Below are 230,686 nucleotides of genomic sequence, written 5' to 3'. Positions count from 1 at the left end.
CTAACTACGGTCAACAAGTGAGCGTATTTGGAAAAGATGTCAAAACCCTTGCTTCTTTAATCGATACCTTGGTAAATCTCGTTTGTCGAGTTAATTTAAATAGCTCATGTCAGCGTGGCCCGGATGCCTATCCTTTTACCGGCAGAAAAGATTCGGCCGTAGCAACTTTGAGTGTTCATGATGCGATTCGTTCTTTTTCAATTAGAACATTTGTTGCTTCAAAGGATAACGCCTATAACAATGCTATATTAAATGAAATACTTGATAGTAAGGCATCAAATTTTATTAGTACCGATTATATTTTATAGTCAATATTTGGCAATTGGATTTAAGAATTATTTGAATATTCTTAACGGAGCAATTTATAAATGAAGCATTTATATTTTGTAAGCGTAAGATTGCGAATTTGATAAGAGTTTTTAAAAAGACAATATTTTAAGGACAATATTAAAAATAAAAGTATAGTTTTGTGTCAATGAATTCTTTACAAAATAAAATACGTACTTCTATTCCGAGTTGGTTCTTGCGCCAACCCCGTCGCTAATATTTTTATTTTTCGACCTATTAAAACGATACGTTAATTTTATTTTTTCACATTGATTACAACTTACAACATAGATTGCCTACAAAAATTAGTTATAAACATTTATAACTTTGATAGGCTACGCTCATATTTTCTTCGTCGCCCTTTGGGTGAGCTTCTATTTTAGAACTTAGGTGAGTCCGGTTCTCTTTCCGAAAAAATATTAATGTTTATAATTAAAAATCAGAGCAATGGAAATTGTTATTGCCAATAAATCACATGGTGTGTACGCTACTATTATATCTGAAACCATAGATGAATCGGCCAAAGTAAGAGGCACCGGAATAGCGAAGCGAACTCCCGAATATATTATTACTAAAATGGAGAATGGTAATGCTGTTATCGCATTAGAGGGAGATGTTTTTGCGGGCTTTTGCTATATCGAAGTGTGGAGTCACGGTAAGTTCGTCGCGAATTCGGGCTTAATTGTTCATCCCGATTTTAGAGAACAAGGCCTGGCGAAAAAGATAAAACTAAAGATTTTCGAACATTCACGAACCAAGTTTCCAGACGCAAAAGTATTTAGTATAACTACAGGTTTAGCCGTTATGAAAATGAACAATGACCTTGGCTACAAACCTGTTACTTTTTCTGAATTAACAGACGATCAAAGTTTCTGGAATGGCTGTCAAACATGTAAAAACTATGACGTCTTGCAACGTACTGAACAAAAAATGTGTTTGTGTACCGGAATGTTATACGATCCTTCCAAAAAAGAATTGAAAGGAAAGAAACAGATTAAAGAAAAAGTATTTAATAGGCTTAAGCATATCAAAGAAAGCATGTTTTTAAAAAAGGAGAAAAAATGAAAAAGTTAGTTTTAGCTTATAGCGGAGGTTTAGACACTTCATATTGTGCCGTGCACTTATCGAAAGAGAAGGGTTTTGAAGTCCATGCAGTATCAGTGAATACCGGTGGATTTACACCTTCAGAAATTAGTGAAATTGAAGCAAATGCCTATAAAATGGGCGTTACAACTTATAAAAATATCGATGCGGTATCCACATTTTACCATAAAGTGGTGAAGTTTCTAATCTTCGGAAATGTTCTTAAAAACAATACCTATCCATTATCGGTCAGTGCAGAGCGTATTATTCAAGCTATTGAAATTATTGAATATGCAAAAATTATAAATGCACAATATATTGCACATGGCAGTACTGGTGCGGGAAACGATCAGGTTCGATTCGACATGATTTTTCAGATTTTAGCACCTGAAATTCAGATTATCACACCAATAAGAGATGGAAAATTATCTAGGCAACAGGAAATAGAATATCTAAAAGCCAATAAAATTGAAATGTCATGGGACAAAGCGAAGTATTCGGTGAATAAAGGTCTGTGGGGAACAAGTGTTGGAGGTGCAGAAACACTTACTTCAGAGAGTCCATTACCCGAGCAAGCTTACCCATCTCAATTGCAGAAAGAGGGAGAGGAAAAGCTAAAGCTTACCTTTAGTGATGGCGAGTTAACAGCTCTAAATAGTATTGAAAATAGCCCTGAAAAAAACATTGAGTTATTGAATTCTTTGGCTTCCAGTTATGCAATTGGAAGAGATATCCATGTGGGAGATACGATCGTTGGTATTAAAGGACGGGTAGGTTTTGAGGCAGCCGCAGCTTTAATTATAATAAAGGCACATCATTTACTAGAAAAGCACACCCTTACAAAATGGCAATTACAGCATAAGGAGTATTTGGCGAGTTTCTACGGAATGCATTTACACGAAGGGCAATATTTAGATCCTGTGATGAGAAATATCGAGGCTTTCCTGGAAAGTAGTCAGGAGAAAGTAACTGGAGATGTTATTGTGAGTTTAAAACCATATCACTTCACGCTCGACGGAATTGATTCACCTCATGATCTTATGAATGCCAAGTTCGGAAGCTATGGTGAGGAAAACATTGGATGGTCTGCAGAAGAAGCAAAAGGATTTATTAAGATTTTAAGTAATCAGAATAAAATATATCATCAGGTAAACACGAAATCATGAAGATCCAAGTTGGAATTGTAGGTGGTGCCGGATACACAGCCGGTGAATTGATTAGGATATTGATTAATCATTCAAAAGTGGTTATAAATTTCGTTTATAGTACTTCTAATGAGGGAAATAAGATTAGTTCTGTTCATCAAGATTTAGTTGGAGAAACAGAATTGGTGTTTACAAAGAGAATTAATTCTAAGGTAGATGTGTTGTTTTTATGTTTAGGTCATGGAAATTCTAAAGCTTTTTTGGAAGTCAATGAGTTTTCAGAAAAGACAAGAATTATAGATTTAAGTAATGACTTCAGACTAAATAAAGACAGCATCTTTAAAGAGAATAACTATATCTATGGTTTGCCTGAATTGCAGAAAGAAAGGATTAAAACAGCAAATTATATTGCGAATCCCGGGTGTTTTGCTACTGCGATTCAATTGGGATTGTTGCCATTGGCCAAGAATAATTTGCTAAAAGATGATATTCATGTGAATGCTGTAACTGGCTCTACCGGAGCGGGAACTAGTTTGTCTGAAACAATTCATTTTAGTTGGCGAACCAATAATTTAAGTCATTATAAAGCTTTTTCACATCAGCATCTAGATGAGATAAATGAGTCTATTGTGAATTTACAATCAACGTTTTCTTCGGAAATAATTTTCATTCCAAATCGAGGGAACTTCTCAAGAGGGATTTTCGCTACTCTTTATACGAAGTACGAGGGAAGTATAGAAGATGCCAAGAAGCTTTACAATACTTTTTACACTGATGCTGAATTTGTATTTGTATTTGACGAGGATATTCATCTGAAGCAGGTTGTCAATACAAACAAATGCATAATTCATTTACACAAACACAATAATATTTTACTAATCACAAGCATTTTAGATAATCTTTTGAAGGGTGCATCCGGACAAGCAGTTCAGAATATGAATTTAATGTTAGGGTTTCAAGAATCTGAAGGATTAAGACTTAAAGCTAACTTTTTTTAAAAATAAATACTATGAAAATCGCCATTATAGGAACGGGTAATTTAGGGTATTCAATCGCAAAAGGATTAATTACCACAAATGCGATAACCTCTCTTTATCTGACCAAGAGAAATTTAGATGATATAAAGGAATTCGAAGGATATAAAAATGTGATGCTTACTACCGATAATACTTTGGCGGTTCGGGAATCGGACATCCTTATTTTCGCAGTTCAACCTGCACATTTGCAAGCTGTCTTGAATGAGATTGTGCCATTTTTAACTGAAAAGCACGTGCTCATTTCAACTGTTACAGGATTTGTAATTCCTAAAATTGAAGCGATCGTAGGTTCAGATACTTTTGTAATTCGTGCCATGCCTAATACAGCAATTGCCGTTGGAAAATCAATGACCTGTCTATGTAGCAACGAAGCTGGACAAAAACGCATAAAAATTGCCAAGGCAATATTTGATCGCCTTGGTCATACTCTTAGTATCCCGGAATCACAAATGCAAGCGGCAACGGTTGTTTGCGCCAGTGGAATTGCTTTTTGGATGCGACTCATTAGAGCTACCACGCAGGCAGCAATTCAACTAGGATTCGATGCTAAGGAGGCGCAAGAATTGGCCATGTACACCAGTGAAGGTGCGGCGAATTTGCTCATTACAAACGGCGATCATCCTGAACAAGAGATTGATCGTGTAACTACCCCAAAGGGATGTACCATTCTAGGTTTAAATGAAATGGAACACAAAGGACTAAGCTCTTCGCTCATTCAGGGAATGGTGGCTTCTTTCAATAAAATCAGCAATATAAAAGAGGCAGAATTATGAGTTTATTTGAGGTATATCCACTTTTTGATATTACGCCTGTAAAGGCAAAAGACGTTTTTGTATACGATGAAAAAGGTACTAAATTCCTCGATTTGTACGGAGGTCATGCGGTTATTTCTATTGGGCATTCGCATCCACATTATGTAAAGAGTCTAACGAGTCAATTGCAGCAAATTGGATTTTACAGCAATTCAATTCAGAATCCTTTGCAAGTTAAATTAGCAAATAAATTAGCAGGCTTGTCAAAATGTGAAGACTATCAACTTTTTCTATGTAATTCTGGCGCTGAAGCTAATGAAAATGCACTAAAGCTTGCCTCTTTTCAAACAGGGAGAAAGAAAGTTATTGCTTTTAAAAATTCTTTCCATGGAAGAACTTCAGCGGCGGTTGCGGTGACCGATAATCCGAAAATAGTAGCTCCAATTAACGCCCAGCAAGAAGTAGAATATATAGAATTGGGTGATTTAATTTCAGTAGAGAAAGCACTTCAGAAGAATGATGTTTGCGCTGTAATTGTTGAATGTATTCAAGGTGTAGGAGGATTGGATGAAAGTACGACTGGCTTCTATCAAGGGCTAGAGATATTAACTAAAAAGTATGGCGCCTTACTCATCATTGATGAGGTACAATCGGGTTTTGGGCGTACCGGCGATTTTTTTGCATTTCAAAAGCATGGAATTGAGCCGGATATTATTTCAATGGCCAAGGGAATGGGTAATGGATTTCCAATCGGCGGGATATTAATTCATCCATCTATAAAGGCGTCGTATGGTCTGTTAGGGACTACCTTTGGAGGAAATCACTTGGCTTGCGCGGCATCTTTGTCAGTATTAGAAGTTATAGAGAACGAGAGTCTTATGTCGAATGCTGCAAAGATGGCAACTTATTTTATTGAGAAAGCGAAATCAATTCCGAAGTTAAAAACTATTAAAGGTCGCGGATTAATGCTGGGATTGGAATTTGATTTCCCTGTTTCAGAACTTCGGAAGACCCTTATATACAAACATCATATTTTCACCGGAAGTGCAAGTAATTCGAATTTGTTGCGAATCCTGCCACCACTTACTATTCAGAAACAACATTTAGATATCTTTTTTGAAGCCCTTTATTCAGAATTATGAAAAATTACGACGACATATCTGCGATTGAAAATCTTTCTGAAATAATTGATCAAGCGATTCTATTAAAGAAGAATCCGTATCAGTTTTCTACACTCGGTAAGCATAAAACATTGGTCATGCTATTTTTTAACTCGAGCTTACGTACGCGATTGAGTACGGAGAAGGCAGCGAAAAATCTTGGGATGGAAGTCACTATTTTAAATGTAAACGACTCCTGGAATTTGGAGTTTGAAGATGGAACCATCATGAACGCGGCAACTGCAGAGCATATTAAAGAGGCGTGTCGGGTGATTTCTCAATATGCAGATATCATTGCAGTACGTGCGTTCGCTTCGCTTCAGGATAAAGAAAAAGATGCATCAGAATTAGTACTTAAAAGTTTTCTAAAGTATGCCACAGTACCCATTGTTAATATGGAAAGTGCGATTGCACATCCGTTGCAAGCATTGGCTGATGCAATTACTATTGAAGAATTAAAAACGAAGAAGAGGCCCAAAGTAGTGCTGTCCTGGGCGCCACACCCTAAAGCATTACCGCATGCTGTGGCAAATAGTTTTGTAACAATGATGCAGAAAATAGATGTCGAGCTGTTAATTACACATCCAAAGGGCTATGACTTAGATCCGGCAATTATCAAAGATTCGCTGATTGAATATGATCAGGAAACCGCTTTGAAAGGTGCCGATTTTATCTATGTTAAAAATTGGAGTAGTTATAATAACTATGGTAAAGTAATGAGCCATGACCCGAACTGGATGATGACTAAAAGTAAGTTGGGAGCGGCAAAATTTATGCATTGTTTACCGGTACGGCGTAATGTTGTTGTTGAAGATAAAGTGCTTGACGGGGACAATTCGTTGGTGATTCATCAAGCTAATAATAGAACTTTTGCAGCCCAAATAGTCCTAAAAAAAATACTCGAAAATCTATAACGATGGATGTTTTAAAAATAGTAAAAATTGGGGGGAATATCATTGATGATGATGCGGCATTGGACAATTTTCTAGCTAAATTCTCAAAATTAACTTGCCATAAAATACTCGTGCATGGAGGTGGAAAAATAGCCACTAAAGTAGCGGATAAAATGGGCGTTGAAGTGAAAATGAATGAAGGCAGGCGCATTACAGATCAGGCGAATTTAGATATTATTACGATGGTATATGCAGGTAAAATTAACAAGACAATCGTTGCTAAACTGCAGGCTCATAAATGCAACGCCATTGGTTTAACAGGAGCAGATGGAAACAGTATTGTTTCAGAAAAAAGAAAGGTGACGTCCGTAGATTATGGTTTTGCTGGAGATGTTTCAGAAGTAAATACAGAAACGCTTGAATTGCTTTTAAAATTGAATATTGCACCTGTTTTCTGTGCAATTACTCATGATGGTTTAGGTCAACTTTTGAATACAAATGCAGATACAGTTGCATCGGAATTAGCAATAGGTTTTGCTGAGTCTTATGAAACAGAACTCTATTATTGTTTCGAGAAAAATGGAGTTTTAAAAGATATTGAGGACGATACTTCGATTATTGAAATTATAAATACCGTGAACTATAAATCGCTAATCGAAGAAGGTTTAGTTTCAGAAGGGATGTTGCCAAAACTGAATAATTGCTTTCAAGCAATTACTCATAAAGTGCATAAAGTATGCATAGGGAAACCTGAAATGATATTTAATTCGGAAGAAATTTTCACAACAATACAAGTATGATGAAACAAGAAAAATTGAAAGATAAAGCCATGGTATTGTTGAAATCGTTGATTGAAACTCCTTCGTTTTCTTCCGAAGAGGAACATACAGCAACTATTATTGAGAATTGGTTTACTGAAAGTGAAATTCCGTTTACAAGAACCAACAATAATGTCTGGGCGACGAATAAATATTTTGTTGAGGGAAAACCTTGCTTATTGTTGAATTCTCATCACGATACGGTAAAACCAAATAGCGGATACACCAAAGATCCTTTTGAAGCAATTGAAGAAGATGGTAAATTGTATGGTTTAGGCAGCAATGATGCGGGTGGGGCATTGGTTTCATTAATCGCGGCATTCACCTATTTGTATGATAAAAAGAAACTTAAATTTAACCTAATAATCGTCGCTTCTGCTGAAGAAGAGAGCAGCGGACAAAATGGTTTAAATAGTATGTTGGATGTTATTCCTAAAATTGACGTTGCGATTATTGGAGAGCCAACTTTAATGAACCTTGCCATTGCGGAAAAGGGCTTAGTCGTTTTTGATGCCAAGGTAAAAGGAACTCCAGGACATGCTGCGCATCCTAATAGTGATAATGCGATTTATAATTCAATCCCCGTATTGAAATGGTTTCAGGAGTATAAATTTGAACGGAAATCATCGGTTTTAGGAGATGTAAAAATGACCGTAACTCAAATAAGTGCAGGAAAACAACACAACGCAGTACCTGCCGAGGTTGACTTAGTAATAGATGTTCGGGTAAATGACAATTATACGAATAAAGAAATAGCAGATATTTTAGAACAAAAGTCACCCTGTTCGAGTATAAAAGCTCGGAGCTTGCGGTTGAATTCCTCGTCAATTCCGCAAAGCCATCCTTTAGTGGAAGCTGGAATTGCCATGGGCAGGAAAACTTATGGTTCACCAACACTATCCGATCAAGCAGTATTAACCTGTCCGTCGCTAAAATTAGGTCCGGGTGATAGTACACGCTCGCATACAGCAGATGAATTTATTTATTTTGATGAAATTAAGGAAGGCATTTCATTGTACATCGATTTGCTTGAGAGGGTGTTGTTATAAATAGTAAGATGAAAGAATTAAGTAGTAAGCAGAAAGAATAAAGAGAAAAGAGGGATTATGAGGTTTGGAAATAACTTTCTCAAATAATTAATCTGAATATTTAAGAATTAAAATTAGACCTATGAAACTTTGGGATAAAGGAATATCAATAGATGATAAAATTGAAGCATTCACTGTGGGAAATGACCGTGAATTGGATTTGAAAATCGCTAAATACGATCTAATTGCATCGTGGGCGCACGCCAGAATGTTGGAAAAAGTGGGTTTGCTTACAACAGACGAATTGCAACAAATAGAAATTGGCCTAAACCAATTAGAAGTTCAGATAGTGGAAGGAACCTTTAACATTGGTGCTTCCTATGAGGATGTGCATTCAAAAATTGAAGGATATCTTATCGAGACCTTGGGTGAAACAGGTAAAAAAATTCATACCGCTCGTTCCAGAAATGATCAGGTTTTGGTGGCACTTCAGTTGTATTACAAAGATAATTTAGGACTCATAAAATCGCAGGTTAAAACTTTATTTGAAACCTTGATCGATTTAGCTCAGCAGCATCAAGGAAAAGTATTGCCGGGTTATACGCACTTACAAGTAGCGATGCCATCTTCATTCGGCCTATGGTTTTCTGCTTATGCAGAATCCTTAATTGATGATATTTATCTAATAAACGCCGCCATCAAAATTGTTGATCAGAATCCGTTGGGTTCTGCTGCGGGTTATGGAAGTTCTTTTCCTATAGACAGAGAATTTACGACTCGGGAGATGGGGTTTTCAACCTTAAAATATAATGTCGTAGCCGCGCAAATGAGTCGGGGAAAGAATGAACGGATTTTGGCATCCGCTTTGGGCAGTTTGTGTGGTACCTTATCTAAATTTGCGATGGATATATGTCTGTATATGAGTCAGAATTTCGACTTTATATCATTCCCAGATGCTTTGACTACGGGCAGCAGTATCATGCCTCATAAAAAGAATCCTGACGTCTTTGAGTTAATTCGGGGGAAGTGTAATAAAATTCAAGCATTGCAGACAGAAATGTTGCTAATTACAACCAATTTGCCCAGTGGATATCATCGGGATTTTCAATTGTTGAAGGAAAATATGATACAGGCTATTGAAGATGTTAAAGAGGTTTTGGAGATTTTTAATTATTCAATTCAGCAGATACGAATTAAAGATGTCGATTTAAATGATGAGAAATATCAGTATTTATTTACAGTCGATAGTATCAACAACTTGGTGGTAGAGGGTGTGCCCTTTAGAGAGGCTTATCAAGTTATAGCTAAGCAAATACAGGATGGACAATATAAAAGCGATATGTCCAAAAAGCATTCACATATTGGAAGTATTCACAATCTTGGTTTAAAGGAAATTAAAGCCAAGTTTACAAAAGCTATAAATTAAATTCGATTGTTTAATTTATCAAAAATAAAAGGGCCGAATATAATATAGGCCCTTTTACAATATATGAATAGTGAGTTACTAGATTATTGTGGATTGACCCAAATGAATATTAGTGAAATTTAAATCACTGTCTTTTGGGTGTAATATATAGTCTTCAATAAAGTCACCTACATTTGTCGTCGTAACCTGAATATTTGACGTATTTAAGTCGGGTGTTGTTATCGCTAATTCCATAGACTTTTCAACAGCCTTCTGTATTATTTTAGCCTCTTTTACTAAACCGAAATGTTCTAAAAGCATTGCAGCAGATAAAATAGACGCAATCGGATTAGCAATATCCTTATTTTTTGCCTGCGGAAATGATCCGTGGATTGGTTCGAATAGGGCATACTTTTTACCAATGGATGCCGAAGCCAATAAACCAATGGAGCCTCCAATTACACTCGCTTCATCTGAAATAATATCTCCAAACATATTTTCTGTTAAGATCACATCGAATTGTTTCGGATTTAAGATAAGTTGCATTGCGGCATTATCAACAAACAGAAATTCCAGGTTGACATCTGGATATGTTTCTCCTATTTCTGTCACAACTTTACGCCATAATCTGGAGCTCTCAAGCACGTTAGCTTTATCGACGAGGGTAACCTTCTTTTTTCTAGATTGCGCAGCCTTAAATGCTAAATGAGCAATACGTGAAATCTCCATTCTGGAATATTCACATAAGTCGGAAGCTGTGTTACCATCTTCACTCAATTTCTTTTCACCGAAATAAATTCCACCGGTAAGCTCACGATAAATGCTAATATCGGTTCCTTCGATGTTCTCTCGTTTTAGAGGTGACTTATCTATTAGGTTGTCATAAGCTTTTACAGGGCGAATATTTGCGAATAGTCCCAGAGATTTTCTCAACTCCAGTAGTCCCTGTTCCGGGCGTATTTTTGCAGATGGGTCATTGTCGTATTTAGGATCTCCAATTGCTCCAAAGAGAATGGCGTCACTGGATTTGCAAAGTGCCAGCGTTTCCTTAGGTAAGGGGCTTCCTGTAGCATCTATAGCTTCGGCACCCATTAAGGCATACTTAAATCGAAAATTATGACCAAATTCTGAGGCTATAGCCTTTAAAGATTTTACGGCTTGCGCTGTTACTTCTGGTCCAATACCGTCACCTGGTAAAACAGTAATATTTAATTTCATTGTGTTTGCTGAGCTTCAAAAGCTTCTATTTTATTTTTATTAGCTACCAAAAAATCAATGTCGTCATAACCATTGATTAGGCATGTTTTTTTATAGGAATCTATTTCAAATTCTTCGGAAAGATCCGCGGCTTCAATTGAAATAATTTGTGTTTCCAAGTTCACGATTATTTTAGTCTTGGAGTTTTCTTTTATTTTCTGAAACAATACCTTCAGAAATTCTTCGGAAACCTTAACAGGGAGAAGTCCGTTATTTAATGCATTTCCTTTAAATATATCTGCGAAATAACTGGATACAATTACTTTGAAGCCATAATCGGACAACGCCCAGGCTGCATGTTCTCTACTAGAACCACATCCAAAATTATTTCCGGCAACAAGAATGTTACCGTTATATAATGAATTATTTAACACAAAATCTTTATTTGGCGCACCGTTTTTCAGATACCTCCAGTCCCGAAATAAGTTTACTCCGAAGCCATCGCGATTGGTGGCTTTTAAGAATCGAGCAGGAATTATTTGATCGGTATCAATATTTTCATTAACCAACAAAACTGCCGTTGAAACTAAAGTTGTAAATTTTTGCATCTAATTTAGCTGTTTAGTTATGTCAATAATTTTTCCTTCAATCGCTGTGGCTGCAGCAACTAATGGACTCGCTAGAATTGTCCTCGATCCCTGACCTTGACGGCCTTCAAAATTTCGGTTCGATGTCGATACGCAGTATTCCCCCTGCGGAATTTTATCATCGTTCATTGCCAAACAGGCGGAACAACCTGGTTGTCGTAATTCGAATCCAGCCGCATCAAAAATATCTTTTAAACCTTCCGCTATAATTTGAGATTCCACTTGCTTACTTCCAGGGACCAACCAAGCAGTTACATTATCTGCTTTTTGTTTGCCACGTATGTAATTTGCCGCCACTCTAAAATCTTCAATTCTGGAGTTTGTGCAGCTTCCTATGAATACAAAATTTACAGGTTTGTTCAATAATGTTTCTCCCTGCTGAAAGCCCATATATTCTAGCGATTTAAGGCTCGACTCATTTTTGTCAATCGGGATGTTTTCAGTAATTTTTATTCCCATACCGGGATTGGTGCCATAAGTAATCATAGGTGCGATATCGGCAGCATCAAATTCATATTCTTTATCAAATTCAGCGCCCTCATCGGTTGGTAAGGTTTTCCAGTATTCTATCTTGCGCTTTAATTTATTCCCCGAAGGTGCAAATTCCCGGCCTGTTATATATTCAAATGTTGTTTCATCAGGCGCAATCATACCCCCTCGTGCCCCCATTTCAATGCTCATATTACAAACCGTCATTCTGCCTTCCATTGACATGTTTTTGAAGACATCGCCGGAATATTCACAGAAATATCCGGTACCGGCATTGGTGCCTAGTTTGGCGATAATGTATAATATTACATCTTTGGGAAGGACACCATTTTTAAGTGTACCATTTACCGTAACGCGTAAACTTTTTGGTTTGGTTAATAGCAAACATTGACTGGCAAAAACTTGTGCAACCTGACTTGTACCTATTCCAAAAGCAACAGTTCCGAAGGCACCATGTGTTGATGTATGGCTGTCCCCGCAAACTATAGTCATTCCGGGTTGAGTGATGCCCAATTCGGGAGCCATAACATGTACAATTCCGTTGTTCTTATGGCCTAATTGATAAAGCTTTATACCGTTTTTTTTGCAATTTATAGAAAGTTGGTTTAACTGGTTTCGCGATAAGACATCTTTAATTGGCAAATGTTGGTTTATTGTGGGAGTATTATGATCTGCTGTAGCCACAATTTGTTTAGGTCTCATAACTGGAATACCACGATCTTCCAGTTCCTTAAACGCTTGCGGGCTCGTTACCTCATGAATGAGATGCCTATCTATATATAAAACCTGTGGTCCATTCTCGATAGTATCAACCACATGTAAATCCCAAACTTTGTCGAATAGTGTTTTCTTCATTTATGCAGAAATAATTTCACGATACATCTTGCTAGTTTCAATGATCTGGTGGATGTCATTGTCTTCAATTTGTTTCTTGAGGTCGGCAAAGTTTAAAAAATTAGCATAGACCTCATCTAGCTGGAGTTTCGTTAATTCATATCCAATATTTTTTGCTCTATATGCCAAAGCAGCTCTTCCACTTCTAGCAGTAAGTACAATACTCGATTCTGTTACACCTACGTCTTTTGGATTGATGATTTCGTAGGTTTCCCTTTGTTTAATAACCCCATCCTGATGTATACCAGAACTGTGTGAAAAGGCATTTGCTCCTACTATGGCTTTGTTAGGCTGCGTGTAGATCCCCATATGTTCTGAAACTAGCTGACTAATTCCGTATAAATTCTTTGTTTTAATGTTAGTGTCGAGGTTGAGGTATGGATGCTGTTTTAAAATCATTACGACTTCTTCAAGAGCTGTATTCCCGGCTCTTTCTCCAATACCGTTAATGGTGCATTCTATTTGCCGCGCGCCGTTTATAACTCCTTCAATAGAATTGGCTGTGGCAAGGCCCAAATCATTATGACAATGACAGGATAAAATTGCTTTTTCGATACCATTTACATTTTCCTTAAGGTATTTAATTTTGGCACCGTATTCACTTGGTAAGCAATAGCCTGTTGTATCTGGAATGTTTATAACAGTTGCTCCTGCCTTAATTGCTGCTTCACATACCCTTGCCAAATACGAATTTTCGGTTCTTCCTGCGTCCTCGGCATAAAATTCTACATCTTCGACAAAAGATTTTGCAAAGCGCACGGCTGAATATGCACGTTCGATAATTTCATCCCGAGTAAGATTGAATTTGTATTTAATATGTGAATCTGATGTCCCTATTCCTGTATGGATCCTTGGATTTTTAGCATATTTTAATGCCGCTGCGGCAACTTTGATATCATTTTCTACAGCCCGCGTGAGCCCACAAACGGTCGCATATTTTATTTTTTTCGATATTTCTTCTACCGACTTAAAATCTCCAGGGCTGGAAACTGGAAATCCGGCTTCGATTACATCAACACCTAGTTCCTCAAGTTGTTCGGCTATAATTAGTTTTTGCTCAGTATTTAACTTGCAACCGGGAACTTGTTCTCCGTCCCGAAGGGTTGTGTCAAAGATTTGTACTTCAGAATTTAACATTTATCAAAATAAATTTTCTAATTGTATTACGAATGTATAATTTGGATATGGATTTACTTTTGCACACAAATAGAATTATACGATGTTTATTTGATAATAAAGGCACTTAAATATCAGAAAGACAATAACTTAGATGAAGTTATATAATTATGACTAAGAATCAAAAAGATAACTTATTTATGCTGGTGAAGTCACTCACCAAATCTGAAAAGCGTCAATTTAAACTGTACGTCGGGAGATTGGATGTAAATTCGGATTCCAAATTTCTGAATCTGTTCACGATTTTGGATAAATTAAAATCTTATGACGAACAGCTTATTCTAGAAAGTGGAGTTGTTAAAAAAAAGCAGCTTGCTAATGTTAAGGCTCACTTGTATAAGCAAATTCTTGTAAGCTTAAAACTTAATCCTTCACATCAAAACATTCGTTCACAAATTAGAGAACAACTTGATTTTGCTTCTATTTTGTACCATAAAGGTCTATATAAGCAAAGTTTAAAACTACTTGATAAGTCAAAAGAAATTGCCATTCAGAATGAGGAAAAAAATATGGCTTTTGAAATTGTTGAACTCGAAAAAATTATTGAATCTCAGTACATCACTCGAAGCATTAGTGGACGAGCCGATGAGTTGACGATTCAGGCAAAAGAGTTAAGCGCTGCGAATGTGATCGCAAGTAAATTATCCAATCTAGCCCTTCAACTCTATGGAATATTTCTAAAAACCGGTTATGCAAGAAGTGCTGAGGAAAGTGAGTGGATTTCTACTTATTTTGAAAAACGCTTGCCCAAATACAACATAAATGAGCTTGGTTTTAGAGAAAAAATGTGGTTGTACAAGGCGAATTTGTGGCATAGCTTTTTATTACAGGATTTTCTAAGCTGCTATAAGTATTCGTTAAAATGGGTGAATTTGTTTTATGAAAATGAGACGATGATTGGCTTAAATCCCGTTTTCTTTCTTAAAGGGAATAATTATCTTCTCGAGTCTTTGTTTTTAATTCGGAACAGAGAAAGGTTTCAATTTCACTTGTCAAAGTTCGAATCAATGTTAGAAAGTGAAACTTTTCCGAAGGATGAAAATGTAGACGCACTGTCATTTTTATACCTGAGCACCAATAAAATTAATTTGTGTTTTATGGATGGTAGTTTCGACAAAGGTTTGATGCTCATACCAAAGATTGAGGGGAAGTTTAAAAAATATAGTAATCGCATCGATGAGCATCATATCATGTCGCTTTATTACAAATTTGCATGTCTACATTTTGGCTCGGGTGCTAATAAATTATGTATCCTGTATCTGCAAAAAATTATATCAAATAAATCACTTTCGATGAGAGAAGATTTATTGTGTTTTTCAAGAGTTCTCAATCTTGTAGCGCATTATGAAGCAGGGCAAGATTACCATCTTCAGTCTTTGTTGAAGAGTACATATAAGTTTTTATTGAAGATGAATGATTTGCATGTAGTTCAGAAGGAAATGATAAAATTTATAAAAAGTTTACAGGATATATATCCTCAGGATTTGATAAAAGCTTTCAAGAAATTGCATGCCAAGCTCAAGGAATTTGAAAATCATCCGTTTGAGGGTCGCGCATTTTTGTATTTAGATATTATTTCTTGGTTAGAAAGTAAAATAGAAAACAAGCCTGTAGGTCAAGTAGTTAGAGAGAAATATTTACTACATAGCCGTAGTTAATTATATTTATTTTATAAAATATTTGCAAAATAATTTGGATACTAACTTTTTCTAACCGAATATTTGCGCTCACAAAGTTCAAAACTTTATTGAAGTGTTATCAAGAAAGGTGGAGGGATTAGACCCTTTGAAACCTTAGCAACCCTTGTCATTTTGCAGCTATGCAGAACCAAGAAGGTGCTACATTCTACAACGGTAATTTACCGACGATAGATAACGAAACAACAATTTTCACAAATTGTATATTCATTCTTTTTAGCATTTTTCATAAGTCCCGAGACGTCGGGGTTGACTTTTTGTTTTAATCAAGTTTAATTCAAAATTTAGAAAAATGAGTACACAAAAATTCGCAACTAACGCGTTGCACGCAGGACACGATGTAAAATCTAACGGAGGTACACGTGCGGTGCCGATTTATCAATCCACAAGCTATGTTTTTAACAATAGTGATCACGCCGCAAATTTGTTTAACCTGTCTGAGCCGGGCTTTATATATACTCGGATCAATAATCCAACAAATGACATTCTCGAGAAGAGGCTCGCTGCCTTAGAAGGTGGCATTGCGGCGGTTGTAACCGCTTCAGGAACATCTGCAATTGCTACCACCTTGCTAACCTTATTACGAGCCGGAGATCACATTGTGGCATCAAAGAGCTTGTATGGAGGAACTTTCAACTTGTTAAACGTTACCTTACCTAGATTGGGTATTACAACCACTTTTGTGGATCCAAATGAAGACGACAGCATTTCAAATGCCGTACAACAAAACACACGTGCTGTTTTCATTGAATCTTTAGGAAATCCGAAGTTGGATGTACTGGATATCGAAAGTATTGCCAATCAAGCGAAGGCAAATAAAATCCCACTTATTGTTGATAATACCGTTGCAACGCCTTATTTATTGAATCCAATCACATTTGGAGCGAATATCGTAATTCACTCTTTGACCAAGTATATTAATGGAAATGGTACCGCTCTTGGAGGCGCTATCATCGATGCAGGAAATTTTGACTGGACCAATGGAAAATACCCTGAATTCACAGAGCCATCGGCCGGTTATCATGGATTAGTTTATTCTGAAGCCCTTGAAAACGCTGCCTTCATCGCCAAAGTTCGTATTGAGGGACTTCGGGATTTTGGAGCAGCATTAAGTCCATTTAATGCTTTTCAAATTATACAAGGCTTGGAAACGCTCGAAATTCGAATCAAAAAGCATAGTGAGAATGCCTTGAAAATTGCTGAATGGCTTCAGAATCAAGAAGAAGTAAGTTGGGTAAATTATCCGGGTTTGCAATCAAGTGATTATTTTGAATTGGCTCGGAAATACTTGCCTGAAGGACAAAGCGGACTTGTAACCTTTGGTTTAAAAGGTGGCTTTGATGCCGCAAAAGTTATAGCCGACAATACCCAGCTATTTTCGCTATTGGCAAACATAGGAGATACAAAATCACTTATTATACATCCGGCGAGTACCACACATCAGCAATTGAGTGATGAAAATCAGGAAACCACTGGAGTAACCAAAGACTTGATTCGTTTATCTGTCGGGCTTGAAGATTTCGAAGATTTAACAGCAGATTTAAAACAGGCATTTGCTTTTGTTCCGAAGAGAAATCTGGTATAAAAATTTAAGTATAAATAGTAAAACGGTGGTTCGGCATCTTGCCAGCCATCGTTTTACAACATTAAATAGTCTATGTTGAATTTCTTAAAAATAGAGCAGTTTAAAACACATAATTCGAGTGTCTATGATTCTATTCCACTGAGTTACGAAACTTTTGGATGCCCAATGGGTACAGCGCCAATTGTTTTAGTAAACCATGCTTTAACCGGAAATAGTTCGGTAGTAGGGGAACAGGGTTGGTGGAAAGATTTAATCGGGGAAGGTAAATGTATTGACACCAATGAATATTCAATTTTGGCTTTTAATATCCCCGGAAACGGATACGATGGATTCTTGATAGACAACTATGAAAATTTTTCAGTTTTTGATATTGCCCGTCTATTTTTGAAGGGTCTCGAATTACTCGATATTGATTCAATCTTTGCAGTAATTGGCGGATCTCTAGGTGGAAATGTTACATGGCAAATGGCGGTTTTACGTCCTGAACTGATGAATCATATTATACCTATTGCTTCTGATTGGAAAGCCACAGATTGGATACTGGCACAGTGCAGAATTCAAAAGCAACTTCTGGAAAATTCTTCAAATCCCTTGCAAGACGCCAGAATGCATGCAATGACTTTTTATCGAACGCCTCAATCACTAACCGCGAAGTTCGATAGAAGTAAGCGAGAGGGTTCATCGAATTATGATGTGGAGAATTGGCTAAAGAGTCATGGTGAGAAGCTTGAAAAAAGATTTCATTTAAAGGCGTACAAGCTCATGAATCACTTATTAATGACAGCAGATGTAACAGATGGTACTAGGAATTTTATCGACAGCGCGAAGCGAATCAAGGGGGCTATTCATTTAATTGGCATTGACAGCGACCATTTTTACTTAAACGAGGAAATCATTAATAGTTATCTCGCATTAAGTGAATTTAAAAATAATATTTCTTTTTCTGAAATCAATTCAATTCATGGTCATGATGGATTCTTAATTGAATTTGAACAATTATCGAAAATACTGAAACACATTTTTCAACTGGAACATACAACCTAAATATGATGACACAAACTATAGTAAAAGCCTCTCAACGAATTGATTTGGAAAAGATTCAAAAGAAGAAAATAAACCTTGTTGTTTTTGGACATGGAAATGTAGGCGCTTTATTGATTGATCAAATCATCGCTTCCAGAGGTGAAATTATTAGACGTAAGAATATTGAGCTCAATATTTTCGCAATTGCGAATTCTCAAAAGCTACTACTTACAAGAGACAATTTTAGTGAAGACTGGAGGACCGTTAAATGTGAGAATGAAAATTCCTATTCTATTGAAGATATCACCAATTTTGCTAAACGTTTCAATCTTGATAATTTAATCGCGATTGATAATACAGCCAATTCTGAATTTGTAAAGATTTATCCATATTTGATCGAAAATGGATTCAATGTAGTTTCATCAAATAAAATAGCAAATACTACCGAGTTGTCATTTTACAAAGACCTTCGGAAAAAACTAAAGGATCATGGGAAAGAGTATTTGTATGAAACCAATGTTGGTGCCGGATTACCGTTAGTTGACACCATTAAGTTACTACACCTTTCGGGCGAGAATATCACCCGTATTAAAGGAGTATTTTCGGGTTCGTTAAGTTATTTGTTTAATGAATTTTCGGCAAAAGATGAACTCTTTAGTACAGTGTTAAAAAAGGCAATAGACAAAGGTTTTACCGAGCCCGATCCTCGGGAAGATCTCTGTGGTAATGATGTAGGTCGTAAATTGCTCATCCTGGCCAGAGAACTTGATCTTCACAACGAGATTGATGATGTAAAGATTGAAAACCTTATTCCTCTATCGCTTCGACTCGTCCCCAAAACAGAATTCTTTAACAGCTTAAATGATTTTGATGTTCCTTTTCATATTAAAAGGAAAAATCAGAAAAAAGATCATGTTTTACGCTATGTTGGAGAGTTAAGAGGTGATTTATCCAAAAATGATGGCGCTATTCTGGATGTTCGGTTGCTTTCTGTGCCTAAAAATAGTATGTTGGGTCAGTTAAAGGGCAGTGATTCAATCTTTGAAATCTATACCGAAAGTTATGGAAAAAACCCCATTGTAATTCAGGGTGCCGGTGCCGGTGCAGCTGTAACGGCAAGAGGAGTTTTTGGAGATATTTTACGCCTTAGCGATAAACTAAATTAAAATTTATGAAAGTTATTTTAAACAGAATTGACGATAATTATCTTTTTGATGCCAAAGGACCAAATGATGTTTCCGTTTTAGTTGATAACAAACAAAACAATGTTGTTAACGGAGCGAGTCCAATGGAACTCATATTAATGGCAGTGGGAGGTTGTAATGCTATTGATATTATTTCTATTCTGAAAAAACAACGTCAGGAAGTGAAATCCTATAAAATTGAAGTGGTAGGAAAGCGAAAAGATACGGGCGATGCCAAACCTTTCGAAGCGATTCATCTAAGCATATTTCTTGAGGGAGATATAGCTGAAGCAAAAGCAAAACGAGCGGCGGAGCTAAGCTTTGAAAAGTATTGCTCGGTATCCATAACATTAAGTGGATGTGTGGCTATCACCTATGATATCATTTTAAACGGGATAAAAATATGAGTGAAATACAAAAAGCATTAATGAAACGTATTCTTGTATTAGATGGGGCCATGGGAACCATGTTGCAACGTTATAATTTTAATGAAGAAGATTTTCGAGGAGAGCGTTTTAAGAATTTTCATAAATCTGTAAAAGGAAACAACGATCTTTTATCGCTGACTCAGCCGCAAGCCATTGCACAAGTGCATGCGAAATATTTTGAAGCTGGTTGCGATATCGTGGAGACTAATACTTTTTCGGGAACGACCATAGCTATGGCAGATTACGGCATGGAAGATCTTGTGAATGAACTCAACTTTGAGTCGGCAAGAATCGCAAAAGAAGTAGCGGATGAATTCACCAACAAAGAACCACATAAACCGCGATTTGTCGCAGGAGCTATTGGACCCACTAATAAAACAGCGAGTATGTCGCCAGATGTAAATGACCCGGGTTTCAGAGCTATTTCGTTCGACGAACTTCGTGTTGCCTATAAACAGCAAGCTGAAGCCTTAATCGATGGTGGTGTAGATATTTTATTGGTGGAAACTGTCTTTGACACCTTAAATGCAAAAGCTGCTTTATTTGCGATCGATGAAATTAAAGAAGAAAGAAACATTGAAATTCCAATAATGGTAAGTGGTACTATTACCGATGCTTCAGGCAGAACTTTATCAGGGCAAACAGCAGAAGCCTTTTTAATCTCCGTTTCACATATTCCTTTACTGAGTATAGGATTCAACTGTGCATTGGGGGCGAAACAGCTTACACCTCATTTGGAAGCAATAGCCAGACGTACAACATTGGCAGTCTCGGCATACCCCAATGCCGGATTGCCAAATGCGTTTGGTGAATATGATGAAAGTCCGGATCAAATGGCCGAACAAATTCGTGAATATTTGGATAAAAAACTGATTAATATAATTGGAGGCTGTTGTGGGACTACTCCGGAGCATATTCGTGCAATCGCTAAGATTGCTTCAGACTTTTCTCCTAGATCAATAAACTTTAATTCTCAAGTTACAGTCTAAAATTATGGCAGAAATTGATTTGGAAATAAAAGTACCACGATATCTAAAACTCTCGGGCCTCGAACCACTCGTTATAACCCCGGAAAGTAATTTCATTAATGTGGGAGAGCGAACCAATGTAGCAGGTTCCAAGAAATTTCTACGACTTATAAAAGAAGGAAATTTTGAAGAAGCGCTTTCTGTGGCTCGTCATCAGGTTGAAGGTGGAGCGCAGATCATCGATATAAATATGGACGATGGCTTGATCGATGGAAAGGAAGCCATGGTGAGGTTTTTAAACCTAGTGATGGCCGAGCCCGATATTTCCAAGGTGCCGGTGATGATCGACAGTTCCAAGTGGGAAATCATTGAGGCTGGTTTGCAGGTAGTGCAAGGGAAATGTGTAGTAAATTCTATCAGTTTAAAAGAAGGAGAAGCAGATTTTATTCATCATGCAAAACTTATAAAACGATATGGTGCGGCGGTGATTATAATGGCTTTTGATGAAACAGGGCAGGCAGATAATTACGAAAGAAGGATAGAGATTGCAAAACGCAGTTATGATATTTTAGTGAATATGGTAAAATTTAAACCGGAAGATATTATTTTCGATCTTAATATTTTTCCCGTGGCCACCGGTATGGACGAACACCGGAAAAATGCCATCGATTTTATCGAAGCCACGCGATGGGTAAAGCAAAATCTGCCTCATTGCAGTGTAAGTGGCGGTGTGAGTAATGTGTCGTTTAGCTTCCGAGGAAATGATACGGTGCGAGAAGCAATGCATTCGGTATTTTTGTATCATGCGATTCAGGCTGGTATGAATATCGGTATTGTGAATCCCGCCATGTTGGAAGTGTACGATAATATTCCTAAAGATTTATTAGATCGTGTTGAAGATGTGATGTTTGATAAAAGAGACGATGCAACCGAACGATTATTAGACTTCGCCGAAACAGTAAAACAGACTTCCAAAGAACGTACTGTTGATCTCTCATGGCGGGAAGAACCTCTACAGAATAGAATTACCACAGCCTTGGTTAAAGGAATCGATCAATATATCGTTGAGGATGTAGAAGAGGCTAGAAATAGTGTTAGTCAACCAATAGAAGTGATCGAAGGTCATCTTATGATAGGTATGAATGTAGTAGGTGATCTCTTCGGAAGTGGAAAAATGTTCTTACCACAGGTGGTGAAATCGGCACGAGTCATGAAAAGGGCAGTGGCTTATTTGTTGCCATATATTGAAGCTGAAAAAAATGGAGTCGTTAGTTCGAATGGACGTATTTTAATGGCAACGGTTAAAGGAGACGTTCATGATATAGGAAAGAATATCGTGGGGGTAGTCTTGGCATGTAACAATTATGAGATCATTGATCTTGGTGTAATGGTAGCACCGGAGAAAATTATTTCAGAAGCAAAAAAACACAATGTCGATGTTATCGGACTTAGCGGTTTAATAACTCCGTCTCTTGATGAGATGGTATTCTTATCTAAAGAGATGCAGCGACAAGAATTTAAAGTCCCATTGCTTATTGGAGGCGCCACGACCAGTAAAGCTCACACCGCGGTGAAAATAGATCCCAATTATGAAAGTGCCGTTGTACATGTAAACGATGCTTCAAGAGCCGTTACTATCGTGGGAGAATTGCTTAAAAAGAAAACTTCTGTAGCTTATAAAAAGGATCTGAAAAGTGATTATGCCGAGTTCAGAACTAATTTTTTAAAACGGCAAACAGTGAAATCGTATACTTCTATTGAAGCGGCACGACGAAATAAATTTAAGATTGATTGGCATGCTTCAGAAATTGTAAAACCTAATAGACTGGGTATTCAAACTTTGCAGGATTTTGATCTTAATAAGTTGGTCGATTTTATAGATTGGACGCCTTTTTTCCGAAGTTGGGAATTGCATGGACGTTATCCGGATATTCTTACCGACGAAGTGGTTGGTGAACAAGCGACCGAATTATTTGAAGATGCACAGCAAATGCTTCAGAAGATAATTTCTGAAAAATTATTGACCGCCAAAGCAGTTTTTGGTCTTTTTGAAGCTAATACTATAAATGATGATGATATTTCTGTAAAGTCTTCCGAAGAAGAATTTATTTTTAGAACACTTAGACAACAAAGTAAAAAAGCAGAAGGCCGACCAAATATAGCTTTAGCCGATTTTATCGCACCTATAGCAACAGAAATTAAGGATTATATGGGATGTTTTTGTGTAACCGCTGGCTTCGGAACGAAAGAACTTGCCGCTAAATATGAGTCTGAATTGGACGATTATAATGCAATTTTGGTAAAAGCACTTGCCGATAGACTGGCTGAAGCATTTGCGGAATATTTGCATAAAAACGTAAGACAAGTACATTGGGGCTACGCAGCAGATGAGAATTTATCTAATGCTGATTTGATCAAGGAAAGTTATAAGGGCATACGTCCGGCACCGGGCTATCCAGCCTGTCCGGATCATTTAGAGAAAAAAACAATTTGGGAGATTCTAAAAGTAAATGAACAGATTGGTGTAGCGCTTACTGAAAGTCTTGCCATGTGGCCGGCCGCTTCGGTGTCGGGTTATTATTTTGGAAATCCCGAAGCCCGTTATTTTGGTCTTGGAAAGATAAAGGAAGATCAGTTGCGGGACTTTGCCAAGCGAAAAGAAATTGAATATGAAACGGCCAGAAGATGGTTACAGCCAAACATAGCAGAGTAGATGAAAGTATTAGAACATATAGAAAAAGCAAACGGAAAGACGCAGTTTTCCTTCGAAATTCTACCGCCATTAAAAGGTCAGAATATACAATCGATCTTTGATAGTATCGATCCGTTGATGGAATTTAACCCGCCATTCATTGATGTGACTTATCATAGAGAGGAGTATATTTATGAAGAACAGCAAAACGGACTTTTAAAAAAGAAGATTGTTCGCAAGCGACCTGGAACTGTAGGGATTTGCGCTGCAATTCAGAATAAGTATAATGTCGATGCAATTCCTCATATACTTTGTGGAGGTTTTAATAAAGAGGATACTGAGAATTTTTTAATAGATCTTGGCTTTTTAGGGATAGACAATGTGATGGCACTTCGAGGTGATGCTGTAAAAAATGAAACCTATTTTACCCCTGAGAAGGAAGGACATCTTTATGCCAATGGTCTGGTTCAACAAATTGCGGCTATGAACAACGGTACTTATCTCGAAGAAGGTTTGTTAAATACGACTCCCACTAGTTTTTGTATAGGAGTCGCAGGTTATCCGGAAAAGCATTTCGAAGCTCCCAATATGGACAGTGATATCCATTTTTTAAAAAAGAAGATTGAAGATGGGGCAACTTATATTGTAACCCAACTGTTCTTCGACAATAAGAAATATTTCAATTTTGTTGATAAATGTAGGGCCGCAGGAATCACTGTTCCTATTATTCCCGGATTAAAACCGCTTTCTACAAAAAAGCAGTTAAATCTCATTCCTCAGCGATTTAATGCCGAACTTCCGGAAGAATTGATAAAGGAAGTACTGAAATGCACCGATAATAGAGGGATTAGGCAGGTAGGAGTCGAATGGTGTGTCATGCAAAGTAAGGAGTTAAAGAAGGCTAATATTCCTTTTTTACATTACTATTCTATGGGAAAAAGTGACAATATTAAAGAGATCGCTAAGAATTTATTCTAACACTCTATTATTTATATAGAATTGCTTATTTTTAACAATTAATATAACAGATGCTCTCCAGAAAAACAAAATACGGCTTAAAAGCACTTTCGTATCTCGCTAGAAACCAAGACGACGCACCTGTGCAAATTTCCGTAATCTCGAATGCGGAGAATATTTCATTAAAATTTTTAGAAAGTATCTTGCTTACCTTAAAAAAAGCAGGGTTTTTAGGTTCCAAGAAAGGAAAGGGTGGAGGCTATTATTTGTTAAGGGAAGCCGAAAAAATTTCGATAGCCTCAGTTTATAGAGTTCTTGAAGGTCCTATTGCTTTGGTTCCATGTGTAAGTCTTAACTTTTATGAAAAATGTGACGACTGTCCGGACGAAGATTTGTGCAGTGTTCATAATTTAATGATAGATGTTAGAGACAGTAATCTTAAGATATTGGAAAACACTACGCTCTCCGATCTAATTAAGGATCACGAGGAGGTATAATCGTTTTTTGAGTTTTTTTTCTTCGGAAGCATCTTTTAATACATTCTACTTATTCTGAAGTAATATCCAAACTTTACAAATGGCCATTCCAGATAAAACAGCGTTCGAAAATGCTTATAAATGTGTTAGTCCATTTGTACATAATACACCAGTCTTAACTTCTCATCTTTTAGATGACCTATCTGGAACTTCCATATACTTTAAATGTGAAAATTTTCAGAAAATGGGCGCCTTCAAAATGAGAGGTGCAGTGAACGCGATCTCGCATCTTTCCGAAGCACAAAAAAAATCAGGTGTGGTAACTCATTCGTCGGGTAATTTCGCTCAGGCCCTTTCGTTGGCAGCAAAAAATCTAGGCGTCAAAGCGTACATCGTAATGCCTTCCAATGCTCCTAAAGTAAAAAGAGAGGCCGTCGAAGCATATGGAGGAATAATCACCACCTCAATGCCAACTTTGGAATCCCGGGAGGAGGAAGCCACTAAAATTGTAAAAAAAACTAAGGCTACTTTTATTCATCCTTCAAACGATATCAATGTGATTTTAGGACAAGGAACGGCCGCTTACGAACTCCTTCAGAAATATCCCGACCTCGATTGTATTTTTACACCTGTTGGCGGCGGCGGACTCATAGCCGGGACCGCTTTGGCAGTACATTATTTTTCTAATAAATGTAAGACCATAGGTGGCGAACCTGCAAACGCCGATGATGCATATCGCTCATTGAAAAGCGGAAAGATTGAGTTTAATGAAACTGCTATTACCATTGCCGATGGTTTAAGAACGCATCTTGGGGACAAGAATTTTCCAATTATTAAAGAGTTAGTTTCGGAAATTATAACGATTTCCGAAGTAGAGATTGTTGCTGCCATGCGATTGTTATGGGAACGATTAAAGATTGTCGTCGAACCTTCTAGTGCAGTGCCTTTTGCGGCCTTATTAAAAGAAAGACAACGGTTTAAAAACCAAAAAATAGGAATCGTGATCTCCGGTGGAAATGTGGATTTGTCGAACTTACCTTTTTAATGCGCTAAAGTTTGCTTTATTTTGCGCCAATGATCAAAACCTACTTAATCCCCTTCCTGTTTTGCTGTGCCTCATTGTTTTCTCAGGAAGTTAAAGAGACTTCTTTTTTTGTTGATGCCAATTATTTCTATGGAAGTATAGTGCGGCATAATAAGGATATTTCGCATTTGGTAAAGGGTCATCCGGAAGGAGTTATCATTAGTTACAATCGGGAAACTTTTGGGCAGGAACGCTGGGAGCAGGTTTATAACTACCCGGATTATGGCTTTTCATTTGTTTATCAAGATACCGAAAGTGAAATTTTAGGCGATAATTTTGGACTTTACGGCCATTATAATTTCTATTTTCTGAAGAGAAACCTTTTCCTGCGAATCGGACAAGGAATCGCATACAATACTAATCCTTTCGACAAAGAGAAAAACCCAAAGAACAATGCCTATGGAAGTTCGTTTTTGAGTTCTACCTATGTGATGCTTAATTATAACAAGCAGCATATTTTTGAAGGCTTCGGAATACAGGCAGGTTTATCGATCGTACATTATTCAAACGCAAATGTAAAAGCACCCAATTCCAGTACCAACGCCATTACTTTCAATTTAGGTTTGCAATATGAAATCGACTCAGAGGAGCCTTCAGAATACATAGAAAAAAAGAAATACGAGTCGTATACAGAACCTATCGCACTGAATATTGTACTTAGAGGAGGATTTAATGAAAGTGATTATATCGGGTTAGGACAACAGCCTTTTGGAGTTATTTCTGCATATGCAGATAAACGAATTGGATTTAAGAGTAGCATTCAATTGGGAGCCGATGCTTTTTTTGCAAAATTTCTGAAGAAGGAAGTCGAATTCTTAGCCACGGCTTATCCAACACGGGGGCTTACAGGAGACGAGGATTATAAGCGTGTTGGGGTATTTGCGGGACATGAATTGCACATTAATAAAATATCGTTGGTGTCACAGTTCGGGTATTATGTGTATTATCCGTACGAATTTGAGGGACGGACTTATATTCGAGCCGGCTTAAATTATAATTTTACAGAACAACTTTTTGGCGCTGTGACTTTAAAGTCGCATGGTGCCAAAGCAGAAGGAATTGAATTTGGAATAGGTATACGAATATGATAATGATTCAAAAAAGTATTTACATAATAGGATTGATTATTTGTTGCATTGCTTGCAATAGTGATTCGGCAAATGATTGTTTTCAAACTGAGGGTAGTATAATAGAAACGAGCTTCGATGTTGGGGAGTTTACTGAAATTAGAATCGAAGGTGAGGTCTCTCTTGTTGTTAAACAAGGCGAAGCGCATGAAGTGTTAGTGGAAACAGGAGAGAACCTGTTAAATGATGTCACGGTCTCTGTCGATGGGGAAACCTTGATTATAAAGGATGACAATAAATGTAATTTATTTCGTGATTACGGCATTACAAAAGCAATTGTAACGGCTCCTAATTTGACGCTAATTCGAAACAGCTCTTCGTACGATGTTAGAAGTGATGGTGTTTTGCTATATTCAGATTTAAGCTTGGTAAGTAATACATCAGGAGGAATTGAGAATGTAAGAAAAGGTGGAGATTTCTACCTTGAGATCAATTGTGAGAGGCTTAAAATTTCGGCTAACGGACAAAGTATTTTTTATATCAGTGGTCGGGCAAATTCTGCGAATATTAGTTTCACAGACGAAAACCCAAGATTTGAGGGTGAAAACTTAGAGGTTGATGAACTAAAAATCTTTCAGGTGAGTGCTAACGATATGATTGTGAACCCTCAGCAAAAAATCTCCGGAATTATTAGAGGAACAGGAGATGTGATTTCTGTGAACCGACCTTCAGTAAATGAAGTGCAAGAATTTTATACAGGGCGTTTAATTTTTCAGGATTAGTGTATATTTATGCCTCTTTAAAAAATATGAAGCACTTTTTTCCCGTCGTAATTGCCTTTCTAACTAGTCTGTCGCTCTTTTCGCAACAGGAAGAATTAAAACCTTTTTCACTCGAATTAGATTATTTCTACGGAAGCATATTGGAACATAACCCCGATATCGAGCATTTAATCACCAACCATCCCGTTGGTTTAGTAATGACCTATAATCGTAAAACCTATGGATTTAACGAATGGGAACGCAGATACCGATATCCGGATTGGGGTGTAACCTTTGCCTATCATAATTCAATGAATGATATTTTGGGAGATCAATACGCACTGTATGGTCACTTTAACTGGTATTTTTACAATCGGAATCTCGTAATTCGAATGGGGCAGGGAGTTTCGTATGCCACCAACCCTTACGATTTAGAAACCAATGTGTATAATAATGCTTACGGGACACGTCTGGTTAGTACTACCTTTTTAAAAGCGAATTATATTCGTGAGAACGTCTATAAAGGCTTCGGATTTCACCTCGGATTCAATATTCTTCATTTTTCGAATGCTAATTTCAGGGCGCCTAATAACAGTACAAACACTTTTGGTTTTAATGCCGGTGTGAGTTACTTGTTTGATCATGAAAATTTTCCGGAGTTGATTTCTGCTGAAAACGACCCGCCAAGTTCTAGTCATGCCGAGCCTATTGCCTATAATTTTGTTTTTCGATTCGGATTAAATGAAAGCGATGTAGTGCGACAGGGGCAGTTTCCTTTTTATGTGGTTTCTGCATTTGCCGACAAACGTATTAACTATAAAAGTACCTTACAAGCTGGAGTTGATGTCTTCTTTTCAAAATTTCTGGAAGAACTTATTTATTTTCGGTCTGTAGCCTACCCGGAAGATGGTGTATCTGGCGATGAAGATTATAAAAGAGTCGGACTTTTTATTGGACATGAATTGCGATTTAATAAAGTGGCCTTTGTGTCACAATTAGGCTATTACGTATATTGGCCATATGCATTTGAAAATAGAATTTACAATCGTTTGGGATTAAAACGCTATTTTCTGGATAACAAACTTTTTGCATCAATTACGGTGAAAGCACACTGGGCAAAGGCCGAAGGTGTTGAATTTGGATTAGGAATACGCTTATAAATTATGAAAAGAATACTCATACTATTATTACTAATTGTTTGTTTCAGCTGTGATTCAGACAAGGGCTTGAATTGTTTTCAAGCTTCCGGAGATATCATCCAAGAAGAATTTACCATGCCTCAGTTTTCAAGAATATTGGTTTGGGAACGCGCCCAACTTATCATTCAACAAGGCCCTGTTCAAAAAGTGGTAGTTGAAACCGGAGAAAATTTACTAAATGACGTAGAACTTGAAGTGATTGATGGTCAGCTCAATATTTATAATCACAACGGTTGTAATGTGGTCCGTGATTATGGACTTACCAAAGTATATGTTACCTCTCCAAATATTACAGAAATAAGAAGCAGCACTGGCTTACCTACATTAAGTAATGGAGTCTTGAGTTTTCCAGTTTTAAATTTATTTTCAGAAGATTTTAATGAAGAAGACTTTTATCATATTGATGGCGATTTCAGATTGGAATTAGACGTCGAAACTTTAACGCTTGCAGCGAATGGCTTATCACGTTTTTATCTTAACGGTAAGGCAGACAGATTGAATATTGGTCTCTATTCAGGAGATGGAAGTGTGGAAGCAGGAGGGTTAATAACTCAGCATGTTAGCATATCATTACATCGCTCTACTAATAGAATCGTTGTAAATCCGCAACAGTCTATCTATGCAAAAATTGTGAGTATTGGAGATGTAATCGCCAAAAATCATCCTCCGGAAGTAGAAAAAATAGAACTTTATACTGGCCGCCTTATTTTTGAATAAGGCACGCTAATATCCAAAAAGGATTATGAAAAAGATAAAGAATTGTTTATACATTATAACAGTTCTTGTTTCATGCAATTCCTTATTTTCCCAGCAAGAAATACAAACTCCTTTTTCGATTGAAGCAGATTATTTCTACGGAAATATTTTCGAACATAATAAAGAAATTTCTCATCTCATTGTTGGCCATCCCTCAGGAATTAGCATCACCTACAATAGAAAAACCTATGGGTTACGGCGTGCTGAAAGGATTTATAATTATCCCGATTGGGGGTTTACATTTGCGTACCAACAATTTCAAAATCCTTCTTTGGGCAAAAATTATGCGCTGTATGGTCATTATGGCTGGTATTTTTTAAAAAGGAAACTTCGTTTTTCATTGGCTACCGGAATCGCTTTTAATACCAATCCTTATGATCGAGAGAAAAATCCAGAAAACAACGCCTACGGAACCTCTCTTTTAAGTACCTCTATCTTTAAACTCTCTTATATAAAAGAAAATATATGGAACGGTTTCGGGCTACAAGCGGGACTTTCTTTAATTCATTACTCTAATGCTAATTTAAAAGCGCCAAATACCAGTACCAATACTTTTGCTTTTAATCTCGGTGTAAATTACTTGTTCGATCATGGATCTTTTCCAGAATACATTCCGTTAGAAACAATGAACAGTCGTTCCTTTGCCGAAGCAATTCACTACAATTTTGTTTTTAGATTGGGAATGAACGAAAGCGATGTGATTGGTCAGGGCCAATCTCCCTTTTTTGTTTTTTCTGTCTTCGCAGATAAGCGAATTAATTATAAAAGTAGTTTTCAGGCTGGCATAGATGTTTTCTTTTCTCATTTTCTGAAAGAACTTATTTATTATCGCTCTATTGCTTATCCTGAAGATGGGCTCACAGGCGATGAAGATTATAAACGAGTTGGGGTTTTTGTAGGCCATGAATTACGGCTTTACGATACAGCGCTCATTACACAATTAGGATATTACGCCTATTGGCCTTATCAATTTGAGCAAAGAGTATATAATCGCTTAGGCTTGAAAAGGTACTTCGGAAAGACAATATATGCCAGTGTCTCGGTAAAATCGCAATGGGCAAAAGCGGAAGGAATAGAATTTGGTTTAGGAGTTAGGTTTAAATGAAACGGTGTGGTTATTTTGAAGTTAATTCAATAAACAACTTTTCGAGCGTGGTGTTTTTCTGATGTAGCTGAAGAATCTTTAAGCCATTATCATGTGCAAAATCGAATACCTTACTTCTCATATCATTTTCAGTATCGAAATAGATATGATACAGAAACCCTGAAATATTTTCAATTTTATCGACCTTTTCAATCTTCTGAAGCGCGACTTCTTCTACCCGAAAATCGAATTCCACTTCCACGATCTGCCGCTTGTTTTTCTGTAGATCCGCCAATTTTTTGTCAAGTACAATCTCACCTTTATTAATAATGATCACTCGATCACAAATCGCTTCCACCTCTTGCATAATGTGGGTCGATAGCAAAACTGTTTTTTCGGAACCAACGTTTTTTATCAATTCCCGAATCTCGATAAGTTGGTTGGGGTCAAGACCAGTAGTGGGTTCATCAAGTATAAGTACATCCGGGTCGTGGAGTAATGCGGTTGCAAGTCCGACCCTTTGTCTGTATCCTTTTGAAAGTTGTTCAATTTTTTTGTTTGCTTCCGAAGTAAGGCCGGTTTGTTCTATTACCTTTTCAACTTCAGAAGCAGCTACATGATAAATGCTTGCGTTAAACTGAAGGTATTCGCGAACATACATATCTAAGTATAACGGATTGTGTTCAGGGAGGTAACCTACGCTGGTCTGCACTTGTAGCGCTTCATTTGAAACAGCATAGTTGTTCACCTTCGCTTCTCCTTCCGAAGCCTTTAAAAAAGTGGTGAGTATCTTCATCATAGTTGATTTCCCGGCACCGTTAGGCCCCAGAAAGCCAACGATTTCCCCTTTTTTAATACTAAAAGAGACATTGTTGAGCGCTTTCTGCGTTCCGTATACTTTGCTGATATTTGATACTTCTATAGACATATGTTGAGAAAAACAAAACTACATAAAATAGCGACTAAAACTTTTATAAAACCCGTCTTAAAAACCATGAATTCATGCTTACATTTTTAGAACTGAATTATTTATAAAATTAAAAAAACTGAAAATAAATTTTGTCGTTCTAAAGTTTTGGTTACTTTAGCTATTCATAACGAAACATGAAACATTTAAGTACATATTTCAATTTTTGGTATTTCTATTTTATGGAAAAGCCCGGGATTGTTATGTAATTAATAAAAAATATTAATTTGTAAAGTCCCGGTTTTTAACCGGGACTTTTTTTTTGTTGAATTTTAAAAAAGAGAAGTATGAAGATTGCGATCCAGGGAATAGAAAGTTCATTTCACGACATGGCAACACGTTTGTTGTTTCCCGACACCGATGTAGAATTAGTTATGTGTGATACCTTCGAGCAGGTAACCGAAAGCATTGAAAATTATAGCGCGGATTTTGGTGTGCTGGCTATTGAGAATACCATAGCAGGTTCCATTTTGCCTAATTATAATCTTATAGATGCCAGCGGTCTTGTTATTTATGATGAGGTGTTTTTAAATATTCAGATGTACATAATGGCATTGGAAGGACAATCTATTTATGATATAGAAGAAGTACATTCTCATCCTGTAGCATTACTACAATGCAAGGATTATCTTCGGAAACTACCGCCTCAACTAAAGATAATTGAAGGGAAGGATACTGCTTCCGAAGCTAAAGCAATAAAAGAGCAAAATTTGAAAGGAGTAGCAGCTATTGCCGGAAAACAAGTAGCAGAAAAATTCGGATTGAAGATTCTCGATAGTAATATTCAGAACATGAGTGACAATCAGACGCGCTTTGTGTTGATTGGAAAAGAGGTTAGAGTACCGGATGAAAATGTGAATAAGGCAACTTTAAAATTTGAACTGGAACATTCGGCAGGAAGCTTGTCAAATATTCTGCAATGTTTTGCAGCATTTTCCATTAATTTAACGAAAATTCAGTCGCTTCCTATCGTGGGGAAACCTTGGCAATATGCGTTTTTTGTAGACGTATTATTCGAAGATTATTCACGTTTTGCAGAAGTAGTTGATTTACTTAAAAAAACAGTAACAGAGCTTAAAATACTTGGTGTTTACAAGCATAATGTTGAAAACGAACCTAGCACAATTATAAAAGAAACAGTAGATGGAAAACAATAAAAATCTTAGATCCTGGCTAGACGCTTTTGGATTGGATCATCCTTTGGTAATTGCAGGTCCGTGTAGTGCCGAAACCGAAGAGCAAGTTTTAAAAATAGCGCATCAGTTAAAGGAAACCGACACTACGGTGTTGAGAGCCGGAATATGGAAGCCAAGAACCCGTCCGGGAAATTTTGAGGGAGTGGGTGCCTTAGGATTAAAGTGGCTTCAGAAAGCAAAAGAAGAAACAGGCTTATTAACTACCACTGAAGTTGCGAATGCCAATCATGTAGATCTTGCATTAAAACACGATGTGGATATTTTGTGGATTGGTGCACGTACTACGGTTTCCCCATTTATTGTTCAGGAAATTGCAGAAGCGCTTAAAGGAACAGATAAAACTGTATTGATTAAGAATCCTGTAAACCCAGATCTTTCTTTATGGTTAGGAGCTGTAGAACGTTTTTACACAGCTAATGTGAAAAATCTAGGAGTTATTCATCGTGGTTTTTCGACCTATGAAAAGACCAAATACCGTAATAATCCCGAATGGCAGATCCCTATCGATCTTCAAAGTCGCTTTCCAGACCTTCCTCTTATTTTGGACCCTTCGCATATTGCTGGGAGAAGAGATATTATTTTTGATCTTTGTCAAACAGCTTTAGATCTTAATTATGATGGCTTAATGGTCGAAACTCATTTCGATCCCGATAATGCATGGAGTGATGCCAATCAGCAAATTACACCAAAGACTCTTGACCAGATTACCGTTGATCTTCGAATTAGAAAAGCAGAAGACGATACCGCCGTTTATAAAAATGAACTGAATACGTTGAGAACTCAGATAGATGTGATCGACAATAAATTGGTTGAAATGATGGGTAAACGAATGAAGATAGCCGATTCTATTGGTAGTTTAAAGAAGAGAAACAACGTTGCCATACTTCAAAATAAGCGATGGAATGAAATTCTTGGTAAAATGATTTTGGAAGGAGAAGAGAATCAATTAAGTGAAGAATTTATGCTTCGAATTTATAAAGCCATTCACCAGGAATCGATCAATCATCAGAAAAGGGTTATCAGTTCTTGAGTTTGCCTTTGAGGATATTTCAGCGAATCTGTTTCAGGATAGTGCTTGTTATAGATAATTTTCAGAATTTTGCGCTATGAAAAAAGGCGTAGTTTATAAATCTACTGGAAGCTGGTACACGGTCAAAGCCGAAAACGGTACTTTTTTTGAATGCCGTATAAAGGGGAAGTTCAGAATGAAGGGGATAAAAAGCACCAATCCAGTTGCGGTAGGGGATAAAGTGCATTTTGAAGTGGAAAAAAAGGGCGACGAGACCATCGGGATTATAAGTGAGATTGAGGAAAGACATAATTATATTATCCGGAAGTCTGTTAATCTATCAAAGCAAACGCACATCATTGCTGCGAACGTCGATATCGCTTTTTTACTGGTTACTTTAAACAATCCGCCTACGTTTACTCCTTTTATAGATAGATTTTTGGTTACGGCCGAAGCTTATGAAATAAAGGCGGTACTGTTATTCAACAAAATTGACACTTATAACGAAGAAGAGTTACTGGAAATAAAGTTTTTGGCAGCCTTATATCGTGAAATAGGTTATGAATGTATTGGAATTTCAGCCATTACCGGAAAGAATATCGAGAAAGTGAAGGAAATGATGAAAGACAAGGTAAGTATGTTTTCCGGTCACAGTGGTGTTGGAAAATCGACCTTGGTAAATACCATTGAGTCTGATCTTAATATAAAAACTACCGAAATATCAGATCAGCACATGCAAGGGCAGCATACCACTACCTTTGCCGAAATGTATGACCTTTCTTTCGGAGCACAAATCATCGATACCCCGGGAATTAAGGGCTTCGGAATTGTAGAAATTGATAAAGAAGAGTTAGGAGGTTATTTTCCTGAATTCTTCGAGCTGAAAGAACATTGCAAATTTAATAATTGTCTGCATTTGGAAGAACCGAATTGCGCTATAAAGGAAGCGTTGGAACATGAGGAAATTGCCTGGTCCCGGTATAAGAGTTACCTTCAGATGATTGAAGGTGAAGAAGATCATTATCGCAAGGATATTTACAATAATGAATAAGCACTATTGTGACCACCTTCGTCCACTTCCGAAGTAAAAAATAAAACCATGAGAGTTGTACTGCAAAGAGTTAAGGAAGCCTCGGTTACTATTGATGGCAAAATTGTGTCTTCGATAGGTAAGGGATTTCTTATTCTTTTGGGGATTGAGCCTTCAGACAGTCAATTGGATGTCGAATGGCTTGCCGCGAAAATATCAAAACTGCGGGTCTTTGGAGATGAAAATGATGCCATGAACAATTCGATATTAGATTGCGATGGTGATGCTATAGTTGTAAGCCAATTTACTTTGCATGCGAGTACAAAAAAGGGTAATCGGCCTTCATTTATTAAAGCGGCAAGACCGGAAATTGCGATTCCGCTGTACCAATCTTTTGTGCAACAATTAGAAAAGGAAATGTGTAAAAAGGTGCAAACAGGTGAGTTTGGTGCCATGATGGATGTGGCGTTAATTAATGACGGACCTGTGACCATTTCAATCGATTCTCAAAGCCGGGAATAATATTTTTTGTAGATTAATTTATCTTATTATATTGTGGCACGAAATTCTCCCGCTCCAAAATATACTTATGCAAAGAATTACAATGCTGGTGCTGTTATTTACAAGCGCTATAACCTACTCACAATCAGATTTTTCGGTTGCATCTATACCAGTGAATTTATCGAAACAAGCAAATAGTGTCTTGTTGTACGAACTCATTGATGTGGATGTTTCTAAAGACGGAAAAATGGTTGTCACTTCGCATAGGGAGGTTTCGGTATTGAATAAAAGAGGTGATTTTCATACAGATACGGTTTTATACTATGATAATTTCACCAAAATAAGCGCTGCCAATGTTTATGTTTATGATGCCTTCGGAAAAGAAATCGAACATTTCAGAAAAAAAGATTTCCACGATGTAAGTGCCGTTGATGGATCTACATTATACAGTGAGTCACGTGCTTTATATCTGGATTATACGCCTTCATCTTATCCTTATACGTTGGTGTTCAACTCGAAAATTGAAACTTCAAATACTGCTTTCATTGAATGGTGGAAACCAGCAGCTAATTATGCTACCAGCACAAAAAAAAGTGTGTTTAAACTAAGCTTTGATCCTGCAAATAAGCCAAGATATATGGCTAAAAACTTTGAAGGATATAATATATCGATAACTGAAAGTCCGAATCAATTTGTGTTTGAAGCGGAAAATATTCCCGCCATCCAGTATGAAGACCACAGCAAGTCTTTCAGTAATATTGCTCCAATTGCAAAATTTTCTCTCAACAAATTCTACTTAAAAGGGGTGTTAGGATACGCAAAAGATTGGAAGGAATTTGGGAATTGGATGCAACAGAGTCTTTTGTCTGATGTTAATGAGTTACCTCCAGGAACTGTTGCTAAAATCAAGAATCTGGTGGAGGGGGAAACCACCAATATTGGAAAGGCAAGGAAGGTGTATCAGTATTTACAAGAAAAGGTGCGTTATATCAGTGTTCAAATTGGCATTGGGGGCTGGAAACCTATGCTTGCTTCGGAAGTGGATCAATTGAGCTACGGAGATTGTAAAGCGCTTTCAAATTACACAAGAGCATTACTCGAAGTAGTAGGTGTCCCTTCTTACTATACGATTTTGTATACTGGAGAACAAGAAATGGATATAACTAAGGATTTTTCTTCTATTCAGGGAGATCATGCCATCCTAGGTATTCCTGAAGGAGACGATATCATTTGGTTAGAATGTACAAGTCAGGATACGCCATTTGGTTTTGGAGGTAATCATATCGACGATAGAGATGTGTTAATAATTACTCCGGAAGGCGGTAAGATAGTTCATACCAAAAAATATGAAGCTGCCGAGAGCTTACAGGAAAATTCAGGAAATATTAGTTTGAATACCGATGGAAGTATCAATGCGACAATAAAGGTAGTATCTAAGGGGCTTCAGTATGAAGATAAATATTCCCTGGAAAAAGAAACTGTCGATGAACTTGACGTTTCATACAAGAGAAGATGGAGTTATGTAAATGGGCTAAATATTGAAAACACTACTATTGTTAACGATCGTACAAACATTGTTTTCACAGAAGAAGTGAAAGTTAAAGCTACCAACTACGCAACTTCGATGGGTGACGATTTGCTATTTTGCCCAAATGTTTTTAATCAGAATCAATATATACCTCCGCGGATTTCAAATAGAAAGCAAGAGTTGTTTATTTCTGAAAGCTATATGGATGTGGATATTTTTGAGATTAAATTTCCTCAAAATTATGCGGTGGATTCCCTTCCGGAAGCTATCGTGCTGGAAAACGAATTTGGTAGCTATCGTATCTCTTTTGAAATAGTCTCAGAAAATCTAATTAAGTATAGCAGAACAGTAATCATCAATAAAGGTACTTTTCCTCCTGAAGCTTATAACACCTATAGATCCTTCCGAAGAAAAATAGCTAAAGCCGATAAAACTAAAGTATTATTAACCCCAAAGAACAGCTAATCAAATAGAATATGAAAAATAAAATATTTACACTTTTACTAGTTTTTTGTGCCGTTCAATTTTCGACATCACAAAATTTTAAATTCGGAAAAGTTTCCAAAGAAGAATTAGAAGAAAAAGTACATCCTACTGAGCCCGACGCGAATGCTGCTATACTTTACAGAGAGTACGATTCACGTTTTGAACAATCACAACAATGGGGGTTTTTTATTGTCGAAGAAGTTTTTGAACGTATAAAAATTTACAATAAAGAAGGCTTCGATTGGGCGACCAAAAAAGTAAACCTATTTCAAGGTGGTGGAGGAGATGAAGAGGAGATTCAGAACCTAAAAGCCTATACTTATTATTTAGATTCGTCTGGAAAGGTCGAAAAAGTGAAACTTAAAGGAGACGGTATCTTCGATGAGGAACGCAATGAATACTGGGAAGTAAAGAAATTTACTATGCCGGATTTAAAAGAGGGTTGTGTAATTGAATTTCGCTACACCAAGAAAACACCTTTTATAAATTCGTTGGATGAATACAGATTTCAGGAAACGATTCCTGTAAATGAGTTAAATTTCAAATTTGCTGCTCCAGAATACTATAATTATAAAATGCATCAAAAGGGGTGGATGCCATTTAAGATCCAAAACGATGGTAGAGAGCGATCCATGTCATATTCTCATAAACTGGGAACTAGATCAGGAAGTGTGAAGGATTTGGCGGAAGCACATAAAGTTGTGAATTCTAATATTACGTTTCGTGAGAATATCTATAAGGTAGTTATGCAAAATGTTCCGGCTATGAAAGAGGAGCCATATTCTGGCAATTTGGATAATTACAGTGCTTCTATTAAAATGGAATTGTCGTACGTGCAGTTTCCGAATGCCGGTTTAGAAACTTACGCAACTACCTGGGAGGCAGTTTCGACTTCAATTTACAAGTCCGATTCTTTTGGTGGGCAGTTAAATAAAACTCAGTATTTTAAAGATGATATAGATCAATTATTGACTGGAGCAGCAGACAACAGCGAGAAAATGCTTCGTATTTTTGAATATGTGAAGAATAAGTTGAATTGGAATAAATTTAATAGTGTTTTTGCCAATGACGGTCTTCGAACTGCTTATAACGAAGGAAAAGGAAATGCTGCAGAAATTAATCTTATGCTCACAGCTATGTTTCGCTACGCAGGTTTAAATGCCAACCCTATTCTAGTTAGTACAAAGGAGAATGGTATACCTATTTTTCCAACAAGAAGCGGATTTAATTTTGTGATTGCAGGAGTTGAAATAGAAAATGAAGTTATTCTTTTTGATGCTACAAACAAAAAGAACGAAATAAATATTCTGGAGACCAAGCTTTTGAACTGGCAAGGAAGAATTATTAGAGAAGATGGAAGTTCAACCTGGGTTTCTCTTTTGCCTACAAATCCTGCTGTGAGAAGTACATTGGTGAATGCAGTAATTTCTGAAGATTTGTCGGCAGCAGGCTCATCGAAAAATCGATTTACCGGCCACTTGTCACAAAAATATCGCTCGAACTTTGAACTTGCAAATGCAGAAGAGAGACGTAAATCACTTGAAGAAGACGCTGGAGAAACAGAAATGTCGAATATAGATTTTGAAAACTTAACTACATTATATCAACCTGTTAATCTAACATACGATTTTAAAACCTTTGATGCAGTAGAAAAAATTGGAGATAAATTGTACTTTTCACCTATACTATTTATGGGTAATGAGGAGAATCCGTTTAAGCTAGATGAACGAAAGTATCCTGTTGATTTTAAATATCCTAAAAAGGATAGATATATGATTAACATTACTATCCCGGAAGGTTACAAGGTCGAAACCCTTCCTGAAAGTGCCAGTTTCGGTTTGGAACGAAATGCTTTAAATTATAGATACGCGGTAAGTAATAATGGAGATAAATTGCAGCTGTCTGTTGAATATTCCGTGAATGAAGCATTTATCGGCGCCGATGAATATGCGAGTTTAAAGAAATTTTTTGAACTGCTTATTGAAAAGGAAAAGGAAAAAGTAGTACTTTCAAAAATTTAAATTATGAACTTAAAAGATGCACAATTAGCAGTAGATCATTGGATAAGTGAACATGGTGTTCGCTATTTCAATGAACTCACTAATATGGCGCAGCTCACCGAGGAAGTAGGAGAAGTTGCACGTATTATTGCCAGGCGATATGGGGAGCAAAGTGAGAAAGAGAGTGATAAGAACAAGGATTTAGGCGAAGAGCTTGCAGATGTAGTCTTTGTAGTGCTGTGTCTTGCTAATCAGACAGGAATCGATCTACAGAAGGCTTTCGACGCAAAACTTGAGGCCAAATCAAAGCGCGACCATGATCGTCATCATCAGAATAAAAAATTAAAATAATGTTTCAGAAAGTTATTTCATATAAAGGTTTTTGGAAATCGGTGCTCTCATTAGCACTGGCATTTGCAGTTGTATTTACTATTATAAAATGGGCTATAAGTGGATTTTCAGGTACTTTTTTTTCTGAAGGGAATCCCATTCGGTTTATTGCAGGTGTCCTAATAGCAGGATTTGCATATGGGTTTTTTGTGACCTTCGGAAAATTCAGAGCAAAACTGAAAGATAAAGAATCAAGAGAATGAAAGCTTTATTAAGAAGCACAAACATATCCGAAGCAACTAAAAAAATAAGTGTAACCGGTTCCAAAAGTGAGTCGAACAGACTGCTGCTATTACAGGCTCTATTTCCTGATATTAAAATTCAGAACTTATCTGAAAGTGACGATACAGTTGTATTAAAGCAAGGGCTTTCTATCGATGAAGGAATGGTGGATGTGCATCACGCGGGAACGGCGATGCGATTTTTAACGGCCTATTTCGCAGCCAAAAAAGGAGCGGAAATTGTATTGACCGGAAGTGAGCGAATGCAACAACGCCCCGTTAAAATACTGGTAGACGCACTTCGTGAACTAGGAGCGAATATCGAGTATATGAATGAAGAAGGTTTTCCGCCTTTGCGAATTAAGGGAAAGAACCTTAAGGGCTCAAGTGTCTCTATAAAGGCAAATGTAAGTAGTCAATATATTTCGGCCTTATCCCTTATTGCACCTTCTTTGAAAAATGGATTAACTATAGATTTAAAGGGAGAAGTAACTTCAACCCCCTATATCAACATGACCATTTCCCTGCTTAAGCAATTAGGCGTGGAAGCAAATTTTTCAGAAAATAAAATTGTCATTAAGCCGGGAAGAAAGAAAACTAACACTGTTTTTGTGGTGGAATCCGATTGGAGTTCGGCTTCTTATTTCTATAGCTTTATTGCATTATCAAAAAAAGCTTCGGTGACCTTGACAAGTTATTCTGAAAAGAGTTTACAGGGCGATGCCGCATTGGTCGATATTTATGAAATGTTAGGTGTAGAGACTGTTTTTAAGAGCAGTACTTCTTCCGAAGGAATAGAAGAAAAATCAATCACATTGCGAAGCTTCGAAACCCAATTACCAGACTATCTGTCTTTAGATCTGTCGGCTACACCGGATATAGCGCAGACCATTGCAGTAAGTTGTTTTGGATTGGGGATTGGTTGTAAGCTAACCGGACTTCATACCTTGAAAATTAAAGAAACAGATCGCTTGGAAGCCTTGGAGACGGAATTGCGAAAGTTTGGTGCGGAAGTTTCGATCGATGAAGAATCTATTGAACTGCATCCCGGCGATAAAAGTATAACTTCAAAAAATAAAGATAAAAACATACACATAAATACCTATCAGGATCATCGCATGGCTATGGCTTTCGCGCCATTAGCGTTGCTTTTTCCCATTGCAATCAAGGACCCAATGGTGGTCACTAAGTCGTTTCCTAGCTTCTATCAGGATCTGGAGAAAATGGGTTTGACCGTAGAATTTGTTTAAATACGGCGTCAGAATTAGCAGCGAGTGTATTGATTTTACAAGGAATTAGAGCTTATTTTAATAATACTTAGGGTATTTTCAATAATAAATGGTCATTTACTTGACAACCCCTATGTTGAGATTGTATATTTGCCACCTTTTACAAATATAACACACGAACTATGGGAATGAAACTTTCTAATTTTCAATTTAACTTGCCGGAAGAGCTTTTGGCAGAATATCCCGCAGATAACAGGGACGAGTCTAGATTGATGGTGCTTAACCGCAAAGAAAAAACAATTGAGCACAAAATGTTTAAGGACCTAATCGATTATTTCGAGGAGGACGATGTGTTGGTACTTAATAATACGAAGGTATTCCCTGCAAGATTGTTTGGAAATAAGGAGAAAACTGGAGCGAGAATCGAGGTGTTTTTATTGCGTGAATTAAATTCTGAAACCAGACTTTGGGATGTGTTGGTAGACCCTGCACGAAAAATTAGAATAGGAAATAAACTTTATTTTGGTGAAGACGAAACCTTAGTAGCTGAGGTGATCGATAATACAACGTCAAGAGGAAGAACACTTAGATTTTTATTTGACGGTTCTTACGAAGAGTTTAGAAGTAAATTAACTGAACTTGGAGAAACGCCACTTCCTAAGTATATTAAGAGAGATGTAGAGCCGGAAGATGCAGAACGTTACCAAACCATTTTTGCTAAAAATGAAGGTGCTGTTGCTGCTCCTACTGCCGGATTACACTTTTCTAAGCATTTGTTGAAACGCCTTGAAATTAAAGGAGTTGATTTTGCTGAAGTAACATTACACGTTGGTTTAGGAACATTTAGCGCTGTTGAGGTTGAAGATCTTTCAAAGCATAAAATGGATTCGGAAGAAATGATTATTGATGAGCCAACTGCAAAAATTATCAATAGAGGTATTGAAAGAAAGAAACGTGTTTGTGCTGTAGGTACTACAGCTATGAGGGCGTTGGAAAGTTCGGTTTCCTCAGGACATACTTTAAATGCATACTCAGGTTGGACGAATAAGTTTATTTTTCCACCTTACGATTTTAGCATCGCAAATGCTATGGTCACTAATTTTCATACGCCAAAATCTACATTGCTAATGATGGTGGCTGCCTTTGCCGGGCATGAATTTATCAAAGAGGCATATGCAGAAGCGATCAAAGAAAAATACAGGTTCTATACCTATGGTGACGCCATGTTAATCATATAAAATTGAAACTAAACATACTATATAAGTCCCGATGTACAATCGGGACTTTTTGTTTTGCGCCAAATAGTTTCTTCATGTCAATTTAAAGCCTTATTTTAGTATGATTGTTTAGATTCTATAGTGCAGTATAAATGAAAATAAAATTACTTTTTTCAATATTGTTTTTTGCCGGTCTCGTCTGTATCGCACAGAATAGAGAGGAATCTCCTATGAGCTGGAATACACAACTAAATAGGAATGTTGCCCCTATAGAATTACCTCCTTTAGAGCTAGAAGCTATTATACGCGAAGATAGTATCAATGATTTGGACAAAAGTCTTCCATGGAGATATGGAATTGAACGCCCAATTGTGTTCAATCTTAATACTTCAGGCGAATGGTCTGAGATCCCGAATATAGGTCGTATTTGGAGAGTCGCAGTGAAATCACCCGAGGCTATTAACATAAGTATCAACTTTGAGGATTTCAACTTACCGGAAGGCGCCAGGCTGCAAATGTACAATGCCGATAGAAGTGATGTGTCCAGAATTTTCTCACACGCTCAAAATAGTGTTTCCAGTAACATTGGATCCTGGTATATTAACGGTGATTTAATCTATATCGAGTATTTTGAACCCGAGTATGTTACAGCGAGCGCCAGTTTGCAAATTGGAAGCATTATTCATGGTTATCGATTGGGTAGAGTACAGGATTTGGTGGGTGGACAAAAAGGAATGAACGATGCGGGGGCTTGCAATTATGATGTAAATTGTCCTATTGGAGATGACTTCGACTCTAAGAAAGATATCGTCAAAAAAACAGTTGCGCTGCTCACACTAGGTAATGGCTATTTATGTTCGGCTGCACTTGTTAATAATACAAATCAGGATAAAACACCTTTTCTTTTAACTGCAAATCACTGTCTTGATAATAGTGATCCGTCATTGTGGACGGTTCGTTTTAATTGGATGAGCCCAAGTCCGGAATGCGCTACTGGGGAACCAAGTGCGGATCTACAGAGCAATTTCACTATGAGTGGTTCAACGCTACTTGCGAATAATGAATTAAGTGATTTTGCGCTGGTTGTTATGAATAATGATATACCATCTTCGTGGGATATTTCTTTTGGCGGATGGGATCATACGGATACAAATCCAGAATTCGAAGTTGGGATACATCATCCAAATGGAGATATAATGAAGATTTGCAGAGATGATTCAGGAGCTGTAAAGGATAATGCGAATGGTACAGAAGTATGGCTTATTGGTGGAGTATCTGTTGGAAGTGGTGATGGTTGGGAAATAGGAACGACCGAAAGTGGATCTTCAGGTTCACCCTTGTTCGATCAAAATGGAAGAATTATTGGTCAGTTATATGCTGGGCAGTCGTTTTGTGACGGACTTGAAAATAATAATGATTATGATATCTACGGAAGGTTTGGCGTATCATGGAATGCGGGAGTAACACCCGAAACAAGATTGCGGGATTGGTTAGATCCAATAAATTCTGGGCAAACCACTTTAGGAACATTGCAGAATATACTTAACACGCAAGAGTTTGATGAAATCGGAAAACTGGAAATATATCCTAATCCGGCTTCTACAGAGATCACAGTGATTAACAGTAGGTATCCTCATCTTTCATATAGTTTATTTAATCTTGTAGGTCAAAAATTGATGGATGGTTCAGTGTCCAACACTATGAATACTATTTCAGTCGAAAGTTTCGCAGAAGGAGTATACTTCTTATATCTGGTCGACGACGAATCCAAATCGAGTATTACTAAAAAGATTGTGGTAGAGCGTTAAAAATCTTATTTAAAGCTTCCTTTTCGATTCAACACACTTCTATATTTATTCTGTATTTTTGCAGCATAATGACTTCAGAAAAAAAAGATATTAGATCCCTTTCAAAAGAAGAGCTTCGTGCTTTTTTCGAAAGTATTGGTGACAAGCCCTTTCGAGGCAATCAGGTGTATGAATGGCTTTGGAATAAAGGTATTCATAAATTTGAAGATATGACCAATATTTCAAAAGAGACCAGAGCCCATCTTGAGGCTCATTATGTGATTAATCATATTAAAGTAGATAGCCTTCAGAGGAGTAGCGACGGTACTGTTAAGAATGCCGTGAAATTACACGACGGACTTATTGTGGAATCGGTGCTAATTCCGACGAAAAAAAGAACGACAGCCTGTGTTTCATCGCAAGTAGGGTGTAGCTTGGATTGCAAATTTTGTGCAACGTCCCGATTGAAACGCATGAGAAACCTTAATCCAGATGAGATTTACGATCAGGTGGTCGCAATCGATCAGGAAAGCAGATTGTATCATGACAAGCCCCTTTCCAATATTGTTTTTATGGGGATGGGAGAACCCTTGATGAACTATAAAAATGTACTTGAATCCATTGAGAAGATAACTTCGGAAGAAGGGCTGGGCATGTCGCCAAAGCGGATTACTGTTTCGACTTCAGGAGTGCCTAAAATGATCAAAAAACTGGCCGATGATGGAGTGAAATTTCATCTGGCTGTATCCTTGCATTCTGCAATACAAGCAACGAGAGAGCAGATCATGCCTTTTGCTAAAAGTTTTACATTAACCGATCTCAAAGAGTCATTAGAATATTGGTACGAAAAAACAAATCGTAAGGTCACTTACGAATATATAGTGTGGGATGGAATTAACGATACTACCGAAGCGATTGAAGCCTTGGTGACTTTCTGCAAATACATTCCTTGTAAGGTAAATATAATTGAATACAACCCTATTGACGACGGAGAATTTCAGCAGGCTCCAAATACCGCAATAGATGCTTATATCAATACTTTGGAGCGCTATAAAATTCCGGTGACAGTGCGTAGAAGTCGTGGAAAAGACATAGATGCGGCCTGTGGTCAATTGGCAAACAAATCTTAACAAGTAAGTGATTTATTTAGTCTTCAATTTCCTGAAGATACTCCAATAACATAGTTACAGCTTCTTCATGCACTATAGTTCTACCCAACTGGGGCATACGATAAGTGGGAGTATTACTTTGAATTCTTGTTTCAATTTCTCCACGATTTGCATAGATTCCTGAATCTTCGAAAATCGTTTCCAATCGAAAGTCCAAACCGAAATTAACTACCGGACCACCAGGTTGATGACAGTGAGCACAGTTAATATCGATATAAGCTCTTCCGCGTTGTAAAATGTCTAAACTCGCATCGGTCCAATCCGGAAGCACAGAAATACTTGCTGGATCTGCTCCTTCAAGTAAACCATTTGTCGTGAAAAATGCCAGTTGATTCTGACTCACATAACTAGGTGTAAAGTTCATATTTCTTAGTTTCATGCCTATTGGAAATGTAACGTCGTTATTGTTATGGCACGTAAAACAATCCTGTTTTGAAGGGATCATATAATTTACATTCTGCGTCGTTCCGTCGATATCTATGTAGCTAATGGGAGTAGTAATTCCGTTTTCACTGTAAACAGCATCGGTTTGTGAAGTGTTCCAAATGTAATTTCCAACTTGCCATTCTCCCTGAATTTTCAATAAAATCCGAGTTTCGATGATCTGTTTGCCCTGCGCGGGTTCCTGATCATTAATATTGTAGAAGAATGTCTTTGCAATTAAAGTATTGTCCGGAAACTTCGGAAGCAAATCAGAATTGTCAAAACTCATTTTCTCTCCGTTCGGAAGTCGGATTAAACGTTGCTTGGTAGCATAATCTGTGAATAACGTACTACTGATTTCATAAAGCTGTACACCGGATGCTGGATCAAGATCAGACATATTTCCTGCATACACACTCATAGCAGACAAGTTGCTTTCAAAAATTAATGGCGCCGCAAGCGTTGAAAAGGTCGCTGTGTTACTTGCGTTAGATTCGTTGCCCACCGCATCTAAAGCAGTAACATGATATTGGTAAGCGGTTTCTGTTGAAAGATTGTTCAAGGTGATATTTAATGCATTGATGGATGCTTCGGAAATAACTCCATCTTTATAAACACGGTATGCTGTAACACCTACATTGTCGGTAGCAGCAGCCCATACTAATTTTGCGGAAGTTTCAGAAATTTCAGAAACAGATAAATTCAATGGAGCAGAAGGACTATCAGTATCGGCCAAAGGAGGATCAGGGGTGTCGTCGGTTCCACAACCAACCAGAAACATTACGGCCAATAAAAGTAGGTAGACGTTTTTCATTCTCGGTGTTTTGCTCAAAAATAGAAAATTGATTTTGAATTAAAATTATGTAGGACGTTAAATTCCAAACTCTTTGCAAGGATCATTTCACTCATTCAAACTGACACTTTACTCAAGGATGGTTTTAATCCCCCATCGTTTGTACTAGTTTCGATTCAAACTTTAAATATAAGGCTATGAAAACGAAATTGATGTTATTGGGATTACCACTACTAATTATCGGTGCGCTACTTACCGTATTTACTTCAGAAGGCACATTGAAAAATCGATCTTACGATAGTGCGATGGTACAACGAAACTTGCAACCAGATGATGGTTGTGTATTTATGACGGTGATGGGTGAACAATCCTCATCCGATTTTAATGTCTATAAAACAGACGAAAATTTACAACTCTCGGTTCGTGACGGACTCGCATGGCTCAGAGACGCTCAATTGGTCAATGGTGGTTATGGTGCCGGTTCTCATAGCGCCCAACATATAAAAGACCCTCACAGCGTAAAAGCAGACCCTGCAACTACAGCTATGGTAGCAACGGCTTTCCTTAGAAGTGGGAACACCTTACAAAAAGGTCTTTATTCAAAAAATTTAAAAGATGCCGTTTCTTATCTGCTCGAGACTGTGGAAGGCGCTGCTAAAGACAGTCCTTATATCACAGAAGTTCGAGGTACGCAAATACAATCTAAACTGGGACAGAATATAGATGCTGTATTAACAGCTCAATTTCTCTCGAATTTATTAGATCGTAAACTTAAAGGGATTGATAAAAAACGAGTTGAACGTTGTTTAGATATTTGTGTTGCCAAGATTCAGTCTGGTACCGATGCGGAAGGAAAACAAGGTGGTGCCGGATGGGCGGGTGTACTGCAGAGTGGTCTTGCAAATAGCGCCTTAGAATCTGCACAAGCCGTGGGCGCTGAGGTAAACGATGAGGTTTTAAAACGTGCACGTAACTATCAAAAAAGCAATTATGATGACAAAACAGGGGACGTAAGTACCGAAGATGGCGCGGGAGTAATGTTGTACGCCGTGAGCGGAAGCGTTCGTGCAAGCGCGAAGGAGGCAAGAAAGGCAGAGGAAGCTGTAAATAAGGCGAAAAGTGAAGGAAAATTGCAAAAAGATGCACCAGTAACGGTTGCTAATCTGGAAAAAGCAGGTTATTCTGAAGAAGAAGCGATTGCCTATGGTGCTTCTTATAATGTATATCAATCGGCAAAGCAAACGGCACAGCGAACCGATGTATTAAATGGCTTTGGTAATAATGGAGGAGAAGAGTTTTTAAGTTTCTTACAAACAGGAGAATCATTGGTGGTCAATAAAGATAAAGATTGGAAAAAATGGTACGACGATATGAGCGGACGTATTTTGAAGATTCAGAATGGCGATGGTAGCTGGAATGGACATCACTGTATTACAAGTCCTGTGTTTTGTACAGCCACAAGTTTATTGCTGCTTACAGTTGAAAATGATATTGAGTTCTTGCGAAAAGTCGGAGCTTAGAACTCGAAATAATTTATTGTTAGGTTGGTGGAAACACCGCTCTTTACTGCAATCACAGTATTGCACCCTAAATGCCAGTCCCGAATGGTTCGGGAGGGGAAAGTTAAGAGTGGTGTTTTTTAATTTGCCAATTTCAATGTAGTTTCATAAAGATTTGTCTGTTCCATTTTACTCTTCAGCCAGGCATAAAAACTCATTACGAAGATGTCTTCCCTTTCTTTCCCAATCCATTCGAACGAGCCCTCTACTTTGTTTTTAAAGGCTTCCGAAGTGACTTCCATAGGATTTTCATAATAGAGACTCACCAGTTGTATAAATTTGAGGACACGGGTTTCGCCCGCTTTTTTTAATCGTTTCGTAAATTTTTTCTTGAAGCTTTGAAGTCTTGAGAGCACCAGATCCAGTCTGTCCAGTTCAATTAACAGTAAGATTTCAATAATGGCTTTCTCCAGGACCCAAATCCAACCTTGTTTTTTCTCATACCAAATATCGCTATGCTGCATTTTTTTTAGAAGGGAGTATGCTTCGTCGAATTGAAGCTGTTGAAAGTAACACATAAGTAGCGTCAATTCAATTTCTGGGGAATGACGTTCGTAGGAATTTAGAACTTGAATCGCTTCGGAAGGTCGGCCAGTGTAATTATAGCCAAATGCTTTAGTAAGAATGAGTTTCACATGAAAACGCTTATAATAGATGCCGTTTTTCTTTAGCATTTCTTCTTCCATTTTTTCTGAAAAAACCTGGCTTGCTTTGAAATTTTTATTTCTGAAATGCGTCATTGCCATCATATGAAGAATCTCAATTTGATAATATAGGTGTTTATCGGTTTTTATCTTCGATTGTTTTGCTGAAATGATTTCATACATCTGAAGCATAAAGCCTGAAATAGTGTAATAATTACTCTGAAGACTCGCGGCAGCGGCAGTAATATTCATGAGCTGGAAGAGCGATTTATAGGTGAGGGATTGAGAAACAACAATATCAAATTCTGAAAATGCACCTTCAATGATCTCACTTACCGATAGTGCTGTAGCATCTTTTAAAGCCGATTTTATTGTTGCATAAGCCATGTTTAATTGTTGTTCCGACTGAAAATGCAGTGTATTCTCACGAGATTTTTGAAAGACAGACGTTAGTGAAAGCTCAGGATGTACGTGTGCATACTGAATCATAGTGTGATATATTTCATTCAATATGGCATAAACGTCAAGTGATAAGGCAATTTGTTCTGCTTTGAAGAGAATCTTGAAGGCGAGTTTGTATTGTTTATGTTCAAAGAGGATACGTGAAGCCAATAGTAATTTTAGAATTTCCATTTCTTCTCCGCTTTCTTCGGAAAAGCTCTTGGTCGCAATGAATTCTGTAAGACTATCCTGAAGTCTTTTACAGAGCGCATGAAAGGCATTTTTAGAGGACTTACTGTAGAGTGCTTGCTCCAGATCCGTGGTTTTCTCGCTATCGATAAGTTTGAAGAGCTTTACATTTTTTGTATCACCTCTTCGGTTCTTGTTTTGAAGATATAATAGGAATTCTCTCTTGTCTTCTTCAGAAAAAGTAGAAATAATAGCTTTAATTCCTTTCATTATATCGTAAGTAATTATATTCAAAAATACTATTAATAAAGCAATATTTTAATATTTATTAAATTTTTAAACGTAAGTAATTTAAAAAAATAGCATTTCGTAAGCTTCCGAAGTGAAGCATCTTTGTTTCAACATAAATTAAGAATCATCAAAACTTAAGAAAAATGGAAAATCAATTTTTAAAAGAGAAGAAACCGGTAAACTCACCTTTAACGGAAGAAGTAAAAAAGAAAGAAAAAGTATTTAATTGCAGACCTACACCTGCCTTTATTTCGGCATCATGGGCTGCCCTTTTTATTGGGATGGTTTCGTATTGCATTGGGCTATGGAATGTGGGGATGGAATTAAATGAGAAGGGGTACTATTTTACCATATTGCTATTCGGACTTTTTTCGGTAGTTTCGGTACAGAAGAGTGTTCGTGATCGACAGGAAGGGATTCCTGTAACCGATGTGTATTACGGGATTTGTTGGTTTACAACCATTGCATCGCTAATATTGCTCATTATTGGGCTATGGAATGCCGACATCGAACTTAGTGAAAAAGGGTTTTATGGAATGTCCTTTGCACTTGCACTTTTCGGAGTAATCGCCGTCCAGAAGAATATTAGAGATATTAAATGGTTGGACGATAAAGAAAAATAAAATGAAAACCGGCTGTGTTATAATATATGAATTTTAGCACGGCCGGATTTTATTCCACACACTAGTTAATCGCATTTAAATTTAAGAGGTATGAACTCAAAACTGGAAAAAGACCTTGACGAATTGGTGGAAGCCAATGTAATTTCAAGCGAGGTCTCATCGAATATATCGCAATATTATACCCATAAAAAAAGTGATAGCCCGAACCGACTGTTTACAATTTTTGGCGTATTAGGCTCTTTGTTGGTTGGCCTCGGGATAATCTTGATCCTGGCTCATAACTGGGATGATTTTTCACGATCAGTAAAAACTATTTGGGCTTTTATTCCCTTAGTAGTAGCACAGGCATTATCAGCATTTGTTCTCATAAAAAAGAAGAGCAGTGCATGGAAAGAAACCGCTGCGACATTATTGTTTTTTGCAATTGGAGCCAGTATTTCACTAGTTAGTCAGATTTATAACATTCCGGGGTCCATGCCCGACTTCCTGTTAAGCTGGATCATTTTAGCAGCGCCTCTTATCTATTTACTAAGATCGAATGCAGCGGCTATGTTGTTTATGCTATTCATCACAGTGTATGCTTGCAATGTGGGATATTTCAACGAGGATAAACCGTGGTGGTATCTCGCTATGTTACTCTGGATGCTACCGCATTATTTTGGATTATTGAAAGCAGAGCCTAAAGCTAATATTACAGGTGTTTTTAACTGGCTAATGCCAATGAGTATTTTAATTTCATTAGGTGCCTTTGTTGGAGATATTGAAAGTATGGGATTACTATTATATATAATGCTCTTCGGACTTTTTTATAATCTTGGTAAGCTGCCATTCTTTGAATCAACCAAACTCCGTACCAATGGTTATTTGTTGTTGGGGTCCTTAGGAACCATAATAGTTCTGCTAATTGCCAGTTTCAGAGGAGTATGGGAAGAATTTGATTTCTCGAGATATGAAAATCAGGACATTCTCATTTCCTCACTATTTTTTGTGGCCATCTTGGGAGTCTTAGGGTTTCTATTCAGAAAAAAGAAAATTAAGGAATTTAACCTGTTTCAATATGCTTTTTTTGGCTTCGGAATTATTTTTCTAATCAATTTCATTGCGCCTGAAATACCCGCTATTTTGGTTAATATTCTAGTGTTTGCACTTGGTATATTTGCCGTGCGTATTGGTTCAATTAAAGGGATGTACAGTATTCTAAACTATGGCTTGTTAATTATTACCGTGCTTATAAGCTGTAGATTTTTTGATACCGATATCTCCTTTGTGATTAGGGGTTTGCTTTTTGTTGCAATAGGAGCCGGGTTTTTTGCGACAAACTATTTCATGTATAGAAAACAATTACAAAAAATTAAAAAAGATGAGTAAGATTTATATAGTTATAGGCTTTGTACTCATGGTTGGAGCCCAGTGGTTTGTTCCCGGTATAATGATCTTTGAACAAGAAGAGGCATTAAGAAAAGGCACGTCTTATAATTTTAAAACGCGCCCTATTGATCCGTCCGATCCGTTTAGAGGAAAGTATATTACCCTTAGTTACGAAATGAACTCGGCAGAAAGTACAGATTCTATTTGGGGGGATTCACAGAAAGTGTACGTTTATTTAAAAACAGACGATAATGGATTTGCAGAAATATCACAGGTAAGTCCGAAGATTTTGAATGACAAAGGCGATTACGTTGTAGCTGATAATGCGGGTTGGTACAATGGGGAAGTTCACTTTTTTCTACCTTTTAACCGTTACTATATGGAAGAAACCAAAGCGTATAATGCTGAAGTATCTGTTCGAAACGCAATAAGAAATAGAGATTCAATTGGGCCGGAATGCTATGCAAAGGTCTATATTTTGGATAATGTTGCTGTTTTAGACAATGTCTACATTGGAGAAATTTCTGTAAAGGATTTGCCCGCTGAAGAAGAATAAAAAGGAGGAAGTCATAACTTCCTTCTTTTTTGTTTTGATGATGGAAACGTTCCCTTAGTTGGGAACGTTTTTTTGTATAAAAAAAGGGAATTACAAATTTGTAATTCCCTTTTGATAAAATATTATAATGGATTTTTATCTTTTGATGAACTTAAGAACATCGCTGTAACCGTCTACCTTAATGATATAGGTTCCAGATGCAAGATTTCCAACTTCTAAGTTGTTAGTGTTCACATCGATTGTTTGATCGATCACTTTTTGACCTAGTAAGTTATACACTGCAATGCTGTATTCTTTTGTAACATTTAAGAATGATAAAGTCTGATCTGCAGGGTTAGGGAACACAGAAATCGACAATACATTGTTTATGTCATTTACACCTAAAGTACTACATGAAATTGGAGCAGTACCAGCGTTTGTTTCAACAAATGCACAAGTCGCGTCATCAGAGAAAGTCGCTGTTAGATTTATTGCAGTTCCATCTGCAGTCATTGTAACTCCTGTAAATACATGAGGAGATGTTAATCCTGTAACAGAAACTGATGCTGTCCCGTCACCTGTTAGGTCTAAAGTACCATTTGCAGGCGCATTTAAGAACGTAACAGAGATGTCTCCCGTAAACGTATCATCTGAAGGATCACTTGGTGTACCACCGTCATCACAAGGAGAAAGGTTTGCCGATCCAATAGCAGAAATTGAACAATCTGTACATGTATAAGCAGGTAAAACATATCCTCTGGCCGTAAATCTATCGGTCATAGTGTCAATTTCAAGACAGGTATATCCCATATCGATTGCTGCCTGACGTACTGCAATTGCAGCGTTCTGTTGGTTAGTTCCCGAGTTAGTCATACCAAGACCTTCCAGAACTGCTGCGTCCATACGATCTCTTCCAACAACTTCCCAAATTTCAAGTAGAACTGTTGCCCAGATCTGCCCGTCAGTGTGGATACTTCCTGTTAGACCACCTGGATAAAGTGCTCCGTAATTAGTAACACGTCCCGGCCAGAATGGATTGTGTCCATCCCATCCAAATACATAGTAATAAGAAGCGTCTCCAGTAGTCCATTGTCCTAAACTTCTTTTATACGAATTGGCGAAATAATCACCAGATCCTTCACTAAGTCCATTTACTTGCGATAAGTTACCATTGGTAACCCAGTCGTGCAATCCATGACCTAATTCGTGAATAATTACATCCATGTCTTCTGCATCATCTACACCACCTTCTCCAAAGTTAAGATTTCCACCTCCGTAAGAAGAGTTATCAGCACCGTTAAATGCATGTGGATCGAAACGAACAACACCACTGTTGAAAATAGAAACTAGAGGTATACCCAAATCCACATTAATCCAACGAATCATCTTGTCTAAATGGTGATATACATTTGCGGCTTCAAATCCTTGTGCGTCTCTTGTGAAACTAAAATCTGAAGAAGATTGAATAAAAAGCCCTGTAGAAGGTGCTTGAAGTTCAGCGATTTCTGCGTAAGGCCCTCTCAATCTGAAGTTAGAACCTGTTTGTTCTATTTCCAACAAGGTTACTGCTGTACGGGCAGCATCCAAATCTGCATTGGTATTGTCGTTATTATCGACATAATTTCCACCGTAAACGTTTAGTGTTTTTGTCAATGGATCTGGGTCAAAAACCATAGCGGTTCCATCTACAACAGCTGCGAATTCAATTTTTTCATTTTCTACTGAAGCAGTGTTTCCTGGAGAGATTTGAACGTCAGCCTTTGTTCTTTTGGCGCTGTCCGTGATTGGTCTTTCGTAGATCGCAATATCTTCTACGCTAAGTACAGCTCCGGTTTTTGCATCGACTATTGTTTCCCAATAACCGTTTAAGAATTCAGACAAAGTCTTCACACTGTACACTAATTTTGGAGTTCCGGTTTTATTGTAAACATATAATTTAATATCCTGTTGCGAGATACGACCTTCAATTTGTAAGGCAGCAATCGCAGCGTTTAGAGCAGCATTTTCAGAGATTTCCGGATTTGTATCGACTGTAGCCACAGATTCATCGTAAGTGCTGGCGTGATACGTTACCTGGTTTTTAGGAGATACGTGAACCGCGATCGATGAGTCGTAAACTTCAACACCATTAATTGTATGATGATACCTAAACGTCTCACCCGATGGTCCAGACCTGCTATTTAGCATGTCAAAATTGTGACCGGTTTTAAGATTAGTCACATTTTCATTAAGCCATGTGCGCGCAATATTTTCCTTGCCTTCCTGTGCAAAACACATTTGTGTTGCGGAAAAAACAAGTGCAAAAAGTAATAGTTTTGTTTTCATGAATTTTATATTTTCGGTTAATTTTCAATTAGGTAGTCATAAAAGTAAGACATTTATAGCTTTTAGAGCATTAATTCCTCGTTTTTATGCTGTTTTTTTAAGCATATAAAAGTAATTAGTTCATTGATACTACGCTTTGTATGGAAGTGGATTAGTAGGGTAATAGTCGCTCAAAGACTATTAAAAAAAAGTCGTTAATAAACGGCTTATGGTATAAATATAAGTTGCTTCAGTTGGAGATGACTCTTTCTGAAGCAATCATGTTTATTTCAACTATAAATAGATACTTAAATATGAAGAATTTGAAATGCCTTCCGAAGAAAAAAAAACCAAAACGATTGATCTAAAAATCCAGATTGCGCTTTTTGGGGTCTAAACCGTATTGATTATCACCTCGATCTCCATCCGAGCAGTAAAATACCAGTAGTACGATTCCTCCAACATAACTAACAATAGGAATTACGCCCAATAGATAATACCAGCCGGATTTCCCGGTATCGTGCAATCGCCGAACTGCAACCGCAATACTTGGAATAAGTATGACCATGAAGCCTAATACCAGCGGGATCATCGAGAAAAGGAAAACGTCTTCATCATTAACAACACTTGACAGGACGGCCATGATAATTGCAAATGAGAATATAATTATAAAATTGAACAAGCTGAAATACCAATATTCCGATCTTCTGGCACGACCATCAAAGTTGGCGTAGTTTTCAACCATTACTTTTCGCCACCAGTCGTAAATGGTGTAATCTTTTTCTTGCTTTTCAATGATCATAAATTTGGGCTAAATAATTCGAAATTTATACTGCAGAGACTAATAAACCTTCCTCGGTCTTCTCGACTTTTACTATTTTATTCTTGGTGAGTCCTTTTATGGTTTTATCCCACTTTTTATTGCTTAATCCCGACTGAGATTTTAAAGCGTCCAATTCCATAGGGGAGTTGTTTTTAAGAATGGTGAACACTTCTTTTTCGTCTTCAGTCATTTCGACCTTTTTCTTTTCAGGTCGCATTTGAGGGAAGAATAACACTTCCTGTATGGAGGCATTATTGGTTAGGAACATAATTAATCGATCCATCCCAATTCCCATTCCGCTGGTTGGAGGCATGCCGTATTCAAGCGCTCGTAGAAAGTCGAAATCTATAAAAGCGGTTGCCTCATCATCGCCGCGATCTGCTAATTTTAACTGTGCTTCAAAGCGTTCACGTTGATCAATTGGATCGTTTAATTCACTATATGCATTTGCGATTTCTTTTCCGCAGACCATCAATTCAAAACGTTCGGTAAGTTCCGGATTGGTGCGATGTTCCTTACAGAGCGGGCTCATTTCTTTAGGATAATCGGTAATAAATGTTGGTTGGATGTAATTTCCTTCACATTTCTCGCCAAATATCTCATCGATCAGTTTTCCTTTGCCCATAGTGTCGTCTACATCAACGCCCATTTCTTTGGCAGCAGATCTAATCTCTTCTTCCGATTTACCGCTGATGTCAAACCCTGTAAAATCTACAATCGATTGCGCCATGGTCACTCGCGCATAGGGTGCTTTGAAGTCTATTTCGTGTTCGCCAAATGTCGCTTTTGTAGTTCCGTTTACTTCCGAAGCACAAAATTCTAATAACTGCTCACAGAAATCCATCATCCAGTTGTAGTCCTTATAAGCCACATAAATTTCCATGGCTGTAAATTCTGGGTTGTGAGTACGATCCATTCCTTCATTTCTGAAGTTCTTAGAAAACTCGTACACTCCATCAAAACCACCAACGATAAGGCGTTTTAGGTATAATTCATTTGCAATTCGCATATAAAGCGGAATGTCTAAGGAATTATGGTGTGTCACAAACGGACGAGCCGCTGCACCTCCAGGAATAGGTTGTAATATTGGTGTTTCAACTTCGAAGTACTCTCTATCATTAAAGAAAGTACGCATGGCATTGAATAACTTGGTTCGTTTTATAAATACTTCTTTTACATGCGGGTTCACAACCAGATCAACATAACGTTGACGATAGCGTTGTTCGGCATCGGTAAAGGCGTCGTGAACTTTGCCTTCGGCATCTACTTTTGGCTGCGGAAGGGGTTTTAAAGCTTTTGAAAGTAGGCTGAATTTTTTAACCATGACGGTTTTTTCACCTACTTGAGTCGTAAACAATTTACCTTCAATCCCTATAAAATCACCAATATCAAGCAGTTTTTTATAGACTTCATTATATTGCGTTTTATCCTCACCGGTACAAATTTCATCACGGTTAAAATACACCTGAATACGACCTTCCGAATCCTGTAACTGAGCAAAAGAAGCTTTTCCCTGAATGTTTTTACGCATTAGGCGTCCGGCAATTGTTACTTTTTTACCTTCTTCAAAGTGCTGTTTTATCTCCTTCGAATTTGAATCCAACGGAAATAGGTCTGCGGGATAAGGATTTATACCCAAATTACGTAATTGGGTAAGTTTTTCTCTTCGGATGAGTTCGAGTTCAGTAAGTTGCATATTGCTTGTCTAAAAATAAGCAGCAAAGATATGTACAAACAACGGGTTATTCAATTTCGTCGCCTCCTTTTTAATGCAAGAAACTGATTAAGCTCTGGATTTTATCAAATCGATCCTGTCTTTTATTTTTTCCTTCGTCGGATCCAAGTTTAATGCGGTTTCGTAGTGCTTTAGAGCTTCATCCAAACGATTGATACCATAGAGTTTATGTCCGAGGTTTTCATAAGTCGTGGCTTCTTTTGGGAATAGTATGGTGTTTAGCCTTGCTACAGCAATAGCTTCCTCCTTCTTATCTGAAAAATACAGAACGCTAGAGTAGGTGTTCAATTCGTACATGTTTTTGGCTACTTTTTTTAACTTCGGAAGCAGTTTTTTGGATTTTTTCTGAAACTTTTTCAATCCCATGTCTTCAATAGCAGTGTTAACAATGGTCACTGCATGATAATTTGGTGTGTATGATTGCTGCTGAAGGATATGAAGTATATCCGTTTCCAGAGAATTTACAGGATGTTCGACAATTCGGTTGACTTCTTTGCCGTCTTTATAGAAGATGAATGTAGGCACTCTATGAATATTGAGTCCTTCTTCCTCACCTCCAGGGCTTTGTTTGTAAAAATCACGTTCAGAAGCTACGGCAACAACCGTTAGACGATCTAAGGAAAAATCAGCTTCTTCTAAGATTTTATAAAAGCGAGGCAGTTCCTCTTTACTGTCTCCACACCAAGTGCCAAAGAATGCAGTAATAGTATAATCGGAAAGCAAGGTCTCAATCTGAGCTATTTTTTCCTGGTTCGGATTGTAATTTTCGGCATTGGTAAGGAACCAGTCTTTATAGTTTTGTTCTGAAAGGATATCTTTATTCACTTTGCCGAGTAGTAAAGATGGTTTTCCTTCAAGTTGTATTTCGTGATTGAATGTTTGTCCGTAAGATAAAATAGTTGCACTTAAGGTAAAAATTAGTAGTATTAGATTTTTCATGGTCGTTGGTTTTAGTTTTCACCACGAAGATTCTAATAATTATGAAAAAGCCTGTGAATTGAAGGATTGAATAGAGTGCTAGTACCCGGTTGAAATCTTGGCGTAATTGGAATGAATGATTTTAAAAAGTAGATTGCTGTCTGTTCGAGCGCAGTCGAGAACTATTGGATACTACCTTTCAATTAGGTTTAATTTTAAAACCATTATCTTGGAAACATAGCCTTCACTTCATCTCTGGAAGAGACATTCAATTTTTTGTAAAGGTTATTTACATGTGTCTTTATAGTGCTCACGCTTACAAACAACATGGATGCGATCTCTTTATTACTTTTATCTTCAAGGATGAGATCCAATACTTTTTTTTCCTGATTTGACAAAGATGCAACGGGAGAAGGCGTCTCTAGTTTTAATTTTTTTAGTTTTCCGAAGAAATAAAAATTACCAACCAATGAGAGCAAAGTAATCCCTAACAATAACCATAACCACCATGGAAATGTATCTGATTTATGTGATGAGATAATATATTTATCGGATGTAATTTCAGCTTTATATTGCTCTATATAAGGGCTATTGGGGTATTTTTCTGAAAGTCGCTGCAACAGATTGTCGTAATACGGATTTGTTTTAAGATCTTGCAGATAATAGGTGTGGAGTTGTTGCGTTCTATCTGAAAGAAACGCATAGCTATATAATTCTGCCAATGGCTCGTGTAACTGCTCACCGTAATCTTGCAGAATAGTGAACCATTTTTTAGAATTCACCTTTCTGTTGGCTTCACTTCTATAGGTGCCAAATGCAAAACGCATATCGTGTTTTAAAGAATCGATCTTCAAAAATGAGTTGGCCTTTTCATTTTTTGATTCGACACGACAAAACATTTCATCGTCGAAGGAGAACGGAAGATTTATGGTATCACTGTTGTTAGCGACGAATACTACTTCTTTACTGTTGGGACAATGTCCGGTAAAATGTGAAGTGTTTTGATCGGCTTCAGAACAGGTATCTACATGAATTCTGTAAATACGGTTTTCTAAAGACAGATTATTATCGGAGAAAGAAAAGTAGCCACTAGAATCTGCTGCCGTTGTACTTAGTATTTGTTCGGGATATACGCCCGAGATTTTTCGGTAATCCTCTACCATGGAAAGGTAAATGGTGCCTTCGGAAAGATTAGGGTCCACATAGCCGGTAAATTTGTATTGGGCAATTCCGGTGACCGAAATCGATCCAATCAAGAAGCATAGAAAAAATTGAATTCTATTCATTTACCTTTTTTATATTTATTTACTGAACGAGTAGCTTGTTTTAATTGAAGTAACTTTCACATTGAAAGTCGTAAATATATAAAATCACAAGCTTTATTACTTGAAAACTGTTTTTGAGTTTAAAATACATCTGGATTTATAAATACTAACAGTTTCAAAAGGCGATGTAACAATTGTGAAATCTTAAGACATATACAGTGTATTTAATTTTTAATTCCCACTTATGAGTATTTGGAGAGTCTTACTTTCAATCCTTTTTCCACCACTTGCCGTTATAGATAAAGGTTGTGGATCTATTTTAATCGTTTTAATTCTTACCGTATGCGGTTGGATTCCTGGTGTTATCGCAGCTTTGATTATCATTAATAATCCTAAATAAAAGTGCCGTTATGTCGCTTTTGAGATAATTGCACTATCTTTCAAATTGATTTGGAACAGAGTTTGTTTTACTTAGATAACTTAGAACTAAATTAGTTAAGGAAATAACCATTAAAATTAAATAGATGAAGACGTATATTTTTCTAATTGCAATATTAGCAGCAAATGCTTGTAACTCAACCAAAGGTACTAAAGAAGTATCAGAGGTAAATTCCGAAGAAAAGATGGAAATGATAAAAGATAATTGCCCTGAAGCTGGTGATTGTACTTTGAAAGTGATGAAAAATAAAAACATGATTTTGAAAGAAGATACTACGGGGATGCTTTATCCTGTCTTTGAGGATGGAGAAAATATGGTCGTTGAGTTTACGTATTCTGAAAAAGGGCCAGAAGGTACCGCCGACGGGAATTACTCAGAAACCATTCACTTTGAGGTGCCAAATTCTGCAGAATCATTGAAATTGGCAAATTCATCTCTTCAAACGGTGAGTCTTCTTTATGGAAAGCAATGTTTTTGCAGGGGAGAAGCTGGATTTTATAAAGTAAAAAAAGGCAGTTTCAGTCTTAGTAAAACAGGAAAGCAATTAAATTTTGAAGTCAATTTTAAAATTGATGAAACTTCTCAAAAAGTAACTTCAATTAAAAGAACAGTTAGTTTATAGATTCCGATTTAAACAAAAAAAAAGCGGGACTCGAAAGAGCCCCGCTTTTTTAATTTAACAACTTTGTTACTTATTCAATGATAAGCTTTACAGTCTGACTTTGACCGTTATTGCTTATTTTAACAAAATACATTCCTGTGTTAAGTCCGTTATAAGACATAGACTCACTAAAGGTGCTTCCGTTATTCTCAAAAACTTGTGTATCAATTTCTCTTCCTCTTACATCGTATAATGCAATGTTTACATCTGAAGCAGATTGAGGCTTAAAGTTAATACTAAAGTTTCCGTTTGTTGGGTTAGGGTAGATTGAAAGATCTTCAAAAACAACCTCAGATACCGCTAATACACTACTAATAGTAAAGTTTGTAGTGTTTACTTGATAGAAAACATTAGGGTTACCTTTTACCATAACTCTCGCTTGGTTTGTATCAATAGCTAGTGGTACCGAGATAACTGCTGATCCATTATTTGGAACTGCTGTTGCAAGTACGGTTGGGAAAGTAAGACCACCATCGATAGATAAGAATATATCTACGTTAGGAGTGTCTACAGGAGCTGCATCAGTTCCGGCAACATCCCAGGTAATTGTTTCAGACCCGTTAGCATTCCAAGTTTCGTTAGTCGTTTGTGAAGTCACAAGAAAAGGTCCTGAGTTTCCGTCTACGATTACTGCAGCAAGATCACTTGATGAAGAACCACCAGCAGCAGCGTTGTCTCTAACGGTAAGTCGGAAACGAATAAAACGTGTTACTGAAGGTATAACTTCCCATGTTGTGCTAGTTGCACCCGATATTACAGTTGGTAGTGCTGGGAAATATCTTGATGGAGAAACATTTGAAACTAAAGATAAGAACAATGGTCCTTCTGTCGAAGTTGGAGAAGGAGGCATTGGAGCTACTATATTATCTTTTTGTTCCCAGTTATATGTAAGAACATCTCCAGGATTTACATCTGTAGCAGTACCTGTCATTACGAAAGGTGTTGAGCTAGGAATATCGTATGAATCTCCAGCTTCTGCGATTGGCGGGTCATTGTTTGTAGCAGTTTGAGCGGCACATTGACCGGCACCAGCCGAAATGTTTTGCCACATTTCAAGGATGTTTACACCATTGAAGAAATCATCACTATGTGCTTGAACGTTTGGAGGGCAAATTCCTGCATACGCCATTATAGTTGATCCACTTCCTGGTTCAACAGCGGTTCCACCGTTACGGTTATTTCCACAAGAATTATTGAAAGTGTGATTACCACCATATTGGTGACCCATTTCGTGAGCAACATAATCCACGTCAAAGAAGTCTCCAATTGGCTGTGGAAGACCAGTTACCCCTCTAGCCTTGTTAGAAGTACAAGGAGAGTTAAGTTGAGCGACTCCACCACCACCGGTACTAAAAACGTGACCGATATCGTAATTGGCAGTTCCAATAATAGCATCACACTTCGCTTGGTTTTCACCTAACATAGCTCCACCATTATTGTTTGTATAGCCGTCTGTAGCAGGATCTAAAAAGATAATGTCTATATTATTAGGAACTATTACCATAGTTACTGCAAGATCTTTCTCATAAATACCATTTACTCTAGTCATTGAGGTATTCATTGCCATAAGAACTGCAGCTTTTTTAACAGCCTCAGTAGCTCCACCTGGAATACCTTGGTTGTTTAGGTGGAAAATAGAATATTCTCCAGTACATGCAAGTGCTAGTCTAAATGTTCTTAACATACCATCATCGGCATTTTTCATTGCAGCTACAGCATCAAAATCAATTGGAGGTGCAAAACCATCATCTGTATGACAGATAAAATTATCTGTACGAGAAGGAAGGTCTGCTCTCGAATATTGCATATAATACTCCTTGTTTTTAGTATATGGTGTTACATATACCGTTTTGTAGTTTGCTGAAGTAATCATAGCAGAAGTACCGATAGCCGATACACTAAATCTCGCTATTGCCGAAGGATCTTCGATTCCTTGTCCAACATAAGATCTAATTTCAGGATATTGAGCTTGCAATTCCGGGCTAAAAACAGAAGCTTCAGCTACACGGAAACTTTGTAATTCTCCATTGTTTGTAGGAAACTGAACAATAACTTGTGAATTGCTCACCTCATTTCTCTGAGGAACATTTTGTAAGGCTGCCTTAAATTGTGCAGCATCAAATTGGAAGAGCTTATACTCAGACGGAGTTTCAGCTCTAAATTCTTTCTCTAAATTCTGAGTCCTTTGTGCAGTGGTCGCCGCCCAGGTATCAGATAAAGACTGTGAATTTGCTTGTGTTGCCGAAAATATAATAACAGCAACCAACGCAAATTTTAATAGGTAGTTTTTCATGACATTGATATTAATATTAATTTATTTGATCTTTTCAGTAACAAATATATGATTTTAAGCATATTCTTGAAGTGTTTTGACCTAAAATATAATTACACTATTATATATTATTTGCTTTCATAATGTATAATTTTGTAGAACAATTAAAACCAAAGTTAGCTTTTGAATAAATTTGTTACCATAGAAGATCTCGGACTTAGAGATTATAAAGAAATTTGGGAATATCAAGAAGTGCTTTTCAAAGGGATTATCGATCTTAAAATTCGTAATCGAAGAGAAGATGCACAACTTAAAACGCCTAATTATTTTTTATTGGTTGAACATCCTCATGTCTATACTTTGGGAAAAAGTGGAGATATTTCCAATCTTCTTATTTCTGAAGAGAAACTAGCACAGATAAAGGCTACCTATTATAAAATTAACCGAGGTGGTGATATTACCTATCATGGGCCCGGGCAAATTGTGGGTTATCCGATTCTCGATTTGGAGAATTTTTTTACAGATATTCATAAATATCTTCGTTTTTTAGAGGAAATGGTTATCAGAACTTTGGACGAGTATGGTTTAAAAGCTGCGAGATCTAAGGGTGAAACCGGTGTTTGGCTGGATGTTGGAACTCCATTTGCCAGAAAAATATGTGCTTTGGGTGTACGTGCAAGTAGGTGGGTGACCATGCATGGATTTGCGCTGAATGTGAATTCGAACCTAGGATATTTTGATCATATGATTCCCTGCGGAATAAGAGGCAAGGCAGTAACATCTTTAAATGTAGAATTGGGCAGAACCGAAGTATCTATGGAAGAGGTGAAAGGAAAACTTCTGAAGCATTTTGCAGAACTTTTTGAAGCAGAATTAAAAAAAGAAACCATCCCTAACAATAGTTAAGAATGGTTTTAGAGGTTGCATAAATTATCGAATTACTTTACCAAATTATAAGTCGCAGTTCCACCGCCCGAATCTGTAGAAAGCACTAACTGTGTTTCCGAAATAAATTCGATTTCAAATAGTACCGAAGTTGCGCCGTTCTGAATATTAATTAAAGGATTAGCCAAAGAGTAATCGTAAGTATTTAATGTATTTGACTCACAAACACCACCGTTTAGCCCGAATGACTCAACTATAAGTGTATTTGAATCAATAAAATGGAAATATGTTTGTTGTTCGCAACTGTCTAAGCTTGTTCCGCTAATTCCGTTTACAAACCATTTTCCGCTAACAAGAAGGTCGGCTGTGGTAAGTTCAACAGGATCTTCTTGTACTGGAGTGTTGTCGGTGTCGTCATTCTTACTACAAGAAACAGACATAAGTGTCAAAAATGCTAAGGTTAAAATTTTCAAAGTTTTCATAATTTTTAGTTTTATTGTTTTACACCCTTATATACATATGAGGTTATTTTTGTTACCCTTTATTGTGATTTATTCTGAAACTATTTCAGAAAAAAACCGCCAACAAATGTTGTTGGCGGTCACAAAATAGATCTAGGGAATTAGAATTATATCTTGTCTACTCTCATATGTCCTTGCCATACACCTGTTCCGGCAATTCCATAGCTGCCCGCAGCATAAGGCGATATAGACTCACTATAAATTACCTGAGCATCATATTTGTAAGCAACACCGCTACCACTTAATTGAAATGTCACCGAAATGTACTCTCCACTAATAGAGATCCAACTACCAATTCCAACAGTACCGCTAATTTCACAAGTCATGGTACCATCTGCATTGAAGGTCAATTTCGCACCCCCCGTTGTAATGACAGTAGAATTTGGATCGTTGTTGTACCCACCGATAAAATGTCCTTGAAAACGGTTGTTCAAAATAATATGTGTATTTCCCCAACCTTTGCTGTTAAGGGCTTTTACTGTGACATAGTTTTCTCCTAATGGTAGGTTTTTGTTCCAACTTAGCACTCCACTTTGGGAATTAATTGTAAGTCCATCGATGGTGCTGTCTAGTGAGAAAGTTCCTTGTTCACCATTCCAATTTACTGAAGGAATAGACGTAGAACCGGTTGTGTAAAAAGCAACATCAATCTGCGCTTGTGAATAATTTAAATCGCTTGGGACTCCAGCTTCTTGTTGTTGATCTTCAACGACTGTGTCGTCATTCTTGCTGCAAGAAAAGATCATAAGGCTCATTACTAATACGGTTAATAATTTCATTGTTTTCATAATTTTAATTTTTAAAGTTTATTGTTTTACACCCTTAAATACACTTGCTTCATAATTGTTACCTAGTACTTTTTGATTTTGGCAAAACTTTAAGAAATAGAAAATCCGTCTCTATAAAACAAGACGGATATTCAGGCTAATCAAAAAAATAATCAAAAGAAGGATGTGGCGTATTATTTTCTTAAAATGTAAGTTTCAGCACCACCTCCACTTCCAATTATTAATAGGAGTTGTGATTCGCTAATGTGATCAATGGTAAGTACAATTCCCGAGCCGCCATTTTCCAAAATGATAAGCATATCACTAAGGGTATAATTAAAAGCTTGCGAGCCATCAAGTTCGCAAACTCCGGCATTTGTAAAATATCTTTCCAAGATCATAAAGCCGTCATCGCCAAAATTGAAGTTCGTTTGTTTATCACATTCATCTAAGGTACTGCCAGATATTCCTTCTACATACCAGGGGCCGGACGTCAGTAATTGTGCGGTTGTCAATTCTACAACTTCTTCAACAACAACGGTATCATCGTTTTTACTACAAGAGCTAATCGCTATTGTCAATATTACAAGAGTTAAAATTCTTAAAGTTTTCATAGAGTATGTTTTTAAATTATTGTTTAATGAAGTTGATGGTGTAAACAACTCCGCCACTCTCATCTACTACGATGTTAAGTTCGGTCTCTGTTATAGAAATAATTGTGAGCGTAACAGGATCTCCAGGTGTGTTTATGTTGATCACATTGCCAATTTTATTGTATTGGTGTATGTCCAATCCAGTTGATTCACAAATACCACCACTTGTATCGAAGAATTCGTTAAGCATAGTGTCTTCGTCAACAAATTTGATGTATGACTGGGTAAGACACTGAGTAGTTATTTCTCCCGATTTTGAAGCTATATGCCATACACCCGATTGCAGAAGCTCTTGTGTGGTAGGCGGTATTACAGTTTCTGATTCTACTGTATCGTCACTTTTGCTACATGATGTAATCATAAGTGTAAAAATTGCTAAGGTTAAAATTTTTAAAGTTTTCATAATTTCTAGTTTTATTGTTTTACACCCTTATATACATCCAGTTTCTATTTGTTACCCATTAGTTGAAAGTTTCTTAAATAAAATCACCGCTTCTAACTTATATTAGAGGCGGTGATGGATAATCAACTATTTGATGACTCAGAATTAAGACAGCTTTATTTCCCGTAGACACTTATTTCAATAGATCCATTAACTTCTCTTTCTAATATAAGCTGAGTGTTAGAAATAGTTTCTATGGTATAAGTTAAATGAAATTGTCCTAAACTAATGTCTATCAAGGGATCACTAAATGTATAATTGTAATTCTGTGACCCACTGGAAAGACAGAACTCACCGCTGTCATCGAACTCTTCTATTATCAAATTTGAAGTGTCGACAAAATGCATATAGGTACGTTGCTGACATTCGGTAAATAATGAATTTGAAGCGCTTTTCAAATACCACTTTCCTGAAGTAAGCAATTCGAGATTTGTGGGTTGTATAACGGCTTCAGAAGTATCGTCATTCTTACTACAAGAAGTAGCTAATATTGTAATGAATGCTAGTAGGAATATTTTTAAATTTTTCATGATTACTAAGATTTTTCAGTTTATAATCTTTAATACATTTCCCTTAAAAATTGTTACCCTTTGTATCGCTTCGGAAGACATTTCAGAAAAAAACCGCCTTAGAATTAACTAAGACGGTTGAAAGGTTGATTGGTTAGTTGTAAAATGGATAAGTAAGTTGAAAAGAGTTGATTGCTATTGAGAGGCTTAGCGATTGAAGGTTGTTAAAAGACTTGAACTGGTTGTTTTTCCATTGTTATTGTAATCCTCCTGCTTTACCATTCCCACTCCTTCCGAAACCCATTGTTTCGAAGTGGAAGTTCGGTTCATTCCCATAGAATCAAGATCAATTACGTAGCTTATTACATAACAATTGAAGGTTCCAGCGGGCGTTGTGACCGATTCTTGAGCGATAACCTTCCGGTCTCTTATATAGGTTGCTATTCTCATGTTAATGCCCGATAAGCTTATGCTAATGTCTAATTTTGCATCGGGTAGCTGCTGCCCAACCGATAGATCATTTGGTAATATCAGGTTTTCACCACTGATATCTGTTTCCATGTTTTTAAATTGGTCCAGCATTTGTGAATTCATTAAAGACTTGAAATCGATAGAAGTTACATCCCCATTGCAGTTCATTTCAAAGCTCGTTTCTGTGATTATTTTGTCTTTTTTATCACGTATCACCGTATTAATTGTAGCTATTTCGGTTCCATTGGATCTATTCACGTCGGTAACACTATAGGCCGTTTTAGCTGCGACTTTACCATTTGACTCGTAATTGGTTATCTCAAAATTAGTGCCTTCAGAGAGAGGGTAAAACTTACTGCAGTCTTGAGAAAAACTCAATGAACAACAGATTAATATGGTAAAATAGGTAATGTAGTTTGTCATCTTTTGTAATTATTAATTTAGATTTATACGTTTAATATTTTTATCAATCTATTGATTGTCAGATAAATTCAGTGAGTCTTTTTCGCGTCTCGCTCGGATTTCCTTTGCTTCATTTGAAGAATTATCAGTTTGATATTCCCCGTCTTCTGGGGGACCGCCAATTATGTTATTGCCTTTTTTCTTTTTTGACTTTTCTTTTCTTTTTTGTTTTTTCGATTTTTTGGGAGCATCAATTACACTATCCAAAGCGCGATCTGTACTTTTTACTGTTTCCCGTTCTACTCTTCGTTCTACAGTTCGTTCCACAGCCCTTTCTGCTTTTTCGCCCAGCTTATCTAAAAATTGGGAATATCCAGTTGACGTTGCAATTAACGCAAACAGGATGCATATCATTTTAATTGTTCTCATTGATTTAGTATTTTATAAATGTTATTTCCTTTACTGTTTTTTTATTCTGAACGATCTTAAGTATATAGGTGCCTTTTTTTAAATTATTGATACTGAGTAAAATTTGCTTGTTTGGTACCCAATCAATACTACCCATATATATTTTTTGTTTTTTACTCATGTCTTGGGGAGAATCTTGACCACAAAAATAAACCGTCTTGAGAAAGCGGTTTATGAACTATGTAACCAATATTACGACAAATGTAACATTCGTTTAAAATAAGCCAATAGTAGGTGAATTTATTTGCTTGAACCGAATTCGGAAGGTGGATAACCAAATTCCTGTTTGAAGCATTTTGTGAAGTATGAAGGATCATTAAAACCAACAGTATAGCCTACTTCAGAAATAGAAATCTTACCTTCTTTTATTAAACCTATGGCAAGTCTTAATCGTTGTGTTCTTAAAAATTCACTGGTCGATTGTCCAGATAGGGCCTTTAATTTTCGATGTAGTTGCATTCGGCTTACACTCATTTCCTTACTAAATTCCTCTACGGTAAATTCAGGATCGGTTATTCTAGCATCAATTACTTTTTGGAGCCTGTTAAGAAACTGTTCATCAGCTGACGTTACAGCAATTTCTTTCGGAATTAAAATCACTTCCTGAGAAAACCGCTGCTGTAATTTTCGCCGGTTCTCAATTAAGTTTTCTGCGGTTGCTTTTACAAGTTGAGAGCTAAATGGCTTAGTCATATAACTGTCTGCACCAATCTCCATGCCTTCCAATTTGTCGGTAACATCACTTTTAGCGGTTAGTAATATTACAGGAATATGAGATGTGAGTTCATGACGCTTTAAGTTTCTTGTAAGTGTAAATCCGTCATCTTCAGGCATCATCACATCACTAATAATAACATCGGGAATAAGTGTCAAAGCTTTCTCAAACCCTTCTTTTCCGTTAACTGCTGTATGTACATTATAAGTTGTTTCAAAAATAGAGGAGACATAGTTTCGGATATCGAGCGCGTCATCTACGATTAACATGATTGGAGCATCATCCGTGGGTATTTGAGTATTTTCTATTTTCTCTTCGGAAGGAACGTCAACTTCTTCTGCAGCCTTTAATACTTCTTCTGAAAATACTTCCGAAGCATCGAAAGAAGTCTTTGAAACTGGAATTTCTGTAGTAAAAACTAAGTAACCTTCGGCATCGTTGGTAATTGTGATGTTTCCATGATGGAGCTCAGCCAATTCTTTCGAAAGCGCTAAGCCAATTCCCGTTCCAGTACTCTTATCATCCGATTTATAAAAACGTTCAAATAACTTTTTCTGTTGGTCAGCCTTTAAGGTACTTCCCGTATTTTTGACTTTAAAAATAAAACTGCTTTTCAATCTTTCACCACTAATTATAATGCTGCCTTTTTCCGGTGTGAATTTCACGGCATTAGCAAGAAGGTTGAAAAGTATTTTCTCGATTACGTCATGATCGAACCAATCGGTAGCCTTGTCTTTTTCGATATGAATGGTAAAATTGATGCTTTTTTCATGACAGCTATAACTAAATGCTTCAGCCTGTACAGCGGTAAAGGCAGGTAAATTTCCAGGTTCTACCCGAAGTTGAAAGTGACCGCTTTCCAATTTTGAAAGCGCTAATAACTGTTCTACCAGATTTTCGAGACGGATGACATTTCGTTCGGCACTTAATAAGTTTTTACGAGCTCTTATATCTAGATCTTCAAGCGCCAATTGATCTCCTAATGGACCTTTTATAAGTGTTAGTGGCGTACGAAATTCGTGAGAAATATTTGCAAAGAAAGTAGATTTAGCCATATCTAATTCTCTGAGTTTAGCATTTATTTTCTTCCGATTCCTAAATTGGTAGTAGAAAAATAATCCCGAGATACTTGCTAAAATAAGAGCAGATAGTAATAGGTTTCGTTGATTGTTACTCTTTTGTTCTTCTAATTTTTTTTGAAGAAGTAGCAATTCTACTTGTGGATGGTTTTTTTCATTTTGAAGAGTCCCTTCTAACGATTGCAAGTTTTGCCCAAAAACAGTTGAAGCAGTAAAAAAAAAGAAAAGCGCAATCTTTTTCATGAGGGTTAGGTTGTTAATCTTAATTAAAAGATACGCAATAATAGTCAAATAGGAACATTAGCTATGGTACTATTGTACCAATAGCTGTTACGTATTAACTAATTTTTACTAAAACCATAGACCAGAATTTCATCATCTCCTCCTTTAAACGCTAAAAGGACAGTTTTGCCTGTGGAAGGGGCATCCAAGTCTGCTTGAGAGGTTCCATATATTGGGAAACCGGAAATAAGCTCGCCACCTTTGTTGTAGAGATAGATTTTGTTTTCCTGCGTTTCTGAAACTGAAACATAGGTAGTTCTGTTCACTGAAAATACTTGCGGCTGATTATAAACTCCAAAAGGGAGCTCGGTTAATTTACCATTTATCCGAAGTAAATTATCATCCAATGTTACCTTCGTACTTCCATTTATCACAAAATAATAAGAACCGGATACTTCAGGTTTTTGGGTACTCACTTTACCACTTTGAGAGATGGATTCTTTTATATTATCCTTCGTAATAACCACAAAATTACTACCTTCTTTAGCAATCGGATTATCAGAGAATTCGAATTTAGATTTTACTGTAATCCTTGATTTACCTACACGACTTAATAAATTCAGTTTGCCATTCTCTTCTGCTATTGCGATATAATCTTTATTCCCTAATCGAATGTGTTGAGGTGAAAGCACAATTGGAGAATCTGCCTTTTTAAAAGTGAACCCCTTGACAATCTTGCCGTTAACATCGTACATAAAAACTTCCTTTCCCTGAGTAATAAGAAAACGATATTTTCGGTTATTGTCATAATCAAAAATAGAAAGCGGTTGCGTTATTGGATCTTTAAACTTTATTGGGAATGGTGAAACCGGTTTTCCAGTACGATCTAATACGTAAAACGTGCTACTGGTAGCAAAGACCAGTTGCTTTTTGCCATTTCGCAAAGCATCAATTTCCTGTATTTTTCCTAAAATTGGACCATCCAGTTTTTTCTTCCAAAGTGTTTTACCGCTGGAAGAAATAAAATGTAGCGTATTGCCAATATCCCGGACTACTACATCCTTATTACCATTTCTGTGATTACTGAAAAATTGAGGAGTTCCAAGAAGTTTTTCATTTAATTTTACACTAAATACTTCGGAAACAACACCCTGCGCTTGTGCTTTTTTCGTAGTCTCCAAACTCACAAAATTTACATGGGCAAAATCTCTGTCGTAACTATACTGAAGGGCAGAAATTGGATGTGATTTTAATTGGAATCCAGAAGCATTGGTGAAAAAGTCGGATATGGTTGTTGGTACATCGCCTTGTAATTTAATGAGCAATAGGGAAGAGGCGTCACTTAATTCTGCAATGTTTTTTTCATAATAAGCTGTTTTACTAATGACGTCACCATTTTTATATGCAGTGATAAGTTGTTGTGCGACTTCTTCAGTTTCAGTAAAAACGAAGAAATTGTCTAGGCTAAATGAGAGTTTTGGGTTTATATTCTGAATGAAAGGCGAAAAGGCAGTCGAGAACACTTCCGAAGCTGCAAACGAACTAATTCGAACTTCTCTATAATCGTTTTTTTCTGAAATAAAACGTGCAAGAGCTTCCTCAGTCAAAGTAGGATCAATGCTTGAAAGTACTATCGCTTTGCCAGATTCCAAACTAATCTCTCCAACTTCGTTTATTGCGCCGAAGAGTCCGGAAAAAGGCTCATTGTTTGTTACTCCCCTAAATTGTTGCATCGACTTCTGAAATTTCTCAGCATCCGAAAACGTAAAACTCAAAAGCTTTTTTGCATCTGTTGGGCTTATGTTTGCAATCGTATTTTTTTGTGGAATCTGCCCTTGAAAAACAGAAAGCAATTGCGGAATCGTGTCTCTTGCCATCGCAACTCCTGTGGCAGCAATCCCTCCCGATAACACGCTAATATCCACTCCCGTCCAGGAGGCAAAATTAACTGCTGTCGAATCGTTAAGAATCACTTTCTTGCCCTTAGAGATCACCGAAAAATCACCACGACTTTCAATTTGATAGAGCTTTGAAAACTCCGGATCTTTTTGAGTTTTACCATCCAAAATATCCTGTAACTGTTGCTGTGAATTGGAGGCTATAAAAACACTGTCCTTGCTACTCGTAAAGGCCGTCTGATTGTCGATTGTGATTCGCTGGATTGTTTTTTTATTGTATTCAAGGGTTTCAATAGTTTTATCTTTTATGGAGTCCGCCACGAATAAAAGAGGCGTCTGCTTAGTAATAAATGTATAAACCGGTGAAGCGTCAGTTTTCGTAGAGATACAAATCAAACTATTGGTGGTTGGATTTAGATACTTAAGAATTGGTGTTTTTTCTGAAAGCCCTGCAAAAGTTGATTCTTTAGAAAGTGCCGCAAGGAAATCATTATTTTTCACATCCAATCTGAATGTGATAAACCCACCTTCAGAATTGGGAAGCTCCGATATTTTTATCACCGTGGTCACATCTTCCGGTACAAAATCAATGATTGCGCCATTTCTAGTAGCGTTGTCATCGCAATTCCATAGAATCACAGCAAGAAACAGTAATACCGACTTTTTCAGAAAATCCATCATTGCACAAAAATAGTAAGTAATTGATGCTGATACTAAATTTATGGAAGAGTTTATTGACTTGTTTTCAACAGTTTTTAATATTCGAGCCAGGTTTTAAATGCAGAAGTTTTTGAACGACTAACTATCTGTTTTTCATTATTGTTTAAAACGATTTCAATTCGGCTTTTTGATAATAGATTCATCTTCTTAATACTTTCAATATGGAGAATGACCTTTCTATTGATTCTAAAAAAATGTTTCGGATTTAAGAAACTCACTAAATTTTCAAGACTGTAATCGATCACAAAAGTTCGATAAGATTTTGTAATAATGACAGTATTGTGATCTTCAAAACTAAAATACAGGATATCAGTCACCGGAATGGAAAAAATGGAATGATTTATTTTTGAAAGAAATCTTGATTTATATAATGATTGTAAATTGTCACTAATTTCTTCATTAGAATAGCTGTCATGAATTGATTGTAATGTAAAGGCCATAGCATCCGTTTTTAATCATAAATATTACTGCTGATTAAAAATACCGGTTTTATGTTTACTTACAGAATCCTATTGCTTAACAATTATTATAGTTTAATTAATTTTAAAACGGTACTAGTACCATTCGATTCCACAATATGAACAATACAAGAATGGTTTATAGTTAAAGGAATTTGTGTAATACCTTCATTTACATCAATTTGAATGGTTTCTGAAAGTTTTTTTCCATCATAAGAGAACAAGTTAATTTCAAAATGACCACTTCTATTTGATTGTAATGTGATACCTTCATTCTGATAAGGGTTTTTATATAAAAACTCCACTCCGGTAGCTAATATACTTTCAGAAACACTTAAAAACGATTCACTTCCTTGTCCGCCATTGGCTCCCATATCATTTAGAAGCAAACCCTGTGCAGGGAATAATGCATTTCCCGGTGATGCGGGATTTTCTATATCGTAGTATTGGCTGTCTGGATTTCCTGCGTCGATACAAGGCGAGGATGCGTCCAGTAAGAAATTCGAGACATTATCGAAAATGGGATCGACGTCAATGAGCCCTTCTTCATTTCCCATCCCATCGAAACCACCTTCAATATTTGAATAGGTAACCTCTGCATTCCCATTCGTAAAACGTTTGTAAATCTGAGGAGATCCATTAGTCGCTGTGTTTCCGTAGAAAATACAATTAACCACAACAGTCGACGTTCCTGTTGAAATCATCCCGCCTCCTCTGTCTCCGGAATGATTATTTACTATCGTATTATTTTCTAAAGTAATCGACTCCCAATCTACATAAACTCCGCCACCACCATTAAAAGAACCAGTTGCTGTATTTCGTGCAATTAAATTATTTTTAAGAGTACTGCCACCACAATAGGCGATCATAATACCGCCTGCATATCCTCCCGTATTGTCTTTTATAATATTATTTTTAATCAGAGGTTGTCCAAATCCCATGCGAATTCCGCCACCTCCGGCACCAAACACGCCTGTTTCGGCTGTACAGACATTGTCTCTAATAATGTTGTTTGTAATCGTGGGGGATGAATTGTTGATTAAAATACCGCCTCCGGTTCTAAAAAAGAGATCCTCTGCAGGATTATAGGTTTTTGTTCCCGAACCCTCAGTCAGGGTAAATCCCTTTAGAATAGTATTTTGATTTTCTCCATTTGTAAAAGTGACGCAACTCCCAAAATCGGAATCTACCGGCTGACTTCCATTAATAATGGTATTGATTATATCATTCACATCTCCGGTAAAATGAAAATTGCTCGTCAGTATAATTTCTTTACCTAAAAGATTGATGTTTTCATAATATATGCCATTTTCAACAATCACAGTATCTCCATTATTAGCAGCATCAATTGCTTCTTGGATAGTAGTATAATCTGCAGGAACATGAATATCAGCAGCGTAAATAGGAAAGGAAAAAATACTGAATACAAATAAATAGTAGAGTAATTTCATAACAAGATATTTTAGAGGTTCTCATTAAAATTACTTCAGACTAGGTGTTTGTAACAATCTAATTGCTTGAATAGCAATATTTGTAGGCTGAACGGAGATATAGTGTATTGAATGGTATTTTAGATAATTAGTATGTTGGACTTTTAGAATATTAGACAATTTAAAGTTTCAAACCGGCCTGCCTGAAGAGTATTCAAGTTTTTTGATCTAAAAATCCAGCCGCAGTTATTCAGGAAGCAACCTGAAACTTTTACGATGAAAGGGGGTAATGCCGTATTCTCTTATAGCAGCTCTATGCTCCAAAGTTGGATAGCCTTTATTTTTTAGCCATTTATAAGCCGGAAAATCACGATGAAGATTAGTCATATATTCATCTCTGTAGGTTTTTGCTAAAATGGAAGCCGCTGCAATATGCAGATATTTACCGTCTCCTTTAACCACACATTCATAAGGTGTTTTTTTATAAGGCTTAAATCGATTGCCGTCTATCGCTATAAATTCCGGTTGCTGTGTTAACTTTTCAATAGATCGATGCATGGCAAGTATCGAAGCATTTAAAATATTGATCTTATCAATTTCCTCCATCATTACATGTGTAACTGCATAACAAATAGCTTCCTTTTCTATAATTTCTTTAAGTATTAAACGTTTTTTTTCTGAAAGCAGTTTCGAATCGGTTAAAAATGGGTGGTGAAAATCATTAGGTAGAATTACCGCAGCAGCGGTAACAGGGCCGGCAAGACAACCACGCCCTGCTTCATCGGTGCCGCATTCTAATAGATGAGAGTGAATTTTAAGCTTTAACATAATTAGGCAAATTACAAAATTCAATTTCCTTTAGAAAGTGTCGGGATCAAATAAATAAAAGCACAAATGAAACCATATCTTTGAACTTTGGGACGTGAAAGTTGATGCTTATTTTGTTATTTTGCGTCGTAAGTAAAAAATTGATGAAGAATACCTTTTTACTATTGTTTTTACTCAGTGTTTCGGCGACTGTCTTTTCACAAGAATCCCGTACTCCGAACCCTTCAGAAAAGCAAAAAAAACCTCCAATTGAGTTGTATCGAATAATATCGGCTCAACGAGATACCACCTATATTGATACCACGTTAAGCATTCAGAAAGAATACAAATTCAACTACCTGAGAAAAGACGACTTCGAATTGTTAGCTTTCAGTAATGTTGGGCAGACCTATAATTCGCTTGCTTATAATTTTGATCGACTTAATTTGAAACCCCTATTTGCAGCGCAATCGCATCATTTTAATTATTACGAAATCGGGGATATCAATTATTATCATGTCCCAACACCCTTAACTGAAATCTATTTTAAAACGGCCTTCAGACAAGGACAGCAATTAGACGCGTTTTTTACAGTAAATACTTCCGAGCAATTTAATTTTTCGGTTGCGTATAAGGGAATTCGTTCACTTGGGAATTATCAGCATATTTTAACTAGTACGGGAAATTTTACCTTTACTTCCAATTATCACACAAAAAACAAACGGTATAATATCAGAGCTCATATTGCAGCTCAGGATGTGTTAAATCGTGAGAATGGAGGCTTAACCGATAACTCGCTACAATTGTTTATCGATGACGATCCCGAATTTACCGATCGCGGAAGACTGGATGTTAATTTTGAAGACGGCGAGAATAAATTGGAAGGACTTCGGTTCTATGGCGACCATAGTTACGAGTTAATTAGTAAAAAAGATAGCACCAATTATTCGGTACTTACTATTGGAAACACTATTAGTTACGAAGATAAATTCTATGAATACAGACAGGTAAGTCCGTATGCAGGCTTCGGTCCGTCTTACGAGCTCGCCAATCTCAAGGAAACCGTAAAATTAGAAGACTTTAATGCCAAGGTGTATGCGCATTTTAATAATTCTATAATAGGTAAACTCACTGCCTTCGCAGGTTATACCGATTTTAATTATGGATATAACTCTGTTTTAATTCTGAATAATGGTCGAATTACCAACAGACTTAAAGAGAATATTATCGAAGCCGGGGCAGCCTATGAAAAGGATTATAAAGGCTTTCAACTTTCGGGAAAAGCGGCATTGAATGTCTCTGGCGATTATGACGGAAACTATTTAAGGGGTGCAGCCTCATTTGCTTTGGATAAGGATAATAAGGCTGAAGCATCCTTAACAATTCATTCGGTGGCGCCTAATTTCAACTTTCAACTTTACCAAAGTGATTATGTTAATTATAATTGGCAAAATGACCTGAATAATGTGAAAACCCAGGAGTTGCGTTTTGATCTGATTTCAAAGAAATTACTAAATGCTTCGGTTAGTTACACAGGAATCGATGATTATACCTACTTCGGTATCAAAGAAAATGATTCGACACCAACGCCGATGCAATTTAACGAACGGGTAGATTATTTAAAAGTAAAGGCTGAGAAAGAGATAAAATATAAGAAATTCGGTTTGGCAAATACTGTGTTGTTTCAGCAGGTGTTAAGTGGTGATGCGGTGTTTAATGTGCCACAGATTGTTACACGACAGTCTTTATACTATGAAGATCACTTATTTAAAAAGGCTCTTTTTCTGCAAACGGGAGTGAATTTTAAATACTTTTCAAAGTACAATATGAATGCCTACGACCCAGTATTGGCTGAGTTTTATGTGCAGAATGATCAAGAGTTAGGCGGTTTTCCTATGTTGGATTTCTTCTTTAATGCGAAAGTGAAACAAACCCGTATTTTCTTTAAATGGGAACATTTTAATACCCTTTTTAAAAGCACAAACGATCATTTTTCGGCTCCCGGATATCCCTATAGGGGAGCTGTGATACGCTTCGGTCTGGTTTGGGATTTCTTTTTGTAAAGTGGAAAGTGATTTAATATTTTAATATTTTCTGAATACTATAATTACCATTGGCATCCTTCAGTTTCACAAAATAGAGGCCTACATTTAAATCATCAATTTGTATTTTATCAATTCCTTCTGAATTATTTTCTTCCAATACAAGCTGCCCCAACTGATTGTAAATATGAACATTTATAATATTAGTTTTGGACTTGATATTAAAGATATTGTTTGTTGGATTTGGGAAGATTGAAAGCTGTAATTGAGTATTTTCATCTACATTTAAAAGTCCGGTGTTTTCATGCCAAGCAATTGTATCACCTCCGAACCAGCAAGAAAGGACGTCTATGTCTCCATCATTGTCTAAATCATCGGCAAACACAGATACGGCTCCTACAAATTCTTGACTAATAATTTGTTGTGTTCCAAAACTTCCTGTTCCATCTATGTTTTCGTACCAGGCAATTTTATTGTCACTTAGAGAGGCCGAAAACACATCCATATCGCCATCACCATCTAGATCCTCTGAATACACCTCATAAGGTCTATCTGCATTCGAGGTAATAATTTGTTTAGTTCCGAAATTTCCATTTCCATCCATGTTCTCAAACCATACAATTTCATCTTCTACAAATGAAGTTGAAAGTAAATCAAAATCACCGTCATTATCTAAGTCCGAAGCAAAAATGGAAAGGGAGGCAGAAACATCAGCGGTAATAACTTGTCGCGATCCAAAATTTCCGAGACCATCGGTATTTTCGTACCATACTATTTTATTTTCATAGTCTAAAGCAGCGACTAAATCTATATCATTATCTCCATCAAAGTCGATCGCAAGTATCGACTCTGTAGCTGTGTTATTCTCTGAAATATCAATTGGTCCGCTAAATTGACCTAGCCCATTTTGATTCTCAAACCAGACAATTTCTGAATTTCCATTTGAACCTGCAATCACGTCCAAATCTCCATCTCCATCTACATCTTGTGCTAAAATAACTAAGGCACTGTCTAATAAAGATGTAATTATTTGTTCCGTAGAGAAAGTACCTTGCCCATCTAGGTTCTCATACCATGCAATTTTGTCATCATTAAATGAAGCGGAGAGTACATCTAAATCACCATCACCATCTATATCCGCTGCATAAACGGATGTTGCATAATCAGCATTTTCTGATATGATTAGTTGAGGACCAAATGTTCCTAGCCCGTCCAAGTTTCTATACCAAGCAATTTTTCCGTCTTCTGTTGAAGCAGAAAGTACGTCTTTATATCCGTCGCTATCAATGTCTGCCGAGATTACTGAGTAAGGACGATTGACCTCATTAGTCCCGCTGGCTATTATGTGGGTCTCAAATCCGATTTGAGCATAGGTGTTTGTATAAAAAGTTAGAGCAATTGAAAAAAGTAATAGTTGTTTCATAAATAGATGAAAATTCAAAAGTTTAATGAAGAATTGCAATAGTACTATAAAATTAGGAATGACAATACTAATATTTTAGTTCAAGCTATCATTCACTTTTTCCAGAATATCTTCGGAAATAGGAACGATATTAAGACTGTCTAAAACCTGGGAAGGTTGGACGTCAATTTCAAGTTTGTTGGGATATAGATCTTGATCGCTAAGTCCTTCCGAAGCCTTCCAGGTTTCACCCAATTGGTCTAAAATAGTAGTTTCCCAGTTCGAAGGATGCTTGGCATCTACCCAAATCACATCTCGGTATTCCAAATCGATAAGCGCTAAATCGGGAGTAGCCGCGCCATCGAATTTTTTACTATCTTCTCTTTTAGCCGCAATGGTGCTTAATACAAACAACCGTTTTCTACCCGCGATCTTCTTCACGAACGGACGAAACTCTACAGGCTTGTTAACAGACCAGTCGTATTCTTTTTTAGACTCGATGACCTTTAATGGCATGGCCGAAACTCCTGCAAGCCCTTCTTTTTTGGCTGCGTGATTGTAATAATACAACGCGTCCGTTCCATCGGCTGGAACAAGCACGCTAAAGGCAAGGCTTGTGCGCTCTTCTCCTATAGGTTCTAATCCAAACCAGTGATACAAACCGCTAAATGCATTAACGTCCATACCTTCAAAATTGAAGTCAGTAACAAAAGGTTGCTGGTTCTCATCATCCTTTAAATCTGGTATTTTTACCGCTGTTTCCATATTCCATGGCAATGGATCTGTAAAACCGCCTAGGAACTGTAAAGATTGTGCCTGAAGCCTGGAAACTCGTTCATTTAATGTGTTTTGTCGCGTTAGAAACGGATGCTTCTGAGTGTCTTCTGGTGAAATATAGGTTCCCATTCCAATAGCAATTCGTTCCAGATAATCGCCAAAATCATGTTCTCCAGCTTCGATTACCATCACCCCACCATAAGAAGGATAAGGAAAAAAGAATCCTTTCCATTTGATTAAACTCACGACTTGCACCCATTTTCCGCTATCATCTTTCATATAGAAGACCTCGCTAGGTTCCATGGTAAATAGCTGAAAGAAATTGAATCGTTGGACTACGGCATTGTAAGTATTACGACTAAAGGCCAAAGATTCACCAATTGCAAAAGTAACAGGCACCCGACTCTTATCCGAAAATCGCGGAAAAGGGGAGGTGCTGGCAACGGTAAAGAGCTCTTCGGTATTATCGTTCATGCGTTGCCACATATATTCCTTCGCCGGTTGCACAGCCATGGTCCACTGATTGGTACTGTCTACGCGAACTAATTGAGGCGGTGATACTTCCTGTGTCTCACCTATGGATTCGTAGGCCATAGTCACGATGTTGTTGTACGGCTGAATTCTCTCGTTTTGTGTTAACGGGAGTTCGTTGATTTCTACTAAATTCAGATTATTAAAGACATTATAGGTCTGCATAAACTGATACAATTCCATTTTCCAACCGAAAAACCATCCAGCGGCGAAAAAGGCAACAATTCCCAAAAGAATGAGAATGCGTCTTCCCGCATTTAATGCAGAACGGAATTTTGTCAATGTAAATGCTAGAAAAATACCCGCCAAAAGGACAAGGAAAATATACTTCCGTACAAATAACAATGCCGGCTGATAATCATCTCTTAGGAAAAACAATAGGATGAGCAGAATAATTGCACTAATCACAACGATTCGCTTCTGCTTTCCACCTTTTTGCCAATATCTCTTTATCATATTAGTATGTTACAATTTATTGTTTTTATTTTTGCTCCCAGCTCCCAGCTCCCAGCTCCCAGCTCCCAGCTACTTTATCATCCCCTTATCTTTCAAACGATCTCGAGCAGATTTTTTTGGCTCCGCTTCAGGCTCCGGAATTGTGTTTTCTACTTCTTTATTCTCTGCTTCAAAATTTTCTCTGATATCTTCGGAAACATCTTCTACAAAGTCTTTTCCTTTTTTAAATGCCTTTTCAAGATTTTCCTTTTTAGTACTATCACGTGCAAATAGAAATACTGAAGCGATATACGATCCAATTAATGTTCCGGCAATGGCGGTGACGAAATACTGCACATAAAAGGCATTGATAGGTGTTGCTACACTCACAATTACTCCGGCTAGTACAAACAAGAGTGTTACCCATACTAATCTCAATAAAAATGGTTGCTTATGAATAAAACCCTTTTTATTCTCCGGTTTCATCTGAAGCTCTTTCGAATGTGTTAGTTTATTAAAAAACCGATAGAGCCTGTTACTTTTGGCTTCACTCCAGTAAAATATAATTCCAAAAAGGATTGCGAGTATAAATACGGTGATTTCCAGTGTCATAGGTCGTGCTTTTTGTTCTCTTCCAAGATACGATCAATTACCCAATCTTTATAGGTTTCCTCCCAGCTTTTAAAGTTCTTATAGAATGTTGCTTTGTCATACCAATAAGAGTGAACAGGGTCGATAGGTGATATCTTGGTGAGCAGTTTATAAATCAATTCCTTTTGTTCCTCATCTAGTGAAGAATGAGGTTCATAGAAGGCCTTACTGTAAGCTTTGTCAATATAGTCTTCTTGTTTTATGTTCTTGTCAATGATTCGTTTTTGAAAGTACAATTCCACCCCGTTTATTTTCTTCTGAATGGCTACATCAAGCTCGTTCAGATACTTTACGAATAGAAAGTGACTATCAAGTATTTCTTTGAACGAATGCGCAGGGTTTTTTACATATTCTGAAAAAATGTGCTTCTTTATACGTTCATATCTAGGTGTTTTCAGCGATTTTTTTAGGTCCTTTTCCAGGATAAGGTGACTTACCAAGGTTTCGATCAATTCATCGTGGTCCTTATGAAATAACAAACCTTCAAAAGAAATGTTTTTAATGGCTTTGTCAAATTCTTCTTTCGATTCGAAGATCATGATGTCTTTTATAAAGTCCTTCAGAATAAAAACACCTCCAAATGCTCTGGTATAAAAGGATTTTACTCGTACAGGAAGCGGTTCCAATCTTAGCTTTCTTGTTCTAAGATCGCCATAGGTTTTTGCGGAAGTCAATATTTTAGCATGTACCTCACGATCCATAAAAGCATTTCCTTCATCAAATTTTTTAATCAGATCCAGTTGTTCATCTTGTCGCTTTTCCAGATCATTTAAAAGTCTGAAGGTGACTGTCACGGTATCATATTGCAAAAGGTCGAAACATTCATAAAATGCATCTATGTTTTGATCCAAATTCAGACAGATAGCCGAATCTTTTGTAATATCCCGAATGGGTTTTTCATAAGCTACAAATACAGCATTCATCAAATCACGGTCAAAACTGTGTGATGGCATATGCGCCGGTTTCCCCATCTGATTTGGAGAAATAATAATAGCATTGCTGTTTGCTTCTCCAATATTTAAATAGTAATTATCTCCCTTTTCCTCCGCGATTTCAGGACTCCAACCCATAGCATCGATCGAAAAACTAATAAGCGAAGTAGGTGAAACACCAAACATAGCAAGACAGTCGTTGTAGCGTCTAGCCAACGATCCTGTGAGTTTTACCAACTCACCTCCAAATAATCCTGCTGCTTTAAGTTTGTCCATCTTTACTTCCTGCGAAAGCAGGAATCTCATTTATTACATTTAATTTCCAGGCTCATCGAACATGCGTCGTGCTTCCATTTGTACGTTCATATCATGTACTCTGGCATCTACTTTTCGTTTAAAATCGGTGTCCGCAATAGTCGCAACATTATCCAAATACCGAATCACTTCTTGTCTTCGGATATCTGAAAAGTTTAAACCTTTCATATTTTGTTTCATCAATTCCTGAAGCATACCAAATTTAGTTTCGTAATCCTTTTTAAAATACAGATTAGCATCCTGGAACCAATCTTCAGGTAGATTAAAATCTGTCAATCGAAGGGAAACGGCAGATTGGATATTACGTATGTCTCTTGAGGAGAAAAACGGAAATGATTTCTGTATATTTTTATACAATTCGGCATAGAACAAATGCTCGGTGCTGTTATGTTTTGCTTCCGTTTCTTCATATATACTCAGTATTTTCTCTTCGGAAGGCTTATCAGTCATGTTCAGTATCTCACCTAAATTCTTGGCTAAACCCTGCTCACTTAGAAATTTATAATCATTTGGGTTTTTCATATTCACAAAATCGGGCATGGTTTTGTCCAATTTTCTCCACCATAAATAATCCTGATCAATAAAATCGGGAATAGTGCGGGCTCCATCTATTTTAAAGCGCCCTTGGACCCGCGAAATCACGGCTTTATCAAGCATTTCGGGTAGATTGGTAAATAGACCTATTGAGCTGTTTCCATAATTAATTGCATAGGCACCTTCGGTATATCTTAGAAATACTCCAATAACTTCTTTTACACCAGCAGAAACTCCTTGAGCGGTTCGTTCCTGAAGATTATTCTCGGCATCGTCAATAGGTGCGAAGATTAGTTTATTAGGATCCTGTAGTGGTTTCATCCATTGCACCATCTTTTCGGCCGATCCTCCCTGAAAGGTTGAAATCAAGGTGTCCGGCATAGGATGAAATAGAAAAGGAATTTCAAGTTCCTCACAATGTTTTTTGAGTCGGGTTGCAATAGCAGCAATCAACATACTTTTTCCTGTTCCTGGAATTCCGTAGCCCATAAACACCGGCATGAAACCCCCAAGTTCCTGAAACGGATTCTTCTTGGCTTCAAAATCGTAACTCATCATACGTTCGGTAAGTCGTCTTGCAAAGTGTTTAGCATCCCGGTTTCCCACGATTTCTTCAAATTCTACTTTATTGAACTCAACACTTTTAGCGGTTCCTTCAAACACATTCTCCCATCCTGAAACCGCAAATTCACTTTTTTCAAGTTTATAAGTACGGTCTGTAATGGTTGATGTGTACTCCAACGAGCCAATCCGCTGCTGAATTTCGCTAATCATGGCTTCAAAAAAGACTACAGTGAAGTTTACCACGTCTATATCGGAAGTGATTATTTCCGGATGACTTAAATATTTATCGTAATAGAAAAGCGTGCATGAAATTCCTTTAAGTGGTGACATCAAAGAAACTTCAGGAATACCTGCGAATTTTTGTTTCATCACACTAAGATCGTCCGATGCATCATCCTTTAGATCGTAAAGAATACGGTAGGCAATTCCGAAGAGCATAAAAGCAGTCGACGTCTGCATTTTTGAATCAAATTCACGTCGTTGTGCAACATCCAATGTTGATTTGCGCTCGTTGAGACTGGAAAGCCCGGAAGCATCGTAATAGCTATCCTTCAGCCAAATTCCAAGGGTCAATCCTTCCTGAAGCGAATAAAGTGCTTTGTTTAAATGTAAAGGGATTGCTACCGAGTCGGGTAATAATCGTTTTTTCAACGACAATATGGTTTTTGAAACTGAAGTCAGATTGCTGGAGGCAGTTCCGTTAGCTTTTGAAAGATAGAGTAGGATGGAGCTGTCTTTTTGGTCTTTATCACGGCTCCGTGCCTTGTTTCCCTGTTCCCATTGTACACCTTTTAAATAAGAAGTGGCTTCCTCACGCAATGCATGGAGTTCAGATAATTTTATAGGAAAGGTACTGTTGTGTTCCATTTTTTATAGTTTTAAATCGGCAATTTCAATGGGTTGCTGTGTAAGAGCATTCACTGTTTCCGGAATCTGGTCATACAAGGTTTGCATTACTCGATGTGTAGTGAACAAGTATTTTTCAGGCTTGGCAGCCTCCCAGATCTGTAGCTGTTGTTTATTGAAAATGTTCCCTTCCGAAAAATCTCCTTTTGATGAAATACTATCAATTTTCAAGGATAATGCAAATGCTGATAGGTCGAGATTCTTATCGATAATAGCTTTTAGAATTACGTGTGTAATCTCCAATTCATCCTTGGCAAATACATTGTGAAAGGGTCCAAAGTCTATTTTTTTGAATCGCTTCGGAAGGACTTTCGGCAACTTTTTATCTACGGCATACGCCATCATATCCAGATCCATGTCTCTATCGGCTACCGATTCCAGTAGATTGTAGATCTCGTGGGTATATTCTGAAAGCGTTGTTTTGTGGAGATCGAAATACATAAAACAGATAAATGGTCGGTTGTAAGTAACATCATAAAAAGACCAACTCACAAGAAATTCGGCTTCTGAAGAAGTTGGATTAGCGATGATCTTTCCTTGAACAAAACGCTTAAAAATAAACCTCTGTTCTACCGAATTGTAATACACAATGGAAGCCGCCTGATGTAATTTCCGCTCGGAGATGGGTTCTTTATCCTTTATTAAAGTTTCAAGAAACTCTATTTTTAGTTCTTTTACCTTCGGAAGTTTACTAATATGTTCATTTTTAAGCTCAAGGTCATTGAGAAGGTAACGGAATTCCAAATAATTTGGATACCCGGATTCGGTAAGATCTACCTTCATTTTTTCTTCGTCATCAAACAAATACTTAACTCTGAAAGCCTCTAGTGAATATATAAATAACTCACAATATTGCTCTAGAAATGTAGCTTCCATCTCAGTACAGATATCATGTTGAGAGATCTTGGCAACCAACTCACTGAATGCGTGATTAACGATCTTGAAATACACCTTATACTGTTCCTTGGTTTCCAGAACAGCACTGTCTAGAGGTGTAACGATGTGATTAATAGACATTTTTAGATTTAAAGATTATTTTCTTATCCGGTCGGGCGCAGTCGAGACCTACATTTTACCCTAAAAGATCATCCTCCGCAGCTGGTTTTGGCGATTTAGGAGCTTCTCCTTCTTCCTTTTTAGGAGCGCCGCCGTCAGTGGCATAATATTCTTCAAAGATCTCTTTCATGTCAATACCATATCGGTCTGCAAAGTTTTTCTGAATTTCCTTATCCTTTTCACGGATTTCCTGCAAAGATTCAGCATAACTTCCATAAACTCCTTGCATCACTTTTTCGTGTACCGGAATATTATCCATCATTTCCTGTCTCGCCTTTGCGCTAGCAGTATGCATAGCCGCTAACGTCTGTCCAATATGTTCGTCGGTTTTAATACCTAAATGTTCAAGTATAGCTGCAAATTCCTGATCGGTTCTTGCTTTTAATGCTACCACATAACCATCATAGTATTTTAAGCGCTCGTCGGTATCACTCTTAAGTTTGGCCCTATGTGTTTGTAGGTTGCTTCTTAAAGAAGTAAGTACTTTGATTGTAAGGTTGTGCTTATGAACAAAACTATCCTTACTGGCAGCAAGTGTGGTATAGGCGTTCTTTAAACCTTCTAACTCCTCAACTTTCTGTTCGATAGTAGTGATTTTTCCAATCGCTTCGGAATAATCCGTTGATTGCTTGTCGGATATTTCTTCCAGTTCTTGTCTTGCTTGTTTTAGTAAAGCGTATTGTTGCTCTAAACTGTCTTCAGTTTCTTTTTTCTTTTCAAGCGCCTTTGTGTGATTTTTACTCGCCTCAACAATGGCCACCTGTAATTTATCTTCAACTTCTTTAATTTCAACCTCACGATTCTTCAAGCGCGTTACTGCCGCCTGACTCTTAAATGAAAGTTCATTTAGTAGCGTTTGTACATCTGCACTCTCGATTCGTTCCTGAAACATCGCCTTCGCCTTCATATCGGCACCGTCTCTTACTTTCTGTGCTTCGGCAAGTTCGGCGATATTTTTACGGATTCGTGCTTTACGTCCCCAAAGGTTGTTCCACCAGCTATCTTTAACCGCTTCGGCCTCTTCCAGTTCCCGCTTCTCTTTTTCAAGTTCTTTTTGAGCTGAATCGATTATTTTTTGCTCTGCAGCATTCAGCGTTGAGAATTTTTCGAATATGATTCCAACTTCATCCTGGTAATCAGTAAGGTCTTTTATAGCGTCCAATAAGGAAGATCTATCTTTTTCGGCCATACCTACAACATCATCGAGAGTTGCATTCAATATTTTTTGACGCACTTCCGGATCGTCTTCCTGCGCCAGCTTTGACTTCATCTGGTCTACAGCTTTACCCCAGTTAACATCTACTTTTTCTTGTTTGGAGGAGGAATCGGTTTCTAATAAGTCGAAATCATCAGACATAGCTTGTTCTGTTTATAGGTTGAATGAATATTTTTTTTGGAGTTTCAATTTCGGCAAAAAAAATGAGTTTGGAAACCCAAATTTCAAAAGCTTTGATTTATTAGTCTCATGTGATCGTTTTTTGTTACGATTAAGTTGAATAATGAAAATTTGCGAAAGCGATAGTAGCGGTTACCCCGAACCCGTCCGAAGGCGGGGCGGCGTAAAAGTGGATAGCGCGGTCATGAAGTGCCTTAAAGTAGAGCAAAACTCAATACATGACTACTTCATGGGTCGCCCAAATAAAAAAATCCGACCAAATGGCCGGATTTATAAATAATTTATGTTTTTGAGACTAAATGAAATTTAGTTAATTATTCGATCAAACATCCCTTCCCAGCCTTCCCTCCAAAGGGAAAGAGTAATAATTGTTCCCCCTTCTAAGGGGGTTAGGGGGATGTTTTGTTCAATTAGGAACGAATACAACCCATGGGGATAGTTTTTCAAGTCATTCTTTATGACAAATATTGAACAGAATTAATCCCTCAATAATCCTCTTGAGATTACAATCTTTTGGATTTCTGAAGTCCCTTCGTAGATCTGAGTGATTTTCGCGTCACGCATCATACGTTCTACATGGTATTCTTTAACGAAACCGTTTCCACCGTGGATCTGTACAGCTTCAACTGAAGTATCCATCGCCACTTGTGAAGCATATAATTTTGCCATAGCACCACTCATGGTGTAGTCGTTCCCTTGGTCCTTGTCCCAAGCCGCTTTCATCACTAGATGTCTCGCTGCTTCAATCTCTACGTGCATATCGGCCAATTTAAAAGCAATCGCCTGATGGTTGCAGATTTCGGTACCAAAAGTCTTACGTACTTTACTGTATTCACGTGCAAGATCGTAAGCTCCCGCTGCAATTCCAAGGGCTTGAGCAGCGATGCCAATTCGACCGCCGGCAAGGGTTTTCATTGCGAATTTGAATCCGAAGCCATCTTCGCCAATTCTATTCTCCTTAGGAACTTTGACATCGTTGAAATTCAAGGTGTGTGTATCACTACCGCGAATTCCTAATTTGTCTTCTTTAGGTCCAATTTCGAAGCCTTCCCATCCTTTTTCAACGATAAAGGCGTTGATTCCTTTATGTTTTTTCTCTTTATGTGTTTGAGCTATCACCAAATAAAAGTCTGCCGTTCCCCCGTTTGTAATCCAGTTTTTGGTTCCGTTTAGAATGTAGTGATCTCCTTTATCGATTGCTGTTGTGCGTTGTGAAGTGGCGTCACTGCCGGCTTCCGGCTCACTAAGACAGAACGCCCCAATTGATTGTCCGGTAGCTAATTTGGTTAGGTATTTTTGTTTTTGCGCTTCGTTTCCATAAGCTTCAAGTCCGTAGCATACTAATGAGTTGTTCACCGATACAACTACAGAGCAGGAGGCATCAACCTTGCTCAATTCTTCCATCACAATCACATAAGATATGGTGTCCATTCCGCCACCGCCGTATTTTGGGTCAACCATCATACCAAGAAATCCAAGTTCCCCCATTTTTTTAACCTGTTCGGTTGGGAATTTCTGTAGATTATCGCGTTCGATAACGCCGGGTAGCAATTCGTTTTTTGCGAAATCACGTGCCGCATCGCGTATCATTAGGTGTTCTTCGGAAAGACTGAAATCCATAGTTTTAATCTAATTAAAATGTTGTTTAAAAAGTGGTGCAAAGGTACTTCTAAATTAATAAATCTCAAAAAGCAAATTCCGAATTTCAATCTAGACAAGATGGTTTTAATAATTCGCATTTTTATTTTTATCTGTTATTCGGAAATTGTCTGCATTTGGAAGAAGTTTTTTGCCATCGGAATTGTATCTTTCAAGCTTAAAATGAAGAACGGTTAATTTGAAGCAAGAATATCACGTAATCGGCGTAATGAGTGGGACATCCCTAGATGGGATTGACCTATGTGAAGTGATTTTCACACTTTCTGAAGGTTGGAGTTTTAAAATTTTGGCTTCGGAAACAGTTGCGTATCCCACCAATTGGAAACGAAGATTGCAAGAGGCGGTTACTTTTTCTGAAGTAGCACTACAGCAATTAAATATTGACTATACTTCTTATCTTTCCGAAGTTATTACAAGTTTCATCGATCAATATGCAATTAAAGAGCTGGATGCAGTGTGTAGTCATGGGCATACGATTTTACATCAACCGGAAAACGGCCGTACCCTTCAAATTGGAAATTTGCCACAACTGGCAACTCTTGTTGGGCAAAAAGTAGTTTGTGATTTTAGGGTTCAGGATGTGTCTATGGGAGGACAAGGTGCGCCATTGGTGCCGATTGGTGATAAATTATTGTTTTCTCGTTATGACTATTGCTTGAACCTCGGCGGATTTGCGAATTGTTCGTTCGAAAAAGAGGCAAAAAGGATCGCCTACGATATTTGTCCGGTGAACATTGTTTTAAATTTCTATGCTGAAAAACTAGGAAAGCCTTATGATGAAGGCGGAGAAATAGCGGCATCCGGAACTTTGGAGAAGGTGCTTTTAGAAAAATTGAACTCGATTGAATTCTATGATTATGCTCCTCCTAAATCCTTGGGATTAGAATGGGTGCAGCAACATATTTTTCCGAAATTGGAAGCTTCCGGGCTTGTTTCAGAAGACATCCTGACTACTTTTACCGAGCATGTCGCAATGCAGTTGGCGAGTCAGTTTTCGAAGAGCGCTTCGGTATTTGTAACCGGAGGTGGTACTTATAATGACTATTTGCTTTCACGGGTGAAGTTTTACCAAGAATTAGTATTAGTAATGCCTTCCGAGGAAATTATAGAATTTAAAGAAGCCCTTATATTTGGATTGCTAGGGGTTTTAAAACTCCGTAATGAAGTGAATTGTTTGGCGAGTGTTACAGGCGCAACAAAGGACCATTCGAGTGGAGAAATTTTTAAGTAATAAGGTATGATTATAGTTACTCATCAATTATTTTAAAGCAAAAACATTTTTTTTATCTCTAACTTTAAAATTTACATAAAATAAATCGTAACCCATATTCAATTTTTTATATTTGCCTATTCACTTCTAAACTTTAGTAAGGAAGCGCTCTAACTTACCCAATTAATGAAAGAACTTCTATCCAAGTACGAGAATAAAGAACCCGAAATAGTTTTTCACTGGAATGACCCAGAAACCGAAGCCGAAGGCTGGACGGTAATAAATTCGTTACGAGGCGGTGCCGCAGGAGGTGGGACTCGTATGAGAATTGGCTTAGATATGAATGAAGTTTTGTCATTAGCCAAAACAATGGAAGTGAAATTTACCGTCTCAGGACCTGCCATTGGTGGGGCTAAATCGGGAATAAATTTCGATCCCAATGATCCTAGAAAAAAAGGTGTTTTAGAGCGATGGTATAAGGCTGTTTCTCCTTTGCTTAAAGCGTATTACGGTACTGGTGGAGATTTAAATGTAGATGAGATTCACGAAGTAATCCCAATTACTGAGCAGAGTGGGGTTTGGCATCCTCAAGAAGGGGTGTTTAATGGTCATTTTTCTCCAAATGAGGCAGATAAGATTAACCGAATTGGGCAATTGCGTCATGGTGTTATTAAAGTGTTGGAAAATACAAACTATTCGCCCGATGTTTCGCGAAAGTATACAGTTGCCGATATGATTACCGGCTATGGGGTAGCAGAGGCAGTACACCATTATTACGATATTTACGGAGGTGATATAAAAGGAAAACGTGCTATTGTACAAGGCTTCGGAAATGTTGGAGCTGCCGCAGCATATTACCTCGCACAGATGGGTGCTAAAATCGTAGGGATTATAGACCGGGTAGGAGGCGTTATAAATAAAGACGGCTTTTCATTTGAAGAAATTAAAACGATGTTCCTCACTAAAGATGGGAATACCTTGAAAGCAGACAATATGATCTCTTTTGAAGAAATAAACGAAAAAGTCTGGAACTTAGAATGTGAGATTTTCGCTCCCTGTGCGGCTTCCAGATTAATAACCAAGAAGCAGATTTCAACCATGATTGATACGGGCTTGGAGGTAATTAGCTGTGGTGCCAATGTACCATTTGCGGATAAGGAAATATTCTTTGGACCTATCATGGAATTCACAGATAGCCGTGTTAGTTTAATACCCGACTTTATTAGTAATTGTGGTATGGCACGAGTGTTTGCATATTTTATGGAGCGCAAAGTGCAGATGACAGATGAGGCTATATTTAATGATACATCAATTACTATTAAAAACGCTATTCAGAATACATTCGATAATAATAGTACTAAAACAAACATAAGCAATACTGCTTTTGAAATTGCATTAAAACAACTCATTTAATATAAGACCACTAACCAGGTCGCTGAATTTATAATCTCACATTTATGGAATCAATTATTATTTTAATTTTTGTTATAGGATATCTTTCTATAACGCTCGAGCATCCTTTAAAATTAGATAAAACAGTACCTGCGTTGATTATGGCTGCCTTAATATGGGCCGTGCTTGCCGTCGGATTTCACGCCGGATGGTTCGATGTGATCGATACACACGAAAGGGCCTTTAACTTCCTCACGGGTGGTGAAGCTGCCGAAGAAGGTTTCGAAAATGCGCTATTGCACCACCTTGGTAAGACAGCAGAGATTCTCATCTTCCTAATCGGAGCGATGACCATAGTCGAGATTATCGACCTGCATCGTGGGTTTGAAATATTAAAAGGCGCCGTTAGAACTAAAAGTAAAAGAAGATTGCTTTGGATAATTGGTATTCTTGCCTTTTTTCTTTCAGCAATTATAGACAATCTTACTGCGACTATTGTATTAGTAACTTTATTGCGTAAACTTATTGTTAATAGAGAAGAGCGACTTTGGTATGCAGCTATGGTTGTGATTGCTGCCAATGCCGGAGGTGCATGGTCACCGATTGGTGATGTTACTACCACCATGCTATGGATTGCCGACAATGTTACGGCCATGGGACTTATTGAATTTGTGGTAATTCCTTCTATTGTATGTTTCGTGGTGCCTTTTGTAATCGCTAGTTATTTGCCTGCCTTTAAAGGTGAAATTGAAGTTGATACGACCGAAGATGAGGTTGCAGAACGACTCCTAAGTAGTAAAACAATGTTATTCCTTGGATTAGGGATGATTGTTTCCGTACCTGTTTTTAAAACCATTACACACCTGCCCCCTTACATAGGAATGATGTTCGCTTTAGGTGTTGTTTGGTTAGTTTCTGAATATATACACCCTGAAGAAGATTTCAGCAAAGAAAGAAGACATCTTTATTCTGCACATAAAGCATTGTCAAGAATTGAAATCTCAAGTATACTATTTTTCCTTGGAATTTTAATGGCAGTTGCCGGATTGGAAAGCTTGGTATATGGCGTTGTTAACGGCGAAGAAGTAGGAACTCTTCGTTACTTGGCAGAGTTGTTACAGGGCGCTATACCTAATCAGGATGTTGTGGTAATACTTTTAGGAGTGTTGTCTGCCATTATTGATAATGTACCATTGGTTGCTGCCTCGATGGGTATGTATGATTCGCCTACCGATTCTGTACTTTGGCATTTTATCGCCTATTCTGCAGGAACCGGAGGAAGTATGCTTATCATTGGTTCGGCTGCAGGTGTTGCAGCAATGGGAATGGAGCGTATCGACTTTATCTGGTATCTTAAGAAAGTAACTTGGCTGGCATTTATAGGCTTTATTGCTGGAGCTGGAGTCTTTCTATTGATTGAAAGAGTCATATTTAATCACACATAACAATTTAAAGTAACGATTATCGTTATCCACTAAAACCAAAGTAACCTATGCTAAACTTTTTAATACAGGGTGGTGTTACAGATGCGGTTCAAGATCTTGAACCTGTATCTGAAGTAAAAACACTATCTATCATGGATCTCTTAATGAATGGAGGTCTTGGCGGACAGATCATTATCGGAGTGCTCTTCGTCTTACTCTTCGTTGCCGTTTATATCTATTTCGAAAGGTTATTTGCAATTAGAGCAGCCTCCAAAATGGATAGCAATTTTATGAATCAGATTCGTGATAATGTGGCTTCAGGAAACGTACAAGCGGCGAAAGTGCTGTGTGCAACCCAAAATAGTCCGGTATCAAGACTTACTGAAAAAGGAATTTCTAGAATTGGAAGCCCACTAGAAGACATCAATACTGCTATTGAAAACGCAGGAAGATTAGAAGTCTATAAACTAGAGAAAAATGTAAGTATCTTGGCGACAATCGCAGGCGCCGCACCAATGATTGGTTTCTTAGGTACCGTAATTGGTATGGTTTTAGCATTTCACCAATTGGCAACTAGTAGTGGTCAAGCCGAAATGGGATCGCTGGCAGAAGGTATATATACAGCGATGACAACCACTGTAGCCGGTCTAATTGTAGGGATTATAGCGTATATGGGTTACAATCATTTAGTTGTAAAAACAGATAAAGTGGTGCACCAAATGGAAGCCACAGCAGTCGATTTCCTTGATATTTTAAACGAACCTGTCTAGTGAATTTAAGAGGTAGAAATAAAGTAAGTGCAGAGTTTAGCATGAGCTCAATGACAGATATCGTATTTCTGTTGTTGGTGTTCTTTTTGTTAACCTCTCCTGCGATAACGCCAGATGCGTTAGATCTCATCTTACCAAAGGCGAAAGGAAAGAGTACGAACGTTCAAAAGGCATCAGTGAGTATTACTAAAGATGGTGCCTACTATGTAAATAAGGAAAGAGTTACAGAATACACTCTCGAAAAGGAGTTGATAAGTTCTCTGGCCGGACAAGAGGAACCAACGCTTATATTAAGAGCAGAAGAAGGAGTTCCTATTGAAGATGCAGTATTTGTATTGGATATAGCCAATAGAAATCATTTTAAAGTTGTTTTAGCGGTTCGACCGAATTAATTTTAGGGCGACCTAAAGTAGAGCGCAGCTCACTTTAGGGTCGGGCTATCCACTTTATCTTTTTCTGCTGCCTCAACTAAATTGTAGAATTATGTTGGGCTGACAGACTAAAAACCGGCGACAGAAAAAGGATGCCGTTACTATCCCTAACGCAGAAAGTTTTAGTGAGAATTGAGAATTGAACATTGATAATTTATAATGAGTCTTTTAGATACAAAACATAAAAAGAAGAGCATGACGATCACGGTAGTCTTACACGTGATTATACTACTTTTGTTGTTTTATTTCGGACTTACATACTTAGATCCTCCATTGGAGCAGGGAATTGCGGTTAATTTTGGAACCACCGAAACCGGAACAGGAAACATTCAACCTACCGAAGCGATAAAATCGGCGCCCAAGCAAAGCGAGCCGGAACCGGTATCTCAGCCCAAAGCTGAAATTAAAGAAGAAGTAGTTACTCAAGACAACGAAGATGCTCCGGTTATAAAGAAAGAAAAGGAAACCAAAAAGCAAGTGGAAACTCCGAAAAAGGTGGAGCCAAAGAAAGATCCACCTAAAAAGCCGGATCCCCAACCAGATAAAACTACCAGTGACGCATTATCAAGCTTAATCAACGGTCCAAAAAGTGACGGAACTGCCAAGGGCGGAGAAGGAAATGACGATAAGCCAGGTGATAAGGGAAATCCAGACGGTGATCCCAATGCCAAGAGCTACTACGGAACTGGAAAAGGACTGGACGGCGATGGTAATTACTTATTAGGTGGTCGTAAAGCCCTGAACAAAGAAAAGTTTGTTCAAGACTGTAATGAGGCTGGTACCGTGGTGGTAAGTATAGAGGTTGATCGCAATGGTAAAGTAACAAGCGCCACAGCTGGAGTTCGTGGAACCACGAACAACACCAAATGCCTGTTAGAACCTGCCAAAAGAGCGGCCTTAGCAACTCGCTTCAATAGCGATGACAAAGCACCTGCTAAACAGATTGGAAAAATTATCTATAAGTTCAGTCTTTCAGATTAAAATCTATCAAAATTCCATCCTAATTTTTAAGTATCTTTATTGACCTAATCCAGATACTATGCTTCGATTATTACTGCTTTCCGTTTTCTTACTATCAATAATCTCATGTAATCCTTCTTCCGAAGAGAAAATCACAACCGATAAAATTGGAAAAACACCTCATGATATTATGTTTATGCAGCGGGCATATCCAACAGGAGAACTCAATACAGCCGCTTATGCAGAGGCAATTCAATGGAAAAAACAACTGGCACAACGAGGCGGGACAGCTGTTTTATGGGAGTTTGCCGGACCTACTAATGTTGGGGGACGTATCACCGATATTGAAATACCTATTGACCAAGCAGAAACATATTATGTAGGCGCTGCTTCCGGAGGAATTTTTAAAACAACAGATGCAGGTGCTACCTGGAATCCTATTTTTGATGAACAATCGATGCTTTCGATTGGAGATATGGAAATTTCTAAAAACGATACAGCTATCATTTGGGTAGGAACGGGTGAGGTAAACGCAGGCGGAGGTTCTTTAGCCTATGATGGAAACGGGATGTTTAAAAGTGACGATGGTGGAATTAGTTGGGCTGCTAAAGGCCTTGAAAATGTTGGTAGTATTGGGAAAGTGCTCATAGATCCAAATGATGAAAATACCCTTATAGTAGGTGCCATGGGACCACTCTTCAGAAATGATGTCAATCGAGGTGTCTATAAAACAACCGATGGTGGTACAAGCTGGGAACAGAAATTATTTGTGAGCGATTCTACAGGGATTATTGATATGGCTATGCATCCATCAAATGGAGATATTGTGTACGCAGCAAGTTGGGAGCGAATTAGGCGTCCTAATAACAGACAATACGGAGGAGTGACATCCGGACTTTACCGCTCAACAGATGGAGGAGAAACATGGGCCGAATTGAACAATGGTTTACCACCAACAACAGCAGCTAAAGGCCGAATTAGTATCGATATTTCACAATCGAATCCTAATGTTTTATATACACGCTATTTGGATGCCAACGGAAGCATTTCGGGTGTTTATAGAACTGCAGATGGTGGGGATTCCTGGATACAGATGAATTCGAGTCAGTTGAACAACGTTGGCTTTCACTGGTGGTTTAGAGGAATCTATGTAGATCCCACTGATGAAGATGTTATTTATAATGTAGATTTTGTAGTTCAAAAATCCATTGATGGAGGCGCAAACTGGTCGACAGCATTTCCTGGTGTACACGTAGACCAACATGCGTTGGCGTTTAATACACAGGCGCAAAATGAAGTCTTATTAGGTAATGATGGAGGTTTGTATAAAAGTACAAACAACGGATCTGCCTCCGTAAAAATTGATAATTTACCAATTACACAGTTTTATCGCATTCACATAGATGCTCAAAATGATCAAAAACGTTATGGTGGGTCTCAAGATAATAGTACCATAAGAACTACCACGGGCGGTATGGCAGATTGGAATACGATTTATGGCGGTGATGGTTTTCAACCTTTGGTAGACCACGCAAATACTAACGTGATTTACGCACTCTCTCAAAATGGTAATTTAGGAAAATCGGTTAATAATGGAAATGGATTTTCAGGGGCTACAAATGGAATACCTTCAGGAGACCGAAATAATTGGGACACAGCAATCGCAATGGATCCCGCTAATTCACAAATTTTGTATTATGGTACCCAACGCTTATTTCAAACCACGAATGCCGCAGGAGTTTGGAACGCGATAAGTCCGGATTTATCAGACGGGCCACATACCGGAAATCTTAGCTACGGTACAATCACTAGCATTGATGTTTCGACCCTTGATAGCAATATGATTTATGTAGGTACGGACGATGGAAACGTTTGGGTTACTTTGGATGGGGGTAATAATTGGAACAACATTTCTTCAACACTTCCAAATCGCTGGGTGACAAAGGTGTTTGCATCGAGAGATGAACTAAATACTGTTTATGTTACCTATTCGGGTTATAGATATGGAGAGGATACCGGCCATGTTTATAAAAGTAGCGACAATGGTTCCAATTGGATCGATATTTCGACCGGACTTCCCGATATACCTGTGAATGATATTTTGGAAGATAGCTTCGGAAATCTATTTATAGGAACCGATATTGGTGTTTTAGGAACGACAGATGAAGGGAATAACTGGCAAGTGATAGGTGAAAATTTACCATCGGTGGTCGTGAATGATATGCATATACATGAGGCTTCGGAATATCTCTATATTGGCACCTATGGACGTTCAATCTATAAATTAGATATCTCTGAAGATGTATTGTCGGTAGCGAATTCAGATTTGGCTGAAACAATTTCAATGTATCCTAATCCTGCTTCAGAATTAGTGAATTTAGCCATAGGGGATCTTACAGGAGACTTGCAAGTTTCATTTTATGATCAATTAGGGCGAAAAATAAGCAGCGAACTTTTTTCCGAAGATAAAAACAATCTTCAGTTTTCACTTCAATCTATGCAATCGGGAGTATATTTTGTACATATTTCTAATGGAAACTCCAGGACAGTTAAAAAATTGATCGTTAAAAAATAATCGATATCAAATATTCAGAAACCATAGCATGGCTTTTTTCTCAGTTGCCCATGTATCAACGCATGGGACAGGCTGCTTATAAGGCAAATCTCGACAATACTATAAAGTTGCTAGGTTATCTTGACGACCCGCAGCATGCATTTAAGTCGGTCCATGTGGCAGGAACCAACGGGAAGGGGTCTTCGAGTCATATGTTGGCGTCTGTGTTTCAAGAGGCCGGCTATAAGGTAGGTTTGTATACTTCCCCACATTTAAAGGATTTCAGGGAACGAATCATGATAAATGGCAAGATGATTCCAAAACGAAAAGTAAGTAGTTTTGTAAAGCACAATATGCCTTTCTTCGAATTAAATCAATTATCGTTTTTTGAGATGACCGTTGGTTTGGCGTTTGATTATTTTAAAAGTGAAAAAATAGATATTGCAATTATTGAAGTTGGATTAGGAGGCAGATTGGATAGTACCAACGTTATCATGCCGGAGGTTTCTGTGATTACCAATATTGGTTTAGATCATACACGTTTTTTAGGCGACAGTTTATCGCAGATTGCTTCAGAAAAAGGAGGGATAATAAAACCGGGAGTGCCGGTAGTGATAGGTGAAACGCAGCCGGAAACGGCACCAGTTTTTTCGGCCATAGCTAAGCGAAATAAGTCTCAAATTATCTACGCTCAGGACAAGAAAACTGAAGATTATAATTCCGATTTAAAAGGAGCATACCAGAAAATGAACAAAAAAACAGTGCTGGTTACATTGGAAGTTATGAGGACGAAAGGATGGAACCTGCCAGAGAAAGCTGTGGTTACAGGACTAAAGAATGTAATTAAAAATACAGGCTTACAAGGACGATGGCAGGAATTAAATCAAGAACCTAAAGTAATTTGTGATACAGCTCATAACAGAGAAGGTTTGCAGTTAGTGATGGAGCAATTGAAAAGCGAAAAATTTAAAAATCTTCATATCGTATTAGGTGCAGTGGATGATAAGGATCTTAGTTCGGTCTTATCTTTATTTCCAAAGGAAGCAACCTATTATTTCTGTCGGCCAGATGTTCCAAGAGGAATGGACGTTCAGTGGCTCTGTAAAGTATCATCCGAATTTGGTTTGGAAGGGGAAGTATATTTGTCGGTAATGACTGCTTATAAAAATGCGCTAAGGCAGGCAGATAAAAACGACCTGATATTTGTAGGCGGCAGTACTTTTGTAGTGGCTGAAGTTTTGTAAAATATGGGCATAAAAAAATCCCGAAGGTTATTCGGGATTTATGTGGTGGGCGATGAGGGGTTCGAACCCCCGACCCCTTGGGTGTAAACCAAGTGCTCTGAACCAGCTGAGCTAATCGCCCTTATTGTTAGCGGTGGCAAATATAAGGTAGTTTTTATTTTCCGCAAACTATTATCATGAAAATAATCACTTTTTTTTATAATTCTTTTCATGGTCGTTCTTTACTTTTAATCCACCATAATTAGTACTTTGGTTGTAGCTTTTAATAGCTCAGATAATGAGTGAATTAAAGCTGTAATTTAGTGTATTGCGAAGAAAAGGGTCATTAACTCAGTTGGTTTAGAGTGTTACCTCGACAAGGTAGAAGTCACTGGTTCGAATCCAGTATGACCCACATTGAAGAAGAATAAAGCCTTTGTCAGCTTTATTTCTATGAAAAATCCGGAGCCTCGAGCATCCGGATTTTTATTTAGTATAATTTATTCATGCTCTTGAGAGCCTGAATTGTTTTGAAGCGAAAGCTTATTATCAAATTGCAATGTTCTAATAGGGAATGGTATATTGATATCCGCTTCGTTGAATGCTTTTCTTATCGCCTTCATACCAACGCTCTTTAAATGTAATTTTTCCTTTCCTCTTGTGGCCTCCACCCAATATCTGCAAATGAAATTCACTGAACTACCGCCAAATTCTGTGTAGAAGAATTCTACTTCATCGGGGCTATTAACTGTATCAAAAGTTTTCGCGATTGTTTCTTTTGTAATCTTTTCTACTTTTTCAAGATCCATTTCATATCCTACACCACATTCGATGATGATTCGCATCTTAGGCGTAAGACTGTAATTTTTCAAAGGATTTTCGAGAATTGTTTTATTAGGGATAAGCACTAATTTGTTATCCGGTTCTTTTAAAACAAAATTACTCAGGTTAATATCCATTATTTCACCAGTAAACCCGTTTGTTTCCACCCAATCACCTATTCGGATGTTTTTTCTGAAAGACAGCACTATTCCTGAAAACGTATTCGACAATGTGCCTTGCATGGCTAAGCCTATTACAAGTCCTGAAATTCCTGCACCTGCTAGAATTGCACTGAGAGCTTTTCCTAAATTAAGTACTCCTAAAGCTAAGAAGAGTCCGCCTAAAACTACCACTACCGCTACAGCTCTGGCAATAAGTTTGGTGATTGACTCCTGGCTGACATATTTTCCTGCTATCTTCTTTACAGTTTTACTTATAAATTTTGAAAGGAAATATGCGATTACAAGCACAAGAATAGCAATCCCAATGTTGGGCAGATTTTCTATCAAACCGGAAAGCCAACCCCATAATTTATCGGTAATGTCTTGAAATGAATTGGTAATTTTATCGTTCATATAATTGGTTGTTTAAGAGCGGTTATTTGTTCTTAAGGCACTTCGTCTTAAAAGATAAACCATCTCGAGCCTAAAATAAGTGATTTTTAAATTTTTTGAAGTGCTTTAACAGCCTTTAACTTGAATGTAGGGCGTATTAACAGTTTTTAATAGCCTGAATATCTAAAAATGATAATCCTACAAGTAACTGCTAATATGTCCAACAAACGAATTACAATAAGGGTAATATACGCTCGAGTGCCATTCCTCTCGAGGCCTTTATTAATAAGTAGCTGTTCATTATAGAACTAGTTTTTAATGCTTCGGAAACTGCTTCGAAGCTTTCAAATCTTACAATAGATACATTTTTACCACTTGTCTTTGAGAAGGTTTTCCCAATTAGAAATACCTTCTCAAAAATTGAGGTCTCAATAAAATCAACGATGGCTTGATGTTCTTTCAGGGCATCTGCACCCACTTCGAACATATCCCCTAAGAAGAGGATTTTAGGAGTACCTTCAGATTGAGCAAAGTTTTCTAGAGCTGCCATCATACTTGTTGGATTGGCATTATAGGCATCCAGAATAATCTTATTTGTTCCTTGTTCTATAAGTTGCGAACGGTTATTATCTGGCACTAATGCTTCGATTGCATGTTTAATTTTTTCCGAAGAGACCTTAAAAAAAGCACCTATTGCAATTGCTGCAGCGATATTGTGGAAATTATAAAGTCCTATTAAATTACTTTGCATATCAATACCTTCAAAATGAACAAGCAGTTTGCTCGAAGCCTCTTTCAACTGTATAAGATAATCACCATCATTTTTTCCGAAGACTATTTTCTGAATATCCTTGGAATTTAATATTTGTAATTGATCATTGTTGTTAATGAAAACACTTTTGTTGTTCGCTTTTAGGTGTTTGTAGAGTTCCGTTTTACCTTGAATAACACCTTCCATACTTCCGAAGCCTTCCAAATGCGCCTTCCCAAAATTTGTGATATAGCCATAATCAGGATTTGCAATTTTACACAATTGTGCAATTTCTCCTATATGATTAGCGCCCATTTCAACAATACCTAATTCTGTGGATGTATCCATAGAAAGCAGTGTAAGAGGAACGCCTATATGGTTGTTGAGGTTTCCTTTAGTGGCAACGGTATTAAAACTCTCACTCAGGATTGCGTTAATAAGTTCTTTGGTAGTGGTTTTACCATTACTGCCCGTCAATGCGATAATTGGGATATTTAAGTAACTTCGATGATAACCTGCAAGTTTTTGTAACAGAGTTAAACTATCCGCACACAGTATGGTTTCTCCAGTGTTTTTATGATAGCCTATTTCATCAATAATTACCTTATAAGCTCCTTTTTTTAATGCTTCGTGTGTAAATTTATTGCCATTAAAATTGTCTCCTTTTAAAGCAATGAATATACATCCTTTTGTGATTTTTCTGGTGTCGGTACAAATACCGGTGCTTTCCAGAAAATGCTGATGCAAGGTTTCTATCTTCATAAAATAAATATACTAAAAAACCCTCCGCTGCGATTTGCAAAGGAGGGTTTTAAATTTATTCAATATTGTTTTTAGTTTCTTGGGCGTTTACCGTTTTTGGTTTTTGAACCTACACGAGACATCGCACATCTAAATCCGATATAGTCTGTAGCCATATCTTGTGGGAAATATCTTCTTTGCGCCGGGTCTAACCAGTAATCACGATCTCTCCAAGAACCACCTTTGTATACTCTAACTTCGTTATCGATTAAGGTTGTTCTGTTTGATGACTTATCGAAAGTACGATCTAAATGTCCAGTACTATCTGCAGATACTTTGTGTGTTGGAGAATTGTACATTCTTTTTCCTTCGTCTATTTCATTTCCATCATCTTCACCAAAAGATTGGTAGTAACGTGTAGAACGCTTATCTCCATCTCTGTAGTCACGGTTGTCACTATCGGAGAAGTTTGTTCTTAAATAAGTTTCATTTTCATCTACAGGAACCTGTAAAATTTCACCAGGCAAGTTTCTAGCAACAATTTTACCATTACTCAAGGTGTCGAAAACTATAGAATCTGAAGTAACAACTTTTACCTTTCCATCTTTATCAATGGCGTTTTTGGTATAAACATTACCTCTATAGTAGTTGAAATCGTTGAATTCGTCGTCTACTATTGGTCGGTATACATCGGCAACCCACTCGGCAACATTTCCAGCCATATCATATAATCCGTAGTCATTTGGCTCGTACGATTTTACTTGAGCGGTAATATCGGCACCATCATCACTCCATCCGGCAATTCCACCGTAATCACCATCACCTTGTTTAAAGTTAGCTAATTGGTCACCACGAGTTCTTCTTTTATTAGAACGAGTATATTGCCCATCCCAAGGATATTTTTTTCTACCTCTGTAAACATTGTAGTTTCTAAGTCCAACAAGTCCTAAAGCGGCATATTCCCATTCTGCTTCGGTAGGAAGACGATAAGAAGGCATTAATAATCCATCTTTTCTTTGGATATAAAGTCCCGTACTGTCCTTACTTTTCTTAGCAATACCTTGAGAGCGTTTTCCACCTCTGGTAATAGAGTCATTTCCTCCGTAAGCCAAAGTAGGGGCATTTAAATAAGTTTCAGTGCTGAAAGTTTCACCCGGTTTCACTTCATAACGAGCATTTCTAGTAGTGATTCCTTCGTCTTCAAGAATAAGTTCATTTACTCTATCTGTTCTCCAGTTACTAAATTCTACCGCTTGAACCCAGCTAACTCCTACTACAGGATATTCTGCATAGGCGGGGTGGCGAAGATAGTTGTTGGTCATCACTTCATTGTATCCTAAACGATTTCTCCATACCAAAGTATCGAGTAAAGCGCCTTCGTAAATTCTTCTGTAATTTTCATCCGATGGAGGGAAAACATTCTTTAACCAATCTAAATACTCGAGGTACATTAGGTTAGTTACTTCTGTTTCATCCATGTAAAAAGACTGAACGTGTTGTTGGTTAGGGCTGTTGTTCCAGTCATGCATAGGATCATCCTGTACTCTACCCATTGTAAAAGTTCCGCCTTCAATGAACATAAGTCCCGGGCCGGTTTCTTGTTCTTTCGCTTTCGGATTGTATTGGAAACCTCCCTCTTTAGAGTTCATCTTCCATCCGGTAGCTCTGGAGCTGTCTTTGTAATCTCTGGATTTGTTACAACTACCTAAAAAGATAGTTGCCGCCAATGCAAGGCATAGCTGTAGAATTAGGGTTTTGTTCAAGTTCATAGTATAAATTATGAAAAAAATTGGGTTCGCAATATAGTGATTAACGGTAAAAAAGCAATAATATTTTAATAATAATGCAATGTTAGGTTTAAGTTCTTTTTACCACTAACACAAGTGCAAACGTATTACTTTTAATATTATTATTTAGTTTATTAATAAAATTAACTTTGAATCCTCTTATAATACTAAGTGTATATTTGCAACGTTATTGATACTAATGAAAAAAAAGATACTACTTATAAGTCTGTTAATATTGCCTTTTCTTCTGAAGGCGCAGACCAAAAATATTTCGATTACTTGGTTGGATGATACTTCCCAAACTACAGGCTATCAGGGAGCTAAAGTGTCTTCCGAAGCTATTGGAAAAGCAGTTAAAGTACACCAAGGCTACCTTAGCCAAGATTTTTCAATTTTTACCGATACTTGGGAAGATACCGGCCTGGCTAATCCCACTTCTTTGAGACTTAGTAATATACAATATGGTACTATTTCTTCAGAAGAATTAAAAAAAATTAAAACTTCACAAGTACCAAACTCACTTCAATTTTCCATTCAAAGTCATAAAGGAAGGGATAAAATCTACACCAGTGTTAGTGTTTCTCCCGTAATAAATCAGAATGGTCTATATAAAAAAGTACTTTCTTTCAGCGTAAATTACAATAAATCGAATGCCAATATCGGGCAGCGACCTTTGCAATTAAGTAATTCTGTATTAGCGACTGGCTCATGGTATAAGTTTAAGATCGACCAAACAGGTATTTACAGATTAGACAAGAATTTTTTAAACGATCTTGGAATGAACACCGACGGTATCGACCCAAGAACTATTAAAGTTTACGGACATGGAGGATTGCCGTTACCGTATCGAAATAGATATAATACAGAATTCGATATACCCCAAAATGCTATTCAAGTTTTAGGAGAGGAAGATGGCTCGTTTGATGGCAGTGATGCTGTGCTCTTTTATGGGATAGGGGTAAGAGGATACGATGATACAGAAGACACATTCACAAGTATTGCGACTCCAATTAACGACACCAATGTGAATCCGTACAGTGATGACAGCTACTATTACGTGACAGCCGATGGAGCACCCGGATTAAGAGTGCAGGCCATGGTTGAACCGACTTCGGCTCCAAATATCACTATTACAGATTTTCATGATTATCAATTTCATGAACTGGATGAAAATAGTCCGGGTCTTGTAGGTAGAAGATGGATGGGTAACAGGTTTGATATAGAAAGCGAGCAAAGTTTCGAATTTAACTTTCCAAATATTGTGACTAATGTAGAGCCTATGCATATTGTGATAAAGGCAGGGGCAGTTTCGGAAGTAATGACCTCAATGGCCGTATCCATTAACGGCGCCAGTGTCGATCCCTTAAGCTTTGGACCGGTTGGGAATTTTCAATTGGTTTTAACAACTGATGATTATAGAGAAGATTTTCCACCTCCCGGGGATGGGAATTTAAAAATTGACCTTGCTTACAATAATAGTGGAAATCCTTCTGGAATAGGATATCTGGACTATATAGGAATACAGGGTTTACGACAACTTAAAGGAGTAGAAGGGCAGTTAAAATTTCAAAATAATAATGTGAGTACATTATCAGGTACTGGTGAGTATCAGATATCAAATGCCACTCAGTTTTCTCAGGTTTGGGACATAACAAACAAAGGTTTTATTAATGCGAAGTCCAATGAAACCGGAGATGTCTTTTCATTTAAAGCGACCATGGGTGAATTGCGAAAGTACGTCGCTGTGAATCCGAATAATTATTTTGAACCTATTCAAATATCTCCTTCTCAGATACCTAATCAGAACTTAAAAGGAACAATATTCAACGATGAGGCAGGAAACTTTAAGGACATTGATTATCTGATTGTGACGGCTCCTTTTTTAATTCAACCCGCATTACGATTGGCTAATCATCATAAAAATGTATACGGTTTAAATGTAAAAGTGGTTACTACCGATAAAATTTATGAAGAGTTTAGCTCCGGAAAACAAGATTTAAGCGCCATTCGAAATTTTGTACGCTATATTTATGAAAATGCTTCTTCCGCGGATAAAAGAATTAAGTATTTGAACCTATTCGGTGACACCTCTGTCGATTATAAAAACAGACTCAAAAATAACAACAATATTGTTCCAACCTATCATACGCTTTATAGCGGAAGCACGCATGATTCTTATATGTCTGATGATTTCTTCGGAATGATGGGTGCTACAGAACTAGATGATGAAGGGCTAATGTATGGTCCTGAAAAACTGGATATTGCTGTGGGTAGAATGGTAGTGGATGAAGTGGGGCTCGCTAATGCAATGGTAGATAAGGTTATAGCGTACTCATCGAAAGAGTCATACGGGAATTGGCGAAATAATTTTCTGTTAATCTCAGATGATCTAGATCAAGATAATGAATGGACCTTAGAAGTTAATCTGGATGCTTTAGGAGATAGGATCTCGGATGAAAAACCGTTTGTAAATGTAAAAAAGATACATAGTGATGCCTATCAGCAAGAAACATCGGCAGGTGGTCAAAGGTATCCACAGGTAAATGAGGCTATCATAAATAATATTGAGCTCGGTGCGGTGATTGTAGATTACTTTGGTCATGGAGGCGAGGATGGTCTGGCAGCAGAGTTTATTTATACCAAAGAAATTGCAAAGAACTTAAAAAATACGAATCGATACCCGTGTATCGTTACAGTGACTTGCGAATTTTCAAAATTCGATAACCCTTTACGAATTACGGCAGGTGAACTTACCTATCAGAATAGAGAAGGTGGGGCTATCTCATTGCTTACTACTACTAGGTCAATTAGTATTGGTTTGGGTATTGTGTTTAATGACTCCTTGGCCGATCAACTTTTTGGTTTTGGCACCAACACTCCAAATACCCCTGCAGAAGGATTGCGATTAAGTAAGAATACATTAATAACCCCGGAACGTAGAGTGGTGTTTTTTATTGGAGATCCTGCGCTACACCTGGCATTTCCGAAGCGAGAAATACGATTAACTGAAGTTAACGGTGTGCCTGTTTCCCAATTTACTGGAAATCTTAGGGCTTTAGATCGAGTATCGATGAAAGGAGTGGTTGTAGATGAACAAGGAAATTTATTAACGAATTATAATGGCGTTCTTCAAGCAAAAATATTTGATAAGGATATTCAGAGACAGACATTATCGAATGATGGAAATTTCAATAATTTTATTATGCAATTTAAAACGCTGGGAGAATCTCTTTTTAATGGAAAAGCAACAATATCGAGTGGTACATTCGAATTTGAATATGTCATGCCTAGGGATACCCAAATCCCAATCGGAAAAGGAAGAGTTAGTTTGTATTCCAGTAGAAATGGTATTCTTGAAGATCAATCGGGAGTGAACCTCGATATTTCAATGGGAGGGCTCAATGAAGATGCTCCAGAGGATAATCAGGGGCCTCGCATTCAACTTTTTATGAACGATGAAAGTTTTGTTTCCGGAGGAATAACCAACGAATCTCCAATCTTATTGGCGAAATTGGCAGATGAAAATGGTCTTAATACTTCCAGCGGAATTGGACATGATATGATTGCCATACTTGATGGTGATGAGTCTAATCCATTTGTTTTAAATGAGTACTATCAGGCAGATGTTGACGATTATTCGAAAGGGGCCTTAAATTATAAATTACGAGATCTGGAAGATGGACTCCATACACTTACCCTAAAAGCATGGGATGTATACAACAACTCTAGTACTGCAGAAATCCAGTTTATTGTTGCCGGTGGAGATGCTATCGAAATAACCAAAGTGCTCAATTATCCTAACCCCTTTGTAGATTATACCGAATTTTGGTTTAACCACAATCGTCCTTATGAACCTTTAGATGTGCAGGTGCAAGTATTTACTGTGACAGGGAAGGTAGTTTGGTCAAAAAGTGAAACATTAGCTGCCGAAGGTTCCTATTTATCCAGAAGAATTACCTGGAACGGAAGAGATGATTTTGGCGATAGAATAGGGAAAGGAGTATACATTTATAAGATAACTGTTAAATCCACGTTAACAAATAAGCGAGTTGAAAAATTTGAAAAACTTGTCATCCTTTAAAAATTAAAATTATATTTGTCCAAAATTTGAACCTCATGAAGAAAGTTTTTATTCCAATTTTATTAGCACTTATAACATTTAAAGCCTCAGCTCAGACTGATCCGGCGCCAGAAACTGGATCGCTTCAAGGGGTAATTACCACCGGAGTTCCATTTCTTTTAATTGCAGGAGATGCTCGTGCAGCAGGAATGGGAGATATTGGAGTTGTTACTTCTTCAGATGCCTTTTCACAGCAGTGGAACCCTGCTAAGTATGCTTTTGCATTAAATAAACAAGGGATTGGGGTAACTTATACGCCTTACCTAAGTAAACTGGTAAATGATATTTTCCTCGGAAACATAACCTATTACAACCGTCTTTCCGAAGGAAGTGCAGTAGGAGTGAGTTTCCGCTATTTTAGCGCAGGTGAAATCGAATTGAGAGACACTCCAGATCAGGAAGCTTTAATTGTGAAGCCAAACGAATTGATGTTTGATGTTTCTTACTCACTTCGATTGAGCGAACGTTTCTCTATGGCAGTTGCCGGACGATTTATCAATTCAGATTTAAAACTAGGTCAGTCAGCGACTAGCGAAGGAAGAGCCGCAAGTTCATTTGCAGTAGATGTTGCTGGTTACTATCAGAGTGAAGAGATTGCTTATAACGATTTCGACGGTCGATGGAGACTTGGATTTAATGTTTCTAATATTGGACCAAAGATTAAATATGATGACTCAGGTTCTGAAAGTAGCCTTCCAACCAATCTTGCTCTTGGTGGTGGATTCGACTTTATTTTAGACGAGTACAACAAAGTTGGAGTTTCTGTAGAAATAGATAAACTATTGGTGCCAACACCAAGTGATTCTAATAACGATGGATCAATCGACAGAAATGATGATTATTATAACGAAAGTTTCTTTAGCGGGATGTTCTCATCATTTGGTGATGGAGATAACGAGTTAAAAGAGTATGTATGGGCATTAGGTGCAGAATACTGGTATCAGGATTCATTTGCTTTTAGACTGGGTTATTTTAACGAGGCAGAAGAAGCTGGATCTAGAAAATTCCTTTCACTAGGAGCAGGTTTCAGATATACAACGATTAATTTTGATGTATCCTACTTGTTCTCAACTTCCAAAGTGGTAAGTCCGTTAGAAGGAAGCTTACGATTTGGTTTAACGTTTAACTTCGGAGACGAATACGACGAATACTAGACATTTGAAAAAACACACTATTGAAACACATTTAGAAGTTTTTGATTTAGTATCGGAACTTTCTGAAGACATTCAAAAATTAATGATTAAGGCGCATGAAGCACGTGAAAATGCTTATGCGCCTTATTCGCATTTTAAGGTTGGTGCAGCCCTTCAATTGGAATCTGGAAAAATAATTCAAGGGAATAATCAGGAAAACGCTGCATTTCCTTCCGGACTTTGTGCTGAAAGAGTGGCGGTTTATCAGGCAGGAGCATTGTTTCCGGGAGAAACGATAGTAAATTTGGCTATCTCTGCCAGATCCTTAAAACAAGTGCTTACAACTCCTATAGCACCTTGTGGTGGCTGTCGTCAGGCACTAGCCGAATATGAAGTCAACCAGAAAACACCAATCGCCATCTATTTTATGGGCGAAAGTGGGAAAGTAATGAAATCAAATTCAGTGAATGATCTCTTGCCGCTTATGTTCGATGGTTCATCACTTTAACCAAGAAATGGATCTTATATCCTATTTCAGTCTCAATCTTTATATAATTTTCTAGTTAAGTAATTTTAGAAATGGAATTTAAACTTCTACTTCTTTTGTAGAACTGTTTAATATGCTATTTTTGTTATTCGTTCAATGTGTTTCCCTTCGGAAACTATTACAATTGATACATGAAGAAAATAACCAAACAGACATACCTTGATTGGTATGAAAACATGCTATTCTGGCGCAAATTTGAAGATAAACTTGCGCAGGTATATATTAATCAAAAAGTAAGAGGTTTTCTGCATTTATACAATGGGCAGGAAGCGGTTTTAGCAGGATCACTTCATGCTATGGATCTTACTAAGGATAAAATGATCACGGCCTATCGAAATCACGTACAACCAATTGGTATGGGCGTGGATCCAAAACGAGTGATGGCAGAATTGTATGGTAAGGCTACAGGTACTTCTCAAGGTCTTGGTGGGTCTATGCATATTTTTTCAAAAGAACATCGTTTTTATGGCGGTCATGGGATCGTTGGTGGACAAATTCCGTTGGGTGCCGGTCTGGCATTTGGCGATAAGTATCAGGGAAGTGATGCAGTAACCCTAACCTTTATGGGTGATGGTGCTGTACGTCAAGGATCTTTACATGAAACTTTTAATCTTGCTATGCTTTGGAAGCTTCCAGTGGTATTTTGCTGTGAAAATAACGGCTATGCTATGGGTACATCGGTTGCAAGAACTGCAAATCATACAGATATATACAAACTCGGACTTGGCTACGAAATGCCTTGTAAGCCAGTGGATGGTATGAAACCAGAGGTAGTGGCGAAAGAAATGGACGAAGCCATACAACGCGCTAGACGCGGTGATGGTCCAACTTTTCTTGAAATCCGGACCTATCGTTACCGAGGTCATTCAATGAGTGATGCGCAACATTATAGAACTAAAGAGGAAGTTGCAAAGAAGCAGGAAGAAGATCCTATTTCGTATGTGCTACATGAGATTTATAAAAAGAAATGGGCTACAGAAGCTGAAATTAAAAAGGTCGATAAGAAAGTAAAAGACATGGTGGCAGCATGCGAAAAATTTGCAGACGAGTCTCCTTATCCGGAGAAGAATGTTATGTACGATGTTGTATACGATCAGAAAGACTATCCATTTTTACCTCATAAATTATAATTGATATGGCAGAAGTAATTAACATGCCGCGTTTGAGCGATACAATGGAAGAAGGAACTGTCGCCACCTGGTTGAAAAAGGTGGGAGACAAGATTAATGAAGGTGATATTCTTGCAGAAATCGAAACTGACAAAGCAACCATGGAATTTGAATCCTTCCACGATGGAATATTGCTTCATATTGGGATTCAGGAAGGAAATACGGCTCCTGTGGACACCTTACTAGCCATAATCGGTGAGAAAGGGGAAGATATTTCAGCTCTTGTTAGTGGTGGTGGTAAGTCTTCGGAAAGTTCTTCGGAAGCGAAAAAAGAGGCTGCTGCTCCTACAAAAGATGCTGTTGATACTAAAAGTGCAAAAGAAGTTGCGAATACTTCCGAAGCAAAAGAAAAAAATACAAACGACCTGCCAAAAGGGGTAGAAGTGATCACAATGCCAAGGCTAAGTGATACGATGACCGAAGGTACTGTGGCGACATGGTTAAAAAAGGAAGGCGATTTGATCGAAGAAGGCGATATTCTCGCAGAAATCGAAACTGATAAGGCTACGATGGAATTCGAGTCGTTCTATAATGGAACCCTGCTTAAAATTGGAATAAAAGAAGGAGAATCGGCAGCGGTAGATTCGTTACTAGCGATTGTTGGCCCGAAAGGAACCGACGTTAGTGGAATTACCGGATCCCTTAAAAAGGATACAGCTTCAACCAAGTCTGAAGAAAAAGAATCTTCTGCTACATCAAAAGCAGCAAATACTTCCGAAGAAAAAAATACAACTACTAAAGAAGATAAATCAACTCCCCAGCTTGCTAAAACAGCCGATGGTGGACGCATATTTGTTTCCCCTCTTGCTAAAAAAATGGCAGAAGATAAAGGAATCAACCTTACTCATGTAACGGGTAGTGGTGAAAATGGACGTATTGTAAAAAGCGATATCGAAAATTATCAACCACAGGCGCAAGCTTCCGGACAAGCTGCTACGGCTGCTTATGTTGCAACAGGAGAAGAAAGCTTTGAGGAAATTAAAAACTCTCAAATGCGTAAGACTATTGCCAAACGTCTTGGAGAATCTAAATTTACCGCGCCACATTATTATTTAACGGTAGAGTTGGATATGGATCACGCAATGGCTGTTCGTAAATCGATTAATGAAGATCCGGATGTTAAGATCTCATTTAATGATATGGTGGTGAAAGCTTGTGCTATGGCATTGCGAAAGCATCCTAAAGTGAATAGTCAATGGACAACAGATAGCACTCGAATCGCTAAACATATTCATGTTGGTGTTGCGGTGGCAGTTGATGAAGGTTTGCTTGTTCCGGTATTGAAATTTGCTGATCAGATGACTTTCTCTCAAATTGGAGCCAATGTAAAAGAATTGGCCGGCAAGGCAAGAAACAAGAAGATCACTCCAGCCGAAATGGAAGGAAGTACTTTTACTGTTTCTAATCTTGGAATGTTTGGAATTAAAGAATTTACATCTATTATAAATGCGCCTAATTCTGCAATTTTATCGGTAGGAACTATTGTTGAAAAGCCTGTTGTAAAAGATGGAGCAATCGTGGTAGGAAATACAATGACCGTTACGCTTGCTTGTGATCATAGAACGGTTGACGGCGCTACAGGTGCCCAATTCCTGCAAACACTTAAAAAATATATAGAGAATCCTGTTTCAATGTTTGTATAAACAGTTGTCTCATCAGTAAAAAACATCCCGTTAGGTTCAGTTTTTCTGAAAATAACGGGATTTGTTATAAACTTTAGCCATAAGAAATGATTTTTGAGACTGAAAGATTAATTATCAGAGAATTAACAGCAGACGACAAGGAGCTCTTTTTTGATCTTCAAGGGAATGCGAAAGTTATGAATCCCATTCCGTTGGAGGCTATGTCCAGAGCCGAAAGTGACGAGAAACTTGAAGATCTTATTAAACTCTATAAAGAACATACAGATCGTATATATTGGGCTATTGATCTCAAAGAAAATGTGGAATTTATAGGAATAGCAATGTTGCTAACTAATGAAGATGGTGATAAAGAACTAGGATATAGGTTAAGGGAAAAGCATTGGAAACAGGGATATGGAACCGAGACCGCAGAAGGGGTTATTCAGTATAGTTTTGACCAACTTAAATTGGAGAAAATTACAGCTGATGCTAATGTTTCAAATTTAGGCTCTTTGAAAATCCTCAGCAAGCTAATGCAGCCGGTGAAGGAATATTACTGTAAAGAACTCGATTGTATGAATCAAAGGTTTGAATTAGTGCGAAAATAAGGCATGTGTTAATATGCTGGAATTAAAATTATGGGATTTACTTATCTTTAAGCGATGAAGAATATAATTATTACAGGAACTAGTCGAGGTATTGGGTTCGAGCTCGCGAAGAAATTTTCGAAAGCTGGTCATAATGTGTTGGCTCTTTCTAGGAATGTTGGCCCGGTTACTAATCTAAAGCTAGCTAATTGTCATTCTTTTTCTTTCGATATTACGAAGGTTTCAGATATTACGAAAGTTTCAGAATTTATAGAAAAGAACTGGAAGAAGGTTGATGTTTTAATCCATAATTCAGGTTTATTAGTGAACGCTCCTTTTTCAGAAATACAAATAACAGACTTTAAGCGTGTTTATGAAGTAAATGTCTTTGGTGTAGCAGCACTTACACAGGCGGTCCTGCCTTTTATGGCTTCGGAAGGACATGTACTCACGATTAGCAGTATGGGTGGTATACAGGGTAGCATGAAGTTTCCTGGTTTAAGTGCTTATAGTAGTAGTAAAGGGGCGGTATTGACATTAACCGAGTTACTGGCGGAAGAGTATAAAGAAACTGGGCCATCCTTTAATGCATTGGCCTTAGGCGCGGTACAGACAGAAATGCTTGCTGAAGCGTTTCCTGGTTATGAAGCACCTTTAACAGCAATAGAAATGGCGGATTATATTTACGATTTTTCGCTTAACGGAAATAAATATTACAACGGGAAAATCTTACAGGTTTCCAGTTCAACACCATGATCACTTATGACAGAAGTTCTCGAAAAATATATCCCGGAGGCCGCTGTTGTTCCAACATTTGAGTTGATAAAACGTAATCATGTTCACTTAAAAATCGTCAATGAAAGGGTAAGTCGACATGGAGATTATAGAAAACTTCCAGACGGGGACCATCAAATAACGGTGAATGCCAATTTGAATAGATACAGGTTTTTTATCACATTGATTCATGAAATAGCGCATCTTGTTGCTTTTCAGAAATACGGAAGACTGATAAAACCACATGGGCTGGAATGGAAACGTACTTTCCAGCAATTGATGCTGCCATTTATTCGCCCTGAAATATTTCCAACTCACCTTTTACCTTTACTTGCAATACATTTTAAGAATCCGAAGGCTACGAGTGACACCGATACACGTTTGGCATTGGCATTAAAACAATATGATCCTGAAAACGATAAAAATTATATATTTGAAATACCTTTGGGAGGTCATTTTAGATTGTACAACGGCAAGATTTTTAAAAGAGGTAATCAGCGTGTAAAACGGTATGAATGTTTGGAAGTAGCAACGGGAAGAATGTATCTTTTCAATCCGAATGCTGAGGTGGAATTTTTAAAGTAGACCTTGTTCTAATTCTAAATTTAATGATCTTTTTACATTATAAAAATAGAAGTTGGTTAACACATTGATTATATTGGAGTACAGTCTGTAATTGAAGGAAATATATGAATAAGGACAACTATGCAGTTATTATGGCGGGAGGAATCGGATCACGATTCTGGCCTGTGAGTCGGGCTGATTTTCCGAAGCAGTTTCACGATATGTTGGGATCGGGGCAAACCCTTATTCAGAAAACATTTTCGAGGCTCAATAAAATGGTACCCTCCAAGAATATCTACATACTTACTAATAATCGTTATTTGGATATTACGCTTGAGCAGCTACCTGAAATCACAAAGGCGCAAGTCATACTTGAACCTGCTATGCGAAATACAGCACCTTGTATTTTACTTTCGGCATTGAAAATAAAGAAACAGAATCCGAACGCTGTGATGTTGGTGGCTCCTAGTGATCATTGGATTGAAGACGAGCTTGCCTTTGCTAAGGATGTTGAAGAATGTTTTAGTGAAGCTAAGCAAAAGGAAATGTTGATTACTTTGGGAATTTCTCCTACATTTCCGAATACTGGCTATGGTTATATCGAAAGTGATAAAACCGATAGGTCTGCTATAAAGCGGGTGCTTCAGTTTCGGGAAAAGCCGGATTATGAAACAGCTAAAAAGTTTATAGCAGAAGGGAATTTTGTGTGGAATGCCGGTATTTTTATTTGGAGTGTTGAGAGTATTGTGAAATCGTTCGAGCGTTATTTACCTTTGATGTCACAACTTTTTTCTGAAGGGAATTCGGTTTATAATACTTCGGAAGAAACGGAGTTTATAAATCATAATTACGGGAGTTCAGAGGACATTTCGATTGATTACGGGATTATGGAAAAAGCAAAAAATGTCTATGTTAAAAGGGCTTCTTTCGACTGGAATGATTTGGGAACCTGGGGTGCATTATATGATAAGTTGCCGAAAGAAAATAATGAAAACGCAGTGGTTAGAGCAAAAACGCATCTTATTAACGCCGAAGGAAATATGATTTCTACAGCTTCGGAAAAGTTAGTAGTGATAGATGGAATTGATAATTATATTGTAGTGGACACTGAGAATGTTCTGCTATTATTTCCGAAGAAAAAAGAACAAGAAATTAAAAAATTGTTAGGAGAAATATCGGAAGCATTTGGTGAAAATTATACTTAGAATCTATGGGGACTTCAGAAAATAATAACATAAATATTACACCAAATGAAGAGCAATTGGAAGTGTCTAGACTCACCGCGGTTGCGAGCATCAAGAAGTTTTTAAAAGAACTATTCGATATCCGTTCCGATTCAGACCGTGATGCTACTATTGAAGCTGTAAAGAAAGATATCCCCTTTAAAGGGCATACTGCATGGATTCTAATCTTTTCAATCTTTGTGGCTTCCATCGGACTTAATGTTAGTAGTACCGCTGTTGTAATTGGTGCCATGTTAATTTCACCACTTATGGGGCCGATTGTGGGAATAGGGTTGTCGGTTGCAATTAATGATATAGAGACACTTAGAAGATCCTTACTGAATTTAGGCGTAATGGTGTTTTTGAGTGTATTAACGGCCTTTTTATACTTCAAATTGTCACCATTAACGGAAGAAACACCAGAACTTCTGGCGAGAACGTATCCTACTATTTTGGACGTTTTAGTTGCTATTTTCGGTGGTTTGGGACTTATTGTTGCAAAAACCAAGAGTGGAACTATTGCCAGTGTAATCTTTGGAGTTGCAATTGCTACAGCACTTATGCCGCCTTTATGTACTGTTGGATACGGATTGGCAATAGGCAATATGTCTTATGCGGGAGGGGCGATTTATCTTTTCTCAATTAATGCGGTTTTTATAGCATTAGCCACTTTTATTGTTTCCAAATTATTGAGATTTCCAATGGTTCGATATGCGAATTCTCAACGTAGAAGGCGTATTGCTCAACTAGCTTCCTTGATCGCTTTGGTGGTAATGGTTCCTAGTGTTATTTTGTTTCTCAATCTTTTGAAAGTACAGGTTTTTGAAAATAGAGCGAAGGAATTTGTAAATACGATCGTTAAATATGATGGAGCGGAAGTGGTGAAATTCACTCAGGATTTTGAAACCCAAAATATTGATGTTTACTTTATTGGTTTGCCGGTACCTCAAAGAATTATTAGTGAATGGAATACAAAGTTGAAAAAGACCGATAAACTTGAGGAAGTAAATTTAAGAGTGTATCAGGGAGCAGATCAAAGTGGAGCATTGGCAGAAAGATTATCGGGAGAAGTAAAGGCCGGTATACTTGAAGATCTCTATGTTAAAAATGAACAAGCAATTAGGGATAAAGATGACAGGATTCAGTTTTTGGAAAATGAAATTACTAATTTGAAGGTAAGAGAATTTCCTTTCAAAGAACTAAGTGATGAGGTAAAGATTAATTATGATGAATTGGAAACCTTCAGTTATTCGAATAAGATTACTACTAACTTCACAAAAACAGATACACTCCCTGTTATAAATGTTAGGTGGAAAAAAGATGTTTCTTCAAAAGTAAGACAAGAAAAAATGCAAAAACTGGATCAATGGCTTAGGTTTAAACTTAAACTGGATACCTTGAGTATTGTTGAGTATAATTAATAAAAAAAGGCGCCGATAAGCGCCTTTTTTTATATGTATAAATGTTTTTACTGTTTTAAAAATTTATAGCTAACGACTTGCTTTTCAATTTCTAGTTGAACAAAGTAAACACCGCTATCTAGAGAAGAAACGTTTATGTCGTTTTCTGAAGAGATAGATGTATTTTTGATTACTTTCCCATTTAAATCAATAATTGTAACTGGTTTATTCTCTAAGCCTTTAAGTGAAAAGTTCAGCACATCTGAAGCAGGGTTAGGAAACAATCGTAAGCCCTCTATTTCAAATTGGGTTACTGCCAAAGGATTACTCCCTTCTACAATAACATGTTGTTCGTTAATATTTGGGTTATCGATAACATCCACATTTCCAGACGGCCAGCGAACAATCACTTGATCAATTGTTGAACTTGTTCCAATTCCAAAATGTGCAGCTAATGAATTCATATGACTAAAGCCTTGTCCAGAACGCACTTCTCTAATTTGCATTCCCCAGCTTCCCATTATTTCTATTCGTGCGCCAATTCCGTTAAGGTTACTATCGGTGCCTTCCAAAATAAATTTCACATAATTGTTTGAATTTCCATCGTTCAAGTATAGATGACCGTCGTTTACAACATCTAGAAATCCATCATTGTTAAAGTCTCCAACAGCTCCTTCGTCGAATTGGAGGTCTTGTGGAGTAAATGTTAGATCTCCATTATTAATATAAAGTTCTTTAGATAGTTCAGAAAAAATATCCACAAATCCATCATTGTTAAAATCCCCTGCCTGATTTTCCCAAGCTCCTAAATCGTTAGGGTCAATATTGGTAGAATCGATGATATCGGAATAATTTCCGGTACCGTCATTTAACATGAATTTATTTTTGAAATCGTGATTTACGATGAAAGCATCGAAATCTCCATCATTGTCAAAATCTTCAAACACCGTTGCCCATGATTGCGAATTATCTCTCATCCCAATATCCAATGCATTTTCAGTAAAAACTCCTGTGCCATCATTGGTATACATTGCATTATCTCTATATGGATCTCCTGGAGGTGCACCACTGCGACATTTTGTTAAATACATGTCTTGATCTCCATCGTTGTCGTAATCTACCCATATTGCGGCATAATTACCAGGTGCACTAATTGTTTGTATAAGTGTTTGATCTAAGGTCATATTCCCTGATCCATCATTGCGATAGGGGTGGCTTAAGGCGACATCATGGCATACAAAAGTATCCAGATCTCCGTCATTGTCAATATCGGCCATGGTAGACCGTTGAGAAAAGATATATTCTGGATGGATAGCAAGTGTATAAGCTGTTCCATCGTTATTCGCCATTAAGAAAGATACTTTTTGCACATTTCCCAGGACTAGATCGTTGTATCCGTTCCCATCTAGATCACCGGCTGCGGCGCTCCAGTCTGGTTTAAAGTCGATTGTCATTGGAATCCAAACCGAATTAAATGTTTCGCCTGCCATTTGATAATCAATACTTATTCCATTTTCTGAAACCCTAGTATAGTCATCTAAATAATCACCGTTCATATCGACTCCTATTTCTGAATTATCGGGATGGTTGCTTAATAAGTCACTTCGATCTGTAAAAGTTACCTGAGCCATAAGTGAAGCAGATCCTATGAAGGCCAAGAGAATAAGTATATTTTTTTTCATATCGAGCAAGTTTATATTCTTGATAAAAATAAAGGAAAATAATTGATTCGCATATAGTTAGCGAAAAAATCTACTGCTCAGAGATCTGAATATCTCTAATTTTCTTAAAAAGATCGGAAGAATATACAAATTTGGTCACATCCTCATTGTCGGTTTTAAAAATATCTTCTTTAGTTCCCTGCCATACAAGAAGGCCATTTTTTAAAAGCACAATATTTTCTCCAATCTCCATTACTGAATTCATATCGTGGGTAACCACAATAGTTGTTATGTTATATTCGTGTGTAATTTCCTGAATAAGATTGTCGATTACAGTTGCGGTTCTTGGATCGAGTCCTGAATTTGGTTCATCACAAAACAAATATTTCGGATTATTTACAATAGCCCTTGCAATGGAAACTCTTTTTTGCATTCCTCCGGAAATTTCTGCGGGGAATTTTTTATTCACATTTTCGAGATTCACGCGTTTTAAGACTTCGTTCACTCGGGTAAGCATTTCACTCTTTTTTTGACTACTGAACATCCGTAACGGGAACATTACATTATCCTCAATATTCATTGAATCAAAAAGTGCCCCTCCTTGAAATAACATCCCAATTTCTTCTCTTAAGGTTCGCTGTTCATCATCATTCATATCCTGAATGGCTTTGTCTTCGTAATAAATTCGACCTTCTTCAGGTTGGAATAAACCTATTAAACATTTCAACATTACTGTTTTTCCACTTCCACTCTGGCCGATAATAAGATTTGTCTTCCCTTTTTCAAAGGTGGTTGTAATACCTTTTAGAATTTCTTCATCACCAAAACTCTTTTTTATGTTTTCTATCTTGATCATGAGCTTAAAAGGAGTTGGGTTACAATATAATTTGAAAGAATAATAAGTACACTGGTCCACACAAATGAATTTGTACTGGCTTTACCTACTTCCAATGCGCCACCTTTCATATAATACCCCTGCCAAGATGGTACCGTTGCAAGAATAAAGGCGAAAATCATAGTTTTAAGAAAGGCATAGACTATATGAAATGGTATAAACTCTTCTTGAAGACCTTGAACAAAGGAAGCCGAAGAGGTAAATCCACCATATACGCCAGCGACCCAGCCACCCAATATTCCTAAAAACATTGAAATTGCAATCACAAATGGATAAAAGAGTAATGCAACAATCTTAGGAAATACAAGGTAATTCAACGAGTTGATTCCCATAACCTCCAAGGCATCAATTTGCTCCGTAACTCGCATTGAACCTATGCTCGATGTAATAAATGACCCTACTTTTCCTGCCATAATGATTGACATAAAGGTAGGTGCGAACTCCAAAATTACCGACTGCCGGGTAGCAAATCCTACCAGGTAATCGGGAATTAATGGATTATCCATATTCAATGCGGTTTGTATAGCAATTACTCCACCAACAAAGAAAGAGATGAAAGCAACAATTCCTAGTGAGCCGATAATTAAGTCATTAATTTCCTTAAAAATCAGTTCCTTTAAAACAGAAGTTTTAGTAGGACTGCTAAATACTTTGCCAAGCATCATAAAATAAGAACCAATATCTTCTATATATTTCATAGTATTTATAGTATCGCTAATGTAGCAATTTTATAGATGAACACGTACAAATCCATCGATGCATTATTTTGATAACAATGTCATCATTTTGTGGTATATCTCGGTATTCTCATAGACTCCTCCAAACAAAGCTGCCCCCGGCCCTATAGCAAATACAGGAACCATCGTTGCTGAATGCCCTCCGGTCGAGAAAGTTGGAACTATTTTATTGTAATCCATTCCGTCTGCAGCTAAGGTAAATCCGCCAGTTTCATGATCTGCAGTTACTATAACCAAAGTCTCTCCATCATTCTTGGCAAAATCCAAAGCCACGCCAATCGCTTTATCAAAATCTATAAGTTCAGCGATTAAATATTCGGCATCGTTATCATGACCACCCCAGTCTATTTGAGATCCTTCGATCATAATAAAAAAACCATTGGGGTTTTTTGACAATTTTTTTAAGCCTAAGGCTGTTGCGTTAGGTAAAAAATCACCTCGCCCTTCAGTCATTTTTGGCATGCTATTTTCAGCTAAGATAATTGCCTGTTTCTTTTCAGAAATTTCTGAAGGTAATTCAGTTGTGTTGACTTCAAAGCCATTATTTTCGAATTCTTGAAGAAGATTTTTTCCATCAGGTCTCATATTGAAAAACTTGAGGCCTCCTCCTGCAATAAAATCTACTTTCGAATTCGGTAAAGCCAGTGCAATATCATTATACAAACTTCTTCTTTTTACATGCGCATAAAAACTTGCCGGAGTTGCGTGAACAATCGAGGAAGTTGCGATTAAACCCGTTGCTAAACCTCGTTCAGCAACATTTTCAAGAATTGTTTCTACCGCAATAGTATCCTTGGAAACACCTATCGCCCCATTATAGGTTTTTACCCCTGCCGAAAGTGCTGTTGCACCCGAAGCCGAATCGGTAACCAACTCGTTAGACGAAGAAGTTTTACTCAACCCAATCGTTGTGAATCTCTCAAAATTACTTTTATTTTCATTGTAGAACAAGCTAGCTGAAACTTCACTTAAACCCATTCCATCACCTATTAATAAAATAATATTTTTTGGCTTTGTGAGAGGGAGCTTCGTTTGTGAAGTCACGGTGGATACTACATTCTCAGTTCTTTGTGCTGTAACACAAGAAACAGAAGTGAAGAATAAAAAAAGGATTGGGAATACTACAGTGAACTTAAATTTCATCTAGTTTTTTATTTGTAGGTCAAAAGTACATATAATCCCCTTTTTTTGGTAACAGAACCTACTAAGCTTAGGTTAATTTATTTTTAATTCCCTTCCAGCGATGTTTTCTAATGAATTTTCCTTCTTCTTCGGAAACTATAAATGCCTTATTGCTGCTTTTTGCCTGGAAGTATCCTTGAAGTGCAAATAGAAATTCTTTAAATTTCTTTTTTCTGAAGGCTTGTTTTAAGGAAGCAATTGAAGTTAATAAGAGGCCATATCGCATTTTGTAAAAAGCTTCCCCTTGTAGAAATTTTGAAGCTTTTGTATAAGAAGCTCCTGTAGGTTTTAGATGTTTTACATGTAATGAAGGATCTGTTTTTATTTTCCAGCCGTGAAATTGAGCAAGTAATTCATCTACCGTATCCCATCCAATGCTGTTCTTTAATCCTCCAATATCCTTGAAACACTCTTTTCTATATGCTTTTAAGGCACCTCTAAGATGATCTGTATTTGTTAGGTTCTCAAGAATCCAAGTATCATCATTTGCAATATAGCAAAAACCTCCAGCCATCCCACATTCGGGGTCAGTTGAGAAAGTAGAAATGATATTCTCTAGATAGTGCTTCGGAAAAATAAGATCTGCATCAAACTTACAGATCAAATCGTAGTCGTCATCCAATAATTTATAACCTTCAGAAAATGCATTTATAACTTTACTTCCCGGTACATTTTTAGCTTCCGAAGAAATTGAAATTGAGGTAATAAAGGGATATTCCGAAGAAAAGGTATCAATAATACTCTGGGTTTTGTCTGTAGAATTATCGTTTACAACCACCACTTTTGTTGGTAAAACACTCTGAGTCACCAGAGAATCAAGCATAGACGAAATATATGCTTCCTCGTTATGGGCGGGTATTACAATATAAATCCTCATACCGTCCTTTCAGCATACACTAAATAATATCTAGGAGTAAATCTTCTTAAAATAGGACGAAATCCTATTTTCTTTACGGGATTTGTAAATTTTTCGCGTTTTTTTATTCGCCAACCTGCTTTTTCTAAAAGCCAATCAAACTGCCAATCTTCAAATTCATGATAGTGGCGGTCACGTTCATCGGTTTTACTTCTATAAGCGGATGCAAACCATAATTTTAAAGGTACAGATGCTACGAGTTTATTCGCTTTTATATCCTTCAAAACATTAAATGGTGAAACAAGGTGTTCAAATATTTCAAATGCCGTAACGACATCATATTCACCTTGCTTTACTATATCAACATCGAGATCGAGATCTTCTCCCAATGTATTTGTTACTTGATATCCTTTATCTGTCATCAGTTCAGAGAAAGGGTTAGAAACTCCTAAATCGAGAATTTTCTCATCTCGTTTTATTACTTGCTCTAAAAATTGAATAGTATGTCGATATCTTTTTTTTGGTAATTTGCCTTCGTACATGCTCAGACTCTATAGGTAATTGCATTTATATTCATCCCGGCACCAACACTTGCGAACATTACAATATCTCCTTTATTGATTTGATGTCCTTCCAATTTTCCATGCAGTACCAAATCGTATAACGTAGGGATTGTAGCAACACTAGAGTTGCCAAGTTTATTGATAGTCATTGGCATTATATCTTTAGGCGGAAGTTGATCGTATAATCCGTAAAAACGTTTTATAATCGCTTCGTCCATCTTTTCATTTGCCTGGTGTATAAATATTTTCTTTAAATCTCCAATTGGAATATTAGCCTTGTCAAGACAAGACTTCATTGCCGCCGGAACATGGTTTAAAGCAAATTCATATATTTTCCGCCCATACATTTTTATATAACGCCTGGTATCGGTGAGCTCCTGATTATTTGACTCCCCAAAATAAATAAAATGAGCTTCATCGTATGTATATGTAGAGCTTTCATGTGATAGTATTTCACTTTCAGAATCTGTAACTTCTAAGATAACAGCACCTGCACCATCACTATAAATCATTGAATCTCTATCGTGCTGATCTACAACTCTAGATAAAGCTTCAGCGCCAATTACAAGGCATTTTTTGGCAATTCCAGATTTTATAAAAGAATTAGCATGAATTACACTCTGTACCCAACCCGGACAACCAAAAAGAAGGTCATAACCGACACAAGAGGGGTTTTTTATTTTTAAATTATGTTTAACTCTTGTAGCAATACTAGGCACAGTATCACTCTGTACAGATCCGTGTTTTACGTCTCCATAATTATGAGCAACGATGATATAATCAAGTGTTTCAGGGTCAATTCCTGCGCTATCTATAGCCTTTTGAGCCGCATAAGAGGCAATGTCTGAAGTGTTCATGTCGCTTTTAATGTATCGCCTTTCAGCAATACCGGTAATAGCTTTAAACTTTTCAATAATCACATCATTTTTATGACCGAAACGCGAACCATCCTCATTAAAGAAATCGTGATTCTCAAATTGCTCATTAGGAGCAACTTCTTCCGGAATATAACTTCCAACACCTGTAATGGTAACACCCATTGTAAAAATTTTATTTAAATGTAAGTAAAACTGCTTAGCCGACAATCCATGTAATAAAGAAACTTTAACAAATTACTAAATTCTTAAAAATAACCAGCTTTAATTCAGAATTTGTTAAAATTCGACCAATAAAAATCAAATTACAATAAATTTAAAGTTACTCTAGCAAATCAATTTTTATAAATGCACAACAAATAATTATGCTTCCATATACGATTCAATTGGCTCACAACTGCAAACCAAATTCCGATCTCCATACGCGTCATCCACTCTTCGAACACTAGGCCAGAATTTGTTTTCTGAAACATATGAAAGTGGAAAAGCGGCCTCTTGTCTGCTATATGGAAACTCCCAATTATCAACGGTCAACATTGCTAGGGTATGCGGCGCATTTTTCAATATATTGTTTTCTGTATTTTTATCTGAAGCATCGATCTCCTTTCGAATGGCTATCATAGCATCACAAAAACGATCCAATTCTGCCTTGCTTTCGCTTTCAGTAGGTTCTATCATTAAAGTACCCGCCACAGGGAAAGAAACTGTTGGAGCATGAAACCCATAATCCATTAAGCGTTTTGCAATATCAGTTACTTCAATTCCATTTTCTTTAAACGGACGACAGTCTACAATCATTTCGTGCGCTGCCCGACCTCGTTCTCCTGTATATAAAACGTCGAAGTGACCATGCAAACGTTCCTTGATATAGTTAGCGTTCAATATTGCGTATTGCGTAGACTTTTTCAATCCTTCCATTCCAAGCATCGTAATATAAGCATACGATATTAAGCAAGCTAATGAGCTTCCCCATGGAGCAGCAGAAATTGCTGAAATAGCGTTCTCGCCACCAGATTTTATTAATGGGTTTCCGGGCAAAAATGGTACAAGTTGCTTTGCAACACAAATAGGGCCAACTCCCGGACCACCACCACCATGTGGAATTGCAAATGTTTTATGTAAATTTAAATGGCAAACATCTGCGCCAATAGCTCCCGGATGAGTAAGTGCCACCTGTGCGTTCATGTTTGCTCCATCCATATATACCTGTCCGCCATTTTCATGAATCAAACTTGTAATTTCTTTAATCGCCGATTCGTAAACGCCATGAGTAGAAGGATAGGTAACCATTAAACAAGAGAGATTGTCCCTGTGCTCGATCGCTTTTTCTCTAAGATCTTCTACATCTATGTTTCCATTTTCTGAAGCTTTTGTCACTATTACCTTCATCCCAGCCATAGTTGCACTGGCCGGATTTGTACCGTGAGCAGAAGATGGAATTAAACAAATGTTACGATGTCCTTGTCCTTTAGATTCATGATAAGCCCGTATTACCATAAGTCCTGCATATTCACCTTGAGCTCCCGAATTAGGCTGAAGCGATGTACCTGCAAAACCGGTAATTTCGGTAAGTTGATCTTCCAGTTTGTGCAGCATTTGCTGATAACCTTCCGCTTGCTCTATAGGAACAAAAGGGTGCATATTTCCCCATTGAGGATCACTTAATGGTAACATTTCGGCCGCTGCATTCAATTTCATGGTGCAGGATCCTAAAGATATCATGGAGTGATTTAACGACAGATCTTTGCGCTCCAATTTCTTGATATAACGCATTAATTCTGTTTCACTGTGGTATGAATTGAAAACCTCATTGGTTAAAAATTCTGTCTTTCTGTTTACCTCCTTCGGAATTTTATTTCCTGTAATTAATTCAGTTATTTCTGAAGCCGTTTTCCCTGCTACTTCAGAAAAGATGGCAACAATCCTGTTTAAATCCTTAATTGTAGTAGTTTCATTTACTGAAATAGAAACTGTGTTAGAATTTGAATAATAAAAATTAACCTCTTTCTTCTCTGCAATTTGTCTAACTTGAGAATGATCTGCTTTAATAGCTATAGTGTCAAAATAAGTTTCATTAAGCTGTTCAAAACCTAGTTTTTCCAATGAATCAGCCAATGTTGCAGCAGAATTGTGCACATTAGTTGCAATGTTCATAAGCCCTCTTGGGCCGTGATACACTGCATACATTCCGGCCATTACCGCAAGTAAAACCTGAGCAGTACAGATGTTTGATGTTGCCTTGTCTCTTTTTATATGTTGCTCTCTAGTTTGAAGAGCCATACGCAATGCACGGTTGCCATCGGTGTCTTTTGTAACACCAATGATTCTTCCCGGAATGCTTCGTTTGTATTCTTCTTTGGTCGCAAAATAAGCTGCGTGTGGACCACCGTATCCTAACGGAATTCCGAAACGTTGCGTAGTTCCAACAACAACGTCGGCTCCAAAAGTTCCGGGTGATTCAAGTTTTACCAAGCTTAAAATATCAGCTGCTACTGCAACTTTAATTTGAGCATCTTTGGCCTTGGCAATTACTTCTTTATAATTATAGACACGACCGGTTCGTCCCGGGTATTGAAGTATCATTCCGAAGAAACCTGAAGAAAAATCGAAAGCTTCATGATTACCTACTACCAATTCTATTCCTAGCGGTTCAGATCTTGTTTCTAATAATGACAAGGTTTGAGGAAGGATTTCTTCAGAAACAAAAAACTTCACTACATCGTCCTTTTTCTGATCGCGTTCACGTACTGCGAATAACAAAGCCATAGCTTCAGCTGCCGCAGTAGCTTCATCTAATAATGAAGCATTTGCTAGTTCCATTCCTGTAAGATCTACCACCATGGTTTGGAAATTTAAAAGAGCTTCCAACCTTCCCTGGGCAATTTCTGCCTGATAAGGAGTATAAGCGGTATACCAACCCGGATTTTCTAAGATATTACGTTGAATCACAGGCGGTGTAAATGACTGATTATAGCCCAAGCCGATATAGGTTTTAAAAACACGGTTTTTCGAAGCGAGTTCTGTAATATGCTCGAGGTACTCATTTTCACTAAGTGCCTTGTCTAATACGATGTCTCCTTTTAGGCGAATATCATCTGGTATTGTTTCAAAAATAAGTTGTTCCATGGAGTCAACTCCGACGGTTTTCAACATTTCAGGAAGGTCGCTTCTACGAGGACCAATATGGCGTAAGGCAAAAGAATCTGTATTCATAAAGATGTGTACTTCAAGTCCGCAGAGGGTCTATATCGACCCAGTCGGGATACGTTTAATTAATTGACTTTTTTTTGATCAATTCCATCACACATATAACGGACTTAATCAGGTTGCAAAATTACAATTTAAAATGCTAAAAATTATACTTTTGAAACTATCAACTGCACTATTTTTTAACTAAATGTCGAGGTTATGAACAGTTTGGTTATTTTTATATAATGAAGTACCTAAATTGGCTATTTTCTTTTTATATAAACGCGAGTATCCATGTAACATTTGCAGTACTTTCATTGGTTGGAATTACTCTTTTAGAGTACGATTTGAAAATTTCTTTTTCACTTTGGGCCCTTTTATTATTTGGCACCATTTCAGCCTATAATTTTGTAAAATATGCGAGTGTTGCGGGGCTTCATCATCGGTCGCTTACAAATTCACTTAAAGTTATTCAAGTGTTTTCTTTTATTTGCTTCGGATTGTTACTGTTTTTTATGTTTCATGTAGCCCTAGATACGCTCTTAGTATTAGGAGCATTCGGACTACTTACTTTTTTGTATGCTGTACCACTTCTGAAGCGGAAAAATTTAAGAACTTTCGGCGGATTAAAAATTTTCGTGGTAGCATTGGTATGGGCGGGAGTAACAGTGTTTGTTCCTATGGCTGAAGCCAAGATGCAAATTACTACCGATTGTTGGCTAAGTTTTTTTCAGAGATTTTTAATGGTGATAGTGTTAACGCTACCCTTCGAAATTCGGGATCTTTTATATGATGCGGTTTACCTTAAAACCCTTCCGCAGCAATTAGGAGAACGTAAAGCGAAATTACTTGGCATATTTTTTCTAACCGTAACCATTATTTTGGAAGGATTTAAAGATGAAATATCAATCGCGCATCTAGTGAGTTTAATTGCGATATGTATATTGATGGGAGGATTTTTAGTGCTTTCAGAAAAAAAACAAACCAGATATTTCGCGTCTTTCTGGGTGGAGGGTATTCCTATAATTTGGTTCGGGATTCTTAGTTTACTTCTGCATTTCCTTTTGTAACCGCTCCTTTAGCGCTTCCTTATCACTAATAGGCATAGTCTTGAGATCGGAATCTCTCATCACTTTAGTAAGTTTTGCATTACTCCGAGTATATTTTCGGCAAAATGAACACCAGATAAGGTGTATATTCAGTTTGATTTTTTCCCACAATGTCGCTTCTTTATATTGTGTTTTATCACAAATAGTATTAGCTTCTTCGCATTTCATAAATAAACTCATAATTAATTTAACCAATTTTCTTCCAGGCACTCGGCCATTGATTTTCTGGCGCGATGTATTATAACCCAAAGATTAGACGCTGTGATATTGAATTCATTACAGATTGCCTCTGTGTCGAAATTGTCAATAGTTTTCAGCTTAAATATTGTAGCTTGCTTGTCATTTAATTTGTCCAGACAATTTAAGATTGCCAGACCAAGTTCTTCATTTTCTAAACGATCTTCCGCTGTTTTATCGAAAGGGTCACTTACGCGTTCTTCCAACCAATCGCCTTCGGCCTCATCGCTGTTGTAAGACATTCGCACTTCGGCTTTTCCTTTTCTGGAATTGATCTTCCGATAATGATCAATAATCTTTCTTTTTAAAATTGAAATAAGCCACGTACGCTCGGAAGCCTCTCCTTTAAAATTATCCTTCGACTTTAAACCCGCCAGGAAAGTTTCGGAAATTAAATCCTGTGTCACTTCATGATCATTTACACGAACAATAGTATAGTTATAGAGATAGTCCGAATATCGGTCTACCCATGTATTCGGGAATAATTTTTCTGAAGACATAGCCTTTCTTCTCGTCATTTATTCAAAAATAGTAAAGTTTTACAAAGCAAATCATAAATAGTATACTTTCTGAAAGATAAATAACTAATGATTTTTTCAACTAAACATATTATTCTACTTAAATTTGAATCGATTAAAAAAAATATCATGAAAAGAATGAAACAATTATTGCTCATTGTCACTGTTTTAGTAGCATTTTTGAGCACTGCTCAGGAAACGAAAAACTTCTATGCAACTATGTCACTTCAGGATGCGAAAGAACTGAAACAAGACATGCCTGCCGGAATTGAAATCCTGGCTGAAAGAAGAAATGAAGCTGCTGTGTATTTAACACCGGAAGCAGGACATTATGTGCATGAAAAGGTGTTGGTTCATGGACCTGGATATATCTACAAAGCTTCGGCAGAAGATGCGATCGCGGCAATTCACAAAGACAAGCCAGTAATAAGTAATAAGATGGGTGCTTTTACTATTTCCGAAGATGCCATCGTAAATGCAGCATTAGATCTTGTAAATACACAGAATATTGAAGATCAAATTTTGGAACTTCAGAATTATGGCACACGTTATCACAACCGAGCTTCTGCAACACAGGCTGCGGAGGATTTAAAGACGAAATGGGAAACTATGGCGGCAGATGCTGGAAGAACAGATGTGAGTGTTCGTTTGTATAATCATAGTGGTACAAACATGCCATCTGTGATAATGACCATTGAAGGAAGTGAAGAGCCATTGGAGTTTGTTATTGTTGGAGGTCATTTAGATTCTACTTCTAATCAAGGAAATAACGATGCGCCTGGAGCGGATGATGATGCCTCCGGAATTTCCACTATAACTGAAGCTGCTCGTACATTGTTTGAGGTTGGTTTTGTACCGGCAAGAACGATAGAATTTATGGCTTATGCAGCTGAAGAAATTGGATTGGTAGGCTCTGGTGAGATTGCCCAAGAATATAGTAATAATGGAGTAGATGTTATTTCTGCCGTACAGTTCGACATGACAAACTATAACGGATCGGCGAATGATATTTCATTTATCACCGATCATACGAGTGGTACACTGAATTCATTTTTAATGCAACTTGCAGATCATTATAATGCATCTGGTCCTCACCAGATTTCATACAGTACCTCTTTGTGTAATTACGGTTGTTCAGACCATGCAAGTTGGACCAATGAAGGGTATATGGCTTCATTTCCTTTTGAAGCAAATTTTGGGCAACACAACCCTAACATTCACACTCCTGACGATACTTTTAGTGTATCCGGAACTGCAGATCACGCAGCGAAATTCACAAAACTTTGCATAGAATATCTTATAGAAACCGCAAAAAGTGGCAATCTTAGTGTCGATGAGCACCTTGCAGATACGATAACACTTATTGTAGATAATGGTAATTTAGAATATAACTTAGAGGCTACTGGTAGAAGTTTTACAAGCCTTAGATTATATGATATGTTAGGAAAAACTAGCATGGAAACAAGTGTTAGTTCGAACATAGGAACAGTCTCTCTTCAAAATGTGAGCGCGGGAATATATGTAGCTTCCTTCGTGACGGAAAACAATACTTTAGTGTCAAAAAAGATTGTGGTAAAATAGATAATTAATTACCGTAAGAAAAAAGCCTCCTGTATAATTCAGGAGGCTTTTTTAGTATATTATTTTAATAATCCTGCTCGTTTTAAAAGCGCATCCGGATTGGGTTTCTGACCTCTAAATTTCACATATAAATCCATCGGATCTTGTGTGCCTCCCTGAGAGAGTACGTAGTTTTTGAACTTATCAGCAACCTGTTTGTTGAATATTCCTTCTTGTTTAAAATAAGCGAAAGCGTCCGCGTCCAAAACTTCAGCCCATTTATAACTATAGTACCCTGCCGAATAACCTCCCTGGAAAATATGAAGAAAGGAAGTACTCATACAATTTTCATCCACATCAGGATATAGCTTAGTATTTGCAAATGCGTTCTCTTCAAATGCTTTTACATCTTTTATTTTTGAAGGATCGGCACCGTGCCAGCTCATATCCAACATTCCAAAACTCAATTGGCGCAGCGTTTGCATTCCTTCTTGAAAAGTTGCCGATTTCTTAATCTTTGTGATTAATTCCATAGGAATTACTTTGCCCGTTTTGTAATGTTTGGCGAATAACTCTAAGGTTTCTTTTTCGTAACACCAGTTCTCTAAAATCTGACTTGGAAGTTCTACGAAATCCCAATAAACACTGGTACCACTAAGACCTTTATAAGTAGTATTTGCGAGCATGCCATGTAGCGCATGTCCAAACTCATGAAATAAAGTGGTTACCTCATTAAACGTTAATAAAGAAGGTTTACTGGCAGTAGGTTTGGTGAAATTACATACAATAGATACATGTGGGCGATCGTTCACCTCATCTATAATCTGTTGAGGTTTAAATGAAGTCATCCAGGCACCACCTCTCTTTCCGGGTCTTGGGTGGAAATCTGCATAAAATATAGCCACTAAAGTTCCCTCAGTATCTGTAACACGATACGTTTTTACATCGGGATGATATTTATCGATATCATGTACTTCCTCAAGTCTGATTCCAAATAACTTTTCTGCCACTTCAAAAACACCATCGATCACATTTTTCAGTTCGAAATATGGTTTTAGTTGTTCATCATCAAGATCGAAAAGCTTTTGTTTTAGTTTTTCTGAATAATAACCGCCATCCCATTTTTGCAAATGATCAATCCCGTCGAGATCCATTGCGAACGCTTCCAATGTTTCGAATTCTTTTTCTGCGGCAGGTTTTGCTTTTTCCAGCAATTCGTTCAGAAAAGTTTGTACTTTTTGCGGTGTTTCGGCCATGCGTTCTTCCAAAACAAAGTGTGCGTGACTTTTATAACCTAATAATTGAGCCCTCTGATGTCTTAAATTGGCAATACTCAATACGTTTGCTTGGTTGTCTAATTTATCTCCTTGAAATCCCCTCGCACCAAATGCAAGCGACATACGTTTCCGAAGTTCGCGATTATCTGCATAGGTCATGAATGGAACATAGCTAGGATAGTCTAAAGTAAATAACCAACCTTTTTTTTCTTTTTCAGTGGCAGCCTGAGAAGCAGCTTCAATTGTACCTTCAGGAAGTCCGGAAAGATCATTTTTATCGGTAATAAGCATTTCGAATTTATTGGTTTCGGCCAATATGTTTTCTCCGAAAGTGAGTTTTATCTTGGAAAGATCTGCATCAATTTTGCGAAGTTTTTTTTTCTGCGCTTCGGAAAGATTTGCACCATTTCTTGAAAAACTTTTGTACTGCTTATCAAGAAGCGTTTCTTGTTCGGTGTTTAACTGAAGCGAATCTTTTTTATCATATACTTCTTTCACTCGTTTGAATAGCGCTTCATTCAATAAAATATCATTACCAAAATCTGAAAGCATAGGCGAAACTTCCTGTGCAATCTTTTGGATGTTATCATTGGTTTCGGCACTGTTTAGATTAAAGAAAATGCTAGTAGCTCTATCCAATTGGGCTCCGGTATTTTCAAGTGCTTCCACTGTATTTTCGAAAGTAGGAGTCTCAGGGTTTGCCGTAATCGAGTCAATTTCGGACTTGGTTGTAGTGATGAGTTCTTTGATTGCCGGTAAAAAATGTTCGTCTTTTATTTTTGAAAACGGTGCAGTATCAAAGGCTTGTAAAAGGGGGTTTTTCATGATAATGATGTATGTAAAATGATAAATTTAAAAATTCGGGATATGAGCGTGTGTGTTACTCAAAAGCCCTCACCTCGGTCCTCTCCCAGAGGGAGAGGAAGCTTACTCGATATTCAGACCTACGGTCTTCTCCCCGAAGGAGAGGAGGGTAGAGTTTATTTCTTAATTTTCTTGGCTCCTTCTTCCACTTTAATTTTTAAACCTTCTTTGTAAGCAAGGATCTTGTCCAAAACGCATTTGTCTGAGGTGCCTATAATCTGAGCCGCAAGGATCCCCGCATTTTTAGCTCCGTTTAATGCAACTGTGGCTACAGGAACGCCTCCTGGCATTTGTAAAATTGATAATATCGAGTCCCAACCGTCTATTGAATTACTGGATTTCACTGGCACCCCAATAACTGGTAATGGAGATAAAGAAGCAATCATTCCGGGTAGATGAGCAGCACCTCCGGCACCGGCTATTATTACGGTTATTCCTCTTGTATGGGCATTTTTTCCATAATCGAAGAGCTTGTCGGGAGTTCTGTGAGCCGAAACAATATCGACTTCCACTTCAATGTCGAAACCTTTTAAAATCTCGATTGCGTCCTGCATCACCGGCATATCGCTGGTACTTCCCATTATAATTCCTACTTTGCTCATAATACATTCCCGCAGAAGCGGCGTTTTAATTATTGATCGTTCTTACTTATAACGTGTATGGTTTTTTTGACTTCAGCCGCTATTTTTCTCGCTTTTGAAATATCCTCATTTACGATAGTAACATGCCCCATTTTCCGGAAGGGTCTTGTTTCCTTCTTGCCATAAATATGAGGTGTCACGCCCTCCATCGCCATGATTTTCTCTATGTTTTTATATACAACTTCTCCCGTATGACCTTCGGCTCCAACAAGATTGACCATGATTCCTCCAACTTTACTTTCTGTTTTTCCTAAAGGAAGGTCTAAAATGGCACGTATATGCTGCTCGAATTGATTGGTATAACTCGATTCTATGGTGTGATGCCCGCTGTTGTGAGGTCTGGGAGCGACTTCATTTACGATAATCTCATCTTCATTTGTTTGAAACATTTCCACAGCCAAAAGCCCCACATGTTTGAAGGCTTCGGAAACATTTTTGGCAACTTCACGTGCTTTTTTAGCGACTGCTTCATCGATTCTTGCCGGACAGATTACATATTCCACCTGATTGGCTTCCGGATGGAATTCCATCTCGACCACAGGATAGGTTTTTACTTCTCCCGATGGGCTTCTCGCTACAATTACCGCTAATTCATTTTTAAATGGAATAAGCTTTTCAGCTAGACATTCTACGTCGGGAAGTGGAATAATATCTTCAGCGTCCCGTACAATACTCACACCTTTGCCATCGTAACCTCCGGTGCAACTCTTCCAGACAAAAGGAAAATGTAGCTCTTTTCTAACGATTGCTTCGTTTAATAAATTTTTATTCTGAAAAACACGGAAAGCCGCTGTCGGGATTCTGTGATCCTTATAAAACTGCTTTTGGATTCCCTTATTTTGTATTTTCTGAAGTGTTTCAGAAGAAGGATAGACCTTTTTTCCTTCAGATTCGAGTTTTTTTAATGCTTCCACATTTACATTTTCAATTTCGAAGGTGAGTAGGTCGACCTTCTTTCCGAAGCCATAAACCGTGTCAAAATCCATGAGATCACCTTGCTCAAAAGAGTCGCAAGCTATACGGCAAGGGGCTTCAGCACTTGGGTCTAGAACCGCAGTTTTGATGTCGTATTTGCGTGTTTCATAGAGCATCATCTTGCCCAATTGACCACCGCCAAGGATTCCTAGAGTGAAATTTGAAGAAAAATAATTAGCCATCGCACAAAGGTACAATCTTCTTTGCAATTGTTATCTTTGCGCACTTATTGAATATTAATTATTTTATTATTTATTGGAACAATTGTTGAAATGTGGGAACGTATTAAGAAATTCTTCAGAATAAATAATAATAAATCAAAAACTGGACACCTAATGAGTAGGGTGAAACACATGAAAAATATCGTATTATTCGGACCTCCGGGCGCAGGAAAAGGAACACAGGCAGAAGTGTTAAAGGAAAAATATAAATTGGTGCATATCTCAACAGGTGATGTGTTTCGTTACAATATCAAGAATTCCACAGAACTTGGAACATTAGCGAAATCGTATATGGATAAAGGGCATTTGGTGCCGGATGAGGTGACGATTAATATGTTGAAGGCTGAGGTAGAAAAAAATGCAGAAGCTAATGGTTTTATTTTCGATGGTTTTCCAAGAACGGCTGCTCAGGCAGAAGCACTTTCAAATTTGATGCTTCAAATGAAATCGCAGATCAACGCCATGGTTGCCCTTGAAGTAGATGATGAAATTTTAGTGGGACGCCTTTTAGAAAGAGGCTTATCAAGTGGCCGCCCAGACGATGCAAATGAAACTGTTATCCGTGAGAGAATCGCTGAATATTATAGAAAAACGGATATACTTAAAGAATACTATCAAAAACAAGATAAGTATTTTGGTGTAGATGGTGTAGGAAGTATTGAAGAGATCACCGAGCGATTGAGTGCCGTGATTGATAAATTATAGGACGTTCCGTAAAGTTGAACCGATGGTTCACTTCACGACCGGGCTTTCGGCTATATCTTTTTTGTCCCTTTGAGCACAGTCGAAAAGTTGTGATAAAAAAGGATGTCGCCTCTATCCCTAACGCAACATAATAATTAGATTTAAGTATTATTATAATAAGATCCCTGCCCCTGCCCAGTCCAGCAGGCGGGTACGCAAGGAATAAATAAGATCCCCGCCGGCGCGGGGAATAAATATGACTGAAGGAAATTTTGTAGACTACGTTAAGATCCATGTTGCTTCTGGTAAGGGAGGACAAGGAAGTGCACACCTTAGAAGGGAAAAGTATATTCCAAAAGGAGGTCCCGATGGTGGTGATGGAGGACGTGGCGGTCATATTATAATGAGAGCCGATAAAAACCTTTGGACTTTATTTCATTTAAAATTCAAACGCCACTTTAGAGCAGATCACGGTTCACACGGAAGTAAGTCGACCAGTACCGGAGCCGATGGCGCCGATGTATATGTGGATGTGCCATTGGGAACAGTTGTTCGTGATACCGAAACTCAGGAAATCCTGTTTGAACTCACCGAGGACGGAGAAGAGAGAATCATTGCTGAAGGTGGAAAAGGCGGACGAGGGAATGCACATTTTAAATCTCCGACCAATCAGACTCCTCGATACGCACAACCAGGTTTAGATGGCTTGGAGCATGATTTTACAATTGAACTTAAAATCTTAGCCGATGTTGGTTTAGTTGGATTTCCAAATGCTGGAAAATCTACTTTATTATCGGTGATTACAGCTGCAAAACCTAAGATTGCGGATTACGAGTTTACTACCTTAAAACCGAATCTTGGAATAGTTAAATACAGGGATCACCAAACCTTTGTAATGGCCGATATTCCTGGAATTATTGAAGGTGCCGCTGAAGGAAAAGGAATTGGTCACCGTTTTTTACGTCATATTGAACGAAATTCAACGCTATTATTTTTAATCCCAGCTGATGTAGATGATATCCGCGAGCAGTATGATATCTTATTGGATGAATTAAAGCGCTACAATCCGGAACTTTTAGATAAAGAGCGATTGGTGGCTATTTCTAAAAGCGATATGCTGGATGAGGAGTTGAAAGCCGAAATGAAAGTCGAACTCGACAAAGATTTTGAAGGCATTCCTTACTTGTTTTTCTCTTCTGTGGCCCAACAAGGCTTAGTGGAATTGAAAGATAAACTATGGGCGATGTTGAATACTGATGATAAATTATAAGTATTCAGTAGATCACATCAAACTGGCTTCAAGGGTTTTTCCTGTTTTTTTAATAATGATTAACTGAAATTTCTAAAGTAAGAATTTTCTTGTATTTTGCACGAAAAATTTTACTGAATGAAGAAAATATTACTTGCCTCATTTTTACTTATTTCTTTTTTATGTTTTGGACAGTGTCCAACAGATAATATTTATCTATTAACACAGCTTGAAGTCGATGAGTTTTCAATTATCTATCCAAATTGTACACATCTTCAAGGATCATTAACTGTTAGAGAGTACGATGTCACAAATCTAAATGGTTTGTCTCAAATTCAGGATGTAGAACAAGGGCTAACTATCCGACATACTAGTATTCAGGATTTATCGGGATTGGAGAATATTCAAAATTTAAGTAGTAGTCTAATTATTACCGATAATTCTTCATTGACCAGTTTTAATGGATTACAGAATCTTGAAACGATTTATGGACAATTTGCGATAGCATGGAATAATCAAATTACTGATCTAAATGGCTTTGATTCCTTAACCACTGTGGGAGAAGGAACAAATTATGGTTTACTTATTAGTGCTAACGATAACCTAATTTCATTTGCCGGTTTAGAAAGCCTTACCAGCTTGTATGGAGTTTTTGAAATTCACCATAATGACTCTTTACTAGATTTCACTGGATTTGATAATCTTAATTCTATTTATGGATTCATTACTGTTTTTGATAATGATAGTTTAGAGACCTTTCACGGATTAGAAAACCTTAGCTATTGTGAAGATTATCTTTCTATAACTGATAATGCTTCACTAGTTAGCATTGCCGCCTTGAATGGATTTGGAGGAACCGAGTTTGTTGGGGTATATATTGAAGATAACCCACAGCTTCCATATTGTTCAATAGTTTCGGTATGCGACGCCATTGACGATCCAATTGCGGACGTTGCCATTTTCAACAATGCGGCAGGTTGCAATTCTGTTCCTGAAGTAGAAGCGCAATGCGACTTAACTATAGCTGACGTTGATTTATCAAAACAACTTTCTGTTTTTCCAAACCCAGCTTCAGAAATGCTTTTTATAAGTGCTTCGGAAGGGATTACAGTAAAGAAAGCTACGATTTATTCACTTTTAGGAGCCGAGCTAATGGTTACTTCCGAAGATAGTGTTGATGTTTCCAATCTTTCCGAGGGGATCTACATTATAAAGATTAATACCAATCAAGGTACTATTACAAAAAAGGTGTTAATAGAGTAAATTCTTGAATATCCACCTAGAGATACTGAGTTAAAAAGCGAAGGTTGTTGTTGTAGAATAATTTTTATATCTCCCTTTAGTTCGTATTTTGTAAACTGAAATTTAAAATAGAGTTATGAAAAGTGCGTATTGTCTGTTGATTTTTTTAGTGTTTTCATTGAGTAGTCAGGCACAGTGCCCTGTAGGATTCTATCAAATTTATTATCAAGAACAATTAGATTTGTTTTCTACAAGCTATCCCAATTGCTACGATGCTGATGCATTTTCTATTGAAATTGGAAATGTTACCGATTTAAGCGGTTTGTCTCAGTTGAATTCTCTCAATTATTTAAAAATACAAAATACATACGCGTTAACTTCTTTGGTCTCTTTGGGCGGAGTTCTTATTAAGAATGCATTTGTTTTGGAGGATAACGTAGGTCTTACAAATATAGAAGGAGTTGAGTTTGATACGAGCCTGCGCTACATTTTGATAAATGACAATCCTATTCTCGAAGATTTAAGCCCACTGAGCGTTATCACAGACATAAGCAACTCAGGAGGTACGGGATCGATAGAGCTTAATGGACCACTTAACATTAGTTCATTAGATGCAATATCGGGTATAGAATCTGCTAATAAAATCACGCTATTTAACTTAGATATTTCTACATTAGATGAACTTTCAAACCTAACAAACGTGGGTGATTTGAGTATGGCTGGAAACGACAATTTAGTTTCGATCGATGGTCTTTCCAATGTACAGAGTTTTGAAAGACTCGATATTCATGATAATATCAATTTGTCTAATTGTGCCATCCAAACGGTGTGCGACCACATTGGCGGAACCCAAGGACCTGTATTTATCCTCAACAATGCCGCGGGTTGCGTTACTATTCAAGAGGTAGCAGATACATGTGGAGTAGTGCTGGAAATTCCAAGTTTTGAACTCGAAAATTCAATTGTAATATATCCAAACCCAGCTTCAGAAATACTTTTTATAAGTGCTTCGGAAGGGATTGTGGTAGAAAAAGTAACTATTTATTCCTTGTTAGGAACCGAAGTACTATCTACTTCCGAAGAGAGATTCAATATTTCAAACCTTTCCGAAGGAATCTACTTCGCAACAATTGAAACTAACCAAGGCATTCTTTCCAAGAAATTTGTTAAAGAATAGTAAAGTCAGAACCTCTGGCGTACTTTTTGCGTAAATTCCCTTATAAAAGGAAATCTTAAAAAAATTTAAGCACAAAGTCGCTATGAAACTACTATTAATTCTACTCTTTTCTATCTTGCTAGTTTCCTGTGGCGCATCCGTGGCCGTAGATTACGATAAAGAAGCTGATTTCACTCACTTTAAATCGTATAATTTTTATAACGATATCGATTCGGGACTCAACGATCTGGATGATAAACGAATCATGAAGGCGATCGATAGCACCTTACAAACTCAAGGGTTTTCAAAAAGTGAAATTCCCGATTTTCTAATTAATTTTTATGCTTCGGAAACGCTTTCCAATTCACGCAACACAATCGGAATAGGACTTGGCAGTGGTGGCGGAAATGTTGGAGTAGGAGTGAGCGGCGGAATTCCAATTGGCGGAAAAGTCATTAATCAATTGCTTACAATCGATTTGATCGATACATCTAAAGGTGAAGAATTGGCATGGCAGGCCATGATCGATGGAGAGATGAAGGAAAAAGCTACACCACAGCAGCAACAAACATATTATTACAAAGTAATAGCACAGGCATTGAAGAAGTTTCCGCCTTCAGCGAAGTAAGTATCAACTTAAATCCTTCAAATAACTATATTTGCGACCCCTAATACCATTAATGAAACCCATATTCTCCATTTTTTACTTCTTTATTCTTTCCTCAGCCACTTTGTTTGCTCAAGGTGATTATCAGCAGGCAAAGGTCTATTTTGAAAACGAAGATTTTTCAAAGGCAAAACCCATTTTTCAGAAATATGCAAAAGAACACCCCAATCATCTAAAAACGATTGAGTATTTGGGTGATATCGCTGGTTACACCAAAGATTGGGATACGGCAATTTCCTATTACGAAACCCTCTTAAAAGCAGATGATCGAAGTGCCAATTATCATTTTAAATATGGCGGTGCACTTGGAATGAAAGCGCTGTCGATTAGCCGTATTCGTGCAATCACCTATATAGGGGATATCCGTGAGGCGTTCGAAACTGCTGCAGAATTAGATCCAAAGCATATCGAAACCCGATGGGCTCTGGTAGAATATTATATTCAGTTACCCGGCATCATTGGTGGAAGTGAAAAAAAGGCTGAAAAATATGCCAACGAATTAGGGAAGATCTCTGCTGTAGACGGATATTTGGCCAACGGTTATATTGCCGAATATAGTGAACGTCCCAAGGATGCCGAGGCGTTTTATAAAAAGGCAATTGCGGTAGGTGGTTCTCCCCATACTTACGAAAAATTAGCAAATCTTTACGAAAATAACAATCGGCCAAAAGAAGCCATCGAAACTTCCGAAAAGTCATTAAGGCTTCATAAGCGCAATCAGCTAAATTATCAAATTGGGAAGATCGCGGCTCAATACAAACTCGATGCAGAATTGGGGATTAAATGCCTTCAGGAATACATAGAAAACTACACATTGAAGGATGGCGTGCCTAAAGACTGGGCGTATTATCGCATGGCTCAGATTTATAAAAATGAAGGCAAGAAACATACGGCATTGCTTTGGGTAGAAAAAGCCTTGCAAGATCGCCCCGATTTTAAAGAAGCTCTTCAGGAAAAAGCTGCTATTCTTAATTTATAGAATTTGGGCAAATCCCTCTCTCGATATCTCGAAAGAGGGTCGGGCTTTCAACAGTAGTTTTGCGCTGCAAAAGCTACTTGCCTCTATCCCTTTTGCGATTAAAAGTTTTAAAACATAAGGTAAATTCACCCTCCCCTTCGAAGGGGAAGTTAAGTGATGCTGTATCTAAAGTTGAGTTCGATACATTAAATTTAAGTTATGACATAACACTCCTCCCCTTTGAAGGGGAGGCTGGGAGGGGATGTTGCTAAACATGAATTCAGCAAACGATTTTCAAGATATCACATTATACTCCTCCCCTTCTAAGGGGAAGTTAAGTGATGCTGTATCTAAAGTTGAGTTCGATACATTAAATTTAAGTTGTGACATAACACTCCTCCCCTTTGAAGGGGAGGCTGGGAGGGGATGTTGCTAAACGTGAATTCGACAAATCACATTCAACTTGTCACAGTATCCTTTTCTCCTTTGAAGGGGAGGTCGGGAGGGGATGTTTTTCAACTTATTTGCATTTCGAACGAAGCAAAGCAATCGTATATGCGTATCTTTGTTACTTACAAAATTTAACTCATGCGCATACATTTTATAGCCATTGGTGGAAGTGCCATGCACAATCTGGCCTTGGCTCTACACAATAAAGGAGAAGCAGTTAGCGGAAGCGATAACGAGATATTTGAACCTTCAAAAGGAAGGTTAAAAGCCAAAGGACTGTTGCCGGAAACATTCGGTTGGTTTCCTGAAAACATTACAAAAGATATAGATGCGGTAATTCTTGGAATGAAGGCCAAAGAAGATAATCCGGAACTTTTAAAAGCAAAAGAACTCGGATTAAAAATTTACTCATATCCCGAATACTTATACGAGCAAGCCAAAAATAAGACAAGAGTAGTGATTGGAGGTTCACACGGTAAAACCACAATTACTTCCATGATACTTCACGTAATGCATTATCATGAAAAGGAAGTGGATTATATGGTTGGCGCTCAGTTAGAAGGTTTCGATGTGATGGTTAAGCTAACCGATCACAACGATTTTATGGTTTTAGAAGGCGATGAGTATCTTTCTTCGCCCATCGATAGAAGACCTAAGTTTCATCTTTATAAACCCAATATCGCATTACTAAGCGGTATTGCCTGGGACCATATTAATGTGTTTCCTACCTATGAGAATTATGTCGAACAATTCGAGATCTTTCTAACTGAAATTACAAATGGAGGTGCCATTATTTACAATGAAGAAGATGCTGAAGTAAAAAGAGTAGTGGAGAGTTCCACAAGTATGATTAAAAAATACCCTTACCAAACGCCTTCTTACACTGTAGAAGATGGACAAACCCTCCTTGATACTCCCGAAGGGCCAATGCCTATTGAAGTTTTCGGAAAACACAACTTGAACAATCTGGAAGGCGCCCGATGGATTTGTCAGCTAATGGGTGTCGATGCAGACGATTTTTACGAGGCGATCGCTACATTTAAAGGTGCTAGCAAACGCCTGGAAAAAATAGCAGAAACTCCTACAGCCGTTGCTTATAAGGATTTTGCTCACTCCCCAAGCAAGGTAAAAGCTACTACTGAAGCCGTTAAAGCACAGTATCCAAAGCGTAAATTAATTGCTTGTTTGGAATTACATACTTATAGCAGTCTTAATCCCGAATTTTTAAGTGAATACAAAGGAGCCTTAGATGCCGCCGATAGCGCCGTGGTATTCTATTCTCCACATGCGGTGATGATAAAAAATCTGGAAGCGATAAAATCGGAACAAATTGATGAAGCTTTTAATAGAGATGATTTAATTGTGTTTACAAATCCGGCCGATTTCAAAACCTATCTCTACACTCAAGATTTTGATAATACTTCTCTTTTACTAATGAGTAGCGGTAATTATGGCGGACTAGACTTTGATGAGGTGAAAAAGTATATGGAATAAAATTATTTGATATACATACTATCAATAAATCCGGTGATATCTTCTCCGGATTTTTTTATGAGTTCTTGTTTAGCATTCTCGTGATCTTGAGGGTTTTTGTCCTGAGATAATTTAAACTTACCTTCCCAATTGGTGATATTAATCTCAAAAGCCTGAATGTAATTAACAAACCTTTCCATACTCGGATTGTCCTTGTGTAAGACAAACTTCTGCTCATTCCCTTCAAGAAACTTGGTCATATCAATCATAGTTTCTTTAGCCTCATCCGCATCATTTATCAACTTAATCGTCCCACTAATGTGGACAATCATATAATTCCAAGTTGGGAGTTGTTTGGTAGTGTATGCACTTGGCGATATATAGCAGTCCGGCCCTCTAAATACTACAGTGACAGATGCGCCATCTGTTAAAGAGGTCACCTGCGGATTATATTTGTCAATATGGGCGACTAGCTTTCCACTATCCTGGTTATAGATAATTGGAATATGTGTAATAAATGGTGTATTGTTCAAAGTAGATACCAACATCGCCAACGGATATTGCTGTATAACGGCAATCATTTTTTGCCTGTCCTGAATTTGGTGATGAGGTGGTGGATACATTTGTAATTATGAATTTTAAGAATAAAGAACGTATGAATTTTACTCTAAAGTGATACTCTTTTAAATGAATTAATAAGTTATATGACCCGTGTAAAAATGAGATATAAAAATTTAGTTTATAGAATGCTCACTTCCTTTGAAGGAAGAGCCGGGGATGGATGTTATTCGTAATTTCAGAAAAATGTCAATCGCATTTTCTCAAATCTCAAATCTCAAATCTCAAATCTCAATTCTTTCCATCAAACTCCAAATTGTCTTAGGTGATGATCCAAATGTTTACAACGGACTTCAAACGCTAATTTTAAGAAATTTGTACCGAAAATTACAAATTTCAGAAAATCACCACCCCATTTTCTCAGATCTCACGTCTCACATCTCAAGTCTTTACATCAAACTCCAAATTGTCTTAAGTGATGATCTAAATGTTTACAACGGACTTCAAGCGCCAATTTTAAGAAATTTGTACCGAAAATTACAAATTTCAGAAAATCACCACCCCCTCAATGAGCAAATCTCAAATCTCACGTCTCAAATCTCAAGTCTTTAAATCAAACTCCAAATTGTCTTAGGTGATGATCCAAATGTTTGTATTGCATTTTCCCCCATTGCTCGTTGGTGAAATATCCAAAGCCGGGATGAGGCTTCCACTCTTCCCGATCTCTGTTGTTATGAAATTCATCTAACAATTCATTTATAGTATTTACCTCAGTACTAAAGTCCCTTGGTTCAATTTCCTTTAAAAACTTAGCCGTTGGCATGTTTTTTCTAAATGAGGTATCATTATACAACATTTTTTTAAACAGCAACTTTGCAAACCAATTAGGTTTCATTCCATAGTGATCCTTTTCTAACATAATATTCAATGGGCCTTGGCAATGGTGCAGCATTTGCCCAACGGACATCTTTCCCCATAATTTTTCAGAGTTTTCGTCGAGTTGGTTAAGCCTATTACGGGTCGTGAGGTAGGTGTCAGGTTCAAATAGTGATTTCATATTTCATCTGTTTAATCGATACTGAAAGGTACAAACAAAAATTAAGTTTCTTATCTTTATGAAACACTTCACTTTCCGAAGTAAAAAACACAACTCCCCTTATTAACTTGTGAAACTTATGTCGGATCAAAACCAATACTTTTCCATTAAAAACTGGAACGAAAATGATCGTCCTCGTGAAAAACTAATGCTCAAAGGGCGTATCGCACTTACCGATGCCGAATTAATAGCAATATTAATTGGTTCCGGAAATCGCAATGAAAGCGCTGTGCAATTAAGTCAGAAAATCCTGGCTTCGGTCGAAAACAATCTTAATCAGCTTGGCAAATTATCGATTGATGATCTCCAAGTATTTAAGGGTATAGGTGAAGCGAAAGCAATTTCAATTATCGCCGCCTTAGAATTGGGGAGAAGACGTAGAACCGAAGAGGCATTGAAAAAGCAAAAAGTGACATCCAGTAGATCGGTGTTCGAATTGATGCAACCAATTTTAGGCGAGTTACCCCATGAAGAATTCTGGGTGGTGTATCTCAATAATGCAAACAAAGTATTACTAAGCATGCAATTGAGCAAGGGTGGAATAACAGGTACACTGGTGGATGTACGTCTTGCCTTAAAAAAAGCATTACAGCTTGGTGCCGTCGCTCTCATTTTGGCGCACAACCATCCTTCCGGCTCACTCAAGCCAAGTGAAGCCGATAAAAGCTTGACTAAAAAACTAAAAATAGCCGCCGAAAGTTTAGATATAAAAGTGCTGGATCACCTTATAATAACTGAAAAATCGTACTTTAGCTTTGCTGATGAAAATCTTTTGTAAGCCTATATGCTATTAATTTATACTCAAAAAATAACTCCACGAATTGATTATGTGTTTAAGCATATTTGCGCGAGAATTCTAGGATTGGATATCACTATAACTGCTGTTATCGAAGAGCTTATCGCTCACACCGGACCGAAACTATCGTATGGGAAACAACCCATGGGAAATGAATTGTTTTTTCAAAGTGAAGGCTTATTACTCCAACAAGGATTCGAATCACAGGATATTACAGTAAAGATTTGGGATGATACTGTAGGGTTTTTTGGTACTAGTCCTAAAAGTGCGTTAGCATTTGATATATTTTCTGCTAGTTTTTACCTCTTGACTAGATACGAAGAGTACCTACCTCATGTAAAAGATGAAATTGGGAGATTCCCAGCTTCAGAAAGTCTCGCTTTTAAAGAAAATTTTCTGAACAGGCCAGTAGTAGATATATGGGCGTACAAATTTAAAACCGTGTTACTCGAGGCTTATCCGGATCTTAATTTTCCGAAGAAATCATTAAAAATACATTCTGTGGTCGAAGCCGGACAGCCATATGCCTATATGCAACGTGGGTTTTTACGGTCTTTGTCGGGCTATGCAATGGATTTATGGAAGCTTAAAATGAGGAATATCGGCAAGCGAACACAAGTGCTTGTTAGACTTCGGAAAGATCCTTACAATACTTTTACCTGGTTGGTGAATACGGCCAAAAGAAGTCGTTCAAAACTAACCGTTTTCTTTCTTTTAGGGGATGCGGTAAATTTTTCTGAAAGTCTCAATACTCAAAGAAGAACATTCAATATGTTGGTGAAATTCGTTTCCGACTATAAGGAAGTGGGATTAATTTTCTCTTTTGAAGCATTAGCAAGTTACGATAAACTCAAGAAAGAGAAGGAAAGAATGGAGATAACAACCAATCGTACGCTTACAAGCACTATGAACGATCAGTTTCTAGTAAATCTACCTGAAATCTATCGCAATTTGGTAGAACTTGAAGTCGAAAAAGACTTTACCATGTTGTATGAGAATGTGCCTGGATTTAGAGCTAGTACTTGTACTCCTTTCCTGTTTTATGATTTGGACAGTGAAATTAAGACACCATTAATAATTCATCCGGTAGCTATGACCACTAAAGCCTTCGATAAGAAATACGAATCAGATATAATAAAGACATTTAACGGTGCATATAAAAGTGTTGTAGAAGTGAATGGGACTTTTTCAATGTTGTTTTCAAATCGGGACTTTTCTGCCACCGAAAGAAATAAAATATGGCGTTCTTTGTTTTCAGAAAATCTTCAAATTCATGACTAAAATTAAGATTACAGATGTGTTCTTCGACCTTGATCATACCCTTTGGGATTTTGATCGCAACTCTCATCTGGCATTCGAAAGAGTATTTGTTAAACATAAAATAGCACTTAATGTTGTCGATTTTGTAGGAGTTTATGAACCTGTTAATTTTGAATACTGGAAGAAGTATAGAGAAGAACGAGTTACAAAACAAGAGCTTCGTAGAGGCCGATTGATCGATAGCTTCTCTTCTCTTAACATGCAATTTTCTTTAGAAGATATCGACGCAATGGCAGTCACTTATATTGATGAGTTGCCAGTTGATAATCACCTATTCGATGGGACGATCGAGATATTGGAATATTTGAGTAGGAAGTAAAAATTACATATTATCACTAACGGTTTTCAGGAAGTACAAAGTTTAAAGCTCAAGAACAGTGGGATACATAGATTCTTCGATACTGTAACTTCTTCGGAAGAGGTAGGGGTTAAGAAACCCAATCCATTAGTGTTTCAAATGGCTTTGAAAAAAGCTAATGTAAGTTCGAATCAGAGCATCATGATAGGTGATACTTTTGAAGCTGATATACTTGGTGCCGAAGCTGTAGGGATGCAAACTCTTTATTATAATTATCGAAAAGAGGAGATTCCACAAAAGTACAAATTGGTAAACCATCTATTGGAAATTAAAAGTCATCTTTAAGGATAATAATTAAGGTGTTATAAGCGTTAGGTACTAAATCCCCACTCATGAACACGAACCTAGCGATCCCTCTTTTGGGCTTTCTCACTTTTTTACTCTTTACGTCCTGTATAAAAGATACCGATTTCGATCAGGCTTATGATATTGCGCTTACCCCGGAAGTCGAGTTAGATCTCATTTACTTTAATCTAAGAGCCAGAGATTTTTACGATACCATTACTTCTAGTTCAATCTTAACCGTTCGTGATACCACAGACCTTCGTTTTCTGGATGATGGTGAAATTCAGGACAACTTGAGAAGAGCCGAATTCTTTTTCGAATTCACCAATACCATTCCGCGAAACTTCAATGTAGATTTTCAATTTTTAAGTGAAGCAAACGATACCACCTATACCACTCAAACTCAAATTAATTCTGGAGCTGTCGGAAGTCCGGTGGTTACCGAATTTATTGAAAACATTGAAGGCGATGCAATTGCAGACCTAACAAGATCATTTAAAGTGGTTGTATCTGTTACCATCCCATCTTCCTCTGCGACTCTTGAAGGAGAGCTCGATCTCAAATCAAAAACAACCTATTACCTGGAATTTTAGTACCATGCGAAATTTAATTATTCTTTTTATTGCCTTCTGGGCAGATGCTGCCATTGGGCAAAACAAGCAGGTACTTTTTGGACTCGAGGAGGTGCCCCAAAACATTATGTTGAATCCTGGTAGTAAAGTGCCACAGAAATCACATTACGGTATTCCATTTTTTTCTCAAATTCATATTAATGGTGGTGCTTCAGGAGTTTCTACTTTCGATATCTTCGGAAAGTCTGCCGTTGACATCAACACCAGAATTGAAAACAAACTTTACGAACTCACCGACAAAGATTTCTTTACGGCGACGCAACAATTAGATCTCATTAATTTTGGATGGACCGGCAAAAGTAAATTGTTCTATTCAGGAGGTATTTACCAGGAATTGGATTTTATCTTTTACTTTCCAAAAGATCTCGCAGTTTTAGCCTGGGAAGGTAACCGAGAATTTATAGGCTATGATTTCGATTTAGGAGAAATTAGTACCACTGGCGATTTTATGACTGTCTTTCATTTTGGCGTAAACAAGCAGATCAACAGCAAACTTACTGCCGGAGTTCGTGCTAAAATTTATTCTAGTATGTTTAGTTTCAAAAGCACACATAATAGCGGAACTTTTACAACAGAACTAGGCGATGAAAATAGTCCAAATGTTTACGAACACAAACTTCAAAATGTAGATATTTCGGTCGAAACTTCAGGATATGCCTCGCTTAGAGAACTCGATGGAGCAGGGGAGGTGACTAGTGAAATATTAGGACGTGCCTTTTTTGGAGGTAATCTTGGCGTTGGGATCGATCTCGGTGCGACCTACGATATTTCTAATAGATTTACAGCAACTGCCAGCATATTGGATTTTGGAGCAATTTTTCATACAAAAGATGTCGAGAATTACAGAGCAAGAAGTTCCTATACCCTCGACGGAATAGAACTTATTTTTCCACCTATCGTAGATGGTCAGGGAACACTTCCTTATTATGAAGATCTGGAAGATGAGGTTGAAAGAGAAGTACCTATAGATACCTTGCACAATTCCTACACACAAATGCGACCGGTAAAATTTAACGCCGGGCTTCGATATAGTTTCGGGAAGCCGACCGATGGTGGTACCGATTGTAACTGCTATAATATGTCTGGAGGCGTTTCCAGGAATCAGGCGGTTGGATTACAGTATTACAGTATATTTAGACCAAAAGGCCCACAACATGCCGCAACAATATTCTATTATAGACGATTGTTCAATTTCCTATCGGCAAAGGCTACATATACCATGGATTCATATTCATCCTCAAATGTCGGATTCGGTATTGTGACCGATCTCGGAAAGTTTAATTTTTATGTAGCCGCAGATAATCTACAGAGTTACGGAAATTTGGCAAAGGCAAAAAGTGTATCTTTACAGTTAGGCTTTAACTTAAAAATTGATAGGGAATGATTAAAAATTTACTTGCTGCCATACTCACTTTGTTATGTGTTCAAACAGGAATTGCGCAAGCTGTTATGAGCAATTATAATTATATTATTGTGCCGGACCAGTTTGAGTTTCAAAGCGAAAGAGACCAGTATCAATTAAACTCCATGGCAACGTTCATTTTAAATAAACATGGTTTTAATGCGTTTCTTAATAGTGAAGCTCCGAATTCTAATCGATGCCAGGGACTTTTTGCAGATGTTGTAAAAGAGTCTGCAATCTTAAAGAAAAGGCTAGTGCTCGTTGTAAAAGATTGTAATGGTTTAGAAGTATATCGGTCTGAAGGATCAAGTAAATATAAAGAGTATAAAAAGGCCTATCATGAGTCACTTCGGGAGGCTTTTAAAGGCGTTAGAACTTTGGGAGTTCATCAAAAAGACGTTGTTCTATTATCTGAATTGTCAAGCCAGACTGTAGTAAAAGCACCTAAAGAGCAAACCATTGTAGTCCAGGAACCTACTATTGATATTAAGGAATCCGACAACGAACAGAATAATATATTGCCTACAATTAGTGATGAAAATACAGGGGTTGAGGTATCTTCTGTAAGTTCAACATCGCCTAAAGCGAAGTATACCAATTATACCAGAAATGGTGTTTCATTTTTACTTCGGAAGACTTCTGAAGGATATGCATTGTACGAAGAAACAACAGCTTCCGAAGATGGTCTTCAATTGATAGGTAAAATTGAAGCTGAAAAGGAGGGTGCTTTTTATTTTGTGGATGCTTCAGAGAAAATTTATAAAGCATTTTTTGATGCTTCTGAAAATCTTGTTATTCAGAAGGGAACTATTTCCGAAGTCTATAAAAAATAGATTAAAAATCGTACTTATTCTTCCAGAGACTTTTAAGGTAATTTTTTAAATTATTTTCCTTTGGATTGTTGCCGGGCTTATAAAATGTAGTGCCTACAATATCTTCTGGTAAAAACTCATGCGGAGCAAAATTACCTTCATAATTATGGGCGTATTCATAGTTTTTGCCGTAACCCAACTCTTTCATAAGCTTGGTGGGTGCATTCCGAATCGATAAAGGCACCGAAAGATCCCCTGTTTGTTTCACCAGTCGCTGAGCTTCGTTTATCGCAGCATAGGAAGCATTACTTTTGTGGGATGTTGCTAAATAAATGGTGCACTGACTTAGAATAATGCGAGCTTCAGGAAAACCAATAGTTGAAACTGCTTGAAACGTACTATTTGCCAATACCAGAGCTGTCGGATTGGCATTTCCAATATCTTCCGAAGCTAAAATAACCAATCTCCTTGCTATAAATTTGATGTCTTCTCCGCCTTCGATCATTCTTGCGAGCCAATAAACGGCGGCATTTGGATCACTACCGCGAATCGATTTTATAAATGCCGAGATAATATCGTAATGTTGCTCCCCGGTTTTATCGTACAACACGGTGTTCTTTTGCACTTTTTGAAGCACCATTTCATTGGTAATAATCACAGTATCACTCTTTTCTGAAAGCACAATAAGTTCAAGAATATTTAGAAGTTTACGAGCATCGCCTCCGGAAAGACGGATTAGTGCCTCGGTCTCGGTAAGCTTAATCTGCTTTTTGGATAGTATTTTATCTTCCTTGATGGCACGAGCCAAGAGATCTTCGAGATCTTTTTTACTAAAGGCATTTAACACGTATACCTGACATCGTGATAAAAGTGCCGGAATGACTTCAAAACTTGGATTCTCGGTGGTCGCACCTATGAGGGTTATTAAACCTTTTTCAACGGCGCCCAAAAGGGAATCCTGTTGTGATTTACTAAATCTGTGAATCTCATCGATAAATAAGATGGGGTTTTTAGTAGAAAATAAGGTGTCCGTTTTCTTCGCTTTTTCAATCACTTCACGAACAGCCGCCACACCACTATCCACAGCACTGAGCATAAAAAATGGACGATCCGATCGATTCGCGATGATATTGGCCAAGGTAGTTTTGCCTGTACCTGGTGGTCCCCATAAAATTAATGATGGCAGTATGCCGGATTCTAACTGAGTTGTTAACGCACCTTTAGGACCAACCAAATGTTGCTGGCTAAGATAATCTTCTAAGGTTGTTGGGCGAATTCGTTCGGCTAAGGGTGCACTCATAAGGGCGTAAAATTACAATTTTATTACAAGGCTTATACTGACATTTTATCATAAATTTGAATTTAGGACCATTTTTTGAAAGTCAGATAGTATGTCAAAAACAAAGGGTTTATATTTTTCAAATGATGTGATATTATATCCGTTGCTATTTGTAATGCTGATGTGGATGGTTTTCTGGGCAGAAATACGATTTAATCTGGATTTTAATTACCTCGGAATTTACCCACGAAAGATTACCGGCCTTATAGGAATAATAACCGGACCCTTTATACACGGGAATCTGAAGCATTTGTTTAATAACTCTATGCCCTTATTGGTGCTTACAACTGCCCTGTTCTACTTTTATCGTAACATTCGGTGGAAAGTACTATTTACTGGTCTGATAGTCTGTGGTGTGTTTACATGGGTTATAGGAAGACCATCCTTGCATATAGGCGCGAGTGGAGTTGTTTATATGTTGGCTGCTTTTTTATTTTTTAAAGGAATTTTTTCGAAACAATATCAATTAACGGCTTTGTCACTGGTAGTTGTATTCTTATATGGGGGCCTACTTTGGTATGTGATGCCCATAGATCCTAAAATTTCATGGGAAGGACATTTGTCGGGCTTTGTTGTGGGGCTGATTCTAGCGTTGGTATTTAAAGGGAATCCAGTGGAAAATAAAAAGTACGCATGGGAACGCGACGACTATAATCCGGAAGAGGACGAATTTCTACAGCAGTTTGATGACGACGGTAATTTTATAGAGCGGATCCCGGAAGAGCCTACAGAGGTTCAACAAAATTTGGACCCTCAAAATATTAAAGTTGTCTATACATTAAAAGTGGGTCCGAAAAAAGATAATGATTCCTTATAAACTGCGTTGGCGTACTATTTCATACAAAAAAGCACCACATGCAACTGAGACATTTAGCGAATTAATTTGCCCTAGTAGTGGTAAAGACGCTTTATGATCCAATAAGCTTAATACAGATTTTGAAATCCCCTTGTCTTCTGCTCCCATAACGACTGCTAATGGCATATTTAATTTAAGGTCGTAGATGGTTTCTGTGGTTTTTTCTGTAGCACCTACTACCGTTACGCCCGATCCTTGCAAGTAATAAATAGCATCTTTTATATGATCAACCTTACAGATAGGCAATTTAAAAATGGCTCCTGCCGAAGTTTTTACTGTATCGCCCGATATGGGTGCTCCTCCTTTTTTCTGAATAATAACCGCATCTACACCAGTGCATTCTGCCGTTCTAAGAATAGCACCAAAATTACGAACATCACTAAGTTGATCGAGGATAAGAAACAAAGGGTTTTCCTTTGTTCCAATAACGTTTTCAACAATTTCTTCAAGGTCTCTGAAGGCGATAGGTGAAGTCATTGCTACGATCCCCTGATGATTTCCTTGAGTTAGTTTTATTAGCTTTTCAAATGGAACGTACGAAATTGTGGCATGTTTTTTTTCAAGTTCCTTTACAATCGCATCTATTTTCGGATTGGATATTCCTTTTTGGACAAATAACTTGTCAATAATAACATTAGATGAAACCGCCTCTTGTACGGGATGAATTCCAAAAATAGTTGCTTCTTTTCTCATGCGGTAAAAGTAAAAAACATCTCAATACGAGAGGATGTATTTTGAGATATTCTTAAATAATAAAAGGCTGCCTTTTAAAGCAGCCCCTTACCAAATTGAAATTAACTCTAAATTTAATTACTATTACTGATTAACAGCTGTCGCAACAAATATCCCCGGTATTGGAGAAGGTGCGTTAGTGTTGGTGTCTAATTCATTTTGTGGATATAGAAAACGCTGTGGTAATTGTGTACCTGTTTTCGGTGTAACCCCTAAAGCATTGTTAGTACGATTTAAATCGTGCCAAGTTTGCGGTGATGGGTAAATAGAGATATATTTTTCTTCTAAAATATGTAATAATAAGTCATTTCCTGAAGCTGTTGAAGCAGGGAAATCTCCTGAATATTGTGCAGCCAATGCAGCTCTCACAGCATTTAATGAGTTTCGAGCCAATCCATCTTGATTTTCTCTTTGGGCAGCCTCTGCTAAGATTAACATAGTTTCATGCCATCCAATAATTGGTAAGGATGCATCGATAGCAAATATTCCACCTTCACGATTGTTAAAACTTCCATTACCTCTATAGTAGAAATCGTATCGTTGTGCTTCACCTGGAGTTGCCAGCCTACGGTTTACTGATCCTGCTGGATCTACTAATTCTTGTAAGTAACTTCCTTGAGCAGCAATGTTACCCGGTCTTGCAGTTGCAGTAAAATTATACCATAGATTTTGAGCACCATTTGCAGTTGAATGTGTGCCATAAAGATCACCACCTTCAGCGTTAATTCCTGCCTGTGCATGGATTAATGCATTTCCATAATCCTTCATAATCAAGAAGTATCTGGCTTTCATACTATGCGCCAATCTACCTAAAGTTGATGTAGATTTAGTGCCACCAGCTGTGTCGTTAATATAAAGTGTCGATCCATTTCCTCTACTAATTGCAACGTCCAATAATTCCTGTACATGATTTAAAACAGCAATTTGTCCATCATAAACTGGGCTTACAATACCCGGTACAATTGCTTCAGAATCTGGAACATTTCCAAATGATGCGGCAAGTTCTCCTAAAAAGAATGCTTCAAAAAAGCTGGCAGTAGCTATTGCATCGTCATCTAATTCTGCTTCAGCTTGAATTTTTACAGTTCTGGCTTGCGTCATTCCTTCGACATAAATATTAAACCATAAGGTGTTAAAATCTGAAGGAGTGAAAACATATTGCTCGTATCCTTCCCATTGCGCTTGAGCACCAACTATATAGTTTGAATTAATTCCTGCATATCTGGAAGCATCACTTTCAGTTAGGTACATGGCAACTAATTCAGTTTGTGCGATTAGGTTCACTGTTGGAACAAGTCCTACAGTGTTTGGGTCGTCTTGAAAGTTCTCTTGTTGGACAAGTCCATCGCATGCTACTAGTAGCGCACATGTAGAGAACAAATAAAATATTTTATATATATTTTTCATTTTAATGATTTTTTTTTGTGATTAAATACCTATACGTACCGTAAAGAAGTAACTAGCTGTAGATGGGTTAGTAAAATATTCTAAACCTCTACCTTTAGAAGCTCCTGTTAGGTTGTTGTCAGGATCAAATCCTTCAACATCTGTCCAAGTCACTAAGTTACGACCTGAAACCGATAAATTCAAGGATTCCAGTCCGATTGGTTCAATAAAGCTTTGTGGAAATGAGTATCCAAGAGAAACTTCTCTTAACTTAACATACGAAGCATCTTCAATATTTAATTCCGGAGAACCATTAAATCCACTTCCGGGTCCACCTGAATACCAAGTCTGATCTAATAATACAGTTCCTGCGCCAAAATCATCAAGATTTCCTCTAACCGTATAAGTACCATCGGTATTTAAGGTTGCATTTGGCATATCAATAATTGCCGTACCAACATAGTTTAAGATAGTTGCCGCTTCTGCTGCAGATACTGTAACTTCATTGGCAGTTAAGGTTGTTACACCATGGTGATTCAATACCCCGCTAGTTCCATTCCAAACATCCATACCTTGTACAAAATCGAATAAAGCAGATACTTCAAACCCTTTGTAATTAAGAGTAGTTGAAATACCACCTCTCCAATCCGGGTTAGGATCTCCTAAGACTTCTTCCCCCTGATCTGAAACAGTTGGAAAGCCAAAATCGTTTAATACAATTTCTCCGTTTTCATCACGTGTCAATGGATTACCAAGTAAAACGGCAAAGGGTTGTCCATCAACTACATTAGAAGAAGTTCCAACAAAGCCATTCAACCCTGTAATAAGTTCTCCATTTGCGTCCGGACTAGTTACTAAGTTGTCATTATGGCTATAATTCATATTTACAGTCCATTTGAAGTTTTCCGTTCTCACAATTGTTGCCTGAAGATCCATTTCAAGACCTTCATTAGTTATTTCCGCAGCGTTACTTGTTAAGGCGCTAAAACCGGAAGCGGCAGATACGTTTCTATCTAATAACACATCTTCTGTCACTCTATCGTAGTAAGTGATTCCAAAAGACAATCTGCTATTAAAAAATCTTAAATCTGCACCGACCTCAAATTCTTTAACTCGTTCGGGAACTAAATTTGGATTTCCTTGTATATCTTCTAAAGAAGAACTTCCATATTGACTTCCGTCTAGACCATCTCCCCATGAAGAGCTAACACCTACTGTACCTCCAGATTCATAACCGCTACTTAAAGAGTATGGCTGAGGCGCAACTGCTACTTCTCCATAACTAAATCTTAATTTACCAAAAGAAAGAAAATCATTGTTGCCAATTATTTCCGAAAACTTCCAACCTAAGGATGCCGCCGGGTAAAAGAATGTTTGGTCTGGTAAAGTTGAAGATCTATCGGCTCTTCCCGTTAAAGAGAAAAGAATTTGATTAAAGATTTCACCTTCAACTAATAAATAAGCACCCACTTGTTTAGAGTACTCATAGAAATCATAAGCAGATAAGTTCGCAGGTGACAGTGTGTTCTCAAGGTCAATTAAATCACTAAGTCTTACGTTAGGGTTAAGAAAACCAATAGAAGTACCTCCAACTTGTTCAATGCTATTATTTTCGTAAGTAGCTCCTAAAATCCAATTAAGATTAAGATTATCAGATATATCGTGATTACTGTTTAGGAAGGCAGTGAAATACTGTGAGCTAATAAAACGGTCATCGACATCTAAATATCCAGAATTTCCACCAAAATCATCACTTGCAGCCGAATTGGTAGGAATAAAGGTTTGTCTCTGATCCCTATAGCTATCAATACTATATCGGGTGGTGATAGACAAGTTGTCTGTAAAATTATACGATAACTCGGGAGCAATTAAAAAACGATCTACTTCAACTGTGTTTGATTGTTCGTTAATGGTCCATAATGGATTGTTATAAGCTGCCGACGGTCCTAATGGTCCACGATAAGCTCTCATTGCATTTACCGTTGGTTCTCCTGAAGCAGTGAAGGCAGTACCAATATAGTCTCTGTTGTCAAAATCTGGAGATGTTCTCAATAATCCAAGATATAATCCATTAAGGTTAGATCCAGTTTGAACAGCATCGGCATTTGTCTTTACATAAGTTGCAGTAATTCTACCCTTTAACTTTTCCGAATAATTAGTGTTATTTGTAAAGCGAAGTGATTTTCTTTCATATCCAGAACCATTTTTTACAATTCCTTCCTGATTCCAGTCATTTACGCTAAGAAAAGTGTTACCATTTTCACCTGAGTATTTCAAACTGATATCATGTTCTAAGGTAAGTCCATCACCTACTACCGCGTCGAAGTTTGAATCAAGAAATGTTTCTCTCGAATTCTTTGCGGTAATCGGATAGTAAATAGTTCCATCGGCTGCTTCAAAACGTGTTTCGCCAACGGCGACTTCGTTCGCGCCACCGGCACGAGTTGAAATTTTATCACCCCAAGTTAATGGTTGTGGTCCGCCTAGATAAACAGCTCCTCCAGTTCCCTGACCGAACTTGTTCTGTAAGTCCCAACGTTCGTTTACCTTGTCAAAATATACACCGGCCTTGTAATTAACACTCCAGCTACCGGCTTTACCTTTACCTGTTTTTGTTTTAATAACAATAACTCCATTTGCTGCACCTGTACCATAAACAGCAACAGCCGAAGCTCCTTTAAGTACAGTAACACTTTCAATGTCTTCCGAAGAGAAGTCATTTAAACGAGACTGCTCACTTACACCAGCGACACCTGCACCAAAGTTTGTGTTATTAATAAGTACACCGTCGATAACATATAGGGGTTCATCTGCACCGGAGATACTGTTTGCTCCACGAATTTGAATAAATGCTCCGGCTCCAGGATCTCCACTACTTCTTATTACATTTACTCCCGAAGTTTTCCCTGCTAATGCAGTAGCAACCCCAGCTTCACCCGATTTTACAATCGTTTCTGCCTGAATGGTTGTTGCCGAGGATAAATCGTCATCTTTTTTCTTCTCCAGACCAATTGCTGTAATTACAACTTCTTCCAAAACAGCGGCGTCTTCTTCCAAGGAAACATTAACCCTGTTCGTGCCTGCAGTAACAGTAGTTTCCTGCGCTTTAAATCCAACATAGGTAAACACTAAATTTTGTCCAACTGCTGCCTTAATAGCATAGTTTCCGTCAAAATCAGATTGAGTACCATTGGAGGTGCCTTTAACAACAATATTTACTCCGGGTAGAGGCATTCCAACGTTGTCGGTTACCATTCCGGTTATTGTTTTTTCTTGTGCAAATGTAAGTTGCACTACCAACGCCAAGATAAGCGTTAGTATACCACTAAACTTTGTTCTCATTTTATAATTTATTTGAATTAGCCAGCTCCAAAAATCATAATAAAAAGTTAAATAAACAACTTTTATGTTAACAAAATAATAAATATGTTATTTGAACGTTTGGCCAAACTGTTTTAAAAACGAGAAGTTAACATGATGTGAATTTTTGTGTTTGAGAACTTGAAATCCTGATTTTCACGGTTTCCGTTGGCAATATTTAAGCGTAGAATTCCTGCTTTTGTTAGTAGTCCTATCCCTAATCCGTAGCTGTAGAGTTTTTCTTTTAAATTCATAGAATCGTTTTCAAAATATCCTAGATCGATGATGCTATGCAAATAAAGACCTTCATTGAACTGATATCTGTATTCTGTATTTAAAATTGTGAAGAAGGACGCGTCTATACTGTTTTCATTGAAACCTCTTATAGTTCCTATGCCTCCAAATCGGAATAGCTCGTTAACAAAATAGGTGTCACTTATTAAAATACTTGAGTTGTTTTTTAAGAACAGGGAGTTCTTGAAATTAAGATTAAAAATATGGCTTACTTCACTTAGAAAGCGCAACTGACTATCGCTAGAGTTTTTAAGCTTTCTCGAGCCTATTTCCGTGTCGAGACTTATCTGAGATTTTATTGGAAACAGCGTGCTTTTCTGTGAACGAAAATAATCGATTCCTGCGATTAAAAATTTCGAATCGTAATCTTCAATTGGGGAGCCAACCACCACATTATCCAGTAAATTACTGGATTCATATCCTTTGTATCCGAGATAAGCTGAAGAAGCCGGGTTGATTTGGTAATATACCTTTGCCTGTTGGTCTGTTGTTGTAAATGTGCTGTCTTGTTTAAATATTTTTAATTCAAGACCGACACCAAATGGAGATTTTAAAATATAAGGAAGTTTAAGTCTCACTTTAAAATCGCGCTGATCTTCGCCATCTGCTTTGTAATTAATAGCAAGTTGTTCTCCGTAATTAAGATTGTTGTTAAGCTCCAGATTTAGATAACCATTAAACTGTAATTTATTTGTTTCTTCATCTGTTGCGAAACCCAGGACTCCATCAAATATATTTGCATTGCGTTTTTCCAAATAAAAGTAAACAACAGTTGAGTCTTTTCTGAACAACGCCTGTGGAGCTTTTATCGTGCTGGCGAATGGTAATGAATTGAGAATTTCATTCTGAGCCACAATTTTTTTCTGATTAAATGTTTTGCCTTTTTTTACTCCGGCAACGTATGTAATAAATGATCTGGGAAATTTTTCGTATCCCTTTATCGCAATTGAATCGATGATGCGTTTGCGACCACTTATAAGAGTAATACTTGCCGATAAATTTCCATCTTCTTCTTTTGAAATGTTAGTTAGGCGTAATCTGGCAAAGGCATTCCCGTTTTCTGTTTTTAAACTGTTTAGTTTCTGAAGGGATTGTTCAAGAGTTTCAAATGGAAGTATAAAATAGGCGTCGGTAATTTCTGAAGCTACCTTAGAAAGTTCCTTTTTACTGAAGTTTTCTTCTGAATAGTATATTTTAATGGATTCGTATTTCTTTCCGAAGAAAAAAACGGAAGTATAAACAGTGTCACTTAATGCTTCAAATTTTTCAAGTCTTGAATCAACATATCCCATCTTCTGAAGCTGTAAAGGAAGGGTATCTACTTGCTGCTTAAGTGATAAGTAATCTTTGAAATTTGTTTGAAGTTGTAGCGAATCTTTAAGGGATTCAGAAATTGGTTTTTCTGCTTCAATTGTTAACAACAGAGATTGCGCATTTATTTCAGAAAAAAAAGCGGTATATATATTAAGGTATAAAAGTACGTAGATGAAGTGTTTCAACTGGTAGGAAATTTCATGTGTAAATCTAACGTTCTAAGTTTGTTTTTCATATCTAAATTATAAAATATTAAAAATGAAGATAAAATTAATTTAGTATGGTTTGATTGTTCCATTTTTATTTCTATTTTTGCAAGCCCTTAAAAACGGGGATTTTATATTTAAATAAGTGTAATACATATTTTATATGCCAACAATTTCACAATTAGTACGAAAAGGAAGAGCCAAAATAACCAAGAAGAGCAAATCGGCTGCCCTAGATTCGTGCCCTCAAAGACGAGGTGTGTGTACGCGTGTATATACGACTACGCCTAAGAAACCTAACTCTGCAATGCGTAAAGTAGCAAGGGTTAGATTGACAAACGGTAAAGAAGTAAACGCATACATCCCTGGTGAAGGACACAATCTTCAAGAGCACTCGATAGTATTGGTTAGAGGTGGAAGGGTAAAAGATTTGCCAGGAGTTAGATATCACATTGTTCGTGGAGCTTTAGACACCGCTGGTGTTGAAGGAAGAACGCAACGTAGATCTAAGTATGGTGCAAAACGCCCTAAGAAGTAATTTAAAACTTTTAAAGAGAAGACATGAGAAAAAGAGCAGCAAAAAAGAGACCGCTTTTACCAGATCCAAGGTTTAACGACCAGTTGGTGACACGTTTTGTAAATAACTTAATGTGGGATGGAAAAAAGTCGGTTGCTTTTAAAGTTTTTTACGATGCAATTGATATCGTAGAAGAGAAAAAAACAGACGAAGAAAAAACAGGTTTAGAGCTTTGGAAAGATGCACTTTCTAATGTTATGCCTCACGTTGAAGTACGAAGCCGAAGAGTTGGAGGGGCAACCTTTCAAATTCCAATGCAAATTCGTGCAGATCGTAAAATATCTACCGCGATGAAGTGGTTAATACTTTATGCTAGAAAAAGAAATGAGAAATCTATGGCACAAAAACTTGCAGCCGAAGTTTTAGCAGCAGCTAAAGAAGAAGGTGCAGCAGTTAAGAAGCGTATGGATACTCATAAAATGGCTGAAGCAAACAAAGCATTCTCACATTTCAGATTCTAAAAAATGGCACAAAGAGATTTAAAATATACTAGAAACATAGGAATTGCCGCGCATATCGATGCAGGGAAAACTACAACTACAGAGCGTATCCTTTTTTATACAGGGGTAAGTCATAAAATTGGTGAAGTACATGATGGTGCTGCAACAATGGACTGGATGGAGCAAGAGCAGGAAAGAGGTATTACAATTACTTCAGCTGCTACTACTTGTACTTGGAAGTTTCCTTTGGAAAATGCAGAACCGGTTGATGATACTAAAGATTACCACTTTAATATTATTGATACTCCTGGTCACGTAGATTTTACTGTAGAGGTAAATCGTTCATTACGTGTATTGGATGGTTTGGTATTCTTGTTTAGTGCGGTTGATGGTGTTGAGCCACAGTCTGAAACAAACTGGAGACTAGCTGATAACTATAAGGTACCTCGTATTGGATTCGTTAATAAAATGGATCGTCAAGGTGCTAACTTTATGGAGGTTTGTCAACAAGTTAAAGACATGTTGAAGTCAAACGCAGTGCCAATTGTATTAAATATTGGTGATGAAGATAACTTTAAAGGTATTGTTGATCTTGTAAAGAACCGTGCTGTGATTTGGCATGATGATTCTTTCGGAGCAACTTTCGACGTTGTTGCTATTCCTGAAGAACTTAAAGCAGAAGCAAAGATGTTACGTGGGAAGCTAATTGAAGAAGTAGCTGCTTACGATGAAAACTTGCTTGAAAAGTATATGGAAGATGAGGATTCAATTACTGAGGATGAAGTGCATGCTGCGCTTCGTGCTGCTGTAATGGATATGAGTATCATTCCAATGGTATGTGGATCATCTTTCAAAAACAAAGGAGTTCAGTTTTTATTGGACGCAGTTTGTAGATACTTACCTTCTCCAGTGGATAAGGAAGGTATTATAGGTGTTAATCCAGATACTGATAAAGAAGAAATCCGTAAGCCTGATGTGTCTGCACCATTTGCAGCATTGGCCTTTAAGATTGCTACCGATCCTTTTGTAGGACGTTTAGCATTTTTCCGTGTGTATTCAGGACGTTTGGACGCAGGTTCTTATATCTTGAACAATCGTTCGGGTAAAAAAGAACGTATTTCTCGTATCTACCAAATGCACTCTAATAAGCAAAATGCTATCGATTTTATCGAAGCAGGAGATATTGGAGCAGCTGTAGGTTTTAAGGATATTAAGACTGGTGACACCATGTCTGACGAGAAACACCCTATCGTACTTGAATCTATGGACTTCCCTGATCCCGTAATTGGTATCGCGGTAGAGCCTAAAACAAAGGTTGACGTTGATAAATTGGGTATGGCTTTGTCTAAATTGGCAGAAGAAGATCCAACATTTACAGTACGTACAGATGAGGCTTCAGGACAGACAATTATTTCTGGAATGGGTGAGCTTCACTTGGATATTATTGTAGATCGTCTTAGACGTGAGTTTAAGGTTGAAGTAAATCAAGGACAACCACAGGTAGAATATAAAGAAGCTGTAACTAAAACTGCAGATCACAGAGAGGTTTATAAAAAGCAATCTGGTGGTCGTGGTAAGTTTGCCGACATCGTATTTACATTGGAACCTGCAGATGAAGGGAAAGATGGTCTTGAATTTGTAAATGCAGTAAAGGGTGGTAACGTTCCTAAGGAATTTATCCCGTCTGTAGAAAAAGGATTTAAGCAAGCAATGGTAAATGGACCATTAGCAGGATTTGAAGTTGATAGTATGAAAGTAACACTTAAGGATGGATCTTTCCACCCTGTGGATTCTGATGCATTATCTTTCGAACTTGCTGCAAAAATGGGATTCAAAGCTGTTGCAAAACAAGCTGGAGCCGTAATCCTTGAACCTATTATGAAGCTGGAGGTTTTAACTCCTGAAGAAAACATGGGAGATATCGTAGGGGATTTAAATCGTCGACGTGGTCAAATGAGTAGTATGGGAGACCGTGCTAGTTCAAAAGTGATTAAAGCTGAAGTGCCGCTTTCTGAAATGTTTGGTTATGTAACCACATTAAGAACGCTTTCATCAGGTCGTGCAACATCAACAATGGAATTTTCTCACTATGCTGAAACACCTTCAAATATTTCTGAAGTAGTGATCGCAGCAGCAAGAGGAACCGCTAACGTATAATTTTTCAGCAATGAGTCAAAAAATAAGAATTAAGTTAAAATCTTACGATCACAATTTAGTGGACAAATCTGCTGAGAAAATCGTAAAGACTGTAAAGAGTACTGGAGCTGTAGTAACAGGTCCAATTCCTTTACCAACACATAAAAAAATCTTTACAGTATTACGTTCACCACACGTAAACAAGAAGAGTAGAGAACAATTCCAATTAAGCTCTTACAAGAGATTATTGGATATCTATAGCTCTTCTTCAAAAACGATTGACGCTCTAATGAAGTTAGAGTTGCCAAGTGGTGTAGAAGTAGAGATTAAGGTATAATTCCCGCGAAGGCGGGCATCTCATGAAATTGATTTCAAATCATGAGATGCCTGCCTACGCAGGCAAGAAATGTCCTAAGCTGCGAGCGAGGGAAAAACGGTAAACAAAGTAACATTCAGGGTTGAATTTATTTTGACCCTGTTTTTTTCTGAAAGCATTTCGAAGAAAAGGATGTTTCCGAAGAGAAAATAATAAATAGTAATAATCAATAAATAATTAAATATGTCTGGGTTAATTGGAAAAAAGATAGGGATGACCAGCATCTTTGACGAGAGAGGTAAAAATATGCCTTGTACCGTTATTGAAGTTGGACCTTGTGTTGTCACCCAAGTCAGAACCAAAGAGGTTGACGGGTACGAAGCTCTTCAACTTGGTTTCGATGACAAAAAGACTGCTATTAAAGCTGCTGAAGGGCATGCTAAAAAAGCAGGAACCGTTGCAAAACGTAAAGTCGCCGAATTCCAAGGATTTGAAGAGAGTTATAAATTAGGTGATACAATCACTGTAGAGCATTTCGCCGAGGGTGAATTCGTGGATATCGCGGGTACATCTAAAGGTAAAGGTTTTCAAGGGGTTGTAAAACGTCACGGTTTTGGTGGTGTAGGTCAAGCGACTCACGGTCAGCATAACCGTTTAAGAGCTCCAGGTTCTATTGGTGCTGCTTCTTATCCTGCGAGAGTATTCAAGGGAATGAGAATGGCCGGACAGATGGGGAATGTAAAAGTGAAAGTACAAAACTTGAGAGTGTTGAAAGTAGTTGCTGAAAAGAATCTACTTGTGGTTAAGGGATGTGTTCCTGGTCATAAAAACGCTTACCTAACGATTCAGAAATAATGAAGGTAGCTGTATTAGATATAAACGGAAAAGACACAGGTAGAAAGGTTGAACTTTCTAAGGATGTGTTTGGGATTGAGCCTAATAATCACGCTGTATACCTTGATGTGAAACAATATCTTGCTAATCAAAGGCAAGGTACTCACAAAGCGAAGGAACGTGCAGAGATTTCTGGTTCAACCAGAAAGATTAAGAAGCAAAAGGGAACTGGTACTGCTCGTGCGGGTAGTATTAAGTCTGGTATATTTAAAGGTGGTGGTAGAATGTTTGGTCCAAGACCAAGAAACTACTCTTTTAAATTGAATAAGAACTTGAAGCGTTTGGCTAGAAAATCGGCATTGACGATGAAGGCAAATGACAAGGCAATTGTAGTGATCGAAGACCTTAATTTTGACGCTCCTAAAACAAAAGATTTTACTGCAGTTTTAAAGACTTTAGGTCTTGAAAACAAAAAATCTTTATTTGTGTTGGGTGAGTCAAATAATAATGTATATTTGTCATCGCGCAATTTGAAAGGTACAGAAGTCATAAGTAACTCAGCTTTAAGTACTTACAAAATATTGAATGCAAACAGTGTAGTGCTGTTTGAAGGTTCTTTGGAAGGAATTGAAACAAACTTAAGTAAATAGAAACGAGATGAATATCTTAATAAAACCTATAATTACGGAAAAAGCTACAAAAGATGCTGAGGACAATAATATCTTCGGATTTGTAGTAAACCCAAAGGCGAATAAGGTAGAAATCAAGAAAGCGGTGGAAGCCACTTACGGAGTTTCTGTTGAAAAAGTTCGCACAATGAATGTCCGCCCGAATAGAAGAACTCGTCATACAAAGACGGGTACTCAAACTGGTAAAACTAATGCTTATAAAAAAGCAATAGTACAGGTGGCGGAAGGTGATACAATAGATTTTTACAGTAACATCTAAGGTAACTTAGATTTAATTAGACAAAAATGTCAGTAAGAAAATTAAAACCTATCACCCCAGGTCAGCGTTTTAGAGTTGTAAATGGTTTTGACGCCATAACAACTGATAAGCCGGAGAAAAGTTTATTAGCTCCGAACAAAAGATCTGGTGGTAGAAACAGTCAAGGAAAAATGACCATGCGCTATATTGGTGGAGGTCATAAGAAGAAATATCGAATTATCGATTTTAAGCGTGACAAGGCAGGAATTCCTGCAACTGTTGCTAGCATAGAATACGATCCAAACCGTACAGCATTTATCGCTTTATTGAACTATCAAGATGGTGAAAAGCGTTATGTAATTGCTCAAAACGGTCTACAAGTAGGGCAAAACATCGTCTCAGGTGACAGCGTTGCTCCGGAAATTGGAAATACTATGCTTCTTGCAAGTATTCCTTTAGGTACAATCATTTCATGTTTAGAATTACGTCCAGGACAAGGTGCTGTATTAGCGCGTAGTGCTGGTGCATTTGCTCAGTTGATGGCAAGAGACGGTAGATATGCTACGGTTAAATTACCTTCAGGAGAGACTAGAATGATATTAGTTACTTGTATCGCTACAATTGGTGCTGTTTCAAACAGTGATCACCAATTGTTAGTATCTGGTAAAGCAGGTAGATCTAGATGGTTAGGTAGAAGACCACGTACAAGACCAGTTGTGATGAACCCGGTAGATCACCCAATGGGTGGTGGTGAAGGTAAGTCTTCAGGAGGTCATCCACGCTCTAGAAACGGTATTCCAGCAAAAGGATATAGAACCCGTTCTGCAACCAAACAGAGTAATAAATATATTATAGAACGTAGAAAGAAATAAGCTATGGCAAGATCGTTAAAAAAAGGACCTTACGTTCACTTTAAGTTAGATAAGAAAGTACAACAGAATGTTGAGTCTAATAAAAAGACTGTGATCAAAACTTGGTCACGTGCTTCAATGATTACTCCGGATTTTGTTGGACAAACCATTGCAGTACACAACGGACGTCAGTTTGTTCCGGTATATGTAACTGAGAACATGGTAGGACATAAATTAGGAGAATTTTCACCAACAAGATCATTCCGTGGTCACGCAGGTGCTAAAAATAAAGGAAAAAAATAATAGGCCATGGGAGTTCGTAAAAGAGAAAGAGCAGAGCAGATCAAGGAGGCAAAGAAGACAATGTACTTTGCTAAATTGAACAATTGCCCTACGTCACCAAGAAAAATGCGTCTTATGGCGGATTTAGTAAGAGGTGAGAAAGTGGATAAAGCGCTTAATATTTTGAAGTTCAGTTCGAAAGAATCATCACGTCGTTTAGAAACATTATTATTGTCTGCTATTGCAAACTGGCAAGCAAAAAATGAGGATGCTTCTCTAGAAGATGCAGATCTATTCGTGAAGGAGATTCGTGTTGATGGTGGAACGATGTTGAAAAGACTTCGTCCGGCACCTCAGGGTCGCGCACATAGAATTAGAAAACGTTCCAATCACGTAACACTCGTGCTTGGTGCTAACGATAACACACAAAGCAATTAATAAATGGGACAGAAGACAAATCCAATCGGGAATCGCCTAGGTATTATTAGAGGATGGGAATCCAACTGGTACGGAGGTAACGACTACGGTGATAAATTAGCCGAAGACGACAAGATTAGAAAATACGTTCATGCTCGTTTAAGTAAAGCTAGTGTGTCCAGAGTAATTATTGAGCGTACGCTTAAACTTGTAACCGTTACTATCACTACTGCCCGTCCAGGTATTATTATTGGAAAAGGTGGTCAAGAGGTAGATAAGTTAAAAGAAGAGCTTAAGAAAATTACTGATAAAGAAGTACAGATTAACATTCATGAGATCAAGAGACCTGAATTGGATGCATTCTTGGTAGCGTCGAGCATCGCTAGACAGATCGAAAATAGAATTTCGTATCGTCGTGCAATTAAGATGGCAATTGCCGCTGCAATGAGAATGAATTCTGAAGGGATTAAAGTTTTGATTTCTGGAAGATTGAATGGTGCTGAAATGGCACGTTCAGAATCTTACAAAGAAGGTCGTATTCCTTTATCTACATTTAGAGCCGATATTGATTATGCTTTAGTTGAGGCGCACACTACTTACGGTAGGTTGGGTGTTAAAGTATGGATCATGAAAGGTGAAGTATATGGAAAAAGAGAACTATCTCCTTTAGTTGGTTTAGCTAAAAAAGGAGGAAAGTCTCAAGGCGGAGGCCGAGGTGGAAACAATAAGCCACGTCGCAGAAAGTAATTTTTTAAAGAAAAGAAAATGTTACAACCTAAAAGAACAAAGTACCGTAAACAAATGAAAGGCCGAATGAAAGGCAACGCAGCTCGTGGAAACCAGCTGTCTTACGGAACTTTTGGTATAAAGTCTTTAGATTCGAATTTCTTGACGGCTCGTCAAATAGAAGCTGCACGTATCGCTGCAACCCGTTTTATGAAAAGAGAAGGATCCATTTGGATCATGATCTTTCCAGACAAACCAATTACCAAAAAACCTCTTGAGGTACGTATGGGTAAAGGTAAGGGTGCTGTAGAATACTGGGCAGCAGTTGTTAAACCTGGAAGAGTTTTGTTCGAAGTATCTGGGGTGTCTTTAGAGACAGCAAAAGAGGCATTACGTCTCGCTGCTCAAAAGCTTCCGGTTAAAACGAAATTCATCATGTCCAGAGATTATCAAGCTTAATTTTTGAAATTATCACTATGAAACAAGCAGAGATAAAAGAATCATCAACAGCAGAGCTACAAGATAAACTTGCTGAAGCTAAAAAGGCTTATTCAGATTTTAAAATGGCTCATACCATTTCACCGTTAGAAAATCCAATTCAGTTAAGATCACATAGAAGATCTATCGCTAGAATTATGACAGAACTAACTAAAAGAGAAGTACAGTAATCGTACCCAGCTGAAAGATGGAAGAAAAAAGAAACTTAAGAAAAGAACGTATAGGTGTAGTTACCAGTAGCAAAATGGAAAAATCCATAGTTGTTGCCGAAGTAAAAAAAGTAAAGCACCCGATGTACGGAAAGTTCGTTTTGAAAACGAAAAAATACGTTGCACACGACGAGAAAAATGACTGTAACGAAGGTGATACAGTAAAGATCATGGAAACACGACCTTTAAGTAAAACCAAAAGTTGGAGGTTAGTAGAAATAATTGAAAGAGCGAAGTAATCATGATACAACAAGAATCAAGACTAAAAGTTGCAGATAACACCGGAGCGAAAGAAGTACTTACTATTCGTGTATTGGGTGGAACCAAGAGAAGATATGCTTCTATTGGCGACAAAATTGTAGTTTCTGTAAAGGATGCTACTCCTAATGGAACGGTAAAGAAGGGTACAGTTTCTACTGCTGTTGTAGTGCGTACGAGAAAGGAAGTAAGAAGACCAGATGGTTCTTACATCCGTTTCGACGATAACGCTTGTGTACTTTTAACTGCCCAAGGGGAGATGAGAGGAACGCGTGTATTTGGACCGGTAGCCAGAGAGCTTCGTGACAAACAATTTATGAAAATAGTATCATTGGCGCCTGAGGTGCTTTAATATGAAAACTAAAATGGCAAAGCTTAAAATAAAATCAGGAGATACAGTAGTAGTTACTGCCGGAGAACACAAAGGTTCTGAAGGTAAAGTGATGAAGGTGATCCTTGAAAAAAACAAAGCAATTGTAGAAGGAGTGAACATGGTTTCAAAACATGAGAAGCCAAGTGCAAGCAATCCGCAAGGAGGAATTGCAAAAAAAGAAGCTCCAATACATATTTCAAACCTATCGCTTATCGATCCAAAATCTGGTAAGGCTACACGAGTAGGGTATAAAATGGAAGATGGAAAAAAAGTAAGAGTTTCCAAACAATCGAATCAAGTAATATAGTTATGGGATATTCACCAAGACTTAAAGAGGAATATAAGAGTAGAGTAATTAATGCTCTTACAGATGAATTTGGTTACAAAAATGTAATGCAGGTTCCGAAGTTAGAACGTATAGTGATCTCTCGTGGAGTTGGAGCTGCAGTAGCAGATAAGAAATTAATCGACTATTCTGTAGACGAATTGACAAATCTTACTGGGCAAAAAGCAATTGCAACAATCTCGAAAAAGGATGTTGCTACCTTCAAGCTACGTAAAGGAATGCCAATTGGAACGAAAGTTACACTTAGAGGAGAGCGTATGTACGAGTTTTTAGACAGACTTGTTACATCTGCCTTACCAAGGGTACGTGATTTTAATGGGATAAAAGCGACAGGTTTTGACGGAAGAGGAAATTACTCTTTAGGTGTTACTGAGCAGATAATTTTCCCTGAGATCGATATCGACAAGGTAAAGAAAATCGAAGGTATGAATATTACTTTTGTGACGTCCGCTGCAACCGATAAAGAAGCGAAATCATTATTAACTGAACTAGGATTACCTTTTAAAAAGAACTAAGATGGCTAAAGAATCAATGAAAGCCCGTGAGGTTAAGAGACAAAAAACGGTAGCTAAGTATGCTGAAAGACGTAAAGCTTTGAAAGAGGCAGGCGATTATGAAGCACTACAAAAACTACCAAAAAATGCTTCACCGGTTCGTTTACACAATAGATGTAAATTAACAGGAAGACCTAAAGGATATATGAGAACTTTTGGAATTTCACGTGTTACTTTCCGTGAGATGGCAAATCAAGGTTTGATCCCAGGTGTTAGAAAAGCTTCTTGGTAAGTTGTTAAAACACTCTAGGTAACAAAGAATTATAAATTGGTTGAAGGTTTGGCCCGATAGGTATCGGGACGAAAACCACATCCGCAAATTAATATATATGAATACAGATCCAATTTCGGATTATCTAACGAGAGTTAGAAATGCAGTGAAGGCTGGACATCGCGTTGTCGAGATCCCGGCTTCAAACCTAAAAAAGGAGATTACAAAGATCCTTTTTGATCAGGGTTATGTTTTGAGTTACAAATTTGAAGACGATAAGGGCCATCAAGGAACTATCAAGATCGCTTTAAAGTATGATAAGCTAACAAAAGATCCTGTAATCAAGAAAATTCAAAGAATTAGTAAACCAGGTTTACGTAAATACGCAAGTTCAACTGAACTTCCTCGCATCTTGAACGGTTTGGGAATTGCTATTGTTTCTACTTCTCACGGAGTAATGACAGGTAAGCAAGCCAGAGAGCAAAAAGTAGGTGGTGAAGTATTGTGTTACGTATACTAAAAATAGACAAAGATGTCAAGAATAGGTAAAAACCCGGTAGCAGTTCCAGCAGGAGTTACAGTTGATGTAAAAGACAGCGTAATTACAGTTAAGGGAAAATTAGGTGAATTAACACAAGAATTTTCTGACGTTACGGTAAAAGTTGAGGATAATCAAGTAGTAGTTGAGCGCTCTTCAGATTTTAAAGATCACAGAGCAAAACACGGATTGTACAGATCACTGGTTCATAATATGATTGAAGGTGTATCTAATGGATGGTCTAAACAACTTGAATTGGTAGGTGTTGGTTATCGTGCCAGCAATCAAGGTCAAAAATTGGACCTTGCTTTAGGATTCTCTCATAACATTGTATTGGATATTGCTCCTGAAGTAAAAGTGGAAACAGTTTCAGAAAAAGGAAAGAATCCAATTATAAAATTATCATCACACGACAAGCAACTTGTAGGTCAGGTGGCTGCGAAAATCCGAGGATTCCGTAGACCAGAACCATACAAAGGAAAAGGTGTGAAGTTTGTAGGTGAACAAATTAGAAGAAAAGCAGGTAAATCTGCATAAGATATAAAGTTATGGCATTATCAAAAACTGATAGAAGAGAGCGCTTGCGTTTTAGAATACGTAAGACAATTTCGGGAACTGAACAACGTCCGCGTTTGGCAGTCTTCCGAAGCAATAAAGAGATTTATGCACAACTTATTGATGATGTAAGTGGAAAAACAATTACCGCTGCATCTTCAAGAGACAAGGACATTGACGCTTCAAAACTTAATAAAGTTGATGCGGCAAAATTAGTAGGGAAATCAATCGCTGAAAAAGCAGTAAAGGCAGGTGTTGAAGCTGTGTCTTTCGACAGAGGAGGTTACCTATATCACGGAAGAGTAAAATCATTAGCTGAAGGTGCACGTGAAGGTGGCCTTAAATTCTAAGTAGTATGTATCAAGATTATAAGAACATAGAATTAGTAAAACCTGGAGGTCTAGAACTTAAAGATCGTTTAGTAGGTGTACAACGTGTTACAAAAGTAACAAAAGGGGGTAGAGCCTTCGGATTTTCAGCTATTGTAGTTGTAGGAGACGAAAACGGTGTAGTAGGTCATGGACTAGGAAAGTCTAAAGATGTTGCAAGCGCAATAGCGAAAGCGATTGAAGATGCAAAGAAAAACCTGGTACGTATTCCACTTATTAAAGCGTCCTTACCACATGAGCAAAAAGGTAAATATGGAGGTGCAAGAGTAAATCTTTTGCCTGCAGCACCTGGAACTGGAGTTATAGCCGGTGGAGCAGTTCGTGCAGTATTGGAGGCAGTTGGTGTACATGATGTATTATCTAAGTCGCAAGGATCTTCAAATCCACATAATGTGGTAAAAGCAACTTTCGATGCTTTGTTACAATTAAGAAGTGCACAAACTGTTGCGAAACAGAGAGGTATTTCTTTAGAGAAACTTTTTAAAGGATAAGAAGATGGCAAAAATTAGAGTAACTAAAGTTAAGAGTGCTATAAACCGCACTAAAACTCAGAAGAGAACACTTGAAGCTTTGGGTCTTCGTAAGATCGGTCAGGTGGTAGAGCATGAGGACACAGGAAGTATCCTTGGCATGGTAAATAAAGTTAAACATTTGGTTTCTACGGAAACCGTTTAAGATAAGCGCAATGGATTTAAGTAACTTAAAACCTGCAAAAGGTTCGGTTAAAAACCAAGGAAAACGAATTGGTCGTGGCCAAGGTTCAGGAAAAGGTGGTACTGCCACTCGTGGACACAAAGGAGCGAAATCACGTTCGGGATATTCTAAGAAGCTAGGTTTCGAAGGAGGGCAAATGCCGTTACAACGTCGTGTACCTAAGTTTGGTTTTACTAATATCAATCGTAAGGAATATCAAGGGATCAATCTTGATACACTTCAACAATTGGTTGACGAAAAGAAAATAAAAGATGCAATTGACTTTGAAACTATACTTAGTTTAGGTCTTGCTCGTAAGCATGAGATGGTGAAGATTTTAGGAAGAGGAGAGCTTAAAGCAAAATTAAAAGTATCTGCACACAAGTTTACTGCCACGGCACAAAAAGCTATTGAAGCTGCCGGTGGTGAAGTAGTAACATTGTAATTTAATATTGAGGATGAAATTTATTGATACCATAAAAAATGTTTGGAAAATAGAGGAACTGAGAAATCGGATCATCCTTACCTTGGGACTATTACTAGTGTACCGTTTTGGTGCTCAAGTAACTTTACCTAGTATAGATGCTTCATTACTTGGAGGATTCTCTGGTAATTTTGCAGGTGGTGGAATTGGTGGTTTACTTGATGCCTTTACTGGTGGTGCTTTTTCGAAAGCTTCAGTATTTGCTTTAGGTATTATGCCATATATTTCTGCTTCGATTGTTGTACAGTTGATGCAAATTGCAGTTCCATATCTTCAGAAATTACAAAAAGAAGGAGAAAGCGGAAGAAAAAAGATCAATCAAATTACACGTTGGCTAACAATAGGTATTTGTTTGGTACAAGCACCAAGTTACCTTGCAGGTTTATCTGCATTAGGAGTGCCAGCCGAAGCGTTTATCATGGGGCAAGGACCTATGTTCTATGTTTCATCTGTTATCATTTTGGTAACTGGTTGTGTGTTCGCAATGTGGTTAGGTGAAAAGATTACAGATAAGGGTATTGGAAATGGTATCTCTATCTTAATAATGGTGGGTATTATTGCTAATCTTCCACAATCATTTGCTCAGGAATTTGCTTCTAGAGTATTTGAATCTAATGGAGGTTTAATTATGATTCTTATTGAATTGGTCATCTGGTTTGTTATCATCTTGCTATCGATTATGTTAGTAATGGCGATGCGAAAGATACCTGTACAATATGCAAGAAGAACAGCTAGTGGTGAGTACGAGAAAAACATATTTGGTGCGAGACAATTCATTCCTTTAAAGCTTAATGCTTCAGGGGTAATGCCAATTATCTTTGCACAGGCAATTATGTTCGTTCCATCTGCAGTAGCAAGTCTTTCAAGCAGTGATATGGCGCAAGCCATGCAAGCTACCTTTAGCGATATTTTCGGACTTTGGTATAATGTAGTATTTGCACTATTAATTATTGTCTTTACATACTTCTATACTGCGATTACAGTACCAACCAATAAAATGGCTGATGACCTGAAACGTAGTGGTGGGTTTATTCCGGGTATTAAGCCTGGAACAGATACCGCAGAGTATTTAGATAGAATTATGTCTCAGATAACATTGCCTGGTTCAGTGTTCCTTGCTTTAATAGCTATTTTCCCTGCTTTTGTAGTGAAATTAATGGGGATACAACAAGGTTGGGCATTGTTCTACGGTGGAACTTCACTATTAATTATGGTGGGTGTTGCTATCGATACAATGCAACAAGTGAATTCATATTTATTGAACCGCCATTATGATGGTCTTATGAAGTCCGGTAAAAACAGAAAAGCAGTAGCATAATTATGGCAAAACAATCAGCAATTGAACAAGATGGAAGCATAGTAGAAGCATTATCTAATGCTATGTTTCGTGTAGAATTGGAGAATGGTCATATTGTAACCGCTCATATTTCGGGTAAAATGCGGATGCACTACATTAAATTATTGCCCGGAGATAAAGTAAAATTAGAAATGAGTCCTTACGATTTATCTAAGGCTCGCATAACTTATAGATACTAAAACGATGAAAGTTAGAGCATCAGTAAAGAAAAGAAGTGCCGACTGCAAGATTGTTCGCAGGAAAGGCAGATTATATGTTATTAACAAAAAGAACCCAAAGTTCAAACAAAGACAAGGATAAATTATGGCAAGAATCGCAGGTGTAGATATTCCTAAACAAAAAAGGGGTGTAATCGCGTTAACATATATCTTTGGAATCGGTAAAAGCCGTGCACAGGATATTTTAGCTAAAGCCGGAGTTAACGAAGACAAAAAAGTAAGCGAATGGAACGATGATGAAATCGGGGCTATTCGTGATGCTGTAGGATCTTTCAAAATTGAAGGAGAATTACGTAGCGAAATCCAATTAAGCATAAAACGTTTAATGGATATTGGATGTTACAGAGGTATTCGTCATAGAGTTGGTCTTCCTTTAAGAGGACAACGTACTAAGAATAACTCAAGAACAAGAAAAGGAAAGCGTAAAACAGTTGCTAACAAGAAGAAAGCAACTAAATAATCCAGAGATATGGCAAAGGCTACAGTAAAAGGTGCTAAAGGCGCTAAGACTACAAAGAAACGTAAAGTTAATGTTGAATCAACAGGGGCTGCTCATGTAACCGCTTCTTTCAACAATATCATTATCTCATTGACCAATAAAGCCGGAGATGTTATCTCTTGGTCTTCAGCAGGAAAAATGGGATTCAGAGGATCTAAAAAGAACACTCCTTACGCGGCTCAATTGGCTGCCGAGGATTGTGCAAAAGTTGCTCATGAGGCCGGTTTGCGTAAAGTAAAAGTTTACGTAAAAGGACCAGGTAACGGTAGAGAGTCTGCGATTCGTTCAATCCATAATTCGGGTATCGAAGTTACCGAGATTATCGACGTAACTCCAATGGCACACAACGGGTGTCGTCCTCCGAAAAGAAGAAGAGTTTAACACACTTAATGTGGGGACGTTCTTGTGAACATCCCCACTTATATATTTAATGAATATCAATCTGAAGGAATAGAGAATTAGAGGATTAACGTAAGACCTTAATTTAATTTTCCCTTCATAATCAATTAGAAATGGCAAGATATACTGGTCCAAAAACTAAAATAGCTCGTAAGTTTGGCGAAGCTATCTTCGGAGAAGATAAGTCCTTCGAAAAAAGAAATTACCCTCCGGGACAACACGGTAACAACCGTCGTCGTGGAAAAAAATCTGAATATGCTATCCAATTAGCGGAAAAGCAAAAGGCGAAATATACCTATGGTATTTTAGAGCGTCAATTTAGAAATATGTTTAAGAAAGCAACAGCAGCTCCTGGAATTACAGGTCAGGTGTTATTGCAATTATGTGAGTCACGTCTTGACAACGTAGTATACCGTATGGGTATCTCTCCAAGTAGATCTGGAGCAAGACAATTGGTTTCACACCGTCACATCACCGTAAATGGTGAAAAAGTGAACGTACCATCTTACCAACTTCAAGCTGGTGATGTAGTAGCAGTTAGAGAGAAGTCAAAATCTCTTGAAGCTGTACAAAGTTCGTTGAGTAATGCAAGTTCTGTGTACGAATGGATTACCTGGAATGGCGAAAAAATGGAAGGAACTTATGTTTCTATTCCACAACGTCTTCAGATTCCTGAAAACATTAACGAGCAGTTCATCGTCGAATTATATTCTAAATAATAAAAACACACGAGTCACACTATGGCAGTATTTAGTTTTCAGAAGCCTGACAAAGTTATCATGATTAATTCAACCGATTTCGAAGGGAAATTTGAATTTCGCCCTTTGGAACCTGGTTACGGATTAACAGTTGGTAACGCATTAAGACGAGTATTACTTTCTTCTCTAGAAGGATTTGCAATTACTTCGGTACGCATCGAAGGTGTTGACCATGAGTTTTCAACAATTGCAGGTGTAGTAGAAGATGTAACCGAAATCATTTTAAATCTTAAACAAGTTCGTTTTAAGAGGCAAATCGATGAGATCGATAACGAAACAGTTACAATTTCACTTAACGGTGGAGATCAATTAACCGCTGGAGATTTCCAAAAGTTTATCTCAGGTTTTCAGGTGCTAAACCCGGAACTTGTGATTTGCAATATGGATGCTAAAGTGAACCTGAACTTCGAAATTACTATCGAAAAAGGTAGAGGTTATGTTCCCGCTGAAGAGAATAAAAAAGCTAACGCACCTTTAGGAACCATTTTCACGGATTCTATTTACACACCAATAAAAAATGTTAAGTATAGCATTGAAAATTTCCGTGTAGAGCAGAAAACAGATTATGAAAAATTGGTTTTTGAGATCATCACTGATGGTTCTATCAATCCAAAAGATGCTTTAACTGAAGCTGCAAAAACTTTAATTCACCACTTTATGTTATTTAGTGATGAGCGTATCACCCTTGAGGCTGATGAAATTGCTCAAACTGAAACATACGACGAGGAATCATTGCATATGCGACAGTTGCTTAAAACAAAATTAGTAGACATGGATCTTTCAGTTCGTGCACTAAACTGTTTGAAAGCTGCAGAAGTTGATACATTAGGAGATCTTGTTTCTTTCAATAAGAATGATTTGATGAAGTTCAGAAACTTCGGAAAAAAATCACTTACTGAATTGGAAGAACTAGTGAATGTGAAAGGTCTTAACTTCGGAATGGATCTGTCAAAATACAAATTAGATAAAGACTAAAAAAGATACGAGATTTAAGATTTGAGACTTTAGATATTCTGTCTAACATCTCAAATCTTATTTCTTAAGTCTAATTATAAATGATTCATATTTTGCTCTCAGCCTTTGCTGATATGGAAGCAAGATGATGATTAAAAACAAATGTCATGAGACACGGAAAAAAAGTAAATCACTTAGGAAGAAAAACAGCCCATAGAAAGTCAATGTTGGCAAATATGGCTTGTTCCCTAATTGAGCATAAAAGAATTAATACTACAGTTGCAAAAGCAAAAGCGTTAAAGCAGTTTGTGGAGCCAATGATTACTAAATCTAAAACAGATACAACACACAACCGTCGTATTGTATATGCTAGATTGCGTCAGAAAGAGGCTGTTGCAGAATTGTTCAGAGATGTAGCTACTAAGGTGGGTGACCGTCCAGGTGGTTATACTCGTATCATCAAATTAGGAAATCGTCTTGGAGATAATGCAGATATGGCGATGATCGAATTAGTTGATTTTAACGAAATTTACAACGCTGGTAAAGGCACTAAGAAGAAAACGACACGTAGAAGTCGTCGTGGAAGTACTGCTAAACCGGCTGCTGCTCCTGCTGCTGAAACTAAAGCAACTAAGGAAGAAGAATAAATGTTACATCATTTATAAAATAACAAGGGATAAACAATTACTGTTTATCCCTTTTTTTATACACTTTCTTATTATCACACCATAAAGTGTATAAAATTTATATTGTTAAGAATTAATAATTTGTAAATTTTAAAAAGAGCATCTTTTAAAGTATTTTTGCACAACATCTTCAAGAAATGAAATATCAAACTAGAAAGAAAGCACTAATATTATTGGCTGATGGGACTATTTTCCATGGAAAAGCCGTAGGAGGGAAAGAAGGTTCGTCCTTCGGAGAAGTATGTTTTAACACTGGTATGACCGGTTATCAGGAAATATTCACAGATCCATCCTATTTCGGTCAACTAATGGTAGCTACTAATGCCCATATTGGAAATTACGGGACCTCTTCCGAAGAGATCGAATCCAATAGCATTAAAATCGCAGGGCTTATTTGTCGCAACTTTAGTTATCATCAATCAAGACCGGCTGCAGACGATACACTGGAAAACTTTTTAGCTAAGAATAATCTTTTGGCCATTAGTGAAGTTGATACCAGAGCTTTGGTGAACTACATTAGAGATAACGGTGCTATGAATGCCGTTATTACGACAGAGATTGATAATCTTGACGCACTTAAAAAGAAACTTGCTGACGTGCCTGATATGAAAGGCCTCGAACTGGCGAGTAAAGTATCTACTAAAGAGCCTTATTTCTTCGGAAATGAAAATGCTACCTATAAGATTTCTGCTTTGGATATTGGTATCAAGAAAAACATACTTCGAAATCTATCTGAAAGAGACTGCTATATTAAAGTGTTTCCATACGATGCTACATTTGCTGAAATGGAAGCCTTTAACCCTGATGGATACTTTTTATCAAACGGACCTGGTGATCCGGAACCATTAGAAGCTGCTATTGCAACTGCAAAACAGATTATTGATAATGGAACACCATTGTTTGGAATCTGCCTGGGGCATCAAGTTATTGCCTTGGCCAATGGTATTTCAACTTATAAAATGCATCACGGGCATAGAGGAATAAATCATCCTATCAAAAATTTACTTACCGGAAAAGGCGAGATCACATCTCAAAATCACGGATTTGCGATAAATAGAGAAGAAACGGAAGCTAATAAGGATATAGAGATCACACATGTTCATTTAAATGATCATACCGTGGCTGGTATTCGTATGAAAAATAAACCAGTGTTCTCGGTGCAATACCATCCAGAAGCGAGCCCAGGACCGCACGATGCTTCTTATTTATTTGATGATTTCCTGACAAATATAAAAAAACATAAAATGCAGACTGTTTAAAAAGATGTCAAGCTGAGCGCAGTCAATGTCTCGGTAGTGAAAAAGCAATTAACGGATCGATTATGCTTATTATAATGAAATTTTTTTCGATCAGTTTCAGTATCCAGTATCCAGTATCCATTAACCAATAACTAATAACCAAATCTCATGAGCATTATTATCGACATCCACGCAAGACAAATTTTTGATTCAAGAGGTAATCCAACAATCGAGGTTGACGTCGTCACTGAAAATGGTTATTTAGGAAGAGCCGCAGTCCCATCTGGTGCATCTACCGGTGAGCACGAAGCAGTCGAATTACGCGATGGCGGAAGTGATTATATGGGCAAAGGTGTACTAAAAGCAGTAGAAAATGTTAACGGCAAAATAGCGGGAACGCTTCTTGGAGTTTCAGTTTTTGAGCAAGCATCTATAGATAAGATCATGATCGAATTGGATGGTACTCCAAATAAGGCAAAATTAGGTGCTAATGCGATTTTAGGAGTTTCATTAGCTGTTGCCAAGGCGGCGGCAAATGAATTGGGAATGCCATTATACAGATATGTTGGTGGTGTGAGTGCTAAAACACTTCCTGTACCAATGATGAATATTATAAATGGAGGTTCGCATAGTGATGCACCGATTGCTTTTCAGGAATTTATGGTTATGCCGGTAAAAGCAAAGAATTTCTCTCATGCCATGCAAATGGGAAGTGAAATTTTTCATCATCTTAAAAAAGTGCTGCACGATCGTAACTTAAGTACAGCAGTTGGAGATGAAGGTGGATTTGCACCAACACTAGATGGAACAGAAGATGCTTTAGATACCATTGCAATTGCTGTTTCGAATGCAGGATATAAATTAGGTGATGAAGTCATGATCGCTTTAGATTGTGCTGCAGCCGAATTCTATGTTAATGGAAAATATGATTATACTAAATTTGAAGGTGATTCGGGTAAAATAAGAACGTCAAAAGAACAAGCTGACTATTTAGCGGAACTTTCAGAAAATTATCCAATAATCTCTATAGAAGATGGTATGGATGAGAATGATTGGGAAGGATGGAAGTATCTTACGGAAAGAATTGGAGATAAAGTGCAACTGGTAGGAGATGATTTGTTTGTTACCAATGTTGAGCGACTTTCAAGGGGAATAAATGAAAACATAGCCAATTCAATTCTTATTAAAGTGAATCAGATTGGAACACTATCGGAAACGATCTCAGCTGTAAACATGGCGCATAATGCGGGTTATACCTCAGTTATGTCGCATAGAAGTGGAGAAACTGAAGATAATACCATTGCCGATCTCGCTGTTGCATTAAATTGCGGACAGATAAAGACAGGCTCTGCATCTAGAAGTGATCGTATGGCGAAATACAATCAGTTGCTTCGTATTGAAGAACAGTTGGCAGATGTAGCTTATTACCCGAAAACAAAAGCTTTTAAGGTAAAGTTGTAAGCCAATTTATTTACTGGGTCTACATTTCTATTATCGATTTAGTATAATGTTCGTTTTTGATTGAAAATAATTTAAAATTTATCCTTTATTTAACCTAACGGATGCTTAGATTATTAAGAGAATAGATCAATAATTCGTACCTTAGCGTTTCTGAAAATTTTTAAAATTAATTCCTTTTTATGTCAAAAACAGCATCCCTCGAAGTCAATGGTAAAAAATACGAGCTTCCTTTAATTGAAGGTACCGAAAATGAATTAGCTATAGATATCAAATCTTTGCGATCGGTTACAAATGGTGTCATCACAATCGATCCTGGTTACAAAAATACTGGATCTTGTGAAAGTGCTATTACTTTCCTGGATGGAGAAAAAGGAGTGCTTAGATATAGAGGATACTCTATTGAAGAATTAGCAGAGAAAGCAGATTTTCTTGAAGTAGCTTATTTACTAATATTCGGGGAATTGCCAACAGCAGAAGAACTTGCAAAGTTTCATGCCGATATTAAGGCGCAATCTCATGTAGATGAGGATGTGAAAAAAATCATAGATGGTTTTCCGAAATCGGCTCACCCTATGGGCGTTTTATCCTCGCTTACTTCAGCACTTGTGGCATTTAATCCATCTTCGGTTAATGTAGACAGTGAGGAAGAGATGTACAATGCAATTGTTCGCATTATGGCTAAGTTTCCTGTGTTAACAGCTTGGGCGTATAGAAAACGTGTTGGTTTGCCATTGGATTATGGTGATGATTCTCTAGGATATGTGGAGAATTTCCTTAAAATGATGTTTAAAAAGCCAAGTCGCGAATACGAATCCAATCAGAAAGTAGTCGATGCACTTGATAAATTATTGATTCTTCACGCGGATCATGAACAAAACTGTTCTACCTCTACGGTACGAATCGTTGGTTCTTCGCATGCTGGATTATTTGTCTCTATCTCTGCAGGAATTGCGGCGTTATGGGGCCCATTGCACGGAGGTGCGAATCAGGCAGTAATAGAAATGCTGGAAGCTATTAAGGAAGACGGAGGAGATACTAAGAAGTACATGGCAAAAGCCAAAGATAAAAATGATCCATTCCGCTTAATGGGCTTTGGACACAGAGTATATAAAAACTTCGATCCTCGTGCAAAAATCATAAAAAAAGCCGCAGATAATATACTAGAAGAACTTGGAATTGATGATCCGGTGTTGGACATTGCTAAAGGACTCGAAAAAGAAGCCTTGGAAGATCCGTATTTTGTGGATCGAAAGCTATATCCAAATGTAGATTTCTACTCTGGTATTATTTACAGATCTATGGGGATTCCTGTGGAAATGTTTACAGCTATGTTCGCATTAGGTCGATTACCAGGATGGATCGCTCAATGGAAAGAAATGCGTTTAAACAAAGAGCCAATAGGCCGACCAAGACAGATTTATACTGGTGAGACTTTACGCTCTTTTAAAGATATAAAGAACAGATAACATATTAAGTTATTGTCTTAAAACCATCCACATTTGTAGGATGGTTTTTTTTATATTTACAACTATGATAGAATTAAATATCACAGACGAAGTTTCAAGATTAAGAGCTGTTGTTCTTGGCAGAGCCGATAGTAATGGCCCTGTACCAGCACTTGAAAACGCTTATGACCCTAAATCGGCAGAGCATATTAAGGCAGGAACGTATCCGAATGACATTGATATGACCCGTGAAATGGACGCTGTGGCAGCTGTGTTTGAAAAATACAATGTGACCGTTTATCGTCCAGATGTTATTGAAGATTACAACCAGATCTTCGCTAGAGACATCGCTTTTGTGATAGACGACAAGTTTATAAAGGCGAACATTCTCGAAGACCGTTCTAAAGAAATTGATGCCTTGCATAACGTGATGGAACAGATCGATCCTTCAAAAATTATCGAATTCCCTGAAGAAGCGCATATTGAAGGAGGAGATGTAATGCCCTGGGGTGATTATATTTTCGTTGGCACCTATTACGGTAATGACTATCCTTCATTTATAACTGCCAGAACCAACATGAATGCAGTGAAACACCTTCAGAAATTATTTCCAAATAAGAAGGTTAAATCGTTTAGTCTTCGGAAGTCGAATACAATTGCACAAGATAATGCGCTTCATTTAGATTGCTGTTTTCAACCATTGGGAAAAGGAAAAGCGATTATTCATAAGGATGGTTTTTTAATTGATGAAGAGTATGAATGGTTGGTTAATTTCTTCGGAAAAGAAAACTGCTTTCATATCACTAAAGAGGAAATGTATCACATGAATTCGAATATTTTCTCGATTTCTCCTGAAGTGGTTATTTCAGAAAAAAACTTTACCCGATTAAACACCTGGCTTCGTTCTGAAGGTTTTACGGTTGAAGAGGTACCTTATGCAGAGATATCAAAACAAGAAGGTTTGCTGCGTTGCACAACGATGCCATTAATTCGAGAATGATGTAATTTATAGAGTTGGTTTTCGTCTTATTGTAAAATCAACCATCATGAAACATCTATTTTTGGCAATGTGTGCCTTCTTTTCTTTTTCTGAAACCTTCTCACAAGGAAAAATCGATGGTTTTTATCGTGGCAAAGGAAATACAACAGCAGTTTTCGGATTAGGGTTTGAAGACAACAAGAACTACTTCATTGGTGAAGAAAAGTCCGATATAAGCCGAAGCCTTTATTATGTAAATCTCTACGGTGCCCATGGTATCACTGAAGATTTTGATGTCTCACTTTCAATTCCGTTTCTCTCAAGCAATAAGAATTCAGGGCTACAGGACATGCTATTATTCTTAAAATACCGTGTTTTTCAGAAGGAAATAGGAAAAGGGAATCTGCAACTTAGTTTGGCGGGTGGTTTTTCAACGCCTTTGAGCGACTACGAGTTAGGAGGGCTTAACGACATTGGGCAACAAGCGACTGTTATTGAAAGTAGGGCAATGGTTCACTACCAATGGCATAGCGGATGGTTTACAACTTTACAAAGTGGTTATTCATACAAATTTGAAGAAACACCTAGCAGCCTTCCCATAACATTTAAAGCCGGGAAAGCAGCCGGAAAATGGTATTACGATATGTATTACGATTATCAACATTCCTTTGGTGGAATCGATTACCGCGGAACTCCATCACCTCAAAACTTCAAAGAATTTGGATCCGATTTTCATAAAATTGGGAGCACTGTTTATAGATCACTCGGCAAAAACTTCGGAGGTTTTATAAGCCTTTCGTATGTGTTGAGTGGACGAAATGTGTTTCAAGGTCCGGGTTATGGACTTGGATTAGTTTACGACTTCAGAAAAAAATAGAAAACTTATTTCACCCTTCTCCCAATAGTAGTGAAAGAGAGACCTTGCTGACTTAAAGTCGAGTTCATCACTGCTTCAAACAAAGGTTCGGGGCAATTATCTGGAATTTTCCAGTCGAATATAAAGTTAGCACCTGTTCCGCCTTCCAGATCGAATTCGTCAATGATTATTTCCACAGTTTCCAAAGGTGAAAGGTAAATGGGCTTGTCGAAGTAATTACGTAACAATTTACCCTTGGTGTCGTAATATTTTGCCTTAGTGATATAAATAGTGTCTGAATCACTTGTATTTCTTAAGCTTACCATTGCTGTTAAGTTATGCGTGCGATGTTCCGAGTGGCTGTAAATTTGAGAATAAATTGATAGATAAGTTTCACCAATCTCAAGTGAATCTTTAATTATATCTTTTACAATATGGTTTGCGGTTCGTTTCTCCCAATTTAAGGGATTTATAGAACTAATCTCTTCACGTTCATTGCATGCAGAAAGTGTTATAATGATTAGTAGAAAGCAGATAATTTTATCCATATATCAGGTGTTTTACAGATGAGAATTAAAAAAAGTACAGGGGTAACGAAGTTAGTAGTTTCCTGCGTGATTTTCAAGCAGAAAAACACGTAAATTTGTAGTCTAAAAATTTCAACTTTGGCAGAACAAATTACCAATACAATTTTAATGATTCGCCCGGTAGCATTCAGGATGAATGAGGAAACGGCAGTTAACAATTATTTTCAGGAAGACCTTGCGATTAAGAATTCTGAAATAAACACTAAAGCTCAGGCAGAATTTGATGCCTTTGTGAAGAAATTGAGAGCCGTTGGTGTTAACGTAATTGTGGAACATGATGACCTAAAGATGGATACACCGGACTCAATTTTCCCGAATAATTGGGTGAGTTTTCATGCTAATGGTACAGTTGGACTATATCCTATGTTTGCCGAAAATAGACGTAGAGAGCGCAGAGAAGAGGTTATTGATCGTCTGGAAAGTGAAGGCTTTTATATTGAAGGTTATATGGATTATTCTTCTGCCGAGGATGAAGGGTATTTTTTGGAAGGTACTGGTAGTTTATTGTTAGATAGAGTAAATAATATAGCCTATTGTGCATTATCTGCTCGCGCCGATGAAGATCTTGTAATCGAATTCTGTGAGGATTTCGATTGTATGCCTGTGATTTTTACTGCTAATCAAACAGTAGAAGGAAAACGTCTTCCAATTTATCATACCAATGTGATGATGGCCTTAGCGGAAAATTTTGCCGTAATCTGTCTCGATACCATAGATGATAAACAAGAAAAGAAGAATGTTATTAGTCATTTAAAAAATTCAGGAAAAGAAATAATAAAGATTTCCGAAGCACAGATGCATCAATTTGCTGGAAATATGCTTCAAGTAAAAGGGAGTGAAAACAAATACATGGTAATGAGTCTAGCAGCTCATAAAAGTTTAAATAATGATCAAATTAAAGCGATAGAGAAGCATTGTGAAATCTTAAGTAGTGATCTGGAAACCATAGAAACCTGTGGCGGAGGAAGTGCACGTTGTATGATGGCGGAAGTCTTTCTACCTAAAAGTTAAATTCATTTATTTGCAATTCTATTTATCATTCCGGAAAAAATAAAATAATGGAATGGTAGCATTGTATACCAGTATAAGCGGCCGTATAATCCACGAGGTCTAAAGGTTGCCGTTTGATGCAACACATTTTTATCGTCAATTTTAAATTCTAACCACGCCTCTCCTGGAACTTTCATTTCAGCAAAAAGCAATAATCTTCGCTCTTTTTTATCGGCTAAGATTACTCTCCAAAAATCCAAAGAATCTCCTTCATATAATTTAGTAGGATGTGTTCTTCCTCTTCGCAATCCTACCCCTCCAAATAATTTATCAAGATAACCTCTCAGCCTCCATAAACTATTAGCGTAATACCAACCATTTTGTCCGCCAATACCCCAGATATTCTCCAAAGCTTTTTCCGGGTTTTTAAGTAAGATGCTTTGTTCATCTTTTAAGCAGCCTTGATCCGGTACTTCCACATATTTCCGAAGATCTTTACTAAAGCGGCCACTAATCATTGAATCTTTCCAACTCGAAACTACCTGATTCTGTTTGATCTTTTTAAAAGCAAGATCTATTGCTTCAACATACGAAATAGGCTCAATATTAAGGGATTGTTGCAATCTTTTGTCTTTTGTAATTACCTCTATTCGCATGCTATCTACAAGGTTTAAAGCCAATTTATAGGAAGTAGAAGTAACAAAATACAACCAGTAAGAAGATAGTTTCGGTGATAAAAAAGGCACATCCAAAATGTAAAGACTTAGACCTCGGTATTTTGAATATTCCTGCATCATTTGCTTGTAAGAAAGGATGTCTGGGCCTCCAATATCAAAAGAATCATTATAGCAATCCTCATTTCCTAACACTCCTGTTAGATAATTAAGAACATCCCGAACAGCGATGGGTTGACATCTTGTTTTTACCCAACTTGGGGTAACCATTACAGGCAATTTTTCACAAAGATCACGGATGATTTCGAACGATGCACTTCCAGAACCTACTATAATTGCAGCACGTAAAACCGTAAGGTCTGCCTTGCCTTCATATAATATGTTTTCAACATTTTGCCGTGATTTTAGATGTTTTGAGAGATCATCATCATTAACTATGCCGCTCAAATAGATCACTTGTTTGCAGTCTGTATTTTTGAGATATTCATTAAAATTTTTGGCCGATAGAGCTTCCTTTTCATCAAAATCGGAGGTAGAAGTACTCATCGAATGAATTAGATAATAAGCAGCATCCAAATCTTTTGGTAATATTTCAGGAGTAGGAGTCTCCAGAAAATCGATTTCAACTACTTCAATTTTTTTCCGAAGCTCTGTGTCTACCGATAATCGATTGGCATTCCGAACAGCACAAATTACCTCATGACCTTGATCAAGCAACAAGGGAAGTAATCTCATCCCAATATAACCATTTGCACCTGTAAGTAGAATTTTCACTTTTTTGTTTAAAGATAGTTATATATTGTTGAACGATTGTTCAAGAGTCTTTTTAAATATTAAATTGAACTTCAATATTATTTCCTACCTTTAAATTAATCAAAAAACATCATTTTTATGAAAATTCTAAGAACCGTTTTACTTATCGTAGGGGTAGTTTTAATCATTTTCGGATTGTATAACGCCTTTGTTCCCCAAGAAGTATTGGATATCGGTCCACTCGAGGTTTCGGCTAAAGAAGGCCTTAGTAATCAAACCTTGGGCATGATAGGAATAGGAGTATTAGCTTTGATAGCTGGAGTCTTTATAAAGAATAAGTAGTTTCTTATGGCTTCTGAAAAGCTTACAATTCGGGAGGTAACTTTCTCAGAACTTGATCTGCTTCGAAAGTTATCAATCGACACTTTTTTGGACACCTATGGGTCCGAAAATACTGAGGAAAATATGGGGCTTTATCTTTCTACCTATTTCAGTGAAAAAAGTCTCGCCCAACAATTTAAGAATAAAACAACCTTCTTCTATTTTGCGGAAAGAGGGAAGTCTGTCATAGGTTATTTAAAATTAAATTTTGGTGACACTCAGACCGAAAACAAAGTCCAAAACGCACTCGAGATAGAAAGAATATACGTATTAAAAGATTTTCAAGGACAGAAAATTGGTATACACTTATTGCAGCATTCGTTTAACTTGGCTAAACAATTAACATTAAAAAGTATCTGGTTGGGTGTCTGGTCAAAAAACACCAAAGCAATTCTGTTTTATGAAAAGAATGGATTTATTGCTTTTGATTCCCATCCCTTTATGCTGGGAAATGATCTTCAGGAAGACGTAATGATGAAACTTGACTTGTAATTATTTAGAGATCTTCAATGCGAGTTTCGGCACTTGCAGCCTTTGCAGAAAGCATTTTAGTAATAAATCGGTGAACAACTGTATTGCTTGCTTTAGCCTCAATCTTTATAAAATAATTATCTCGGTGAAACGAATATTCTTCCGCTTTTCCTTTATAGATAACGAGTTTATAATATGGAATTACTAGAGCATATGATTCTAACAACGATCTAAAACCAATAATAATTCCCTTTGGACGTAATTCAATATTACATTGGTTTCTATTGTTATCCAATATAAGCAAATTGTGAATTTGAATACTGGTTTCTGTAATAATGAGTTTTGTAGAGCCAATTCCGCGCATTTTAAAACGCTCGGCTAAAGTAAATGGTTTTCCAACTTCGTGATCAATTTTAGCGGTTATTTCCCTGTTATTGTAAGAAACATTTAACAACATTTTTTTATTTAAAGATACCATTTAGCTAAAGAACGAAACCTTAAAATTCTTGTATCTTTGTCGTCGCTTTCAAAATATGCAAAAGCTATCTTTGATAAACACATCGTTATGAATTTACAGCTCATTTTAGAATCAGAAATTAAAAAAGCAATACAAAATTTGTATGGTGCTACCTTAAATGAAGTAGAATTTCAGGCAACACGCAAGGACTTTGAAGGAGATATTACCGTTGTGATTTTTCCAATGCTACGCGTGGTTAAGGGAAACCCGGTTTCTATTGGTGAGGCGATTGGGGCTTATTTAGTCGAGAATGTTGCGGAAGTTTTAAAATTCAATGTGGTAAAGGGTTTTCTAAATCTAGTATTGAGTGATCGTTATTATTTGGATTTCTTCGGAAGTGTTTCCGATTTTTCCAACTTCGGAAAGATGCCACAAGGGGAAGATGCTATGATGGTCGAATATTCATCTCCCAATACTAACAAACCCTTACATTTAGGGCACATCCGAAATATATTACTGGGATATAGTGTAGCCGAAATCGTAAAAGCTTCCGGAAAAAAAGTCTACAAAACTCAGATTATTAACGATCGCGGAATTCATATTTGTAAGAGTATGGTTGCCTGGAGCACTTTCGGAAATGGTGAAACACCCGAGACTACTGGACTAAAAGGAGATAAACTCGTCGGGAATTATTATGTGAAATTCGACAAAGTATATAAAAAACAAATTGCCGAATTAAAAGAAGCTGGCAAATCGGAAGAAGAAGCGAAAGCGGAAGCTCCAATTTTACAGGAAGCTCAGCAAATGCTCCTAAAATGGGAGGCAGGCGATGCAGAAATCGTGGCGTTATGGAAAAAAATGAATGGATGGGTTTACACTGGTTTCGAAAAAACCTATGAGGCACTTGGTGTAGACTTTGACACCCTTTATTATGAAAGTGACACCTATCTCTTAGGAAAAGAATTTGTTGCCGAAGGATTGCAAACCGGAGTGTTTTTTAAGAAAGAAGATGGCTCTGTATGGTGCGATCTAACCAACGAAGGACTAGACGAAAAAATCGTGCTTCGATCTGACGGGACAGCGGTATACATGACCCAGGATATTGGAACTGCTATTCAACGTGTCAAAGATCATCCGGATGTAAGTGGAATGATTTATACCGTAGGTAATGAGCAGGATTATCATTTTAAGGTATTGTTTTTAATTCTGAAAAAACTTGGTTTTAACTGGGCGAAAAATCTATTTCACCTGAGTTACGGAATGGTAGATTTGCCTTCAGGAAAAATGAAAAGTCGGGAAGGTACTGTGGTTGATGCCGATGATCTTATTGAAGATATGACTGCCACGGCCAAAAAAATAAGTGAGGAGTTAGGTAAAATTGATGCCTTTTCCGAAGAGGAAAAAGATGAGTTATATCACACCATTGGTTCCGGAGCTTTAAAATATTATATTCTTAAAGTTGATCCTAAAAAACGAATTCTTTTTAATCCGGAAGAGAGTGTGGATTTTCAAGGAAATACAGGACCTTTCATACAATATACCTACGCCCGGATTCAGTCGATCTTACGAAAGGCAAATGAAAATGCTGAATTAGGGAACATAGATATAGACACTCTAAAAAATGTGTCTTTACATCTTAAAGAAAAAGAAGTACTTAAAATACTTCAGCAGTACCCGGAAGTTATTCAATTGGCGGCTACAAATTACAGTCCGGCCCTGATCGCAAATTACACCTATGATCTGGTAAAAGAGTTCAATTCCTTTTATCAAAATGTGCCGATTCTTGCCGCCGATACTATTTCAGAAAAACAATTTAGAATTCAATTGGCAAAAGCAGTCTCCGATGTCATAAAATCAGCATTTTCACTAATGGGAATTACGGTTCCAGAGAGAATGTAGAAAGTGGTTTTAAAAAAGAAATTGCACTGAAAAATTAGGGGTAAAGCCAAGCGATACTTCATCGATCTGATTGACACGAGCTTCGCCGTTTTCGTCAGTATCTATGGCATAGCGAGTGTTTAGAGTGTTTTTAGTTCCGAAAACATTTACAAGTGCAAAATTGAATTTGGCATCCAGACGTTGCGATAGCTCCCAAAGATATTCGGCCGATAGATTGGTTCTAAAATAATTGGGAAGCCTCTCTTCATTTGGCCGATCGTAATTAATACTAAAAAAACCATTTTGCTCGTTGATTTCATTACCTCTTAAGGGTGATGTATAGGGTTTTCCGGTATGCCAGTTGACTCCCATTGCAAATTTTAAGTTGTTAAGTGTATAAACACTGGCGATAGTCGCCGAATGATGAATATCCAAATTACTCGGAAAGTTGGAAGGAGTCAGTCCTTCGAAGTGATAATCATTATTAATGAACATATAACTTATCCAAGTACTAAAGTGTTTGGATTTCTTGTTAAGCACAAATTCAAAACCTTTTGCGTCATAGTTTCCGCTGCTCCTCGCAAACTGAAATTGATTTTGAAAACCTTGATTGGAAGTCGTAATTCCTTCCACTTGCTTATAGAAGCCTTCCAGATTGATAAACCAATTGTTTTTATTGAAGGTGATGCCGATGGAGGCTTGTTTACTTTGTATAATTGGCACATCAACTTCATCTGCAAGCACCCAACGTCGTTTTTCAACCCCTAAAAAATCGCTTTCGAAATCGATGCGTTGGGTTGTTATCTGACTTTTAAATTCACCAAGTAATTGTAATGAAAAGCCACCTCCTAATTTTTGATGAATGCTAAGTCTAGGTTCGACAAGAGTTTTGTTGAATTTATCAAAATAATTTGCACGTAGGCCACCATAGAAATGAGTGTTATTTTGATTGGGCGAATAATCGGCAAAAGCATACACAATATGCGTTCGAAGCACATTTTTTTCATAGCTTCGGAATCTGGGCAGGTTGATATCCTGAGTATTGGCTATTCCAACTTCGGAAAAATGATAGCCACCTTCAATCCGTAGTTTTTCTGAAGCTTCATATGAAACATCTAACTTCAAACCTAAATCCAGCACTTCGTTTTCCTGCTCAAGTTCTTGTGTAGTAAAGATCTCCTCGTTAATGGAATTGAGTAAATAATAACTGCCATACCCAAGGAAATTGGTTTTTATCTTTTCATTCCATTGTTGCTCCCAGTATATGCCACCAACTATACTGCGCTGCTGTAAATCACTGGTTTCTGAATTTTGTGAACCATCAACTGTTTCAGTGAACTCCAAGGCATTGTCGACCGTGAGAAAATTCAAGCGTAATTTTGTGTTCTCGTTTACATCCCAAAGAAATTTGGTGCTAAAATCGTAGAAAGTAAAGGTATTATCTGATGATACAATTTGTCCGGTTTCGTCACTCTCAATTCGTGTGATTTCCGTATCCTGAAATACTTTGTCTTCATAAATGCCGTAGATAGGGGATTCCAGAAAATCGTTTATAGATCGCCTTCCTGAAACCTGAACACCAAATTTATCTGTCACTGGAATTTCGGCAAAGGCATGCGTGTTTATTAGGTTAAATCCCGCGCCTCCACTAAGTTTATCGGCTATATCATTATGAGACCGCATATCGATTACACCCGATACTCCTTCTCCAAATCGCGGGTGAGTACCATTCTTAATAACAGTAACTTTCTTAGTAAGATCGGGGTTAAAGGCAGAAATAAGTCCGAAAAAATGTCCGCTTTGATACATCTTAATATCATCCCATAAAATATTATTTTCGTCGTGTGTTCCACCGCGAATATTGATGTTCGAAATGGTTTCATCCACACTTTCTACACCGGGGAGTCCTTGTGCAATTTGAAGTACATCGCCTTCAACCTGTCCGGGCAGCAACCCAAAGTTATCGGTATCGATAATAAATGAACCGTTTAAATGTTTGCTTATTCCTTTTGTAAAATAGGTGCGCAGTAGTACTTGTTCTAGCTGCGAAATCGTAGGATACATTTTAAAAACCGGGCAATCAGAATTTAGCTCGGAAGTTGCAATTCGAAGTGTTTCATAACCAACATAGCTTATTATCGCATTTTGAATGGTCTTGTCTGCCTTTAGTTGGAAGGATCCTTCAGCTGTAGTGACAGTCGAAAAACCGTCATCGTTGGTGCGTACTGTTGCTTCCTGAAGTGGCGCCAATGTGACGGCGTCGATAATCTTTCCGCAGAGAAAAACAGCATCATTTTTAAAAATAACACTGATATATCTATCATTAATTCTATTGAATTGAAGTGGGGTGTTATTACTTAAAAAAAGAAGTGCATCGTCAAGGGTATTGGTAGGTGGATTACTAACTTCCATTTGCGACATAGCTTCGGAAGCATATGAAAATCGGACGTCGAATTTTTCTTCGAGTAATGTAAATAATGTGACAAGAGAGGTTTTTTCAGAAGTTTGAGCACTTAATATGCAACAACTAAAAACGAGGAAAATAAATAAGAGCTTTACATTACATCTACGGACTCCGTTTTGCATAAATGGTTACACTTTCTTCATCAATAGTATATGCAAGGTGTAATGGATCACAAATGGTTTGCAAGGCGAGATTAAGGTCCTCGTGCGTGAAACTACCTGTAAAACGAAGGTTTGCATTACTAAATTTTGCGGTTAATTTAATAGGATACTGTCGTTCTAATTCGTTCAAGACTGTCGTGATATCTGCGTCGTTAAAGCTGCTTTCATTCGTTGTCCAAGACGGAATTCCAAGCGGTGTCGTAGTCTTGGTTATTAATTTTCCATCTTCAATTTTCAATGAATTTCCGGCAGACAATTTTATAAGTGTGTCACTATAAGCTACGCTCACTAAGCCTTCAAAACAACTTACCTTAAAAATGTCGTCTCTGCTGTAGACATTGAATTGGGTTCCTAAAACACTTACAACTCCTTTTGAAGTGTTTACCTTAAACTTTTTACCTTTCTTAACAATAAAATATGCTTCACCATCCAACTCTAATGCTCGGTCTCTGGCCCATTTTCCTTTGTTATATGAAAGATTGGAATTTGAATTAAGTATCACTTCCGATTTGTCCGGCAATAGAAAACTTTGTTTTTCTGCTATTGGAGTTGAAATAGTGGTGTCTAAAGATAAAAGATACATATAACCACCAACTATAAATACAAAAATTGCGGCTATTTTTAAAAGTAGCGAATATGGGTTTAGCTTTTTTACTTTCCCACTCTCTAGTATTTTCGAAGTGATTATTTTATAATTTGAGGTACTGTCGGGAACCGGAGTCTCCAATTGTGAAACTGACTCGGCAATTTTAACATAGGAGTTGTGCGCCGTAGATGCCTTAAGTAGCTCGACTTCTTCGGGAGTGGCCGTTCCATTTAGCCATTTGTGCATAATTAAATCCAAATTCATATTCTTTTCATTCATACTAATAACAGCTGTAAGATAGTTTACCCTACTCTATACCTTAAAATTGTCAATTTCATTTCTCAACGAAGCTAATGCCTGGCTCATCCTTTTTTCTACTGCTTTCACGGAAATTGATAACATTTCGGCAATTTCTGCATACTTTTTACCTTCTATTCTATTTAATAAAAAGGCGGTACGTTGCCCTTCGGTAAGATTGGCAATGGCATTTTCCACTTTGATTTTAAACTCTTTTTCTTCTAATACAAATTGCGGTGATTCACTATTTACGCTAATGGTTTGTCCTTTCACGTGTTTTAGTACCACTTTTTTGTGAGCTATTTCGTTTAAAAAAGCGTTGTTAGTAATTGTATATAGATAAGATTTTACCTTAGCTGGCGTTGTTTTAGAACAGTTTTGCCATAATTTTATAAAGGCTTCCTGCACCAAATCATTCGCTTGCTCTTGATTTCCGCATTTATAATAAATAAATCGCCATACCTCTTTATTAAGGTTGTTGTATACTTTTTTAAAAACCGATTCTTTACAAATGTCTTCGTTAATCTCCATAAATTGATATGCTACTCAAATATATCTAAAAAGTATTTTATATTTTGGGTAGGGTAATATTTGTTTTGACTGTTTCAATTATATAAATGCCCCATAAAGTTCGAGTTATGAAAATGAAAAATTTTTCAGGAATAATAATCCTATTATTTATTACGCTTTTCTTAGCCTCTTGTCAAAAGGAAGCTTCAGAATTGATCGATGAAACTCCCGAAGAAACTATTGGAGCAAATTCTGAACTTCTTGGCAAACTGTTAAGCGCTTCTCAGAATAAAGGTGCCAGAGACAATATTATTGATGGTAGTAGCTGTATTTCGGTGAAATTACCGGTTAATGTCTACGCAAATACACAACTACTGTCTATCAACTCAATAAGTGATTATCAACTCATTCAGGCTATATTCGATATTTCTCCTATAGATATTGATACTATTGAAATTGTTTTTCCTATTACTGTTGTCTACGAGGATTATAACGAGGCCGAAATTGGGAGTCAGAATGAACTGAATACAGCAATCGCAGCATGTAATAATTTTATTGATGATACGTACCGATGTTTGGATTTTGTGTATCCAATTTCCTGCTTTATTTATAATATCCAAAATGAACAAACTGGTAGCGTTACTTTACAGAATGATCTAGAGTGGTTTTATTATCTCGAATACCTAACTGAAGACTTGCTTATAGCGATCGATTACCAAATGGAAGTGATGATAAACGGAAGCATCTTACAGATTAATAGTAATCAGGAATTGTTGGCTGCTTTTGCTAGCGCTAATTGTGAAATTGATCCGGGTGGTGGAATTGATCCAGATGTTGAAGCATTACGTACCGTGATGATGGATGGTACCTGGAGAATTGCCCAATTTCTGGATGATGGTAATGATGAAACAGCCGACTATAATGGGTTTAATTTCACATTCATGAACGGAATTACCGTCTATGCTACAAATGGTAGCGATCACGTATACGGAATATGGGTGGTAAGTCTGTTGCTAGATGAGCTCAACTTCGAATTCGACATGGATAGTCCGATTAATGGAGCTGATGATGATGCTTATAAAATAACTGATTTTAATGAAAACTGGGTGACTATGATAACACGAGATAGCTCAGGAAACGTGGAAGATACCCTTATATTTAATAAAAATTAACTTACAAAAAATGAAAACTATGAAAAAGAAAATTGCAAGTATTATGGTAGTGGTGACCTGTTTTATGGTGTTTGCCGCTTGTTCGAAAGACAATAACAGCGATTCAAATTCTGATACTGCGGTACAATTAACGAGTATCGCACGAACCGGAAATTGGCAGATCACTTACTTCTATGATACAGACCATGAAGAAACCGGTAACTTTAGTGGCTATAGTTTCACCTTTAAAGAGGATGGAAGTGTGGTTGCGGTTAATGGAAACACTACAGTTACCGGGACATGGTCTATTTCAACCGGAAGTGGTTCTTCCAGTGATGATGATGGTTCATCGAGTAATGATATCGATTTTAACTTGTTCTTTAGTTCCCCTGCCGATTTCGATGAATTAAGCGACGATTGGGATATCGTGAGTTATAGCGATTCTAAAATCGAACTTATTGATGTGAGTGGCGGAAATGGAGGCACGGATTACTTAACTTTTGAAAAGATTTAATTGACCTACTTAAGGTGTATGAACATTCAGGAAAAAATCCCCATTGCGTTTTTAAGTGTTATTTGTTAAGATGGTTAGAGATTAGTAAAGGTGTTACTAACCGGGTTACTCAAAATGTATTTTCCTGAATGTTTTTTTTCTGAAAGGATTTCTAAATAATTTAAATTTAATTCAACACCCAAAAAGCTAAACCGGGACCCTTCTTACAGGAATTCCGGTTTACTAATAGTACTTAAATTTGCTGACCTTCTTTTAGTACAGTCAGTTTTGCCAATACAAAAGCTGAAATCGCCATTACAATATCCCGAACGGCTACATCTACTTCATGCCATGTAAACAATAGGCTTAGTGCAATAAGCAGTAACCATGCAGATACTATATAGGCACCAAGTTTGGTTTTTGTTAAAACAATGATTCCAGCCACAATTTCAACAACACCTATGATCATCATAAATACATCGGGGCCGAAAGGTAACATATCGACGAGACCAGGAGATAAATAGTGCTCCCAATTGGTAAGCAGGTTAAGAAATTTATCTGCACCCGCGGCGATAGGAACCAATCCGAATGTAAATTTTAATAGGGTTTGTAATTTCTCGATTTCGTTTGTTTGAGATAAAGTGGTCATAATGATTCAGTTTTTAGATTTATAAGCTTTTGATGATTAAAAACTGATTAGGTTACAAATTTTGTAACTTTCTCTTCATTGATGCATCAAAACTTAAAACACTTTTATGGAAGCGTTAAAAACCAATAAATTTGCTACAATCACTTTAAAGGATTCAGAAATCGTAAAGCGTATTCTAATAGGTGAGAAAGAGCTTTTCGAAATATTAATGCGTCGTAACAACCAAAAACTTTATAGAGTTGTTAGAACCTACATATCGAAAGAGGATGATGTACTGGACGTATTGCAGGAAGCCTATATAAAAGCCTACTTAAAGTTAGAACAGTTTAATGGCAATGCAGCTTTCTCCACTTGGTTAATACGTATTGGAATTAACGAAGCGCTACAATTTCTTCGAAAACGCAAGAGATTGCTTCAAAAAGTTGATATGCTAAATGATAATGAGGTCGAAAAGATCAAGGATACTAAATATATGAATCCGGAAAGCCAAATTATAAATACCGAACATCGTATGTTAATCGAAAATGCCATAGATCGACTTCCCGAGAAGTATAGGATTATTTTTATGTTACATCAAGTCGAAGGAATGTCTAACTCTGAAATCGCAGCTTGCCTTAGCATTAGTGATGATAATGTAAAGGTTCGTCTACATCGTGCTAAGAAGTATTTAAAAGAAGAACTTTATAAGTTGTCTGCAGATGTTTCGGTGTTTGAATTCGGTAATTACAAATGCGATCGGTTAGTTACTGCCGTTATGTCCAAGCTCTAAATAGTACTTATTTTTTGTGCAAAAAACTGCTTTTCATGTTTTGATTGGGTGAGTGTCATTGCCTTTTTGTAACAAGCAACGGCTTTGTTTTTATTGCCTGATTTTTCATGAATTTTCCCCAAACTCGCATGGTAAAGATGATAATTTAGCAAGATAGGCTCATTTTCTAAATTTTCTATAGCTTCCAGCGCAGGCTCCGGACCGGCTGATTCGAGGATGACTAAACAGCGGTTTAATGCTACAATTGGATCATCTGCGATTGCAAGTAGTAAGTCGTAATTAGTAAGTATAGCGTTCCAGTTGGTGTCTTCATAAGTTTTTGCAATACAATGTTGATAAGCAATACCTGCTTCAAAATGATAGGCAGAATAGGTGGTGCCTAAACCCGCTTTAAACAAATAATCTCTTCCGGCTTCAATAAGTTCGTTATTCCAGCTTTTTCGATCCTGATCTTGTAATAGAATGAGATCTCCATTTAGATTTACACGGCTTTCAGATCTGGATGTGTGAAAACACATTAATGCCATTAGCGCGTTTGCTTCAGGGGAATTTGTTTTTTTGTTATCAAGCAGGGATTTACAAAGATGCAGGGCCTGCTCAATAAGGTCTTTTCGTATAATTTCTTCGGAATGAGTCGCGTTATAACCTTCGTTGAACAAAAGATAAATAGAACTTAGAACCGTAGCTGTTCTTCCACTTATTTCTTCTTCGGAAGGAATCACAGGACTGATTTTATTTTTTCTGAAGTATTCTTTTGTACGATACAATCTTTTGGAAATAGTGTCTTCCGAAGTGAGAAAAGAACGAGCCACTTCTTTGGTGCTAAAACCACAAAGAGATTTCAAGATAAAAGTAATCTGATTTTCTTTAGAAATTTCCGGATGACAACAGGCGAACATCATTCCGAGGAAATCATCTTGAATATTTGGTTCTTGCCAAAAGGTATCCATAGTTGTCGATAAAGTATATTCAGAGCTCAGCAATTGTTTTTCCGAAGTTGAAAAATCAATTAAATTGGTGTGTTTGTGTTTTCTGATGGTATCGATGGCTTTGTTTCTGGCCACTCTGTACAACCATGCTCTGGGGTTATCGGGCATTCCTTTATATTTCCATGTCTCAAGAGCTTTAACAAGAGCATCCTGAACCACATCTTCGGCAAGTTCGAAGTTTTCTGTTCCGAAAATTTTCACCAAAACCGAAACCATCTTCCCCGATTCATGGCGAAAAAGATGGTTTAAGGTTTGATCGATGCTTTGTTGATCTTTCACTTTTAATTACATCTTGGCTATTTCTCGTACCTCAATGGAGCAATCATGGTCAAATCCAGGACAGCCTTTTGCAAGACCAGCTGCTTCATCCAGAGTGTCTGCCTTCACAATAATATAGCCACCTACCATTTCTTTTCCTTCTGCTAATGGGCGGTCGGTGATCTTGGTGCCCCTTTCGGTAAGTGTTTTAGCTTCTTTCTGAAGTGGTTCACCTCCAACTAATTTTCCATTCTGAGCCAGACCTCCCATCCAGGTTTCCCAGTCTTTCATATGTGCCTGAATATTTTCAGGTGACATATTCGACATATCTTCACCGCCTCTAATAATAAATAAATAATCTTTCATGATACTAATTTTTAAGGTTGATACTCTTTTCTAAATGTAAGACGAAGTGGTTTTTTAAATTTGGACAGCAAACTAGTATTATTTTATAATTAAGTGCAATTGTGCGCTATTTGAGTCTTACTTTACTTGCAGCGATCGATTTTTGAGTCCATTGTGACAAGGAGGAAATATCGTTCTGAACTTCAATAGGAATGGAGTAATAAGGCATTCTACTATGTTTTTCAGATCCCTTTTCCAGATAATCATCAATGTTAGTTTCATTCGTTTTTAAAAATGATTTGCCTTTAGAGTCGATCATTCCAAACATTCTGCCATCGTGAAAGATGCCGTGTCCACCAAACATTTTCTTTGATGTTACACCCGAAATTCCACTTAACTTGTCGAGTAGCAAATTAGCCGATTCTTCTGCGGCGCTTGTGTGTTCGTTACCTTTAATTCCCATGATAGTATCTAATTTCTGTATTAAAGGTAGGGCTTAGTTTTTGGTTGAGAGTTTATATTTAAAAATATGTCTTTGTTTTTTCTCTAAGCTTTATGGGATTTAGTTGAATCCAAAATAATACAGTTTCCTAAAATACCCCCTAATTATTCCTTTCAACATTGTGAGATCTACTGAAAAAATTAAATGTATCTTTGCCGCTTAAGAGAAATGACTCCTTACAATACTCAACCTATACTTCGAAATTTCGGCGATTTTCAATGCCGGCTTTAATTTTTCAGATTTTGTTTAGATTGTGATATGCTTCAGCGCATTGACTCATTTCACAAATTGTATATATGTCATTTAAAACTTTAGGGCTTTCCGAAGCACTACTAAAAGCAATTGAAAAAAAAGGTTATTCAGTTCCTTCACCAATTCAAGAAAAAGCAATCCCCAGAATACTGGAAAGAAAAGATGTCTTGGCTTCGGCTCAGACTGGAACGGGTAAAACCGCCGGATTCGCCTTGCCCATTTTACAGATTTTGTCACAATCTGCCCCTCTAAGAAAACGCCCAATTCGTTCCTTAATTCTTACGCCAACTCGCGAATTAGCAGCTCAGGTATTACAAGATTTTAAAGATTACGGTGAGTTTGTAGATTTACGATCCACAGTTGTTTTTGGTGGAGTAGGTGCAAATCCGCAGATTCGAACTTTACGACAAGGTGTGGATATTTTGGTTGCGACACCTGGAAGATTACTGGATTTGGAAAATCAGGGTGCATTGTCATTAGCGAATGTAGAAGTGTTGGTTTTGGACGAAGCCGACCGAATGCTAGATATGGGTTTTCTTAGAGATATTAAGAAGATTCTGGCGCTCCTTCCTTCAAGAAGGCAAAATTTATTGTTTTCAGCAACTTTTTCAAAAGAAATAAAACAGCTCGCTAATGGTTTTTTACATCATCCCGTAATGGTTGAGGCAGCACCTGAAAATACAACAGCAGATAAGGTAGATCAATTGATTTATAAAACCAATAAGTCGATGAAAACCGATCTTGTTGTCAAACTTATTTCTGAAGGGGATTGGCAGCAGGTTCTTATTTTTACAAGGACTAAGCATGGTGCCAATAGACTAAGTGAAAAGTTAGGTAAGACTGGAATTACGTCGGCCGCTATTCATGGAAATAAGAGTCAGGGTGCCAGAACTAAGGCTTTGGCAGGTTTTAAAACTGGTAAGGTGCGAGTCTTGGTAGCTACTGATATTGCGGCAAGAGGACTTGATATACCATTATTACCACATGTTATTAATTACGAATTACCGAACATCCCGGAAGATTATGTACATCGCATTGGGAGAACCGGAAGAGCAGGAGCAAGCGGGGAAGCTATTTCCATTGTGAGTGTAGATGAAAACGAATACGTAAGGGCTATTGAGAAACTATTGGGAGAACGAATTCCTACCGAAACAATGGCGGGTTTTGAAGTCACTGAAAAACTACATGAGATTCTAGATAAAAAAGCTGAAAATAAAGCACAACAACAAAGAGGTCGGCAAAATAGCAGAAATACTAATAAACCAAATAAGAATACTGGGTTTAAAAAAAGAGGCAGACGATAGCCTGCCTCTGAAATGTTATTCTTTTGGTGTAAACGATAAATCTTGTCGCATATAGCCATTTAGTGTTTCCACTCTTATAATAGATCTTAACAATTCTTCATAAATAGGAGTTCTCGCTTCTCCTAGAAGCTCCTTATTTTCTTTACGAATACGCTCGTAGTCTTCGGCACTTTTGGCCGAAATAGCCAATAAAATGAATTGTCCTGGAGATCCGAAACCACTTCTATAAAGTCGATAATATTCTTTCGAATTCTTCTTTTCATATAATGCTTTGAATTGTTTTGCGAGCTCAAGAACTTTTGGAAAGTTCTGAGGTGTAGTATACCACATTTCTAGCTTTCGAAATTCCATTCCTTCCTGTACTTGTACCACTCCACCAGGCATATATGACAAATCATTATCTAAATGGATGATGTAATCTATGTGTGTGTCATAGCATTCGTCGAAGTTTTCAAATAGGGCATTAAATTCTTTCTCTCCCATTTTTGACTGTAGTACAGAAAATCGGCTTTTATCCAAATCGGCCATATTTTTTATCGGCGATAATGTAAAATATCGTAAATCATCTGTTGATATAGTTATCCAATTCGCTTTTTTAATATCATATTTTCTGCAATTTGCGGCGAGGGTTGAACTTAAGGCTTCATAATCTAAAACCTTTGCAGGATATACCGGATCTTCATGTACCCAATAAGCTTGTGACTCGGTAACTTGAGCAAATTGTGCAAATGGAAGAAAAAGCAGAACGATTAAAATAAGTAATGAGGTGTGCTTTGTTTTCATAATGACAGGTGTTATGTTAGTTTATTACTTTTAATCTATCAAATTGGCTTTGATAATAGTATAGTTTCCGAAGAAAATAACTCTCTGTTTTTCTATAATTCGGAAATAAGGCCACTATTAAATACATATTCGCCAATCGGCTGCAATTTTAAAGAGTTTAATTGTTTTGCACATTTTGATACTTTTAAAGATACGTAAAGTTTTGATTAAAAGGAAAAATGAACAATTTATTGGTAGTCTTTAGTTCAAATACAGTAACAATTAAACAACATTTCACTCTCATTTCTTCGGAAAAGTTGCATTTATTGAAGCACTATACACATTAATTAGCAAGGAGCGACTGATTTTTGTGAAGTTAGAACCATCTAGCAAGGATTTTTAACCTTAAAAAAGACATTAATTATCGCTTATATTTTTCCTTAGTACACACTTTGTAACTATCCTTCATAATGTTATCTTTGCCCTTCAATTCTGAAGCTCTTAAGCAGGGATTTAAATTCTAAAAAAAGTAGAAAGGCCATGTTCGATAATTTAAGTGATAAGTTAGACAAAGCATTACATGTTCTCAAAGGACACGGTAGTATTACTGAGGTAAACGTTGCGGAAACCTTAAAGGAAGTCCGTCGCGCTTTATTGGATGCCGATGTTAACTTTAAAATCGCAAAAGAATTTACAACCAAGGTAAAGGAGAAAGCACTAGGGCAGAATGTTCTAACGGCACTTCAGCCGGGCCAATTAATGGTAAAGCTTGTAAAAGATGAGCTCACCGAACTCATGGGAGGTGATGCAGCTGGAATTAATCTTCAAGGCACTCCATCGATTATCTTGATGTCGGGACTACAGGGTAGTGGTAAAACGACTTTCTCAGGTAAATTGGCTAACTTTTTAAAAACAAAAAAGTCTAAAAAACCTTTATTGGTTGCCTGTGATGTATATCGACCGGCGGCGATCAACCAATTACATGTAGTAGGAGATCAGATTGGTGTTGAGGTGTATAGTGAACCTGAGAATAAAAACCCGGTATCAATTGCACAGAATGCCATCGCACATGCCAAGAGCAATGGTCATAATGTTGTGATTATTGATACGGCTGGGCGTTTGGCTGTAGATGAGGCGATGATGGCCGAAATAGAGAACGTTCATAAAGCCATTCAACCACAGGAAACCTTGTTTGTTGTGGATTCTATGACAGGACAGGATGCTGTAAATACTGCCAAAGCATTTAATGATAGATTAAATTTCGACGGAGTTGTTTTAACCAAACTTGATGGTGATACTCGTGGTGGAGCCGCGATTTCGATTAAGAGTGTGGTTAATAAACCGATAAAATTTATTGGTACAGGTGAAAAGATGGATGCTATTGATGTGTTCTATCCTTCACGTATGGCAGAGCGTATTCTCGGAATGGGAGATGTGGTTTCTTTAGTTGAACGAGCTCAGGAGCAGTTTGATGAAGAGGAGGCAAGAAAAATTCAGAAGAAAATAGCAAAAAACCAATTTGGGTTCGATGATTTTCTGAAGCAAATTCAGCAGGTTAAGAAGATGGGAAGTATGAAAGACCTTGTTGGCATGATTCCCGGAGCCGGTAAAGCATTAAAAGATGTTGATATTGATGATGATGCCTTCAAAGGAATTGAAGCAATAATTCATTCAATGACTCCAATCGAGCGCAGTGTGCCCGCTACTATTGATGCCAGCCGTAAAAAAAGAATCGCTAAAGGTAGCGGAACTTCAGTACAGCAGGTAAATCAGTTGATGAAGCAGTTCGATCAAATGAGTAAAATGATGAAAATGATGCAAGGTGGCGGCGGTCGTAAGATGATGCAGATGATGGGGAAAATGAAGTAATGTAGTAATCAGTGAACAGCGATCAGTGAGCAGTGAACAGTTTACAGTCGCAGTATGTGATGGATGCTGAAGTAAATAAAATTGACCTTTAATGTTTGGAAGTTGACAGACTTTTAAATTTTACAATGAATAATCTAGGCAAATTTGGAGTATAACTGTCAACTGCAACTGCCTACTGAAAACTTAACAAATGACCATTCTCGACGGAAAAAAAGTAAGCAACGACATTAAAAATGAAATTGCAGCAGAGGTGCAGAAGATGAAAGATGCCGGAGAGAAAGTGCCACATTTAGCGGCGGTACTTGTAGGTGACGATGGCGCAAGTCTTACCTATGTTGGGAGTAAAGTACGTTCCTGCGAGCGTGTAGGTTTTGAATCTACCATGATACGACTTCCACATACGACCAGCGAAGTTGAATTACTTCAGAAAATTGAAGAGCTTAATAATAATGATGATATCGATGGTTTTATCATACAATTACCATTGCCTCCACAAATCAATACGCAAAAAGTTTTATTAGCCGTAGATCCTTCTAAGGATGTGGATGGCTTTCATCCTGAGAACTTCGGAAAGATGGCACTAGATATGAGTACTTTTATTCCTGCTACACCATTTGGAATTCTTGAGTTATTGGAGCGTTACAAAGTAGATACAAAAGGAAAACATACTGTGGTTATTGGAAGAAGCCATATTGTTGGAAGACCAATGAGTATTTTAATGAGTCGTAAAGGTTGGCCGGGAAATAGTACGGTTACACTCACGCATAGCAATACCAAAAATATAACTCAAATTACGTCACAAGCAGATATTATTATTTCGGCCTTAGGAGTCCCTAATTTTCTAAAGGCGGAAATGGTGAAGGACGACGCTGTAGTGATCGATGTTGGAATCACCCGAGTTGCTGATGACACACATTCCAAAGGTTACGTTATTACAGGGGATGTTGATTTCGCTAATGTGAGTAAGAAAGCAAGTTTTATCACTCCAGTACCGGGTGGTGTTGGTCCTATGACCATTGCGATGTTACTTAAAAATACATTGTTAGCAAGAGAACAGCGAAAAAATTCTTAGATTCCTTTGCCTTCGGAAAGTTTCCAGTCCAAATATCGATGGAGATCCGATTCGATCCAACCAACTCCCAGTGTTAGTACTGCAATATCATCTATATAACCAAGTCCAGGAATAAAATCAGGAATTAAATCCATTGGGTTGAGTACATAAAGCAATGCCATAACAATGGTTGCGATGGTAAACCATGGGACATTCTTGTAATCTCCCTTTTTTATATCTTTTACCATTCCCATCATAATTTTCGCTAAATCGATATATTTAGACAGGCTATTCGATCCACTAAATTTTTTGGATATTGCTTCCTCACTTTCAAGCAAGATTTCTACATCATCTTCATTGATTTTAACCACTTCATCTTCCACATAGCTTTCATCTACAACCTCATCTCTGTTTCCAGGGTTAAAATAGATCTTATCAAGTAAATTTTTTAACGACATATAATTAATTTTGAATATAAAGTTACAGAATCGGTTTCGGACTTATATTTAAAATTATGTTATAATCTCCAAATTGTAATGCAACGATACTCCTTCAGAAGGATTGCAGACTCAAAATCCTTATAATTACAATATTCAGGTCACTTCCGAAGCATAAAAAAGAATTATCCGACCTTTCAAAAATCAAAAGCAAGTATGGAAATAATGATTATTAATTATAAATGTTCTTCAGCATGACCTAACTTCTTACCATATTCTTCCTTGTAGATCTTGACGATTATAAGAAACAAACTAATAAGTAATGGACCGAATATAAGTCCGATAAATCCAAATAGGGGGACACCAACAATCACACCTAGTAGCGTAATGAGCGGATGTACATTATCCAATTTTTGAAGCACATATAGCCGGATGATATTATCGGTGGAGCCAACAATCACAAATCCATAAATTAAAATCCCCCAAGCTTGAAAATCGTGCCCTGCCGAGAGTGTAAGTATAAAAACAGGAATTATTCCAATTAAAGTACCAACGAAAGGGATCATAGAACCAATGGTCACAATAACGAACCAGAAAAATGGGTCGTCGATGCCAAAAATAAGAAACCCAATTAGGGCAATAATCCCTTGTGCTACTGCTACCAAGGGGATTCCAAGTGCATTGGAGCGAACCATGGCATATGCTTCATCACCTATCGCTTTAAGGCTATCTGAATTGAGTGGGATATATTCGAAAAGCGAATCTCTTAACTCACTGCGATTAGTAAGCATATAATAGAGTAAGAAGTACATGATTCCTATTGCAATTATGATGTTAAAAGTGCTTCCGGCAAAGTTTTGAAGGCTATCTGAAATCCAGGTTGAAATCGCACCAGTATCAATTTGGGAACTCAGGTCATACCCAAATTTATCCTCCATGGAGCTTAGTTGAGTTTTAAAAGCAGTGATTACCCTTTCAGAATTACGCACCGCATTACTAATCTTATTGGTAAGCATGACAACAATACCCGAAATCGGGATGAGAATACACACAAAGGATAGCAGCATTAAAAAAGCGGCAGCCCAAGTTGGTTTCCATCCTTTACCAATTAGTTTGGTCATCCACTTTCGCATGAGTACATAGAAAGTGATTGCCCCCAAAACACCCGATAGATATGGTAGCATTTCGCTAAAAATTAGCGATCCCATTACTAGGATTAATAAAAGCATAAAAATTTGCCTGATAATTTTTGGTGGGATCTTCTTATGCATGGGTTAGGTAGTGAATAGTTGGGTTAAATCTTTAAATGCTTTGAATTCGAGGGCGTTTCCGGAAGGATCTTCAAAAAACATGGTCGCCTGTTCTCCCGCCAGCCCTTCAAAGCGAATATACGGCTCAATGATAAATTTAATGCTTTTACTTTTTAATCTTTCTGAAAGTTTTGAAAAGCTAGTCATATCTAACACCACCCCAAAATGCGGTATAGGAACCGATTTACCGTCTACAGCATTTGTTGGAACTACTTCTGAAGCTTTTTCGTTTAGATGAATGACCAATTGGTGACCAAAAAAATTGAAATCAACCCAATGGTCGCTACTCCTACCTTCCTCGCAACCCAGAATATCACGATAGAACTTTCGGTTATTCTCCAAATGTTTCACCGGAATGGCTAAATGAAAGGGGCGTAAATTATTATTCATAGTTTAAGATTTTGTTGAGTTTCCCACTAGATACTGAATGCTAACAGTCGCCAATTCGTTGTCTGGAAATTTCGAAAAATGCTTCTCTACCGAATGCAAACCAGTAAGTTTGGTCACTTTATTAAATACTTCGAGTTCTACTATATATTGATCTGAAAACCCATGAGTGGCGTCGTAGGCAGTTGTAGCAGTCTTTCCAATATTTCTTGCTGCTATTTTAGAATCAATGGTATGGAGTTCTATTAAAAGCAATCCGAATTTTTGAATAAAAGGCGCCCATTTTTCGAAGTGCTCTCTTAGATTACTTTCAACATCAGCATTAGAAAGTCGTTTTCCGCAACTAGCAAAGGCGCCGGAAGAGCTACTTGATAGTTCCGACTTGCTTATGGGTTCACTCCATGGACGATTATGATCCAGAAACGAGCGAACATTAAGTAGATCTGAAAGTTCTATATTGTAATTCTCACGAATATCTGTTTCTAATGTAAGTGGATCTCCAATATCACCCCAGATAACTTTTGCCCAAATATCAGCTTTCACTAGATTTGCACGTGTTACTTTGAGTGCCGTTTTATTGTAATCTACTCCCACCAAAAATAAGGGGTATTGTTCGAGTAATGCACCACGTTTGGTACGTTGTTCAATAACTTCAAAAAGATGGATGAGGAAAGCGCCGTTGCCACATCCCATATCCAAAATGCCTCGGGGTTGCTCTTCAATAGGTCTGTTAAAAAGTTCAATAATTATATCGTCTATTTTTTTAAAATAGGCAGAATGTGCACCACCACTTCCCCAAACGTTCATTTCTCTATCGACATGAATTTCAGGAGCATTAGGAAGAGAGCTTCGGAAGAGATTTGGATTCCCAAAAATAAGCTCGTCCACTCTTCTGAAGGTTGGAATATAGGAAACGGTTACTCCGTAGGCTGACGAGCGCCTTGCAAAGAACAGTCCTTTATTTGTAAAACGGTAATGATCATTTTTCTTATTGAACCACCCAAGAAAGGTGAAAAAGTCCAGAATTTTACTGAAGCTCATCGGATCTTCATGAAACTCGTCTGCGCTAAAGGAAGCTTCCATAAAATATTTATGAAACATACCGTCCATACCCAGAAAAACAGTGATTGGCCCAACCAAAACACCTTCAATGTGCATTTGGATCTGGTACTCAATGTCGCGTACTTCAGCTATTTCAGAAGTAGCCTCGAACTCATTATTTTTGTATTTGTTTAGTATTTTATTCAGAACAGAAAATTGTTCCAATTCAAAATCACGTGGGTGAAACTCTTCAGAAACTTTCAAGAAATTGACCACATCAAAATAGCGATCTGACAAATTAAAGGCAATACTGCTCTTTTCATTTTTAGAAACAGTAACTATATCAGTCAAAGGGTCGACGTTGTAATCTAACCAAGCTTGTGAAGCTAAAAGGCGCAAAGCCACATTTAAATAACCTTCGTTGGTTTCAAATTTTTTGGAAATTTCAGTTAAGGTAAAATGATCTTTTTTTAGTAAAAAATCTAAGATGCCTTTTTCTTTTAATGCATAGGCTACTGGTGCAATCGCAATGCCATCCAGATGCCTGAATAGCTCATTTCGGTATTCACTTTTTTCTTTGGTTGTTAACATATTGGTTGATGAGTGCTGTGAAGGCATTAAATTACTATAATTCTGGAGATAAAAAAACCCCCTAAATAGGGGGCGTATATACTTAAGTTTGATCGGTATCTTTACGGTATTTGAGAAGACCTATGCCGGCAAAAAAGAAAATTACTCCGAGGATAATTAGTGGCCACGGACTAACACCACTATCCATACTTCCAAATGCTCCAAGAACACCAATTACTAATGAAATTGCACCTCCAAAAGTAAGAATGAACCCTAAAATCTTTATCATAATATAATTGTTTTGATGGTTATTCTTTAAAAATAAGATTTATTAGGCTTCTCTACATAGGAATTAACAAAATTTTGCCAATCCAATTTTTAGTTTGATTGTCTCAAAAAAAACCTTGTGAATAAATCCATCCATTTCATTTGGTGCTTTGTTTGTGAAAAAATGTTCTTACTTTTTTACGATAATTTTCTGAGTGAGTTTTTTATCTTCAGAAGTAGTCGCCAGTATAAAATAGACACCTTCATTTAAATTAGTTGCATTCCAGCTGTGAGATTGTTGGAGGTCGATATTATCTATTCTTCTACCATTAAGATCGAATACCTGTAAATCGGTAATATTTTGAGAAATTTCGATATTCAGAGTAAAGAGAGTACCAACTGATGGAGTAACTATAGTCGATGTGATTTGGTGATCTGCTGTTGATAAGATAGAAACATCGATCGCTTCAATAAAATTGGGTCCCTCGAGGGTTCCGCCATTATCCCAACGTCCAATAAAATTACCTGAAGGATCGAATTCACTAACAAGGTTAGCGCCTCTTTCAGAAATCAATAAATTCCCATTAGGTAAAAAAGTATAGCCTTCCGGATTATTGAGTCCGGTAATATAGTCTTCTAAATAATTTCCTTCCGAATCGTAACGAAGCACTTTCCCTTGCGTATAATCCTGAACGAGCATATCTCCATTATTATCCCACCATATATACGTAGGGTTTTCCAAAATAGTACTGTCTATAAAGTCTTCAATGAAATTACCCTCAAGGTCGTACTTTTTTACAGTTCCAACCCCAGTGTTAACACCAAAAACAGCGAGATAGAAATTACCGCCTGCATCCCAAACATGACCCATCCCAGTTGGAGCAATCGGCGTAAAAGGCCCTAAATAGTTTCCTGCCATATCAAAACGAACAATTTTTGCAGTAGCAGCTGTAGTTCCCCATTGCGTTACATACAATAGGTTATCCGGACCAATGGACATTTTTGAAGGTCTTCCTAGATTAAAAGCAGGGTCGCTCCAGTCTCCAAGATATGCTCCGGTTTCGATGTCAAATTTTTTTATTTGTGGATTGTCGCTTCCGGTTATAAGATAGAAACCTTCGGGATGAAGTAAAATATCTTGTGGGTTGCTGAGGCCTCCCTCGTTTTGTGCGATAAATTCTTCAATGAAGCTGCCATCTTCCTGATACGTATTTACGGCGTTCAAGGTACGATTGCTGGCATAGTATCTAATTTGTGAAATGGAATGCACGCTTGCCATTAACGTGCAGATAATGAGTAGTTTTTTTAAATTTTTCATGACGCTTAATTTTAAAGTTAATTAATACATCAAATCAAACTAAAAAGAGCTGAAAAAAATAGGCTTATGCAGTGAGGAAGTCGGGTTTTGCAGTTAGTGGTCGCAAAGTGATTAAATTGTAAGAAATGTCCCGAAAAAGTGCAGTGAGTGATACTTTTATCGCAGTAAAGAGTTCGAAGGTCTTAAGAAATGTATTCATTTATAGCCCGAAGATTGCTTTTAGAAACCGGAACCTCAAGATCATTATTTAGAATGAGAGAAAGAGATGATCCATTTCTGAGTTCCTTTGCCATTCTCATATTTACGATCGCTTTTCTGTGGACTCGTAAAAACGGATTTTGAAGCTTCTGCTCCAGATTTTTAAGCGTACTACGCATCGTATATGAATTCCCATCTACAAGGTGAACTTTAGCACAATAATCGTCGGCTTCGATCCATAAAATATTCTCCACCGGAATAATCTTACGTTTGTTCCCAATTTTGATATTTAGGATAGTAGTTTTATCATTGATTTGAGACTTTAACTCGTTATACAATTCGAGGTTATTGTCTTTTAATTCGGAAAGTTCCTGTACTTGAAACTGTAATTCGATGTTATTAAAGTAAAAGTATAGAATGATGCAAACAGAGATATAACCCAAGGTGTAAATAGGTGCTTTCTGAAAAGTAAAAAACGGAATGTATTCTTGTGCCAACAAACTCCAGGAAAACCAGTCATTAGATTGGAAATGTTGAATTAGAGAGACAATCAATACATTCAGAAAAACGAGCGAAATAATAAAGACTCCCAATTTCACAAAGTCAATTAATCGCTGTTCCTCGCTATTCGCTCTCCTTCGGATGTAAAAAAAAAGAGGAATCGTTAAAATGACCCAAATCAACCATTTGTACGACTGACTTTTCAGAAGATCAAAAAAAGTAACAGTATCATTAATATCATATCTGTTGATATAATATAACTGCTGAAATGTTTCAAAAGTAATGGCAATTACCAATAACAATGTAATGATAACAATACTTCGTCTTCTATTTAATGGACGGTCAATTATAATATCATATTTTAAGTTTCTGTCACTTATTCACTTGGTTTCGAATCATCAATATCCCAACCTATATAAAAATACTTAAATGCTGCCTCATCAGGAATCTGACTAGGCTCAACAGTGATTGTCGGATTGTATCTTAAATTTTCTGGTAATTCCTTTTTATCGATCGTTACAAATACATCCGATCCTTCTAAGAAAACTACAACCGCATTAATAGTAGTTTGCACATCTGAAATCGTGTAATTGGCCTTAATGTCTTTAAATCGGCTTGCGCTGTTTAAACCTTTATCTGTTTGGTAACGACTGTCGAATACTTGTACATTGGTGATTTTCGAATTTGGATCACTCTCGTCTGCCGGAGATAACAATAATAGTTTATTACCACCTTTTTCATAGATTTCAACCTCACCCTGAGTTCCTATCGCATCTTTAATAGGGTTTAATTTTACTATCGAATCGTTCGCAAACAACGAATCGATCTGCTTCATCTGTATATCTTTTGTTAGATTGCCAATTGCCCCTTTCTGAATTGAAAACGGATTATTATCTTTTCCACATTGTATAAATAATAGGGCTGTAATTGCAACAATAAATAAAGTCTTTTTCATAGCTTTTTCCGCAGTAGCGGGTATTTTAAATTATAATTTAATTAGTTTTTGTCTTATTAAGGTACTAGTTTAACGCATCATTTTACCAAGTATTCCCAAAACACTGCGAATCACTGTCGGACTTGAAAGCGTTTTAATCCACACACTTTGAGTAGACTTACTGCTACTTCTTCGTCTGGAACTTCCTGATGAAGATTGCTCAGCAGCCTTTTTTTCTTTTTCGGCTTTTGCTTTCACTTCTTCCTGTTCGGCGACTTCAATTTTTTTGTTTAATAATTCGTAGGCACTTTCGCGATCCACGACATCATTGTATTTTTTGATAAGTTTCGACTCATCGATTAACTCTTTTAATTCATTGTCTTCCAATACATCCATCCTGCTCATTGGAGCACGGAGCATCGTAGCTGCCAAAGGTGTTGGAATACCCTTTTCGTTGAGCGCCGATACCAAAGCTTCTCCAATTCCCAGAGAGGTGAGCACCTCGTCTGTTTTGTAATATTCCGAAATCGGGTAGTTTTCTGCAGTCAGTTTTATAGCTTTTCGATCCTTTGCGGTAAATGCTCTTAACGCATGTTGTACTTTAAGTCCTAACTGGCTCAAAACACCATCCGGCACATCGGTTGGATTCTGTGTTACGAAGTATAGTCCAACCCCTTTAGAACGTATTAATTTTACAATACTCTCTATTTGATTAAGCAACGCACTGCTCGCTTCTTTAAAAATTAAATGCGCCTCATCGATAAAGATGACTAATTCGGGTCTTCCACTGTCACCCTGTTCAGGAAAGGTTGAATAGATCTCTGCTAAAAGACTTAGCATAAAAGTAGAGAACATCTTTGGTCTGTCCTGAATATCGGTAAGACGAATAATGTTGATATATCCCATTCCGTTTTCGTCAACTCTTAAAAGATCGTCCGTGTCGAAGGATTTTTCTCCAAAAAACAGATCAGCCCCTTGTTGTTCAAGTTCGACTACCTTCCGAAGTATAGCGCCAGTAGAAGCTGTAGAAATCCTTCCGTAATCTTTTGCTAGTTCATCCTTACCTTCATCGGTAGTGTATTGTAATATTTTTTTAAAGTCCTTTAGATCAAGTAATGGGTATTTATTGTCGTCACAGTATTTAAAGATTACCGAGACAATTCCCGATTGAGTTTCGGTAAGATCCATGATACGCGATAAAAGCACTGGTCCGAACTCACTTACTGTAGCTCGCATGCGAACCCCTTTTTGGTCGGAAATCGATAATATTTCGACCGGAAACTTCTTGGCTGTAAAAGGCAATCCTATTTTTTCATGACGCTCATCGATTTTAGCGTGACCCGGACTTGGTTGTGCGATTCCACTCAAATCACCTTTCATATCCATAAGAAGTACCGGAATTCCTTTTTCTGAAAGGTTTTCGGCCAGAATTTGCAATGTTTTCGTTTTTCCCGTTCCTGTTGCGCCTGCTATCAGTCCGTGGCGGTTTAATGTTTTTAACGGAATCTTCACAAAGGCATTGGTAAGTGTTTCCCCGTCGAGCATTGCTGCCCCTAGAGTAATTGACTCTCCTTTAGTTGCGTAGCCGTTATTGATGTGATCGAAGAATTCCTCCTTGTTTGCCATTATTGAAATTTTGGATAAAAATAGCAATTGTAAGCTAGCTTCTGAAATATTAGGGAATTTAATATGCTAATTTTCGAAGAAATGAATCTTTTGTGCTTCAAGTATCATTTGGTTTATGGGTACTTCGGAAGTAGGGCTAAGCTTTATCGAATTTTGTAGCTAAATGAAAGATCAATTTGAAGCAGCTTATTAAGTATTTACAGAATCGTATCTCTTTCCGAAGCTAATAAAAGAATAGGCTATTTAAATGGAATAAGTCTTTCACTTTTAAATAACCGTAGTATCTTTGCGAACTATGAAAAAGGATATTAAAGCGCTGGTTGATAAAGGGGAAATGCTTCCTTTAATGGAGGAGTTCTATACCATACAAGGGGAAGGATTTCACAAAGGAACCGCCGCGTATTTTATACGAGTGGGAGGATGTGATGTAGGATGTCATTGGTGCGATGTAAAAGAAAGTTGGAATGCTGAATTACACCCTCCAACCGACATTGATACGATTGTAAATAATGCTGCTAAATATTCTAAAACGATTGTTGTGACAGGTGGTGAGCCCTTGACCTGGAATATGGATCCATTAACAAATGCATTAAAATCTAAAGGCATGCAACTTCATATTGAAACTTCCGGGGCATATAAGCTTTCAGGTACTTGGGATTGGATTTGCTTATCTCCTAAAAAAATAAAACTCCCAACTGAGGAAGTGTACGAATTTGCACATGAGCTTAAAGTGATCATTTTTAACAAGGATGATTTCAAATTTGCAGAAGAACAGGCTGCCAAGGTAAATAAGGATTGCATTTTATATCTTCAACCGGAATGGAGTAAGCGGGAAAAGATGATTCCGTTGTTGGTGGATTATGTTATGGAAAATCCGAAATGGAAAGTTTCATTGCAAACGCATAAGTACTTAAATATCCCATAAGCCTTTCAGAAAAAAAAACTGCGGAACTCCATATAGAATCCCGCAGTTTGATATTTTAATTAAGTTGTTCTTAGTTCGTAAAAGGTACTTTTACCCGAACAGTATCCCATCCAAGATACATGTCCACACCATTCGATCCTTCATCGAAAGCAATAGAAAAGGCTTCCAAAGATTTAGAATCCTTGGTTATAGGAACTGTAATTCTCGCAACATCATTAGCTTCTTTGTAAAAATAAGAACCCCAGGTGTTAAGTGCAGAATTTACGATAATCGTCCATTCGTTATCTCCCGGTATTGTTGCCAAAGAATAAGTTCCAGCTTTAATAGTACTGTCTCCCAAGTTCATGTCTTTGTATAATGTAATCGCAGCAGCTTCGTTAGCTCCAGTTCTCCACACCTCGCCGTTAGGGGCTAATTTAGCTAGCGTTCTCCCTTTTAATTGAGGTCTACTATAGATAACTTTAATAAGCTTATTGGCGTCTTTATAATCTGTTGGAAACGCAGCGGCATCCATCGGACTTTTATCTAAGTCACTAAATTTCTGTGCTTGGGCATCGAAACTAGCGAGTGCGATACATATAAAGGCAAAAAGGGTAAAAATGGTTTTGTTTTTCATAATAGTTGTTTTTAAATCGTGATTATTATTGTCTTTTTAAAGGTGTTTAAATGGCACTTCGATATAGGTGTCATCCCATCCAATCATTAATGATATTCCATCTGCATCCGGTCTAAACACCATGGATAAAGTTTCGGTTGGAGCAACGGTATTTCTTCTGGGAACAGTTATTCTGGCCACATCTTTGTCTTTTTTATAGCTATAAGCACCCCAGGTGTTAATGTCACTATTAATTATAACCGTCCAATTGTCCTCTCCCGGAATGGTATAGAGAGTGTATGTGCCGGCTAATATTTTTTTGTTATCTAACAACATTGGGTTGTAGAGGGTTAATTCGGTCGCTTCATTAGCTCCGGTACGCCATACTTTATCGAAAGGTACTAGTTCCCCAAAAATGGTTCGATCTTTTTTTGATGGTCGGCTGTAGATTACCCGAGCTTGTGGTGGTGCATTTCTATCTGCACGGGCAATTGCCAAATCCATTGGACTGGAATCCATTTGAGGGAATTCCTGTGCGTTTAGAGTTTCTAAGGCCGTGAATAGGGTTAATACAACTAAGATGCTTGCAAAGTATGTTTTCATAGAATGTTTTTTTATAGTGCTAAGTTAGCAAAAATCTAATTTTTGATCAATTCTTTAACGTGCTATAGGTCGTAAATAGTGCCATACACTTACTTCTTTTGGTGAATAATTATAAAGAGCGACAAAAACAGAATATTTTCACAACAAATTGTTAATAACTTAAGCCTCATAAATGCCCGAAACCCTATGTTTTATTAGGGGTTTTGTTATATTTGTTTCGGTTCAAAAAAAAGACAATTACAAGCTAAATTTATATGAGCGAAGAACAGAAAAAAGGTAGTTACGGTGCCGACAGTATTCAGGCGTTAGAAGGAATGGAACATGTTCGCATGCGTCCTTCCATGTATATCGGAGATATAGGTACTAGAGGATTGCATCATTTGGTGTATGAAGTAGTAGACAACTCCATTGATGAAGCCATGGGTGGGTTTTGTGATACCATTGAAGTTTGGATCAACGAAGACAATTCTATTACCGTAAAGGATAATGGTCGTGGAATTCCGGTGGATATACACAAAAAGGAAGGTGTTTCAGCACTACAGGTGGTAATGACCAAGATTGGTGCCGGAGGTAAGTTTGATAAAGATTCTTATAAGGTTTCCGGTGGTCTCCACGGGGTGGGTGTTTCTGTTGTAAATGCATTGTCAAGTCATTTAAGGGCTACAGTCCATCGCGATGGAAAGATTTGGGAGCAGGAATACGAACGCGGTAAATCCATGTATCCGGTGAAACCGATAGGTGAAACCGACTACAGAGGAACTATTGTTACTTTTAGTCCGGATCCACAGATATTTCAACAGACGCTAGAGTATAATTACGACACCTTAGCTAGTCGATTACGTGAACTTTCGTATCTGAATAAAGGAATTAAAATTTACTTTACTGATAAACGTCAAACTGATGAAAACGGTGAGTTTGTTACAGAAGAATTCCACAGCACAGAAGGATTAAAAGAATTTATCCGTTTCCTGGATGGTAATCGTGAACCAATTATTGCCGATGTAATTTCAATGGAGGGTGAGAAGAATGATATCCCTGTGGAAGTTGCCATGGTCTATAACACCTCTTATAATGAGAATCTTCATTCTTATGTAAATAATATTAATACCCACGAAGGTGGGACGCATTTATCCGGATTCCGCGCAGGTTTGACACGTACCCTTAAAAAGTACGCAGATGCTTCCGGTATGTTGGATAAATTAAAATTTGAAATTGCAGGAGATGATTTCCGTGAAGGCTTAACTGCAATTATTTCTGTAAAAGTTGGAGAGCCTCAGTTCGAAGGTCAGACGAAAACAAAATTAGGTAACAGAGAAGTTACTTCAGCAGTTAGTCAGGCAGTTTCTGAAATGCTGGAAAATTATCTGGAAGAAAATCCGAACGACGCTAAAACCATCGTTCAAAAGGTGATTCTTGCAGCGCAAGCTCGTCACGCAGCAAAGAAGGCTCGTGAAATGGTGCAGCGTAAAAGTGTAATGAGCGGTGGTGGTTTACCAGGTAAACTTTCCGATTGCTCTGAACAAGATCCTGCAAAATGTGAAGTATTTCTTGTCGAGGGAGATTCGGCAGGGGGAACGGCAAAACAAGGTCGTGATCGTAATTTTCAGGCAATCTTACCACTTCGTGGAAAAATTCTGAATGTGGAAAAAGCGATGCAGCATAAAGTGTTTGAAAACGAAGAAATTCGTAATATTTTCACAGCCCTTGGAGTAACTATTGGTACCGAAGAAGATAGCAAAGCACTAAATCTTTCAAAATTAAGATATCACAAAGTAGTGATTATGTGTGATGCCGATGTCGATGGTAGTCACATTTCTACTCTTATATTAACTTTTTTCTTTCGTTATATGAAGGATCTTGTGGAAGCAGGACATGTTTATATTGCGACTCCACCATTATATTTGGTTAAAAAAGGAGCGAAGAAAGAATATGCATGGAACGATAAGGAACGTGACCTACTAAACGAGAAATTTGGTGGAAGTGCGGCGATCCAGCGATATAAAGGTTTAGGGGAAATGAACGCTGAACAACTTTGGGATACTACAATGAACCCAGGATTTAGAACGCTACGGCAAGTAACCATAGATAATGGTACTGAAGCCGATCGAATTTTCTCCATGTTGATGGGGGATGAGGTTCCACCAAGACGTGAGTTTATCGAGAAAAACGCAGTTTACGCAAATATCGACGCCTAAGGCATGAGGATTGAAAAGCGTATTTCTGTAGTAATACTATTACTCTTTTGTTCGGTTACGATGTTTTCACAGACATTTGTAGAAGATGTGGAAGATTTCCTCACCGATATGGTGCTTATTTCTAATCAGTATGTGTCACCTGCTGCAGATGCTTCGGTATACCAATCGTCTGCTTCCTGGCATCATACGGCACGAAGTTTAGATAAATTTGAGTTTGATGTATCGGTTCACTTAAATGTGCTTCCAATTCCCAAAAAGCAGCAAAGTTTTAAGGTGTCGAATTCAGACTTTATACGTCTTACCCTTCAGGATGGTTCCAATTCGGCTAACATCCCTTCAGCTTTAGGAGGTGAAACAAATACTTTTTTCGATTTTGTGATCGACGATGAAAACTATGAGTTTCAAGCCTTTGAAGGTGTAAAAGAAAGCGTGCTTTATTATCCGTATTTACAGGTTTCGATGGGATTATGGAAGGAAACTGAAGTTACTGTGCAGTTCATTCCGGAAATCAAGATTGATAAATCCGGTTACCAAACTTTTGGAGGCGCAATTAAACATAACATAAGTCAGTATTTCAGAAATGAAAATACAACCGATGGATTTGAACTTGCTGGTCAGATAGGATATTCAAAATTTAAATCTGAAATATTTTTCGATGAGTTTGTAATCGAATCTACTTCTCCTGGAGTTCCACCACTCGCTGTTTTACGTTCATTGAATGTAGATTCTAATAGCTGGTTGTTTCAAGTAATTGGTTCCAAACGATTTAAAAATCTTGAATTTGTGGGTTCTATGGCTGTTGCAACCAATAAATTTGATTATACCATGGGCGGAGATGATGGCATTGTTCTCAATCTGCTAAATGAAGCTTTTAAGGCCTTGGAAGATTCCAATGAACTCGTAAAGGGAAATGTTGGAATCAACTATTATTTTGGTGATTTCAATTTAACTTCTTTGGTTTCCCTCGGAAAATTTACCGACGTGAATTTTGCGGTACACTATAGAATATAATCCAAACCGAATCGTTAATTAAATAATAAAGACTCGCTTTTTTAAAGTGGGTTTTTTAATTTCCCTAAAATTTAACCTATGAAATACACAACTTTATCCCTACTCTTGTTGCTTTCTGTTCCTTCAATCGCACAAGAAAACCTTGAAGATTTACTCGCTGCTGGGATCGGTGACGCAAAGCGTTTTGCAACGGGCTATATGACGCCTGCATTCGAAGGAATGATGTACAATACCTCTAACGGATGGATCCAAACAGCGGAGGTGAAAAAACCTTTGAAATTTGATATCTCACTTGTCGCGAATGTTGCATTTATAAAGGAAGAGCAACGGAGTTTTGTCTTAAATACAGATGATTACGAAAACTTATATTTTCGGGACGGAAGTACCTCTAAACAAGTTGCTACGGCCTTTGGTGAAAACAATCCGGAAATTATAGTATTTGCAGAAGTTACAGACGAAACAGGAGTTTTTAGGGATGAAGTAGAATTCGAGCTTCCCCAAGGTTTAGCTTCTGTAAATGTGAATATTCTTCCTACTGCATTCTTACAAGCGCGACTAGGCTTGTTTAAGGCAACAGAGTTGAAAGTGCGTTATTTTCCGAAGATAAATCAGCAGGATGTAAAAGTTGGATTAATCGGAGTTGGCTTGCAGCACGAATTTACTGAATGGTTGCCTGCAGAAAAGTTGTTTCCTGTTGCGATATCAGGATTCATTGCTTACAATAGTTTGAATGCGAATTACGATTTTACCGACGATGATATTATTGAAGGGGAAAATCAGCAATTTGATATTAAACAAAATAGTTTTCTTGCACAATTAGCGGTTTCAACCAAACTTCCCGTAATCAATTTTTATGGAGGAATAGGTTATTTAACAGGAACTTCCACCTTCGATGTCTTGGGTGATTATCGAGTGAGAGGCGGTATTCCATTGTTTGAAACAACAAGTGAATTTAATGATCCCTTCTCTATAGAAACGAAGGTTTCGGGAGTACGAGCCAATGTAGGTGCAAAACTAAAATTAGGTTTCTTCGGAATGCATGCCGATTATAATATTGCTAAGTACAATACAGTATCGGTTGGGTTTCACTTCGGAACTTGAGATTAACTTCTAGATAATCAGCACATTAAACAAAGGAATCATATCTTTGAATATGTTATTTTCTGAAAATACATTCTTCGGAAAAACACTAAGCTATGAAATTAAGATTGTTTTTCAATGTGGTTCTCCTTGTCTTCTCATCTATTCTCGTTAATTCGTGTGCTTCCGAAGCAAAAGACAAAAAGTCTAAGATTGAAGTTGCTTACCCTTCCGAAGTAGAAGAAAAAATAATAGACTCAGTAATGGTCGGAATTCATAAATTAAGACTTAATTCACAGGAAAGAAGAGATGCCCTTGATGTAGCAATTGCGAAGTTTCCCGATATCGCTAATTTTTATCAGCAACGCGCTATGCCCTTATATAAGCAAAATAAGGATGAACTAGGATTACCATTTTTAGAAAAAGCTGCGGCACTAAACCCCGAAAAATATCTCGATTATATGGGATTTATGAAATGTATCTTTTCAAAAAATTACAGAGGTGCGATAAGCGATTTTGAAAAGGTGCAAGAATTAAGTGGTGATGGTTATGTCATGGATCATACCTATTATTTTTATATAGGAATTAGTTATTTACAACTCAACGAGTTTGAGAAAGCGAAAATTTATCTCGATAAAAGTATTGCGCAGACTGAAGGTGAGAATGGCAGAGAATGGGTTCATTTTTTGGACCTCTGGTATTTAGGTATTGCGAATTACGAACTTGGAGATTGTGAAAATGCTATTGTTGCTTACGACGAAGCACTATCTAAATACCCATCCTTTGGAGATGTGAAATATTATAAGGCGATTTGTTTATTTAAAATGAAGAAGTATGAAGCGTCCCAAGCTTTATTTAAAGAAGCGAAAGATGATATACTTAACGACAATACTATTAATGAAGACAATGTAATCTATGAAGAATATCCGTATCAAGTGCGAAAGACATGGTTTCAATAATATGAGCGTATAGTTGCATTCGTTTGGTTTTTAACCAATTCTTATCATAATAATCATCAGATAATTGTATTTTTACAATCGCCTTCGGAAGAGGATTCTTTCCGAAGAAAACAGAGAATTAATCATAAATATAAAGTAGATGAAAGTAACAGTTGTTGGAGCAGGTGCTGTAGGTGCAAGTTGTGCTGAGTACATTGCCATTAAGAATTTCGCAAGTGAGGTTGTATTATTAGACATTAAAGAAGGCTATGCCGAAGGGAAAGCTATGGATTTAATGCAAACTGCTTCTTTAAACGGATTTGATACTCGTATCGTTGGTAGCACTAATGATTATTCGAAAACTGCCGGTAGCGATATTTGTGTGATCACAAGTGGTATTCCACGTAAACCGGGAATGACTCGTGAAGAGCTTATCGGTATCAACGCCGGAATTGTAAAAACTGTTTCTTCAAACTTAGTAAAGCATTCGCCTAAAACTATCATCATCGTGGTAAGTAATCCTATGGATACCATGACTTATTTGGTACATAAAACTACAGATCTTCCTAAAAGCCGAATCATTGGGATGGGTGGAGCACTCGATAGTGCGCGTTTCAAATATCGTTTGGCCGAAGCTCTTGAGGCACCGATCAGTGATGTTGACGGAATGGTAATTGGTGGGCATAGTGACACCGGAATGGTACCTTTAACAAGATTGGCGACACGTAATAGTGTTCCAGTAACTGAATTTATCTCTCAGGAAAGACTTGATCAGGTAATGGAAGATACCAAAGTTGGAGGTGCAACTCTTACTAAACTACTAGGAACTTCAGCCTGGTATGCACCGGGAGCGGCAGTTTCAGGATTGGTTCAGGCGATTGCATGTGACCAGAAAAAGATCTACCCTTGTTCGGTTTTACTTGAAGGAGAGTATGGACTTAATGACCTTTGCATTGGTGTTCCTGTAATATTAGGGCGCAACGGAATTGAAAAAATCGTTGAATTAGACCTTAATGATGCTGAAAAAGAGCATATGAATAAAAGTGCCGAAGGTGTGTCTAAAACCAACGCATTGTTGGAGCTATAAGCTCATCTTACATAATTATATAAACAAAAGCTGTCATGTACAGCTTTTGTTTTTTATATTTGGCGCATGAAAACCAAGTGGTACTTAAGTACTTTAGTATTAATTCTTGCCTTATTAGGTTTAAGTCAGCAGCAGATAACAGTTCCCAACCAGGAGATTGTTGTACAGTTTGATGATGAGGTAACGATAGCTCAGGCTCAAAATGCGATTGCGATTGTAAAAAAGCAACTGCAAAGTATAGGCGTTGATAAAATACACGTTTGGGAAGCGGCAGATGGACGATTAAAAATTACTTATTACAGTGAAATTGATGTCACCGGCATTGAAAAAATATTCTCCAAAGAGAAAAATTTAGATCTTGGTTATACTACTTTCGACCACGATGATCAGGATTCAGAGTTTCCATCTCAAAACGATTCGAATACCTATAAGGTTAATGTTTCAGAAATACAATCTAGTTTTGATGATGCTTCAGACTTAAATGGATTACTACTTGAACGAACTCAAAAAATCGAGCGACCTTATAATCCGTTACTCTATTTTACTGTTGCTACGATAGATGCTTCCGAAGAGAACAGTATAGAGAAAATCTCCTTTAGAATACAAAGCAATATTGCGATTGCAATAGATAATTCTTCATATATCATTCCAGAAGTTAGAGCCGGACCGGTTGCTAACGGGAATTCATAATACTTCCCGGATTCCAAATAAATACTTTTAAGGTAGAAATCGATGGATAAGTTTTAATGCTTATTGCGATGTTCATACGTTTAAAAGTGATTTTCAAAATTCATTTGAAAAGATTTTAAATCATATAAATTAATTGTCAGATAATAGGGTAAAGTATATATTTGCCCACCCGAAAAATCGGGATAAATAATTTGACCAAAAAATAGTAAACAATGCAAAATAAAGGACTTATAATAGTGTTTGCAGTATTATTTGGACTGGTAAGTTTATACCAGTTATCATTTACGTACGTCGCAAACCATGTTGAAGATGAGGCAAAGGCATTTGCTGATCTTAAATTTCCGGACAACCCAAAAGAGAGTGATGCAGAAGAAGTTAGGTACTTGGATTCTGTATCAAATAACTCGGTATTTCTAGGAATCGATTACAAAACATCAAAGGAAAAAGAACTTAATAAAGGGCTTGACCTTAAAGGTGGTATTAACGTAATTCTTCAGGTTTCTGTTCAGGATATCCTAAGAGGATTGTCTAACAACACAAAAGATCCGGCTTTTAATCAAGCAATAAAGGATGCTAACGAATTGCAAAAGGGTTCTCAGGATACTTATCTTGAATCTTTCTTTAAAGCATTTGAAGCACTTCCAGGTGAAAACAATTTGGCATCTCCAGATATTTTCTTCAACAAAAGTTTAGAAGATGATATCAACGCTTCTATGTCGAACGCTGATGTTAAGAATGTGATCTCCAGAAAAATTGATGAGTCAATTACTTCAGCATTTGAAGTACTTAGAAAGCGTATCGATAAGTTTGGTGTAACGCAGCCAAACATTCAACGTTTAGGTCAGTCGGCTCGTATCCTAGTTGAATTACCTGGTGCAAAGGATGTAGATCGTGTAAAAAAACTATTACAGAGTACTGCTCAATTAGAATTTTGGGATGTCTACCGTGGTGACCAAATGCAAGGATTTTTATTCCAGGCAGATGCTAAAATCGCTGAGCTTAAAAAAGCCTCAGCTCCTGAAACAAATGAAGAAGTAAAAGATACTACTGATACAGATACTGAAATTACCGATTTATTGGGTGGTCAAGATGTTAGCGATTCTATTGCAGATCAGGAAAAAGCAAGACCGATTATTTCTAAGATGTTGGCTGCTGGATATCAAGGCGGACCGGTTATTGGAACCTTCGCTTTAAAAGATACTTCCGAAATAAACGAATACCTGCGTATGCCGCAAGTGCGTTCTTTATTGACAAATGAACAGCGTTATGTTAAGTTCGTTTGGGAAAAGCCTAAACAAACTGAACTTGCAGATGGTGAATTTGTAGAAACAACCGATCTATATGCATTGAGAGGAAATCGCGAAAATGTACCGCCTTTATCAGGTGGAGTTGTTACCGATGCGCAGCAGTCTTACGATCAAGTAGGTCGTGTTGCAGTGAATATGCAGATGAATGGGAAAGGAGCCAAGATATGGGAAGAAATGACCAATCAGGCTAACATCAATCAAAGTCAGATTGCGATCGTTCTAGATGAAACTGTATACTCTGCACCAGGTGTTTCTGTAGCAGGTGGAATTAGCGGTGGACGTAGTGAGATTACTGGTAACTTCGATATTACTGAAGGTCAGGATTTAGCAAACGTATTACGTGCTGGTAAACTTCCAGCTTCTGCAGATATTATTCAAGCTGAAGTTGTTGGACCAACATTGGGTCAGGAAGCTATTGATAGTGGGATTATATCCTTTGCTATTGCACTTTTCGTTGTACTATTATGGATGATCGGTTACTATGGTAAAGCAGGAGCTTTTGCCGATGTTGCATTGGCAGTGAACATATTGTTTATCTTCGGAATTCTTGCCGGACTTGGAGCTGTGCTTACCTTACCTGGTATTGCCGGTATTATCCTTACCATAGGTATGTCGGTAGATGCGAACGTACTTATCTTCGAGCGTATAAGGGAAGAACTTGCTAAAGGGAAATCTCAGAAAGATTCGATTAAAGATGGTTTCAATAACGCATTGTCATCTATTTTAGATGCGAACATCACAACAGGTCTTACAGGTCTTATTTTAATGGTATTTGGTACTGGTCCAATTCAAGGATTCGCGACTACCTTATTAATTGGTATTCTTACTTCTTTATTTACGGCAATCTTTATTACAAGATTGTTTATCGATCAGTATACTAGAAACGGAAAGCCACTTGACTTCTCTACTTCTGCGACCAAGAATTTGTTTAAGAATGTAAACATCGATTTCCTTGGAAAACGCAAAATTAGTTATATCATTTCTGGTATCTTAATCCTTATAAGTTTAGGATCATTATTCACAAATGGTTTGAACCAGGGAGTTGATTTCGTAGGAGGTAGAACATATACAGTACGTTTTGATCACGATGTGAATTCATCTAAAATACAAGAAGATCTTAATACTGTTTTTGGAAGTGCCGAAGCTAAAACTTATGGTGGTGATAATCAGTTGAAGATTACAACTAAGTATAAGGTAGATGAAACCGGAACTGAAGTGGATGACGAAATCGAAAAAATGCTTTTCGAAGGGATTCAAGGTGAACTTCCAAATGGAATGACGCTAGAGCAGTTTAAAGAAGATGATGAAGCTAAAATCGCAGGTCGTATGGAGTACTATAAAGTAAGTCCGACGATTGCAGATGATATTAAGAAGGATTCAATCTGGGCCGTATTAGGTTCCTTGATAGTAGTATTCTTATATATTTTATTGCGATTTAGAAGATGGCAGTTTAGTTTAGGTGCCGTAGTAGCTGTATTTCACGATGTATTAATCGTGTTAGGGGTATTCTCACTTACCTATAGCTTTATGCCTTTCAGCATGGAAATTGACCAGGCGTTTATCGCGGCGATACTGACGGTAATTGGATACTCGCTGAATGATACGGTGGTTGTGTTTGACCGGATTCGTGAGTACTTCAATGAGCATACGACATGGAAATTTGACAAGGTGATTAATCAGGCATTAAATAGTACGTTAAGTCGTACGTTAAACACCTCTTTAACGACTCTTGTAGTGTTGTTATGTATGTTTTTTATAGGTGCAGAATCTATTAGAGGGTTGCTGTTTGCAATCATCGTAGGTATTCTTGTAGGTACTTATTCATCGTTGTTCATTGCAACACCGGTGATGTTCGATACTGTGAAGAAGAAAGGAATTGATCTTACAGATAAAAAGAAAGAAGAAGTTGAGGCAGCGATAGAAGCATAATTAGCCTTCTTTATATTATAAAAAACCCTTCGTGTTAAGCGAAGGGTTTTTTGTTACATTATTTTGACGTCAGTAGACAAGTATTTTAGACTTAGTAAGTAAAAATACTATTAAAAGATTTCCTCCCCTTATTTTAAGGGGAGGTGCCAAAGGCGGAGGGGTCGCGGAAGGCTGTTTTCAATTGTTTTGTCTTCAGAATGAATTTTCCTTCAGAATACATGGTGCGCCTTTCCTTTTCAGAAAGGGCTGAGGTAGGGTGTTTTTAATGCATTTAACTTCGGAAGTATTAGCGTGTCCAATCTACTTTATAACAGTGCGCTTAAATTAGTCCCTCCCCTTATTTTAAGGGGAGGTGCCAAAGGCGGAGGGGTCGCGGAAGGCTGTTTTCAATTGTTTTGTCTTCAGAATGAATTTTCCTTCAGAATACATGGTGCGCCTTTCCTTTTCAGAAAGGGCTGAGGTAGGGTGTTTTTAATGCATTTAACTTCGGAAGTATTAGCGTGTCCAATCTACTTTATAACAGTGCGCTTAAATTAGTCCCTCCCCTTATTTTAAGGGGAGGTGCCAAAGGCGGAGGGGTCTTGGGTGAATGTATTTAATTATTTTTTCTTTAGAATGAATTTTCCGTCGGAATTTAAAGTGCCCCCTTCCTTTGAAGGAAGGGCTGGGGAAGGATGTTTTTCATGAATTTAACTTCAGAAGTACTAGTGATTCCAATCTACTTTATCACCTGGCTGAAGCTCCCATAGGTCAGTTAACCCGGCATTAACTTCCAGGACATAGATTGCAGGACCTTCAGAAAACAAAGATGTTTGGTCGAAAGGTTTAGCATTCTTATGAATGTTCACCACCTTCTTATCGCTATTGATGAAAATGATATCCAAGGGTATTTCCGTATTCTTCATATAGAAGGACTGAATGCGTTCTTCGTTCAGAAAAAATAACATCCCTTGATCATCATTCATTGATGTACGATACATTAAACCAGTTTCTATCTGATAAGCATCGTCTGCAATTTCTATATTAAACTGAGCAAGGAGTGAATCATTAGCGGCTTTCTTCAGGCTAACTTCACCTTCCTTAGTAAAAACTACTTCACGGGTTAATACCTTCGATTCTTGCTTATCCTTACATCCTTCAGAAGCGAAAAGAAAAGCGAGTAATACTCCTGATATTAGGATGCGTTTCATTTATTCGGTAGGTTTTTTTGAAGATTGTACCATAAAGAAAATTCCGGCAATGATAAATGGAATACTAAGCCATTGACCTGTGGATAATGATTGACCCAGCGCCGATTCGAAACCACCCTGACTTTCTTTTACAAATTCTACAAAGAAACGAACCGTCCAAAGTAGTACGAGGAATAATCCGAAAAGATATCCCAGTTGTTTTCTTTTTTCGGTTTTCCAGTATATAAACCAAAGTATAAGAAATACAATCACGTAACCTGCAGATTCGTATAATTGGGCAGGATGTCTTGCGAAGTCTTCATTAAGTTGCTTAAAGATCACTCCAAAATCGCTATTTGTTGGTTTTCCAATGATTTCAGAATTGATAAAATTTCCAATCCGAACAAAGATAGCACCACTAGCAACTGGTATGACCACCCTGTCTAAAATCCAGAGTACGTTTTTCTTCAATACTTTCTTGCTATATATAAACATAGCGATGATGACACCAATTGCGGCTCCATGGCTCGCCAATCCTTGAAATCCAGTATACTCAAATTCGGGAACTGTCCTAATAGGGAGTAATATAGAAATAGGATCTTCAAAGATCAATTCACTCTGATAGAAAATAACATGCCCCAAACGCGCCCCTAACAAGATAGCGATCACCATATAAATAAAAAGACTGTCCAGTTTTTCGAGGGAAAGGTTTTCGTTTTTAAAAATTCGTTTAGTGATAAACCAACCAAGGACGAACGCAATAACGAACATTAGACTGTAATAACGTATCAGAAAGAAACCCAAGTCTATTCCTTCGGAAGGGTCCCATATAAAACTAAGAATGTGCATACATCGATTTTATTATAATGAGTAAATATAGAAAAGGTAGCCGTTTTAAAAGAACAATTAACCTTTCTTTTTGATAGGCGGTGGAACAGGGTCGTAGCCCTTGCCTCCCCAAGGATGACAGCTCCCAATACGTTTAATGGCTAACCAACTGCCTCTCAGTAAACCGTGAACTTCTAATGCTTTTAGGGTATAGTTGGAGCAGGTTGGATCGTACCGACAGGTTGAAGGGAAGAGTGGTGAAATAAGCAGTTGATACCCACGAATGAGTAATACGAACGGATATATCAATACTTTTTTCACTTCAAAAATTTCATCTGGCTTTAATCGTCTATTGGATCGAAAAGGTGGTGCCTTCCTTACCATCCTTCAGTTGAATTCCGGCTTCCAATAGCTGGTCCCTTATCTGGTCACTTGTAGCAAAGTCTTTATTGGCACGTGCTTTTTCCCGCAGCGAGATTAATAAGGTGATTGCAGCTTCCAGTTTATTTCCATCTCCGGTATTTTCCGAAGCTACATCCACTAGACCAAGTACTTCAAAAATAAAATCATGCATCGTAGTTTTAAGAATGCTCAGGTCTTTTTCTGAAATAGTCTCGTTGCCATCCTTTAAACCATTGATAAACTTTGATGCTTCGAATAACTGCGCGATTAAAATCGGACTATTGAAATCGTCGTTCATCGCATTGTAGCAGGATTGTCGCCATGCGGAAATATCCATGCTGCTTTTTTCTGAAGTGGAAATGCCATCGAGAGATCGGTAGGCATCCATCAACCTATTGAAGCCTTTTTCTGAAGCTTCCAAAGCATCATTAGAGAAATCTAAAATACTTCGGTAATGTGCCTGAAACATAAAGAATTTGGCTACCGTAGCTGAAAATGCTTTGCTTAAAATATCATTGTTGCCCGTAAACAGTTCATCTGGCAAGATGTTGTTTCCTGTGGATTTAGACATTTTTTTCCCGTTCAATGTAAGCATATTGGCATGCATCCAAACATTTACAGGAGATTCGTGATTACAAGCTTCGGCTTGTGCGATTTCACATTCATGATGTGGAAATTTCAGATCCATTCCGCCACCGTGTATGTCGAATTTATTTCCTAAATATTTTGTGCTCATGGCAGTACACTCAAGATGCCAACCAGGAAACCCTTTACTCCACGGAGATGGCCAGTGCATGATATGCTGTGGCTCGGCTTTCTTCCAAAGGGCAAAATCCTGCGGGTTTCTTTTTTCACTTTGAGCGGTAAGTTCACGGGTGTTGGAAATCATGTCTTCCAGATTTCTTCCGCTTAATTTACCATAGGTGTGATCTTCATTGAATTTAATCACATCAAAATAAACAGAGCCATTTTTCTCATAAGCGTAGCCTTCAGAAATAATATCCGAAACAATTTGTATCTGCTCGATGATATGCCCGGTTGCAGTAGGTTCGATACTTGGTGGCAAAGCGTTGAATTTTGCCATGGTCGTATGAAAATCGACTGTGTATTTTTGAACCACTTCCATAGGTTCTAATTTTTCTATACGCGCTTTTTTCAGGATAGGATCGTCTCCGCTTTCGCCGTCATTTTCAAGATGTCCGGCATCTGTGATGTTACGTACATAGCGTACTTTATAATCTAAATGTTTTAGATATCTAAATACTAGATCGAAAGACAGGAAAGTGCGGCAATTCCCCATGTGTACATTGCTGTAGACCGTGGGACCACATACATACATACCCACAGCTCCTTCGTGAATAGGCTTGAATTTTTCCTTTGACTTACTTAATGAATTGTAAACTTGAAGTTCCTGTTGTTCGAATAATTTCATTCGGGCTATCTGGGGTTTTAAAATTCTGTATCTAACTGAATATAATCCAGAAACTCTCTTCTGACTTCCGGATTTTTAAATTTTCCTCCAAATTCGCTAGTAACAGTACTACTGTCTATGTCACGAATTCCTCTTGAATTTACGCAAAGGTGTTTTGCATCGATCACACAAGCAACATCTTCGGTGTTCAGAACATGTTGCAACTCTTTTACGATCTGCATGGTAAGTCGTTCCTGTACCTGAGGTCTTTTTGCAAAATAATCGACAATTCGATTCATTTTACTCAAACCAACAACAGTTCCATTTGAAATGTAAGCAATATGAGCTCTTCCAACGATTGGGAGTAAATGATGTTCACAGGTTGAGTAGAGAGTAATATTTTTCTCTACAAGCATTTCATTATACTTGTATTTATTGTCGAAAGTTGATGCTTTTGGTTTTCTATCGGGGTGTAGCCCGCTAAATATTTCTTGAACAAACATTTTAGCGACCCGTGATGGAGTTCCTTTAAGGCTATCATCTGTGAGGTCTAATCCGAGCGTATGCATTATGTTTTGCACATCCTTTTTTATGCTTGATATTTTTTCAATATCGCTGAGTTCAAAAGCGTCATGACGAAGAGGGGTTTCGGTGGCAGTTCCAACATGATCATTTCCCAAAGCCTCTATATCTTTAAGCTGTTTTTCTAAATCCATCTAAGTAATTAATTATAAAAATAATTTCGATTTGCAAAGATATGCATTCGTATTTGGGTATAAAAAATTGAATCTCACTATTTTTAAAATTTGAAAGTCCGTTCCTTTCATAAAATTTTCTTAAATTTCGCGAATTATAGAAAATTGAAAATGAAAATGAATTCCCCTGTCCCAGTTAAATTACTACTTATTTTATTGTTTTTTCCGTTATTGTTGCTCGCTCAAGGAGGTACTTGCGACTTTATAGAGCCATTTTGTGCGGGAGAAGATTCGTTAATCTTTGCCAATTGTAATGCTGCTGATCCAGCTTGTGAAGCAAATGCAGAGGTTGGTCCGAATTACGGATGTCTTAGCTCGCAGCCATATCCTGCGTGGTTTTATTTACAGATAGATCAAGCAGGAACTTTAAACTTTCAGATCACTCAGAACACAGCTTTTGATATAAATGGAAATCCGACAGGAACTGGATTAGATGTAGATTTTATAGCCTGGGGACCTTTTAACGTGGGAGATGACCTTTGCGATTATTCGCAATTGCAACCTTTTAACGAAATTGGTTGTAGTTATTCGATACAGCCGGTAGAGAATTTCACGATTACCAATGGGATGCCGGGAGAGGTTTATGTTTTGGTAATAACGAATTTTAATGAAAGTGCTGGATTTATAAAATTAGAACAAACGAATGCTGGAGGAACAGGATCTGGAACAACCGATTGTTCCATTTTAACAACTCAGACTGGCTGTGAAGGTGATGTATTTACCTTGGATGCAACTATATTAAATGCAGTAAATTATTTATGGGAGTATGATGATGGCACAGGGTTCGTGACCATTTTTAACGGAAACTTCCCAACGATTAATGTTACAAACGCTGGAGATTATCGTGCCACAGTTAGTTTTGCTGTGGGAACCGATCAATTAAGAGAATTCCAGATTATCACATATCCAAATCCTGTTATAGCTTCACCTCCTTTAGATCAGTTTATATGCGATAATGGAACGACACCGGGTATTTTTGATTTAACAACCAATACGCCTATAGTACTTGGTGCTCAGGATCCATTGGAGTTTGAAGTGACTTATCACAATTCTCAGTCCGATGCAGATTCAGGATTGGCACCTATTGGAACACCTGGAGCCTATACTATAACAGGTGGGCTCGAAACAATTTATATTCGTATTCAAGACACTTCAGGAACTTGCTTTATCACTGCTAATTTTGATATTGTATATGCTCAAGCTACCGCTGGACCAATGACGAATTATCAATTGTGTGATGTAGGTTCTAATGGGTCTGAATCAATAGACTTAATTACACTTAAGAATGCTGAGGCACTCAATGGTCAGAATCCAGCTGATTATTCTGTAACTTACCACGGCACGCAAGCTGAGGCAGACTTTGATTTGAATCCATTGCCAAATCCATATATTGTTACTGCACCTACTGAAACTATTTATGTGCGGGTTGAAAGTAATGATTCTCCAACTTGTTTTGCAACCGATAGTTTTGTAATCGATATTTTACCTAATCCAATTGCAAATCAACCTAATGACTTGTTTATTTGTGATGATGGTACAACACCGGGTGTTTTTGACCTAACGGTAAATACACCCATAGTCCTAGGTGCTCAGGATCCTACACTATTTACTATTACATATCATAATTCACAAGTAGATGCCGATGCAGGGTCTAATCCTATTTTAACTCCTACAGTATATTTGATTACGGGGACTCAGGAAACAATATATATAAGAATTGAAGATCTTTCAGGCACTTGTTTTGATACAGCTTTCTTTGAAATTGAATTTTTAGGTGCAGTCGCTGGTGCAGTACCATCTCCTTATTCTGTTTGTGATCTAGATGCTAGTGGTGATGAAGTGGTTAATTTATCTGCTCTATTTGATATTTTAGTGTTAAATGGCGCAAGTCCGTTTAATTTTAGTGTCTCCTATCATTTAAGTCAGGTCGATGCAGATGCCGGAACAAATGCATTAATCTCTCCTTATACTATTACTACAAGTCCGTTGAATGTGTTTGTCCGACTTCAAAACATTCAAAATCCAGGCTGTTTCGATTCTTCTCAAAGTTTTGGAATTGTCATGGATGTTCCTCCTACAGTAAACACCCCACAACCTCTGGTTATTTGCGATGGGAACAATGATGGTTTTGCAGCATTTACCCTTCATGATGCAGACGATGATATTACAGGTGCTGATCCTACACTTATTGTGACCTATCACCCTACTTTATCTGATGCTCAGAATGATCTCAATGAATTACTGGATCCTTATACGAATGACGATCCTTTTAATGATGTAGTTTTTGCTAGAATTGAAAGTACAACAAGCTCATGTTACAGCACGGTCATCTTAAGCTTAGAGGTTCGGAACACTCCTGAGATTATTACACCTGCCGCACCTTTACGTGCGTGTGATTACGACAATCCTGGTGATGGTCTAGAATTTTTCGATCTAAGCTCTGTTGCCACGGAGGTTTTGGATGGTTTGGATCCACTTTTATATGATATTTATTATTACGAGCAAGAGGCAGATGCTATTACTGCTGGAGATCTGGCCTTAACGGCTCCTGATTTCTCGCAAGCCATTGGTACTCCTACTAATTATCAGAATGTGACTCCCTTTTTACAAGTGGTGTATATTTTGGTGGTGGGTAATGCCGCTTATACGGATCCTAATAATGGTGGAACGGGCTGTTATGCTATTGTTCC

General features: G+C 37.4%; 216 protein-coding genes, 2 tRNA genes, 3 pseudogenes and 1 riboswitch (1 of these 222 cut by a window edge). Of the genes and pseudogenes, 138 read left to right on the top strand and 83 right to left on the bottom strand.

Annotated elements, in window-relative coordinates; all coding sequences use genetic code 11:
• The 10 genes from BXY75_RS15325 to argH all read left to right on the top strand — a co-directional run.
• A protein-coding gene (locus tag BXY75_RS15325; protein ID WP_211331832.1) for an NADP-dependent glyceraldehyde-3-phosphate dehydrogenase crosses the window boundary here: on the top strand, positions 1–308 show its end. It extends 1,270 nt beyond the left edge of the window; 308 of the gene's 1,578 nt are visible here — the last part of the coding sequence; its start codon lies beyond the left edge, outside the window; it ends in the stop codon at positions 306–308.
• 466 nt (positions 309–774) lie between these two features.
• Entirely contained in the window at positions 775–1,392 is a 618-nt protein-coding gene (locus tag BXY75_RS15320; protein WP_121908650.1) for a GNAT family N-acetyltransferase, read from the top strand.
• Positions 1,389–2,576 carry an argininosuccinate synthase gene (locus BXY75_RS15315; protein WP_121908649.1) on the top strand — a complete coding sequence of 396 codons (1,188 nt, stop codon included), beginning with the start codon at positions 1,389–1,391 and terminating at the stop codon, positions 2,574–2,576. The genes BXY75_RS15320 and BXY75_RS15315 overlap by 4 nt, the downstream gene beginning before the upstream one ends.
• The gene (gene argC / locus BXY75_RS15310; protein WP_121908648.1) at positions 2,573–3,553 is read left to right on the top strand and encodes an N-acetyl-gamma-glutamyl-phosphate reductase; all 981 of its coding nucleotides are present in this window, start codon (positions 2,573–2,575) and stop codon (positions 3,551–3,553) included. The genes BXY75_RS15315 and argC overlap by 4 nt, the downstream gene beginning before the upstream one ends.
• 11 nt (positions 3,554–3,564) lie before the next feature.
• The gene (proC, locus tag BXY75_RS15305; protein WP_121908647.1) at positions 3,565–4,365 is read left to right on the top strand and encodes a pyrroline-5-carboxylate reductase; all 801 of its coding nucleotides are present in this window, start codon (positions 3,565–3,567) and stop codon (positions 4,363–4,365) included.
• A complete protein-coding gene (locus BXY75_RS15300; protein ID WP_121908646.1) occupies positions 4,362–5,486 on the top strand; it encodes an aspartate aminotransferase family protein in 1,125 nt (374 codons plus the stop codon). Before proC ends, BXY75_RS15300 begins: the two co-directional genes overlap by 4 nt.
• Positions 5,483–6,418, top strand: coding sequence for a Rossmann-fold NAD(P)-binding domain-containing protein (locus BXY75_RS15295; protein WP_121908645.1), 936 nt, complete (start codon positions 5,483–5,485; stop codon positions 6,416–6,418). Before BXY75_RS15300 ends, BXY75_RS15295 begins: the two co-directional genes overlap by 4 nt.
• A gap of 2 nt (positions 6,419–6,420) precedes the next feature.
• The gene (gene argB / locus BXY75_RS15290) at positions 6,421–7,197 is read left to right on the top strand and encodes an acetylglutamate kinase (RefSeq protein WP_211331831.1); all 777 of its coding nucleotides are present in this window, start codon (positions 6,421–6,423) and stop codon (positions 7,195–7,197) included.
• Positions 7,197–8,264 (top strand): M20 family metallo-hydrolase, encoded by a 1,068-nt coding sequence (locus BXY75_RS15285; RefSeq protein ID WP_121908643.1) that lies wholly within the window; start codon positions 7,197–7,199, stop codon positions 8,262–8,264. The genes argB and BXY75_RS15285 overlap by 1 nt, the downstream gene beginning before the upstream one ends.
• 121 nt (positions 8,265–8,385) lie before the next feature.
• Positions 8,386–9,669, top strand: a complete 1,284-nt coding sequence (gene argH, locus BXY75_RS15280; RefSeq protein WP_121908642.1) for an argininosuccinate lyase — start codon at positions 8,386–8,388, stop codon at positions 9,667–9,669.
• A gap of 78 nt (positions 9,670–9,747) precedes the next feature.
• On the opposite strand, the gene leuB is transcribed toward argH, so the two are convergent.
• The 4 genes from leuB to BXY75_RS15260 are packed head-to-tail and all read right to left on the bottom strand — an operon-like array spanning position 9,748 to position 14,012.
• Entirely contained in the window at positions 9,748–10,866 is a 1,119-nt protein-coding gene (leuB, locus tag BXY75_RS15275) for a 3-isopropylmalate dehydrogenase (protein WP_121908641.1), read from the bottom strand.
• Positions 10,863–11,453, bottom strand: a complete 591-nt coding sequence (gene leuD / locus BXY75_RS15270; RefSeq protein WP_121908640.1) for a 3-isopropylmalate dehydratase small subunit — start codon at positions 11,451–11,453, stop codon at positions 10,863–10,865. The genes leuB and leuD overlap by 4 nt, the downstream gene beginning before the upstream one ends.
• Entirely contained in the window at positions 11,454–12,836 is a 1,383-nt protein-coding gene (gene leuC / locus BXY75_RS15265) for a 3-isopropylmalate dehydratase large subunit (RefSeq protein WP_121908639.1), read from the bottom strand. It abuts the gene before it with no gap.
• The gene (locus BXY75_RS15260; RefSeq protein ID WP_121908638.1) at positions 12,837–14,012 is read right to left on the bottom strand and encodes a 2-isopropylmalate synthase; all 1,176 of its coding nucleotides are present in this window, start codon (positions 14,010–14,012) and stop codon (positions 12,837–12,839) included. It abuts the gene before it with no gap.
• Positions 14,013–14,161: 149 nt separating this feature from the next.
• Here BXY75_RS15260 and BXY75_RS15255 point away from each other — a divergent pair, with 149 nt between their 5' ends.
• The 15 genes and pseudogenes from BXY75_RS15255 (at position 14,162) to BXY75_RS15185 (ending at position 31,033) form a co-directional block, all read left to right on the top strand.
• Positions 14,162–15,709, top strand: a complete 1,548-nt coding sequence (locus BXY75_RS15255; RefSeq protein WP_121908637.1) for a hypothetical protein — start codon at positions 14,162–14,164, stop codon at positions 15,707–15,709.
• A 94-nt stretch (positions 15,710–15,803) separates the two neighbouring features.
• A riboswitch (SAM riboswitch) is annotated at positions 15,804–15,929 on the top strand.
• Positions 15,930–16,040: 111 nt separating this feature from the next.
• Complete coding sequence (locus BXY75_RS15250; protein ID WP_121908636.1) at positions 16,041–17,333, top strand: O-acetylhomoserine aminocarboxypropyltransferase/cysteine synthase family protein; 1,293 nt, start codon at positions 16,041–16,043, stop codon at positions 17,331–17,333.
• 72 nt (positions 17,334–17,405) lie between these two features.
• Positions 17,406–18,377: an alpha/beta fold hydrolase gene (locus tag BXY75_RS17360; RefSeq protein ID WP_121908635.1), complete on the top strand. Its 972-nt coding sequence runs from the start codon at positions 17,406–17,408 to the stop codon at positions 18,375–18,377.
• Between the two features lie 62 nt (positions 18,378–18,439).
• Positions 18,440–19,522 (top strand): annotated as a pseudogene (locus BXY75_RS17355) (aspartate kinase); the annotation flags it as partial.
• 5 nt (positions 19,523–19,527) lie between these two features.
• Positions 19,528–19,947: an OsmC family protein gene (locus BXY75_RS15235; RefSeq protein WP_121908633.1), complete on the top strand. Its 420-nt coding sequence runs from the start codon at positions 19,528–19,530 to the stop codon at positions 19,945–19,947.
• Positions 19,944–20,957 (top strand): homocysteine S-methyltransferase family protein, encoded by a 1,014-nt coding sequence (locus BXY75_RS15230; RefSeq protein ID WP_121908632.1) that lies wholly within the window; start codon positions 19,944–19,946, stop codon positions 20,955–20,957. The genes BXY75_RS15235 and BXY75_RS15230 overlap by 4 nt, the downstream gene beginning before the upstream one ends.
• 4 nt (positions 20,958–20,961) lie before the next feature.
• Positions 20,962–23,649, top strand: coding sequence for a methionine synthase (gene metH, locus BXY75_RS15225; RefSeq protein WP_121908631.1), 2,688 nt, complete (start codon positions 20,962–20,964; stop codon positions 23,647–23,649).
• Positions 23,650–24,606 (top strand): methylenetetrahydrofolate reductase [NAD(P)H], encoded by a 957-nt coding sequence (gene metF / locus BXY75_RS15220; RefSeq protein ID WP_121908630.1) that lies wholly within the window; start codon positions 23,650–23,652, stop codon positions 24,604–24,606. It begins immediately after the preceding gene.
• A 50-nt stretch (positions 24,607–24,656) separates the two neighbouring features.
• The gene (locus tag BXY75_RS15215; RefSeq protein ID WP_121908629.1) at positions 24,657–25,082 is read left to right on the top strand and encodes an RrF2 family transcriptional regulator; all 426 of its coding nucleotides are present in this window, start codon (positions 24,657–24,659) and stop codon (positions 25,080–25,082) included.
• Positions 25,083–25,161: 79 nt separating this feature from the next.
• Positions 25,162–26,106 (top strand): threonine ammonia-lyase, encoded by a 945-nt coding sequence (locus BXY75_RS15210; protein ID WP_121908628.1) that lies wholly within the window; start codon positions 25,162–25,164, stop codon positions 26,104–26,106.
• 29 nt (positions 26,107–26,135) lie between these two features.
• On the top strand, positions 26,136–27,233 hold the full coding sequence (locus tag BXY75_RS15205; protein ID WP_121908627.1) for an acyloxyacyl hydrolase: 1,098 nt from the start codon (positions 26,136–26,138) through the stop codon (positions 27,231–27,233).
• A gap of 2 nt (positions 27,234–27,235) precedes the next feature.
• Positions 27,236–27,994 carry a head GIN domain-containing protein gene (locus BXY75_RS15200; RefSeq protein ID WP_121908626.1) on the top strand — a complete coding sequence of 253 codons (759 nt, stop codon included), beginning with the start codon at positions 27,236–27,238 and terminating at the stop codon, positions 27,992–27,994.
• 26 nt (positions 27,995–28,020) lie between these two features.
• On the top strand, positions 28,021–29,133 hold the full coding sequence (locus tag BXY75_RS15195) for an acyloxyacyl hydrolase (protein WP_121908625.1): 1,113 nt from the start codon (positions 28,021–28,023) through the stop codon (positions 29,131–29,133).
• A 3-nt stretch (positions 29,134–29,136) separates the two neighbouring features.
• A complete protein-coding gene (locus BXY75_RS15190) occupies positions 29,137–29,889 on the top strand; it encodes a head GIN domain-containing protein (protein ID WP_121908624.1) in 753 nt (250 codons plus the stop codon).
• Positions 29,890–29,914: 25 nt separating this feature from the next.
• Complete coding sequence (locus tag BXY75_RS15185) at positions 29,915–31,033, top strand: acyloxyacyl hydrolase (RefSeq protein WP_121908623.1); 1,119 nt, start codon at positions 29,915–29,917, stop codon at positions 31,031–31,033.
• A gap of 10 nt (positions 31,034–31,043) precedes the next feature.
• On the opposite strand, the gene gldA is transcribed toward BXY75_RS15185, so the two are convergent.
• Positions 31,044–31,940: a gliding motility-associated ABC transporter ATP-binding subunit GldA gene (gldA, locus tag BXY75_RS15180; protein ID WP_121908622.1), complete on the bottom strand. Its 897-nt coding sequence runs from the start codon at positions 31,938–31,940 to the stop codon at positions 31,044–31,046.
• A gap of 326 nt (positions 31,941–32,266) precedes the next feature.
• Here gldA and BXY75_RS15175 point away from each other — a divergent pair, with 326 nt between their 5' ends.
• The 12 genes from BXY75_RS15175 (at position 32,267) to rlmN (ending at position 45,703) form a co-directional block, all read left to right on the top strand.
• On the top strand, positions 32,267–33,136 hold the full coding sequence (locus tag BXY75_RS15175) for a prephenate dehydratase (RefSeq protein WP_121908621.1): 870 nt from the start codon (positions 32,267–32,269) through the stop codon (positions 33,134–33,136).
• On the top strand, positions 33,123–34,205 hold the full coding sequence (locus BXY75_RS15170) for a bifunctional 3-deoxy-7-phosphoheptulonate synthase/chorismate mutase type II (RefSeq protein WP_121908620.1): 1,083 nt from the start codon (positions 33,123–33,125) through the stop codon (positions 34,203–34,205). The genes BXY75_RS15175 and BXY75_RS15170 overlap by 14 nt, the downstream gene beginning before the upstream one ends.
• Positions 34,206–34,281: 76 nt before the next feature.
• A complete protein-coding gene (rsgA, locus tag BXY75_RS15165; protein ID WP_121908619.1) occupies positions 34,282–35,235 on the top strand; it encodes a ribosome small subunit-dependent GTPase A in 954 nt (317 codons plus the stop codon).
• Between the two features lie 48 nt (positions 35,236–35,283).
• Complete coding sequence (gene dtd / locus BXY75_RS15160) at positions 35,284–35,736, top strand: D-aminoacyl-tRNA deacylase (RefSeq protein ID WP_121908618.1); 453 nt, start codon at positions 35,284–35,286, stop codon at positions 35,734–35,736.
• A gap of 67 nt (positions 35,737–35,803) precedes the next feature.
• Positions 35,804–37,708: a DUF3857 domain-containing protein gene (locus BXY75_RS15155; RefSeq protein WP_121908617.1), complete on the top strand. Its 1,905-nt coding sequence runs from the start codon at positions 35,804–35,806 to the stop codon at positions 37,706–37,708.
• 11 nt (positions 37,709–37,719) lie between these two features.
• A complete protein-coding gene (locus tag BXY75_RS15150) occupies positions 37,720–39,750 on the top strand; it encodes a transglutaminase domain-containing protein (RefSeq protein ID WP_121908616.1) in 2,031 nt (676 codons plus the stop codon).
• 3 nt (positions 39,751–39,753) lie between these two features.
• A complete protein-coding gene (locus BXY75_RS15145; protein WP_121908615.1) occupies positions 39,754–40,080 on the top strand; it encodes a nucleotide pyrophosphohydrolase in 327 nt (108 codons plus the stop codon).
• Positions 40,080–40,322 carry a hypothetical protein gene (locus BXY75_RS15140; protein ID WP_121908614.1) on the top strand — a complete coding sequence of 81 codons (243 nt, stop codon included), beginning with the start codon at positions 40,080–40,082 and terminating at the stop codon, positions 40,320–40,322. Before BXY75_RS15145 ends, BXY75_RS15140 begins: the two co-directional genes overlap by 1 nt.
• Positions 40,319–41,590 carry a 3-phosphoshikimate 1-carboxyvinyltransferase gene (locus tag BXY75_RS15135; RefSeq protein WP_121908613.1) on the top strand — a complete coding sequence of 424 codons (1,272 nt, stop codon included), beginning with the start codon at positions 40,319–40,321 and terminating at the stop codon, positions 41,588–41,590. Before BXY75_RS15140 ends, BXY75_RS15135 begins: the two co-directional genes overlap by 4 nt.
• Positions 41,591–41,757: 167 nt before the next feature.
• Entirely contained in the window at positions 41,758–42,807 is a 1,050-nt protein-coding gene (gene queA / locus BXY75_RS15130; RefSeq protein ID WP_121908723.1) for a tRNA preQ1(34) S-adenosylmethionine ribosyltransferase-isomerase QueA, read from the top strand.
• 131 nt (positions 42,808–42,938) lie between these two features.
• The gene (locus BXY75_RS15125; RefSeq protein ID WP_121908612.1) at positions 42,939–44,594 is read left to right on the top strand and encodes a T9SS type A sorting domain-containing protein; all 1,656 of its coding nucleotides are present in this window, start codon (positions 42,939–42,941) and stop codon (positions 44,592–44,594) included.
• 68 nt (positions 44,595–44,662) lie between these two features.
• Positions 44,663–45,703: a 23S rRNA (adenine(2503)-C(2))-methyltransferase RlmN gene (rlmN, locus tag BXY75_RS15120; protein WP_121908611.1), complete on the top strand. Its 1,041-nt coding sequence runs from the start codon at positions 44,663–44,665 to the stop codon at positions 45,701–45,703.
• A gap of 16 nt (positions 45,704–45,719) precedes the next feature.
• On the opposite strand, the gene BXY75_RS15115 is transcribed toward rlmN, so the two are convergent.
• The gene (locus BXY75_RS15115; RefSeq protein ID WP_121908610.1) at positions 45,720–46,979 is read right to left on the bottom strand and encodes a fibronectin type III domain-containing protein; all 1,260 of its coding nucleotides are present in this window, start codon (positions 46,977–46,979) and stop codon (positions 45,720–45,722) included.
• A 176-nt stretch (positions 46,980–47,155) separates the two neighbouring features.
• Here BXY75_RS15115 and BXY75_RS15110 point away from each other — a divergent pair, with 176 nt between their 5' ends.
• Positions 47,156–48,478 (top strand): prenyltransferase/squalene oxidase repeat-containing protein, encoded by a 1,323-nt coding sequence (locus tag BXY75_RS15110; RefSeq protein ID WP_121908609.1) that lies wholly within the window; start codon positions 47,156–47,158, stop codon positions 48,476–48,478.
• A 119-nt stretch (positions 48,479–48,597) separates the two neighbouring features.
• On the opposite strand, the gene BXY75_RS15105 is transcribed toward BXY75_RS15110, so the two are convergent.
• A complete protein-coding gene (locus BXY75_RS15105; RefSeq protein WP_121908608.1) occupies positions 48,598–50,061 on the bottom strand; it encodes a hypothetical protein in 1,464 nt (487 codons plus the stop codon).
• Positions 50,062–50,225: 164 nt separating this feature from the next.
• Between BXY75_RS15105 and yiaA the strand changes: the two genes are divergently transcribed.
• The 3 genes from yiaA to BXY75_RS15090 all read left to right on the top strand — a co-directional run bounded on the left by yiaA (position 50,226) and on the right by BXY75_RS15090 (position 52,629).
• Positions 50,226–50,705, top strand: a complete 480-nt coding sequence (yiaA, locus tag BXY75_RS15100) for an inner membrane protein YiaA (RefSeq protein WP_121908607.1) — start codon at positions 50,226–50,228, stop codon at positions 50,703–50,705.
• A gap of 90 nt (positions 50,706–50,795) precedes the next feature.
• Positions 50,796–52,073, top strand: a complete 1,278-nt coding sequence (locus tag BXY75_RS15095; RefSeq protein ID WP_121908606.1) for a DUF2157 domain-containing protein — start codon at positions 50,796–50,798, stop codon at positions 52,071–52,073.
• Positions 52,066–52,629, top strand: coding sequence for a GDYXXLXY domain-containing protein (locus BXY75_RS15090; RefSeq protein WP_147437293.1), 564 nt, complete (start codon positions 52,066–52,068; stop codon positions 52,627–52,629). Before BXY75_RS15095 ends, BXY75_RS15090 begins: the two co-directional genes overlap by 8 nt.
• A 135-nt stretch (positions 52,630–52,764) precedes the next feature.
• Here the strand turns inward: BXY75_RS15090 and BXY75_RS15085 are convergent, their stop codons facing one another.
• From BXY75_RS15085 to BXY75_RS15065, 5 genes are all read right to left on the bottom strand, one after another.
• A complete protein-coding gene (locus tag BXY75_RS15085) occupies positions 52,765–54,933 on the bottom strand; it encodes a T9SS type A sorting domain-containing protein (RefSeq protein WP_121908604.1) in 2,169 nt (722 codons plus the stop codon).
• Between the two features lie 343 nt (positions 54,934–55,276).
• On the bottom strand, positions 55,277–55,714 hold the full coding sequence (locus BXY75_RS15080) for a DUF805 domain-containing protein (RefSeq protein WP_121908603.1): 438 nt from the start codon (positions 55,712–55,714) through the stop codon (positions 55,277–55,279).
• A 25-nt stretch (positions 55,715–55,739) separates the two neighbouring features.
• Positions 55,740–57,431 carry a lysine--tRNA ligase gene (lysS, locus tag BXY75_RS15075; RefSeq protein WP_121908602.1) on the bottom strand — a complete coding sequence of 564 codons (1,692 nt, stop codon included), beginning with the start codon at positions 57,429–57,431 and terminating at the stop codon, positions 55,740–55,742.
• A gap of 87 nt (positions 57,432–57,518) precedes the next feature.
• A complete protein-coding gene (locus BXY75_RS15070) occupies positions 57,519–58,409 on the bottom strand; it encodes a thioredoxin family protein (protein WP_121908601.1) in 891 nt (296 codons plus the stop codon).
• 203 nt (positions 58,410–58,612) lie between these two features.
• Complete coding sequence (locus BXY75_RS15065) at positions 58,613–59,674, bottom strand: helix-turn-helix domain-containing protein (protein ID WP_121908600.1); 1,062 nt, start codon at positions 59,672–59,674, stop codon at positions 58,613–58,615.
• 223 nt (positions 59,675–59,897) lie between these two features.
• On the opposite strand from BXY75_RS15065, the gene BXY75_RS15060 reads away from it, so the two are divergent.
• Together BXY75_RS15060 and BXY75_RS15055 are read left to right on the top strand one after the other, a co-directional pair.
• Positions 59,898–60,053 carry a YqaE/Pmp3 family membrane protein gene (locus BXY75_RS15060; RefSeq protein WP_121908599.1) on the top strand — a complete coding sequence of 52 codons (156 nt, stop codon included), beginning with the start codon at positions 59,898–59,900 and terminating at the stop codon, positions 60,051–60,053.
• Positions 60,054–60,177: 124 nt separating this feature from the next.
• Entirely contained in the window at positions 60,178–60,714 is a 537-nt protein-coding gene (locus BXY75_RS15055) for a hypothetical protein (RefSeq protein ID WP_121908598.1), read from the top strand.
• Positions 60,715–60,784: 70 nt separating this feature from the next.
• Here the strand turns inward: BXY75_RS15055 and BXY75_RS15050 are convergent, their stop codons facing one another.
• The gene (locus BXY75_RS15050) at positions 60,785–63,046 is read right to left on the bottom strand and encodes a zinc-dependent metalloprotease (RefSeq protein ID WP_121908597.1); all 2,262 of its coding nucleotides are present in this window, start codon (positions 63,044–63,046) and stop codon (positions 60,785–60,787) included.
• Positions 63,047–63,208: 162 nt separating this feature from the next.
• Here BXY75_RS15050 and lipB point away from each other — a divergent pair, with 162 nt between their 5' ends.
• On the top strand, positions 63,209–63,931 hold the full coding sequence (gene lipB / locus BXY75_RS15045) for a lipoyl(octanoyl) transferase LipB (RefSeq protein WP_121908596.1): 723 nt from the start codon (positions 63,209–63,211) through the stop codon (positions 63,929–63,931).
• Between the two features lie 32 nt (positions 63,932–63,963).
• Here the strand turns inward: lipB and BXY75_RS15040 are convergent, their stop codons facing one another.
• From BXY75_RS15040 to BXY75_RS14985, 12 genes are all read right to left on the bottom strand, one after another.
• On the bottom strand, positions 63,964–64,392 hold the full coding sequence (locus BXY75_RS15040) for a lipocalin family protein (RefSeq protein ID WP_121908595.1): 429 nt from the start codon (positions 64,390–64,392) through the stop codon (positions 63,964–63,966).
• Between the two features lie 146 nt (positions 64,393–64,538).
• Positions 64,539–65,219 carry a hypothetical protein gene (locus BXY75_RS15035; RefSeq protein WP_121908594.1) on the bottom strand — a complete coding sequence of 227 codons (681 nt, stop codon included), beginning with the start codon at positions 65,217–65,219 and terminating at the stop codon, positions 64,539–64,541.
• Between the two features lie 173 nt (positions 65,220–65,392).
• The gene (locus BXY75_RS15030) at positions 65,393–65,812 is read right to left on the bottom strand and encodes a lipocalin-like domain-containing protein (protein WP_121908593.1); all 420 of its coding nucleotides are present in this window, start codon (positions 65,810–65,812) and stop codon (positions 65,393–65,395) included.
• 16 nt (positions 65,813–65,828) lie between these two features.
• Positions 65,829–66,254 carry a lipocalin-like domain-containing protein gene (locus BXY75_RS15025; RefSeq protein ID WP_121908592.1) on the bottom strand — a complete coding sequence of 142 codons (426 nt, stop codon included), beginning with the start codon at positions 66,252–66,254 and terminating at the stop codon, positions 65,829–65,831.
• A 155-nt stretch (positions 66,255–66,409) separates the two neighbouring features.
• Complete coding sequence (locus tag BXY75_RS15020) at positions 66,410–66,823, bottom strand: hypothetical protein (protein ID WP_121908591.1); 414 nt, start codon at positions 66,821–66,823, stop codon at positions 66,410–66,412.
• Positions 66,824–67,009: 186 nt separating this feature from the next.
• Entirely contained in the window at positions 67,010–67,696 is a 687-nt protein-coding gene (locus BXY75_RS15015) for a TapB family protein (RefSeq protein ID WP_147437292.1), read from the bottom strand.
• A 48-nt stretch (positions 67,697–67,744) separates the two neighbouring features.
• Complete coding sequence (locus BXY75_RS15010) at positions 67,745–68,104, bottom strand: hypothetical protein (RefSeq protein ID WP_121908589.1); 360 nt, start codon at positions 68,102–68,104, stop codon at positions 67,745–67,747.
• Positions 68,105–68,383: 279 nt separating this feature from the next.
• On the bottom strand, positions 68,384–70,180 hold the full coding sequence (locus BXY75_RS15005) for a hybrid sensor histidine kinase/response regulator transcription factor (protein WP_121908588.1): 1,797 nt from the start codon (positions 70,178–70,180) through the stop codon (positions 68,384–68,386).
• 98 nt (positions 70,181–70,278) lie between these two features.
• Positions 70,279–72,738: a hypothetical protein gene (locus BXY75_RS15000; protein WP_121908587.1), complete on the bottom strand. Its 2,460-nt coding sequence runs from the start codon at positions 72,736–72,738 to the stop codon at positions 70,279–70,281.
• Between the two features lie 74 nt (positions 72,739–72,812).
• Positions 72,813–73,217 carry a LytR/AlgR family response regulator transcription factor gene (locus tag BXY75_RS14995; RefSeq protein ID WP_121908586.1) on the bottom strand — a complete coding sequence of 135 codons (405 nt, stop codon included), beginning with the start codon at positions 73,215–73,217 and terminating at the stop codon, positions 72,813–72,815.
• Positions 73,218–73,303: 86 nt separating this feature from the next.
• Positions 73,304–74,686 (bottom strand): right-handed parallel beta-helix repeat-containing protein, encoded by a 1,383-nt coding sequence (locus BXY75_RS14990; protein ID WP_121908585.1) that lies wholly within the window; start codon positions 74,684–74,686, stop codon positions 73,304–73,306.
• Positions 74,687–74,911: 225 nt separating this feature from the next.
• Positions 74,912–75,493: a ribonuclease HII gene (locus tag BXY75_RS14985; protein ID WP_121908584.1), complete on the bottom strand. Its 582-nt coding sequence runs from the start codon at positions 75,491–75,493 to the stop codon at positions 74,912–74,914.
• Positions 75,494–75,636: 143 nt separating this feature from the next.
• Here BXY75_RS14985 and BXY75_RS14980 point away from each other — a divergent pair, with 143 nt between their 5' ends.
• The gene (locus BXY75_RS14980; protein WP_121908583.1) at positions 75,637–77,535 is read left to right on the top strand and encodes a putative porin; all 1,899 of its coding nucleotides are present in this window, start codon (positions 75,637–75,639) and stop codon (positions 77,533–77,535) included.
• 13 nt (positions 77,536–77,548) lie between these two features.
• On the opposite strand, the gene BXY75_RS14975 is transcribed toward BXY75_RS14980, so the two are convergent.
• The 8 genes from BXY75_RS14975 to BXY75_RS14940 all read right to left on the bottom strand — a co-directional run bounded on the left by BXY75_RS14975 (position 77,549) and on the right by BXY75_RS14940 (position 88,633).
• On the bottom strand, positions 77,549–78,937 hold the full coding sequence (locus tag BXY75_RS14975; protein WP_121908582.1) for a T9SS type A sorting domain-containing protein: 1,389 nt from the start codon (positions 78,935–78,937) through the stop codon (positions 77,549–77,551).
• A 75-nt stretch (positions 78,938–79,012) separates the two neighbouring features.
• On the bottom strand, positions 79,013–80,680 hold the full coding sequence (locus BXY75_RS14970) for a hypothetical protein (protein WP_121908581.1): 1,668 nt from the start codon (positions 80,678–80,680) through the stop codon (positions 79,013–79,015).
• A gap of 69 nt (positions 80,681–80,749) precedes the next feature.
• Positions 80,750–81,271 carry an MFS transporter gene (locus tag BXY75_RS14965; RefSeq protein ID WP_121908580.1) on the bottom strand — a complete coding sequence of 174 codons (522 nt, stop codon included), beginning with the start codon at positions 81,269–81,271 and terminating at the stop codon, positions 80,750–80,752.
• Entirely contained in the window at positions 81,268–82,548 is a 1,281-nt protein-coding gene (locus BXY75_RS14960; protein WP_121908579.1) for a DUF6638 family protein, read from the bottom strand. Before BXY75_RS14960 ends, BXY75_RS14965 begins: the two co-directional genes overlap by 4 nt.
• Before the next feature lie 9 nt (positions 82,549–82,557).
• Positions 82,558–84,522 carry an AAA family ATPase gene (locus BXY75_RS14955; RefSeq protein WP_121908578.1) on the bottom strand — a complete coding sequence of 655 codons (1,965 nt, stop codon included), beginning with the start codon at positions 84,520–84,522 and terminating at the stop codon, positions 82,558–82,560.
• A 3-nt stretch (positions 84,523–84,525) separates the two neighbouring features.
• The gene (locus BXY75_RS14950; protein ID WP_121908577.1) at positions 84,526–85,578 is read right to left on the bottom strand and encodes a hypothetical protein; all 1,053 of its coding nucleotides are present in this window, start codon (positions 85,576–85,578) and stop codon (positions 84,526–84,528) included.
• A gap of 55 nt (positions 85,579–85,633) precedes the next feature.
• A complete protein-coding gene (locus BXY75_RS14945; protein ID WP_121908576.1) occupies positions 85,634–86,974 on the bottom strand; it encodes a microtubule-binding protein in 1,341 nt (446 codons plus the stop codon).
• A gap of 516 nt (positions 86,975–87,490) precedes the next feature.
• Complete coding sequence (locus BXY75_RS14940; RefSeq protein ID WP_121908575.1) at positions 87,491–88,633, bottom strand: acyl-CoA dehydrogenase family protein; 1,143 nt, start codon at positions 88,631–88,633, stop codon at positions 87,491–87,493.
• Between the two features lie 217 nt (positions 88,634–88,850).
• Between BXY75_RS14940 and BXY75_RS14930 the strand changes: the two genes are divergently transcribed.
• From BXY75_RS14930 to BXY75_RS14895, 8 genes are all read left to right on the top strand, one after another.
• The gene (locus BXY75_RS14930) at positions 88,851–89,903 is read left to right on the top strand and encodes an anhydro-N-acetylmuramic acid kinase (RefSeq protein ID WP_121908573.1); all 1,053 of its coding nucleotides are present in this window, start codon (positions 88,851–88,853) and stop codon (positions 89,901–89,903) included.
• Positions 89,904–90,068: 165 nt separating this feature from the next.
• Positions 90,069–91,295, top strand: coding sequence for a Glu/Leu/Phe/Val dehydrogenase dimerization domain-containing protein (locus tag BXY75_RS14925; RefSeq protein WP_121908572.1), 1,227 nt, complete (start codon positions 90,069–90,071; stop codon positions 91,293–91,295).
• A 44-nt stretch (positions 91,296–91,339) separates the two neighbouring features.
• The gene (nhaD, locus tag BXY75_RS14920; protein ID WP_121908571.1) at positions 91,340–92,719 is read left to right on the top strand and encodes a sodium:proton antiporter NhaD; all 1,380 of its coding nucleotides are present in this window, start codon (positions 91,340–91,342) and stop codon (positions 92,717–92,719) included.
• Between the two features lie 47 nt (positions 92,720–92,766).
• The gene (locus BXY75_RS14915) at positions 92,767–93,468 is read left to right on the top strand and encodes a MotA/TolQ/ExbB proton channel family protein (RefSeq protein WP_121908570.1); all 702 of its coding nucleotides are present in this window, start codon (positions 92,767–92,769) and stop codon (positions 93,466–93,468) included.
• The gene (locus tag BXY75_RS14910; RefSeq protein WP_121908569.1) at positions 93,468–93,860 is read left to right on the top strand and encodes an ExbD/TolR family protein; all 393 of its coding nucleotides are present in this window, start codon (positions 93,468–93,470) and stop codon (positions 93,858–93,860) included. Before BXY75_RS14915 ends, BXY75_RS14910 begins: the two co-directional genes overlap by 1 nt.
• 198 nt (positions 93,861–94,058) lie before the next feature.
• Positions 94,059–94,880, top strand: coding sequence for an energy transducer TonB (locus BXY75_RS14905; RefSeq protein WP_121908568.1), 822 nt, complete (start codon positions 94,059–94,061; stop codon positions 94,878–94,880).
• A 58-nt stretch (positions 94,881–94,938) separates the two neighbouring features.
• Positions 94,939–97,434 (top strand): T9SS type A sorting domain-containing protein, encoded by a 2,496-nt coding sequence (locus tag BXY75_RS14900; RefSeq protein ID WP_121908567.1) that lies wholly within the window; start codon positions 94,939–94,941, stop codon positions 97,432–97,434.
• Between the two features lie 50 nt (positions 97,435–97,484).
• On the top strand, positions 97,485–98,657 hold the full coding sequence (locus BXY75_RS14895) for a bifunctional folylpolyglutamate synthase/dihydrofolate synthase (RefSeq protein WP_394347379.1): 1,173 nt from the start codon (positions 97,485–97,487) through the stop codon (positions 98,655–98,657).
• A 43-nt stretch (positions 98,658–98,700) separates the two neighbouring features.
• Here BXY75_RS14895 and BXY75_RS14890 read toward each other — a convergent pair.
• A tRNA-Val gene (locus BXY75_RS14890) sits at positions 98,701–98,778 on the bottom strand.
• Positions 98,779–98,976: 198 nt separating this feature from the next.
• On the opposite strand from BXY75_RS14890, the gene BXY75_RS14885 reads away from it, so the two are divergent.
• Positions 98,977–99,051, top strand: a tRNA-Val gene (locus BXY75_RS14885).
• Between the two features lie 85 nt (positions 99,052–99,136).
• Here BXY75_RS14885 and BXY75_RS14880 read toward each other — a convergent pair.
• From BXY75_RS14880 to gldJ, 3 genes are all read right to left on the bottom strand, one after another.
• The gene (locus BXY75_RS14880) at positions 99,137–100,033 is read right to left on the bottom strand and encodes a mechanosensitive ion channel family protein (RefSeq protein WP_121908565.1); all 897 of its coding nucleotides are present in this window, start codon (positions 100,031–100,033) and stop codon (positions 99,137–99,139) included.
• Between the two features lie 211 nt (positions 100,034–100,244).
• On the bottom strand, positions 100,245–101,525 hold the full coding sequence (locus tag BXY75_RS14875) for a UDP-N-acetylmuramoyl-tripeptide--D-alanyl-D-alanine ligase (protein ID WP_121908564.1): 1,281 nt from the start codon (positions 101,523–101,525) through the stop codon (positions 100,245–100,247).
• A 71-nt stretch (positions 101,526–101,596) separates the two neighbouring features.
• Positions 101,597–103,273: a gliding motility lipoprotein GldJ gene (gene gldJ / locus BXY75_RS14870; RefSeq protein ID WP_121908563.1), complete on the bottom strand. Its 1,677-nt coding sequence runs from the start codon at positions 103,271–103,273 to the stop codon at positions 101,597–101,599.
• 217 nt (positions 103,274–103,490) lie between these two features.
• On the opposite strand from gldJ, the gene porU reads away from it, so the two are divergent.
• The 10 genes from porU (at position 103,491) to BXY75_RS14820 (ending at position 116,451) form a co-directional block, all read left to right on the top strand.
• Entirely contained in the window at positions 103,491–107,372 is a 3,882-nt protein-coding gene (gene porU / locus BXY75_RS14865; protein WP_121908562.1) for a type IX secretion system sortase PorU, read from the top strand.
• 35 nt (positions 107,373–107,407) lie between these two features.
• A complete protein-coding gene (gene porV, locus BXY75_RS14860) occupies positions 107,408–108,565 on the top strand; it encodes a type IX secretion system outer membrane channel protein PorV (RefSeq protein WP_121908561.1) in 1,158 nt (385 codons plus the stop codon).
• A 4-nt stretch (positions 108,566–108,569) separates the two neighbouring features.
• Positions 108,570–109,052: a cytidine deaminase gene (cdd, locus tag BXY75_RS14855; protein WP_121908560.1), complete on the top strand. Its 483-nt coding sequence runs from the start codon at positions 108,570–108,572 to the stop codon at positions 109,050–109,052.
• A 170-nt stretch (positions 109,053–109,222) separates the two neighbouring features.
• On the top strand, positions 109,223–110,221 hold the full coding sequence (gene pdhA, locus BXY75_RS14850; RefSeq protein WP_121908559.1) for a pyruvate dehydrogenase (acetyl-transferring) E1 component subunit alpha: 999 nt from the start codon (positions 109,223–109,225) through the stop codon (positions 110,219–110,221).
• A gap of 5 nt (positions 110,222–110,226) precedes the next feature.
• Complete coding sequence (locus BXY75_RS14845; protein WP_121908558.1) at positions 110,227–111,903, top strand: pyruvate dehydrogenase complex dihydrolipoamide acetyltransferase; 1,677 nt, start codon at positions 110,227–110,229, stop codon at positions 111,901–111,903.
• Positions 111,904–111,989: 86 nt separating this feature from the next.
• Positions 111,990–112,490, top strand: coding sequence for a GNAT family N-acetyltransferase (locus tag BXY75_RS14840; protein ID WP_121908557.1), 501 nt, complete (start codon positions 111,990–111,992; stop codon positions 112,488–112,490).
• 54 nt (positions 112,491–112,544) lie between these two features.
• The gene (locus BXY75_RS14835; protein ID WP_121908556.1) at positions 112,545–113,225 is read left to right on the top strand and encodes an SDR family NAD(P)-dependent oxidoreductase; all 681 of its coding nucleotides are present in this window, start codon (positions 112,545–112,547) and stop codon (positions 113,223–113,225) included.
• Between the two features lie 6 nt (positions 113,226–113,231).
• On the top strand, positions 113,232–113,828 hold the full coding sequence (locus BXY75_RS14830; RefSeq protein WP_121908555.1) for a SprT-like domain-containing protein: 597 nt from the start codon (positions 113,232–113,234) through the stop codon (positions 113,826–113,828).
• A 104-nt stretch (positions 113,829–113,932) separates the two neighbouring features.
• Positions 113,933–115,012: a mannose-1-phosphate guanylyltransferase gene (locus BXY75_RS14825; RefSeq protein ID WP_121908554.1), complete on the top strand. Its 1,080-nt coding sequence runs from the start codon at positions 113,933–113,935 to the stop codon at positions 115,010–115,012.
• A gap of 5 nt (positions 115,013–115,017) precedes the next feature.
• Entirely contained in the window at positions 115,018–116,451 is a 1,434-nt protein-coding gene (locus BXY75_RS14820; RefSeq protein ID WP_121908553.1) for a DUF389 domain-containing protein, read from the top strand.
• Positions 116,452–116,498: 47 nt separating this feature from the next.
• On the opposite strand, the gene BXY75_RS14815 is transcribed toward BXY75_RS14820, so the two are convergent.
• From BXY75_RS14815 to gcvP, 8 genes are all read right to left on the bottom strand, one after another.
• Positions 116,499–118,112, bottom strand: a complete 1,614-nt coding sequence (locus tag BXY75_RS14815; protein ID WP_121908552.1) for an FG-GAP-like repeat-containing protein — start codon at positions 118,110–118,112, stop codon at positions 116,499–116,501.
• Positions 118,113–118,182: 70 nt separating this feature from the next.
• Positions 118,183–118,947 (bottom strand): ABC transporter ATP-binding protein, encoded by a 765-nt coding sequence (locus BXY75_RS14810; RefSeq protein ID WP_121908551.1) that lies wholly within the window; start codon positions 118,945–118,947, stop codon positions 118,183–118,185.
• Complete coding sequence (locus BXY75_RS14805) at positions 118,944–119,684, bottom strand: MlaE family ABC transporter permease (protein WP_211331829.1); 741 nt, start codon at positions 119,682–119,684, stop codon at positions 118,944–118,946. The genes BXY75_RS14810 and BXY75_RS14805 overlap by 4 nt, the downstream gene beginning before the upstream one ends.
• 63 nt (positions 119,685–119,747) lie before the next feature.
• Complete coding sequence (locus BXY75_RS14800; RefSeq protein WP_121908549.1) at positions 119,748–120,866, bottom strand: alkaline phosphatase; 1,119 nt, start codon at positions 120,864–120,866, stop codon at positions 119,748–119,750.
• 67 nt (positions 120,867–120,933) lie between these two features.
• A complete protein-coding gene (locus BXY75_RS14795; RefSeq protein WP_121908548.1) occupies positions 120,934–121,782 on the bottom strand; it encodes a glycosyltransferase in 849 nt (282 codons plus the stop codon).
• Entirely contained in the window at positions 121,779–122,303 is a 525-nt protein-coding gene (locus BXY75_RS14790; protein ID WP_121908547.1) for a methyltransferase domain-containing protein, read from the bottom strand. The genes BXY75_RS14795 and BXY75_RS14790 overlap by 4 nt, the downstream gene beginning before the upstream one ends.
• A 2-nt stretch (positions 122,304–122,305) precedes the next feature.
• The gene (locus BXY75_RS14785) at positions 122,306–123,364 is read right to left on the bottom strand and encodes a 3-oxoacyl-ACP synthase III family protein (protein ID WP_121908546.1); all 1,059 of its coding nucleotides are present in this window, start codon (positions 123,362–123,364) and stop codon (positions 122,306–122,308) included.
• Positions 123,365–123,562: 198 nt separating this feature from the next.
• Positions 123,563–126,412, bottom strand: a complete 2,850-nt coding sequence (gcvP, locus tag BXY75_RS14780; protein ID WP_121908545.1) for an aminomethyl-transferring glycine dehydrogenase — start codon at positions 126,410–126,412, stop codon at positions 123,563–123,565.
• A 221-nt stretch (positions 126,413–126,633) separates the two neighbouring features.
• Here gcvP and BXY75_RS14775 point away from each other — a divergent pair, with 221 nt between their 5' ends.
• Positions 126,634–127,458, top strand: a complete 825-nt coding sequence (locus BXY75_RS14775; protein ID WP_121908544.1) for a UbiA prenyltransferase family protein — start codon at positions 126,634–126,636, stop codon at positions 127,456–127,458.
• Between the two features lie 221 nt (positions 127,459–127,679).
• Here the strand turns inward: BXY75_RS14775 and BXY75_RS14765 are convergent, their stop codons facing one another.
• Entirely contained in the window at positions 127,680–128,234 is a 555-nt protein-coding gene (locus BXY75_RS14765; protein ID WP_121908722.1) for a sigma-70 family RNA polymerase sigma factor, read from the bottom strand.
• Positions 128,235–128,381: 147 nt separating this feature from the next.
• Between BXY75_RS14765 and BXY75_RS14760 the strand changes: the two genes are divergently transcribed.
• Complete coding sequence (locus BXY75_RS14760) at positions 128,382–129,833, top strand: M20/M25/M40 family metallo-hydrolase (RefSeq protein WP_170152908.1); 1,452 nt, start codon at positions 128,382–128,384, stop codon at positions 129,831–129,833.
• Between the two features lie 59 nt (positions 129,834–129,892).
• On the opposite strand, the gene BXY75_RS14755 is transcribed toward BXY75_RS14760, so the two are convergent.
• From BXY75_RS14755 to BXY75_RS14745, 3 genes are all read right to left on the bottom strand, one after another.
• The gene (locus BXY75_RS14755; RefSeq protein WP_121908541.1) at positions 129,893–131,914 is read right to left on the bottom strand and encodes a M3 family metallopeptidase; all 2,022 of its coding nucleotides are present in this window, start codon (positions 131,912–131,914) and stop codon (positions 129,893–129,895) included.
• A gap of 155 nt (positions 131,915–132,069) precedes the next feature.
• Positions 132,070–132,555, bottom strand: coding sequence for a 5-(carboxyamino)imidazole ribonucleotide mutase (purE, locus tag BXY75_RS14750; RefSeq protein ID WP_121908540.1), 486 nt, complete (start codon positions 132,553–132,555; stop codon positions 132,070–132,072).
• A 29-nt stretch (positions 132,556–132,584) separates the two neighbouring features.
• Positions 132,585–133,751 (bottom strand): 5-(carboxyamino)imidazole ribonucleotide synthase, encoded by a 1,167-nt coding sequence (locus tag BXY75_RS14745; protein WP_121908539.1) that lies wholly within the window; start codon positions 133,749–133,751, stop codon positions 132,585–132,587.
• Between the two features lie 168 nt (positions 133,752–133,919).
• Here BXY75_RS14745 and BXY75_RS14740 point away from each other — a divergent pair.
• The 7 genes and pseudogenes from BXY75_RS14740 to BXY75_RS14710 all read left to right on the top strand — a co-directional run.
• Positions 133,920–134,495, top strand: a pseudogene (locus tag BXY75_RS14740) (adenylate kinase); the annotation flags it as partial.
• Positions 134,496–134,730: 235 nt separating this feature from the next.
• Positions 134,731–135,744: a GTPase ObgE gene (gene obgE, locus BXY75_RS14735; RefSeq protein ID WP_121908538.1), complete on the top strand. Its 1,014-nt coding sequence runs from the start codon at positions 134,731–134,733 to the stop codon at positions 135,742–135,744.
• Between the two features lie 117 nt (positions 135,745–135,861).
• Positions 135,862–136,986, top strand: coding sequence for a T9SS type A sorting domain-containing protein (locus BXY75_RS14730; RefSeq protein WP_121908537.1), 1,125 nt, complete (start codon positions 135,862–135,864; stop codon positions 136,984–136,986).
• Between the two features lie 115 nt (positions 136,987–137,101).
• Positions 137,102–138,142, top strand: coding sequence for a T9SS type A sorting domain-containing protein (locus tag BXY75_RS14725; protein ID WP_121908536.1), 1,041 nt, complete (start codon positions 137,102–137,104; stop codon positions 138,140–138,142).
• A gap of 82 nt (positions 138,143–138,224) precedes the next feature.
• Positions 138,225–138,749: a DUF4136 domain-containing protein gene (locus tag BXY75_RS14720; protein WP_121908535.1), complete on the top strand. Its 525-nt coding sequence runs from the start codon at positions 138,225–138,227 to the stop codon at positions 138,747–138,749.
• A gap of 52 nt (positions 138,750–138,801) precedes the next feature.
• On the top strand, positions 138,802–139,767 hold the full coding sequence (locus BXY75_RS14715; protein WP_121908534.1) for a tetratricopeptide repeat protein: 966 nt from the start codon (positions 138,802–138,804) through the stop codon (positions 139,765–139,767).
• 567 nt (positions 139,768–140,334) lie between these two features.
• Positions 140,335–141,690 (top strand): UDP-N-acetylmuramate--L-alanine ligase, encoded by a 1,356-nt coding sequence (locus BXY75_RS14710; RefSeq protein ID WP_121908533.1) that lies wholly within the window; start codon positions 140,335–140,337, stop codon positions 141,688–141,690.
• Positions 141,691–141,692: 2 nt separating this feature from the next.
• Here BXY75_RS14710 and BXY75_RS14705 read toward each other — a convergent pair whose 3' ends face one another.
• Positions 141,693–142,292 (bottom strand): FMN-binding negative transcriptional regulator, encoded by a 600-nt coding sequence (locus BXY75_RS14705; RefSeq protein WP_121908532.1) that lies wholly within the window; start codon positions 142,290–142,292, stop codon positions 141,693–141,695.
• Between the two features lie 136 nt (positions 142,293–142,428).
• Here BXY75_RS14705 and BXY75_RS14700 point away from each other — a divergent pair, with 136 nt between their 5' ends.
• Positions 142,429–142,839, top strand: a complete 411-nt coding sequence (locus BXY75_RS14700) for a hypothetical protein (protein ID WP_147437291.1) — start codon at positions 142,429–142,431, stop codon at positions 142,837–142,839.
• Position 142,840: 1 nt separating this feature from the next.
• Here the strand turns inward: BXY75_RS14700 and BXY75_RS14695 are convergent, their stop codons facing one another.
• Positions 142,841–143,284 (bottom strand): DUF1569 domain-containing protein, encoded by a 444-nt coding sequence (locus BXY75_RS14695; RefSeq protein WP_121908530.1) that lies wholly within the window; start codon positions 143,282–143,284, stop codon positions 142,841–142,843.
• A 118-nt stretch (positions 143,285–143,402) separates the two neighbouring features.
• Between BXY75_RS14695 and radC the strand changes: the two genes are divergently transcribed.
• Genes radC through BXY75_RS14665 form a run of 7 tightly spaced genes read left to right on the top strand, consistent with a single transcriptional unit; the run spans position 143,403 to position 148,949 of the window.
• Positions 143,403–144,101: a RadC family protein gene (gene radC / locus BXY75_RS14690; RefSeq protein WP_121908529.1), complete on the top strand. Its 699-nt coding sequence runs from the start codon at positions 143,403–143,405 to the stop codon at positions 144,099–144,101.
• A 6-nt stretch (positions 144,102–144,107) separates the two neighbouring features.
• Positions 144,108–145,400: a DUF7033 domain-containing protein gene (locus BXY75_RS14685; RefSeq protein WP_121908528.1), complete on the top strand. Its 1,293-nt coding sequence runs from the start codon at positions 144,108–144,110 to the stop codon at positions 145,398–145,400.
• Positions 145,393–145,758, top strand: a complete 366-nt coding sequence (locus BXY75_RS17350) for an HAD family hydrolase (RefSeq protein WP_317125256.1) — start codon at positions 145,393–145,395, stop codon at positions 145,756–145,758. The genes BXY75_RS14685 and BXY75_RS17350 overlap by 8 nt, the downstream gene beginning before the upstream one ends.
• Positions 145,759–145,767: 9 nt before the next feature.
• Entirely contained in the window at positions 145,768–146,082 is a 315-nt protein-coding gene (locus BXY75_RS17345) for an HAD-IA family hydrolase (protein WP_317125258.1), read from the top strand.
• Positions 146,083–146,129: 47 nt separating this feature from the next.
• On the top strand, positions 146,130–146,675 hold the full coding sequence (locus BXY75_RS14675) for a hypothetical protein (protein WP_121908527.1): 546 nt from the start codon (positions 146,130–146,132) through the stop codon (positions 146,673–146,675).
• A gap of 4 nt (positions 146,676–146,679) precedes the next feature.
• Positions 146,680–148,098, top strand: coding sequence for a DUF5723 family protein (locus BXY75_RS14670; protein WP_121908526.1), 1,419 nt, complete (start codon positions 146,680–146,682; stop codon positions 148,096–148,098).
• Positions 148,095–148,949 carry a hypothetical protein gene (locus tag BXY75_RS14665; protein WP_121908525.1) on the top strand — a complete coding sequence of 285 codons (855 nt, stop codon included), beginning with the start codon at positions 148,095–148,097 and terminating at the stop codon, positions 148,947–148,949. The genes BXY75_RS14670 and BXY75_RS14665 overlap by 4 nt, the downstream gene beginning before the upstream one ends.
• Before the next feature lies 1 nt (position 148,950).
• Here the strand turns inward: BXY75_RS14665 and BXY75_RS14660 are convergent, their stop codons facing one another.
• A complete protein-coding gene (locus BXY75_RS14660) occupies positions 148,951–150,228 on the bottom strand; it encodes a replication-associated recombination protein A (protein ID WP_121908524.1) in 1,278 nt (425 codons plus the stop codon).
• A 91-nt stretch (positions 150,229–150,319) separates the two neighbouring features.
• Between BXY75_RS14660 and BXY75_RS14655 the strand changes: the two genes are divergently transcribed.
• The gene (locus tag BXY75_RS14655) at positions 150,320–151,084 is read left to right on the top strand and encodes a rhomboid family intramembrane serine protease (RefSeq protein ID WP_121908523.1); all 765 of its coding nucleotides are present in this window, start codon (positions 150,320–150,322) and stop codon (positions 151,082–151,084) included.
• Here BXY75_RS14655 and rlmB read toward each other — a convergent pair.
• From rlmB to BXY75_RS14635, 4 genes are all read right to left on the bottom strand, one after another.
• Positions 151,079–151,816 carry a 23S rRNA (guanosine(2251)-2'-O)-methyltransferase RlmB gene (rlmB, locus tag BXY75_RS14650; RefSeq protein ID WP_121908522.1) on the bottom strand — a complete coding sequence of 246 codons (738 nt, stop codon included), beginning with the start codon at positions 151,814–151,816 and terminating at the stop codon, positions 151,079–151,081. The genes BXY75_RS14655 and rlmB overlap by 6 nt on opposite strands.
• A gap of 123 nt (positions 151,817–151,939) precedes the next feature.
• Positions 151,940–153,262: a SusD/RagB family nutrient-binding outer membrane lipoprotein gene (locus BXY75_RS14645; RefSeq protein WP_121908521.1), complete on the bottom strand. Its 1,323-nt coding sequence runs from the start codon at positions 153,260–153,262 to the stop codon at positions 151,940–151,942.
• Positions 153,263–153,283: 21 nt separating this feature from the next.
• Complete coding sequence (locus BXY75_RS14640; RefSeq protein WP_245962989.1) at positions 153,284–156,583, bottom strand: SusC/RagA family TonB-linked outer membrane protein; 3,300 nt, start codon at positions 156,581–156,583, stop codon at positions 153,284–153,286.
• 113 nt (positions 156,584–156,696) lie between these two features.
• Positions 156,697–158,394: a BamA/TamA family outer membrane protein gene (locus BXY75_RS14635; protein WP_121908520.1), complete on the bottom strand. Its 1,698-nt coding sequence runs from the start codon at positions 158,392–158,394 to the stop codon at positions 156,697–156,699.
• Between the two features lie 184 nt (positions 158,395–158,578).
• Here BXY75_RS14635 and rpsL point away from each other — a divergent pair, with 184 nt between their 5' ends.
• The 37 genes from rpsL (at position 158,579) to BXY75_RS14450 (ending at position 181,900) form a co-directional block, all read left to right on the top strand.
• Positions 158,579–158,953: a 30S ribosomal protein S12 gene (rpsL, locus tag BXY75_RS14630; protein ID WP_010230128.1), complete on the top strand. Its 375-nt coding sequence runs from the start codon at positions 158,579–158,581 to the stop codon at positions 158,951–158,953.
• 23 nt (positions 158,954–158,976) lie between these two features.
• Positions 158,977–159,453: a 30S ribosomal protein S7 gene (gene rpsG / locus BXY75_RS14625; protein WP_121908519.1), complete on the top strand. Its 477-nt coding sequence runs from the start codon at positions 158,977–158,979 to the stop codon at positions 159,451–159,453.
• 3 nt (positions 159,454–159,456) lie between these two features.
• Positions 159,457–161,589 carry an elongation factor G gene (fusA, locus tag BXY75_RS14620; RefSeq protein ID WP_121908518.1) on the top strand — a complete coding sequence of 711 codons (2,133 nt, stop codon included), beginning with the start codon at positions 159,457–159,459 and terminating at the stop codon, positions 161,587–161,589.
• Positions 161,590–161,599: 10 nt separating this feature from the next.
• Positions 161,600–161,905: a 30S ribosomal protein S10 gene (gene rpsJ / locus BXY75_RS14615; protein WP_010181931.1), complete on the top strand. Its 306-nt coding sequence runs from the start codon at positions 161,600–161,602 to the stop codon at positions 161,903–161,905.
• Positions 161,906–162,127: 222 nt separating this feature from the next.
• Positions 162,128–162,739: a 50S ribosomal protein L3 gene (gene rplC / locus BXY75_RS14610; RefSeq protein ID WP_121908517.1), complete on the top strand. Its 612-nt coding sequence runs from the start codon at positions 162,128–162,130 to the stop codon at positions 162,737–162,739.
• Positions 162,739–163,368: a 50S ribosomal protein L4 gene (gene rplD, locus BXY75_RS14605; protein ID WP_121908516.1), complete on the top strand. Its 630-nt coding sequence runs from the start codon at positions 162,739–162,741 to the stop codon at positions 163,366–163,368. Before rplC ends, rplD begins: the two co-directional genes overlap by 1 nt.
• Before the next feature lie 7 nt (positions 163,369–163,375).
• Entirely contained in the window at positions 163,376–163,666 is a 291-nt protein-coding gene (rplW, locus tag BXY75_RS14600) for a 50S ribosomal protein L23 (protein WP_121908515.1), read from the top strand.
• A 26-nt stretch (positions 163,667–163,692) separates the two neighbouring features.
• Positions 163,693–164,517 (top strand): 50S ribosomal protein L2, encoded by an 825-nt coding sequence (rplB, locus tag BXY75_RS14595; RefSeq protein ID WP_121908514.1) that lies wholly within the window; start codon positions 163,693–163,695, stop codon positions 164,515–164,517.
• Between the two features lie 3 nt (positions 164,518–164,520).
• Entirely contained in the window at positions 164,521–164,799 is a 279-nt protein-coding gene (gene rpsS / locus BXY75_RS14590; RefSeq protein WP_093139317.1) for a 30S ribosomal protein S19, read from the top strand.
• A gap of 6 nt (positions 164,800–164,805) precedes the next feature.
• Entirely contained in the window at positions 164,806–165,216 is a 411-nt protein-coding gene (gene rplV, locus BXY75_RS14585; RefSeq protein ID WP_121908513.1) for a 50S ribosomal protein L22, read from the top strand.
• Positions 165,217–165,219: 3 nt separating this feature from the next.
• Positions 165,220–165,942 (top strand): 30S ribosomal protein S3, encoded by a 723-nt coding sequence (gene rpsC, locus BXY75_RS14580; RefSeq protein ID WP_121908512.1) that lies wholly within the window; start codon positions 165,220–165,222, stop codon positions 165,940–165,942.
• 18 nt (positions 165,943–165,960) lie between these two features.
• Positions 165,961–166,380, top strand: coding sequence for a 50S ribosomal protein L16 (gene rplP / locus BXY75_RS14575; RefSeq protein ID WP_121908511.1), 420 nt, complete (start codon positions 165,961–165,963; stop codon positions 166,378–166,380).
• Positions 166,381–166,397: 17 nt separating this feature from the next.
• Complete coding sequence (rpmC, locus tag BXY75_RS14570; protein ID WP_121908510.1) at positions 166,398–166,589, top strand: 50S ribosomal protein L29; 192 nt, start codon at positions 166,398–166,400, stop codon at positions 166,587–166,589.
• A 17-nt stretch (positions 166,590–166,606) separates the two neighbouring features.
• Positions 166,607–166,867 (top strand): 30S ribosomal protein S17, encoded by a 261-nt coding sequence (rpsQ, locus tag BXY75_RS14565; protein WP_121908509.1) that lies wholly within the window; start codon positions 166,607–166,609, stop codon positions 166,865–166,867.
• A gap of 2 nt (positions 166,868–166,869) precedes the next feature.
• Positions 166,870–167,238, top strand: coding sequence for a 50S ribosomal protein L14 (rplN, locus tag BXY75_RS14560; protein WP_121908508.1), 369 nt, complete (start codon positions 166,870–166,872; stop codon positions 167,236–167,238).
• 13 nt (positions 167,239–167,251) lie between these two features.
• On the top strand, positions 167,252–167,566 hold the full coding sequence (gene rplX, locus BXY75_RS14555) for a 50S ribosomal protein L24 (protein ID WP_121908719.1): 315 nt from the start codon (positions 167,252–167,254) through the stop codon (positions 167,564–167,566).
• Positions 167,567–167,568: 2 nt separating this feature from the next.
• Positions 167,569–168,120 carry a 50S ribosomal protein L5 gene (rplE, locus tag BXY75_RS14550; protein WP_121908507.1) on the top strand — a complete coding sequence of 184 codons (552 nt, stop codon included), beginning with the start codon at positions 167,569–167,571 and terminating at the stop codon, positions 168,118–168,120.
• A gap of 1 nt (position 168,121) precedes the next feature.
• Positions 168,122–168,391: a 30S ribosomal protein S14 gene (gene rpsN, locus BXY75_RS14545; protein WP_121908506.1), complete on the top strand. Its 270-nt coding sequence runs from the start codon at positions 168,122–168,124 to the stop codon at positions 168,389–168,391.
• 97 nt (positions 168,392–168,488) lie between these two features.
• Complete coding sequence (rpsH, locus tag BXY75_RS14540) at positions 168,489–168,890, top strand: 30S ribosomal protein S8 (RefSeq protein WP_121908505.1); 402 nt, start codon at positions 168,489–168,491, stop codon at positions 168,888–168,890.
• Positions 168,891–168,902: 12 nt separating this feature from the next.
• Positions 168,903–169,445: a 50S ribosomal protein L6 gene (gene rplF / locus BXY75_RS14535; protein ID WP_121908504.1), complete on the top strand. Its 543-nt coding sequence runs from the start codon at positions 168,903–168,905 to the stop codon at positions 169,443–169,445.
• An 11-nt stretch (positions 169,446–169,456) separates the two neighbouring features.
• A complete protein-coding gene (rplR, locus tag BXY75_RS14530) occupies positions 169,457–169,813 on the top strand; it encodes a 50S ribosomal protein L18 (protein ID WP_121908503.1) in 357 nt (118 codons plus the stop codon).
• Between the two features lie 5 nt (positions 169,814–169,818).
• Positions 169,819–170,343 (top strand): 30S ribosomal protein S5, encoded by a 525-nt coding sequence (rpsE, locus tag BXY75_RS14525; protein ID WP_121908502.1) that lies wholly within the window; start codon positions 169,819–169,821, stop codon positions 170,341–170,343.
• A gap of 4 nt (positions 170,344–170,347) precedes the next feature.
• Positions 170,348–170,527 carry a 50S ribosomal protein L30 gene (rpmD, locus tag BXY75_RS14520; RefSeq protein WP_121908501.1) on the top strand — a complete coding sequence of 60 codons (180 nt, stop codon included), beginning with the start codon at positions 170,348–170,350 and terminating at the stop codon, positions 170,525–170,527.
• Between the two features lie 10 nt (positions 170,528–170,537).
• Complete coding sequence (gene rplO, locus BXY75_RS14515) at positions 170,538–170,990, top strand: 50S ribosomal protein L15 (protein ID WP_121908500.1); 453 nt, start codon at positions 170,538–170,540, stop codon at positions 170,988–170,990.
• Between the two features lie 13 nt (positions 170,991–171,003).
• The gene (gene secY / locus BXY75_RS14510; protein WP_121908499.1) at positions 171,004–172,347 is read left to right on the top strand and encodes a preprotein translocase subunit SecY; all 1,344 of its coding nucleotides are present in this window, start codon (positions 171,004–171,006) and stop codon (positions 172,345–172,347) included.
• Between the two features lie 2 nt (positions 172,348–172,349).
• Entirely contained in the window at positions 172,350–172,565 is a 216-nt protein-coding gene (gene infA / locus BXY75_RS14505; RefSeq protein WP_068763107.1) for a translation initiation factor IF-1, read from the top strand.
• A 4-nt stretch (positions 172,566–172,569) separates the two neighbouring features.
• Positions 172,570–172,686: a type B 50S ribosomal protein L36 gene (gene ykgO / locus BXY75_RS14500; RefSeq protein ID WP_009779203.1), complete on the top strand. Its 117-nt coding sequence runs from the start codon at positions 172,570–172,572 to the stop codon at positions 172,684–172,686.
• Between the two features lie 3 nt (positions 172,687–172,689).
• A complete protein-coding gene (gene rpsM, locus BXY75_RS14495; protein WP_121908498.1) occupies positions 172,690–173,064 on the top strand; it encodes a 30S ribosomal protein S13 in 375 nt (124 codons plus the stop codon).
• A 9-nt stretch (positions 173,065–173,073) separates the two neighbouring features.
• Positions 173,074–173,484, top strand: a complete 411-nt coding sequence (rpsK, locus tag BXY75_RS14490) for a 30S ribosomal protein S11 (RefSeq protein ID WP_121908497.1) — start codon at positions 173,074–173,076, stop codon at positions 173,482–173,484.
• A gap of 131 nt (positions 173,485–173,615) precedes the next feature.
• Positions 173,616–174,221 carry a 30S ribosomal protein S4 gene (gene rpsD, locus BXY75_RS14485; RefSeq protein WP_121908496.1) on the top strand — a complete coding sequence of 202 codons (606 nt, stop codon included), beginning with the start codon at positions 173,616–173,618 and terminating at the stop codon, positions 174,219–174,221.
• Positions 174,222–174,242: 21 nt separating this feature from the next.
• The gene (locus tag BXY75_RS14480; protein ID WP_121908495.1) at positions 174,243–175,235 is read left to right on the top strand and encodes a DNA-directed RNA polymerase subunit alpha; all 993 of its coding nucleotides are present in this window, start codon (positions 174,243–174,245) and stop codon (positions 175,233–175,235) included.
• 146 nt (positions 175,236–175,381) lie between these two features.
• The gene (rplQ, locus tag BXY75_RS14475; protein ID WP_121908494.1) at positions 175,382–175,861 is read left to right on the top strand and encodes a 50S ribosomal protein L17; all 480 of its coding nucleotides are present in this window, start codon (positions 175,382–175,384) and stop codon (positions 175,859–175,861) included.
• 176 nt (positions 175,862–176,037) lie between these two features.
• Positions 176,038–177,159, top strand: coding sequence for a glutamine-hydrolyzing carbamoyl-phosphate synthase small subunit (gene carA, locus BXY75_RS14470; RefSeq protein ID WP_121908493.1), 1,122 nt, complete (start codon positions 176,038–176,040; stop codon positions 177,157–177,159).
• 147 nt (positions 177,160–177,306) lie between these two features.
• Positions 177,307–178,599: a phosphopyruvate hydratase gene (gene eno / locus BXY75_RS14465; RefSeq protein WP_121908492.1), complete on the top strand. Its 1,293-nt coding sequence runs from the start codon at positions 177,307–177,309 to the stop codon at positions 178,597–178,599.
• A gap of 179 nt (positions 178,600–178,778) precedes the next feature.
• Positions 178,779–180,065, top strand: a complete 1,287-nt coding sequence (locus BXY75_RS14460) for a citrate synthase (protein ID WP_121908491.1) — start codon at positions 178,779–178,781, stop codon at positions 180,063–180,065.
• A 64-nt stretch (positions 180,066–180,129) separates the two neighbouring features.
• Positions 180,130–181,044 carry a dimethylarginine dimethylaminohydrolase family protein gene (locus BXY75_RS14455; RefSeq protein ID WP_121908718.1) on the top strand — a complete coding sequence of 305 codons (915 nt, stop codon included), beginning with the start codon at positions 180,130–180,132 and terminating at the stop codon, positions 181,042–181,044.
• Positions 181,045–181,090: 46 nt separating this feature from the next.
• Positions 181,091–181,900, top strand: a complete 810-nt coding sequence (locus BXY75_RS14450; RefSeq protein ID WP_121908490.1) for a transporter — start codon at positions 181,091–181,093, stop codon at positions 181,898–181,900.
• A 5-nt stretch (positions 181,901–181,905) separates the two neighbouring features.
• On the opposite strand, the gene BXY75_RS14445 is transcribed toward BXY75_RS14450, so the two are convergent.
• Positions 181,906–182,427, bottom strand: a complete 522-nt coding sequence (locus tag BXY75_RS14445) for a DUF3124 domain-containing protein (RefSeq protein ID WP_121908489.1) — start codon at positions 182,425–182,427, stop codon at positions 181,906–181,908.
• Between the two features lie 147 nt (positions 182,428–182,574).
• Between BXY75_RS14445 and ctlX the strand changes: the two genes are divergently transcribed.
• Positions 182,575–183,477, top strand: coding sequence for a citrulline utilization hydrolase CtlX (gene ctlX / locus BXY75_RS14440; RefSeq protein ID WP_121908717.1), 903 nt, complete (start codon positions 182,575–182,577; stop codon positions 183,475–183,477).
• A 2-nt stretch (positions 183,478–183,479) separates the two neighbouring features.
• Here the strand turns inward: ctlX and BXY75_RS14435 are convergent, their stop codons facing one another.
• A complete protein-coding gene (locus BXY75_RS14435; protein WP_121908488.1) occupies positions 183,480–184,904 on the bottom strand; it encodes an SDR family oxidoreductase in 1,425 nt (474 codons plus the stop codon).
• A 117-nt stretch (positions 184,905–185,021) separates the two neighbouring features.
• Here BXY75_RS14435 and BXY75_RS14430 point away from each other — a divergent pair, with 117 nt between their 5' ends.
• On the top strand, positions 185,022–185,225 hold the full coding sequence (locus BXY75_RS14430; RefSeq protein WP_121908487.1) for a hypothetical protein: 204 nt from the start codon (positions 185,022–185,024) through the stop codon (positions 185,223–185,225).
• 6 nt (positions 185,226–185,231) lie between these two features.
• Positions 185,232–185,756: a GNAT family N-acetyltransferase gene (locus BXY75_RS14425; protein WP_121908486.1), complete on the top strand. Its 525-nt coding sequence runs from the start codon at positions 185,232–185,234 to the stop codon at positions 185,754–185,756.
• A 4-nt stretch (positions 185,757–185,760) separates the two neighbouring features.
• On the opposite strand, the gene BXY75_RS14420 is transcribed toward BXY75_RS14425, so the two are convergent.
• Entirely contained in the window at positions 185,761–186,192 is a 432-nt protein-coding gene (locus BXY75_RS14420) for a hypothetical protein (protein WP_121908716.1), read from the bottom strand.
• A gap of 108 nt (positions 186,193–186,300) precedes the next feature.
• Between BXY75_RS14420 and argS the strand changes: the two genes are divergently transcribed.
• A complete protein-coding gene (gene argS / locus BXY75_RS14415) occupies positions 186,301–188,091 on the top strand; it encodes an arginine--tRNA ligase (protein WP_121908485.1) in 1,791 nt (596 codons plus the stop codon).
• 9 nt (positions 188,092–188,100) lie between these two features.
• Here the strand turns inward: argS and BXY75_RS14410 are convergent, their stop codons facing one another.
• The 3 genes from BXY75_RS14410 to BXY75_RS14400 form a co-directional block, all read right to left on the bottom strand.
• Positions 188,101–190,656, bottom strand: a complete 2,556-nt coding sequence (locus BXY75_RS14410) for a TonB-dependent receptor (RefSeq protein ID WP_121908484.1) — start codon at positions 190,654–190,656, stop codon at positions 188,101–188,103.
• Entirely contained in the window at positions 190,637–191,527 is an 891-nt protein-coding gene (locus BXY75_RS14405) for a FecR family protein (protein WP_170152907.1), read from the bottom strand. Before BXY75_RS14405 ends, BXY75_RS14410 begins: the two co-directional genes overlap by 20 nt.
• A gap of 66 nt (positions 191,528–191,593) precedes the next feature.
• Positions 191,594–192,109, bottom strand: a complete 516-nt coding sequence (locus BXY75_RS14400) for an RNA polymerase sigma factor (protein WP_121908482.1) — start codon at positions 192,107–192,109, stop codon at positions 191,594–191,596.
• Between the two features lie 107 nt (positions 192,110–192,216).
• Between BXY75_RS14400 and BXY75_RS14395 the strand changes: the two genes are divergently transcribed.
• Both BXY75_RS14395 and BXY75_RS14390 read left to right on the top strand, forming a co-directional pair.
• Entirely contained in the window at positions 192,217–193,260 is a 1,044-nt protein-coding gene (locus BXY75_RS14395) for a hypothetical protein (RefSeq protein ID WP_147437290.1), read from the top strand.
• A 19-nt stretch (positions 193,261–193,279) separates the two neighbouring features.
• Positions 193,280–193,753 (top strand): hypothetical protein, encoded by a 474-nt coding sequence (locus tag BXY75_RS14390; protein ID WP_245962988.1) that lies wholly within the window; start codon positions 193,280–193,282, stop codon positions 193,751–193,753.
• A gap of 232 nt (positions 193,754–193,985) precedes the next feature.
• Here BXY75_RS14390 and BXY75_RS14385 read toward each other — a convergent pair whose 3' ends face one another.
• Positions 193,986–194,381 (bottom strand): hypothetical protein, encoded by a 396-nt coding sequence (locus BXY75_RS14385; RefSeq protein ID WP_121908480.1) that lies wholly within the window; start codon positions 194,379–194,381, stop codon positions 193,986–193,988.
• A gap of 106 nt (positions 194,382–194,487) precedes the next feature.
• On the opposite strand from BXY75_RS14385, the gene BXY75_RS14380 reads away from it, so the two are divergent.
• Positions 194,488–195,150 (top strand): RNA polymerase sigma factor, encoded by a 663-nt coding sequence (locus BXY75_RS14380; RefSeq protein ID WP_121908479.1) that lies wholly within the window; start codon positions 194,488–194,490, stop codon positions 195,148–195,150.
• Here the strand turns inward: BXY75_RS14380 and BXY75_RS14375 are convergent.
• The 3 genes from BXY75_RS14375 to BXY75_RS14365 all read right to left on the bottom strand — a co-directional run bounded on the left by BXY75_RS14375 (position 195,147) and on the right by BXY75_RS14365 (position 197,205).
• Positions 195,147–196,418 carry an RNA polymerase sigma factor gene (locus BXY75_RS14375; protein ID WP_147437289.1) on the bottom strand — a complete coding sequence of 424 codons (1,272 nt, stop codon included), beginning with the start codon at positions 196,416–196,418 and terminating at the stop codon, positions 195,147–195,149. The genes BXY75_RS14380 and BXY75_RS14375 overlap by 4 nt on opposite strands.
• A gap of 6 nt (positions 196,419–196,424) precedes the next feature.
• The gene (locus tag BXY75_RS14370; protein WP_121908477.1) at positions 196,425–196,763 is read right to left on the bottom strand and encodes a YciI family protein; all 339 of its coding nucleotides are present in this window, start codon (positions 196,761–196,763) and stop codon (positions 196,425–196,427) included.
• A gap of 106 nt (positions 196,764–196,869) precedes the next feature.
• A complete protein-coding gene (locus tag BXY75_RS14365; protein WP_121908476.1) occupies positions 196,870–197,205 on the bottom strand; it encodes a TfoX/Sxy family protein in 336 nt (111 codons plus the stop codon).
• Positions 197,206–197,540: 335 nt separating this feature from the next.
• On the opposite strand from BXY75_RS14365, the gene BXY75_RS14360 reads away from it, so the two are divergent.
• Positions 197,541–198,800 carry a DEAD/DEAH box helicase gene (locus BXY75_RS14360; RefSeq protein WP_121908475.1) on the top strand — a complete coding sequence of 420 codons (1,260 nt, stop codon included), beginning with the start codon at positions 197,541–197,543 and terminating at the stop codon, positions 198,798–198,800.
• A gap of 15 nt (positions 198,801–198,815) precedes the next feature.
• Here BXY75_RS14360 and BXY75_RS14355 read toward each other — a convergent pair whose 3' ends face one another.
• The gene (locus tag BXY75_RS14355; RefSeq protein WP_121908474.1) at positions 198,816–199,583 is read right to left on the bottom strand and encodes a hypothetical protein; all 768 of its coding nucleotides are present in this window, start codon (positions 199,581–199,583) and stop codon (positions 198,816–198,818) included.
• Between the two features lie 519 nt (positions 199,584–200,102).
• Between BXY75_RS14355 and ffh the strand changes: the two genes are divergently transcribed.
• Both ffh and BXY75_RS14345 read left to right on the top strand, forming a co-directional pair.
• Positions 200,103–201,431, top strand: a complete 1,329-nt coding sequence (gene ffh, locus BXY75_RS14350) for a signal recognition particle protein (protein ID WP_121908473.1) — start codon at positions 200,103–200,105, stop codon at positions 201,429–201,431.
• 190 nt (positions 201,432–201,621) lie between these two features.
• A complete protein-coding gene (locus tag BXY75_RS14345; RefSeq protein ID WP_121908472.1) occupies positions 201,622–202,503 on the top strand; it encodes a bifunctional 5,10-methylenetetrahydrofolate dehydrogenase/5,10-methenyltetrahydrofolate cyclohydrolase in 882 nt (293 codons plus the stop codon).
• Here BXY75_RS14345 and BXY75_RS14340 read toward each other — a convergent pair.
• From BXY75_RS14340 to BXY75_RS14300, 9 genes are all read right to left on the bottom strand, one after another.
• On the bottom strand, positions 202,500–202,940 hold the full coding sequence (locus BXY75_RS14340) for a YkvA family protein (protein WP_121908471.1): 441 nt from the start codon (positions 202,938–202,940) through the stop codon (positions 202,500–202,502). The genes BXY75_RS14345 and BXY75_RS14340 overlap by 4 nt on opposite strands.
• A 215-nt stretch (positions 202,941–203,155) precedes the next feature.
• Positions 203,156–204,190 (bottom strand): AI-2E family transporter, encoded by a 1,035-nt coding sequence (locus tag BXY75_RS14335; protein WP_121908470.1) that lies wholly within the window; start codon positions 204,188–204,190, stop codon positions 203,156–203,158.
• Between the two features lie 3 nt (positions 204,191–204,193).
• A complete protein-coding gene (locus BXY75_RS14330) occupies positions 204,194–204,619 on the bottom strand; it encodes a VOC family protein (RefSeq protein WP_121908469.1) in 426 nt (141 codons plus the stop codon).
• Between the two features lie 3 nt (positions 204,620–204,622).
• Positions 204,623–206,275 (bottom strand): class I SAM-dependent methyltransferase, encoded by a 1,653-nt coding sequence (locus tag BXY75_RS14325; RefSeq protein ID WP_245962987.1) that lies wholly within the window; start codon positions 206,273–206,275, stop codon positions 204,623–204,625.
• A 55-nt stretch (positions 206,276–206,330) separates the two neighbouring features.
• Positions 206,331–206,516 carry a hypothetical protein gene (locus BXY75_RS14320; RefSeq protein WP_121908468.1) on the bottom strand — a complete coding sequence of 62 codons (186 nt, stop codon included), beginning with the start codon at positions 206,514–206,516 and terminating at the stop codon, positions 206,331–206,333.
• 168 nt (positions 206,517–206,684) lie between these two features.
• Positions 206,685–207,812, bottom strand: coding sequence for a T9SS type A sorting domain-containing protein (locus BXY75_RS14315; RefSeq protein ID WP_121908467.1), 1,128 nt, complete (start codon positions 207,810–207,812; stop codon positions 206,685–206,687).
• 182 nt (positions 207,813–207,994) lie between these two features.
• Positions 207,995–208,807, bottom strand: coding sequence for a LytR/AlgR family response regulator transcription factor (locus BXY75_RS14310; RefSeq protein ID WP_170152906.1), 813 nt, complete (start codon positions 208,805–208,807; stop codon positions 207,995–207,997).
• A gap of 80 nt (positions 208,808–208,887) precedes the next feature.
• Positions 208,888–209,466, bottom strand: coding sequence for a hypothetical protein (locus BXY75_RS14305; protein WP_121908465.1), 579 nt, complete (start codon positions 209,464–209,466; stop codon positions 208,888–208,890).
• 69 nt (positions 209,467–209,535) lie between these two features.
• Entirely contained in the window at positions 209,536–211,071 is a 1,536-nt protein-coding gene (locus BXY75_RS14300) for a helicase HerA-like domain-containing protein (RefSeq protein ID WP_121908464.1), read from the bottom strand.
• Between the two features lie 295 nt (positions 211,072–211,366).
• On the opposite strand from BXY75_RS14300, the gene BXY75_RS14295 reads away from it, so the two are divergent.
• The gene (locus BXY75_RS14295) at positions 211,367–211,996 is read left to right on the top strand and encodes a 7-carboxy-7-deazaguanine synthase QueE (RefSeq protein WP_121908463.1); all 630 of its coding nucleotides are present in this window, start codon (positions 211,367–211,369) and stop codon (positions 211,994–211,996) included.
• 70 nt (positions 211,997–212,066) lie between these two features.
• On the opposite strand, the gene BXY75_RS14290 is transcribed toward BXY75_RS14295, so the two are convergent.
• The gene (locus BXY75_RS14290; protein ID WP_121908462.1) at positions 212,067–212,612 is read right to left on the bottom strand and encodes a DUF2911 domain-containing protein; all 546 of its coding nucleotides are present in this window, start codon (positions 212,610–212,612) and stop codon (positions 212,067–212,069) included.
• Positions 212,613–212,648: 36 nt separating this feature from the next.
• Positions 212,649–213,194, bottom strand: coding sequence for a DUF2911 domain-containing protein (locus tag BXY75_RS14285; protein WP_121908461.1), 546 nt, complete (start codon positions 213,192–213,194; stop codon positions 212,649–212,651).
• Positions 213,195–213,448: 254 nt separating this feature from the next.
• On the opposite strand from BXY75_RS14285, the gene gyrB reads away from it, so the two are divergent.
• From gyrB to secDF, 7 genes are all read left to right on the top strand, one after another.
• Positions 213,449–215,389, top strand: coding sequence for a DNA topoisomerase (ATP-hydrolyzing) subunit B (gene gyrB / locus BXY75_RS14280; RefSeq protein WP_121908460.1), 1,941 nt, complete (start codon positions 213,449–213,451; stop codon positions 215,387–215,389).
• Between the two features lie 3 nt (positions 215,390–215,392).
• Positions 215,393–216,400 (top strand): DUF6588 family protein, encoded by a 1,008-nt coding sequence (locus tag BXY75_RS14275; protein ID WP_147437288.1) that lies wholly within the window; start codon positions 215,393–215,395, stop codon positions 216,398–216,400.
• 78 nt (positions 216,401–216,478) lie between these two features.
• Positions 216,479–217,501 (top strand): DUF6588 family protein, encoded by a 1,023-nt coding sequence (locus BXY75_RS14270; protein ID WP_121908458.1) that lies wholly within the window; start codon positions 216,479–216,481, stop codon positions 217,499–217,501.
• A gap of 95 nt (positions 217,502–217,596) precedes the next feature.
• Complete coding sequence (locus BXY75_RS14265; RefSeq protein ID WP_245962986.1) at positions 217,597–218,439, top strand: tetratricopeptide repeat protein; 843 nt, start codon at positions 217,597–217,599, stop codon at positions 218,437–218,439.
• A gap of 139 nt (positions 218,440–218,578) precedes the next feature.
• Complete coding sequence (gene mdh / locus BXY75_RS14260; protein WP_121908457.1) at positions 218,579–219,505, top strand: malate dehydrogenase; 927 nt, start codon at positions 218,579–218,581, stop codon at positions 219,503–219,505.
• 66 nt (positions 219,506–219,571) lie between these two features.
• Positions 219,572–220,195: a hypothetical protein gene (locus tag BXY75_RS14255; protein ID WP_121908456.1), complete on the top strand. Its 624-nt coding sequence runs from the start codon at positions 219,572–219,574 to the stop codon at positions 220,193–220,195.
• Between the two features lie 212 nt (positions 220,196–220,407).
• Positions 220,408–223,431, top strand: a complete 3,024-nt coding sequence (secDF, locus tag BXY75_RS14250; protein WP_121908455.1) for a protein translocase subunit SecDF — start codon at positions 220,408–220,410, stop codon at positions 223,429–223,431.
• 704 nt (positions 223,432–224,135) lie between these two features.
• Here the strand turns inward: secDF and BXY75_RS14245 are convergent.
• From BXY75_RS14245 to folE, 5 genes are read right to left on the bottom strand one after another with little or no spacing between them, the layout of a single operon-like run.
• A complete protein-coding gene (locus BXY75_RS14245) occupies positions 224,136–224,621 on the bottom strand; it encodes a DUF192 domain-containing protein (RefSeq protein WP_121908454.1) in 486 nt (161 codons plus the stop codon).
• A complete protein-coding gene (gene lgt / locus BXY75_RS14240) occupies positions 224,622–225,449 on the bottom strand; it encodes a prolipoprotein diacylglyceryl transferase (RefSeq protein WP_121908453.1) in 828 nt (275 codons plus the stop codon).
• A gap of 57 nt (positions 225,450–225,506) precedes the next feature.
• On the bottom strand, positions 225,507–225,749 hold the full coding sequence (gene yidD / locus BXY75_RS14235; protein ID WP_121908712.1) for a membrane protein insertion efficiency factor YidD: 243 nt from the start codon (positions 225,747–225,749) through the stop codon (positions 225,507–225,509).
• A gap of 28 nt (positions 225,750–225,777) precedes the next feature.
• Positions 225,778–227,262: a cysteine--tRNA ligase gene (gene cysS / locus BXY75_RS14230; RefSeq protein ID WP_121908452.1), complete on the bottom strand. Its 1,485-nt coding sequence runs from the start codon at positions 227,260–227,262 to the stop codon at positions 225,778–225,780.
• Between the two features lie 17 nt (positions 227,263–227,279).
• A complete protein-coding gene (gene folE / locus BXY75_RS14225) occupies positions 227,280–227,957 on the bottom strand; it encodes a GTP cyclohydrolase I FolE (protein WP_121908451.1) in 678 nt (225 codons plus the stop codon).
• Positions 227,958–228,107: 150 nt separating this feature from the next.
• On the opposite strand from folE, the pseudogene BXY75_RS14220 reads away from it, so the two are divergent.
• Positions 228,108–230,686: pseudogene (locus tag BXY75_RS14220) on the top strand (hypothetical protein); the annotation flags it as partial.

It is taken from the genome of Ulvibacter antarcticus, assembly GCF_003688405.1.
GTDB classification, from domain to species: Bacteria; Bacteroidota; Bacteroidia; order Flavobacteriales; family Flavobacteriaceae; genus Ulvibacter; species Ulvibacter antarcticus.
This window is presented reverse-complemented; position numbering and strand designations above follow the sequence as displayed.

Excerpts from the sequence above, each read along its gene's own strand:
- rplC (WP_121908517.1), top strand. The coding sequence starts at position 162,128 with ATGTCTGGGTTAATTGGAAAAAAGATAGGGATGACCAGCATCTTTGAC.
- BXY75_RS15255 (WP_121908637.1), top strand. The coding sequence starts at position 14,162 with ATGACTAAGAATCAAAAAGATAACTTATTTATGCTGGTGAAGTCACTC.
- BXY75_RS15095 (WP_121908606.1), top strand. The coding sequence starts at position 50,796 with ATGAACTCAAAACTGGAAAAAGACCTTGACGAATTGGTGGAAGCCAAT.
- BXY75_RS14695 (WP_121908530.1), bottom strand. The coding sequence starts at position 143,284 with ATGAAATCACTATTTGAACCTGACACCTACCTCACGACCCGTAATAGG.
- gcvP (WP_121908545.1), bottom strand. The coding sequence starts at position 126,412 with ATGAATACAGATTCTTTTGCCTTACGCCATATTGGTCCTCGTAGAAGC.
- BXY75_RS15010 (WP_121908589.1), bottom strand. The coding sequence starts at position 68,104 with ATGAGAACAATTAAAATGATATGCATCCTGTTTGCGTTAATTGCAACG.
- BXY75_RS14405 (WP_170152907.1), bottom strand. The coding sequence starts at position 191,527 with ATGCACAAATGGCTAAATGGAACGGCCACTCCCGAAGAAGTCGAGCTA.
- rpmD (WP_121908501.1), top strand. The coding sequence starts at position 170,348 with ATGGCAAAAATTAGAGTAACTAAAGTTAAGAGTGCTATAAACCGCACT.
- BXY75_RS15260 (WP_121908638.1), bottom strand. The coding sequence starts at position 14,012 with ATGTTAAATTCTGAAGTACAAATCTTTGACACAACCCTTCGGGACGGA.
- ykgO (WP_009779203.1), top strand. The coding sequence starts at position 172,570 with ATGAAAGTTAGAGCATCAGTAAAGAAAAGAAGTGCCGACTGCAAGATT.
- BXY75_RS14325 (WP_245962987.1), bottom strand. The coding sequence starts at position 206,275 with ATGCCTTCACAGCACTCATCAACCAATATGTTAACAACCAAAGAAAAA.
- argH (WP_121908642.1), top strand. The coding sequence starts at position 8,386 with ATGAAACTTTGGGATAAAGGAATATCAATAGATGATAAAATTGAAGCA.
- BXY75_RS14945 (WP_121908576.1), bottom strand. The coding sequence starts at position 86,974 with ATGTCTGATGATTTCGACTTATTAGAAACCGATTCCTCCTCCAAACAA.
- BXY75_RS14460 (WP_121908491.1), top strand. The coding sequence starts at position 178,779 with ATGTCAAAAACAGCATCCCTCGAAGTCAATGGTAAAAAATACGAGCTT.
- BXY75_RS14800 (WP_121908549.1), bottom strand. The coding sequence starts at position 120,866 with ATGAAATTTAAGTTCACTGTAGTATTCCCAATCCTTTTTTTATTCTTC.
- BXY75_RS15125 (WP_121908612.1), top strand. The coding sequence starts at position 42,939 with ATGAAAATAAAATTACTTTTTTCAATATTGTTTTTTGCCGGTCTCGTC.
- BXY75_RS15295 (WP_121908645.1), top strand. The coding sequence starts at position 5,483 with ATGAAAAATTACGACGACATATCTGCGATTGAAAATCTTTCTGAAATA.
- BXY75_RS15040 (WP_121908595.1), bottom strand. The coding sequence starts at position 64,392 with ATGAAAACTTTGAAAATTTTAACCTTAGCATTTTTGACACTTATGTCT.
- BXY75_RS15250 (WP_121908636.1), top strand. The coding sequence starts at position 16,041 with ATGAGTACACAAAAATTCGCAACTAACGCGTTGCACGCAGGACACGAT.
- rpsS (WP_093139317.1), top strand. The coding sequence starts at position 164,521 with ATGGCAAGATCGTTAAAAAAAGGACCTTACGTTCACTTTAAGTTAGAT.
- rlmN (WP_121908611.1), top strand. The coding sequence starts at position 44,663 with ATGACTTCAGAAAAAAAAGATATTAGATCCCTTTCAAAAGAAGAGCTT.
- rpsJ (WP_010181931.1), top strand. The coding sequence starts at position 161,600 with ATGAGTCAAAAAATAAGAATTAAGTTAAAATCTTACGATCACAATTTA.
- BXY75_RS14675 (WP_121908527.1), top strand. The coding sequence starts at position 146,130 with ATGAACACGAACCTAGCGATCCCTCTTTTGGGCTTTCTCACTTTTTTA.
- BXY75_RS17350 (WP_317125256.1), top strand. The coding sequence starts at position 145,393 with ATGACTAAAATTAAGATTACAGATGTGTTCTTCGACCTTGATCATACC.
- BXY75_RS14760 (WP_170152908.1), top strand. The coding sequence starts at position 128,382 with ATGAAAAGAATGAAACAATTATTGCTCATTGTCACTGTTTTAGTAGCA.
- infA (WP_068763107.1), top strand. The coding sequence starts at position 172,350 with ATGGCAAAACAATCAGCAATTGAACAAGATGGAAGCATAGTAGAAGCA.
- BXY75_RS14820 (WP_121908553.1), top strand. The coding sequence starts at position 115,018 with ATGGGGACTTCAGAAAATAATAACATAAATATTACACCAAATGAAGAG.
- BXY75_RS14805 (WP_211331829.1), bottom strand. The coding sequence starts at position 119,684 with ATGAAATATATAGAAGATATTGGTTCTTATTTTATGATGCTTGGCAAA.
- rpsL (WP_010230128.1), top strand. The coding sequence starts at position 158,579 with ATGCCAACAATTTCACAATTAGTACGAAAAGGAAGAGCCAAAATAACC.
- BXY75_RS14360 (WP_121908475.1), top strand. The coding sequence starts at position 197,541 with ATGTCATTTAAAACTTTAGGGCTTTCCGAAGCACTACTAAAAGCAATT.
- BXY75_RS14330 (WP_121908469.1), bottom strand. The coding sequence starts at position 204,619 with ATGAATAATAATTTACGCCCCTTTCATTTAGCCATTCCGGTGAAACAT.
- BXY75_RS14755 (WP_121908541.1), bottom strand. The coding sequence starts at position 131,914 with ATGAAAAACCCCCTTTTACAAGCCTTTGATACTGCACCGTTTTCAAAA.
- nhaD (WP_121908571.1), top strand. The coding sequence starts at position 91,340 with ATGGAATCAATTATTATTTTAATTTTTGTTATAGGATATCTTTCTATA.
- BXY75_RS14255 (WP_121908456.1), top strand. The coding sequence starts at position 219,572 with ATGAAAACCAAGTGGTACTTAAGTACTTTAGTATTAATTCTTGCCTTA.
- BXY75_RS14300 (WP_121908464.1), bottom strand. The coding sequence starts at position 211,071 with ATGGCAAACAAGGAGGAATTCTTCGATCACATCAATAACGGCTACGCA.
- rpsN (WP_121908506.1), top strand. The coding sequence starts at position 168,122 with ATGGCTAAAGAATCAATGAAAGCCCGTGAGGTTAAGAGACAAAAAACG.
- BXY75_RS14765 (WP_121908722.1), bottom strand. The coding sequence starts at position 128,234 with ATGTCTTCAGAAAAATTATTCCCGAATACATGGGTAGACCGATATTCG.
- rplN (WP_121908508.1), top strand. The coding sequence starts at position 166,870 with ATGATACAACAAGAATCAAGACTAAAAGTTGCAGATAACACCGGAGCG.
- BXY75_RS14420 (WP_121908716.1), bottom strand. The coding sequence starts at position 186,192 with ATGTTGTTAAATGTTTCTTACAATAACAGGGAAATAACCGCTAAAATT.
- BXY75_RS14320 (WP_121908468.1), bottom strand. The coding sequence starts at position 206,516 with ATGATAAAGATTTTAGGGTTCATTCTTACTTTTGGAGGTGCAATTTCA.
- BXY75_RS14295 (WP_121908463.1), top strand. The coding sequence starts at position 211,367 with ATGAAAAAGGATATTAAAGCGCTGGTTGATAAAGGGGAAATGCTTCCT.
- BXY75_RS15055 (WP_121908598.1), top strand. The coding sequence starts at position 60,178 with ATGAAGACGTATATTTTTCTAATTGCAATATTAGCAGCAAATGCTTGT.
- BXY75_RS15175 (WP_121908621.1), top strand. The coding sequence starts at position 32,267 with ATGAAGATTGCGATCCAGGGAATAGAAAGTTCATTTCACGACATGGCA.
- BXY75_RS14710 (WP_121908533.1), top strand. The coding sequence starts at position 140,335 with ATGCGCATACATTTTATAGCCATTGGTGGAAGTGCCATGCACAATCTG.
- BXY75_RS14660 (WP_121908524.1), bottom strand. The coding sequence starts at position 150,228 with ATGAGTGCACCCTTAGCCGAACGAATTCGCCCAACAACCTTAGAAGAT.
- ctlX (WP_121908717.1), top strand. The coding sequence starts at position 182,575 with ATGATTCGCCCGGTAGCATTCAGGATGAATGAGGAAACGGCAGTTAAC.
- BXY75_RS15205 (WP_121908627.1), top strand. The coding sequence starts at position 26,136 with ATGATCAAAACCTACTTAATCCCCTTCCTGTTTTGCTGTGCCTCATTG.
- BXY75_RS14445 (WP_121908489.1), bottom strand. The coding sequence starts at position 182,427 with ATGGATAAAATTATCTGCTTTCTACTAATCATTATAACACTTTCTGCA.
- BXY75_RS14825 (WP_121908554.1), top strand. The coding sequence starts at position 113,933 with ATGAATAAGGACAACTATGCAGTTATTATGGCGGGAGGAATCGGATCA.
- gldA (WP_121908622.1), bottom strand. The coding sequence starts at position 31,940 with ATGTCTATAGAAGTATCAAATATCAGCAAAGTATACGGAACGCAGAAA.
- BXY75_RS14715 (WP_121908534.1), top strand. The coding sequence starts at position 138,802 with ATGAAACCCATATTCTCCATTTTTTACTTCTTTATTCTTTCCTCAGCC.
- gyrB (WP_121908460.1), top strand. The coding sequence starts at position 213,449 with ATGAGCGAAGAACAGAAAAAAGGTAGTTACGGTGCCGACAGTATTCAG.
- leuC (WP_121908639.1), bottom strand. The coding sequence starts at position 12,836 with ATGAAGAAAACACTATTCGACAAAGTTTGGGATTTACATGTGGTTGAT.
- BXY75_RS15080 (WP_121908603.1), bottom strand. The coding sequence starts at position 55,714 with ATGATCATTGAAAAGCAAGAAAAAGATTACACCATTTACGACTGGTGG.
- BXY75_RS14975 (WP_121908582.1), bottom strand. The coding sequence starts at position 78,937 with ATGAAACAACTATTACTTTTTTCAATTGCTCTAACTTTTTATACAAAC.
- rplF (WP_121908504.1), top strand. The coding sequence starts at position 168,903 with ATGTCAAGAATAGGTAAAAACCCGGTAGCAGTTCCAGCAGGAGTTACA.
- BXY75_RS15025 (WP_121908592.1), bottom strand. The coding sequence starts at position 66,254 with ATGAAAACTTTAAAAATTTTAACCTTAGCAATTTTTACACTTATGATT.
- rplV (WP_121908513.1), top strand. The coding sequence starts at position 164,806 with ATGGGAGTTCGTAAAAGAGAAAGAGCAGAGCAGATCAAGGAGGCAAAG.
- rplW (WP_121908515.1), top strand. The coding sequence starts at position 163,376 with ATGAATATCTTAATAAAACCTATAATTACGGAAAAAGCTACAAAAGAT.
- rplD (WP_121908516.1), top strand. The coding sequence starts at position 162,739 with ATGAAGGTAGCTGTATTAGATATAAACGGAAAAGACACAGGTAGAAAG.
- BXY75_RS14875 (WP_121908564.1), bottom strand. The coding sequence starts at position 101,525 with ATGAAGATAGAAACCTTGCATCAGCATTTTCTGGAAAGCACCGGTATT.
- argB (WP_211331831.1), top strand. The coding sequence starts at position 6,421 with ATGGATGTTTTAAAAATAGTAAAAATTGGGGGGAATATCATTGATGAT.
- rpsC (WP_121908512.1), top strand. The coding sequence starts at position 165,220 with ATGGGACAGAAGACAAATCCAATCGGGAATCGCCTAGGTATTATTAGA.
- BXY75_RS14915 (WP_121908570.1), top strand. The coding sequence starts at position 92,767 with ATGCTAAACTTTTTAATACAGGGTGGTGTTACAGATGCGGTTCAAGAT.
- BXY75_RS14640 (WP_245962989.1), bottom strand. The coding sequence starts at position 156,583 with ATGAGAACAAAGTTTAGTGGTATACTAACGCTTATCTTGGCGTTGGTA.
- fusA (WP_121908518.1), top strand. The coding sequence starts at position 159,457 with ATGGCACAAAGAGATTTAAAATATACTAGAAACATAGGAATTGCCGCG.
- eno (WP_121908492.1), top strand. The coding sequence starts at position 177,307 with ATGAGCATTATTATCGACATCCACGCAAGACAAATTTTTGATTCAAGA.
- lgt (WP_121908453.1), bottom strand. The coding sequence starts at position 225,449 with ATGCACATTCTTAGTTTTATATGGGACCCTTCCGAAGGAATAGACTTG.
- BXY75_RS15070 (WP_121908601.1), bottom strand. The coding sequence starts at position 58,409 with ATGAAAAATCTAATACTACTAATTTTTACCTTAAGTGCAACTATTTTA.
- BXY75_RS14995 (WP_121908586.1), bottom strand. The coding sequence starts at position 73,217 with ATGGCCTTTACATTACAATCAATTCATGACAGCTATTCTAATGAAGAA.
- BXY75_RS15000 (WP_121908587.1), bottom strand. The coding sequence starts at position 72,738 with ATGATGGATTTTCTGAAAAAGTCGGTATTACTGTTTCTTGCTGTGATT.
- BXY75_RS15235 (WP_121908633.1), top strand. The coding sequence starts at position 19,528 with ATGAAAGTTATTTTAAACAGAATTGACGATAATTATCTTTTTGATGCC.
- BXY75_RS15185 (WP_121908623.1), top strand. The coding sequence starts at position 29,915 with ATGAAAAAGATAAAGAATTGTTTATACATTATAACAGTTCTTGTTTCA.
- BXY75_RS14685 (WP_121908528.1), top strand. The coding sequence starts at position 144,108 with ATGCTATTAATTTATACTCAAAAAATAACTCCACGAATTGATTATGTG.
- BXY75_RS14345 (WP_121908472.1), top strand. The coding sequence starts at position 201,622 with ATGACCATTCTCGACGGAAAAAAAGTAAGCAACGACATTAAAAATGAA.
- rpsG (WP_121908519.1), top strand. The coding sequence starts at position 158,977 with ATGAGAAAAAGAGCAGCAAAAAAGAGACCGCTTTTACCAGATCCAAGG.
- mdh (WP_121908457.1), top strand. The coding sequence starts at position 218,579 with ATGAAAGTAACAGTTGTTGGAGCAGGTGCTGTAGGTGCAAGTTGTGCT.
- rplQ (WP_121908494.1), top strand. The coding sequence starts at position 175,382 with ATGAGACACGGAAAAAAAGTAAATCACTTAGGAAGAAAAACAGCCCAT.
- BXY75_RS15115 (WP_121908610.1), bottom strand. The coding sequence starts at position 46,979 with ATGAAAAACGTCTACCTACTTTTATTGGCCGTAATGTTTCTGGTTGGT.
- BXY75_RS14835 (WP_121908556.1), top strand. The coding sequence starts at position 112,545 with ATGAAGAATATAATTATTACAGGAACTAGTCGAGGTATTGGGTTCGAG.
- BXY75_RS15060 (WP_121908599.1), top strand. The coding sequence starts at position 59,898 with ATGAGTATTTGGAGAGTCTTACTTTCAATCCTTTTTCCACCACTTGCC.
- BXY75_RS15210 (WP_121908628.1), top strand. The coding sequence starts at position 25,162 with ATGGCCATTCCAGATAAAACAGCGTTCGAAAATGCTTATAAATGTGTT.
- BXY75_RS15230 (WP_121908632.1), top strand. The coding sequence starts at position 19,944 with ATGAGTGAAATACAAAAAGCATTAATGAAACGTATTCTTGTATTAGAT.
- BXY75_RS15015 (WP_147437292.1), bottom strand. The coding sequence starts at position 67,696 with ATGACAAACTACATTACCTATTTTACCATATTAATCTGTTGTTCATTG.
- rplP (WP_121908511.1), top strand. The coding sequence starts at position 165,961 with ATGTTACAACCTAAAAGAACAAAGTACCGTAAACAAATGAAAGGCCGA.
- BXY75_RS14665 (WP_121908525.1), top strand. The coding sequence starts at position 148,095 with ATGATTAAAAATTTACTTGCTGCCATACTCACTTTGTTATGTGTTCAA.
- rsgA (WP_121908619.1), top strand. The coding sequence starts at position 34,282 with ATGAAAAAAGGCGTAGTTTATAAATCTACTGGAAGCTGGTACACGGTC.
- BXY75_RS14830 (WP_121908555.1), top strand. The coding sequence starts at position 113,232 with ATGACAGAAGTTCTCGAAAAATATATCCCGGAGGCCGCTGTTGTTCCA.
- obgE (WP_121908538.1), top strand. The coding sequence starts at position 134,731 with ATGACTGAAGGAAATTTTGTAGACTACGTTAAGATCCATGTTGCTTCT.
- BXY75_RS14905 (WP_121908568.1), top strand. The coding sequence starts at position 94,059 with ATGAGTCTTTTAGATACAAAACATAAAAAGAAGAGCATGACGATCACG.
- BXY75_RS14950 (WP_121908577.1), bottom strand. The coding sequence starts at position 85,578 with ATGTCTATTAATCACATCGTTACACCTCTAGACAGTGCTGTTCTGGAA.
- BXY75_RS15190 (WP_121908624.1), top strand. The coding sequence starts at position 29,137 with ATGAAAAGAATACTCATACTATTATTACTAATTGTTTGTTTCAGCTGT.
- BXY75_RS14840 (WP_121908557.1), top strand. The coding sequence starts at position 111,990 with ATGATTTTTGAGACTGAAAGATTAATTATCAGAGAATTAACAGCAGAC.
- BXY75_RS15285 (WP_121908643.1), top strand. The coding sequence starts at position 7,197 with ATGAAACAAGAAAAATTGAAAGATAAAGCCATGGTATTGTTGAAATCG.
- BXY75_RS14480 (WP_121908495.1), top strand. The coding sequence starts at position 174,243 with ATGGCAGTATTTAGTTTTCAGAAGCCTGACAAAGTTATCATGATTAAT.
- metH (WP_121908631.1), top strand. The coding sequence starts at position 20,962 with ATGGCAGAAATTGATTTGGAAATAAAAGTACCACGATATCTAAAACTC.
- BXY75_RS15140 (WP_121908614.1), top strand. The coding sequence starts at position 40,080 with ATGTTTCAGAAAGTTATTTCATATAAAGGTTTTTGGAAATCGGTGCTC.
- BXY75_RS17360 (WP_121908635.1), top strand. The coding sequence starts at position 17,406 with ATGTTGAATTTCTTAAAAATAGAGCAGTTTAAAACACATAATTCGAGT.
- BXY75_RS14725 (WP_121908536.1), top strand. The coding sequence starts at position 137,102 with ATGAAAAGTGCGTATTGTCTGTTGATTTTTTTAGTGTTTTCATTGAGT.
- BXY75_RS15195 (WP_121908625.1), top strand. The coding sequence starts at position 28,021 with ATGAAGCACTTTTTTCCCGTCGTAATTGCCTTTCTAACTAGTCTGTCG.
- BXY75_RS14705 (WP_121908532.1), bottom strand. The coding sequence starts at position 142,292 with ATGTATCCACCACCTCATCACCAAATTCAGGACAGGCAAAAAATGATT.
- leuD (WP_121908640.1), bottom strand. The coding sequence starts at position 11,453 with ATGCAAAAATTTACAACTTTAGTTTCAACGGCAGTTTTGTTGGTTAAT.
- argC (WP_121908648.1), top strand. The coding sequence starts at position 2,573 with ATGAAGATCCAAGTTGGAATTGTAGGTGGTGCCGGATACACAGCCGGT.
- rpsD (WP_121908496.1), top strand. The coding sequence starts at position 173,616 with ATGGCAAGATATACTGGTCCAAAAACTAAAATAGCTCGTAAGTTTGGC.
- BXY75_RS15135 (WP_121908613.1), top strand. The coding sequence starts at position 40,319 with ATGAAAGCTTTATTAAGAAGCACAAACATATCCGAAGCAACTAAAAAA.
- BXY75_RS14895 (WP_394347379.1), top strand. The coding sequence starts at position 97,485 with ATGTATCAACGCATGGGACAGGCTGCTTATAAGGCAAATCTCGACAAT.
- secDF (WP_121908455.1), top strand. The coding sequence starts at position 220,408 with ATGCAAAATAAAGGACTTATAATAGTGTTTGCAGTATTATTTGGACTG.
- BXY75_RS14880 (WP_121908565.1), bottom strand. The coding sequence starts at position 100,033 with ATGAACGATAAAATTACCAATTCATTTCAAGACATTACCGATAAATTA.
- rplB (WP_121908514.1), top strand. The coding sequence starts at position 163,693 with ATGTCAGTAAGAAAATTAAAACCTATCACCCCAGGTCAGCGTTTTAGA.
- BXY75_RS14390 (WP_245962988.1), top strand. The coding sequence starts at position 193,280 with ATGAAAAAGAAAATTGCAAGTATTATGGTAGTGGTGACCTGTTTTATG.
- BXY75_RS15320 (WP_121908650.1), top strand. The coding sequence starts at position 775 with ATGGAAATTGTTATTGCCAATAAATCACATGGTGTGTACGCTACTATT.
- BXY75_RS14925 (WP_121908572.1), top strand. The coding sequence starts at position 90,069 with ATGAAAGAACTTCTATCCAAGTACGAGAATAAAGAACCCGAAATAGTT.
- BXY75_RS14900 (WP_121908567.1), top strand. The coding sequence starts at position 94,939 with ATGCTTCGATTATTACTGCTTTCCGTTTTCTTACTATCAATAATCTCA.
- BXY75_RS14290 (WP_121908462.1), bottom strand. The coding sequence starts at position 212,612 with ATGAAAAACAAAACCATTTTTACCCTTTTTGCCTTTATATGTATCGCA.
- BXY75_RS15170 (WP_121908620.1), top strand. The coding sequence starts at position 33,123 with ATGGAAAACAATAAAAATCTTAGATCCTGGCTAGACGCTTTTGGATTG.
- dtd (WP_121908618.1), top strand. The coding sequence starts at position 35,284 with ATGAGAGTTGTACTGCAAAGAGTTAAGGAAGCCTCGGTTACTATTGAT.
- BXY75_RS14315 (WP_121908467.1), bottom strand. The coding sequence starts at position 207,812 with ATGAAAAATTTAAAAAAACTACTCATTATCTGCACGTTAATGGCAAGC.
- argS (WP_121908485.1), top strand. The coding sequence starts at position 186,301 with ATGAATTTACAGCTCATTTTAGAATCAGAAATTAAAAAAGCAATACAA.
- BXY75_RS14275 (WP_147437288.1), top strand. The coding sequence starts at position 215,393 with ATGAGGATTGAAAAGCGTATTTCTGTAGTAATACTATTACTCTTTTGT.
- BXY75_RS14340 (WP_121908471.1), bottom strand. The coding sequence starts at position 202,940 with ATGTCGTTAAAAAATTTACTTGATAAGATCTATTTTAACCCTGGAAAC.
- rplO (WP_121908500.1), top strand. The coding sequence starts at position 170,538 with ATGGATTTAAGTAACTTAAAACCTGCAAAAGGTTCGGTTAAAAACCAA.
- folE (WP_121908451.1), bottom strand. The coding sequence starts at position 227,957 with ATGGATTTAGAAAAACAGCTTAAAGATATAGAGGCTTTGGGAAATGAT.
- BXY75_RS15050 (WP_121908597.1), bottom strand. The coding sequence starts at position 63,046 with ATGAAAAACTACCTATTAAAATTTGCGTTGGTTGCTGTTATTATATTT.
- BXY75_RS14370 (WP_121908477.1), bottom strand. The coding sequence starts at position 196,763 with ATGAAAGATTATTTATTTATTATTAGAGGCGGTGAAGATATGTCGAAT.
- BXY75_RS15090 (WP_147437293.1), top strand. The coding sequence starts at position 52,066 with ATGAGTAAGATTTATATAGTTATAGGCTTTGTACTCATGGTTGGAGCC.
- rpsK (WP_121908497.1), top strand. The coding sequence starts at position 173,074 with ATGGCAAAGGCTACAGTAAAAGGTGCTAAAGGCGCTAAGACTACAAAG.
- BXY75_RS15085 (WP_121908604.1), bottom strand. The coding sequence starts at position 54,933 with ATGAAAACAAAACTATTACTTTTTGCACTTGTTTTTTCCGCAACACAA.
- BXY75_RS14980 (WP_121908583.1), top strand. The coding sequence starts at position 75,637 with ATGAAGAATACCTTTTTACTATTGTTTTTACTCAGTGTTTCGGCGACT.
- BXY75_RS15110 (WP_121908609.1), top strand. The coding sequence starts at position 47,156 with ATGAAAACGAAATTGATGTTATTGGGATTACCACTACTAATTATCGGT.
- BXY75_RS14270 (WP_121908458.1), top strand. The coding sequence starts at position 216,479 with ATGAAATACACAACTTTATCCCTACTCTTGTTGCTTTCTGTTCCTTCA.
- rpsH (WP_121908505.1), top strand. The coding sequence starts at position 168,489 with ATGAATACAGATCCAATTTCGGATTATCTAACGAGAGTTAGAAATGCA.
- cysS (WP_121908452.1), bottom strand. The coding sequence starts at position 227,262 with ATGAAATTATTCGAACAACAGGAACTTCAAGTTTACAATTCATTAAGT.
- BXY75_RS15105 (WP_121908608.1), bottom strand. The coding sequence starts at position 50,061 with ATGAAAGGAATTAAAGCTATTATTTCTACTTTTTCTGAAGAAGACAAG.
- lysS (WP_121908602.1), bottom strand. The coding sequence starts at position 57,431 with ATGCAACTTACTGAACTCGAACTCATCCGAAGAGAAAAACTTACCCAA.
- BXY75_RS15300 (WP_121908646.1), top strand. The coding sequence starts at position 4,362 with ATGAGTTTATTTGAGGTATATCCACTTTTTGATATTACGCCTGTAAAG.
- rpsM (WP_121908498.1), top strand. The coding sequence starts at position 172,690 with ATGGCAAGAATCGCAGGTGTAGATATTCCTAAACAAAAAAGGGGTGTA.
- BXY75_RS14450 (WP_121908490.1), top strand. The coding sequence starts at position 181,091 with ATGAAACATCTATTTTTGGCAATGTGTGCCTTCTTTTCTTTTTCTGAA.
- BXY75_RS14365 (WP_121908476.1), bottom strand. The coding sequence starts at position 197,205 with ATGGGAATTAAAGGTAACGAACACACAAGCGCCGCAGAAGAATCGGCT.
- carA (WP_121908493.1), top strand. The coding sequence starts at position 176,038 with ATGAAATATCAAACTAGAAAGAAAGCACTAATATTATTGGCTGATGGG.
- secY (WP_121908499.1), top strand. The coding sequence starts at position 171,004 with ATGAAATTTATTGATACCATAAAAAATGTTTGGAAAATAGAGGAACTG.
- radC (WP_121908529.1), top strand. The coding sequence starts at position 143,403 with ATGTCGGATCAAAACCAATACTTTTCCATTAAAAACTGGAACGAAAAT.
- purE (WP_121908540.1), bottom strand. The coding sequence starts at position 132,555 with ATGAGCAAAGTAGGAATTATAATGGGAAGTACCAGCGATATGCCGGTG.
- rplX (WP_121908719.1), top strand. The coding sequence starts at position 167,252 with ATGGCAAAGCTTAAAATAAAATCAGGAGATACAGTAGTAGTTACTGCC.
- BXY75_RS14970 (WP_121908581.1), bottom strand. The coding sequence starts at position 80,680 with ATGATAAAGAGATATTGGCAAAAAGGTGGAAAGCAGAAGCGAATCGTT.
- rplR (WP_121908503.1), top strand. The coding sequence starts at position 169,457 with ATGGCATTATCAAAAACTGATAGAAGAGAGCGCTTGCGTTTTAGAATA.
- BXY75_RS14670 (WP_121908526.1), top strand. The coding sequence starts at position 146,680 with ATGCGAAATTTAATTATTCTTTTTATTGCCTTCTGGGCAGATGCTGCC.
- BXY75_RS14940 (WP_121908575.1), bottom strand. The coding sequence starts at position 88,633 with ATGGATTTCAGTCTTTCCGAAGAACACCTAATGATACGCGATGCGGCA.
- BXY75_RS15065 (WP_121908600.1), bottom strand. The coding sequence starts at position 59,674 with ATGAATAGAATTCAATTTTTTCTATGCTTCTTGATTGGATCGATTTCG.
- pdhA (WP_121908559.1), top strand. The coding sequence starts at position 109,223 with ATGAAGAAAATAACCAAACAGACATACCTTGATTGGTATGAAAACATG.
- BXY75_RS14395 (WP_147437290.1), top strand. The coding sequence starts at position 192,217 with ATGAAAATGAAAAATTTTTCAGGAATAATAATCCTATTATTTATTACG.
- porV (WP_121908561.1), top strand. The coding sequence starts at position 107,408 with ATGAAGAAAGTTTTTATTCCAATTTTATTAGCACTTATAACATTTAAA.
- BXY75_RS14645 (WP_121908521.1), bottom strand. The coding sequence starts at position 153,262 with ATGAAAAATATATATAAAATATTTTATTTGTTCTCTACATGTGCGCTA.
- rpmC (WP_121908510.1), top strand. The coding sequence starts at position 166,398 with ATGAAACAAGCAGAGATAAAAGAATCATCAACAGCAGAGCTACAAGAT.
- BXY75_RS15155 (WP_121908617.1), top strand. The coding sequence starts at position 35,804 with ATGCAAAGAATTACAATGCTGGTGCTGTTATTTACAAGCGCTATAACC.
- ffh (WP_121908473.1), top strand. The coding sequence starts at position 200,103 with ATGTTCGATAATTTAAGTGATAAGTTAGACAAAGCATTACATGTTCTC.
- BXY75_RS14990 (WP_121908585.1), bottom strand. The coding sequence starts at position 74,686 with ATGAAATTACTCTACTATTTATTTGTATTCAGTATTTTTTCCTTTCCT.
- BXY75_RS14355 (WP_121908474.1), bottom strand. The coding sequence starts at position 199,583 with ATGAAAACAAAGCACACCTCATTACTTATTTTAATCGTTCTGCTTTTT.
- BXY75_RS14730 (WP_121908537.1), top strand. The coding sequence starts at position 135,862 with ATGAAGAAAATATTACTTGCCTCATTTTTACTTATTTCTTTTTTATGT.
- BXY75_RS15145 (WP_121908615.1), top strand. The coding sequence starts at position 39,754 with ATGAACTTAAAAGATGCACAATTAGCAGTAGATCATTGGATAAGTGAA.
- BXY75_RS14410 (WP_121908484.1), bottom strand. The coding sequence starts at position 190,656 with ATGCAAAACGGAGTCCGTAGATGTAATGTAAAGCTCTTATTTATTTTC.
- BXY75_RS14745 (WP_121908539.1), bottom strand. The coding sequence starts at position 133,751 with ATGGCTAATTATTTTTCTTCAAATTTCACTCTAGGAATCCTTGGCGGT.
- BXY75_RS14655 (WP_121908523.1), top strand. The coding sequence starts at position 150,320 with ATGTCAAAAACAAAGGGTTTATATTTTTCAAATGATGTGATATTATAT.
- BXY75_RS14455 (WP_121908718.1), top strand. The coding sequence starts at position 180,130 with ATGATAGAATTAAATATCACAGACGAAGTTTCAAGATTAAGAGCTGTT.
- BXY75_RS15035 (WP_121908594.1), bottom strand. The coding sequence starts at position 65,219 with ATGAAAACAATGAAATTATTAACCGTATTAGTAATGAGCCTTATGATC.
- BXY75_RS14430 (WP_121908487.1), top strand. The coding sequence starts at position 185,022 with ATGAAAATTCTAAGAACCGTTTTACTTATCGTAGGGGTAGTTTTAATC.
- BXY75_RS15030 (WP_121908593.1), bottom strand. The coding sequence starts at position 65,812 with ATGAAAACTTTAAGAATTTTAACTCTTGTAATATTGACAATAGCGATT.
- BXY75_RS15315 (WP_121908649.1), top strand. The coding sequence starts at position 1,389 with ATGAAAAAGTTAGTTTTAGCTTATAGCGGAGGTTTAGACACTTCATAT.
- BXY75_RS15200 (WP_121908626.1), top strand. The coding sequence starts at position 27,236 with ATGATTCAAAAAAGTATTTACATAATAGGATTGATTATTTGTTGCATT.
- yiaA (WP_121908607.1), top strand. The coding sequence starts at position 50,226 with ATGGAAAATCAATTTTTAAAAGAGAAGAAACCGGTAAACTCACCTTTA.
- gldJ (WP_121908563.1), bottom strand. The coding sequence starts at position 103,273 with ATGAACTTGAACAAAACCCTAATTCTACAGCTATGCCTTGCATTGGCG.
- BXY75_RS15020 (WP_121908591.1), bottom strand. The coding sequence starts at position 66,823 with ATGAAAAATTTAAAAATATTCCTACTAGCATTCATTACAATATTAGCT.
- BXY75_RS14790 (WP_121908547.1), bottom strand. The coding sequence starts at position 122,303 with ATGTACGAAGGCAAATTACCAAAAAAAAGATATCGACATACTATTCAA.
- BXY75_RS14795 (WP_121908548.1), bottom strand. The coding sequence starts at position 121,782 with ATGAGGATTTATATTGTAATACCCGCCCATAACGAGGAAGCATATATT.
- BXY75_RS14775 (WP_121908544.1), top strand. The coding sequence starts at position 126,634 with ATGAAGTACCTAAATTGGCTATTTTCTTTTTATATAAACGCGAGTATC.
- BXY75_RS15005 (WP_121908588.1), bottom strand. The coding sequence starts at position 70,180 with ATGAAAAAGATTGCGCTTTTCTTTTTTTTTACTGCTTCAACTGTTTTT.
- BXY75_RS14845 (WP_121908558.1), top strand. The coding sequence starts at position 110,227 with ATGGCAGAAGTAATTAACATGCCGCGTTTGAGCGATACAATGGAAGAA.
- BXY75_RS14810 (WP_121908551.1), bottom strand. The coding sequence starts at position 118,947 with ATGATCAAGATAGAAAACATAAAAAAGAGTTTTGGTGATGAAGAAATT.
- BXY75_RS14285 (WP_121908461.1), bottom strand. The coding sequence starts at position 213,194 with ATGAAAACATACTTTGCAAGCATCTTAGTTGTATTAACCCTATTCACG.
- rpsE (WP_121908502.1), top strand. The coding sequence starts at position 169,819 with ATGTATCAAGATTATAAGAACATAGAATTAGTAAAACCTGGAGGTCTA.
- porU (WP_121908562.1), top strand. The coding sequence starts at position 103,491 with ATGAAAAAAAAGATACTACTTATAAGTCTGTTAATATTGCCTTTTCTT.
- metF (WP_121908630.1), top strand. The coding sequence starts at position 23,650 with ATGAAAGTATTAGAACATATAGAAAAAGCAAACGGAAAGACGCAGTTT.
- leuB (WP_121908641.1), bottom strand. The coding sequence starts at position 10,866 with ATGAAATTAAATATTACTGTTTTACCAGGTGACGGTATTGGACCAGAA.
- BXY75_RS14955 (WP_121908578.1), bottom strand. The coding sequence starts at position 84,522 with ATGGAACACAACAGTACCTTTCCTATAAAATTATCTGAACTCCATGCA.
- BXY75_RS14720 (WP_121908535.1), top strand. The coding sequence starts at position 138,225 with ATGAAACTACTATTAATTCTACTCTTTTCTATCTTGCTAGTTTCCTGT.
- BXY75_RS14785 (WP_121908546.1), bottom strand. The coding sequence starts at position 123,364 with ATGGGTGTTACCATTACAGGTGTTGGAAGTTATATTCCGGAAGAAGTT.
- BXY75_RS14815 (WP_121908552.1), bottom strand. The coding sequence starts at position 118,112 with ATGAAAAAAAATATACTTATTCTCTTGGCCTTCATAGGATCTGCTTCA.
- rlmB (WP_121908522.1), bottom strand. The coding sequence starts at position 151,816 with ATGAGAAAAGAAGCAACTATTTTTGGAATTCATCCCGTACAAGAGGCG.
- BXY75_RS15215 (WP_121908629.1), top strand. The coding sequence starts at position 24,657 with ATGCTCTCCAGAAAAACAAAATACGGCTTAAAAGCACTTTCGTATCTC.
- BXY75_RS14960 (WP_121908579.1), bottom strand. The coding sequence starts at position 82,548 with ATGAGATTCCTGCTTTCGCAGGAAGTAAAGATGGACAAACTTAAAGCA.
- proC (WP_121908647.1), top strand. The coding sequence starts at position 3,565 with ATGAAAATCGCCATTATAGGAACGGGTAATTTAGGGTATTCAATCGCA.
- BXY75_RS15150 (WP_121908616.1), top strand. The coding sequence starts at position 37,720 with ATGAAAAATAAAATATTTACACTTTTACTAGTTTTTTGTGCCGTTCAA.
- BXY75_RS14965 (WP_121908580.1), bottom strand. The coding sequence starts at position 81,271 with ATGACACTGGAAATCACCGTATTTATACTCGCAATCCTTTTTGGAATT.
- rpsQ (WP_121908509.1), top strand. The coding sequence starts at position 166,607 with ATGGAAGAAAAAAGAAACTTAAGAAAAGAACGTATAGGTGTAGTTACC.
- BXY75_RS14245 (WP_121908454.1), bottom strand. The coding sequence starts at position 224,621 with ATGAAACGCATCCTAATATCAGGAGTATTACTCGCTTTTCTTTTCGCT.
- queA (WP_121908723.1), top strand. The coding sequence starts at position 41,758 with ATGAAACTTTCTAATTTTCAATTTAACTTGCCGGAAGAGCTTTTGGCA.
- BXY75_RS14385 (WP_121908480.1), bottom strand. The coding sequence starts at position 194,381 with ATGACCACTTTATCTCAAACAAACGAAATCGAGAAATTACAAACCCTA.
- BXY75_RS14400 (WP_121908482.1), bottom strand. The coding sequence starts at position 192,109 with ATGGAGATTAACGAAGACATTTGTAAAGAATCGGTTTTTAAAAAAGTA.
- BXY75_RS14985 (WP_121908584.1), bottom strand. The coding sequence starts at position 75,493 with ATGTTAAAGCTTAAAATTCACTCTCATCTATTAGAATGCGGCACCGAT.
- BXY75_RS14380 (WP_121908479.1), top strand. The coding sequence starts at position 194,488 with ATGGAAGCGTTAAAAACCAATAAATTTGCTACAATCACTTTAAAGGAT.
- BXY75_RS14305 (WP_121908465.1), bottom strand. The coding sequence starts at position 209,466 with ATGAAAAAGACTTTATTTATTGTTGCAATTACAGCCCTATTATTTATA.
- rplE (WP_121908507.1), top strand. The coding sequence starts at position 167,569 with ATGGGATATTCACCAAGACTTAAAGAGGAATATAAGAGTAGAGTAATT.
- BXY75_RS14335 (WP_121908470.1), bottom strand. The coding sequence starts at position 204,190 with ATGCATAAGAAGATCCCACCAAAAATTATCAGGCAAATTTTTATGCTT.
- BXY75_RS14265 (WP_245962986.1), top strand. The coding sequence starts at position 217,597 with ATGAAATTAAGATTGTTTTTCAATGTGGTTCTCCTTGTCTTCTCATCT.
- BXY75_RS14425 (WP_121908486.1), top strand. The coding sequence starts at position 185,232 with ATGGCTTCTGAAAAGCTTACAATTCGGGAGGTAACTTTCTCAGAACTT.